The following is a 230686-nucleotide window of genomic DNA, read 5'->3' as shown; positions in this document are numbered from 1 at the left end:
GACAAGGCCTGCCAACAGAATTGCTATGAAAACGAGAGCTTCGACGAATCCGGTCCAGCCGCTTTCGCGGACGGACACAGACCATGCAAAGAGAAAGAGGGCTTCGATATCGAAGATCACGAACAACATCGCGACCAGATAGAATTTGGCTGAGAGCCGCAAGCGGGCGCCACCTGTAGGTAGCATGCCGGACTCGAACGGTTCGTTTTTGCTGCGGCCCCAGGCTTTTGACCCAAGGAGGCTGGAGACGCCCAGCATGAAGGCACAGAGGCCGACGACGCCTAGAAGGAAAATGGCAAAGCCCCAGTTGTGGGCCATGAGTCCTGTCGCTTCGGGCATGCTGGTAATCCTTAACAGAGAGCAAAGGTCTCTGAGCTTGAAAAGAAACAAAAGCAGTGACGATATGTCGCAGCAATCAATCCCGCTGATTTTATGGCTAAACACCCGGCAAGTAAAATTCCTATAGCGAAATTATTTATAGGAATAAGGACATAGCGCGCTTCAAAAGCCCCGCAGGCCTTGCGCCTTGGGCATTAGCCGGCATTTCGTCAATTATGTTTTGTAGGGAATGTAACGAACATAGTTGGCGCTAAATGATAATCAATATTGTTTGGCTTGGTTTTTAAACTGCTTATCCTTCGGATACTCCGGAAGTTGTCTTATATGGGCGTTACAGCAAGTAGCGGCGGAGAGCGTTTTAGCGGATTTTTCTGACGGTCGTAGCGCTCTGGATCAATGTTTTTCCAGGTCACCACCATCCCCTGTAGGAGCGAGTCTGCTCGCGATGGTGGTCAACGATGACGCTGGGGGCCTGAAACCCAGCGGTGTCCTCAGGTTCATCGCGAGCAGGCTCGCTCCTACAGAGGGGCGCTCATTGAATCGCAGGCAAAAAAAACGCCCCGAACCAGTCGGGGCGTCAGAGGTGCAGCGCTGCGGTTAGCTTTCTATTCGGCCCGCAGCGGCTGATGTCTCAGGCGAAGCAGATCAGTGGAACTGTTCTTCTTCAGTCGAACCGGTCAGTGCGGTTACCGAGGACGAGCCACCTTGGATCACGGTGGTCATGTCGTCGAAGTAGCCGGTGCCCACTTCCTGCTGGTGCGCCACGAAGGTGTAACCCTTGGAGGCGTCAGCGAATTCCTGCTCTTGCAGCTTCACGTAGGCAGTCATGTCGTTGCGGGCGTAGTCGTGCGCCAGGTTGAACATGCTGTGCCACATGTTGTGAATGCCGGCCAGGGTGATGAACTGGTGCTTGTAACCCATGGCGGATAGTTCGCGCTGGAACTTGGCGATGGTCGCGTCGTCCAGGTTTTTCTTCCAGTTGAAGGAAGGCGAGCAGTTGTACGACAGCAGTTGGTCCGGGTATTCCTTCTTGATCGCTTCAGCGAAGCGACGAGCCTCGTCCAGATCCGGCTTGGCGGTTTCGCACCAGATCAGGTCGGCGTACGGAGCGTAGGCCAGGCCACGAGCGATGGCTTGGTCCAGGCCGGCGCGCACTTTGTAGAAACCTTCCTGGGTACGTTCGCCAGTCACGAATGGCTGGTCGTACGGGTCGCAGTCGGACGTCAGCAGGTCAGCGGCGTTAGCGTCGGTACGGGCCAGGATGATGGTCGGAGTACCGGCAACGTCAGCAGCCAGGCGGGCAGCGGTCAGCTTCTGTACGGCTTCCTGGGTAGGAACCAGTACCTTGCCGCCCATGTGGCCGCATTTCTTCACGGAAGCCAGCTGGTCTTCGAAGTGAACGCCGGCGGCGCCTGCTTCGATCATGCTCTTCATCAGCTCGTAAGCGTTCAGTACGCCGCCGAAACCGGCTTCGGCGTCAGCCACGATTGGCGCGAAGTAGTCGATGTAACCGTCGTCGCCCGGGTTCTTGCCGGCTTTCCACTGGATCTGGTCGGCACGACGGAACGAGTTGTTGATGCGCTTGACCACGGTTGGAACCGAGTCCACCGGGTACAGCGACTGGTCTGGGTACATCGATTCGGCGGAGTTGTTGTCCGCAGCCACTTGCCAGCCAGACAGGTAGATCGCCTGGATGCCGGCCTTGACTTGTTGTACAGCCTGGCCGCCGGTCAGGGCGCCCATGCAGTTGACGAAATCTTTCTCAGGACGGAAGGCTGGCTTGGCACCCTGGGTCACCAGGTTCCACAGCTTCTCGGCGCCCATTTTTGCAAAAGTGTGCTCAGGTTGAACCGAGCCACGCAGGCGGACGACGTCAGCAGCGGAGTAAGTGCGTGTCACGCCTTTCCAGCGCGGGTTTTCAGCCCAGTCTTTTTCGAGGGCTGCAATTTGCTGTTCGCGTGTCAGTGCCATGGGAGATAAACCTCGTCGCGTCTTTATGAAAAGTTGTTCTGCGGTGGAAAATTCCTGCGCTCGCTGACCAGAAGCTTAAGCGGTCAAGTCGGATTCGGCGGGGAGGGCGACGGGATGAACGATCGGCTCGAGGGGAAGTGAGCAGGTAAAGGCGAACTGCGGGCGCATTCGGGCGTCGTGGGCCTTGGTGCGAACATCAGTGTGGTGCCGGGTTACCTATTACGCTTCCGTCCCTCGGGACAACTTCGTTCCAGTCGACAACCTCGTCAAACACACCTTGTGGGCGGTACAGACACGAAGCGGTTCGCGGGGTAGGTGCGAACATCGCCTCGAAGGCCCTTGCCAGGGCCTCTGATTAGCGGGAGCGAGGCCATCATGCCTTCGCTTTTTTGGCTCGTCAAACGTTTTGTAGTGCTTTTTTTCAGGCACTACATCTTTGGTCTAATACGACTCGTCAGTCAGTTTTTGGTGCTTTAGTCCAAGGTGTCGACTTTCACCCGCAAAGTCATGTCGTTGCGGCTCTGGGTCGAGTAGCTGCGGGTCAGGCCCTGTTTGTCGGCCTGGGTCTGGCCGTTGACCCCGGCCAGCAGGATCCACTCACCGAGGTGGCCGGTGACGGTTGTGTCGGTGCTTTGTACGTTCACTACATCGGGACGTTCCTGGCTCATGCGGTCACGGTTGGTACTGATCGACAGATGAACGATGTCGCCGGTGACGTTTGCGGTGACGTAGAAGCCCTGAGTGACGTTGCGGTATTCGGTCTGGCTGCGCAGGTCGCCGTAGGAATCGGTCTGCGAACTGGTCAGCGGCACGCTCTGGCCGACCTGGATCAGCGCCGGTGTGCCTTCGCTGGCCTGCACCTGCTGAATGCCGCCGTCACGAGTGTCGGTGGTGTAGTTGATGATGCGGGTCTGGCTTGGCTTGGCGCCGTTCACCGAATGACCCTGGTCACCCTGGAAGTTGTTGTCGCTGGTGTCGACGGTGATCAGCAAGCGCTTGGGTGCGGTGTCGAGTTGGGAAAGAAGGGCTTTAAGTTCGTCGATCTTGCGTTGATCGGCGTTGACGATCAATTGATTACCGTAGGCGCTGACCTGTCCGTCCTTGCCGACGAAATCCTGCGCTACCGGCAGCAGGTCGGCACTGGTGTGGTATTTGAGGGGGATGATTTCTGTGGCAGCCAGCACCGAAAAACTGCAGCCGAGCAGTAGGGTGGTGAGCAGGGTGCGTAGGGACATGTCCGTTATCTCCGCGTTCTAAAGGCTTGATATTGCCACTTTGTCGGCCCGGGGTTTGCAGGAGCGAGCTTGCTCGCGATGGGCGTGAACGATAATGCTGGAAGTCTGACACCCCGCGGCGTTCTCAAGACCATCGCGAGCAGGCTCGCTCCTACAGTTTGTCGGCCCGGGGTGGGGTAAGTTGAATCGTAGACAGCAAAACGCCCCGGTATCCGAAGATAGCGGGGCGTTTTGTGGTGTTCTTCAGGCCGCCATCGCGAGCAAGCTTGCTCCCACAGGGATCGATGGTGTTGCTGAAATCTTCAGCAACTCACAAATCCAATGTGGGAGCGAGCTTGCTCGCGATGGCGGCACCTGGGCCTTATGCCGAATGGCGAACCATGTCCACGTGCGGAATCCCGGCTTCCAGGAACTCCTCACTGACCATGTGAAAGCCCAGCCGCTCATAGAACGCCGTGGCTTGTACCTGGGCGCTGAGCATCTGCTGCTTCAGCCCGCGCTCTTCGGCTTCACCAATCACTGCGTGCATCAGCGCATCGCCGACTTTCAGGCCGCGCCAGTCCTTGAGTACCGATACCCGGCCGACGTGACCGTCAGGCAGCAGGCGGGCGGTGCCAATCGGGAAGTCGCCTTCGAGGGCGAGGAAATGCACGGCCGTTACATCATCGGCATCCCATTCCAGCTCGGGCGGAACGGATTGCTCGGCGACGAACACCGTCTCACGAATGCGCCGGATCTCGGCGTTGTCCTTCTGCCAGTCTGCGACACGTACGTGAATCTTATTCATCGGCAAACCCCAGGCTTCCTTGCTTGACCAGTTCGCACAGCAGCCCGCGACCGTCTTCGTCGCTCAGCCAGTCGCCAAGGTTGTCGGCGTGCAGCGCGTCGGCGGCGCAGATCATCTTCAACAATTCGCGCAGTTTGCCCGGCAGGTAACGGCTCTGGCCGCTGGCGAACAGCAGCAGGTCGTCATCGACTTCAGACCACGCCAGGCGTGCGCTCGGGTTGCGAATCAGGATCGCGCCTTGTTCCAGGGCGGACATGAAGTCCTCTTCTTCGACGTCTTCCGGGCCCACCACCAGTTCCGGGTAGCGTGGCTCGGTCATGAACTGGCCGAACCAGGTCAGCAGCAGGCGCTCGTCGCTCATGTGCTCGGCCAGCAGGCCTTTGAGGCGGTCGAGTGCGTCGCGCTGGATCTGGTGAGGGTCGGCGGCCGGCAAGGCGTCGGCGTCGGTGTAGCGTTCTTCGTCCGACAGGAACTGGCTGAGGAAGTCGGTGAAGTGGGTCAGCACTTCAGCGGCGCTCGGTGCGCGGAAGCCGACCGAGTAGGTCATGCATTCATCAACGGCAACGCCGCAATGGGCCAGGCGCGGTGGCAGGTAGAGCATGTCGCCCGGTTCCAGCACCCATTCATCGGTGGCTTCGAATTCGGAGAGGATGCGCAGGTCGGCGTGGGCCAGCATCGGGCTCTCGGTGTTGCACATCTGGCCGATCTTCCAGTTGCGCTTGCCGTGGCCTTGCAGCAGGAACACGTCGTAGTTGTCGAAGTGCGGACCAACGCTGCCACCCGGTGCGGCGTAGCTGATCATCACGTCGTCGATGCGCCAGCTCGGCAGAAAGCGGAAGTTTTCCAGCAGTTCGCTGACTTCCGGGACGAACTGATCCACGGCTTGAACCAGCAGGGTCCAGTCGGTTTCAGGCAGCTTGCTGAATTCATCTTCGGCGAACGGGCCGCGACGCAGTTCCCACGGGCGCTCGCCATTCTCGATGATCAGTCGCGATTCGACTTCTTCTTCCAGCGCCAGGCCGGCCAGTTCGTCGGCGTCGATCGGGCTTTCGAAATCAGGAATGGCCTGACGGATCAGCAGCGGCTTTTTCTGCCAGTAGTCGCGCAGGAATTCCCGTGCCGTGATGCCGCCCAGAAGTTGAAGAGGAATATCAGGATTCATGTGTAACCTATTGAAAAAATGCACTTTTCAGACGGGAATAAAAACGCCCGGCGCGGCCGGGCGTCTTATAAAGGGTCTAGCGGTCGATCAGATGCGTTTGGCTTGTTCTACAGCGTTGCCGATGTAGTTCGCCGGGGTGAGCAATTTCAGCTCGGCCTTGGCGGCGGCTGGCATGTCCAGGCCGTCGATGAAAGTCTGCAGCGCTTCCGGGCTGATGCCCTTGCCGCGGGTCAGTTCTTTCAGCTTTTCGTACGGGTTTTCGATGTTGTAGCGACGCATCACGGTCTGGATCGGCTCGGCCAATACTTCCCAGCAGGCGTCCAGGTCGGCGGCAATCTTCTGCTCGTTGAGTTCAAGCTTGCTGATGCCCTTGAGGCTGGCTTCGTACGCGATCACGCTGTGGGCGAAGCCAACACCGAGGTTGCGCAGTACGGTGGAGTCAGTCAGGTCGCGCTGCCAGCGGGAGATCGGCAGTTTGCTCGCCAGGTGCTGGAACAGTGCGTTGGCGATACCCAGGTTGCCTTCGGAGTTTTCGAAGTCGATCGGGTTGACCTTGTGCGGCATGGTCGACGAACCGATTTCGCCAGCGATGGTGCGCTGTTTGAAATAACCCAGGGAGATGTAGCCCCAGATGTCGCGGTCGAAGTCGATCAGGATGGTGTTGAAGCGGGCGATCGCGTCGAACAGCTCGGCAATGTAGTCGTGCGGTTCGATCTGCGTGGTGTACGGGTTGAAGCCCAGACCCAGCTCGTCTTCGATGAAGGCGCGGGCGTTGGCTTCCCAGTCGATCTCAGGGTAGGCCGACAGGTGGGCGTTGTAGTTGCCGACAGCGCCGTTGATCTTGCCCAGCAGCGGAACGGCAGCGACTTGAGCGATCTGGCGCTCCAGGCGGTAAACCACGTTCGCCAGCTCTTTGCCCAGGGTGGTCGGCGAGGCCGGCTGACCGTGGGTGCGCGACAGCATCGGCACGTCGGCGAAACGGATGGCCAGTTCGCGGATGGCGTTGGCAGTCTGGCGCATCAGCGGCAGCATCACGTCATCACGGCCTTCGCGCAGCATCAGGGCGTGGGACAGGTTGTTGATGTCCTCGCTGGTGCAGGCAAAGTGGATGAATTCACTGACCTTGGCCAGCTCCGGCAGCTTGGCCGCTTGCTCTTTGAGCAGGTACTCGATGGCCTTGACGTCGTGGTTGGTGGTGCGCTCGATCTCTTTGACGCGCTCGGCGTGCTCCAGAGAGAAGTTTTCCGCCAGGGTGTTGAGCACAGCGTTGGCTTCGGCGGAGAACGCCGGCACTTCACTGATGGCAGGGTGAGCGGCCAGGCGCTGGAGCCAGCGCACTTCAACCAGAACGCGGGCACGGATCAGGCCGTACTCGCTGAAAATTGGGCGCAGGGCCTGGGTTTTGCCGGCGTAGCGGCCGTCAACAGGGGAAACCGCAGTGAGCGAAGAAAGCTGCATGGGGTGTTCTCGGACAGTCGGGCAACGAAATGGGGCGCGTATCATACATGAAAAAATCCGCCGGTCCGTCGCCAACTGACCGGCGTATTACGCGTATTGCTGAGTTCGGTTCTGTCGATGCGGGTTATTCGTTACGCATCAAGGGGTAAAGCTCTTTGAGCAATTTGCGGCGGCTGATCACCAGTTGCCAGCGATGACCGCCCAATTGCCGCCACAGGCGTGCTGAGCGAATGCCGGCCAGCAGCAGGGCGCGAATTTTCGAGGCGTTGCTCGGTTGTTGCAGGTTGCGCATGTCGCCGTGCACCTGAATGCGCTGGCGCAGTGTGCTCAGGGTGTCCTGATACAGCGCGCCGCAGGCGGCGATCACGTTTTCGTGGGCCGGGCCGAAGTGTTCGACCTGGGACTGAATCTGCGGCAGGCGTTTGCCGATCACGTCGAGCATGTCCCCACGTTTGGCCAACTGACGCTCAAGGCCGAGCATGGCCAGGGCATAACGCAGTGGCTCGCGCTGCAGGGCACTTGGGTCGCGTTCGAGGGCGCCGATCAGCGCGCGGTAGCCTTCGCGCAGGTTGATGTCGTCGCCACCATAGACTTCCAGCGTGTCCTTGGGGTCGCGGATCAGCAGGCTGCCGAGCATGCAGCTCAGGCCGGCTTCGTTGGTCTGGCCGGTCTTGGCGATCCTGTCCACCAGCACCGCGGCGAGAAACACCCCGCCCAGTGCCGTCAGTTGCTCCTGAATCGGGTTCATAGGGCCTGGCCCTTGCTCGTCCACGGCTCGGCTACTTCAATCACGCCGCCGCCGAGGCAGATTTCACCGTCATAGAACACCACGGACTGGCCCGGAGTGACCGCGCGTTGCGGATCATCGAAGGTCGCGCGATAACCGGTGGCGGTTTTTTCCAGGGTGCAGGGCTGGTCGCTCTGGCGATAACGCACCTTGGCGGTCAGTTTGCGCGGCTCGGTCAAATCGACCGGGTTGACCCAATAGATGTCCGAGGCGAGCAGGGCGCGGGAGAACAGGTAAGGGTGATCATTGCCCTGGCCAACGATCAGTTCGTTGTGTTCCAGGTCTTTGATCAGCACATACCACGGCTCGTCGCCGGCGTCTTTCAGGCCGCCGATACCCAGCCCCTGACGCTGGCCGATGGTGTGGTACATCAAGCCGTGGTGACGACCGATGACTTCGCCTTCGGTGGTCTTGATCTCGCCTGGCTGGGCCGGCAGGTATTGCTTGAGGAAGTCGCTGAAGCGGCGTTCGCCGATAAAGCAGATCCCGGTGGAATCCTTTTTCTTCGCGGTCGCCAGCTCGTACTTCTCTGCAATGGCGCGCACTTGCGGTTTTTCCAGCTCGCCGACCGGGAACAGGGTCTTGGCGATCTGTTCGCCACCGACGGCGTGCAGGAAGTAGCTCTGGTCCTTGTTCGGGTCCAGGCCCTTGAGCAGTTCGGTGCGACCATCGATGTCGCGACGACGCACGTAGTGGCCGGTGGCGATCAGGTCGGCGCCAAGCATCATGGCGTAGTCGAGGAACGCCTTGAACTTGATTTCGCGGTTGCACAGGATGTCCGGGTTCGGCGTGCGTCCGGCCTTGTATTCGGCCAGGAAATGCTCGAACACGTTGTCCCAGTACTCGGCGGCGAAGTTGGCGGTGTGCAGCTTGATGCCAATCTTGTCGCACACGGCCTGGGCGTCCGCCAGGTCATCCATGGCGGTGCAGTATTCCGTTCCATCGTCTTCTTCCCAGTTCTTCATGAACAGGCCTTCCACCTCATAACCCTGCTCGATCAGCAGGAGGGCGGAAACGGAAGAGTCCACGCCGCCGGACATGCCGACAATGACGCGCTTCTTTTGTGTGTCAGAAGGGGCTGGATCACGCATAGGGATTCAATGAGTGTCTTGAAAAAGGACGCGATTCTAGCAGGCTCGGGCCCGCAAGGCTAAAGAGAAGGACGGATCAATTCGAGGCCGAAGTGTTGGCCTGCCAGATAGTCGTCGATGCAGCGGATGATCAGCTCGCTGCGCCAGTTGTCGCGCTGCTCGATTAATTCCTCGCGGGTCAACCACTTGGCGCCGACGATGCCGTCATCCAGTTGATAATCCGCGTGGTGTTTCAGTGGTTTGGCGATGAAGCAGACCCGCTGGTAGGTCACGCCATTGCTCGGGGCGGTGTAGAGGTAAATGCCCAGTACGCCGGTCGGTTCGACGTCCCAGCCGGTTTCCTCGAGGGTTTCGCGCACGGCGGCTTCGGTCAGGGTTTCGTTCGGGTCCAGATGGCCGGCGGGCTGATTGAGCACCACGCGTCCGTGCTTGAGTTCCTCGACCATCAGGAAGCGGCCGTTGTCTTCGACGATCGTGGCGACGGTGATGTGGGGTTTCCAGTCCATAAAACTTCCTCAGTTTTGAATGTTGAAACACTATCCCTATGGGGGCGAGCTTGCTCGCGATGGCGGCGAGTCAGTCACCAGAGGTGTTGGATGATATACCGCTATCGCGAGCAAGCTCGCTCCCACAGGGGTTGTGTGTTTATTCGGTATTGTGTGAGGTCCGGAAAACACAAACCCCGGCACAGGGCCGGGGTTTGTGATGTTCCCTTACAACCTTAAACCAGCGCAGCAACAGCCGCGTTGAAGGTTGCGCTTGGGCGCATGGCCTTGCTGATCAGCTCGGCGTCGGCGTGGTAGTAACCGCCGATGTCCACTGGCTTGCCCTGAACGGCGTTGAGTTCGGCAACGATGGTCGCCTCGTTCTCGGTCAGGGTCTTGGCCAGGGTCGCGAACTGCGCTTGCAGTGCAGCGTCTTCGGTCTGGGCAGCCAGGGCCTGAGCCCAGTACAGCGCCAGATAGAAGTGGCTGCCGCGGTTGTCGATATTGCCGACTTTGCGCGATGGCGACTTGTTGTTGTCCAGGAACTGGCCGGTAGCCTGGTCCAGGGTCTTGGCCAGAACCAGCGCCTTGGGGTTGTTGTAGGTCACGCCCAGGTGTTCCAGGGACGCGGCCAGGGCCAGGAATTCACCCAGCGAATCCCAGCGCAGGAAGTTTTCTTCCAGCAGTTGCTGAACGTGCTTCGGAGCCGAACCGCCGGCGCCGGTTTCGAACAGGCCACCGCCGTTCATCAGCGGCACGATCGACAGCATCTTGGCGCTGGTGCCCAGTTCCATGATCGGGAACAGGTCGGTCAGGTAGTCGCGCAGTACGTTGCCGGTTACCGAGATGGTGTCCTTGCCGGCGCGGGTGCGCTGCAGGGTGGACTTCATCGCGTCGACCGGTGCCATGATCTGGATGTCCAGGCCGGCAGTGTCGTGATCCTTCAGGTAAGCCTGAACTTTCTCGATCACTACGCCGTCGTGGGCGCGCATCGGGTCCAGCCAGAAGATCGCCGGGGTGCTGCTGGCGCGAGCACGGTTGACGGCCAGTTTGACCCAGTCCTGGATCGGCGCGTCTTTGGTCTGGCACATGCGGAAGATGTCGCCGGCTTCAACAGCCTGTTCCATCAGCAGGTTGCCCTTGCTGTCGGTGACGCGAACAACGCCGTCAGCCTTGATCTGGAAAGTCTTGTCGTGAGAGCCGTACTCTTCGGCTTTCTTCGCCATCAGGCCAACGTTCGGCACGCTGCCCATGGTGGTCGGATCGAACGCACCGTTGGCTTTGCAATCTTCGATCACGGCCTGGTAAATGGTGGCGTAGCAACGGTCCGGGATCACGGCTTTGGTGTCGTGCAACTGGCCGTCGGTGCCCCACATCTTGCCGGAGTCACGGATCATTGCCGGCATCGAGGCGTCGACGATCACGTCGCTCGGCACGTGCAGGTTGGTGATGCCTTTGTCGGAGTTGACCATCGCCAGGGAAGGGCGAACGGCGTAGACCGCCTGGATGTCAGCTTCGATCTGCGCTTGCTGCTCGGCAGGCAAAGCCTTGATGCGAGCGTACAGGTCGCCGATGCCGTTGTTCAGGTTGAAGCCGATCTGTGACAGCACGTCAGCGTGCTTGGCCAGTGCGTCTTTATAGAACTCGGCAACGATCTGGCCGAACATGATCGGGTCGGAGACCTTCATCATGGTGGCTTTCAAGTGAACCGACAGCAGCACGCCTTGTGCCTTGGCGTCTTCGATTTCAGCCGCGATGAAGCTGCGCAGGGCGTTTTTGCTCAGTACCGCGCAATCGAGGATCTCACCGGCTTGTACGCTGGTCTTTTCTTTCAGGACGGTAGCGGTGCCGTCTTGGGCGATCAGTTCGATCTTCACGGCGTCAGCGGCGTCGATCAGGGCGGCTTTTTCGCTGCCGTAGAAATCGCCGGTGCTCATGTGCGCGATGTGGGACTTGGAGTCCTTGGCCCACGCGCCCATTTTGTGCGGGTGCTTGCGTGCGTAGTTCTTGACCGACAACGGCGCGCGGCGGTCGGAGTTGCCTTCGCGCAGGACCGGGTTCACGGCGCTGCCCTTGATCTTGTCGTAACGCGCCTTGGCTTCCTTGTCGGCGTCGCAGGTCACGGTTTCCGGGTAGTCCGGCAGTGCGTAGCCCTGGGCTTGCAGCTCTTTGATCGCGGCTTGCAGTTGCGGAACCGAGGCGCTGATGTTCGGCAATTTGATGATGTTGGCTTCAGGCGTAACGGCCAGGGCGCCCAGTTCGGCGAGGTGGTCGGCTACGGCTTTGTCACCCAGTTGCTCGGGGAAGCTGGCCAGGATGCGCCCTGCAAGAGAGATATCGCGGGTTTCAACGGCGATATCAGCCGAGGCGGTGAACGCCTCTACGATAGGCAACAGTGAATAGGTGGCGAGGGCAGGAGCTTCGTCGGTGAAGGTATAGATGATCTTCGAGCGGGTGGGCATATTCGGATTAACTCTCTCTTCTTTGCTAAAGCGTGCGCAGAAACTCGAGGGCGCCGGGTAAGCGCGTTCGTTCAAAGTCATCCATGAGCCGAATATCGAGGTTTCGTTGCTGTGATGTTGGGTGCATCAGTAGGGCGTCAAGTAGCCGGACTGCGATAACAGGCCGGCTTGCCGGGCGGAAAGTCTCATCGTAGAGCACTTCAGCCGTCGTGACCCTGTGGTCAGCGGGCGGCATTATACATAGGTAGCTGGCAATCTGCCGATGGTTCATATGCAACGAATGTCGTCCATTGGTCTAAAGGTCGCAGGGGCGAGCAGGGCGTAAGGTCACTCGTCGTGCTTGGTTTTGGCGCTTTTCCCTTTGCTTTCAGGCTTGTAGCGCGCGAGTTGCAAGGCTTTGCGCCAGATCGATGGAACATAGGGTTTGCGCGCCGATTCAACTGGGTTACGCTCGAACCAAGCCAGATGTTCAATCCAATCAATGGAGTTCAGCATGGGTTACAAGAAGATTCAGGTTCCAGCCGTCGGCGACAAAATCACCGTCAATGCAGACCATTCTCTCAATGTTCCTAATAACCCGATCATCCCCTTCATCGAAGGTGACGGCATTGGTGTCGACATCAGCCCGGTCATGATCAAGGTTGTCGATGCTGCTGTTAAGAAGGCCTACGGTGGCGAACGCAAGATTTCCTGGATGGAGGTGTACGCCGGGGAGAAAGCGACTCAGGTTTACGATCAGGACACCTGGCTGCCTCAGGAAACCCTGGACGCGGTCAAGGATTACGTGGTTTCCATCAAGGGCCCGCTGACCACCCCGGTCGGTGGCGGCATCCGTTCCCTGAACGTAGCCCTGCGTCAGCAGCTCGACCTGTACGTCTGTCTGCGCCCGGTGCGCTGGTTCGAAGGCGTGCCTAGCCCGGTCAAGAAGCCAGGCGATGTCGACATGACCATCTTCCGCGAGAACTCCGAAGACATCTACGCGGGCATTGAGTGGAAGGCCGGTACGCCGGAAGCCACCAAGGTCATCAAGTTCCTGAAAGAAGAAATGGGCGTTACCAAGATCCGTTTTGACGAGAACTGCGGTATCGGCGTCAAGCCGGTGTCCCTGCAGGGCACCAAGCGTCTGGCGCGCAAGGCCCTGCAATATGTGGTCGACAACGATCGCGATTCGCTGACCATCGTGCACAAAGGCAACATCATGAAGTTCACCGAGGGTGCCTTCAAGGAATGGGCCTACGAAGTGGCGGCTGAAGAGTTCGGCGCAACCCTGCTCGACGGCGGTCCGTGGATGCAGTTCAAGAACCCGAAAACCGGCAAGAACGTCATCGTCAAGGATGCCATCGCCGACGCCATGCTCCAGCAGATCCTGCTGCGCCCGGCCGAGTACGATGTGATCGCGACCCTGAACCTGAACGGCGACTACCTCTCCGACGCCCTGGCGGCGGAAGTGGGCGGTATCGGTATTGCGCCGGGTGCCAACCTGTCCGACACCGTGGCCATGTTCGAAGCCACCCACGGTACGGCGCCGAAGTACGCCGGCAAGGACCAGGTCAACCCGGGGTCGTTGATCCTGTCGGCTGAAATGATGCTGCGCCACATGGGCTGGACCGAAGCGGCCGACCTGATCATCAAGGGCACCAACGGCGCGATTTCCGCCAAGACCGTGACCTATGACTTCGAGCGTCTGATGGAAGGCGCCAAACTGGTGTCGTCTTCCGGCTTCGGTGATGCGCTGATCTCGCACATGTAACAAAACGCAGGCACACAAAAACCGCCTGATTCAAGTAGATGAGTCAGGCGGTTTTTTTATGGCGCTATGACGGTGTGGACTTACACTGTAACGGTCTGTTGCGGGGCGGATGCCGTCGCTTTCGAAGCGCCCACCGGGCTGCCGATGTTGACCGCGTGCAGGCCTTTGGGGCCCTGGATGATGTCGAATACGACAGCTTGCCCGGCTTTCAGGGTTTTATAACCTTCCATCTGGATGGCGGAGTAGTGGGCAAACAGGTCTTCTGTCTTGCCGTCCTCATTGATGAAACCGTAACCCTTGGCATTGTTGAACCATTTGACCTTGCCGCTGACCTTGCCGCCTGACATACCCAACTCCCTCTGCAACACACTCCATCACTGGAGTATCATCCAGTACATCCGCAGTCGAATCTGTAAATAAGATTGACTCCGCGGACCTTTTTTACCCACTGTGGGCTCTATTGGTTGTAACACCGTTTTGCCGATAGTCAAGCTGACCCGGCAGTCGGAGTTGAAATCGCTGATAGCCGCCCCCACCACTGTATTTGAACAACTGACGAACCTTTCTTTCCATGCATGCAATCAGCCAGATTCGACTAACATTCAATCAGGATCGCCCGACTCTCCAGAAGGATCGCCCGGAGGAACACGACGACGATTCCGCAGGCATTGCTGTTCAGGAGGCCAAGCCTGCTTTACAGGCGCCGCCGATGTACAAGGTGGTTTTGTTCAATGATGACTACACACCGATGGATTTCGTCGTCGAAGTGCTCGAGGTGTTTTTTAACCTGAATCGCGAGCTGGCGACCAAGGTCATGCTGGCCGTCCACACAGAAGGACGGGCAGTATGTGGAGTGTTTACCCGCGACATCGCCGAGACCAAGGCCATGCAGGTCAACCAGTACGCCAGGGAAAGCCAGCATCCGCTACTCTGTGAAATCGAGAAGGACGGTTAATCGCCGGACACTTGGGTATGAGGTGAAGCTATGTTAAACCGCGAGCTCGAAGTCACCCTCAATCTTGCCTTCAAGGAAGCTCGTTCGAAGCGTCATGAGTTCATGACCGTCGAGCACCTCTTGCTGGCCCTATTGGACAATGAGGCTGCCGCCACCGTTCTGCGTGCGTGCGGCGCAAACCTCGACAAACTCAAGCATGACCTGCAGGAGTTCATCGACTCCACCACGCCATTGATCCCCGTGCATGACGAGGATCGCGAAACCCAGCCAACCCTGGGCTTCCAGCGTGTACTGCAACGTGCTGTGTTTCACGTACAGAGCTCGGGCAAACGCGAAGTGACTGGCGCCAACGTGCTGGTCGCGATCTTCAGTGAGCAAGAGAGTCAGGCGGTGTTCCTGCTGAAACAGCAGAGCGTTGCCCGTATAGATGTCGTCAACTACATCGCCCATGGCATTTCCAAAGTGCCAGGGCATGGCGATCACTCTGAAGGTGAGCAAGATATGCAGGACGACGAGGGCGGTGAGTCTTCTTCCTCAGGCAATCCCCTGGATGCTTATGCCAGCAACCTCAACGAGCTCGCGCGCCAGGGTCGCATCGATCCGCTGGTGGGGCGTGAGCTGGAAGTCGAGCGCGTTGCGCAGATCCTGGCGCGTCGGCGCAAAAACAATCCGCTGCTGGTGGGCGAGGCGGGCGTGGGTAAAACCGCGATTGCCGAAGGCTTGGCCAAGCGCATTGTCGACGACCAAGTACCGGATCTGCTGGCAAACAGTGTTGTTTATTCCCTCGATCTTGGCGCTCTGCTCGCGGGCACCAAGTATCGTGGCGATTTCGAGAAGCGCTTCAAGGCGTTGCTCAATGAACTGAAAAAACGTCCGCAGGCGATCCTGTTCATCGACGAGATCCACACCATCATTGGTGCGGGTGCCGCGTCCGGTGGCGTCATGGATGCCTCGAACCTGCTCAAGCCGCTGCTGTCCTCGGGTGATATCCGTTGCATCGGTTCAACCACCTTCCAGGAATTCCGCGGCATCTTCGAGAAGGACCGTGCCTTGGCCCGACGCTTCCAGAAGGTCGATGTGTCGGAGCCTTCGGTGGAAGACACCATTGGCATTCTGCGCGGCCTGAAGGGGCGTTTCGAAAGCCATCACAATATCGAATACAGTGATGAGGCCCTGCGCGCGGCTGCTGAACTGGCCTCGCGTTACATCAACGACCGTCATATGCCGGACAAGGCTATCGATGTCATCGACGAGGCGGGTGCCTATCAGCGCCTGCAACCGGTCGAGAAGCGTGTGAAGCGCATCGAAGTGCCGCAAGTCGAGGACATCGTCGCGAAAATCGCGCGGATTCCGCCAAAACACGTCACCAGTTCCGACAAGGAGCTGCTGCGTAACCTGGAGCGTGACCTGAAGTTGACCGTGTTCGGTCAGGATGCCGCGATCGATTCGCTGGCAACCGCGATCAAGCTGTCCCGTGCCGGCCTCAAGTCCCCTGACAAGCCTGTCGGTTCGTTCCTGTTCGCAGGGCCTACCGGTGTCGGTAAAACCGAAGCGGCGCGTCAGTTGGCCAAGGCCTTGGGTGTCGAGCTGATTCGTTTCGACATGTCCGAGTACATGGAGCGCCACACCGTATCGCGTCTGATCGGTGCGCCTCCTGGTTATGTCGGATTCGATCAGGGCGGTCTGCTCACCGAAGCCATTACCAAGCAGCCACACTGCGTGTTGTTGCTCGATGAAATCGAGAAGGCGCATCCGGAAGTCTTCAACCTGCTGTTGCAGGTCATGGACCACGGTACGTTGACCGATAACAACGGGCGCAAGGCGGATTTCCGTAACGTGATCGTCATCATGACGACCAACGCCGGTGCCGAGACTGCAGCCCGCGCTTCGATCGGTTTCACCTATCAGGATCACTCGTCCGATGCGATGGAAGTGATCAAGAAGAGCTTCACGCCGGAATTCCGCAACCGTCTGGACACCATCATCCAGTTTGGTCGCCTCAGTCATGAGGTTATCAAGAGCGTGGTGGACAAGTTCCTTACCGAGCTTCAGGCGCAACTGGAAGACAAGCGTGTGTTGCTGGAAGTCACCGATGCAGCCCGCAACTGGCTGGCCGAAGGTGGCTACGACGCGGCGATGGGTGCTCGCCCAATGGCTCGCCTGATCCAGGACAAGATCAAGCGTCCGCTGGCGGAGGAGATTCTCTTTGGCGAACTGGCCGAGCATGGCGGTGTGGTACACATCGACATCAAGGACGGAGAGCTGACCTTCGAGTTCGAGACCACGGCCGAGATGGCCTGACGTTAAACCGCAATAAAGCAAAAAGGCGCCGGTTGGCGCCTTTTTGTTGTCTGCGAAATACACATCAAAGCCTGTGGGAGCGAGCTTGCTCGCGATGGCGGCGGGACAGATTGCACATTTACTGAATGTGCCGCACTCATCGCGAGCAAGCTCGCTCCCACAGGGGGGGCATTAAATCGCAGACAAACAAAAACGCCCGGCATAAGCCGGGCGTTTTGTATTGACTTGCTTAGCGAGTGAGCCCTATCTCTGTAGGAGCGAGCTTGCTCGCGATGTTCGTCAATGATGATGCGGGGACTCTGACTTGACGCGGTACCGTCAGGTTTTTCGCGAGCAAGCTCGCTCCAACCTTATCGAGCGCGGTAAGTGATGCGCCCTTTGCTCAAGTCATAAGGAGTCAGCTCTACGCGCACTTTGTCGCCGGTAAGAATACGGATGTAGTTCTTGCGCATCTTGCCGGAGATGTGCGCGGTTACGACGTGCCCATTTTCCAACTCCACACGAAACATGGTGTTGGGCAGGGTGTCGACGACAGTGCCTTCCATTTCGAAGCTGTCTTCTTTCGACATGCAGTAAAGCCCTCGGTGTCCAATGAATGGCCCGGTGCAACTGCGCCAGGCAAAAGCGGCGTGCATTGTGCCCGAAAAATGGGGTTTAAGCCAAGGGGTTTAGGGGCGGCTCTAGTTTAGAACCACCCAGCGCTGATTAATCAGCAACTCAATAGGGCGATATTGAGTCTTGTAGTTCATTTTTTTGCAGTTTTTGATCCAGTAGCCGAGGTAGACCGCATCCAGCCCCAGCCGCCTGGCCTCGGCGATTTGCCACAGGATCGCATAGCGCCCAAGGCTGCGGCGCTCTTCGGAGGGTTCGTAGAAGGTGTAGACCGCCGAAAGACCGTTCGGCAGTAAATCGGTGACGGCGACGGCCAGCAGCCGGCCATTCAGGCGAAATTCATAAAATCTTGAAAACGGCAGGTCCCGCACCAGGAATGTCGAAAACTGGTCGCGACTCGGCGGGTACATGTCGCCATCGGCGTGACGCTGTTCGATATAGCGCTGGTAGAGGTCGAAGTATTCTTCGTTGAAGCCGGGCTTGGCTGGACGTACCTGCAAATCCACGTTGCGCTTGAAGATGCGTTTCTGTTGCCGGTTGGGCGTGAACTGTCCCACGGGAATGCGCGCCGGAACGCAGGCATTGCAATTCTGGCAATGCGGCCGATAGAGATGATCGCCACTGCGACGAAACCCCATCTCCGACAGGTCTGCATAGACATGCACATCCATGGGCTGGCTAGGGTCGAGGAACAGGGTTGTGGCCTGCTCCTCCGGCAGATAACTGCAAGAGTGCGGCTGAGTGGCATAGAACTTCAATCGCGCCAACTCGGTCATGATCAACCCTCGGGATAATGCTTTTGAATAAGTGTAAGCCACCTGCGCAAAAGTCGCTCAGCAAACCCAGCTAGCGCGATTGGGCTGGTCCAGATGCCTGGCCAGATAGTTGGCAAATTCATGGCGGGGTATCGCCCGGGCTCCGAGACTGTGCAGGTGATCGGTGGGCATCTGGCAATCGATCAGTACAAAACCCGAGTCTTTCAGATGCCGCACCAGTGTGGCAAAGCCGAATTTCGAGGCGTTGTCAGCGAGGCTGAACATGGACTCGCCGAAAAACAGCTGGCCCATCGCCAGGCCGTAGAGCCCGCCCACCAGTTCGTCCCCGTCCCACACTTCCACCGAGTGCGCGTGGCCACGCCTGTGCAGTTCGATGTAGGCGTCCTGCATGGCCTCGGTGATCCAGGTGCCGTCGGCGTAATCCCGGGGCGCGGCACAGGCGCGGATGACGGCGGCGAAGTCCTGGTCAAAGGTCACTTGATAGCGTTGCTGGCGTAGCAGTTTGTTCAGGCTGCGCGAGACGTGCAATTCGTCGGGAAACAGCACCGTACGCGGGTCCGGAGACCACCAGAGGATTGGCTGGCCCTCGGAAAACCAAGGGAAGCAGCCGTGGCGATAAGCCGAGATCAGCCGATCGGCGGACAGATCACCACCGGCGGCCAGCAGCCCGTTGGGGTCGCGCATGGCCTTTTCCAGTGGTGGGAAATGCAAGGTATTGCGTTGTAACCAAGTCAGCATGGCATCCGGGCTTGCAGAAGGGGAGGGCAGTGGCGGGTGTTGGCCCGCCATAAAGTTTGCCTTCAAACGGTTGGAATGTCGTCCAGGTATTTTTCAGCGTCCAGCGCCGCCATGCAACCGGCACCGGCAGATGTAACGGCCTGGCGATAAACGTGGTCGGCCACGTCACCGGCGGCAAACACACCTGCAATCGCCGTAGCGGTGGCATCGCCTTCGCTGCCACCCTTGACTAGCAGATACCCGTCGCGCATTTCCAGTTGGCCCGTGAACAGGTCGGTGTTGGGTTTGTGGCCGATGGCGATAAACACCCCGGCCAGCGGCAGCTCCCGGGTTTCACCTGTGTGACTGTCCCGCAGGCGGGCACCGGTCACGCCGCTGGCATCGCCGAGCACTTCGTCCAGGTTTTGGTTCCAGTGCAGGCGAACATTGCCGTTGGCGGCCTTTTCAAAGAGTTTGTCCTGGAGGATTTTCTCCGAGCGCAGTTTGTCGCGCCGATGGATCAGGTGCACTTCTTTGGCGATGTTCGACAGGTACAAGGCTTCCTCGACCGCCGTGTTGCCGCCGCCGACCACAGCAACCACTTGATTGCGATAGAAAAATCCATCACAGGTCGCGCACGCCGAAACTCCTTTGCCGGCGAACGCTTCTTCCGACGGCAGGCCCAGGTATTGCGCGGAGGCGCCGGTGGCAATGATCAAGGCGTCGCAGGTGTAGGTGCCGCCATCGCCGATCAGCTCGAACGGTCGTTGTTGCAACTTGGCGGTATGGATGTGGTCGTAAACGATCTCGGTGGCAAAGCGTTCGGCGTGTTTTTGCATGCGATCCATCAGCACCGGTCCGGTCAGGCCTTCAACGTCGCCTGGCCAGTTATCCACTTCGACGGTGGTGGTGAGCTGGCCGCCTGCCTGGATGCCGGTAATGACAACCGGCTTGAGGTTGGCGCGGGCGGCATAAACTGCCGCGCTGTAACCGGCAGGGCCGGAGCCCAGGATAATCAGGCGGGAATGCTTCGCTTCGCTCATAAAAAACACCTCATAAGCCTTTGTCACCAAAGAGAATGCATGCTCAAATTGAATGGCATGTCATGTGCTGTTGACTATGCTGCATCCAAGGGTCTCAAGCATGGCGTCGTGCGTACAAACCCGTACAATGCCCTGCGTGTTACATATATTCAGTGTGCGCCGTGTTTATAGAAACAGGGGTGCAGTGTTAAAAGTAGTCCCGGTTACACGTGTTAACTTTATTACCTGCCTGGATTGGGCAGTTTTTTCGCGGTTTTTATAGACATTCACCAGATGGACGCGCCATTGGCGCAGGAAAAGAAGCGTTTTGAAGAAATCCACCGCAGCACCCAAACCAGCCGTCGTGCCGCTCTGGCGCCAGCACTTGCACTACCGACTCAAGGAAGGTGCGCTGATCGCCATCGGTGCCTTGTGCCTGTTCCTGATGATGGCCTTGTTGACCTATGGCAAGGATGATCCGGGCTGGAGCCATAACAGCAAGATCGACGACGTGCAGAACTTCGGCGGGCCAGCGGGCTCCTACAGCGCCGATATCCTGTTCATGGTGCTGGGTTACTTCGCCTACATCTTCCCGTTGCTACTGGCCATCAAGGCGTACCAGATCTTCCGCCAGCGTCACGAGCCGTGGCAGTGGAGCGGGTGGCTGTTCTCCTGGCGCCTGATCGGCCTGGTGTTCCTGGTGCTGTCGGGCGCCGCTCTGGCCCATATCCATTTTCATGCCGCGACCGGTCTGCCGGCCGGTGCGGGCGGTGCGCTGGGGGAAAGCCTCGGCGAACTGGCCAGGAACGCCCTGAATATCCAGGGCAGTACGCTGTTGTTCATTGCGTTATTCCTGTTCGGCCTGACCGTGTTTACCGACCTGTCGTGGTTCAAGGTGATGGACATCACCGGCAAGATCACCCTCGACCTGTTCGAACTGTTCCAGGGCGCCGCCAATCGCTGGTGGGCGGCCCGTACCGAGCGCAAACAGCTGGTTGCCCAGTTGCGTGAAGTCGACGACCGTATGGATGAAGTGGTTGCGCCGACCGTCACCGACAAACGCGAGCAGGCCAAGGTCAAGGAACGCCTGATCGAACGTGAGCAAGCCCTGAGCAAGCACATGTCCGAGCGTGAGAAGCAGGTGCCGCCGGTGATTGCACCCGCGCCGCCAAAGCCCGCCGCACCGAGCAAACGCGTCGAGAAAGAGAAGCAGGCGCCGCTGTTCGTCGACAGCGCCGTGGAAGGCACCTTGCCGCCGATCTCGATTCTCGACCCGGCGGAAAAGAAACAGCTCAATTACTCGCCTGAATCCCTGGCTGCGGTTGGCCACTTGCTGGAAATCAAGCTCAAGGAATTCGGCGTTGAAGTCGCAGTGGATTCGATCCACCCGGGCCCGGTGATCACCCGTTACGAAATCCAGCCGGCGGCCGGGGTAAAAGTCAGCCGAATCTCCAACCTGGCCAAAGACCTGGCCCGTTCCCTGGCCGTGACCAGCGTGCGCGTGGTGGAAGTGATTCCGGGCAAGACCACGGTCGGTATCGAGATTCCCAACGAAGATCGGCAGATCGTGCGTTTCTCCGAGGTGTTGTCGACTCCGGAATACGACAACTTCAAATCCCCGGTCACCCTGGCCCTGGGCCATGACATCGGCGGCAAGCCGGTCATCACCGACCTTGCGAAAATGCCGCACTTACTGGTCGCCGGTACCACCGGTTCCGGTAAGTCGGTGGGTGTGAACGCGATGATCCTGTCGATCCTGTTCAAGTCTGGCCCGGAAGACGCCAAGCTGATCATGATCGACCCGAAAATGCTGGAACTGTCGATCTACGAAGGCATTCCGCACCTGCTGTGCCCGGTGGTCACCGACATGAAGGACGCCGCCAACGCCCTGCGCTGGAGCGTTGCCGAGATGGAACGCCGCTACAAGCTGATGGCCAAGATGGGCGTGCGAAACCTGTCGGGCTTCAACGCCAAGGTCAAGGAAGCCCAGGACGCCGGCGAGCCGTTGAGCGATCCGCTGTACAAGCGCGAAAGCATCCACGACGAAGCGCCACTGCTGCAGAAGCTGCCGACCATCGTGGTCGTAGTCGACGAATTCGCCGACATGATGATGATCGTCGGCAAGAAGGTTGAAGAACTGATCGCCCGTATCGCGCAAAAGGCTCGTGCGGCCGGTATCCACTTGATCCTTGCGACCCAGCGTCCGTCGGTGGATGTGATCACCGGTCTGATCAAGGCCAACATCCCGACCCGCATGGCGTTCCAGGTATCGAGCAAGATCGACTCGCGGACCATCATCGACCAGGGCGGCGCCGAACAACTGTTGGGCCACGGTGACATGCTCTACATGCCGCCGGGTACCAGCCTGCCGATTCGTGTTCACGGTGCTTTCGTGTCCGACGATGAGGTTCACCGTGTGGTGGAAGCCTGGAAGCTGCGGGGTGCGCCGGAATACAACGACGACATCCTCAATGGCGTCGAAGAGGCGGGCAGCGGCTTTGAAGGCAGCAGCGGTGGCGGCGACGGTGACGATCCCGAGGCCGACGCGCTGTACGACGAAGCGGTCCAGTTCGTGCTGGAAAGCCGTCGTGCCTCCATTTCCGCGGTTCAGCGCAAGCTGAAGATCGGCTACAACCGCGCTGCGCGCATGATCGAAGCCATGGAAATGGCCGGGGTCGTGACGTCCATGAACACCAACGGTTCGCGTGAAGTCCTGGCCCCGGGGCCGGTGCGCGACTGACCCGAGTATGAAAGGGGGGGCGCCTTTGCGCCTCCCGCACTCCCACGAATGTTATGAGGACTCCCATGCGTCTGATCCGCATGCTGTTGCTGCCGGTACTGGCCTTGACCACGCTCCAGGCTAACGCCGATGACAAGGACGTGGCGCGCCTGACCCAACTGCTGGAAAAATCCCAGACCCTGACCGCACGTTTCTCGCAACTGACCCTTGATGGCACAGGCACCCAATTGCAGGAAACCGCCGGCGAGATGTCCCTGCAGCGTCCGGGCCTGTTCTACTGGCACACCGATGCGCCGGCCGAACAGACCATGATCTCCGATGGCAAGAAAGTCACCTTGTGGGACCCGGACCTGGAACAGGCCACCATCAAGAACCTCGACCAGCGCCTGACCCAGACCCCGGCCTTGCTGTTGTCCGGTGACGTGTCGAAGATCAGCCAGAGCTTCGACATCAGTGCCAAGGAAGCCGGCGGCGTGATTGACTTCACCCTGAAGCCGAAAACCAAGGACACTCTGTTCGACAGCCTGCGCCTGTCGTTCCGCAATGGCCTGGTCAATGATATGCAACTGATCGACAGCGTCGGCCAGCGCACCAATATCCTGTTCACCGGGGTGAAGGCGAACGAGCCGATCCCTGCGTCCAAATTCAAGTTCGACATCCCCAAGGGTGCCGATGTAATCCAGGAATAAACGGCTGATGCAAAACCTGTGGGAGCGAGCTTTTGTGGCGAGGGGGCTTGCCCCCGTTGGGTCGCGAAGCGGCCCTAAAACCTGCTACTGCGGTATATCAGACATGCCGTGTGTAATGGTTTTGCGACTGCTCCGCAGCCGAACGGGGGCAAGCCCCCTCGCCACAGGATGTTTGACAGGCTTGAGTACCACGTAATAACCCGAGGTTTTAAACGTACGTCATGGATCTGTTTCGCAGCACCCCCATCGCCCAGCCCTTGGCCGCCCGCCTGCGTGCGGCCAATCTGGACGAGTACGTCGGTCAGGAACACGTGCTCGCTCGCGGCAAGCCCCTGCGCGAGGCGCTGGAGCAGGGTGCCCTGCATTCGATGATTTTCTGGGGGCCGCCGGGCGTGGGCAAAACCACCCTGGCGCGATTGCTCGCGGAAGTCTCGGACGCGCACTTCGAAACGGTCTCGGCGGTACTGGCCGGGGTCAAGGAGATCCGTCAGGCGGTGGAAATCGCCAAGCAGCAGGCCGCGCAGTACGGCCGCCGCACCATTCTGTTCGTCGACGAAGTGCATCGATTCAACAAGTCCCAGCAGGATGCGTTCCTGCCCTATGTTGAAGACGGTACGCTGATTTTCATCGGCGCAACCACGGAAAATCCCTCGTTCGAACTCAACAACGCCTTGTTGTCGCGGGCGCGGGTCTATGTGCTGAAAAGCCTCGACGAAGCGGCCCTGCGCAAACTGGTGTACCGCGCGCTGACCGAAGAGCGTGGCCTGGGTAAACGTAACCTGACCCTCAGCGACGAAGGCTTCCAGATGCTGCTGTCGGCTGCCGATGGCGATGGTCGGCGCCTGCTCAACCTGCTGGAAAACGCCTCGGACCTGGCGGAAGACAACGGCGAAATCGGCACCGACCTGCTGCAAAGCCTGCTCGGCGATACCCGCCGGCGGTTCGACAAGGGCGGCGAAGCGTTCTACGACCAGATTTCCGCCCTGCATAAATCGGTGCGCGGCTCCAACCCCGACGGCGCCTTGTACTGGTTTGCGCGGATGATCGACGGCGGTTGCGACCCCTTGTACCTGGCCCGGCGCGTGGTGCGCATGGCCAGCGAAGACATCGGCAATGCCGACCCCCGCGCCCTGAGCCTGTGCCTGGCGGCCTGGGAAGTGCAGGAGCGCCTCGGCAGCCCCGAAGGCGAGTTGGCGGTGGCCCAGGCCATCACCTATCTGGCCTGCGCGCCAAAGAGCAACGCGGTGTACATGGGCTTCAAGACGGCATTGCGCGCCGCCGCCGAGCACGGTTCGCTGGAAGTGCCGCTGCACCTGCGCAACGCGCCGACCAAGCTTATGAAACAATTGGGCTACGGCGATGAATACCGTTATGCCCACGATGAGCCGGACGCCTATGCCGCTGGCGAAGACTATTTCCCGGAAGAACTCGACCCGATCCCGTTCTATCAGCCCGTGCCCCGTGGCCTGGAGTTGAAGATCGGCGAAAAACTCAATCACCTGGCGAAACTCGACCGTTTAAGCCCAAGGCAGCGGAGAAAATAGTGCTTCCCTTGATCGTTGCGGTTTCCGTCGGCGGGATGGCCGGCACGTTGTTGCGCTTCGTCACGGGCAACTGGATCAACGCGAATTGGCCGCGGCACTTCTATACCGCGACGCTGGCCGTTAATATCGTGGGCTGTTTGCTGATCGGCGTTCTATACGGTCTGTTTTTGATACGCCCGGAGGTGCCCATCGAGGTGCGTGCCGGGTTGATCGTTGGCTTCCTCGGGGGGCTGACGACTTTTTCATCCTTTTCACTGGATACGGTGCGCCTGCTGGAAAGCGGGCAAGTGCCGCTAGCCTTGGGCTATGCGGCGCTCAGCGTATTCGGCGGGCTGCTTGCCACCTGGGCCGGCCTGTCCTTGACCAAACTTTGATAAACGAGAAACCGACATGCTCGATTCCAAACTGTTACGTAGCAACCTTCAGGACGTAGCGGACCGCCTGGCATCCCGTGGCTATACCCTGGATGTTGCGCGCATCGAAGCGCTGGAAGAACAGCGCAAGACCGTCCAGACCCGCACCGAAGCACTGCAGGCTGAACGTAATGCGCGCTCCAAATCCATCGGTCAGGCCAAGCAGCGCGGCGAAGACATCGCGCCGCTGATGGCGGACGTCGAGCGCATGGCGGGCGAATTGAGCGCGGGTAAAGTCGAACTGGACGCGATCCAGACCGATCTGGACTCGATCCTGCTGGGTATCCCCAACCTGCCGCACGAATCGGTGCCGGTCGGCGAAGACGAAGACGGCAACGTCGAAGTGCGCCGCTGGGGCACCCCGACTGCCTTCGATTTCCCGGTTCAGGACCACGTCGCCCTGGGCGAGAAGTTCGGCTGGCTGGACTTCGAAACCGCCGCCAAGCTGTCCGGCGCCCGTTTCGCCCTGCTGCGCGGCCCGATTGCCCGTCTGCACCGCGCCCTGGCGCAGTTCATGATCAACCTGCACGTCACCGAGCACGGCTACGAAGAGGCCTACACGCCTTATCTGGTCCAGGCCCCGGCGCTGCAAGGCACCGGCCAGCTGCCGAAGTTCGAGGAAGACCTGTTCAAGATCGCGCGCGAAGGCGAAGCCGACCTGTACCTGATCCCGACCGCCGAAGTGTCGCTGACCAACATCGTCGCCGGCGAAATCGTCGATTCGAAACTGCTGCCGATCAAGTTCGTCGCCCACACGCCGTGCTTCCGCAGCGAAGCCGGCGCATCGGGCCGCGACACCCGCGGCATGATCCGCCAGCACCAGTTCGACAAAGTTGAAATGGTGCAGATCGTCGAGCCATCGAAATCCATGGAAGCGCTGGAAGGCCTGACCGCCAACGCCGAGAAAGTCCTGCAATTGCTGGAACTGCCTTACCGCACTCTGGCGCTGTGCACCGGCGACATGGGCTTCAGCGCGGTCAAGACCTACGACCTGGAAGTGTGGATCCCGAGCCAGGACAAGTACCGCGAAATCTCGTCGTGCTCCAACTGCGGCGACTTCCAGGCCCGCCGCATGCAAGCGCGTTTCCGCAACCCGGAAACCGGCAAGCCGGAACTGGTACACACCCTGAACGGCTCCGGCCTGGCGGTGGGCCGTACCCTGGTCGCGGTGCTCGAGAACTATCAGCAGGCCGACGGTTCCATCCGTGTGCCTGAAGTCCTCAAGCCCTACATGGGTGGCCTTGAGGTCATCGGCTAAATGAACTATCTGCCGCTGTTTCACAACCTTCGCGGCAGTCGTGTGTTGGTCGTCGGCGGGGGGGAGATTGCCTTGCGCAAATCCCGCCTGCTGGCCGATGCCGGTGCGCTGCTGCGGGTGGTTGCACCTGAAATCGAAGCGCAATTGCGCGAGCTGGTTGCCGGCAGCGGTGGCGAGTGCCTGTTGCGTGGCTACGCCGAGGCGGATCTGGACGGTTGCGGGCTGATCATTGCCGCCACCGACGACGAAACGCTGAACGCACAAGTTTCCGCCGATGCCCATCGGCGTTGCGTGCCGGTCAATGTGGTGGACGCGCCGGCCCTGTGCAGCGTGATCTTCCCGGCCATCGTCGACCGTTCTCCCTTGATCATTGCAGTGTCCAGCGGCGGCGATGCGCCGGTGCTGGCGCGTTTGATTCGCGCCAAGATCGAAACCTGGATTCCTTCCACCTACGGTCAATTGGCCGGGCTGGCTGCGCGATTCCGTCATCAGGTCAAAGGCCTGTTTCCGGATGTGCAGCAGCGTCGGGCGTTCTGGGAGGATGTTTTCCAGGGCCCGGTTGCCGATCGGCAACTGGCTGGGCAGGGCGGTGAAGCCGAGCGGTTGCTCCAGGCGAAAATCGATGGTGAGGCGCCAGTGGCGACCGGTGAAGTCTATCTGGTGGGTGCAGGGCCAGGTGATCCCGACCTGCTGACGTTCAAGGCATTGCGTCTGATGCAGCAAGCCGACGTGGTACTGTACGACCGTTTGGTGGCACCGGCGATTCTCGAACTGTGCCGTCGCGACGCCGAGCGGGTTTACGTCGGCAAGCGCCGATCCGATCACGCGGTGCCGCAGGATCAGATCAACCAGCAATTGGTGGATCTGGCCAAGAAAGGCAAGCGTGTGGTGCGATTGAAGGGCGGCGATCCGTTCATCTTCGGTCGTGGTGGCGAGGAGATCGAAGAACTGGCGGCCCATGGCATCCCGTTCCAGGTCGTGCCGGGGATCACGGCAGCCAGCGGTTGCGCGGCCTATGCCGGGATTCCGCTGACCCACCGCGATTATGCGCAGTCGGTGCGTTTCATCACCGGCCACCTCAAGGACGGCTCCAGCGATTTGCCATGGGCCGATCTGGTCGCCCCGGCGCAAACCCTGGTGTTCTACATGGGGCTGGTGGGCTTGCCGATCATCTGCGAACAGTTGATCAAGCATGGTCGCGCCGCCGATACCCCGGCGGCACTGATCCAGCAGGGCACCACGGTCAACCAGCGGGTGTTTACCGGCACCCTGGCGGACCTGCCACGACTGGTGGCAGAGCATGAAGTGCATGCGCCGACCTTGGTGATCGTGGGTGAAGTGGTGCAACTGCGCGAGAAACTGGCGTGGTTCGAAGGGGCTCAGGGGCAGGTCTGAGACCGAGTTGCCTCATCGCGAGCAAGCTCGCTCCCACAGGGGATTTGTGAACGACACAAATCAATTGTGGGAGCGAGCTTGCTCGCGATGGGGCCTTCAAAACCTGCACAAATCTCAAGCTCTGCGCCAAACCCCTTTCCCACTCAACCGCTCCCGATCATGGGCCGCGGTGAAGTCCTGCGCTGGCCCTTTCGGCACCACACCCGTCGGGTTGATGGTGCGGTGGCTGGCGTAGTAGTGATTCTTGATGTGTTCAAAATCCACCGTCTCGGCAATCCCCGACCACTGATAAATCTCCCGCAGCCAGTTCGACAGGTTCGGATAATCCGCAATCCGCCGCAGATTGCACTTGAAGTGCCCGTAGTACACCGCATCGAAGCGAATCAGCGTGGTGAACAGGCGGATGTCCGCTTCGGTCAGGTACTCGCCCGCCAGATAGCGGTTGGCACCCAGTAGCAACTCCAGTCGGTCCAGCTCGGCAAACACCTCATCGAAGGCTTGTTCATAAGCCTGTTGCGAGGTAGCAAACCCGGCGCGGTACACGCCATTGTTCACCGCCGGGTAAATCCGCTCGTTCAACGCATCGATTTCTCCCCGCAGCGGCGCCGGGTAGAAGTCCAGGTCGTTACCGGTCAGATCGTCGAAGGCGCCATTGAACATGCGGATGATTTCCGATGATTCATTGTTGACGATGCGCTTTTGCTGTTTGTCCCACAGCACCGGCACGGTGACGCGACCGGTGTAGTCGGCGGTGTCGGTGGTGTAGCGCTGGTGCATGAATTCGAAATGGTCGAGCTTGTCGCCGGTCGACCCCAGGTGCTGGTCGAAGGTCCAGCCGTTTTCCAGCATCAACCAGCTGACCACCGAAACGTCGATCAGGTTTTCGAGGCCTTTGAGTTTGCGCAGGATCAGTGTGCGATGGGCCCACGGACAGGCCAGGGACACGTACAGGTGATAGCGTCCGGGATCGGCCGCGAAACCGCCGACGCCGGTCGGTCCCGGCTTGCCGTCAGCGGTCAGCCAGTTGCGACGCTGCGCCTGTTCGCGCTGGAACGCGCCGTCCTTGCTGCTCTCGTACCACTTGTCCTGCCAGCGGCCATCCACTAACAAACCCATGTTCAAGACTCCCGAAACCCATAATCGATGGAGTCGAGTCTATTCCGATGAGTTCGAACAAAAAGCGCAAAGATCGGACGCGAATGATCGATTAAATCGATTTGTCCCGCGCGGCCCAGTATTTTTCAGCGGTTTCGAAGGCCTGTTCGCGGGTCTGGCCAAGGCCACGCAGGGCCAAGGCCATGGTCGAGATCAGGGCCATTTGCGGGTAGCTGTCGACCACGTCGCCACGCCAGACCGCTTTCAAATGCTCAGGATCAAGCGAGGCAGGTTTGACGTGACGCTGCGCCGACAACTGCGGCCATTCCTCGTCCCAGCTCTCGCCCCCGGTGGTGCCGTACAGGTGACTGTCGGCGTCCGGGTTGATCTCGATCTCGCCGCCATCGCCCTTGATCACAATGGCGGTATCACCGAGCAATCCACTGGCGTCGCGATGCACGGCCTGATAACCCGGGTGGAAAATGCTCTGCAGGCCACAACGGGCGCCCAGTGGGTTGAGGATCCGCGCCAGCGAGTGGATCGGCGAGCGCAGGCCCAGGGTGTTGCGCAGATCGATCATGCGTTGCAGCTGTGGCGCCCAGTCCATCAATGGCATGAAGGCCAGGCCGCCGTTATCCAGCGCCGAACCCACCTGTTGCCAGTTACGGCACAACGGGATGTTCAATTCGCCCAGCAGTTGCTCGCTGTACAAGCGTCCGGCCGTGTGGGCGCCGCCGCCGTGCATGAAAATCCGCACGCCGTTTTGCGCCAGGCACTTGGCCGCCAGCAGATACCACGGCAAGTGCCGCTTCTTGCCGGCATAGGTCGGCCAATCCAGATCCACTGCCATTGCCGGAGGATTCAGGCGTTCGCGCAATGCCTCGGTGAAACCCGCCATCTCCTCGAAGCTTTCTTCCTTGTGCCGCAACAGCATCAGGAAGGCGCCGAGCTGGGTTTCCTCGACCTTTTCATCGAGCACCATGCCCATGGCTTCCCGGGCCTCGACCCGGGTCAGGTCACGGGCGCCGCGCTTGCCTTTGCCAAGGATCCGTACGAACTGGGCGAACGGATGCTCGGCGGGCGTTTCGAGTGTCAGTGCTGGGTAATCGGTCATAAGCAATTCGTCGGTTTGGGCAGGCCCGCCAGTTTCGCGGCGAGTTTGGCGGGAGTGCCTTTGAACAGTCGGTTCAGGTGCAGGCTGTTGCCTTTTTCCGGGCCGAGTTTCAGGGCGGTGTACTTGATCAACGGGCGGGTGGCCGGTGACAGCTGGAATTCGGCGTAGAAACTGCGCAGCAGTTCGAGGACTTCCCAGTGTTCGGGCGTCAACTCGATGTCTTCGGCTGCCGCCAGGGCACTGGCCACATCGGCGGACCAGTCACTCAGTTCGACCAGGAAACCGTCCTTGTCCAGTTCGATGGCGCGGGGGCCGACCGTCAATGCCTTCATAGCCAACTGTTGACCTTGTCGTAGTGAATCGACAGCTCGACGAAGGCCGGGTAATCGATGGCACTGGCCCAGTCTGGAACCGCAAGCGCACGGGCCTGGGCATCTTCGGCCAGCACGAACAGCTTCAGGCCACGTGCGCTGAGCGCAGTGAACGGCGCGGTGCCTGGTTGCAACGCATAGGCGGCATCACCGGACAACAGCAACCCGTCGTTGGCGCCGATCACGCGCAGGCAACTGGTCAGGCGTTCGTCGCCGAACGGGGAATGAGACAACACATGCAAAGTCGACATCAGAGGGTGATCACCTGGTCGTAACGGTCAATGAGGGCGGTGATTTCGTGGGCGGTCAATACCTGGGCTTCTTCCAGCGACAGGCCGCTGGGGGCCAGGCCACGCTGGGTGATGCTGTCGCCACAGGCAAACAGTTCCTCGACACCGAACATCGGCAGGGCTTGCAGGTTGGCGCTCAGGTCTTTCTGTTGCAGGGCCTTGGCGTTCTGACCGGCGGCCAGCTGGAACACGCCGTCATCGAGAAACAACAGGCCGATCGGCAGATCGAAAGCGCCCCCGGCCAGCACGATATCCAGCGCTTCCCGCGCGCCTGGGCCGGACCACGGCGACTGGCGGCTGATGATCAATATGGATTTGGCCATGTCATGCGCCTCCGAAACAGATCAGACGGTCGGCATCCTGCGCCGCGTCATGCAATTGGCCGAGGCCGGACAATTCCCACGGTGCGCCGACGGCTACAGCCTCACGCTGATAGCGCCTGGCTTCTTCCTCGTTCAACACGCCACGACGCAGCGCGGCGGCGATGCACACCACGCCATCGAGTTGATGGTCACCGACAAAGGCACGCCATTGCTTGGGCAAGTCCGGTTCATCCTGGGGCGTGACCACGCTGGCGGACGCGTTGTAGACGCCGTCCTGATAGAAAAACAGCCGGACAATCTCGTGCCCGCCGGCCAGCGCGGCCTGGGCGAACAGCAGGGCGCGGCGCGAGGAGGGCGCATGGGCGGCGGAAAATACGGTGATGGCGAACTTCATGACGGACTCGATCAGCGAAACTGCCGCCATGATAATGCTTTATCGGCGGGGCGGCTAAAGTGATGTTGTCCGGGTGGGCCTCATCGCGAGCAAGCTCGCTCCCACAGTGGACGTGTGGTGGTTGCTGATTTTGTGTCCGACGCAAATCCCTTGTGGGAGCGAGCTTGCTCGCGATGAGGCCCGCCCAGTCAACACCAGACTCAGCGCGGCATATACCCCAACTGCCAGCGCCGCGGGATCTTCAACGACAACACCCCGAGCCCGGCAGCCAGCAGGCCACTGGCAAACAACGCCTTGAGCCCCAGGTGATGTTCCAGCACGGCACCGAGTACCGCGCCTGCGAACATGCCGGTCCAGGGGATCAACTGCACCCGCCAGCCGCTACGGCGCTCGCCGAGCATCCAGCGGCCCAGCCCGCGGCCGAAACGCGACAGGGCACCGGTAACGTAGGTCAGGCCCACCGGCAGGCCATTTACTTCTTCCACCGCGGCGTTGAGCATGCCCATGGCGATGATCGCCGCCAGCAGGGCTGGCAGTTGCTCGTCATACGGCCAGGCCGCGGCGGCGCACAGCAGGGCGGCAATGCACAGTAACAAGGGCAGGGTCCGGCGTCTGCCCAGGCGGCTGACGATAATGCCCAGCGCGTTACCGACGATGAAGGTGGCGATGAGGATCACCAGGCGCAGGGTCAACCCAAGGTCACCAGTACTGATGGCGACCGCCATCCGGGTGGTATTGCCGCTCATGAACGAGACGAAGTCGCCGCTGGCCATGAAGCCGATGGCGTCGGTCATGCCGGCGAGTACCGAGAGCATGGCCACCAGGCTCAAGCCTATGCGCCCGCGCCATTTCTGTGTGTGCAAATGACCTGGGCTGGCGTGGGTCCTGGCGGTGTTGGGCAGCATCGGCGATGGCCTCCATGAACAGTGTTTACGGTTTTATCCCATTCAACTCGCAATATTCCAGCCAGTCCATGCCGGCCATTTCCGCCACTTCTCGGTGCACTTCAAGGCGCTGCGCTTCGTAGTCCCGGGGCGTGGCGGCAGTTAACTGCAACGTCAGTTCCCAGGCGAACAACTGCTGGCGTTCTGCTTCAGCTTCAAACGCTTCGTGCAGCCGTTCTTCGCGATACTGTGCCGCCGTTTCACCCTTGGCCTGGGCCAACAGCGGGTTGAGGTGGTCGAGTTCTTCGCGCAACTCGGGGCGCGCATCGAGAAACCGCTTCAGTGCTTGCTCATGCTGCAGTTCGGTTGCCGCCATGGTCGCTCCTTGGATGGGATTACGAAGGCTGCTTCTTACTGGCCTTGGCCGCTGCCGCCAGGCATTCGAGGGCAAACTGTTCGGTGTAGGTCATCTGGATCGGCGTGGTTTCGCCTTTGACGGTTCTTTCGCCGTCGAGGATGTAACGAATCCGCTTGTCGGTGACGCCGATTCGCTTGGCAATCCAGGAAGGCGTCTGACCGATCTGGCTGATCAGCTTGTCGGCATATTCAGTGCTCGGTTTGTAGAACTCGGCATTAGGTGTCATCAGGTTTCCAGTCATGGGTGCGATGCGGCGATATTGGCGCGACAGGGTGCGCGAATCGTTGCGCGCTGTCGCGGTATAGATGCAGTAAAGCAGAACGATACGGCCCGCCGGGGTGATAAAGTCCGCTTTTTCCTGATGAGTGAATGCAATGCGAATTCTGATGGTGGCGCTGGCCGTGACGTTGCTGGCCGGATGCGCCGGCTCGGCGATGAACGACGCCCGCACCAAGGCCCCGTACAAGACCCTGAACTCGGAAAAGCCGGGAAAAGACGTCGCCCAGTGCGTGCAGTTTTCCTGGCAGGACGAGGCCGTGTTCGGCGTCGATGCCGCTGCCTATCTGCAACCGGGGGAGAAGGGCGGCACGACGGTTTACACCCGTTCGGCGGAGTCTTTCGTCGACGTGACCACCGATGCCTCGGGCACGGTGTTGAGCTACTACGCACAGAAGGACGATTTCATGGCCAAGCGACGCTTGGCGGCGTTGGCGACTTGCCTATGATCTGACGCTGTACCCCCTGTAGGAGCGAGCTTGCTCGCGATGGTCGTCAACGAAAACGCCGGATGCCTGACACCCCGCGGCGTTCCGGTTTTTTTCGCGAGCAAGCTCGCTCCTACAGGGGGGGGTATGGATCAGTAGCTCAAGCGTTTCTGGAAGAAGAAGTGCTTGTGGCCCGGCGGGTAATCGGCAATGTGCCCGATCTCGCTGTAGCCGCATTTCTTATAGAACCCAGGTGCCTGGAATTCGAAGGTGTCGAGCCACAGCCCGACGCAGCGCCGTTCCCGCGCCAGGTCTTCGGCCATCTGCATCAGTTTCGAACCCAGGCCCTGTCCCCGGGCCTGTTCCGGCACCACCAGCAAGTCGATGTACAGCCACTGGTAAAACAATCGGCCATGCAGGCCGCCGAGGATCTCGTCGTTGTCGTCGCGCACCAGCAAGGCGATGTGCTCGGGCACGTTGCCTTCGGCTTTCGAGCTGTTGTACGCGCGCAATGGTTTGAGAATGGCCTGGCGTTGTTCATCCGTGGGAGTTTGCGACAGTTCGATACGCAGGTTCATGGCTATATCCTTATGGCAGTGAAACCGCAGCCTAGCGTGGTCGCCGCGAATGTTCCATCGGCACAAAGCAGGTGGAACCGTCGCCTGCGCGCAGATGTCACTCATTAGTACGCGTCATTCCAGAGTGCGACCGATGAGGACACGCCGTGAATATTTTCGAAGCCCTGCGCGAAAGCCATGAACGCCAACGTACTTACGCCAAAGCCCTGATCCACACCAGCGGCGACAGCCCCGAACGCGTCGAGGCCTACAAACAACTCAAGTCAGAACTGCAAGCTCACGCCACGGCCGAAGAGCGGCATTTCTACATCCCGTTGATGGAGCTCGACAACGGTGTCGACCTCAGCCGTCATGGCATCGCCGAACATCACGAAATTGACGAAATGATGGAGGAACTGGACGACACCGAGATGTCCAGCCCGGCCTGGCTGGTGACCGCAAAGAAACTCTCGGAGAAAGTGCATCACCACCTCGAGGAAGAAGAGCAGAAGTTCTTCCAGATGGCCGGCAAGCTGCTCAACGACAAACAGAAAGAGTCATTGGCCGGACAATACGAGAAGGAGTACAAGGCGCAGTTTGCCTGAGGGGGCAAAGGCTGTGCGTTTTCACTTAACATGTGGACCCTCAGACAAATCACAGGACGCGTTGTCATGTCGAACACAGCCGAGCGGGTCAACATCCTTGAGTCTCAGGTATTGTCCCACGACTGGTACCTGCTCAAGAAAATCACCTTCGATTACCAACGCAACAACGGCGAGTGGCAACGCCAGGTCCGGGAGGTCTACGACCGTGGCAATGGCGCGGCGATTCTCCTGTACAACCGCGAAAAGAAAACCGTGGTACTGACCCGGCAATTTCGCCTGCCGGTGTTCGTCAACGGTCACGATGGGCTGTTGATCGAAGTGGCGGCGGGGCTGCTGGAAGGCGCGGCACCTGAAGACCGCATCCGCGATGAAGCGGAGGAGGAAACGGGTTACCGCGTGCACCATGTGCAGAAGGTGTTCGAGGCGTACATGAGCCCCGGTTCGGTGACGGAAAAACTGCACTTCTTCATTGCCGAATACGACGCGAAGTCGAAAGTCAGCGACGGTGGCGGGCTGGAGGCGGAAACCGAGGAGCTGGAAGTGCTGGAGTGGGCGTTCGAGGACGCGCTCGAAGCGTTTTACCGCGGCGAGATCTGCGACGCCAAGACCATCATGCTGTTGCAGTATGCGGCGATGAAAAACCTCTTCGCCCCAACCTGACCCTGTGGCGGAAGGGCTTTTGTGGCGAGGGGGCTTGCCCCCGTTCGGCTGCGAAGCAGTCGTCATCGCGGAGCGTGCGAACGTCCAGAATAAAAGTACAAATGCTTTTGGGACCGCTGCGCAGTCCAACGGGGGCAAGCCCCCTCGCCACAAAGATGCAGTGCGTCCCTAAAACAAATCATCCATGCGACTGGCGCCTGACCACTCGCAGCCCTCCAGGGTCAGCAACAACGCCTTCGCCTCAAGCCCACCGGCAAACCCGGTGAGCTTGCCCGACGCGCCAACCACCCGATGACAGGGCGCCACGATCGAAATCGGGTTCTTGCCATTCGCCGCACCCACCGCCCTGACCGCTGCCGGGTTACCGATCTGTTCGGCGATCTGGCTGTAGCTGCGCGTCTCGCCGAACGGGATGGTCAGCAGCGCCGCCCAGACCTTCTTCTGAAATTCCGTGCCGGCAAAATCCAGTTCCAGTTCGAAGCGATCTCGGGTGCCGGAAAAATATTCGCGCAACTGCGCAGCCGTGCGCACCAGGATCGGGTTGTCCGGCGCTTCGCTCATCGGTCCGAGGCGCACCCGGCCGGGTTTGTCGTTTTCCCAGAGGATGGCCGCCAGTCGTGAACCGTTCGCGACCAGCTTCAACTGGCCGACCGGGGAGGCCACGGTGATGCAGGTATAGGTCATGTCAGGGGCTCGCGCGAAATTGCTGAACAGGCGTTAAGGATACTGTCTCGACGGGGAGGCGCAATACGTAATCCCGACCATACTTGGCTACGGCTTTTGAAGCGTTTTCCTACGAAATAACAAGAAGAGACCGACTCATGAAGTACGAACCTTTTGCCAAATCGCTGATAGCGACCTCATTGGCACTCAGTTGCCTGACCGCCCATGCCGCCTCCGTGGCCCCGGCTACCGGGGAAAACGGCATGGTGGTCACGGCCCAGCACCTGGCCAGCCATGTGGGCGTGGATGTGCTGAAGAATGGCGGCAACGCCGTCGATGCGGCGGTTGCGGTCGGGTATGCGCTGGCGGTGGTCTACCCCGCAGCCGGCAACCTCGGTGGCGGTGGTTTCATGACCATTCAACTGGCGGACGGGCGCAAGACCTTCCTCGATTTCCGTGAAAAAGCGCCGCTGGCCGCCACCGCCAACATGTACCTGGACAAGGAGGGCAACGTCGTTCCCGACTTGAGTACCCGTGGCCACCTGGCCGTGGGTGTGCCGGGCACCGTTTCGGGCATGGAACTGGCGCTGTCCAAGTACGGCACCAAGCCACGCAAGGAAATCATCGCCCCGGCCATCAAGCTCGCTGAAGACGGTTTCGTGCTGGAGCAGGGTGATGTCGATCTGCTGGACTACGCCACCGACATGTTCAAGAAGGACATCAAGGATTCCGGCTCGATCTTCCTCAGCAAAGGCGAGCCGATGCAAGTCGGCCAGAAACTGGTGCAAAAGGACCTGAGCAAGACCTTGCGGGAGATCTCCGAGAAAGGTGCCGACGGTTTCTATAAAGGTTGGGTGGCCGACGCCATCGTCACCTCCAGCCAGGCCAACAAGGGCATCATCACCCAGGCCGACCTCGACAAATACAAGACCCGCGAACTGGCGCCCATCGAGTGCGACTACCGTGGCTACCACGTGGTCTCGGCACCGCCGCCAAGCTCCGGTGGCGTGGTGATCTGCGAGATCATGAACATCCTCGAAGGCTATCCGATGAAGGATCTGGGCTATCACTCGGCCCAGGGCATGCACTACCAGATCGAAGCGATGCGCCACGCCTATGTGGACCGCAACAGCTACCTCGGCGACCCGGATTTCGTGAAGAACCCGATTGCCCACCTGCTGGATAAAAACTACGCGACCAAGCTGCGCGAAGCGATCAAACCACAAAAGGCCGCGGTATCCAGCGAACTCAAACCCGGTGTAGCGCCCCATGAAGGCAGCAACACCACGCATTACTCCATCGTCGACAAATGGGGCAACGCGGTGTCGGTGACCTACACCCTCAACGACTGGTTCGGTGCCGGCGTGATGGCGAGCAAGACCGGGGTCATCCTCAACGATGAAATGGACGACTTCACCTCGAAAATCGGCGTGCCGAACATGTACGGCCTGGTGCAGGGCGAGGCCAATGCCATCGCACCCGGCAAGGCGCCGCTGTCGTCCATGAGCCCGACCATCGTCACCAAGGACGGCAAAGTGGTGATGGTGGTCGGCACTCCGGGTGGCAGCCGCATCATCACCGCGACCTTGCTGACCATGCTCAACGTGATCGACTACGGCATGAACATCCAGGAAGCGGTGGATGCGCCGCGTTTCCACCAGCAGTGGCTGCCGGAGGAGACCAACCTGGAGGCCTTCACCACCAGCCCGGACACGGTGAAAATCCTCGAGAGCTGGGGCCACAAGTTCGCCGGTCCCCAGGATGCCAACCACCTGGCGGCGATCCTGGTCGGCGCGCCATCCCTGGGTGGCAAACCGGTAGGCAATAACCGTTTCTACGGGGCGAACGACCCACGGCGTAACACCGGGTTGTCGCTGGGTTATTGAGGGTTGTGTCCGGAAGGGGACGGGCTTATGTTCGTCTCCTGACCCCTCGACATATCAAGGAAGGAAATCATGACCACTGCGTTGTTAATCATCGACGTCCAACAGGCTTTGTGTTCCGGGGAGTACGAGTGCTTCGAGATTGGACGGGTCATCAACACCATCAATGACCTGTCTGCCCGGGCGCGCAAGGCCGGCGTTCCGGTGGTGCTGATCCAGCATGAAGAAGCGGGCAGTCCGCTGGCGCATGACGCTGCCGGCTGGCAACTGGCGGAAGGGCTGCAAACCTCGCCAAAGGACCACCGCGTGCGCAAGACCACCGGGGATTCGTTCTATCAGACCAACCTGCAACAGTTGGTGCCGGTACAGGACTTCGAACGCCTGGTCATCTGCGGCCTGCAGACCGACTATTGCGTCAACGCCACCGTGCGCCAGGCCCTGAAGCTGGGCTACGACGTGGTGTTGGCGGCAGACGCACATTCCACCGTCGACAACGGCAACCTGACCGCCGAAGACATCATTTCCGAGCACAACAAGGACCTGGCGCACCTGACCGGTTCCGTGGCGCGGATCGACGTGGTTCCGGCCAAGGATATCCACTTCTGAAACCACCGCATTTCCCCTGTGGGAGCGAGCTTGCTCGCGATGACGTCATTACAGCCAGCATTGATGTCGGCTGAACCACCGCTATCGCGAGCAAGCTCGCTCCCACAGTGATTTCGGTCGCTCCCGAATTTTGCGTATACCCACTAACCCCGTGGGAGCGAGCTTGCTCGCGATGGCGTCATTACAGCCAGCATCGGGTTGACTGACCCACCGCTCCCACAGGACCTACACCGCTCCGAAAATCTCGATCAGCTCGTTCAGGAACGCACTCACCAGATCCCGCTGCCGCGCCGAATGTCGCACCGCCGCATGAAAGCTCACCTCATAGCGCAGCAGATCCGGGTTCAGCGGGTGCAACTGCCCCAGCTGTTCATGCCGGGTCGCGTAGTGCTGCGGCAGAAACCCCAGGTGCTGGCCGGACAGAATCAGCAGGGCCGCGCCGTCCATGCTGTCGGTGAGCACGGTCAGGCGTTCGATGGAGGTGGGGGCCGGCATTTCCGGTAGCGGATGGCTCGGCCAGACCCAGTCAAACCCGCTGACATCTTCCCGGGTCAGCGCGCCAACCTGGTCGAACAGTGGATGCGAGGGCGCGCAGTAGGCAATCTGGGTTTCCGGGAACAGCGGGAAATAATCGATGCTGGGCAAGCGGTGCCAGAAGTAACCGATGGCCAGGTCGATATGGCCATTGATGATTTTTTCTTCCAGCAGCGACGACGACAGCTCGGTGAAGTGGAAGTACAGCCCCTCGTGCCGCGCCCGCAAACGGGCAATGGCCTGGCCGATTTTCCTGTTCGCCACCGGATCGATTTGCCCCAGCAGGCCGATGTTGATGCTGCCCGAGACTTTGCGGTTGATGTGCTGCACCTCGACCCGAAAACCTTCGGCCGCCGCCAGCAAACGCCGGGCTGCCTCAATGAATTGAGTACCTTTGGGCGTCACGGAAAACCCGCCGCGCCCACGCTCGCACAGGCGGAAACCGACCCGCGCTTCCAGCGTTGCCAGTTGCGCGCTGATCGTGGGTTGCGTGGTGTTGAGAGCGGTTTGTGCCGCCGAGATGCCGCCCGCTTCGACGACGGTCAGAAATACCCGGATCAGACGCAGATCCAGCTCCGTAACAGTTCCCAGCATGGGGGCTCCCGATTCTCGCTTACATAGATACCGATCTATGTGAACAGTGTGCCTGCGATATTTTACTGCCAGAACTCACGCCCTACATTGCCGTGAAACCAGCGTCATCGTCAGCTTTTTCTGGAGTTTCACCTGATCTGGACGTCGTAGCGAGCGCTGTACCCACAAAAACAACAAACAACAGCATAGGAACAATCGTATGTCAGGTTCCCCAGTGTCTGCGCACGCCACCGAGGCGAGCGGCGGGTTGGCCATCGAAGGCCACTCCATCGATTACATTCCGGAAAACGAACGTCACGCCAAACTCGGCAGCCAGGGCCCATTCTGGTTCCTCGGCAATTTCCACTTCTTCACCATCTCCATCGGCTTTGTCGGCCCGAGCCTCGGCTTGTCGGCGCTGTGGACCATGCTCGCCGGTGCCCTGGGCATCATGTTCGGCACCATTTTCATGGCGTTCCACGGCTCCCAGGGCCCGGAAATGGGCCTGCCGCAGATGATCCAGTCCCGTGCGCAGTTCGGTTATCGCGGGGTGATCCTGGCGTTGATGGCGACGATGTTTGTGTTCGTCGGTTTCAACGTGGTGAACATCTCGCTGATCATGAACGGCCTTGAACATGTGTTCGGCATCGACCCGACCATCGTCGCCGTAGCCGTGGTACTGATCGGCGCGCTGTTGTCGATCTACGGCCACGACCTGATGCACAAGGCCTTCAAGTGGGCCTTGCTGGCGACCTTGCCGCTGTACGCACTGGTGACCATCGCCCTGATGTTCGGCGCAGGTTCCGAAGGCGTCACCCCGGCAACCGACCTGGGCTTCAACTGGGTGGCCTTCGCCACGTTGTTCGCCATCGGTGCCAGCTACAACATTTCCTATGCACCCTACGTGTCCGACTATTCCCGTTACCTGCCGAAAAACACCAGCCGGACGAAACTGATTGCGGCGGTGTTCATCGGCGCCTCGTTGTCGGGCAGCTGGATGATCGGCCTCGGTGCCTGGCTGGCGCAGCAATTGAACGCGGCGGATGCGCTGGTGGCGTTGAATCAGGTCGGCTCGTCGATGATTCCGGGGCTGGGCAATCTGCTGGTGATCGTTTCGGTGGCGGGCTTCCTGCCGATCATCGCGCTCAACACCTACAGCGCCATGCTGACGCTGCTGACCGGCGTCGACTCGATCAAAAAAATCACCCCGACACCCCGCGCCCGTGTGCTCTCGATCAGTGTGATCAGCGTCATCCTGTTGACCTGCGTGCTGTCGATCAAAGGTGACGGCATCGCTCTGCTGAACACCTTCCTGGTGTTGCTGCTGTACTTCCTCGTGCCGTGGACCGCCGTCAACCTGGTGGACTACTTCTTCGTGCGCAAGGGCCGTTATGCGATCCCGCATTTCTTCACGCCAAAAGGCATCTACGGCGCCTGGCAATTTCGCGGCATCGTTTCGTACCTGATCGGCTTCGCCGCGATGGTGCCGTTCTTCTACATCTTCAACGCAGCGGCCAACAAGGAAGTGTTCGTTGGTCCGCTGGCGCGGATGCTTGAAGGCGTGGACATCGCCTGGCTGGTGGGGCTTGTGGTGTCGGGGCTGACCTACTACCTGCTCAGTCGCTCGATTGATCTGGCCGCCGAACGCCGGGTGATCGACGCGCTGAGCGAAAGCGACATCGTCGCCATGACCCATTCATCTGCGGAGACAGTGCGTTGAACAACGCTAAAAACACAGTGGTCGCCTGCTGCCAACTGGCACCGAAAATAGGCGACCTGGCCTACAACCGCACGCTCACCGAACGCGCGATTCGCCAGGCAGCCTTTCAGGGCGCGCAAGTCGTCGTGCTGCCCGAACTGGTGCAGAGCGGCTATCTGTTTGCCGACCGCTTTGAGGCGCTGGGCCTGGCGGAAACCGTTGATGGTCCGACTTTGCAACTTTGGCAGACCCTGGCCCGTGAGCTGAACCTGGTGATCGTCGGCGGCTTCTGCGAGCGCCTGCCCGCTGATGAACTGGCCAACAGCGCGGCGATGATCGACGCCAACGGCCTGCGCGCGGTGTACCGCAAGGCGCATCTGTGGGATGCCGAGAAGGACATCTTCACGGCCGGCGATGCGCCACCGCCGGTGGTCGAAACGCTGCATGGACGGCTCGGCATGCTGATTTGCTACGACCTGGAGTTCCCCGAGTGGGTGCGTCTTGCGGCGTTGGCCGGGGCCGAACTGTTGTGCGCGCCGGTCAACTGGCCCGACGGTCCGCGGCCGCAAACCGAGCGCCCGGCCGAAGTGCTGCGGGTGCAGGCCAATGCCTCGGTCAACCGCATGTTCATCGCCGCCTGTGATCGCTATGGCCATGAGCGTGGAGTCGGTTGGGTCCAGGGCTCGGTCATCGTCGATGCCGACGGCTACCCGTTGGCCGGGCCGGCGGAGCAGGGTGGCGAGCAGATGTTGCTGGCCACGCTGAACCTCGCCGAGGCGCGCAACAAGCGCATCAGTGCGCGCAATGACCTGCATCAGGACCGCAGACCACAGCTGTACGGGTTGCACAGCACTTAGTAACCGATGATGTCATTGCGTGCTGGACGCTCGTCACGGGCCTATGGCATCGTCGAAACCAAAGGCCATGCAGTGAACGGGAACGCAATGATGGGGGAGGGAAATAAAGTCGAGGGCGACGCAACGATGGTCACGCTCAAGGCGTTCAATCATTGCGTATTGCACCTGGGCCGGCTGGCGCGGGAGAGCGGGGCGTCGCGGTTCATCGCCGATGGCCTGCAGGCATTCGGTCAGCTGGTGCCCTTCGCATCTGCCTGGTGGGGCGAAATGTCTGCACCAGGTCCTGAGGTGCCCATGCAAAGCTGGATGCATGGCAGCATCAATCTTCCTGAATCCTTTGCCGCCGAATGGCATCCGGTGGCGGCCAACGATCAATTCTCCTACGCCACGCTCAATCGTCCCGGTGAGGTGGTATGCGACACGGGTTTCAACGACCCTTGCGAGGCGGTCAATGATTTCGCCCGGCGCTTCGACCTCTATCACTTGATGAGCATCACCTACGAATTGCCCGAAAGCGGCCTGATGTTTTTCGTCTGCCTCTACCGGGGGCAGGATGAACAGGCGTTCGAGGAGAACGAAGCCGAGCTGTTTTTGGCGTTCTGCGATCACCTGTTCCAGCTGTGGCGGTTTCAGGTGCAGGACATGATTCGCTTCGACAGCGAAAACGGCGCGAGTGATTTTGGCGTCGCGCGCATGGACGGCAGTCTGCTCTATGTGGGGGCCAGGTTGTGCGTCGCCATCCAGCGCGAACTGCCCGGATGGAGCGGTTCCACGCTGCCACCGGAGGTAATCGCGCAATTGTCCAAAGCCCCCTGCGTGATTCGTCTGGGCCGCTGCGCCCTGACCCTGAGCCCCAACGCCGAACACGTCATCCTGTCCCTCGAAGCACCGTCGGGCGGGGACGGCCTGGCACCTCGGGAGCGCACGGCGGCGATGCTGTTCGCCGCGGGCCACTCCTACAAGGAAATCGCCAGAATGCTCGCCCTGAGCCCCGCGACCGTGCGCACCTATTTGCGTAACTGCTACTTGCAGCTCGGTGTGAAAAGCAAGGTGGAACTGGGCTCCGTCCTGCGTTCACCGGGTGCGCTGACGGAGTCCGTGCGCCGGGACTGATCCCCGCCGTTTCAATTATTTGCCTTACCCCTCCTCATTTGCAGAGGTCCATTCGCGCGCCGCGCCCTATAGGGTAGGCCCTGTCTATACAAGGGCTTGCGCAGTCGCTTCGGGCCGCTTCAAAACAATAAGAACAGGGGTGAGGCATTTGAGACTTTCCAGGTTGTTCATCGCCGTTGCATCGACAACGGCGTTTTCCTGCGTGGCGTTGGGCGCGGCGCCCGCCGACACGGTCATGCGCAATGGCTACGTCTACACCGTCGATGGCCAGAATTCCGTGCAGCAGGCCATCGCCATTTCAGGTGGCAAGATCGTCTACGTCGGCAGCGATGCCGGGGTCGACGGCTACATCGGCAAGCAGACACAACTGATCGACCTGGCCGGACGCATGCTGATGCCGGGCTTCGTCGATGCACACATGCACCCCGGGGATGGCGGTCGAGCCATGACCTTGTGCGACCTGAAATACCAGACTATGACCCGCGCGCAGTTTCAGGCAAGCATTCAGGCCTGCCTCGATGCCGAAAAGGACAAGGGCCCGGACGTCTGGCTCGAAGTGGGCAGCTGGGACCGCATGGGCATGACCGGGCTCGACGGCGATGCCGACAAATCGACCCTGGACGCGCTCAAGACCCAGCGTCCGATCCAGGTGCGCTCCACCGATTTCCACACCGTGCTGACCAACTCCCGCGGCCTGGAACTGGCCGGGATCAACAAGAACACCGCCGACCCCGAGGACGGCAAATACCGACGCGACAGCGCCGGCAACCCGAACGGTATTTGTGAAGACGGCGCCGCCGAATCGTTGGCCGCCGTGGTGCCGCCGGCGACCGACGCGGAAAAACTCAATCAGATGCGAGCAGCCCTCGACGCCATGCGCCAGCAAGGCATCACCAGTTTCTTCGATGCGCTGGCGGGGCCGGAAAACGGCAAGGCCTTCACCCGCCTGCAACAGTCCGGCGAACTGACCGCCCGGGCCTTGCTGGCGATCAAGCTGGACCCGGCCGCCGCGGCCGCCGACCCGGTGAAAACCATCGCCGAGGCCAAGGCCCTGGCCAGCACCTACGACCAGGGCGACGTGAAGGTCGCGCCGGGCGTGAGCATGCGCCACGTCAAACTGTTCTTGGACGGCATCATCAATGCCCCGGCGGACACCGGCGCCATGTTGACCCCGTACCTGCACAACAGCGGCACCGACAAGGCGCCGCAGTGGACGCCGGGCAAGAACCTGGGCGAGCTGTACTTCCCGCCGCAGGTGCTCAATCCGCTGGTGCTGCAAGCGGTCAAGGCCGGTCTCGATCCGCACCTGCACGCCACCGGCGAGCGTGCGGTGCGCGATGCACTGGACAGCGTTGCCTACGTGCGTCAGCAACTGCCCGGTCAAGACTTCCGCCCGGCCATCGCTCACGCCGAGTCAGTCGACCCTGCCGATTACGCACGTTTCAAGGCTCTGGACGTCACGGCCACCATGTCGTTCCAGTGGGCGCAGCAGGCCCCGTCCACGGTCGACGGTACCAGCGATCACCTCGGTGCCGCGCGATTTGCGCGCATGGAACCCTCGGGCAGCATCGCCCATGCCGGCGGTCGCGTGGCCTTTGGCAGCGATTGGCCGGTCGATCCGCTGGATGAATTCCTTGCGCTGAAAGTCGGTGTCACCCGTTCCGGCGACCCGAGCAATCCGCACAGCTATGGCCCCAAATATGCCGGGCGACTCAACGCCGATCCGGCGCTGTCGCGAGCCGAGGTGCTGCGCAGCATCACCCTCAGTTCCGCCGAACAGCTGAAGCTGGACGCGGTGCTGGGCTCGGTCGAAGTCGGCAAGTTCGCTGACCTGATCGTGCTCGACAAGAACTTCATGCAGGTGCCCGAGGAGGAACTGGGCCGCAATGACGTGCTGCTGACGTTGGTTGGCGGCAAGGTCGTGTGGGCCAAGGCGCCGTTCCTGGGACTGGCGCCACAGGTTGTTTCCCAAGTTGTCACTTCTCGATCCGTCCAATAAAAACTAGAGAGCGTTCCGATGCGATTTATTCCAAACCTGTTGGCCGCCGCGCTGGCATTGTCCTCGGTACAAGCGATGGCCGCCGCTGACCTGGTGTTGTTCAACGGCAAGGTCTTTACCGCCGAACCCGGCCAGGCGCTGGTGCAGGCTGTTGCGGTGCAAGACGGCAAGATTCTGAAAGTGGGCAGCGATGCCGAAATCAATGCCCTGGCCGATACCAAGACCCAGCGCATCGACTTGGCGGGCAAAGTGTTGATGCCGGGCATGATCGACACCCACAGCCACCCGGTGGTGGGCGCTTTCGACAGCATGAAAGCCAACCTGCTGGACGAGGTCAAACCCTTGCCGGAACTGGAGCAATGGTTGATCGAGGAAGACAAGGCTGGACGCGCACGCGCCGGCGATGTGATCAGCGTGGCCGGGGTCAGTTCGGCTTACTGGGAGAAAAGCCGTGAACTGGGCAAGGTGTTCAACCAGGGACGCTGGGCGGATCAACCGATTGTCTTCAGTGGCATCGACGGGCACACCGGTTGGGCCAACAACGCGATGCTCAAACGCCTGGACATCGACACGGCGCTGGTCAAGAGCCTGCCGGAAAAGGAACGCGGTTACATCGGCCATGAAGCGGACTTCACTCCTAACGGCTACTTTGCCGAATCCCGCTGGGACGTGGTGCGCAACGGGATTCCGGCGCCCACCCCGGAGGCCATGCTCAAGGCCGCTCGCGAGGCGGTGAAGATCAACAATCAATTCGGCGTCACCGCCTGGATGGACGCGGCGGCGAACGGCGGCAGTGAGGATTCGCTGTTCGATTTCCATGCCACCGCCGAAAGTGTCGGCGTGCTGCCGCTGTACAAGGAACTGGCGCAGAACGGCGAACTCAGTGCCCACGTCGCCGCGTTGATGGTCACCAACCCGAAGAGCAAACCCGCCGACCTGGAGGTGATCGCCACGGTAATGAAACAGTTCGAGGGCGTGCCTAACCTGACGTTCCCCGGCGTCAAGGTGTTTGTCGACGGCATTCTCGAATTCCCGGGGCAAACAGCGGCGGTCGTCGTGCCGTACAAGAACAGCCACAAGGACGGTCAGCTGCTGACCGACCCGGCGCACTTTGGCGAACTGGTGGTGGCAGCGGAAAAACGCGGCTGGATCGTGCACATGCATGCCGTCGGCGACCGCGCGGTGCGTGAAGCGCTCAATGGCGTGGCGTATGCGCGCAAACTCAGCCCGACACCTGTGCCCCACAGCATCGCGCACCTGCAACTGGTCAACCCCAAGGAGTTTGCGCGCTTCAAGCAACTGGGCGTGATTGCCTCGATGCAACTGCTGTGGGCCACCGGCGAGTCCTACACCGTCGAACTGGTCAAACCTTACATCAGCGCCTTTGCCTACGGTTACCAGTATCCCGCGCGGTCCTTGCATAACGCCGGCGCGACGATTGCCGGTGGCAGCGACTGGCCGGTGTCGAGCGCCAATCCGTTCAATGCCATTGCCCAGGCCAGCACGCGCAAAGGTCCGTTGGGCGTACTCAATGCCAAGGAAAGCATCGACCGCCAGACCATGTTCTACGCCTACACCATCAACGCGGCGAAAACCCTGCGCCTGGATCAGCAGATCGGTTCGCTGGCTCCGGGCAAGCAGGCCGACCTGATCATCCTCGACCGCGACGTGTTCAAGGTCAGCGATGACGACCTGTTCGAAACCAAAGTCCTGAACACCTTCTTCGCCGGCAAACAGGTCTACGCCCCCGCGTCCTGACCTGCGTACACCCAGCACACGCAAAAAACCGCCAGCCCCTCGTAGCGCGAGGGGCCTGGCATCGCCATGCCTGAAATTCCCGTACGCCATAACAACAAGAGAATTGTATGAACGCACTTTCAGCATTGACCCTCGCGACACTGGCATTGATCCCCCTGACCAGCCAGGCCCTGACCCTCAACGATGATTTCAGCCTGGACATGACCCTGGGCGTCGTCAGCGATTACCGCACCCGGGGCATCTCGCAGACCTTGGGCGATCCGGCAGTGCAGGGCGGCGCAACGCTGTTGCACAGCAGCGGCCTGTACATCGGAGCCTGGACCTCCAACGTCGATTTCGGCGGCGGCTTCGATACCCGCCAGGAGCTTGAGTACTACGCCGGTTATTACTGGCAGGCGACGGATGCCATCAGCCTGGATCTGGGCTACATCAAGTACGACTACCCGAAAAATTCCGACTTCAACCTCAGCGAGGTCTACGCCGTCCTCGACCTGTACGGCGTGAAGCTGGGTGCCTATTACTCCAAGGACACGCCGAACTTCTTCGGCGAGGACCAGGACACCCTTTACACCTACCTGGGCTACAAAATCGAATTGCCGGCCGAAGTCGGCCTGGACCTGCGCTTTGGGCGCAACGATGTGAATGACCCCGCGTTCTGGTCCGCCAATGGCGATAGCCGTGAGTCTTACTACGAGTGGGAAGCCAAGCTGACCCGCGACTTCGTCGGCGTCACCTGGGGCCTGAGCTATATCGACACGGACTTGTCGAAAAGCGAGTGCGCCAGTTGGTACGGCTATGACGACCTGTGCTCGGCCACGGTCGTTGCCAGTGCCACCAAGACCTTCTAAGTTCAGCCCCGACAACAAAAACAGTTCCTCAAAGGAAACACCCTCATGAGTGCGCAACGCAGTCCCCTGATCGAGACCCGCTCGATCGATTTCATTCCCGAGGCTGAGCGACACGGCAGTCTCTATAGCCAGTTCACCCTGTGGCTCGGCGCCAACCTGCAGATCACCGCCATCGTCACCGGCGCCCTGGCCGTGGTGCTGGGCGGCGATGTGTTCTGGTCGCTGATCGGCCTGTTGATCGGGCAAGTGTTGGGCGGTGCCGTGGTGGCGCTGCACGCGGCGCAGGGGCCGAAGCTCGGGCTGCCGCAGATGATCTCCAGCCGAGTGCAGTTCGGGGTGTATGGCGCGGCGATCCCGATTGTCCTGGTGTGCCTGATGTACCTGGGGTTCAGCGCCACCGGCGCGGTGCTGTCGGGGCAGGCGATCGCGCAGTTGATCAGTGTCAGCGACAGCACCGGCATCCTGATTTTCGCCGCCTGCATCGCGTTCCTGACGATCTTCGGTTATCGGGTGATTCACCTGGTCGGGCGGGTGGCCAGCGTGCTGGGCATCATCGCGTTCGCCTACCTGTTCACCCGGTTGATGACCCTCAACGACATCGGCCTGCTGCTCGACAATCGTCATTTTGGCTGGAGCACCTTCCTGCTGGCGGTGTCGCTCTCGGCATCCTGGCAGATCGCCTTCGGCCCCTACGTGGCGGACTACTCACGTTACCTACCGAGCAAGACCTCATCGTGGAAAACCTTCGCCGCCGTGGGCCTCGGCACCGTGCTGGGGGCTCAGACTTCGATGGTGTTGGGGGTGTTCGCCGCCGCACTGGCCGGGGCGAATTTCCGTGGGCACGAAGTGGCGACCATTGTCGGCCTGGGCAGTAGCGGTGTGATCGCGTCCTTGCTGTACCTGAGCATTGTGTTCGGCAAGGTCACGGTGTCCACCCTCAACGCTTATGGCAGTTTCATGTGCATCGCCACCATCATCAGCGGCTTTCGTCGTCGCCTGGAAATCACCGCCCGCCAGCGCATGCTGTTTGTGCTGCTGATCGTCGCGGCGTCCACCGCGCTGGCATTGCTGGGGCAGTACTCGTTCCTCAACTCGTTCAAGTACTTCATCCTGTTTTTGCTGACGTTCTTCACCCCGTGGAGTGCGATCAACCTGGTGGATTACTACTTCATCAACAAGGAACGTTACGACATCCCGGCACTGTCCGACCCGGCAGGGCGCTACGGTCGCTGGAACGTGCTGGGGATCAGCGTGTACGTGATCGGCGTATTGATCCAGTTGCCCTTTGTCGACACCCATTTCTACTCCGGGCCGATGGTTGCGCAGCTGGGCGGCGTGGATATTTCCTGGATCGTCGGGCTGCTGGTGCCGGGTGTGATCTATTACGCGCTGGCCAAGCCGTCGATGAGTGGCGTGGTGGTTGAGCGGGGTTAATTCCCGCATTTGTGGCGAGAGGGCTTTTGTGGCGAGGGGGCTTGCCCCCGTTGGACTGCGTAGCAGTCCCTTTTTTGGGTGCACTTCGTGCCCCAACGGGGCGATGCGGCGTTCCGACAAGCCCCCTCGCCACAGGGTTCAGCGTTTACTCGCGTTCGGGAAGTTCCCAGCGCAGGCGCAACTGTTCGTACTGCGCTTCGGGCAGTTGCACCAGCATCGGGGATTTTCCCGGGTCCAGCCAGTTGAGCAACCGCGCGATATCCACCGGGGCCATGGCGGTGCAGCCGCGAGTCGGTGCGGTGGGTCCGCGCCAGATGTGGAAGAAAATGCATGATCCGGCAGCGGGAGTGGCCAGGGTGTTGTGCCGGATGAAAATGCCCTGGCGATACAAGTCATCGCTGCGGCGCATGCGTTCGGAACTGTTCCAGTCTCTTGCAATGACCGAGCTGTCGACCAGCTCGTTGTAGCGAGCCGACTGGCTGTCGTCCACGCATTCGATGGTCGCTGTCAGCGCCAGGTAGGGCAGGCGGGTATTGGCCGAAGGCTCGTAGCCAAACGCCGTGCCCAGGCTGAACATCCCGGCCGGCGCCTTGCCGTCGCCTTCCTTTTTGATCGGCCCTTCAGGTCGCCCGGGGTTGAGTTGGCCCTTGCCCCAGCCCATGCCATTCTTGCCGAGCACCACTGTAAAGGGCGCTTCGAATTTCTGGAAGGTCTGCCCGTGCCGTTCATAGCGCTGGGCAGTACCCTGGATGTCATCCCAGCCTTTACTGGTGACCACGATCAGTTGGTCACTGCCGTCGAGTCCCTGGGCCATGGCGGCCAGCGGAAAAAACACCACCAACAGGGTCTTGAGGAGAGTGTTCATGGTGCGAGCGGCGTGATGGGGAAGTTCATGACGTCCGGCTTCGGCGGATTCCCGCTGTACGTGAAGTGCCACCACTCGGCCGAATAACCCACAAAGCCTTCCTTGGCCATGGCACTGGTCAGCCGCTGGCGATTGGCCTTGGCCGTGGCGTTGATCAGCGCCGAGTCGGTGTGCGCCCGCTCATCGAAGCAATCGAAACCGGTGCCCATGTCGAGGGCTCCATCGCGCCAGCGCTGGCCATAAGGGGCGGTGCAATCCACGGGCGCGGCCGAAGGTGTCCAGGTGTCGGCGGGAAGGGCGTCGGGGCCGGTCAGGGTCAGGTCGACGGTGTTGCCTCGGGAGTGATTGGACACCCGGGCCACATAACCCAGGCGCCAGAAGTCCTGCTTGTCGACCCGTGGATAGAACTCGGTCTTGAGCGGGTCGCCGGGTTCGCTGGCGAAGCGTCCCATGTCCGCCACCGCGCGGGTCGGGCGATAGCAGTCGAATACCTTCAAGCCGTAGCCTTCGGCTTTCAGTGAGTTTTGCACTCGGGTTAACGCCTTCGCCGCATCCTGCGACAGCAGGCACTCCGCCGCCTGGTAGCCGTCGAGCGGGTGCCCGGTGAAGTTGTGCGCGCTGGCGTAGCGGATGTCCTGCGAGATGCCCGGGTCGACGCTGCGCACATACACCATGTGTCCGGGTTTCGACTCGTCGGCCATGCACGGCGTGGCAAGGCTCAGGCACAGCAACAACAGACAGGGTGAACGCGACATCGGGAACGGCTCCATGCATGACCAGTCATTCCATCATGGCTTGAAACCGTCCGTACCTCCATGAAGTTGTTGATCGGCGTGATAGGACGAACGCACCAGCGGCCCGGACGCCACGTTCTTGAAGCCCATGCGCGTGCCTTCTTCGGCGAACCAGGCAAAGGTGTCCGGGTGCACGAAGCGCTGCACCGGCAAGTGACTGCGGGACGGTTGCAGATACTGACCGAGGGTCAGCATGTCGATGTCGTGCTCGCGCATGCGCTGCATGACTTCGATGACTTCTTCGTCGGTCTCGCCCAGACCCAGCATCAGGCCGGACTTGGTCGGAATGTGCGGCATCATCTGCTTGAATTTCTGCAGCAGGTCCAGTGACCACTCGAAGTCCGAACCCGGCCGCGCGGCCTTGTACAGGCGCGGTACGGTTTCCAGGTTGTGGTTGAACACATCCGGTGGCTCATGGGCGGTGATCGCCAGGGCCACGTCCATGCGTCCACGATAATCCGGCACCAGGGTTTCCAGTTGAATGCCGGGCGACAGCTTGCGGATCTCGCGCAGGCAATCGACAAAGTGTTGGGCGCCGCCGTCGCGCAAATCGTCGCGGTCCACCGAGGTGATCACCACGTACTTCAGGCGCAGCTCGGCGATGGCCACGGCCAGGTTCATCGGCTCGTTGGCGTCCAGCGGCTTGGGCCGGCCATGGCCGACATCGCAGAACGGACAGCGACGGGTGCAGATGTCGCCCATGATCATGAAGGTCGCCGTGCCACCGGAGAAGCACTCGCCCAGGTTCGGGCAGGACGCCTCTTCGCAGACGCTGTGCAGCTTGTGTTTGCGCAACAGTTGCTTGATGCGGTCGACCTCGGGAGAGATCGGCATGCGCACGCGAATCCAGTCGGGTTTGCGCGGGAATTCATCCGTGGGAATGATTTTCACCGGAATCCGCGCAACCTTTTGCGCACCGCGCAGTTTGGTGCCGACCTCTACTTTGGCTGGACCTTTTTGCGCCGCTTCAGCAATGACAGTCATGGTTTTTCCTTGTGCAGACAGCTAATCAGGCAGGGCACGGAACCTGTGGGAGCGAGCTTGCTCGCGATGGCGGACTTTCATTCAACATCAATGCTGAATGTATTGGCCTCATCGCGAGCAAGCTCGCTCCCACAGGGTTTTTCCCACAGGGTTTTTGTGTGGTGTGATCAGTCGCGGTAGACCGGGAAGTCCGCACATAGGGCGGCAGCCTGCCGTGCGACATTGGCCTCAATATCGGCATCGCCAAGGTGATCGAGGATGTCGCAGATCCAGCCGGCCAGGGCAATGCTCTGCGCCTCCTTGAAGCCACGGCTGGTGATCGCCGGGGTACCGATGCGCAGGCCGGAGGTCACGAACGGCGATTGCGGATCGTTGGGCACGGCGTTCTTGTTCACGGTGATGCCGGCGCGACCGAGGGCGGCGTCGGCGTCCTTGCCGGTCAGGCCCTGGCGGATCAGGCTGACCAGGAACAGATGGTTGTCGGTGCCGCCGGACACCACGTCATAACCGCGCTCGATAAACACCTGCGCCATGGCCTGGGCGTTGCGGATCACCTGCGACTGATAGGTCTTGAATGCCGGCTCCAGCGCTTCCTTGAAGCACACGGCCTTGGCGGCGATCACGTGCATCAGCGGGCCACCCTGACCCCCTGGGAACACCGCGGCGTTGAGCTTCTTCTCCAGTTCCGGATTGGCCTTGGCCAGAATCAGACCGCCACGGGGGCCGCGCAGGGTCTTGTGGGTGGTGGTGGTGACCACGTCGGCGTAGGGCAGGGGATTGGGGTACAGACCGGTCGCCACCAGGCCGGCGACGTGGGCCATGTCGACGAAGAAGTACGCGCCGACCTTGTCCGCGATCTGACGGAAGCGCGGGAAGTCCAGGGTCTTCGAATAGGCCGAGAACCCGGCGATGATCATCTTCGGCTTGTGCTCGACCGCCAGGCGCTCGACTTCGTCGTAATCGATCAGGCCCGTGGTGGTGTCGATGCCGTATTGCACGGCGTTGTACAGCTTGCCGGAAAAGCTCACCTTGGCGCCGTGGGTCAGGTGACCGCCGTGGGCCAGGCTCATGCCGAGCACGGTGTCGCCGGCTTGCAGCAGGGCCAGATAAACCGCCGCGTTGGCCTGGCTGCCGGAGTGCGGCTGGACGTTGGCATAATCGGCGCCGAACAGCTGCCTGGCGCGGTCGATGGCCAATTGCTCTACCACATCGACGTGCTCGCAACCGCCGTAATAGCGCTTGCCCGGATAGCCTTCGGCGTACTTGTTGGTCAGGCCGCTGCCCTGGGCTTGCATCACCCGCTGGCTGGTGTAGTTCTCCGAGGCGATCAGTTCGATGTGGTGTTCCTGCCGCGCATCCTCGGCGTTCATCGCCGCCAGCAGTTCGTCGTCGTAGCCTTTGATCTGGTCGTGCTTGCTGAACATGGTGTGGTCCTTTTTCGGATTCGGGAAATGCGTAGGGGGCTTCAAGCGTCGGCGTGTTCTGCGGTCAGGCGTTCATAGGCGTCTTGATCCAGTAGATCGCTCAACGCCTGGACATCGACCGGTTTGAAGCGAAAGAACCAGCCTTCGCCCAATGGGTCTTCGTTGACCAGTTCCGGGGTGTTCTCCAGTGTCGCGTTGATCTCGACCACTTCACCGTCCAGCGGCATGCCGATACTGCTGGCGGCTTTCACCGATTCCAGCACCGACACTTCAGCGCCTGCATCGAAGGCGCCCAGCTCAGGCACCTGAACGAATACCACATCCCCCAGCGCCTGCTGGGCAAAGGCCGTGATGCCGACGGTGACCAGGCCATTGCTCTCAAGGCGCAGCCATTCGTGATCGACGGTAAAACGCAATTCGCTCATCTCAACTCCTTATTGTTTTAAGGCTCGTGGCGGGGCGACGAGCGGGGTTGGAGGAGTGATAGCAAGGGTGGTGCCAATGTTTTTTATTTGTTTTAAATCAATGGCTTGAGTTGTTTATGTAATGTTTGTGACATCTCGCTCGTATTGAATTCAATACAAGCAGGTATGGCCTTGGAGGCAAGCGCCGTGATTGCAGGCGTGGAAGGGATTGTCTTGATTTCGCTACGCTGTATCGATTTACAGACGAAGAATTCAGCAACACCACTGATCCCCTGTGGGAGCGAGCTTGCTCGCGATTGCGGTGTGACAGGCAAAATTGATATCGACTGGCACGGCCTCATCGCGAGCAAGCTCGCTCCCACAGGGGAATGTGTTGTCGGTGAGAATGTGTTCCGACAGATCACTCAGGGCTTGGCGGGAATGCCGTACTTGCGCAGGCGAATCGCGATGGCGCTATGGGACGTCTGCAACCGTGCAGCGAGCAATCGGCTGGAGGGGTAGCTGCGATAAAGCTGTTCCAGCAGGTTCTTTTCAAAGTCGCCCACAGCCTCTTCCAGGCTGCCGACTTCGCCGTCGTTTTGCCGTTCGACGGCGGTGCGGGCGATGTCGAGGTCGTCGATGTCCACCAGCGGATTTTCGCAAATCGCCGCTGCACGGAAGATCACGTTTTGCAGTTGCCGCACGTTGCCCGGCCAGCGGTTGCCGAGCAGGGCGCTGAAGGTGCTCGGTGCCAGACGACACGCCGGTCGCTGGATCTGCGCACAGGCCTGTTGCATGAAGTGATTGGCCATCAGCAGGATGTCGTGACCGCGCTCGCGCAGCGGCGGTACTTGCAGGTTGAGCACGTTGAGACGGTAGAACAGGTCTTCGCGAAAACGCCCCTCGGCGACCATTTTTTCCAGGTCGCGATGGGTCGCGCTGAGCACCCGCACATTGACCCGGACCTCCTTGTCGCCACCCACCCGACGGAAGCAGCCATCGCTCAGAAAACGCAGCAGTTTGGCTTGCAGGTAGGGTGACATTTCCCCGACTTCATCGAGGAACACCGTGCCCTGATCGGCGAGTTCCAGCAGGCCGAGCTTGCCGCCCCGTTGCGCGCCGGTGAAGGCGCCGGGGGCGTAGCCGAACAGCTCGCTTTCGGCCAGGCTCTCCGGCAGTGCCGCGCAGTTCAGGGCCAGAAACGGCGCATCGTGCCGTGGGCTGATGGCGTGGCAGGCGCGGGCCACCAGCTCCTTGCCGGTGCCGGTTTCGCCCTGGATCAACAGCGGCGCATCAAGGGCCGCCACCCGTTGCGCACGCGCCTTGAGCGCGCGGATCGGCGGTGATTCACCGAGCAGCGCATCGAAGCCTTCGGCATGGTCATGGTGCAGCGCCGACAGGCGTTCACCAATGCGATTGGGTTGATACAGGGTGAGCAGGGCGCCAGCGTCGGTGATCGGCATCGCATCGAGAAGAAACGTCTGGCCACCGAGACTGACCTCGTGCATGGGCAGGCGGAAATGGTGATCGATCAGGGTGCGTTGCAAGTCGGCATCGTCGAACAGCGCGGTCAGCGATTCACCGGCCGGTTCGCGCCCGCAGAGGGCGATCAGCGCCGGGTTGGCCAGCAGCACATGACCCCGGTCATCCACCGCCAGCACCGGGTCGGAACTGGCGGCCAGCAAGGCGTCCAGTTGCAGGCGCCGGCGTTGCCCCGGAAGGATGTCGACCATGGTCACCGCTTGCACGCCGCGTACGTCGAAAAGCGCCTCTCGCAACTCTTCGAGCACGTCGGCGCCGAGGGTCGGGGCGTCGATGTAGACGTTCGGCGGCACCATCTCGACGGCGTCCAGATTGAAACTGCGTCCACCGAGCAGGGCCAGCACTTCCTGGGTGATTCCGACGCGGTCGATGAAGGTGACGTGGATGCGCATGACGGGCCTGCAAGGTTGGCGAACCGAATCAGTATGCCCGGCAAAATTTCAATTTGGCGAGTGTCACATCACGGCTTGGCGGTTTTGCGGGCGCTGGCGGCCAGGTCCTCGAGGAACGCCTGGAGGATCGGCGGCGGTGCCACGCCGCGTCGGGTGATCACGTCGAACGGCGACTTCAGGCGCAGGCTCGCGGACGCCAGTTGATGCATCTCGCCGCTCTTCACCCACTGGCTGGCGAAGTGCTCGGGCAGGAAGCCCACATAGGCGCCGGAGATGATCAGGATGGCCGACGCCTCGATGTTGTCCACGGTGGCTGCCGCTTTGGTGATACCCAGGTGTTCCAGGTCGTATTGCTGCATGTAGCCACGCACGACGATGCGCCCCGCGCCAACCTCTTCGAGCAGCTCGGCGCCCTCGGCCTGGCTGCCGAACAACGGGTGTCGCCGGCCGCAATACAAGCCCAGGGCTTCCTGGTACAGCGGCGATTGCAACAGGCCCGGCACATGGATCGGGAAGTGCCCGATGGCCAGGTGCAGGCGGCCGTCGAGCACCCGTTCTTCGAGTTCTGCCGGGGTGCCGACGTACACGTTCAGGTGTACGTCATGCCCGCGGGAGACGAAGCGCTGGGTGGTGCGCGGAATCGGCGAGTCGGGGTCGGTAATCGTGGTGTCGATGATCCCCAGGTTGAGCTTGCCGCTGATGTGCTGCTTGAGCACGTCGGCGTCCATGCAGAAGTTTTCCACCGCCGACAGCAGGCGCTGGGTGGCTTCATGAATCGCCACCCCTTGTTCGGTCAGGCGAAAGCCGCTGCGCCCACGCTGGCAGAGTTTCACCCCAAGACGGGTTTCCAGGTGGGTCATCTGTTCGCTGATGGTCGACTGCCCGGCATTCAACGCCGCCTGCGCGGCCGAGAAGCCACCGCAGCGCACAATCGTGGCAAACACCCTGAGCAGTTTCAGGTCGACGTCGTGCAGCTGGATCATCTTGGACCTCCGGCATGTGGATGCATCGGGAATGCCGATATGAGTATCTGATGTTTAGCATTTTTTCCACGAAAACCTGCGCCCATAGTCTTTCCAACGGCGGTCGCCTTGCAGTCCGTCAAGCCGATAACAAGAAGTGGAGAGGCTAGAAATGTCGAACAACGGTTATGAATCCGGTCGCCTGAACCTGCCATTCGTGGGTCATTGCACCTTTGGCAAATCCCCGGTGTGCACCGATTGGGATGCACTGGATGCCGACGTCGCGGTGCTTGGCGTGCCCAACGACATGGGCACCCAGTGGCGCTCCGGCGCACGCTTCGGACCACGCGGGATTCGCGAAGCATCGACGCTGTTTTCCTTCGGCCACGCCGGCGCCTACGATCATGAAGATGACGTGATGTACCTCACCGCATCGGACGTGCGCATGGTTGACGTCGGTGATGCCGACATCGTCCACACCGATATGGCTACCAGCAACAAGAACACCGAGTACGCCGTGCGCAAGATCCTCGACGCTGGTGTCATGCCGGTTGTTCTCGGCGGCGACCATTCGGTGCACGCACCAGTGATCAAGGCCTTCGAGGGCCGTGGCCCGATCCACATCATTCACTTCGATGCGCACCTGGATTTCGTCGACGAGCGCCACGGTGTTCGCTATGGCCACGGCAACCCGCTGCGCCGCGCCTCGGAAATGAACCACATTGTCGGCATGACCCAAATGGGCATTCGCAACGTGTCGTCGTCCAACCGTGATGACTATGAAGCGGCCCACGAAGCCGGCTCGAAAATCCTCTCGGTGCGCGACGTGCGTCGTCTCGGCGTCGAAGGCGTGCTGGCGCTGATCCCGCAGAACATCAACTACTACATCACCATCGACATCGACGGTTTCGACCCGTCCATCGCCCCCGGCACTGGCACCCCGAGCCACGGTGGCTTCCTCTACTACGAAGTGCTGGAAATCATCCAGGCCCTGGCCAAGCGCAGCAAGGGCAACATCGTCGGCATGGACCTGGTGGAAGTGGCTCCGGTGTACGACCCGACCGGCATGACTTCGATTCTCGCCGCGCAACTGCTGCTCAACAGCATCGGTTTCATCTTCCACGAGCGAGGCAAGGTGCGGGCGGCCGCCGAAAGCGAAACCGCATCAGCCTGATCATCGAAACCAGTGACCCGGCAGGCCCTGACTGCCGGGCAGAGAGAACAAAAATGGACACGATCGTCAAAAGTTACCTGCAAAAATTCGGCGTCAGCGAAGCCACCCAGACCTTCCTTGGCAAGGTCCAGAAAATGTTCATCGGCGGCGCCTGGGTCGAGGCCAGCGACGGCCAGACTTCCGATGTGGTCGAACCCTCGACCGAAGGCCTGATCACCCGCATTCCCATGGGTACCACCGATGATCTGGACCGCGCCGTGCAAGCCGCCCGCGCCCAGTTCGACGGCGGCGCCTGGCGTCAGGCCAAACCGGCGGAACGCGAGCGCATGATGCAGCGCTTGGCCGACCTGATCGAACAGAACGCTGCCGAGCTGGCGCAAATCGAATCGATCGACATGGGCAAATCGGTTGCCTTCGCCAAGGACGTTGACATCCAGGGCACCGTCGATACCCTGCGTTACTTCGCCGGCTGGGCCACCAAGTTGCACGGGCGTACCGTCGAACCTTCGCTGCCGGGTAATTACCTGGCCTATACCCGCAAGGAAGCGGTGGGTGTGGTCGGCGCCATCGTGCCGTGGAATTTCCCGCTGCAAACCATGGCCTGGAAACTCGGCGCGGCGCTGGCCACCGGTTGCACCGTGGTGGTCAAGCCCGCAGAACTGACTTCGTTGTCGGCCCTGCGCTTCGCTGAACTGGTGCAGGAAGCGGGCATCCCTGACGGCGTGATCAACATCGTCACCGGGCGCGGCAGCGTGGTCGGCGCGGCCATGGCCACCCATCCCGGCATCGACAAACTGACCTTCACCGGATCGACCCCGGTCGGCCAGACTGTCGGCCGCGCAGCGCTGGATGACATGAAGCGGCTAACCCTCGAACTCGGTGGTAAATCACCGGTCATCGTCTGTGCCGACGCCGACATCCCGGCCGCCGCCCAAGCGGTCGCCAACGGCGTGTTTTTCAACTCCGGGCAGGTATGCGACGCCGGTACACGAGCCTATATTCATAGCAGTGTCTACGACGAATTCCTGCGTGAGCTGATCACCTACACGCGCACCCTGAAAATGGCCCCGGGCCTGGATCCGGATTGCTTCATCGGCCCGCTGGTCTCGGCGCTGCAAAAGCAGCGCGTGACCGAGTACATCGAAACCGGCAAGGCCGAAGGCGCCGAACTGGTCTACGGCGGTCAACCGGTCGATGGCCCTGGCTTCTTCGTCGAGCCGACCATTTTCGCTAATTGCCGCAACGACATGCGCATTGTCCAGGAAGAAATCTTCGGCCCGGTGCTGGTCACCGCACCGTTCGACGACGAGGAAGAAGCGCTGGCCCTGGCCAACGACTCGCCTTACGGGCTGGCTGCCGCACTGTATTCCAACGACCTCGGGAAAGTGCACAGCCTGATCCCGCGCCTCAAGGCCGGTTCGGTCTACGTCAACGCCCACGGCACCCTCGATCCGTCGATGCCGTTCGGTGGCTACAAGCAGTCCGGATTCGGCAAGGACCTGGGCGCCGAGCAGCTCGACTACCTGCTCGAAACCAAGGCGGTGTGGATCACGCTGCCTTGAGTCAGGGCTGACTCAATTCCTGTGGGAGCGAGCTTGCTCGCGATGACGGTTGCACATTCAACATCTGTGTTGCCTGACCCTCCGCTATCGCGAGCAAGCTCGCTCCCACAGGTTTTCGGTTCCAGCAACAACGCCAGGTAGGCACGGGCAACACTGAACCTGTGGCGAGGGAGCTTGCTCCCGCTGGACTGCGCAGCAGTCCCATTTTCAGGGCCACAGGGGAGTCGTTCACCCGAAAGAACGCGGTTATCTCGTCATGATCTTCCAACAATAAGAGTCCGTCATGAACACTAACGCCAAGTCCGCCACGAGCGTGTCCGCCCTCGACGAAAAATCCGTCGTCGAGGGGCATTCGATCGACTTCATCCCCGAGAACGAGCGCACCGACAAACTGTCGAGCCAGGGCCCGTTCTGGTTTCTCGGCAATTTCACCTTCTTCACCATGACCATCGGCTTCGTTGGCCCAAGCGTCGGCCTGACCGCGCTCTGGACCACGCTCGCCGGCACGCTGGGCATCATGTTCGGCACGCTGTTCATGGCGTTTCACGGCTCGCAAGGCCCGCACCTTGGCCTGCCGCAGATGATCCAGTCCCGCGCGCAGTTCGGTTATCGCGGGGTGATCCTGGTGCTGCTGGCGACGCTGTTCGTGTTCGCCGGCTTCAACATCGTCAACCTGGTGCTGATGATGCAGGGGCTGCACACACTATTCGGGTTCAACCCCGCGGTGATCGCGGTGGCGGTGACCATACCGGCGGCGGTGCTGGCGATTCTCGGCCATGACTGGATGCACCGCAGCTTCAAATGGGCGTTGTTCCTGTCTCTGCCGCTGTATGGCCTTGTCACTGTGGCGGTGTTGATGGGTTGGGTGCCGGACGCGGTAATGCCGGCGCTGGCGGCGGGCGAAGTGGCCCGGGAGCCGCTGGGTTTCAACTGGACCGGTTTCATCGCGCAGTTTGCGGCGGCCGCCAGCTACAACATCGCCTATGCGCCTTATGTGTCGGACTACTCGCGCTACCTGCCGAAGAATACTTCCAGCGGCAAGCTGATCGCCGTGGTGTTCCTTGGGGCGTCGCTGTCCGGTGCGTGGATGATTTCCGTGGGTGGCTGGCTGGCCGATCACCTGCACTCCACTGACGTGCTGGTGGCCCTCGGGCAAGTCGGCAACACCGTGTCGCCGCTGGTGGGCACGGCGGTGGTGGTCGTCACCATCCTGGCGTTCCTGCCGGTGATCGCGATGAACATCTACAGCGCCAAGCTGACCACGCTGACCTGCGTCGACTCGATCAAGCACATCGAGCCAACCCGCAAGGCACGCATCCTGGCCATCGGCTTCGTGATCCTGCTGCAACTGGGCGTGGCCCTGAGCATCCAGAGTTCCGGCAAAGGCCTGTCGGTACTGGGGATCTACCTGGTGGTGATGCTGTACTTCCTGGTGCCCTGGACCTCGGTCAACCTCACCGACTACTTCTTCGTGCGCAAGGGCCGCTACGCCATCCCGCACTTCTTCATGCCCCACGGCAACATTTACGGCAGCTGGGGGCTGCGCGGTATCGCCGCCTATGCCATCGGTTTTATCTCGATGATCCCGTTCTTCTACATCTTCGACGGCGTTGAACAGCGCGAGGTGTATGTCGGTCCGCTCGCCAAGGCGCTGGGCAGCATCGACATCGCCTGGCTGGTCGGGCTGATCGTATCGGGCCTGGCGTACTACTGGTTGAGCCGCTCGATCGACCTCAAGCGCGAAGAAGCGGTGATCCAGCAGATTGAGAAAAACTCCCCGCAATACACCACCGGCGACACGCTGACCCACAAACAGCAGCCTATGCCGGTATTCACTGAATCAACGGTCGGGAGATAGTCATGACCACGCAAAAAATGGCTACGCAAAAATACGACTACATCATCATTGGCGCAGGCTCGGCAGGTTGTGTGTTGGCCAACCGCCTGAGCGAAGACCCGGCCACCTCGGTGCTGGTCCTGGAATTCGGCGGCAGTGACAAGAGCGTAGTGATCCAGATGCCGAGCGCATTCTCGATCCCGATGAACACCAAGAAGTACAACTGGCGTTACGAAACCGAGCCGGAGACCCACCTCAACGGCCGGCGCATTCACTGCCCGCGGGGCAAGGTGCTGGGCGGCTCTTCGTCGATCAATGGCCTTGTGTACATCCGTGGCCATGCACTGGACTTTGACGAGTGGGAATCCCTGGGTGCCGAAGGCTGGGGCTATCGCAACTGCCTGCCGTACTTCAAGCGCGCCGAGAGCTACGAGTCGGGTGGTGATAGCTATCGCGGGCAAACCGGGCCGCTGCACACCACCAACGGCAACCATATGAAAAACCCGCTGTACGGTGCCTGGGTCGAAGCCGGTGCCGAAGCGGGCTACATCAAGACCGAAGACTGCAACGGCTACATGCAGGAAGGTTTCGGCGCCATGCACATGACTGTGAAGAACGGCGTGCGCTGCTCCACGGCCAACGCTTATCTGCGCCCGGCCATGGGCCGTCCGAACCTGACGGTGATCACCCATGCGATGACGCGCCAGGTCATCCTCGAAGGCAAGCGTGCGGTGGGGGTCATGTATGACCACGGCGGCCAGACCCACCAGGTGTATTGCAACCGCGAAGTGCTGATCTCGTCCGGGCCGATCGGTTCGCCGCACCTGCTGCAACGCTCGGGCATCGGCCCGGCGGACGTCCTGCGCAAGGCCGGGATCGGCGTACGCCATGACCTGCCGGGGGTAGGGGAGAACCTGCAGGATCACGCCGAGGTGTACATCCAGTTCGGTTGCAAGGAGCCGGTGACCCTCAACAGCAAGATGGACCCGCTGAGCAAGCTGATGATCGGTCTGCGCTGGCTGCTGTTCAAGGACGGCCTGGGCGCCACCAACCACTTCGAGGCCGGTGGTTTCATTCGCTCCGAGAAGGGCCTGCGCTGGCCGGACATCCAGTTTCACTTCCTGCCGGCAGCGATGCGCTACGACGGCAACAAACCGATCAAGGGCCACGGCTTCATGGTGCTGACCGGGCCGAACAAACCGAAAAGCCGTGGTTATGTGCGCGTGCGCTCGGCCGATCCGTACGAGCATCCGGAAATCCGCTTCAACTATCTGGAGCGGGAAGAGGACCGTGAAGGTTTCCGCCGCTGCATTCGCCTGACCCGCGAGATCATCGGCCAGAAAGCCATGGACCGCTTCCGCGACGGCGAAATCGCCCCGGGCGCGCAAGTGACCAGCGATGAAGACCTCGACGCCTTCGTGCGTGACAACCTTGAAAGCACCTACCATCCGTGCGGTTCGTGCCGCATGGGCGAGGACGAAATGGCGGTGGTCGATTCCGAATTGCGCGTGCGTGGCATCGCCGGTCTGCGGGTGATCGATTCGTCGGTGTTCCCGACCGAGCCGAACGGCAACCTCAATGCGCCGACCATCATGCTCGCCGAGCGGGCATCCGACCTGGTGCGTGGCGTGCAGATGTTGCCATCGGCGGATGTGCCGGTGGGGCTGGTCGAGGGCTGGGAAAGCAGCCAGCGTACTTCGCTGCCGGGGCGTAATGTGCGGGTCTGACCACAATCTGCAATCCAATGTGGAAATCCAATGTGGGAGCGAGCTTGCTCGCGATGGCGGTGGATCAGTCGACATTTACGCTGACTGACACTCCGCTATCGCGAGCAAGCTCGCTCCCACAATGGATGAAAATAGTGCGTCGCTGTTGCCTCGCCATTGCTAGTCTGTAATTCCTTGAGACCGCAATGGAGCACCCTCATGGCTATTCAGGCCCTGCGCGCCGACGCATCGCACATCGACCAGATCGCCCCTTTGTTTGACGCCTACCGGATGTTCTACCAGCAGCCGTCGAATCTTTCGCAATCGCGCGCCTTTATCGCCGAGCGCCTCGCCCGGGATGAATCGGTGATTTTTCTTGCCCGGGACAGCGATGGTGAAAACCTCGGCTTCGTCCAGCTGTTCCCGACCTTTTCCTCGATCGACGCCCATCGCACCTGGCTGCTCGGTGACCTGTTCACCACACCCGCCGCCCGGGGCAAAGGCGTCGGCACCTTGCTGATGAACACCGCCCGGGATTTTGCGAAGCTGGCCGGTGGCAAAGGCATGACCCTGGAAACCGCCACCGACAACGTCACCGCCCAGCGCCTGTATGAATCCCTGGGCTGGGTGCGCGACCCCGGTTATTACACCTATTGCCTGGATCTGCAAAAAGGCTGACTCAGCGCGCCTGCTCGCCAAACACCGGCCGCATGAATGAACGCTCGTAGCTGAGGATGAATTTCTTTTCCTCGGCGTACTTGAACGCCGCGATGCACTCTGGATCGTTCATCGACTGCTGCCGGTAATGTTCGTACGCCGCCAGGCTGGGGAAGGTGAACAGCGCCAGGGCGATGTTGTTGGCACCCTCCGATGGCAAAAAGTAACCGTGGTGCTGGCCGCCGAACTTTTCCACCAGGGGAATCCACAACTTGCCGTAGTGCTCGAACGCTTCGAGCTGGTAGGGATCGAGCACGTATTTCAGGTAGCAAGTGACCATTTTTTCGTTCCTTGATCAGGTTTTGAGGGCAGTCGCCACTGTAATGAACAGTGGGCATGCGGCACAGCCACTTGTTCGACATTGACCGGTAAATTTACGCCAAAGGCAGCTGCTGGCGCCGCAGCACTATTGGTTCAGTCAATAGTCACCATCAAGAATCGCAAGTTCTGTTTTTTGCGCAAAGGCGGAAAATTGCCTGCGTTGAACACGCTGCTCAAGGAACCTGCGCGATGAAAATCTTGACCCGACTGGCTGTGATTGCCCTGTTGCTGGGCAGTGTTGCATCCACCGCATCGGCCTTTGCCGAAGACGCACGCGCCTGCCATCTGCCGCCGATCACCGGCGGTCACAGCAGGCTGCAATACGGTCAGACGGTCGGGGTGCTCTACAGCGACAACACTGTGGAAAACCTGCAATACCTTGAGCAATACCACTCGGTGGCCGTCAACGGTGCGAAGAACGCACTGGATACGCGGATTCGCCAGGCGTTCGTCAACAGTTCCGATCCGGACCTGGCCATCGACTGGCTGATGGGTTCGTTGCACCACACTTTTCTGTCGGTGACGGTCTACGAAAATCTCGATGCCCTGGTGCAGGCCCACCCCGATGTGGTGGTGATGCTCGATACCCACAACCAGTTGCTGACCCAGCGTAACGACCGGGTCGAGGCGCGTTTCGCCGCGCGGTTCTACGACGCCAACCTGCAGTACATCGGCAAGGCCGAAGGCGCGGTGGAAAAACAACTGCCATCGGTATGGGTGCATGACAAGACCGCGCCCGAGATCGCCGCGCAAATCGAACAGCAACGCGACCTGCAACTGACCGCGCTGAAACAGTTCGATGCGTCGTTGAAGGCGCTGGTAACCGCCGGATTGACCGCAACAACAAACTAAAAAGCCCGACGTCCATTGAGCGGCGGGCAACCCGATCCACCGTGGATTTCTATTCAGGACCTGATTCATGCGCACTGTTTTTGCCCCGACCCTGGCCTTCGCTTCGCTACTGCTGGCCGGTTGTGCCACGCCGAACGATCCGACCATGACCTTGCAGACCAGCAAGTCACCGGAGGAGTACACCCATTGCGTGGTGCCGAAGTTGCAGCACGATGCGCTCAACCCAACGGTGTCGCAGACCCAGCGCAGCTACCGGATCGTCGTATCAAGCAAAGTGTCTGCGGACAACGTGCTTGAAACCTATAAAGCCTCGAACGGCGGCAAGGTGTTCCTGTACGAGCGCAAGCTGCTGGCGTCGACCTTCGTGCCGTCGACGTTCGAGCGTGCGGCGCAGGAGTGTTTGTAAGGGCAATTTCAGGCAAAAAAAAGCTGCCGGGACTGGCAGCGGAAAGTTAAAGCACGCATTGGATGGACTGAGTATGGCGCTCGGTCCATGACGATTCGATGACAGCTTCATGGCCATCCATCAGGATGCCGAAAATCCTGCCACTGTTGTGGTGTGGGTCAGAACTCCAGGCCTGTCATCCGGGTGTCATCAAAGCAATGGCAAGATCCTCGCAATCCGTCTTGAGTGACCGGCGGCCGTCAGTCCGCCGGCAGATGAATGTGCAAGGAACCCCATATGAAAGACGCCCCGCTGTTTGCCGCCATCGACCTGGGTTCCAATGCGTTTCGCCTGATGATTGGCCAGTCGGTGAGACGGAACCAGCAGATGGTCATCCAGGAAGTGAAAACCCTGCGTGAACCGGTGCGTCTGGCCGAGGGCTTGCAGGGCGGGGCGCTCGATGAATTGGCGCTGGACCGTGGCTGGCAGGCGCTGGCGCGATTCGGCAAGAAACTGCGCGGCTTCGAGGCCGGGCGCGTGCGGGCGGTGGCCACCAGCGCGGTACGCGAAGCGGACAATGCGCCGCTGTTCCTGGCCAGTGCCGAGCGGCACCTGGGCTTTCGCATCGACGTCATTTCCGGTCACGAAGAGGCGCAACTGGTCTACGCCGGCGTCGCCCACACCTTGCCGGCGCAAACCACGCGGCTGGTGCTGGATATCGGCGGTGGCTCCACGGAAATGATCATCGGCCGTGGCGACCGGTTGCTGGTCACCGAGAGCATTGCCATCGGCAGCGGCACCTTCGGTGCGCATTACTTCCACGGCGGGCGGATCGTGGCCGAAGCGCTGCTGGAGGCCGAACGCGCAGCCACCGTGCAATTCGAACGCATTGCCCGTCGCTATCGAGCCATGGGTTGGCAGCAGGCGATCGGTTCTTCAGGGACGGCGCGGATGTTGGCCAAGGTGCTCAAGGCCAATGGCTTGAATGATGACGGCCAAGGCGGCATCACCTACGGCGGCCTGTTGCGCCTGTCGTTGCGCCTGCTGGAAGTCAAACATGTGAAACACCTCAAGTTGGCCGGTTTGCCCATCCACCGCCTGAGCATTCTGCCCGGTGGTCTGGTGGTGATGCTGGCGGCGTTCAAGGTGTTCGGGATCACGCATATGATTGCGTCGGAACCGGGTCTGCGGTTCGGCGTTCTGCATGGATTGATGAGCAAACACTAAAAACCTGCCAGCCGAGGTAAACCCATGACCGACCCCCGTCGCGTGCTGTTCGTCTGCGCCCGAAACGATGTCCGCTCACCCATGGCGGAAGCCCTGCTTCGCCACACCGATCCTGCCGATTTCCAGGCCTTCAGCGCCGGGCTTGAGGCCAGCGAGATCGACCCGCGCACATTCGAATCCCTAGATCACATCGGTGTCGATGCCAGCGGCTTGCGCAGCAAGTCCCTTGAAGATTTCGAAGGTCAGGAATTCGACTACGTCATCACCCTGTGCGACAAGTCTTGCGAAGAGGCCTCACGCATGCCGTTTACCGGTGAAGTGATGGTCTGGAGCTTCGAAGACCCGACCACCAGCGAAAGACACGACCCGTTCCGCCATACCCTCCAGGAAATCGGTGACCGCATCAAAATGTTCGTCACCGTGAAAACCCGCCCCGTGCCCCAGGCGCCGTCAGGCAGCGATTCCTGACAAGCCTCGAACACCGTCTACCCTCATCGGTCACAACCATCATGATGAGCGCAGGCCCCCTGTGGGAGCGGGCTTGCTCGCGAAGAGGCCTTCACATTCAACATCGTAGGTGGCTGGACTACTGCTTTCGCGAGCAAGCCCGCTCCCACAGGGATTGCGTCCATTTGACCACTTGGGATATCCCCGGCCCGCATGTTCCAATAGCTATCCGGCAACACCCGACTGGAAACGGAACATGAAGAAACTCGCAGCACTGACCCTCGCCTCGGCGCTCACCGCGGGCCTGTTCAGCACACCCACCCTTGCTGCAGGCGATGTCCAGGCCGGGGAGAAAGTGTACAAGCGCCTCTGCAGCGGCTGCCATCAGATCGGTGAATCGGCTCGCGCCTTCTTTGGCCCGCAACTCAATGGCGTGATCGGTCGCCATTCCGCCGTCACCACGGACTACGTGTATTCCGACGCGATGAAATCCGCCAACCTGGTCTGGGACCGCGAAACCCTGATCGCCTACCTCGAAGCGCCGAAGAAAGTCGTCCCCGGCACCCGCATGATTTTCTGGGGCCTCAGTGACCCGGAAAAAATCGAAGACCTGCTGGCCTACCTGCAAACCTTCCCGGCGCAATGATCACGCCGTGGTCTGCTGCTCGGCCGCCAGGTTGTCGACCAGCCACTGGGTAAAGGCCCGCGCCATCGGGATGTTCTCGCTGTCACGGTGGGTCAGCAGCGCCCAGTTCGGGCCGCGGATGGTTTGCTCCACCATCGGCTGCAACAGCCCGGTGGCCCGCGCCTGCCGACTCAGCAACTGGCTCACCAGCGCAATGCCCAGTCCGGTACAGGCCGCGTCCAGCAGCAAACCCGGATCGGAAAAATTCAGCCCCTGATCCATCTGCCCCACATCTATGCCCGATTCCACCGCCCAGTGGCTCCAGTCCATTTCCCGCTCGCCATGCAGGGTGGTGCGCTGTTCCACGGGCACGGCCAACAGGCTCGGGTGACACGCGGGGTAGAGGCGATCGGCGTGCAGCACCTTGAAACTGCATTCGGCCTGGGAACTGATGTCGTCGCGCACCGCCAGGTCGATGGTCTGGCTGGCCATGTCCGGCACTTCATCGGTGCTGAAAATCCACAGATCGACCTGCGGATGCTGGCGCCGGAAATCCCCCAGGCGCGGCAATAACCAGTGCCGGGCAAACGCCGGGGTGGTGTTGAGTACCAGTTGATTGGGCTTCTGGTATTGCCCCAAGCGGCGAATGCCCACCGCCAGTTGCTGCAACAACGCCTGGGTGGTGCTCAGCAGATCGTGCCCGGCATCGGTCAGGCTGACGCTGCGCCCGCTGCGATGGAACAACGGTTGCTCCAGGTACGCCTCAAGGCTGCGGATCTGCTGGCTGATCGCCGATTGGGTGAGGTGCAACTCGTCGGCAGCCTTGTGAAAACTGCCCAGCCGGGCGGCGGCTTCGAAGCCGCGCAGGGTGCTCAGGGGCGGCCAGTGTTTGAGCATATCGATAAGCTCCTCTAATCAGTTGTCTGCAAAATCCATCGTTTGTTTGCCTGTTTTTCCAGCCGTAGCATGCATGCCAAGACCGCCAAGGCCGTTTTCATTGAACACAATGACTTAACTCAGAGGTGCTTGTCATGCAGCAGAACGTAATTCAAAACAGCGGTTGGACGATGCCGGCCGAGTGGGTCACTCACGCCGCCACCTGGATGGTCTGGCCGCACAACAAGACCCTGTGGGAGTCAGGCTGGCGGGTGACACTGCCACAGGTTCAAGAAGATTTCGCCCGGGTGGCCAACGCCATCGCCCGCTTCGAACCGGTGAAACTGGTGGTCGATCCTTCAGCTATCGCCAGTGCCAAAGCCTTGTGCGGACCGAACATCGAGTTGATCGAACTGGCGGTCAACGACAGCTGGTGCCGCGACTCCGGCCCGAGCTTCGTCTGCCACCCGCAGCAAGGCCTGGCCGGTGTGAGCTGGCGCTTCAATGCGTGGGGTGGCAAGTCGGCTCACGATCTGGACGAAAGCCTGGCCCGCCGTGCGCTCAATCATTTGGGACTGGAGTGCTTCGGCACGGCGTTGAGCAACGAGGGCGGCGCGATTCATGTGGACGGCGAGGGCACGCTGATCACCACCGAATCGGTGTTGCTCAACCCCAATCGCAACCCGGGCGTGAGCAAGGCCGAGATCGAAGAGATCTTCACCCGCCTGCTGGGTGTGAAGAAAACCATCTGGCTGCCGGGCGATCCGGACTATGTGACCGGCGACATGACCGACGGCCACGTCGATGGCGTGTGCGCCTTTGCCCGTCCCGGCGTGTTGCTGGTGGACGCCACCCACGACAAGCAATCGGTGTACGCCGAAGTGGCCCGGGAGAACCGCCGCGCCCTTGAACTGGCCACCGACGCCCAAGGCCGCCAGTTCGAACTGATCGAACTGTTCGAAGCCACCGATGCGGTGGACACCGAGGCCGAAGTGTTCTGCGCCTCCTACACCAATTTCTATATCGCCAACGGCGCGATCATCATGCCGGCCTACGGCATCGATGCCGACAAGGTCGCTGCCGAAGTGCTGGCGCAGGCGTTCCCCGGTCGTGAAGTGGTGCCGGTGCGGATCAACCATCTGGCCCATGGCGGTGGTGGTGTGCATTGCATCACCCAGCAACAGCCGGCCTGGCCGGTGCGGGGTTGATGCCATGACACTGCTGACCATCGCCACCACCCAGATGCCCTGCACCTGGGACCTGAAACACAACCTCGACCAGGCCGAGCAACTGGTCCGCGAAGCTGCGGCCAAGGGCGCGCAGGTCATCCTGTTGCAGGAGCTGTTCGCCACGCCGTATTTCTGCATCGAGCAACACCACAAACACCTGGCACTGGCCGAGGAGTATCGCGAAAGCCACGTGCTCCAGCGCTTCGCCGCATTGGCGAAAGAGTTGGGCGTGGTGCTGCCGCTGAGCTGGTATGAGAAGGCCGGCAACGCCTACTTCAACTCACTGAGCGTGGCCGACGCCGACGGGCGCCTGTTGGGTGTGTACCGCAAGACCCACATCCCCAACGCCATCGGCTATCAGGAGAAAGAATACTTCAGCCCCGGCGACAGCGGTTTCCGGGTCTGGGACACCGCGTTCGGGCGCATCGGCCTGGGCATCTGCTGGGATCAGTGGTTCCCCGAAACCGCTCGCTGCCTGGCGTTGATGGGGGCCGAAGTGCTGCTGTTCCCGACGGCCATCGGCTCCGAACCGGGTTGTGCCACTCTCGATTCCCGGGATCACTGGCAGATGACCATGCGCGGCCACGCCGCCGCGAACCTGCTGCCGGTGGTGGCGGCCAACCGGGTCGGCCGGGAGGCGGCGACCACCGACCCGACTCTGCAAATGAGCTTCTATGGCTCGTCGTTCATCTGCAACCACAAGGGCAAGTTGCTCGCCGAAGCCGACCGTGACAGCACCGGCGTGCTGGTCCACAGCCTGGACCTGGCGGCCATGCGCGAGGACCGCCTGACCTGGGGTATCTACCGCGATCGCCGTCCGGAAATGTACGGCGCCTTGTTGACCCAGGACGGTCGTCAGATCCACTCACGCTGGGCAACCCAAGGGGTGTGACATGAACACGATCAACAAGCTGTGCCTGGCCATGGGGCTGACGCTGAGCTGTGCGGTGCCTGCGTTGCACGCCGAGGAGAAAACCCTGCGGCTGTACAACTGGGCCGACTATTTCGCCGAGGACACCTTGAGCAAGTTCACCGCCGAAACCGGGATCAAAGTGATCTACGACGTGATGGACGGCAGTGAAACCCTGGAAGCGAAAATGCTCGCTGGCGGCAGCGGCTACGACCTGATCTTCCCCGGTGACACCGTGGCCGAACGCCTGATGCGCGCCGGCAGTTTGCAGCCCTTGGATCAGTCAAAACTTACTGCTCTGAACGACGTCGAGCCGGGGTTGCAGAAATTGCGCTCGCACTATGAGCAGTCGCGCCAGGCCACGGTCCCGTACACCTGGGGCACCATCGGCCTGACCTACAACGCCGGGCAGATCGCCCAGCGTGCGCCGGATGCGCCGGTCGACAGCCTGGACATGCTGTTCAAACCGGAACTGGCGGCGAAATTCGCCGACTGCGGCATCTCGATGATCGACTCGCCGGACGAAGTGCTGGCGGTGGTGCTCAATTACTTGGGCCGCGACCCGAGGAGCGCCAAGCCGGCGGACCTGGCGGCGGCCAGTGACTTGCTGATGAAACTGCGGCCGTACATTCGCAAGTTCCAGTCGCAACCGGTGACCGACCTGGTCAACGGCAACCTGTGCATGTCCCTCGGCTACAGCGGCGACATGACCCAGGCGCAACGCACGTCTGACGGCGCTGGCAAGAAAACCGCCTTCCACTACCGCATCCCCCGCGAAGGCACCACGGTGTGGATGGACACCATGGCCATTCCCGTCGACGCCCGGCATCCGGAGTACGCCTACGCGTTCATCAACTTCGTGATGCGCCCGCAAAACATGGCAGCCATCAGCAACTTCACCGGCTACCCGACCTCCAACGCCAAGGCACGCCCGGATGTCGATGCCGCGATGCGCAACAACCCGGACATCTACCTCGATGATGCCACCTACGCGCGGCTGATTCCCGGCAAGGACATTCCCCAGGCCGACATGCGGGCACGCATGCGCACCTGGACCAAGTTCAAGACCGCTACAGTCAAATGATCACCGGCCGGCCCGAGGGCCGGCCAAACCTCGATTTCAGGAAATCACATGCCGACACGTCGAACATTCATCAAGCGGGTATCGGTCGCAGCCGCAATGGGCACGGTGGCGTCCATGGGATTGGGTTTTGCCGGCCTGCCGGTGCGAGCGGCCGACAAAGGCAATTGGTACATGCCCGATGAAGGGGACAAACACCAGCGGGCCTTCATCGCCTTCGGGGCACAGGCCGCGATCTGGGAGGACTTCACGCCCCACGTGCAAGACGCCCTTGGCCGGATCGCCCGCAGCATTGCCGAACACGAGCCGGTCACCGTGTTCTGTCGCCAGAGCGAACGGCGCCTGGCCGAAGTCAAATGCGGTAGCCACAACACCACCTTCGTGATCACCGAACTGGATGACATCTGGATGCGCGACATCGGCGCCAATTTTGTCGTCGACGGAAGCGGCGGCCTTGCTGCCGTGGACTTCAACTTCAACGGCTGGGGCAACAAACAGCAGCATGCGGACGATGCGCAACTGGCCGCCCTGGTCGCCGAAAACGCCAAGGCGGATTACCAGCGAAGCGAACTGGTGGGCGAGGGCGGTGGCATCGAAGTGGATGGCCACGGCACAGGGATCATGACCGAAAGCAGCTGGATCAACCGCAACCGCAATCCCGACTGGAGCAAGGCCGAGGTCGAGGCAGAACTGAAAGAGCGCCTGGGGCTGCGCAAAATCATCTGGCTACCGGGCATCAAGGGCAAGGACATCACCGACGCCCACGTCGATTTCTATGCGCGCTTCGTCAAGCCCGGCGTGGTCATCGCCAACCTCGACAACGACCCCGAGTCCTACGACTACAAGGTCACTCGCGCCCATCTGCAGATCCTGGAAAACGCCACGGATGCCGATGGCCGCAAGTTGCAGGTGCATACCGTGTCGCCGCCGCTCAACCCGCGCAACAGCCGGTTCAGCAACGACAACCCGGACTTCGCCGCGGGCTACATCAACTACTTCGTGATCAACGGCGCGATCATCGCACCGCAATTCGGCGATGAAGAAGCCGATGCCAAGGCCTTCGACCTGCTGTCCGAACTCTACCCGGACCGCGAGGTGGTGCAGCTCGACATCGACGCGATCTCTGCCGGTGGTGGAGGGATTCACTGCGTGACCAGTCACCAGCCGATGGTGTGATGACTTCCGGTTTTACACAAAACCTGTAGGAGCGAGCCTGCTCGCGATGAACTCAAGAGCGCCGCGTTTAGCCAGCAAGCACGCGTTTTCGTTGACGACCATCGCGAGCAGGCTCGCTCCTACAGGGGGGGGCGGGATCAGGACATCAGGCCTTGCTGGCCTTCAGGTAAGCCCCCAACCGCCGCCCCATTTCCTCACCCAGCGCCTGCAAGCCACTGAGCGGCCGCACCATCACTTCAAACTCGACAATCTTGCCCTGTTCGTTGAAGCGGATCATGTCGATGCCCTTCAGTTCTTTCTCGCCGACCCTGGCGCTGAATTCGAGAATCACGTTCAAGCCATCCGCCGTCGCCAGCTCACGGTGATAGGCAAAATCCTCGAACACGTCCATGACCGTATTGAGGATCATCGACACCACCGGCGCTCCCGGATACGGCGTGTGCGCCATCGGCGAACGGAACACTGCCTGCGGATCGAGCATTTCGGGCAAACCGCTCAAGTCGCGGTTGTCGAGCACCGCGTGCCACTGCTTCAGGGACGCTGCGACATTGGGGTTCAGTTTCAGCTCAGACATCTTCAACTCCTGTTTTTATTGTTGTGGTGCGAAAGCGTTGGTCGATCACCCTGGCGGCATCGTCAGCCCATTGCCGATAAAGCATCGGCCCCGGATGAAAACCATCGCTGGCCATCAAGCCCGGTTCGGGCGCCAGCGGGGTGGTCAGCATCGTACATTGATCCAGGCGTGCGGCCAGATCCGCAAGATGTGCATTGAACCGCCGCGCCCTGAAACCCAGAAACCAGCGCAGCGGCTGGGGCAGCGCGGGGAACAAATGCATCGGCGGAAGCGGCGACACCACGATCTGCCTCACCGCGTATTTATCGCACAGCAGCGCCATCAAGCGCCGTTGCCGAGCGAGCCACTGATCCAGGGTGAGAGAGCTGGTGACATCGTTGACGCCAATCGACAACAGCGCCACATCGAACGGCTCGGGGGCGTGCTGTTCGAGCAGCTCCAGCAACCCTTGTGAATCCAGCCCCGAGTGCGCCCAGAGTTTCCACGACAACTGGTAATCATCGGCCAGGCGCGCGACCAGCCGACCACTGAGGGCTTCACCTTGAGTCGCCGCACCTACCCCCGCTGCGGCGCTGTCGCCGACAATCAACAAGCGCAGCACGTCACCGCTGCCGACCTCGCCCTGGCGGTCACCTTCGGCCTCCGGCAACTTGGGCGTCACCCGCCGCGTATACAGGCCCTGGGCCAGCAACAACGGGCCGAGCAGGATTTTGGCGAGGGTTTCAATGTGGCTCATTTGACGTTATCGCCCTGCAATACACAGCTCCCCGGTCGCACGAATCATCGCCTGGCCATGCAAATAATCCTTGATCAGCGCGGAACGTTCGGTGGCCAGCCATTGCGGGCAGTTCGGGTCGTTGCGGTAGGGCAGGAACGCGGCGTACTGCGTGAGCAGCAGGTTCTGCAGGTTGTCGAGCTTGGGCCGGATGTCGTTGCCCAGGTCTGGCCGTGGCGTGTCCGGTGCCTTGTGCGCCGCTTGCCATTGTGCGAGCCGGCCGTATTGCACCAGTTTGCTGGCTTCAATCTGGGCGGCGATCAGGACGGCGACATCGTCGGGGTCAAGCTGGCGTTCGGCCGCCTGCTTCCTGGCGTTGGCGATGACTTGCGCTTCCCGGGTGTTGTCCTGGACCGGTTTGCCGCTGTCCCACTTGGTCAGCGCCACCAGTTCGCTGATGTTCAACCGCTCATTCATCGTCGCCAGCAAGGGCTGCAAGGCATCGGGCGCCGGGGGTGTCGTGCCGGCTTGGGCGCTGCCAGCGAGCAAGCCGAGCAGGGCGCAGGTCAGCCAGTGCGGCAGGCGCAGGGAACGGGGCATGGGCAGAACCTCCTTGGACGCGAAAATCACTCCGGCTTGTGTATCACAAGTGCGGCCAGGGAACGACAGGTTGCGAAAGATTCAGGCCAGCAGCCGTTCAATCTGCGCCAGCTCCCAGGTGCTGAGCAAACTCACCGGGTCGGTGCCGAAGCGCTGCCCGTTGTCGAACACATATTCTCGGCCATCGGGGCTTTGGCCGTGCAGGCAGTGGCGCAGGTGACCGGCGTCGACGTCGAGCGTCAGGCGCCAGCCGTCGATGTCGACCTGTACATGGTCAGGCTCGCAGGCGTCGTCGACTCGCTTGAAGGTGCAGATGCCTTGAGCGGCATCGCGCAACGGCTGGTAAACCTCGCGGGCGGTGAGGGCGGGCACAGGTGTCTCCGGGGCGGAATCGGGGAGGCACAGGATAGATCATCAGCCTGCAAAAAAGCCCGGAAACGCCAAATAACCTTGTGGGAGCGAGCTTGCTCGCGATTAGGCCGGACATCCAACATCAATGGCGCCTGACACACCGCCATCGCGAGCAAGCTCGCTCCCACAGGGGAATGCAGCCACCCGCAAAGCTCGGAAACGCCAAACAACCTTGTGGGAGCGAGCTTGCTCGCGATTAGGCCGGCACATCCAACATCAATGGCGCCTGACACGCCGCCATCGCGAGCAAGCTCGCTCCCACAGGTTAATCAGCACGCGCCTATTTCCTGTCCAACGCCGCCTCCGCCGCGGCAATTTCAGCCTGGCGCTTGACGATCATGTCGCCCACCGGTGGCCCCTGGAAGCGCCGGGCTTCAAAACCGAACCAGACGATGGCCGTCAGGATCAGGAAACCGATGGTGATGTACAGCGCCCAATCGTTCGGTGGCTGGATGCCGATGACGAAAATGATGATCATCGCCAGGATCGAGAGGATGGCGAACACCGAGTACCAGAAACGCCCCATGTTCCACGGCCCCATGGTCGGCCACTTCGACGTCCCAAAGGTAAACAGGCCGAGCGCGATGGGAATGGCGAAGGAGAAGAACAGGAAGATCACCGTGCAGGACACCACGATGGTATAGACCGGCGTTGTCCCGATCGAGATCACCGACGATCCCCAGACGAACAACACCGCTAGGGTGGCACCGGTCCAGATCGCTGCCACCGGGCTGCGATGGGTCGATGAGACCGAGGACAGCGCTTTTGAGCAGGGCAGGCCACCGTCCCGGGAGAACGCGAAGATCATCCGTGAAACCGAGGTGACGGTGGCCAGTCCGCAGAGTACCTGCGAGATGAAAATCGCCACGAAAAGCACCAGTTTCAAGGTCGGGTTGACCTGGGTGTTCATGGCCCAGAAAAACACGTTCCAGCCTTGCTTGGCCGCCTCGTCCATGTTCGGCAGCATCAGCACGAACGCGCTGAGCATCAGCCAGCCGAACAGCAACGACCAGACCACCGACATGACCATGCCGCGCGGCACCGACATGGCCGCGTTGCGGGTTTCCTCGGAGGTATGCGCAGAGGCGTCATAGCCGGTGATGGTGTAGATCGGCAACAACAGGCCGAGCATGAACACCCAGCCGTTGGAGACCTGCGGCCAGACGCTGCCACCCGCTTCGCCGGAATAGTTGCCGAAGGTCCACAGCCGTGCGAATTCATAGCTGGGTGCCGATATCAGGCAGACGATGGTCAGGGCCAGCGCCGTGGCGAAGATCAGGTAACCTGAGAAGTCAGTGAGTTTGGCGGTCAGGCCGATACCCAAGTGGTTGCACAAGGCCTGCAGGCCGGTGAGGATTGCCAGGAAAATCACCCTGACCGTGGTCGTGTCCTCCATGCCCAGTGCCGGCCCGAAGGCACCGAAAAAGAAGTAATAGGTACCGACGTTGATCGCGCCCAGCACCGTGACCAGCCCCAGCAGGTTGAACCACGCGGTCAGCCAGCCGGTGAAGCGGTTACCGAGGATCGAGCCCCAGTGGTACAGGCCGCCAGCGGTGGGGTAGGCCGAGGAAATCTGCGCCATGGCCATGGCGAATACCCCGGAGATCAGGCAACCGATTGGCCAGCCGATCCCGATGGATGCCCCGCCCGCGCCCGAGGTGCCCTGGGCCAGGGAGTTGATGCCACCCGAGAGGATGCAGATGATCGAAAAGGAAATGGCGAAGTTGGAGAAAACCCCCATTCGTCGTGAGAGTTGCTGGGCATAGCCCATGCTGTGCAGCACCTTGACGTCATCGTCGTGCGTTTCGGTGCCCGGCTGGCTTGCTGGGTTCATGATGTGTGCCCCTTTTCAGGTTTTGGACAGGCCGAACTGAGCCGCCGTAGGCTCGACCTTGGTTTTCTGTAGGAGCGAGCTTGCTCGCGATGAACGTCAACGATGACGCGGGGAGCCTGACACCCCGCGTCATCCTCAAGTCCATTGCGAGCAGGCACGCTCCTACAGACGGCCGTGAAGTGCCGCGTCGAAAATCTTTGCCACGCCGTCCCGGGTCAATGGCAGCGGGTTGCCGCCAGCGGAAGGGTCGACAATCGCCATGTCGGCGATCAGGTCGGCCTGCCGGTCATCAACGCCCAGTTCAACCAGGGTATGGGGCACGCCGATGTCCTTGCGCAGCTTGAGGACGAAGGCCAGGAAACTGTCGAACCCCGGGGAGGGCAGGCGCAGGTACGCCGCCAGGCGGGTGATGCGCTCCTCGATGGCCGAGCGATTGAAGTGCAGGACATAGGGCATGAAGGTGGCATTGGTCATGCCGTGATGGGTGTCATACAACGCACCCACCGGATGGGAGAGCGCATGCATCCCGCCCAGGCCTTTCTGGAATGCCGTGGCGCCCATGGCCGCCGCCGCGAGCATTTGTGCGCGGGCCTCAAGGTCCGACGGCGTGTGTACCGCCTTCACCAGTGAGTTGGCCACCAGGCGCATGCCCTCCACGGCAATGCCATCGGCCAGGGGGTGAAAGCCGGGGGCGCAGTACGCTTCCAGGCAATGGGACAGCGCGTCCATGCCGGTGCCTGCGGTGATTTTGGCGGGCATGCCGACGGTGAGGGCCGGATCGCTGATCACCACGCGGGGCATCATTTTCGGGTGGAAGATGATGCGTTTGGTGTGGGTGCGCTCGTCGATGATCACCGCCGCACGGCCGACTTCGGAACCGGTTCCCGCCGTGGTCGGCACGGCAATGACCGGGGCGATGCGGCTGTCGTCGGCGCGGGTCCAGTAGTCGCCGATGTCTTCGAAGTCCCAGACCGGACGGGTCTGGCCGCTCATGAAGGCAATGAGCTTGCCCATGTCCAGGCCACTGCCGCCGCCGAACGCGATCACGCCATCGTGCTGGCCGGCACGCCAGGCATCGAGCCCGCCAGCCAGGTTGGCTTCCACCGGATTGGGCTTGAGGTCACAAAACAGCGCCACGCCAAGACCGGCGGCGCGCAATGCGTCCAGTGCCGCCGTGGTGATCGGTGCGCGCGCCAGGCCGCTGTCGGTCACGAGTAAAGGTCGCTGGATACCCTGGCTGCGACAGACCTCGGCCAGTTCGGCGATGCGCCCGACACCGAAACGAACGCTTGTGGGGTAGCTCCAGTTTCCTGTCAGGTTCATGGTCTACACCTCGTGACGCAGATGAAAGGATTTGGCCCGGGTCAGGTGCTCGTAGCCCAATGGCGACAGGGTGACGCCGCGACCGCTGTTCTTCACGCCGGTCCAGGCCAATGCCGGGTCCAGGTAATCGCAGCGGTTCATGAACACCGTGCCGGTGGCGATCTCGTTGCCCAGGCGTTCGGCTGCTGCGAGGTCCCGGGTCCAGATGGAAGCGCTGAGCCCGAACTCACTGTCATTCATCAAGGTGATGGCTTCTTCATCGCTGGCCACCGGCATGATGCCGACCACCGGGCCAAAGCTTTCGTCGCGCATGACCGACATTTCATGGTTAACGTCCACCAGCACTTGCGGTGCCAGGTAGGCGCTGCCCGGCACGTCGGCGGGAAAGGACTTCGGATCGATCAGCGCTTTGGCGCCCTGGGCCAGCGCATCGGCAATCTGGCCGCGAACGAAGAATGCGGCGCCCGGTGTCACCAGCGGACCGAGGGTGGTGGCTTCATCCAGTGGGTTGCCCAGCACGTACTGGCGGGTCAGTTCGGCGAAGCGCTCGACAAACACCGGGTAGATTTTCTGGTCGACGTAGATGCGTTCCACGGCGCAGCAACTCTGCCCGGAATTGAAGAAACTGCCGTCCACCAGATTTTCCACCGCCTGTTCAAGGTTGGCGTCTGCCCGGACATAGGCCGGGTCTTTGCCGCCGAGCTCCAGGCCCATACCGAGAAATTGTCCGCTGGCGACGCTTTCCATGACTTTTCCAGCCTCCACGGAACCGGTGAAGTTCACTTGCTGCACGCGCCCGCAAGCAATGATCGCCCCGGTCGACACATGGTCGAGCAGCAGATTCTGGAACAACCCCTCGGGCAGTTTTGCGCGACGCATGGCCTCGGCGAAACGCTCGCCCACCAGCAGCGTTTGCGAAGCATGCTTGAGGATCACGCTGTTGCCGGCCATCAGCGCCGGGATAATCGTGTTCACCGCCGTCAGATAGGGGTAATTCCACGGAGCGACCACCAGCACCGTGCCCAGCGGCTCGCGTTTGATATAGCGACGAAATCCCGCGACAGGCTCGGGCTCTACCCGGTCAAGGACTTGCGGTGCGATAGCGATCATGTGCCGGGCGCGTTCGGCGAAACCGCGCAGTTCGCCGGCGCCATAACGCACCGGGCGGCCCATTTGCCAGGCAAGCTCCGGCACGATGTCGGCCTGCATCGACAGCATTGCGTCCACCGCGGCAGTGCAAAACGCCGCGCGTTCGCTCAGTGAGCGGCGTTGCCATGCCGCCTGTGCGCTGGCAGCGGCCGTCAGCGCCTGCTCGATCTGCGCCGCATCGGCCACCTCGCGTTCGGCGTACACCCGGCCATCGACCGGGGAGATCAATTGAACCTTCGCAGTCATGATGTTCTCAATAGCGCTCGAAGCCGCGCTGCAGTTCCCAGTCGGTGATACGCCGGTCGTACTCTTTCTGCTCCCACTCGGCGGTGTGCACGTAATGGTCGACCACCTCATCGCCGAACGCCTTGCGCAACATGCCGGAGGTCTTGAGTGCGGCGCTCGCTTCGCGCAGTGTCTTGGACACTTCCGGCAAATGCTCATCCAGGTAGGCGTCGCCTTCGAACGGCGGCGCCAGATCGAGCTTCTCGTCGATACCGGCCAGGCCCGCCGCGATCAGCGCGGCGAAGGCCAGATAGGGGTTGAGATCGGCACCGCCGATGCGGCATTCGATGCGGATGGCCTTGCTGCCTTCGGCACACAGGCGAAAGCCGGCGGTGCGATTGTCGCGGCTCCAGACCGCCCGCGTCGGCGCAAAAGTGCCAGCCTGGAAGCGCTTGTAGGAATTGATGTAGGGCGCGAGAAAACAGGTGATGTCGTTGGCGTACTTGAGCTGGCCGGCGACCCAGGAACGCATCAGTTTCGACATGCCGAATTCGGCTTTCGCGTCGAAGAACAGCGGCTTCTTGGCGTTCTTGTCCCACAGCGAATTATGGATGTGACTGCTGGAGCCGGCAGCGTCGTAGCGCCACTTGGCCATGAAGGTGATCGCCTTGCCCTGCAATTGCGCGATCTCTTTGCAGGCGTGCTTGATGATGACGTGGTGGTCGGCCATGGTCAGGGCGTCGGCGTAGCGGATGTTGATCTCTTCCTGGCCCGGGCCCCATTCACCCTTGGAGTTTTCCACGGGAATGCCCGAGGCCTGCAAGTGCTTGCGAATCGCCCGCAGCACCGGCTCTTCGCGGGTGGTCTGGAGGATGTTGTAGTCTTCGATGTAATGGCCGGCGGTTTTCGGTTTGTGATAGTTGCGCTTGTGGATCGCCTCGTAACTCTCATCGAACAGATAGAACTCGAGCTCCGAGGCAAACATGCCGGTGTAACCACGCTCGCGAAGGCGCTCGACCTGTTTTTTCAGAATCGCCCTTGGGCTGTGGGGCAGGTCCTGGCGATGGTGATGATCGAGCACGTCGCACAGCACCAGCGCCGTGCACTCAAGCCAGGGCACGCGCCGCAGGGTGGACATGTCGGGCTTGAGCACGAAATCGCCGTAACCCTTGCTCCAACTGGCCGCGGCGTAACCCGGCACCGGCTCCATGTCGATGTCATCGGCCAGCAGGTAGTTGCAGCAGTGGGTTTCTTCGTGGCCGCTGTCGATGAAAAACTCGACCTGGAACCGCTTGCCGACCAGGCGTCCCTGCATGTCGACCATGCAGACCAGTACGGTATCGATTTCGCCGGCAGCCGCGGCGCGCTTGAGTGCATCAAAGCTGAGGAGGGGCTCTGTCATCACGGCAATCCTGCGTGAAAGGTTTGGGCCAGTCTGGGATAGCTGTTGCAGACGCTCTCCAGAAAAACCCAAAACCTGCAGAACCGAGCATCATGAGCAACGAGTTGCTCAAAGCTTAGCCTACCGTTGCAATTGTAGGAGCGAGCTTGCTCGCGATGGATTTGAAGACACCGCGACTAATCAGAAAACCCGCGTCATCGTTGACGACCATCGCGAGCAAGCTCGCTCCTACAGGGTGGTCGTCTTCACTCCGGTAGCCCGGCCAGCCGCAGTCCATCGACGAAACGGGCGAAATCCTCAGGCCGTTGAATGGGCAGCCAGTCCTTGAGGGTGCACAGACGCAAAGAAGGATCCAGCTTTTGCAGACGCTGCATCGCCAGATTCGCTTTTTCCATTCGACCGCCGAGCGCATCACTGGCCGCCACCAGCGCCGCCGCGACCAGCAGACTGGGCAGGTTACCCAGGGCCTTTTCCGCCCACTGCGCAGCGGCATCGAAGTGCCCGGCGAAGAAATGCGCGAGCGCCATCCCCACCTGCATCCTGAACATTTCCGGATCCAGCGGACTCAAGCGAACGGCATGGTTCAAATGCTCGATGGCGGCGTCTGTTTCACCGTGCAGTGCCCGCAGGATACCGCCCAGAAACCAGGCGGGGGCGAGGTTGGGATTGAGCAGGCACGCCCTGTCGAGCAGCGCAATGCCGCCGTCGACTTCGCCGGCGAGATGAGCAAGCGCATGTCCGCCCCGGGTCAACGCGACGGCATCGTCGCGGCCGAGGGTCACCGCCAGACGCGCCAGGCGTATGCCCTCGGCGATTTCTGCGGGTCGATCGCTCATCCAGCCATTGAGCTTGCGCCAGAAGTGGCACCAGGCGGCCATGCCATAGGCCGAAGCGAATTCCGCATCGAGTTCGATGGCCTGGTAGAACATCGGCAGCGCCTGCTCGATGGCTTCGCGGCTGCCGCTGTGCAGTTTTGCCATGGCCCGCAGGTAGTAGTCGTAGGCGTCCAGGCTTTCCGTCGGCTTGCGCTTGGCGCGTTCGATTTCTGCCCGCTCCAGTTGCGGCGCGATGGCACCGACGACGCTTTCGGTGATTTGGTCCTGCAGCTCGAAGAGGTCGTCGAGCAGGCCTTCGAAGCGCTCCGCCCAGATATGCGTCCCGCTTGTCGCGTCGATCAGTTGCCCGGTAATGCGCAGCCGGTTCCCGCACTTGCGCACGCTGCCTTCGAGCACATAGCGCACGCCCAGTTCCTGGCCGACGCCCTGGGCGTCCACGACCTGGCCCTTGTAGGTGAAGCTCGAATTGCGCGCAATGACGAACAGCCAGCGGATACGCGACAGGGCCGCGATGATGTCCTCCACGACGCCATCGGCGAAATACTCCTGCTCCGGATCACCGCTCAGGTTCTGGAAGGGCAGGACGGTGATCGAGGGTTTGTCCGGCAGGACGAGCGTAGGGGAGGGGATTTGTTTCGGGGCAGCGCTTGCGCGTTCGTCGATGTCAGACTGTGGTGTTTGCCCGCTCAAGTCGTCGTTGATCCGACCAACGAAGCGGTAGCCCTTGCGGGGGACGGTGCGCACCAGGCGCTGCTCCTCACCGGTATCACCAACGGCCTTGCGCACCGCATTGATGTGGCTGGTGATCGTCGATTCCGAAACGATCCGGTCGCCCCACACCGCCTTGAGCAACTCGTCCTTGCTGACGACGCGGTCGGGATTGTTGACGAACAGCAGCAACAGATCGAAAACCTGCGGTCCGACGGCCACGATTTGCCCGCGCAGGGTCAGCTCCCGGCGCTCCTGATCGAGTACGTAGTCTTCAAACGTGAATGGCAAATTGAGCATCCCCTGGCGAAGCGCCCTCAACTCCGTGTCCCAGGCGGCTGTCGGTTGGTAACTGAGGCAGATGATACGGCAGCTCGACACCCGCTGCACCGTCTGCGGCAAGGGCGGCTGGACGAACGTCAATGGCTTTGGACATAAAACCAAGCACTCGCCAAGGCAAACCCAAGCCCGGCGCAAGGACTTGCCTGGTGCGCGCAGGCACTCTTTCTACACCGACGCAATGGTTGCAGTCGACAAGTGGAGAAAAGTCATGAAGATCGTCGTCATCGGAGGCTCCGGCCTCATCGGATCGAAACTTGTGAACACCCTGCGCGAGCGCGGCCATGATGCGCTCGCCGCCAGCCCCAGCACGGGCGTGAACAGCATCACCCGCGAAGGCCTGGCCGAAGCGATGGATGGTGCTGATGTGGTGGTCGACGTGGCGAACGCACCGTCGTGGGAGGACCAGGCAGTTCTCGATTTCTTTGAAACGTCGAGCCGTAACCTGCTGGCCGCCGAAGCCGCTGCCGGGGTTCGTCATCACGTAGCCCTGTCGATTGTCGGCAGCGAACGGCTTCCCGATACCGGCTATTTCCGGGCCAAGGTCGCGCAGGAAGCCCTTATCAAGGCATCCGGCGTTCCTTACACCATTCTACGTGCCACGCAGTTCTCCGAGTTTGCCGGCGGCATTGTCCAGTCGTTCGCCGTTGGCGAGGAAATTCATGCTTCGCCGGCGCTGATCCAGCCGATAGCGTCCGACGACGTGGTAGCGGCGCTGGCCGATGTCGTGCTGGCAGCACCGGTCAATGGCACCGTTGAAGTCGGTGGCCCGGAAACCATGCCGATCGACGAACTGGCCAGGCGTTATCTGCGGGCGACCCAGGACAACCGCAAGGTCGTGCCGGATGTACATGCCCGTTACTTCGGCGCCGTGCTCGACGATCAATCGCTGGTCACCGGCAAGAACGCACGCCTGGGGGCGATCCGCTTCGACGACTGGCTGGCCCGGTCGATGGCGCAGTAACGGATCGCACCCGCACATTTCCCTACGAATCCAGGAGAAATCCCATGGTTACCCGATTGCTAATGGCCGCTGTCTTCGCGGCGCTCTCGATCAGCGCCGCAACAGCCGCCGAGCCGCCCCCCGGCAAGGTGACGGTGGTGTTCGACCGTCCCATTCCCAACATCCCTGGCAAGAGCATGAGGGGCGTGGTCGTCGAGTATGGGCCGGGTGCCGCATCGCCGGCCCACACCCATCCGAAAACGGCCTTCATCTATGCAACGGTCCTGGAGGGTTCGTTTCGCATCCAGGTCAAAGGCGAGCCGGAAAAGATCTACAACGTCGGCGAAAACTTCGTAGAGGAACCGGGCTCCGTGCACCTGGTCAGCGCCAACGCCAGTGACACCCAACCTGCACGCCTGTTGGCGGTGTTCGTCCTCGACACCGAGGAAAAGGTACTCGTGACACCGATCAAACAGTGAGCCGATCACGCGCTCATGAAGGCTCGACCGCCGGGCGGCAGACCCTGTCGCCCAGTGGCTGAGTCAGTTCTTGGCACTGAACAGGAAATGAAAAAATGAACTCGCTCCTGGACAAGGCCGCCATTGCCACCAGCGCAAGTAGCGGCACGCCTGTGGTCGTGGTGCGGCGAAGCAAGCGCAAGACCATCGGCCTGTTGCTGTGCGTCGCGGCCTTGATGGTCGTGGCGGTTTGGGGAGCCATGGCGTTTTCAAGTGGCGTGACCTCGACCGACAACGCGTATGTCCGCGGGGACGTCACCTCGCTGGCCGCCAAGGTCGCGGGCTATGTCACGGCGGTGGAGGTTCGGGACAACCAGGCCGTGCGTGCCGGTGATGTGCTGTTTCGAATCGATGACCGCGACTACCGCGCCAAACTTGCGCAAGCCGAGGCCAATGTCAGCGCCGCCCAGGCGCGCCTGACCCATGTCGACGCACAGATCCAGCTCCAGCATGCGCTGATCAGGCAGGCCGAAGCGCAAAGGCGCTCAGCCTCCGCCGACATGAGCCTGGCGGCCAAGACCCACGACCGCAGCCGCAAACTGATCGTCAGCAATGCGGTGAGCCAGGCCCTGGTCGATGAAACCGGCACCGCGCAATCCAGAGCCGCGGCCTCGGTTTCGGCCGCTTCGGCAACGGTCGAGGCGCAACAGCAGCGCATCACGGTGTTTGTAGCCGAGCGCGAGGCTGCCGTGGCCGCTGTGAGCCAGGCAGAGGCCGCACGTGATCTCGCCCGGATCGATCTCGAGCACACCGTGGTACACGCACCTGTGGATGGCGTGGTCGGTAACCGTCAGGTTCGCCTCGGTCGTTTCGTCACACCGGGCGTATCCCTGCTCGATATCGTGCCGGTCAACGATGTGTGGATCGTGGCGAACTTCAAGGAAACTCAACTGGAACATATTCGCCCCGGTCAGCCGGTGCGCGTCACGGTCGATGGCTACCCCGATGCGGCACTCGATGGCGTGGTCGACAGCTTTGCACCAGGCAGTGGCTCGGCGTTCAGCCTGCTGCCGCCCGACAACGCCACCGGGAACTTTGTGCGTGTCGTGCAGCGCGTCCCGGTGAAGATCCGCCTGGCTGAAAACCCCCTGCCGGGGCGCATCGTGCCGGGCCTGTCCGCGCGGGTGGAAGTTGCACAAGGGGCAGGCTCATGAGCCGCGTTGCCTGCGCCACGCCGAGCAGCGCCAGGACAATGAACGGCGTCCTGCTCATGGTGGGCATCGTGCTGGCGACGTTGACGGAAGCGATCGCCAGCACCGTGCTGGCCCTCGGTCGCGGCGACATCATCGGCGACACCTATGCCACGCCTGACGAGTTCGCCTGGCTGGATGTCGGCTACATCGCGTTCAAGCTGATCGGGTTCATGCTCGCCCCTTGGCTGATGCAGCGATTTTCTGCGCGCAACGTGATCATCGGCGCCACCCTGGTCATGGGCCTGGCGTGCTGCGTGGCTGCCGTTACCGCCTGGCTGGAACTGCTGATCGCATTACGCATCCTGCAAGGCTTCGCGGGAGGTGCTTTGCTGGTGGCGGGCCAGGCGATCATCTTTCGCGGCTATCGGCGCGCGCTTCAGCCGATCCTGCAAGCCCTGTTCGCCATGGCGGCGGTGGTCGCGTCGGCGACCCTCGCGCCAGCCCTGCAAGGGTGGTTGATCGACAGCCAGTCCTGGACCTGGATTTTCTTCAGCGTGGTGCCGCTGGCCCTGGCGGCGACCGGCCTCTTGCTCATCGCCGACCACCCCATGCCCGCCAGGGTCCGGCAACATTCGTTCGACTGGCTCGGGTTCTCGCTGCTCTCTGCGGCCCTGTTCTGTTTCACCTACGTGCTCAGCCAGGGCAGCCGCTGGGACTGGTTCGAGGAACCGCGCATCCTGGCACTGACGGTGATCGGTGCCGCCGCGCTGCTGGCCTTTCTCGGTCAACAGGTGTTGGCCAACGGCCAGGGGTTGCTCGATTTCAGCCTGTTCAAAACAAGCGATTTCACCTTTGCCTTTATCGTCAGTTTCGTCGCCGGTGCCGCCCTGTTCGGCAGCGCCTACCTGATCCCGGCGTTCGCCCTGTCGGTACTCGCGTTCACGCCGACCGATGCCGGCCTGCTCCTGTTGCCCAGTGGCGGTTTTTTTGTCGGTTCGCTGCTCATCGCCGCCTATCTGTTCAGCGTGCGTCGCGTGCCGCCGGTGGCGACCGTGCCGTTGGGTATCCTGCTGATCATGGGGGCGATGTGGATGCTGTCCGGCTCCAACAGCGAAAGCGGCACCGACGACATGATGGCGGCCATCCTGTTGCGCGGCCTGGGCCTTGGTTTCCTGTTTCTGTCGATCACGCTGATTGCTTTCAGCCACCTCAACAGCCGCAACCTGGCCAGCGGCATCGGCCTGTTCAACACAGGGCGCCAGTTGGGAGGCTTGATGGGCGTCGCCGGGCTGCAGACCTTGATTGACCATCAGGTTGTCAGCAATGGCGTGGTCCTCGGCGCCAACGTCACCCCAGGGGGACACGCGGTCATCGAACGGCTGATGACCACAACCGCGATGCTGGCAGGGAAGGGCATGGATCAGGTGGCCGCTGGCCGGGCAACCACGAGCCTGCTGGGCAAGGCGGTATCAGGTCAGGCCACGGTGATTGCTTTCGATACGGCGTTCTTCGCCGTGGCCCTGCTGTTCGTCTTTGCCGCGCCCGTGCTAGTCGGCATCAAGATTGGCCTCTCGCGATCCGCGAAAGTGCATGACCTACAAACGAATTGATAACCCGCACGAAAAAGCCCGGCTGTTGAAGCCTGATGCTGTTCAGTTAAAAGAACGATCCCCTGTAGGAGCGAGTTTGCTCGCGATGGTCGTTAACGATGCCGCGTGTTTACTGACTAAACGCAGCGCTCTTGAGTCCATCGCGAGCAAGCTCGCTCCTACAGTGAGTGGATCATTCTCGCTTGATTGAGCAGCATCAGGCTGTTGAGGCCGGGCTTTTCGTTGAGTCTTGCGGTAAAGCACTGCATTCAGACAGCGCGGCTTTCGATCAGACGGTCGGAACCACCTTCGGCAACACGTTTTTCCAGCAGGCGATCCGAACCACCTTCGGCCACACGATTCTCGATCAAACGATCCGAACCACCCTCGGCCACACGGCTTTCAATCAGACGATCCGAGCCGCCTTCAGCGACCACAGGTTGAGCAGGGTTTGCGGCGAAAGCGTTAACTGCGAAAACCGAGAAAGCGATGCTGAGGAGGGTTTGGCGTTTCATGATGGTGTGCTCCGGGGTGCTTATGGGTTGGTATGGAGCAGATGTTACGCCGGGGATTTTTTAAGAGAACTTCATTGAAATGATGGTGACTATCGATGCGCTCAATGGATCGCAGATCCCTGTGGGAGCGAGCTTGCTCGCGATGGCAATTTCACGTTCAACATATGTGTCGATTGACACACAGCAATCGCGAGCAAGCTCGCTCCCACAGGTATTCATGTGCCTGACAACGGGGCTCAAGCCTCACTGATCTGACTGACACTGGTGATCTGCCCATTCCAGACCATCTCGTAATGCGCCGTCTGCACAATCGACGAAACCGGCCTCGGCGTCATCAACGCCCAGCAATGACTGCCCGGCATCCGCACCGAGTGATAACGCAAACCGGGGCAACCGGCATCGCGCACCGCCTGCCCCAACACACGGGAGTGGCTGTAGTCGTCCGGCGCATACACCGGATCGCTCATCGGCAGGGCCGTGGCGTCCTTCATCCCGCCATCGCCAAATGCACAGGCCAATCCACGAAACACAAAGCGCTCATAGTTCAGGCTCGGAACCCTCGACCAATACAGCGCCTGGTGATGTCGCACCTCGGCCAGCGCCGCGTCCATCGACTCCGCCAAGTACAACACCCCAAAACGGCCATCGCTGAAACGCGAGCCCGCCGGGTTGACGTGGGTAAACGGCGCAATGGCGTAGGAGCAACCCGGAATGCCGAACGGGATCTCGCGGCGCGCAATCAACTCCAGCTGACCCACCTCATTCTTCAACCGCGGATTGGTCAGCGCCTGAATCTCGAACAACACCTCGAACTCAGCCGCATCCGCCACATCATCAAACAACGCAATGGGCGGAAACTTCGAATTGACCAGGCGATAAGCCTGCAACGACTGACCGGCAAACACCGCCAGCTCACTCGCCATCACCATTGCGCACCCCGCAGCATGTCGATGCGGCGGAAGGTTTCGTACAGCGAAATCATGTCGCCCTGGGCCATGATCTCCAGCGGCGAACGCCCGTTGAAAAACTCGTTGTCATTGGCCATCGAGGCAAAGCCGTACACGTTATCCGGGTTGTCGAACACCAGCCGCAACGTCGCGTGAATGTTCAACACAAAACTGATGCGCTGCATCTGGTCCGCATCCAGCGCCACCGCCCAGTCCGGGTCTCGCTGCCGGGCGCGGGTGTAGGTGCTTCGGGAAATACGCAGGATGCGACAGGCCTGATCACTGGTGGCCTTCCACTTTTCCAGAATGCTCACGGCGGCACGCAGGCCGGTGACGCATTGGTTTTTGCTGAAGGATTGGGGTTGCAGGGGGACGGCCATGATCAATACCTATCTTGACTCCATAGACTCAAAGATAGGTTTGTTGAGTCTGTAGAGCAAATCGGTTCGACCAACGGAAAACTTCTCCCGTCGAGCATCATTGATGAAACGTCCGCCCCAACGCATCCAGCCGGATCGCAATGGGCGGCAAGCGCCGACTGCTCAGCGCCAGTGTCTCCACATCATCCGCCGTGTTTTGCGCAATGCTCTGCACCGACTGCAAACGCCCGACAATCTCGAAACTCGCCGTGGACTGTTCGCGGGTCGTCGTGACGATCCGCCCATTGAGCTCATCGATCTGCGAGATGTCGCTGCCGACGGCCTGCAACATCGCCGCGGCCACCTGACTGTCCTCGACGCAGCGCACTACACCTTCGCGGCTGTCCTGCATGGCCTCGACGGCTTTGCGGCTGCCTTGCTGCAAGGCCTCGATGATGGTGCGGATTTCCTTGGTGGACACCGCCGTACGCTGCGCCAGGCTGCGCACCTCATCGGCCACCACCGCAAAGCCCCGGCCTTGCTCGCCGGCGCGCGCCGCTTCAATCGCGGCGTTGAGCGCCAGCAAGTTGGTCTGCTCGGCAATGCTGCTGATCACCTCCAGCACCGTACCGATCTGCTGCGCCTGCCAGGCCAGTACCTGCACGGTCTGGTTGGTGCCTTCCAGGCGTGAGGCCAGTTGAGTGATTTCCTGCCGCGCACGGTTCACGCTTTCCTGGCCGCGAGTGACTTGCGCGCTGGCCTGGCCGGCATGGACAACGGCATGCTCGACATGCACCACGATGTGCTCCATCGCATCGCCCATGCGCTGCATCGACCCGGTCATCTGCGCGATTTCCGTCAACTGATGCTTGGCGCCTTTCTCCAGCGTGTTACTGGCCTTGGCCAACTCCTGACCCAACTGACCCAAACCCTGAGAGTCACGCACCACGCCGTCCACCAAGGCGGTGATCTGCATCAAAAACTGATCGAAGCGCTGTGCCAGCGACACATGCACTCGCGCCTTGTCACCCTGGCCGGCACCCGCGGTGAACTGGGATGTGGTAGCGAGCATCTTGTCCAGCATGTCCTGGCTCTCCACCGCATCGGCCTGGCTGTGCACCGCCAGATAGAGCAGCGCGACCGTCTCCATCACCACATAAAAAGCGTGAACGAACACCATCGTCCAGCCACCGTGATGGGCCATCACAAACACCGGAAAACCCTGATGCTGCAGCGCATGAAACACCACGTGATGCAGCGCAATCGTCACCGCCGCCACCAGAATCGGCAGCCAGTCCCGATAAAACGTCAACACCGCCAACAACGCAAAAATCCCGAAGTGCGACTCAATGACCCCCTCGGCCTGATTGATATGCAACGCCGCCATCACCATCAAACCCAGGCCCAGCAGACAACGCATCAACCGCGTTCCGCCGATGGCGCGATACAACAACGTCAACAACACACTGGTGCCGCCGCCCACCAGCAGCGCCTGCTTCAACGTGTCGTGCCAGAACGCCAGGCCGATAGCGAACGCGAACATCAGCCAGATCAGGCCCAGCATGATGCGGTCGGCTTTGCGGTAGTGGTCGAGGAAACGAGGGGGGAAGGGCATGTACGCTTACTCCATGTAAATGAGCCAGAAAAAGCAGGGTTTATGGCAACACGGGACATCGCGAAGGCTTGGGTACGTTAAGGGGCAGACGTTTTCAGAGTCAGGGATGCGAATCTGTTGGCGGCATGGTCGAGCTGTATTTGAGATGCCGTGGAGAGCGTAGCCTTTGGCCATCATTCTAGGCAGCTACGACGTCGCTCGTGGAAAACAATGTCCGATATAGAGGCAAGTAATGCTGAAGTGACGGGGGAGTGCGACAGACTCCGTTGCAAAGCCTGTCGTACACCCGAGGCAATTACGACTTCTTCGGTGGATAGTTACCACGCAAGCCACCGGACTTGTTGCCGGTTTTGCTCGGCAGGTTCGGCACCAGCGGACGGGATCTGGGCTGGGGGTTGGAGCGGCTTTGGGGTTGCGGTTGTTTGCTCATGTTCGCCTCCTGATTTTTCAGGGATTCGCGAAGTGGTTTACTGATGAAGTTTAGCTAATTGACTGTCGGTCGCTTCGTTTAGCACTTCCGCATATTTATGGCCGTAGAAATGCGTAGCCCGCCCCCGACCGCGACCCGCGCTACTCTGCTGCCGTTCGGCATCGGTGCCGCCCTGGCACTGATAATCTTTGCCGCCGCCGCCATAGTCGTCCGACTGCTCTAGTCTCTTGTCTTCAGCCCTGATGGCTGGGGCGTCTTGTTGATTCATGCGAATTGAATCGAGCAGACGAAAAAAAGCCCGCGATGGGGAGAGCGGGCTGGAAATCACAAAGGAGCTGGATCCACCGTATGCCAATGGATGTGAAAATACTGTGATGGATGGCTGATTACTTGCTCGCGCAGAAATCGGGATTTCGTCTGGCGAATGTCATTTTGGAAGTTGCTCGCAGGCAAATCGTCAAGCGCTGCAAGGCTCGGCGCTGTTCCTGACCAATCTGGTGCGAGCTTGGGTTTGCGCTGCCTTAGAAGCGATACTTCGCCGAAGCTGTGATGCTGCGCGGCGCACCATATGTGAGGGCACCATAGGCATCGAAGATGTCGAAGTACTTCTCGTCGGTGACATTGTCGGCATTCACCTGTGCCGAGAGGTTTTCGGTGATCTCGTAGCGAGCCATCAGGTTGACCAGGGCATAGGCATCCTGCTGGATCTTCTCGGAGTTGCCTGCCGGGTTGATGGCGTAGGTGTAGATCGAGTCCTGCCAGTTAACCCCGCCGCCAATGGTCAGCTTGTTGAAAGCACCGGGCAGACGGTAGGTGGTAAAGGTACGCAGCAGCTTGGTCGGGTACAGGGTGTTTACGTCGTCGCCCTTGGCATCTTCGGCGGTGAACTGGGTGTAGCCCACTGTTGCATTCCAATCGGTCGCGAGCTCGCCGGACACTTCCAGCTCGAAGCCCTTGCTGGTTGCGCCTTCACTGGCCTCGTAGGCGTAACCGCCGACGGGGTTCGAAGGATCGATCAGCACGCCGGTGCTTTGACCCAGATTATCCTGCTTGATCTGGAAAATCGCAGCGGAGGCGTTCAAACGGCCACCGAAGTACTCACCCTTCAAACCGATTTCACTGCTCTGGCCAACGATGGGCTCCAATTGCTGGCCACTGCTGTCGCGTACCGACTGCGGCAGGAAGATTTCGGTGTAGCTGGCATAGGCCGAGAGGTTATCGGTGAGGTCGTAGACGACGCCTGCATAAGGGGTAAGTTCGTGATCGACATCGATCTTGCTCACCTCCGAGTAGATGTCATCGCTGGTCTTCTCGTACCAGCTCTCACGTGCACCAAGAATCACTTTCAAATCGTCGGTCACATTCAAGCGAGTGGCGGCGTAAAGCCCTTTCTGCCGGGTTTCGCTGTAGCCGTAGTCTGTCCGCGGGCCCCAGATCGGTTCCGGGAAATCGCCGTTATAGGCATCGAAGTTGGCAACACCGTCAAAGCCGGTTTGCGCATTGAGTGCATCGGCATCGAATTTCTGCTTGCTGTCTACATAACCGAAGGCCGCTTCATGCTCACGGCCCAACAGCGAGAACGGGCCATTGAAGCGGATGCCGTAGTCGTCCTGGGTGGTCTTGGTCTTGTAGGTCGCCGGGAACGAAGACATACCGGCACTACCGTTCTGGCCTGGATTGCCAGAGAGGTACAGCAGGGAAGAGTCGCCGGTTCGCTCGCCACGGTTGTAGCTGAGGTTGACTTGCCAGTCGTTGGCGAAGGTGTGATCGAGATTGACGAAGTAGGTATCGTAGGTGGTGTCCCACTTGCTCCATTTGGCGGAGGTTGTCTTCGAGCGGCTCCAGTTTGTGCGGCTACCGTCTGCGTACCAGACCGGCAGGCCGCCCCACATCGGCGAGTCGGCGTTGTTTTCCTGGTGGCTCAAGCCGAACCACAGCGTGGTGTCGGGTGTCAGGTCGATATCCATCGTGCCGTAGAGCGTCTGGCGCTTGTTGGAGTTCATGTCGATCCAGGTATCGCCTTCGTTGGTTTCCCCGACCAGCCGCGCGCGAATGGTGCCTTCCTCATTCAACGCCGTGGACACATCGGCCTCGACGCCATAGGTGTCCCATGTGCCGGCGCTCAGTTCTACTGACCCCTTCAAGTCAGTGCTGTAGGCGCGCTTGCGTACCATGTTGATGGATGCGGAAGGGTCGCCCGCGCCGGTCATCAAGCCGTTGGCGCCACGGACCACTTCAACGCGGTCGTACATGGCCAGGCTGCTGAAAACCTCCCCCGAACTCCAAGGCTGCTCAAAGATGGTAGGTACACCGTCGATCATCAGCGAGTTGAGCTCAAAGCCGCGGGCGTTGAACTGTGCCCGGCTGGTCTCGTAGCGGTTGACCGACACACCCGTGGCATTGTTGACCACATCGAGGATCGTACGCAGATCCTGGTCCTGAATGCGCTGTTGGGTGACGACACTGACCGACTGCGGGGTTTCGCGCAGTGACATGCTCAACGGTGTCGCCGTGCGCGCAGCGTCAGTGGTGTAAGAGTGGGTGTCTTCGGTGACGCCGGTTCGCGCTTGAGTGGCGGTCTCCGTGATAGCGATAGGCGCCAGGGTCAAAGAACTTTCAGTCTCACTCTGATCAGCCTGTTCCGCCGCCTGTAGAGGTGGAGCAGCGACAGTGATACCGACTGCAAGCATGTGCACTGCGAGGGCCAGAGGCCGGAGTGCCAGGGGCGAGCGCGGGGTAACGGTGTTTTGTGCACACGGGAGGGCTAGGGCGGACATGCGGACTCACATAGGATCTGGTGTTATTGAGAATAACTATCATACGCAAGTGTTACTAAGTGTGGAATGGGTTTCATACGCATTTGAGAGTGTTTATCAAATGTGATAGCTTCCGGCACATCCCCTCACAAGATCGTTTTCCGCTGATGGCCTCCTGTAAATCCCCGACACTGACCCAGCTGGTAGAGATCCACTACGAGGAACTCAAGGCCTATATCCAGCGCAGAGCGGGCTCATCGTTCATTGCGTCGGATATCGTTCAAGAGACGTGGCTACGCGCTGCCAGGCACTCGACGAAGCAGCCGGACAAGCCACTGGCCTACCTCTATCGCACGGCAAGCAATCTGTTGCTGGACAAGCAACGACAGGATACGACCCATGGTCGTTACTTCGGCGAAAGTGAGTTGGCTGAGGAGATCGAGTGCCCTTTGTCATCCCCGGACAAGGCCGCCGGTATTCGTCAGGAGCTGGAAATACTGTCCAATGCGTTAGACGATCTGCCGGAGAAATACCGCGTAGTGTTTCTGCTCTCCCGTTGCGAAGGATTCACCATGCGCGAGATCGCTGTGCAGCTGGATATCAAGGAGGGCACCATCGAAAAGCAGATCGCCAAAGGCATGCGGCACTGTCGTACGCGACTGGAACGGTCAGTTCATAGCGCCAGCGGATAAATTCAACACAATCAGTCGAGGGTCTTGCTCAGCGATCAGGTCGCTGGCTATGAGGATCTCGGGAAGAACCAGGAAACGGGTAACCGAGACGGTCACGCGCCGCGACCTGCCGATTTGAGAGAGTGCCTGTTCAGTCACTCTCTGGAAGGCACCTTCACCTCTATCCAGTTGATGCCCCACGAAGTCACACCGGTTGCATCACCTTTCGATGCACCCACTGAGCCTCGCTTTGCAGTTCCAGAACTTGCCAGTGGAAGCGTTCCAGCGAGGCATTGTGGCCGACGCTGATCAGGATCGTCTCCGGCAGCGTTTGTTTGAGTAACTGATAGCAGCGCGCCTCGTTCGCCGCATCCAGCGCCGAACTGCTCTCGTCGAGGAACAGCACCGCGGGGCGGGCCAGCAGGGCGCGGACGAAGGCACAGCGTTGCTGTTCGCCAACGCTCAGGATTTGCGACCAGTCCAGTTCGTCATCCAGTTGCTCGCTCAAGTGTTGCAGGCCGACGTGCTGCATGTGCAGGCGTAACGCGGCGTCTGCATCACGATCCGGTTGATTGGGGTACCAGAGTGCTTCGCGCAGGCTGCCTAGCGGCAGGTAAGGTTTCTGCGAGAGTGTCAGGGCACGCTCACGGTCGTAACTGGCGCAGCCGCGAGCGTGAGGCCAGAGTCCTGTGACCGTGCGTATCAACGTCGACTTGCCGTAGCCGGACGGTGCGCTGATCAGCAGGCTGTCACCGGGCTCAAGTGAAAGGTTGAAGCTGTTGAGCAAGCGCCGACCGTTCGGCAACCAGATGTCCAGATCCTTGATTTGAAGGCCCTTGGGCTGCTGCCCCACAACGACATTCGACTTGACTTCGACCTTGTCCAGGCGCTCCTGGAAACCAATCAACCGGTCGATCACCGATTTCCATGCCGACAGCTCCGGGAACACCTCTACAAGATAGGCAATGGCCGAGTGCACTTCGCCGAAGGCAGCGCTGATCTGGGTCAGGCGGCCAAGAGGAAACGCGCCGGCGAAGAACTGCGGCGCCATGATGAACATCGGTATGACCGTGGCACTGCGCAGGTAGAAGGTCGAATAGCCCATGATCAGCTTCTGCTTTTTCACCAGCGTCCAAAAGTTTTCCAGCGCCGCCTCCAGGCGTTGGTTGAAGCGGGCGTTTTCTGTTGCTTCACCCCGGTACTGGGCCACCGAGTCGGCGTTTTCCCGCAGGCGCATCAGCGAGAAGCGAAAGTCGGCTTCGCGCCGCTGTTGCATGAAATTGAGCCGCGGCAATGCGCGCCCCAACCAGAACGCCAGCCCCGTGCCCAGAAGGGCGTAGACGAGGGCGATCCACACCAGCAACCCCGGAATGACTACGGACTCACCGGCGAACGGCACGCTTACCAGGCCGGATGCCTGCCAGAGGATGTGCAGGAAGGAAAACAGTGACACCACCGAGGTTAGCAATCCCAGGCTCAGCTTGAGCGATTTGACGATAAGGAGCTGACCGAGCCACTGTTCGCCGCGCTGCTGGCGTTTGTGGCGCTCAATGAAGTACCGCGCGAAAGCCTGTACGCGGGAGCGGCACTGATCATCGTCGGCCTGTGTTTCTCCAATGAACTAATCCGCTTTGGCAGCAAAGCATCCGTCCCTTCGACCGAGTGAGCTATTTTCGGATCCTGATTACTTTGCCGGGGCGAAGCTTGAGGCAGCATTGAGATTGCCCCGGATCTTGCACTGTGAATCCTGAGTTCAGCTTCGGAATCTAAGCGTGGTTGAGGGCGCCTCGCCAAAACGTTTTTTATATTCTTGGGCAAACCGTCCCAAGTGGACAAAGCCCCACTTGAACGCGATGTCGGTTACCGAAGCGTCATGACTCTGTGTGCTTAACTCAAGGTGCACCTGTTCCAGTCGCAGGTTGCGCAGATAGGCCATGGGCGTGGTGTCGCAAAAATCGCGGAAGCCGGCAAATAGTGTGCGTACGCTCACCCCGGCGTGCTCGGCCAACTGCTCGATGCTCAGCGGTTCATTCGCATGAGTCCGCATATATTCCTCGGTCCTTTTGACGAAATAGGGCAAAAGCGCTTTTGGTTTACTGGCGCTCTCCAGTTGTTCCCGCAGATTGTTGGGTTGGCCATAGATCAATGCATTGATCAGGACTGACTCGAACTGCTTGAGCACCAGGGAGTGGTGAAGCGGGTGCTGGTTAGATGTAATCGCGTCGGCCAACATGGCGATCAGCTGGAGAAAGTAGCTCCCACTTGGGGTCGTCAGGTCGAGTTCTGGCTGGAACTCCAGTGATCTGTCCATCACATGCCCAAGGTGCTGGGCACAATGGTATTCAACTTCACTGCGTTCGATGCGAAGGGCCAATTGGGGGGCGTTGGCATCCCAGCACATCGATAACGGCAGGTTGGGTGAAATCAAAGAGGCCTTATAAGGGGTGGAGATAAAGTCATGGTCGCCGCAGATGATGTGCGCTTTGCCACTGATGGGGATCTGGATCAAGAAAAAATCTTCCAGACGACCGGGATCAATGTTGACTCGGGCTCCGTACTCCAGCCGGTTCAAGGACAGGCGCCCACGATTGACGTGGTGCATCCGTGCGCTGATGCGGTCGGTTTCCCGGATGCAGCGCAGCTCATGATTTTTGAACACGCTGCTGACGCCTTCACGAATGGCATCCAGGTCATTGAGAAGGAATAGCTGATTTTCAGGGGTGAACAGGGAAGCTCTGTTAAAGAGACTGCCGCAATTCTCTGGAATGAGATTCAGGCTCATGGTCACCTCACTTGCATGCACGGTTTCGAGGCATGGCACACAAAGCGTTACCGAGGGTCTGCAGGATAAGGATAGTCGCTGCGCTAATCGGATAGCCCGTGGGCATGTCTGTTTCTTTTAGCGCCCTTGATCGGGCTTTCTACCGACTCTGGCAAAAGTTATGCCAGGCGGCTTTCAGGTTGGCTGGCCGCTGCGAGACCTTACTCATTCGCCCCTGGAATCCCCCCGTAAATATTAGGCGTCCAATGTTTTTTCCTTGGCGGTGTCGGGCTTTTGAGGGGCGAAAAGCGAGGTATCTGAATCAGTCGCGAAGTACTGTTGCTGGATCGACTTTCGGTGCAGGTCGAATTGACCCTGGGGATGGGAATCAGAAAACTTCCTGCAGGCCATGGACAGGTTTAGCGCCCAGCGGATAGTCCCTCTCGATGCAGATGTTCAACATCATTCCAACGCTTCTGAATTAACTGAGGTGGGAGTGCCGACCAGAGCGCTCATCCACTCCCGGTAAGGCGGAACATGATGAACATCTCCTATAGAACCGCTCCGGTAGACGAACTCCGTACCAGTCAGTGCTATGAGTGGGACTGGGAAACTGACGCAGAGGTCCCACCTGGAAGCCACCTCATCACCTCACGAAATGGCTACTACCATCACGGGATCTACTTGGGTGGGCATCAAGTCGTTCACTATTCCGGGCTTTGTGCAGGCTTGCACGCAGGGCCTGTAGAAGTGCTGACACTGCATCGGTTTGCGTCAGGGAAACCGATCTGGGTCAAGAGCACCCGGCAGCTTGGATTTGAACGAGACGAAGTCGTCCGAAGAGCCCTCTCACGGGTAGGAGAAAATCAATACCGACTTCTGACCAACAACTGCGAGCATTTCTGCAATTGGTGTCTTTACGGCGAAAGCCGTAGTGATCAGGTCCGCAACTTTTCAGTTCATCCTCTCGCAGCACTGCGACTTCTTCTGAAGACCCTGCCCGGACTTCTTCAGCAAACCACCATCGCCTGATCCTTCACCTTTGCCTTCCATCGATTGCGCTGAGCAGGTTTTCGTACGTCGACATCTGTGACGAAATCTTCAAGGCACTGTTCTTCATCAACCTGTTGGTTGATGAAGTCAGTAGGTAGCGTCAGCGCTTTCAGCGCCACTCCCAAAGCTTTGTTTCATTGTGCGCATCAGATCCGGTACGCATGGGCAACTTCCTGCATGCCACGGACAGGCATCGCATTCAGCGGATAGTCCGCATCGCCGAAGGTGCCCAATATCATCTCCAACGTTCCTGAACCATTGGAGATTCGAAATGAAAGGCCAGTATGTCAGCGTGCAGGTTCCTTCCGGGGGGCACTTCCAGGCTTACCTTGCGACCTCTGTCGATGGTCGCGGGCCGGGCGTCGTGCTCTGTCAGGAAATCTTCGGCGTTAACCAGGCCATGCGCGAAGTCGCCGACCTGTTGGCCGAAGAAGGTTACACGGTGCTGGTTCCGGACCTTTACTGGCGCCAGGAGCCTGGTGTCCAGTTAGGCTACACCGAGGAAGACTTTGGTCGTGCCTATGAACTCTACCAGGGTTTCGACGAGGCGCTTGGCATTGATGACATTCGTGCCAGCCTGAATGCCCTGGAAGCCTTGCCCCAATGTCAACCGGGCGACTTGGGTGTCGTGGGTTATTGCCTGGGTGGCAAGCTGGCTTATCTGGCGGCCTGTCGGTTACCTGAAGTGGCCTGTGCCGTCGGTTACTACGGCGTGGGCATTGAAAACGCCTTGTCGGAAATCGAAGGGTTACAGGGTCGTCTGGTGCTCCATATGGCCGAACAGGATCAGTTCTGTCCCGCCGAGGCTCGGTCCGCGATCCAGGAGACTTTGCAGAATAAGCCGGGTGTCGAACTCTACGTTTACCCGGGAGTGGATCACGCCTTTGCTCGCCCCAACGGTCATCACTATCACAAGCCATCGGCGCTGTTGGCTCACGAACGGACCATTGCCGCATTGCGTCGGGTTCTAGGGCCGGACTACAACCTCTCCGATCTCTGGGACGAGCACGTGCGTCACGAGTTCGACACCCGCGACGTACCCGCCACCATGGCTACCATGGTCGCTGAACCTTACGTCAACCACATCCCGACCATGACCGGTGGCGTGGGTGCCAAAGAGTTGAGCCGCTTCTACCAGCATCACTTCGTCCATGGCAATCCCAAGGACATGGCGCTGACACCGCTATCGCGCACGGTGGGTGCATCGCAGATCGTTGATGAATTCATCATGAGTTTTACCCATGACACCGAGATCGACTGGATGCTCCCAGGGGTGGCGCCGACCGGGCGTCATGTCGAGATTCCAATGCTGGGTGTCGTCAAGTTTCGTGGTCCCAAGCTTTATCACGAACATATCTACTGGGATCAGGCCAGCGTGCTGGTTCAGATCGGCCTGCTTGACCCGACGGGTCTGCCGGTGGCGGGTGTGGTGACTGCGCAAAAACTGCTCGATGAATCGCTGCCTTCCAATACGTTGATGCCGAGTTGGGCCTCCAGCGCCAACAAGCCGGTTTAAGGAGATAACCATGTCTCATCTACAGAATAAGATCGCCGTGATCAGTGGCGGCGCGACCCTGATCGGCTCCGCCGTGGCTCGGGCGTTTATTGACGCTGGGGCTAGCGTTGCGCTGTTCGATATCGATCGTGAAGCGGGTCTCAAGGCGGCGGCCGAGCTTGGCGAGAGAGCGGTTTTTTTTCACCTCGATGTGACGGATGACGAACTCATTGCGCATGCGGTCGAAGAGGTGCGTGCGCGTTTCGGCGGGATCGACTTCCTGATCAACCTGGCCTGCACTTACAGCGACCAAGGCTTTGCCTCCACGCGCCAGGATTGGTTGCACGCACTTGATGTGAACCTGGTTTCTGCAGTGGCGTTGACTCAGGCGGTACATCAGGACCTCAAGGCGCGATGTGGTGCGATCGTGAATTTCGCTTCCATCTCGGCCAAGTGTGCCCAGACCGGGCGCTGGCTTTATCCGGTATCAAAAGCCGCCATGGTGCAGTTGACTCGCAGCATGGCCATGGACCTGGCAGCCGACGGCATCCGCGTCAATTCGGTATCGCCTGGCTGGACCTGGTCGCGGGTGATCGCCGAAGCCAGTGGCGACAATCGTAAAAAGGCTGATGCAGTCGCCGCTTCTTATCACTTGTTGGGGCGCCTGGGAGAACCCTCCGAGGTGGCCAATGTGGTGGCGTTTCTTTGTTCACCCGCCGCCAGCTTCGTGACGGGCGCGGATTACGCCGTCGACGGGGGCTACTCGGTCATGGGGCCGGAGCAGAACCTGCCAGCGATACCGCGGCTTGCCGAGTAACGCATAACACTGACAAGAAACCCTGTTCGGCGACTGTCGAATGCTGCACCTGTAACCGTCGATAACCAGGAGAATAACAATGCGTCGAATCGCCATCGTCGGAGCCGGTCAAGCCGGCCTGCAACTCGCTCTAGGTTTGCTCGCCAAGGGCTACCACGTGACCCTGACCACTAATCGCAATGGCGAGGACATTCGCAACGGTAAAGTGATGTCCAGTCAGTGCATGTTCAATGCCGCTCTGCAAAGTGAGCGCGATCTGGGGCTGAACTTCTGGGAAGACCAATGCCCGGCTGTTGAAGGTATCGGTCTGACTGTGCCTGACCCTGAGAACCCGAATGAGCCACTGTTCAGCTGGAGTGCTCGGCTGGATCGCTACGCTCAATCAGTCGATCAACGTCTGAAAATGCCGGTGTGGCTGGACGAAGTCGTGAAGCGTGGCGGCGAGGTCGTTATCCAGGACGTAGGTGTGGCTGAATTGGAGCAGTTGTCGGCAAGTCATGACCTGGTACTGCTGGCTGCGGGTAAAGGTGAGATCGTCAACCTGTTCGAAAAAGATACCGAGCGGACGCAATTTCAGCAGCCGCAACGGGCGCTGTCATTGACCTACGTGAAGGGCATGACACCGATGTCGCCGTTTTCCAGGGTCAGCTTCAACTTGATCCCGGGCGTGGGCGAATACTTTGTGTTCCCTTGCCTGACGACCACCGGTCCTTGCGAAATCATGGTTTTCGAAGGGATTCCGGGCGGGCCGATGGATTGCTGGCAGGGGATCACATCTGCCGAGCAACATCTTGAGAAAAGCCTGGAACTGGTCAATCGCTACGTTCCCTGGGAGGCCGAACGTTGCCGGTCCGTGGAACTGACTGATGACAAGGGTTTCCTGTCCGGACGATTTACGCCGATGGTGCGCAAACCGGTTCTGACGCTGCCGTCGGGGCGCAAGGTGTTCGGCATGGCCGACGCACTGGTGGTCAATGATCCTATTACTGGCCAGGGGTCGAACAATGCCGCCAAGTGCAGCAAGGTTTATCTGGACGCGATTGTCACCCGTGGCGCGCAAAACTTCGGCCCGGAGTGGATGCACGATACCTTCGAGCAGTATTGGAGTTATGCCCGGCACGTAGTGAAGTGGACCAATACGATGCTCACGCCACCGCCTCAGCATCTGCTCGAACTGCTCGGGGCCGCCAGCCAGTCAAAACCTCTGGCATCGGCCATCGCCAATGGCTTCGATGATCCACGCAACTTTGCCCCTTGGTGGTTCGACGCCCAGTCGTGCCAAGCCTTCATTCAGGAAAAGACCCATCAGGCCGCTTGAGTCGCCATCGAGCCAGGAGTTCAACATGAATGCCTTTACCGCAGAATCCATCCAGCATGATCTGGTCAACGCTCAGGACTGCGATCCGCGCGAATTACGCAATCTGCTTGGGCAGTTTGCCACTGGGGTGACCGTCATCACCACGCGTACGATCGATGGACGCAATGTTGGCATGACCGCCAACTCCTTTTCGTCGGTTTCACTCGATCCGCCACTGGTGCTTTGGAGTATTGCCCGCAGTGCGCCGAGTCTGCCGGACTACCTGTCGTGCGAGCATTTTGCGATCAACGTCCTCGGCGCAGATCAGCACGATATTTCCGGACGTTTTGCACGACCTGCGCCAGACAAGTTTTCGGGTGTGGCCTTCAAGGCCGGAGAGTCCGGGGTGCCTCTGCTCGATGGCGTGATTGCCACGCTGGTCTGCCGCAATGTCACTCAGTATGAGGGCGGTGACCATTTGATATTCCTTGGACAAATCGAACACTACCGCCACGGCGCAGGGGAACCGCTGGTGTTTCACGGCGGGCAGTATCGAGTGGCTGCGCAACATCCCGGGGTGAATCGATAAGTCAGGGCTTGAACCTCGCAAAACACTAATACCAGCTGAACATCCTACAGGCGTTGAGACTTGTTGATGCGCTGGCCTGTGCGGCAAGGGTTCAACGTTATGTGGTAACGGACAGCCTTTGCACGCCCATTGCTACGTTCAACTTCTCCGCCTTTAGCCTTGCTGTGGAGAGCGTCATGAAAATAAAAAGAAAACTGCTATCGGTATGTGTGCTGGGCACTGGCCTCTTGGGAATTGAAGCCGCGCAGGCGTATGACCTGCCAGTCGTCAATCTGGGTTTAACATCTTTTCTCGATGGCGCGCCGCCAGCGGGTGCGGGGTGGTACTTTCAGGAATACTTCCAGAATTACAGTGCCAATCGTTTTAGGGATCAAAATGGCAAGTCGCTGGGCTTGCCCAGGCAGGAGCTGGATTATCAGGTCGCTGTTACACAGGTCAGCTATTTTTCCGACCTTCGCTTGGGCAACGCGACGCTGGGCATGAACGCCGTGCTTCCTTTTGTAACGAGCATGGATGTTGATGACGGACTCAATAACGCGGCGCTGAAGGCTCAAAGTGGTATGGGCGATCTGCTTTTGGGCCCGATGATTCAGTTTGATCCAATCATGGGACCTGATGGACCGCGTTTCGCGCACCGCATTGAGTTGCAGGTGAACGTGCCGACTGGCAAATACGACAGTAAGCATGACATCAATCCGGGCGCCAACGCTTGGTCGTTTGATCCCTATTGGGCCGCCACTTATTGGTTTACTCCAAAATGGACGGCATCCGTTCGTGCTCATTATCTTTACAACGGCAAGAACGATGATCCGGGCCCAGGGTTTGGTGGCGCTGACGATATTCAAGCCGGCCAGGCTTTACACGCAAACTTTGCTACCGAGTATGCGGTGACGCCACAGCTGCGTCTGGGTATCAATGGCTATTGGCTGAAGCAAATCACCGATACCAAAGTTGACGGTCATGAGGTTTCCGGCCGTCGCGAAAAGGTATGGGCTGTCGGGCCTGGGGCGATGTACAGCTTTTCCAAAGAGGATCATGTGTTTGTGAATGCGTACTTCGAACAGGACGTCGAGAATCGTCCTGAAGGTAGTCGTGTGCAAGTGCGGTATGTCCATCACTTTTAAGACCGCCACAGTCATTGTGCTCCATAGCTTCGATTACGTTGGTCTTCTGCCTGCCCCTGGGGGGCGGGCTTTTTTTGGGGTCCCTCTACCGGGACCCTTTTTTATTGCGCAATGGTTTGGAGGTCACTTCATTTTCGACTCGGACGCGGTCTCGTGCAGGAGCAGGCTCCTACAGTTTCCCGGGATTGGATGAAGAACCTTTTTTTTCCTTTTCGGGACCTTCAGCCATGTCGGCATCTCCTGCTGCTTCTGACCATGTTGATTGCCCTGGTTGCAGAAGAGCGTCGCCTGCAAATCACATTGTCACGAATAGGGACGACTGGGGCGTCGTAGAACAGCAGGTGGTTGAGCTTGCCCGGTTGATCCAGGGCGAAACCCTGCGCCTCGAACGTCGACGCGATGAAACCGACTTGTCGGTGACCGCCCTCAGCGAATTGGGCACCACCCTTCAGGAAGTTGCCAGCAACGTTCAGGCCGCCCATCCAGACAAACCAATCTACTGGCTGTGAACGCGGCTATTGAAGCAGCTCGCGCCGGCGAAGCGGGCAGGGGGGCAGTGTCGTTGCCGACGAGGTACGGCAACTGGCAACTCGGACTCAGGAAGGATTGGCGAGGATCTGCTCGTTCAGGCCAAAGCGCTACGGCATTTGGCAGATCGTTTTGATCGCCGAGAGTTCGACGGTGGGGTATTGATCAGCAGCGTCGGTGGATGATGAAAAAAGCACAGGAATATCTGGTCTGCACCAGATATTCCTCATGCAATCTCAATGCTTGGAATTGCTCTCGATGAATTTTTCGTAATACATCTGGAACCGCTCAATCTTCTGATCGCTGAACCAGGTTTTAACCGCTTCGACCATCGGCGGGGGACCGCACAGGTAAATGTCGAATGGATTGGCTTCGAACGACTGGCGGTCGAAGTGATCAGGAATCCAGCCGGTTTTACCTTTCCAGTGTTCTGATGGTTTCGACACCACCAAGTGATAATCAAAGTTCGCGATTTTATCGCGATAATCAGCCAGGCGTTGAGTTTCGCAGAGGTCATTATCCTGCGTGACGCCATAGAACAGTTGGATCGGGTGTCCGCAACCACCTTGTTCGGCAATGGTATCCAGCATTCCGAGGAAGGCCGACAGACCGGTTCCTCCTGCCACCAGGACGAGAGGCTTACTGACCTGGCGTAGATAAAAACTACCCAAAGGCGCCTCGAACTCGAGCACTTCTCCGGGGCGGCAATGCTCACGGATGAAGTTGCTCATCACTCCATCAGGCAACAGCCTGATGAGAAACTGAAGCTGGTTATCGGGGTTGGGTCGGTTGGCGAATGAGTAGGAGCGCCACTCATCGGTGCCAGGTACATGCAGTCGAGCGTATTGCCCCGGAAGAAAATCCAATTGCCGGGGGTGGGAGCAAGCGTCCAGATGAAGGATCGCCGTGGTGGCCGAAACCTGCTCCACACCGGTAATCACCGCTTGCAACAACTGGGTGGCCCCAGCGTTGCACAAGCTCGAATCGAAATCGAAATAGAACGACGCATCCGATTGCACGCGGGTCTGGCAAGAGAGCATCTTGCGTTGCGCCAGATCCTGTTCGGACAAAGCCTCGTCATCGACATAATCTTGAGTGTATCGGCCTGATTCGCAGCGCCCCTGACAGGTGCCGCAGACACCTTCGCGACAGTCCAGCGGGATGTTCACGCCATTGCGCAGCGCGGCGTCGAGCAGCAACTCGTTTGGCTTGACCTCGAAGAACGAGGTCTTGCCATCGGCGAAGCTGAAAGCGACTTTATGATTCATGACAGCGTGCTCCACAGCTCACAGGTGATAGAAATCAAGCACCGAGTTGATGGTGTCGTTGAGCAATACGATGTGCTTGCGAGTGATCTTCCAGCTGTCCGCGACGGGTCTGAGGTGGTAGGTCACATGGCCGTAGAACTGCTCGGACAACCCTTGTCGCGTGAAGAGCGTGACCCAGGCTGCCTTGACTTCAAGCAGTCCGTTATTGAGTTCGTTGATGCGCACATTGCTGATTTGATGCAAGGTGCGCGGCATCGGCGTTGAAGCAGCCGACTTACCCGTGCGCAAACGAAACACGCGATCTTCCAGGCCGGAGCGGTTCGAGTAGTAAATCAGCGACATGCTGCGCTTGGGGTCGGTTGTGTACACATGCTCCGACTCCCATTGCGGCAGGTGGAACTCACTCTGCTCATCAAACAGGGTGATATAGGCGTCCCAGTCCTGTTGATCACACAGCTCGGCTTTACGGTAGAGAAATTGTTCGATGGAATACTGTAGTGCGCTCATTTCACACCTCCTTCAACTTCAGGGCTTTTTGTTCCAGACCTTGCAAAAGGAAGCGCTGCCAGGATCCGTGCTGATTGATGTAGAGCCCTTCATGGGTGAACTCGGTGCCGGTCAGTACCGGGTTGATACCCAGAACCTCGCTGTTGGGGGTGGGACCTTCGACCCACTTTTCACTGCCGCGAGACACTTCGTTCCAGCGCTCGAGGCGCGCCTGGAATCCGCGCTGGGCTTCGCGAAACTCAACCAGGTCGTCCGGGGTTCCCATGCCGGAAACGTTGAAGAAGTCCTCGAACTGGCGAATCCGGTTTTCCCGGTCGGCGTCGGATTCACCCTTGACGCCGATGCACTGGCTGGTGATCTCTGTCTTGTTCCAGGCCACCGGGCGCACGATACGCAGCTGTGAGCTGATTTGATCCATGAAGAACAGGCTTGGATAGATGTTGAGGTTGCGCAGGCGGTGCATCATCCACTCGGCTTGCTGCTGGCCATACTCCTCGATCAGACGCGGCATGACGGTGGCATAACCGGCGCGCACCGTTGGATTAGGCATGTCGCTGAACAAGAGGCTGTGGCCATTTTTGAACGAGAACCAGCCGTCGTCGGTTTCTGCATCGCCGGCGCCCAGTTTGCTGTAGTCCAGGGTGTCGGAGACGCCGCCATTGGCGGCATTGACTTGCTGGCGATGTTGTACCGTGGAGACGTAGTTGTAGTGCACGGTGCTGACGTGATAACCGTCCAGACCGTTTTCGTGCTGCAGCTTCCAGTTACCGTCGTAGCTGTAGGTCGACTTGCCGGGCAATATTTCCAACTCGCCCGTAGGGGATTGCGCGACCATCATGTCGAAGAACACTTTGGCATCGCCCAGGTAGTCTTCCAGCGAATCGCTGCCATTGACGTCCAGGCTAATGAACACGAAGCCTTTGTAGCTTTCGATCCGGGCCTTCTTCAGGCCGCGGGTTGCCTTGTCGAAGCCTTCCGGATATTCGCCCGGGGCCTTGACCTTGACCAGGCGGCCATCACTTTTGTAGCACCAGGCATGGAACGGACAGGTGAAGGTCGACTGATTGCCTTTGCTGACGCGAGTCAGGGTCGCGCCCCGGTGCTGGCAAGCATTGATCAGCGCGTGGAGCTGATTGTTGCCATCGCGGGTGATGATCATGGGCTGACGACCAGCACGCATCGTCAGAAAGTCATTGGGGTTGGCGATTTCACTCTCGTGGCAGGCGTAGATCCAGTTCTTCTCGAAGATCAGTTCCATCTCCAGGTCGAACAGTTCCGGCTCGGTGAACATGTCACGGGCGACGCGGTAAATACCTTCGGCCGGCCGGAAATCCAGACAGCCTTGAATGTATTCCTGCCACTGAGTAATGCTTTTAGCGCTGTTCATCAGGTACACCCTTTTGTAGTTTTAGGCTCACCCCGATTGAAAGCCTTTCCGGGCGGTGCATCTATCCGGATTCGAGGCGATATCTATCCGTTTCTGAGGAGGGCGGGGCGTGCTTTTTCCGAGGGCCATACGGCGAGGTGTTTTTGTGCGTTTTCTTGATCATTACTGCATTATGCGGATAGCAGTCCCGAGGCCTGGGAAGTACGTTTGTAGCCAATCCGTAACCATTGTGGTGCTGCGATGAATCTGCAAACTCATGCGGGGACCGATGTTGAATTTCAAGACATCCATGCAGTGCGTCATGACCTGCAGAGTGCGCAGGCCTGGATGTCGAACATTTGCGGCCCCCACGAGCTCAAGGCCTCGTGCCCCCAACGCATGCATTTTCAACATGCCGGAAATGTCTTGAAGTCGATGTCCACGGTGATCGGGTATATCGAATATGGTACCGATGTCACTATCGATATTGATGCGTCGGTGCTCAATAGCTATAGCATCAGTCTACCCATCAGTGGCGAACAGGAACTGCGAAAATCAAATGGCTTACTGATGTCCGATAGCGATAACGGATTGATCGTATCGCCTTATGATCAGCAAGAGCTTTCTATTACCGGTAATTGTCGAAAAATTCAGGTCGCAATAAAATGTGCAGCGATGCGCCAGGTGTTGGAAGAACTGTTACAGCGTCCTGCCCAGCAACCAATTGTCTTCGAAACGAGAGTAGGTGCAAGTGAGGGCGCGCCCGCAGCCTGGTGGCGGCTGGTCAAATACCTGCTAACGGAGATGGAGCAGGCGCGTAACTTTTTTGGTCATATTTCCATGGCTCGCGATATTGAAAAAGCGCTAATCAAGGGTTTTATATTATCGCAGCCTAATAATTACTCGGACGAGTTGGTTGGTCTTTCGCAAAGTCGGTGTCCTGAGTATTTATTTAAAGCCAAACAATTTATACATGAGCATGCCTGCGATGAAGTCGACTTGGACGAATTAGGTCGCGCGGTCGGAGTGTCCCGCTTCAAACTATATGAAGACTTCAAGAAATACTTTGGCCTTACGCCAACTCTGTATTTGAAGCGTTTTCGGCTTGAGGCCGTAAGGCAAGCGTTGCTGGAGGGGGGCTCCAACGAAAATATTACTGCAGTGGCAATGCGCTGGGGGTTTAATCACTTGGGGCGTTTCTCATCCGATTACAAAAAAATGTTTTTAGAAGTGCCATCGAAGACGGTTGAGCGAAGTCGAAAGCTTTAATTTCAAGCAAGCACCTTGTGCGCGGTTTTACCATTGAAGCGTGTTGATCCACGATTTCAACGGATTCTTATACTTGATTTTTTTATTTTAACGAATTTATTGTTTGTCTTTTTTATGCCGATTCAAACGCCCGGCAGCGGATGCTTGCGTTAAACAAAAACAAGAGAGAGCCATTATGAAGACGGTTGCGCAGCTGCTTTGTATAAAACCCGAATATAACCAGAATGTTCACACCATTGCACCGGAACAGATGGTTCTGGAGGCAGTCAGGACCATGGCTGAACGGAACGTAGGTGCGCTACCCGTCGTAGAGGACGGAGTCGTAGTTGGTGTTATCAGTGAGCGAGATTACGCGCGGAAGATGGTACTGAAAGGGCGCTCCTCGGCGGGTACACCCGTTAGGGATATTATGAGCTCGCCAGTGATAACAGTGGACTCTCGTCAGAGCATTGAGGACTGCATGGGTATTATGACCGATAATCATCTTCGTCATCTGCCAGTTGTAGAAAACGAAAAGCTGCTTGGGTTGCTATCGATAGGCGACCTGGTGAAGTCAGCTATTGCAGAACAAGCTGATCTGATATTGCAACTTGAACGGTATATTCGCGGCCATTAGTTCTTGTTCAGGGACTGGTACGGTCTGTCCCAGTCCGGGGCATAAGATTCTGGGACGGCTCATCGCTTCGGTCTCGTCAGACAAAAAAACGAGCAGACGTAAGATCCGTGTTGATGAAACTTCAGACCTTTCACCTCACGTCGCTGGAAATATAAACACAGACCTGAGATGTTCACGGCCCCTTGGATTCAGCCACCCACGCTATCCTTAATCATCGCTCCGGCCGTCGAGATGGACCTTCCCGAATGCAAACCCAAGCCCAACGCCCTCTCTGGAAAACCTACCTGCTGTTCCTCGCCCCCATGGTCCTGTCGAACTTCCTGCAATCCATGTCCGGCACGGTCAACAGCATCTACATCGGCCAGATGCTCGGCACCCAGGCCCTGGCGGCGGTGTCGGGGATGTTCCCCATCGTGTTTTTCTTCATCGCCCTGGTGATCGGCCTCGGCGCGGGCGCGGGGGTGTTGATCGGGCAGGCGTGGGGGGCGCGGGAGACGCATCTGGTGAAGGCGATTGCCGGGGCGACGTTGTTGTTGGGGGTGTTGATCGGGTTGGTGGCGGCGGTGGTGGGGAGTGTGTTTGCGCGGTCGGCGCTGGTGGGGTTGGGGACGCCGGCGGATGTGCTGGACGATGCGGTGGCGTATGCCCATGTGATGTTGTGGATCATGCCGTCGCTGTTGGTGTTCGTGTTGTTCACGCAGTTGCTGCGCGGGGTGAGCGATACGTTGTCGCCGTTGTTGGCGCTGGTGGTGTCGACCTGTGTGGGACTGGCGCTGACGCCGGCGTTGATTCGCGGGTGGCTGGGTTTTGCGCCGATGGGGATTCAGAGTGCGGCGATTGCCGGGTTGGTGGGTAACCTGGTGGCGATGGGGTTGCTGGCATGGCGCTTGATCGGCAAGGGCCATCCGCTGGCGCCGGATCGCGAGTTCTTTGCGGCGATGAAGCTGGACGTGGCGATCCTCGGCAAGGTGCTGCGCATCGGTTTGCCCACCGGGTTGCAGATGGTGGTGTTGTCACTGTCGGAGTTGGTGATTCTGGCGCTGGTGAACCAGCACGGGTCCCAGGCTACGGCGGCGTATGGCGCGGTGACGCAGATCGTCAATTACGTGCAGTTCCCGGCGCTGTCGATTGCGATCACCGCGTCGATCCTTGGGGCCCAGGCGATCGGGGCGGGGCGCATCGAGCGCATCGGGCCGATCCTGAAGACCGGGCTGATGATCAACGTGTGTTTGACCGGTGGTCTGGTGGTGCTCGGGTACTTGTTGTCGAGCTGGTTGCTGGCGTCGTTCCTCACTGAGGAGGCGACACTTGGCATGGCCGAGCACTTGTTGCACATCATGCTCTGGAGCCTGCTGGTGTTTGGTTTCCAGGCGATTATCGGCGGCATCATGCGCGCCAGCGGTACGGTGATGGTGCCGGTGGCGATTTCCATTGTGTGCGTGGTGGGCGTGCAGTTGCCGGCGGCGTATCTGCTGGATGCGAAGTTTGGATTGCAAGGAGTGTGGATGGCGTTTCCTGTGGCGTATCTGGGGATGCTGGTGTTGCAGACGCTGTATTACAAACTGGTGTGGCAGCATCAGAAGATTGAGCGGTTGGTGTAGGCGGAACGCTGCGGGAGGGGCATGCTGCTCACAGACCCATTGTGGCGAGGGGGCTTGCCCCCGTTTGAGTGCGAAGCGCTCACAAAAATCTGGATGTATTGTTAGATTTTGGGGGCCGCTGCGCAGCCCAACGGGGGCAAGCCCCCTCGCCACAGGTCCCTTGCCACAAAGCCCCTCGCCACAAAAGGACGGTGTGACTGAAAAAGACAGGCGCCATCGCCTGGGGAGGTTTTCAAATGAGCCCCTTGTCCCATTCCATCCTGCAAGACCGACCAGCAGCCGGGCGGCGTTTGATTGAGCCGTTGCTGCCTTACGCCAATCGCCCCGACGTCATCGTTCTGGCCTTGCCCCGTGGCGGCGTGCCGGTGGCTTATGAGGTGGCCACGGCGCTGAAGGTTCGCCTGGATCTGATGCTGGTGCGCAAGCTCGGCGTGCCTTCCCACCCGGAGTACGCCATGGGCGCGATTGCCAGCGGTGGTATCCAGATTCGTAATGAAGAGGCGCTGCGGGTGCACCCGATTGATCGCGCCGCTTTCGACGCCGTGGTCGAACGGGAAAGCCGCGAGTTGCTACGCCGCGAACAGGTCTACCGTGGCGCGCGGCCGGCGGTGCAGCTCAAGGATCAGGTGGTGATCCTGATCGATGACGGCCTGGCCACCGGGGCTTCGATGAGGGCGGCGATCCAGGCGCTGCGGGCGCAGGCGCCATCACGCATCGTGGTGGCGGTGCCGGTGGCGCCGATCGAAACGGTGGAGGCGCTGCGCAGCGAGGTGGATGAGTTGATCTGTCCGCTGATGCCCGAGTGGTTCACGTCGATTGGTCATTGGTATATGAATTTTTCCCAAACCTCGGATGCCGAGGTGATCGACCTGTTGCGGCGGGCGTGGCAACGCGGGGAGTGCGGGTAGCGCTGGCGGCCAGCGGCAGGTGGTCGCAAATCAACGGGTGAGGTGGAATAAACCCCGGTTGTTTGCTTTAGTCCATCTGATACGACCCGACTTGTGCGGCACGCCAACTCAGGACGGGAGCCCTCCCGGAGAGCGTCATGAACCTTCGATCCACGCGTTGCGTCGCTCTGGCCGGCACGTTGGTGTTCGGCCTGGTGCCGTTTGCTGGAGCCGTGGAATACAAGGATGTGAACGCCAGGGCCAGTACCTTGAGCTTCACCTATGAGCAGATGGGGTCGAGAGCCTACGGCACCTTTGGCAAGTTCAAGGCCAAACTGGACTTCGACACCGATAACCCCGGCGCCGCCCATGCCGCGCTGACCATCGACCTGAACAGCATCGACGCCGGCAGCAGCGACGCCAACACCGAGCTGCAAAAACCGGCGTGGTTCGACACGGCGACTTATCCGGTGGCGACCTTCGAGTCGACGTCCATCAAGGCCCTGGGCAATAACCGCTACACCATCACCGGCAAACTTTCCCTGCGGGGGCTTACTCGAGAAGTGAGTGTACCGGTGCTGCTCAAATCCGAGAGCGCCATCGGCATCTTCGAGGGCCAACTGGTGCTCAAGCGTGACGACTTCAAGATCGGCGAGGGCGAGTGGGCGGACAGTGTGGTGTCCAACGAGATCAATATCCGCTTCCGGATGGTGGCGCCGCAGCGGTGACTGGGACCCCATCGATAGTTCGTCGGCCAATCATGTGACCATGCTGCCAGGGGGATGGAATGTGGTTTGTCTGATAGACCGAGGTGCCGCCATCGCGGGCAAGCCCGCTCCCACAAGGGTCTTCAGCGAGCCTGTAAATTATGCTCGACGCAGCCCCCCCCTGTGGGAGCGGGCTTGCCCGCGATGGCGGTGTAACAGTCAATACAAAGGCTGAGATCCATCAGGCACTTTGCGGATAGAGCGGACAGTCAACAAAACCCACCTAGGTCCCACCGCACGCTGCACAAAAGAAAAACGCCCGATCCACATTGCATGGGCCGGGCGTCGATCAATCCGCTCTAGTTCGCCTTTATCGGCACCGTCACGGTTTTGCCGAAGGCCGATTTGATGGTCGCCGTCGGGCTAGGCGAGGGGCCGCTGCCGGCGGTTGTCACCGCTATGTTCCAGCGCGCGCCTGTCGGTGTCTGCGTCAGGACGGCGGCGCCAAGGTTCACCGTACCGGTTGTGGTCGTGGCCGTTGCCGTGATGGTATTGCCCGTGCCACGGGAGGTGGTGCCGGACAGGACCCAATACCAGCGGCTGTTGCTGCGGGCGGTGACGGTCGCGCTGGTGACGATCAGGTTCTCGTTGATCGCTGCCGAGACCGCCACGGACACCATCGCCGGTTCCGACTCCGCGTTCCTGGCATCGCTGGCGCTATAGGAAAAGGTCGCGGTGAACGGCGCGGGGACCGTGGCCGGTGGTGTATAGGTCACACGCAGGCCATCGGTGCTGACCACGCCCTTGCCGGAGTCCGGTTGCTCCAGACCCACCACTTTAAGTGGCACGTTACCGTCAGGGTCGCTGTCGTTGGCCAGGACGTTGATGATCACCGGTTGGCCGGTGTTACTGATGGCGCTGTCGGGGTTGGCGATCGGTTTTTGGTTATCGCCGTCCTCTTCACGTCTATCGCCAGTGCGGAAGGTCGGCAGCGCGGCGGAATTGACGTAGGTGACGCCGTCCCAGCCGGGCAGGGGCGTTGGCATCAACTGGAACTGGCCGGGGTGCTCGACATCCCAGCGCAGCAGCATGGAGGTGTCCTCGTGCTGGGTGTTGTGGCAATGCTCCAGGTAGGTCCCGGCAAACTCACGGAAGCGGATCGCAATGTCCACGTCCTGTGAGCTGTCGATGCCTTCGCCGATGTTATAGACGTCTTTGCGTGCCCATTTTTCCCATTCCGGCGGCGCCTTGCCGTCGCGCTTGAGGACGATGCCTTCTTCGAAGTGCACGTGCACCGGGTGGCTCCAGCCGTTGCCGCCGTTCCTGATTTTCCACACTTCCAGGGTACCGTCGCCGGAGAAGCCGGCAGGGGTCGGGCCGGTGGCCAGTTGCGGAGCGGCGCTGATGATTCGAGGGTCCATCTGGAAGCCGAAACCACCGTCGGTCTTGATCGTCCAGGGTTCTTCGTCGGTACCGTCGGAGCGGCCGAAGGTGAACTCGCGATGCCGCGCGGCGTTGAGCTTGGCCTGCACCGCCGGGTCGTCACGGTTAAGGGTCAGCGCGATCATGCTTTTACCCACCGGCTTGCCCGGTTTGGCGGGTTCGAAGTCGGCGGGGTTCATGCTCACGTCCTGGCCGGCATAAGGCTGGACCACCATCTGCATGAACTTGCCCACCACCGGATCGCCGGCGTCCCACTCCAGCCCTTTGCTGCCCAGCTTGAGCACCGCCTTGTACCTGCCGGACAGGACATCGGCCAGACTCAGCGGTAATGCCTCCGGCCCCTTGCCGTCGTGGTGCTCCATCAGGTTGACGAAGTACAGCTTGTCGCCGGTCCTGATCCCGTGTTTCGAGAAATTGATGATGATGTCGAAACGCTCGGCGATGCCCATGCTGGGCAGGATGGCGTTGTGGTCCTGCACATCGCCGTCGGCGTCCAGGTCCATGCTGCCGTCGAATGGCACGGCGTGTTCCATTATGTTGCCGTCGTTGGCGATCAAGTGGAACGGCACGCGGGTGTAGGACAGGCCGGAGCCTGTCGGGCCGGGGAACTCGCCACCGGTGCCGATGATTTCACGCACCAGCGCGATCCTGAAGAAGCGCGACACCGAGCCGTTGAGGATGCGGAAACGATAGCTGCGCGCCCGCACGTTCAGGCGCGGCTGGTACTGCCAGTTGACGAGGATCTGGTCGCCGAGAAAACCATCGGTGTTGAACGGGTTGAACCACAGCTGGCCATTGGTATCCCAGGCCTTGTCGGCCACCGTCAGGTTCACATCGTAGTCGCGGTTGCCCCAGGGCAATGCCGAACCGCTGGGCAGGCGCAGGTTGACGCCGTCTACAAACGCTTCGTTACCGCGATCCAGGGCGCTGTAGTAGTTCATCATCGTCGCGTTGCCCTTGTAGACGTTCTGCGCGGTGAAATCGAGCATGTGGTCATGGAACCAGTGGGTGCTCATGGTTTCGCGCCAGTCGCCACGGATCTTGATGCTGCCGTTGTCGCAGGTCTTGAAGCCCGGCGTGGCATCGTTGACGAACAGGGTTTCACCCGGCGCGCAGGGGAACGCCGCGCGCGGATCCTGAGCGCTGGTGTTGATGGAGTCGTAACCGGCCAACTGGATCGGCCAGCGATAGTCGTAGTACTGCCCCGGAAAGAAAAACGCATTGGCAAAGCCGTCGCTTTCGGCCGGGGAGTGGCCGTTGTGTTCGTGGGTGCTGAGGGTGTGCAGGCCGAACCCCATGTTGGCCGACGGATCGATCGGCAGGGCGTTGTAGTGGCGCATCAGCACGGGTTGGCCGTACCGCACCATCAGCAGTTTTGGCGGAAAGGTGCCGTCGAAGGTCCAGAGCGCCTTGTGGTTCTGAATCGGCATGTTGGGGTGAAAGCGGGTGTCGATGCCTTTGGTGGTGCCCGTTATGATCGGGTTGTCCGAGGTCTGGTTGTAGAGCCCGCCCGGCCCGAACTCACCGACGGCGTAGTTGTGCAACTGGCGGCGGTCGCGCATGCCGCCGTTGAGCTTGGCGCCGGCTTGAGCGGTCTTGAAGGCGACCTGTGGGTAGAACTCGTTCCAGCGCTGGTGCGACCAGCCTTTTCCTGGCGGACGACCTTCGGCCGGCGAGCCCACCGGATGGCGGTTGAGGAAGGCTTCGATCTGCGCTTTCCACGGGTTGCGGTCCAGCACGTTGGAAAACTGCGACGGAAACGGGTACAGCCCCGGCTGGCGCATGAAGGCTTCCAGCGCGGCGGCCGAAGGGCCGCTGCGGGCGATGTTGTTCGGGTCCTGCGTGGGCGCCGGGCCGACGATCGGAACCGGGAAGGTCAGGGGCGGTGCCGGCAGTGTCGGGTCGAGTTTTTCCGTGCCGAATTCTTCGAACAGCAGCAGTTGCTGAGTGTACGGCTGGGCCCCGAACAACGGGCTGGGCTTGCCGTTGGTGGGGATTTTGAAGGAAGTTTGCAAGTTTGGCGGCAGCACGTTGTCGACCGTTGGCGTGGTGCGGGTGCCGAACACACCGTTGGGCAGGGCGTAGGCGCCCGTGTTGGCGGGTGGCATGGCCTCTATGGCATCCAGCGCAGCCTTGGGGTCGGCCGGCGGATTGGTAAACGCCGAGGGGTCCGTCGGTGGTGGCGGGCCGAAATCATCCAGCGGCGCGGCTTCTGCCGTGGCCAAGGTAAGGAACATCGCACAATGCAGGCTTGATTTGCGCAGCAAGCCGAAAGAGTCGCAAGATGGAGTAGTGCGTTTCATTTTTCACCCCACGCGTGATGCCCCGTCGTCTCCAAATCCGGGGCGACAGCTGTTACGGGTACCAGGGGGTGTGCAACTAATGAGCCATTACTGTAGGGCGAAGAAAAAATTCAATCTAATTAACAATCTGTTTCTAAAGTGTTTTAAGCCAGAGAAGTGGGAGTGGGGAATATTCCTCAAGTTTGGTGGTAAACGCCTGTTTGGGTGGGTGTAATGCCCCATTTATGGCGATAGTCGCGGAGAAGGACCGCACCTGCTTCAACCACAGCAAAACTGAACAAGAGCTTGGCCTGAGATTCCGGGCGCTAGAGCTGACAATCACCGACACGGTGGCGTGGTACCGCGATCACGATTGGTTCGAGAGTCAAACCTTAAGTTCCCGGAACCGCACTTCTTCCAGATCGAGCAATACAACCAGTCCGAAATTACCAACCAACCCGTCCCGGATGCCAGCATGCAGCTCGCCGCAACCGCCACGGTGATTGTCTCAAGCAGCGCGCCTCGTGCGCTGACCTCCGTCCAGGCTCTTGGCCTGAAGCCCGCCCTTGTCGACGCGCTTTTCTGTGAAGCGCAACTGCCTTATGGTCACTGGAAACTGCCACGGCTATCGCCGTTTACATGAGCATTTATCCTTCGAGTCTTATGGTTATGCGGCTACTCACGCAGAGTCGAATCCGCCGGCACTGCGAGGATGCGCGCCAGCACGGCAGCTCGACGACTTCATTCCCTTGCCAGCGAAGGACCGGTTCTGCTGCTCGGTCATGGCTTTATGAATCGAATGATCGCCAAACAACTGGTGGCAGATGGATGGGTTCGCCAAAAACGTAACGGCAGCCAGTATTGGAGTGCGACGGTGTATCAATATGGCGGTGTGTAAAAGGTGCCTGGACAGATACCTATTGCTGCGGGTGGCGACAGGCAGAAACTGGCCAGAAGCAGACGCTTAACATGCTCCATTGAGCTTTGGCACTCACTTGGGAAACAACAGTGTAAACGCCACCCGGAATCCCCAACCCTCGGCACCATCTTTCGGACTGTCTGCCCAATAGCGTGGTCCTGCTTGCAGGGTCATGGGTTGATGCCCCACTTTGAACAACTGGGTGACGAACAGGTTGATTGGCACTGACCATTCGCGGGTCTGCCAGTCATAGGTGGATTCGGTGTTGATGCCGAAGGTGGTGTAGGTGTGAGTGGTGTAGCTGAAGAAAGGTTGCAGGAAAGTCGCGTTGACCTTGTCCTTGTCATCGGGCGGGCTGTTTTCCAGCGACCAGATGTGATTGGCCAGAATGCCGCGGGTCCAACCATTGCTCTGTTTGAGGGCCACCACTGTGGGCCCCAACCCCCATTGCTCACTGCTCAAAAGCTCATCGCTGCCGGTCGGAACCAGAATGGCCGGTCCTGCCCCCCAAATCCAGCCACTGGAAGTCGGCTGCTTGGGTGAAAAAAAGAAGCTCTGGGTCACATCTCCCATACCGGATTTGTCCGCCTGCCCGCCAGGTACCAGACCATGCTGATCAATGATCGGCAGGATGGTTCGGGAGATCAGGTTCCACTCGTCATTAATACTGAATGGCAGCACTGGCTGGATGTTGGTGACACTTTGGTAGCCCTCACCGCTCGGGCCGAGTTTTTGGTTCCAGTTGTACTGAATAGGTACGCTGTAGAGTGCGGCGACGGGATTCAGCGTTTGCTTGGCCAGCTCGGCCTGACTATCGGCAGCGAGGCTAATTTCGGGCCATGCCACCGCAAAGGTAATGAAAGGAACAAGTCGAACGCCATTGTTCACTACCAACTCCTTTCTCGAAATTGAGAGCTTGGGTTGTTGTGTCGCGGTTACAAGGCTGAGGATGACCCTGCCGCCAATGAGCTTAGATCAGGTATCTGAACTATGTTCGACGGGGAAAAATACTGTCTCCGGCCAGTCGGATTAACTCGTATCAACTAATGTTCCCTTGAGCCATCGATCAGTCGTCCCCCTCTACAACGGGGCGAAACATTCTCCATTGAAAGGAGTGTCCCTAAACTTTATTAGACCGAAACAGAAGAAGGTTTCTTCAGAAAACTTCTATTGATACAGCCAGAGCACTCACCACGTACATCTGAAAAACCGCACTAAACTCTATCCTGCGCCTTAACTTGTGCATGGTCATGTAGCAAGGGGGAAATGATTCTGTACTCAATACCTAGGCTAATTACTCGGTGGTCAACGCACCAAGTGTCAATGTAGTTGTGCACTCATCACCAGGTTGCCAACACAATGAAACAACGAGGATTGCTGGTATGGACAAGCTATCGGATCGTTTCAAGCTGTCTGTCGTGTTTGCTGCACTATTGTCATTGAACGGGCTTGCTCACGCCGCTCAAACGGAAAAAACCAATATCCTGTTTATCGTCTCCGACGACACCGGCTATGGCGACTTGGGTCCCTACGGCGGTGGGGTTGGTCGCGGCATGCCTACGCCCAGTATTGATGAGCTGGCGGCAGAAGGTGTTACTTTTTACTCTTTTTATGCGCAACCAAGCTGCACGCCTGGTCGGGCGGCCATGCAAACCGGGCGCATCCCCAATCGTAGCGGCATGACCACCGTGGCCTTCCAGGGCCAGGGCGGTGGCTTGCCCGCCGCCGAATGGACGCTGGCATCGGTGCTGAAAACCGGTGGCTACGACACTTATTTCACTGGCAAATGGCATTTGGGTGAAGCCGACTATGCCCTTCCCAATGCTCAAGGTTATGACGTGATGAAATACGTCGGCCTGTATCACCTCAATGCCTACACCTACGCAGACCCGACTTGGTTCCCCGACATGGATCCGGAAACCCGTGCGATGTTTGAAAAGGTCACCAAAGGCGCGTTGTCCGGCAAGGCAGGTGAAAAGCCGGTCGAAGAGTTCAAGGTCAATGGTCAGTACGTGGACACACCTGTGGTGGACGGCAAACCTGGCGTGGTCGGCATACCGTTCTTTGACAACTATGTCGAAAAAGCTGCGTTGGAGTTTCTAGACACCGCGGCCAAATCGGACAAGCCGTTTTTCATCAACGTCAACTTCATGAAAGTGCACCAGCCGAACATGCCAGCACCGGAGTTCATTCATAAGTCCATGTCCAAGTCCAAGTACGCCGACTCTGTCGTCGAACTCGATACTCACATCGGCCGCATCATGGACAAGCTCAAGGCACTCGGCCTGGATAAAAACACGCTGGTGGTTTACACCACTGACAACGGGGCCTGGCAGGATGTTTATCCGGATGCCGGCTACACCCCATTTCGCGGGACCAAGGGTACAGTGCGTGAGGGGGGTAATCGGGTACCAGCCATTGCCGTCTGGCCAGACAAGATCAAGCCGGACACGAAAAACCACGAGATTCTCGGTGGCCTGGATTTGATGGCGACGTTCGCCTCTGTGGCTGGCGTGAAGTTGCCCGAGAAAGATCGCGAGGGTCAGCCAATCCTCTTCGACAGCTATGATATGACGCCAGTACTCACTGGCAACGGCCCTTCACCGCGCAAGGAGTGGTTCTATTTCACTGAGAACGAATTGTCCCCGGGTGCGGCCCGTGTCGGAAACTATAAGGCCGTATTCAACCTGCGCGGCGATGATGGCGCGGCAACCGGTGGTCTGGCCGTGGACACTAATCTAGGATGGAAAGGCGCAATAAAATACGTGGCCACCGTGCCGCAAGTCTTTGATTTGTGGCAAGACCCGCAAGAGCGCTATGACCTCTTCATGAACAACTTTACTGAGCGTACCTGGACTATGGTGCCGATCTCGGCGGCGATCATGAAGCTAATGAAAACCTACGTCGATTACCCGCCACGTAAATTGCAAAGCATGGGTTATGACGGGCCGATCGAGCTGTCGCAGTACCAGAAATTCCAAACCGTGCGTGATGCCCTGAAAAAAGAAGGCATCAACTTGTCGATGCCAAACGGCAACTGATCAAATCAGCTGAAAAATGGCGACCTCATCAGAGGTCGCCATTTGACGTTAGTGAGTAGTCGTGAGTTCCTAACGGAAATCGACGCAAAATCAGTGGTCTTCGAAATCGACGATGATGCGCTAATCCACTTGCTTACCCGGCAATCGGGCAGGTAAGGCTTGCCGGCTTATCTGCAAGGTTGAACGGTCATCCTGATGGCTGAACTTCAACCACTTTTGAAAGGCAGCTATGGGTTGTGGATTCAACCGGTCGCAGATCACTTTTATAGCGCATGACGCTTGTGTCAGCCCAAAATCGGGGCACTGGTCATTATTGTTTTCAAAAACCGACATGTGAGTGTCGGTGACAAATAAGTCGTCGTTTATAGGCATCTCTCGCGTATGTGCTACGAATGTGCACAAGCTTGATAAGCACAGGCTCAAAATCAAGCGTTTTCCTTATGGCTCCCGCCCTGCAAACCCTCAGCGTAGAGACATTGGGTGATGTCGTTTTTGGATCCGTTCAAACATAGGTAATTGGGTATGACCTTTGCAGGTTGAATAGGAACAAACCCACCCACTTTTGGATGGGGGTATAAAAAGAGCCTTTGCCTGAGGCCAATCACCCGCTTTGTGTGAGGAGATACCGCGATGACGACGTTCAACTCCGGGGCTCAACCCCAGAACCGTGCGCCTCAATCCATCGGCTTTCTGTTGCTGGACAATTTCACGCTGATTTCTCTGGCGTCCGCTGTAGAACCGCTGCGCATGGCCAACCAGTTGTCCGGTCGCGAGCTGTATCGCTGGACCACCCTCACCGTCGATGGCGGCCAGGTCTGGGCCAGTGACGGCCTGCAAATCACCCCTGACGCTTCCATGCACAAAGCCCCGCCGATGGACATGATCATCGTTTGCGGTGGCATCGGCATTCAGCGCACCGTTACCCGTGAACACGTATCCTGGCTGCAAGGCCAGGCCCGCAAGGCCTGCCGACTCGGTGCGGTCTGCACCGGCAGCTGGGCCCTGGCTTGCGCCGGACTGCTCGATGGTTTCGATTGCAGTGTGCACTGGGAGTGCCTGGCGGCGATGCAGGAGGCTTTCCCGCGGATAGTAATGAGTACCCGCTTGTTCACCCTCGACCGTAACCGTTTCACCAGCTCTGGCGGCACCGCGCCGCTGGACATGATGCTGCACCTGATCAGCCGCGATCACGGGCGTGAACTGTCCGCCGCGATCTCGGAAATGTTTGTCTACGAGCGCATCCGCAACGAACAGGATCACCAGCGCGTGCCGCTCAAGCACATGCTCGGTACCAATCAACCGAAGCTGCAGGAAATCGTCGCGTTGATGGAAGCCAACCTCGAAGAACCGATCGACCTGGACGAACTGGCGGTGTATGTCGACGTGTCCCGTCGCCAGCTGGAGCGGCTGTTCCAGAAGTACCTGCACTGCTCGCCGTCGCGTTACTACCTGAAACTGCGCCTGGTCCGCGCGCGCCAGTTGCTCAAGCAAACGCCGATGTCGATCATCGAAGTGGCGTCGATCTGTGGCTTTGTGTCCACGCCGCACTTCTCCAAGTGCTACCGCGAGTACTTCGGCATTCCGCCGCGTGACGAGCGCGTCGGCTCCAATACCACGCAGCAGGTGGCGATGATACCGCTGCCGCAAGCATTGGTGCTGTCGCCGCTGGCCGGTTCGATGTCAGCGTTGAGCCAGGCACGTAACGAGTCAACCTTTGCCAGCGTTCGTCTATAAATCTTCACCCCTGTCCTGCGAAAGCATAACGTTCGCAGGATAGGGGAGGGCGCGTCATTTCAGTGTTGCGCAGAGGGTTACTCGACGGCTTTGACCATGTCTTCGATGACCTTTTTAGCGTCGCCGAACACCATCATGGTCTTGTCCAGGTAGAACAGTTCGTTGTCCAGGCCGGCGTAGCCGCTGGCCATCGAGCGCTTGTTGACGATGATGGTCTTGGCCTTGAACGCTTCGAGGATCGGCATGCCGGCAATCGGCGATTTCGGATCGTTCTTCGCGGCCGGGTTGACCACGTCGTTGGCGCCCAACACCAGTACCACGTCGGCCTGGCCGAACTCGGAGTTGATGTCGTCCATCTCGAACACCTGGTCGTAAGGCACTTCGGCCTCGGCCAGCAACACGTTCATGTGGCCGGGCATACGACCGGCAACCGGGTGGATCGCATACTTCACGGTCACGCCGCGATGGGTCAGCTTCTCGGTCAGCTCTTTCAGCGCGTGCTGCGCACGTGCCACCGCCAGACCGTAGCCCGGCACGATGATCACGGTGTCGGCGTTGGTCAGCAGGAAGGTCGCGTCGTCGGCCGAACCGGACTTCACCGGACGGGCTTCCTTCGAACCCGCCGGGCCGGCCGCGTCCGCCGTATTGCCGAAGCCCCCGAGCAGCACATTAAAGAAGGAGCGGTTCATCGCCTTGCACATGATGTACGAGAGGATTGCACCGGACGAACCTACCAGCGAGCCGGCGATGATCAGCATCGAGTTGTTCAGCGAGAAGCCGATGCCCGCCGCTGCCCAGCCGGAGTAGCTGTTGAGCATCGACACGACCACGGGCATGTCCGCGCCGCCGATCGGGATGATGATCAGCACGCCGAGCACGAAGGCCAACGCCAGCATCACGCCGAAAGCGGTGTAGTCGCCGGTGAGCATGAACGTCACGCCCAGGCCCAGTGTGGCCAGGCCCAGCAGCAGGTTCAGCTTGTGCTGGCCACTGAACTGTACCGGTGCGCCCTGGAACAGGCGGAACTTGTACTTGCCGGACAGCTTGCCGAAGGCGATCACCGAGCCGGAGAAGGTGATTGCACCGATGGCGGCACCGAGGAACAGTTCCAGGCGGTTACCGGCCGGGATCGCGTCACCGAGTTGCTTGACGATGCCCAGCGACTGCGGCTCGACCACGGCAGCCACGGCGATGAACACCGCGGCCAGGCCGATCATGCTGTGCATGAAGGCGACCAGCTCCGGCATCTTGGTCATTTCAACGCGTTTGGCCATGATCGAACCGGCAGTGCCGCCGATCAGCAGGCCGACGATCACGTAGACGATACCGTCTTGAGCCAGTTCGGCACCGAGCTTGTAGATCAGGCCGACCGTGGTGAGGATCGCCAGGCCCATGCCGAGCATGCCGAACAGGTTGCCACGGCGCGACGTGGTGGGGTGCGAGAGGCCCTTGAGCGCCTGGATGAAGCAGACCGAGGCGATCAAATACAGGGAAGTAACCAGGTTCATGCTCATGCTTGCTGCACCTCAGCCTTGACTGCTTCAGCTTTGGCGGCCGGAGCTTTTGCCGGCGCTTTCTTCTTGAACATTTCCAGCATGCGGCGGGTGACCAAAAAGCCACCGAATACGTTGACCGCGGCCAGGGCCACGGCCAGGGTGCCCATGGTCTTGCCCAGTGGCGTCACGGTCAAAGCCGCTGCCAGCATGGCACCGACGATCACGATCGCCGAGATCGCGTTGGTCACCGCCATCAACGGGGTGTGCAGCGCAGGCGTGACGTTCCAGACCACGTGGTAACCGACATAGATCGCCAGCACGAAGATGATCAGGTTGTAGATACCGTCAGAGATCAGCATGTCTTCCATTGTTTTTATCCTCAGCCGTTCTTGCGCACGATCTGGCCGTCGCGGCACATCAGGCACGCGGCGACGATATCGTCTTCAAGGTTGATCACCAGTTGTCCTTCTTTATCGAACAACAGTTTCATGAAGTCCAGCAGGTTGCGGGCGTACAGCGCCGAAGCGTCAGCCGCCACGGCGCTGGCCAGGTTGGTCGGGCCCACGATGGTCACGCCATTTTCGACGACCACCTGGTCGGCCACGGTCAGCGGGCAGTTGCCGCCCTGGGCTGCCGCGAGATCGATGACCACCGAACCCGGTTTCATCTGGGCCACGGTTTGCGCGCTGAGCAGCGTCGGCGCCTTGCGGCCGGGAATCAGCGCGGTGGTGATAACGATGTCCGCCTGCTTGGCGCGTTCGTGCACAGCGGCGGCCTGGCGGTGCATCCAGCTGGCCGGCATCGGGCGGGCGTAACCGCCGACACCGACGGCGCATTCGCGCTCTTCATCGGTCTCGTAGGGCACGTCGACGAACTTGGCGCCGAGGGATTCGATCTGCTCTTTTACCGCCGGACGCACGTCAGACGCTTCGATCACCGCCCCCAGGCGCTTGGCGGTAGCGATGGCCTGCAAACCGGCCACACCGGCACCCAGAATCAGCACGCGCGCCGCTTTCACGGTGCCCGCAGCGGTCATCAGCATCGGCATGAAACGCGGGTAGTAGTGCGCGGCCAGCAACACAGCCTTGTAGCCGGCGATGTTGGCTTGCGACGACAGTACGTCCAGGCTTTGGGCGCGGGAGGTGCGCGGCGCGGCTTCCAGGGCAAAGGCGGTAATGCCGCATTCGGCCATTTTGGCGATGGTTTCATTGCTGAACGGATTGAGCATGCCCACCACTACGGTGCCGCTTTTGATCAGGGCGAGCTCGCTGTCGCTGGGCGCGACCACCTTCAGAATCAGCTCGGCAGCAAACGCATCGTTGGCGCTGCCAATGCTTGCGCCTGCCGCTTCATAGGCACTGTCGACAACGCTGGCATTAATGCCGGCGCCGCTTTGTACAGTGACCTTATGGCCCTGGCCGATCAGCTTCTTGATGGTTTCCGGGGTTGCAGCAACCCGTGTTTCACCGGTCTGGGTTTCGAGAGGAACACCAATGTGCACGTCAAATCTCCTGCGTGATCTTATTGAGTAAACCCATGCACTACGGATGAATGGGGTGGCAGGGACGTCCTGTCAGCACGATTGCGCCAAGTCGAAACGATCAATCATTCGAACACTGGCAAAAGTCGATTCGTTTCGTGCCTGGTCGAGCGCTGTCAGTGGTTTAGTTGATGACTGCTGCGTAGTCGCAAGCGTTGCCGGTTTGCGACTCATGTCAGAGCCGGAACGCTCGTCGCTTGGTGGAACACCAAAGTACTCGCGATAGCACTTGGAAAAGTGTGGTGTGGACACGAAACCGCATACATACGCCAGCTCAATGATCGACAATGATGTTTGCTTAAGCAGTTGTCGCGCTCGAATAAGACGTAACCTTAAGTAGTAGCGTGACGGCGTACAGTGAAGGTATTTCTGAAATAGCCGTTCTAGCTGTCGACGTGACAGATCCACGTATTCTGCAAGGTTATCCAGGTCGATCGGTTCCTCGAGATTGGCCTCCATCAACGCGACGATCTCCTGCAGCTTAGGCTGGTGAGTTCCCAGCACATGCCTGAGCGGAACCCGCTGATGGTCCTGTTCGTTGCGTATGCGCTCGTAAACAAACATCTCAGAGATGGCTGCGGATAGTTCACGACCATGATCGCGACCAATCAGGTGCAGCATCATGTCCAGCGGCGCGGTGCCGCCCGAACTGGTGAAACGGTTTCGGTCGAGGGTGAAGAGACTCGCGCTGATGCTGACTCGCGGGAAAGCTTCCTGCATGGCAGCCAAGAATTCCCAATGCACGCTGCACTCGTAGCCGTCGAGCAGCCCGGCTTTGGCGAGCGCCCAGCTGCCGGTGCACACACCTCCCAACCGTCTGGATTGACGCGCCAAGGCTTGCAGCCAGGTAATGTGCTCGCGGGTAATCACGTTCTGGATTCCAACACCACCGCACACGATTACAGTGTCCGCCACTAATGGATTGTTCCACGAAGCATCCGGAGTGATCGGCACGCCGTCACTGGCCCAGACAGGCTCTCCATCGGGGCTGAACGTATGCCAGCGATATAGCTCTCGTCCCGACAACTGATTGGCCATGCGCAGTGGCTCTACTGCGGACGCCAGGGAAATAAGTGTGAATTTATCCAGCAGCAGAAAACCAACGGATTGAGTCGTACCGTCGGACACGGTGGAGTTCGATGACATCGTGGTCATGTCCTCACAGAGAGCGATTACGGCCTGAGACGCAGGAGCTGGTAATACTCCCCAGCCTTGGCGTAGGGAGCAGGTTTGGCGCAAATACCTCCTTGGTTTATCCCACTGACGTCACCCTCGCAGCCTGCGCAGGGTGACGCGACGTCACAAGGCCGATAAAGGAAATCGCCAGCGCCAGGCCAATGGTTGTGCTGACTTCGGTACGGTGCTCCGGGGTGATCATCATGACTGCCAGCGCTGCGCAAATGAACGCAATCACCAGCCACGTCAGCCATGGAAACAGCCACATGCGAAAGGTCAGCTCAATGTTTTGCCGACGCAACATCCGGCGCATGCGCAGTTGCGACACCGCAATGGCCAGGTACACCAGCAAGGCAATCGCGCCGGAGCTGGCCAGCAGGAAGTTAAACAGCCCGGCGGGCATGAAGTAGCTCCACACGGTGATCGCCGCGCCCAGCACGGTGCTGGCGATGACTGCTGCACGCGGCACGCCCTCGGAGGAGGTCGCCTTCAGCGACTTCGGCGCATCGCCACGACGACCCAACGAGTACAGCATGCGCGAAGCAATGTAGATCGAGGAGTTCATGCAACTGGCCACGGCGATCAGCACCACCACGTCCACCATGAACTTGGCGTGGGGAATGTTCATGATCTCCAGTGCCCGCTGGTAGGAGCCTACCTGGGCGAGCAGCGGATCGTTCCAGGGCACCACGGAGATGACCACGAAAATCGACAACAGGTAGAACACGCCGATGCGCCAAATCACCGAACGCGTGGCCTTGGCAATGTTCTGCGAGGGATTGTCGGATTCGGCGGCGGCGATGGTGACCGCTTCAGTACCAATGAAGCTGAACATGATGGTGATGAAAGCGCCGACTACCGCCGACAGGCCGTTGGGGGCAAATCCGCCATGCTCGGCCATCAGGCCGCTCAAGCCGCTGACTTCCCGATCGGGAACCCAGCCCATCAGCACGGCAAAACCCACGCCGATGAAACCGATGATCGCCACCACCTTGGCCATGGCGAACCAGAATTCGAATTCGCCGTACTTGGAGACACTGAACAGATTGGTGATCACCAACGCAATGATCGACACCAGGGCGAACAGCCAGGCATCGATCTGGGGAAACCACTGGTTCAACACATGGCCGGCGGCCAGTGCTTCGATAGGGATCACCAGTACCCAGAACCACCAGTACAGCCAACCGATGGTGAAGCCTGCCCAACGACCTATTGCCTGGTCGGCATAGGTGGAGAACGAGCCTGTGTCCGGGTTGGCCACCGCCATTTCACCGAGCATACGCATGACCAGAACCACAAGCAGGCCTGAGAATAGGTAGGCCAGCAGGACGGCCGGGCCAGCAGCTGCAATGGCATGTCCTGAACCAACGAATAAACCGGCGCCGATAATCCCGGCGATTGACAGCATTGTTACGTGACGAGGCTTGAAGCCCTGTGCCAATTGGCCATTCGAATCCTTGGAGCTCGGGCTAATCATCGGGTTTTTTTTCTCTGCTGATCGACATTTAAGCGAAGTGATGGGGGCAACGGATCATCATCGTTTCCTGCTGCCGCTTCCTGAAAGTGGCACCCTTCAAACGCTGCCGTACTTATCAAACCCATCGTCGCGATGTGGTTATTTCCATGAAAAGAGGCGCCACCTTACCCGGCTTGTTCGATAATTCAGTTACCTGTCCACGCCGCCTCCTTGCCTGATATCGACACGTGCCAATTTAGCGTTCACAGCGAATACCAATCGGTCACGAATTGGCCAGGTGGAATCATTTTGTTTTTTTGAGGATTCTGCTAAAGCAGCAACGGATGGGGGTTGCCTGGAAGGTTTAAGCGGCCGAGAAGGTTTCGGGCCGAGGGCCGCGAGATCTCTGCGGGAAGAGCGGATTGGACGATTACTGCCCGTCGCGACCGGCTGAATCCATAGCCGTTTACTGTCGGTCAAGAAGGTCAGCTGGCGACCTTTTCCCTGTAGCGGCGCTTTCAGCTTGGTCGAGGGGTTACCAAAAGGTTTTGTAACGGCTCTGAAAAGCAGCACCGATTCCCAAACCCCAGAAACGACAAAGCCCTGAATAATCAGGGCTCTATCGGTACAAATATGGCGGAGGCGATGGGATTCGAACTCATGGACCTGTTACAGTCGACGGTTTTCAAGACCGCTATAGAAAGCCGCAAAACGCGCGGCTTGTGATGATTTTTCGTCCCAATACTTTTGTTTTGCAGCATCGCTACAGACCGCATTCTACAAGGGGCGCGTTTCGAGTTATGGAACGCATTTTTTGCCTATTTTGAGGGTTTCGCGATGGCGCCGACGCGACGATAAACCCGCTCGGTGATGTCGCCTTTTGTGTGACCCAGCAGCAGGCTTGCGTCACCGACATCGCTAATTTCCGATGCGGCTTTCGGCCGAATATCACGGAACTGGAACTCTCCGATCCGGTTGGCCAGCAGCTCGTCACCGTGTTCGAGAGCCTCCTGTTTTGCCTTTTCACGCGCTGCATCCCATCGCTTCCTGAGCATCGTAGCCGTCATTCGTTTGCCGCTCCGGCTGATGATCAGATAGCTCGAAACGTGCACAGTGTTTCGCTCTATGATCGCCGCAATCAGCTTGCCCAGGCTGTTCGCTTCCCCGGCAGTCGTCATCTGAATACGCAGCTTCTTGTGCGTCTTGTTCTGCTGAACACTCAAATACCCGCCTTCAACATCGTCCTTCCGCATGACCAGCACGTCTGCCGGCCGCTGGCCGGTCAGATAGGCTAGGTCCATCGCTTCTTTCAGCTCTTGAGCTGCCTTCTTGTAAACCGCATCCCAAACCACATCGTTCGCGTAATAGTCCCTCGGCGTTTCCTTGTTTTTGCGCACGCCCTGGCAGGGGTTCTCCTTTGTCGTCAGCCCCCATTCCCGGGCAATATTGAAAATGTGGGAGAGGGTGGCGATCTCCCGATTCGCTCGCACCTTTGCCGATCGCGCATCACGGTAACCAGCAATCGTTGCTGGCGTGATCGAGTCGATCGGCGCGCTGTCGAACATTGGACGCAGTTGTTTGATCTCTGCCAGGTTGTCTTTCTGCGTGCGCGGTGCCTTCTTGGGTACCACCTCACGGATATACCGGTCGAAGATGCCTTTCATGGTGCGCAGGTCGAGCGGCTTTTCTTTGGCTTCGAGTTCGGCCCATTTCAGCCTGGCCTTATCGAGGTCCTTGCCCAACGGGATGTCGTTGCCGAGCAGGTCGCGATAGTAGTAAGCCGTCCAGGTGCTACCGTTCTTGCGCTGCCGGGAACGTTTGTACATCCGAGGAGGAAGGTTCTGGTGCTCGGTCTTGCGGGGTCGCATATCAATTCACTCGCGAATAGTCTGGCGTCCATGCCGGTGCGGCTGGCGGCGGGTTCGGGTCGGCAATGGTGGGGCTGATCATGCCCAGCTTCATGCGAGCGTACATCCGGCCCACCAGCGGTCGCTTACCGCGGCTTTCGACGAATACCCACTGACGTTCAATCAGCCATCGGCGTTGGTAAGCTCTGGCCTTGTAGCCTGTAAGCTCGGCGAGCTCTTCATCCGAGAGAATTTCTTTTTCCATAGTGATGCTCCAACCGCGCTTGGTTGCAGAGGTGTTAATGAGTGGGGGACTCGAGAATGTCATCTGATTTGCTCGGACTCGCTGCGTTATCCGTTCTGTGTGAGCTATGCTGGCCATTTGCCTGGCAAAATATCTGCTGAGCTCTCCATGACGCGGAAAAAAAAGGACGTTTTAGGTGGCGAATTTTGTATTGGAAACAAAGTATGTGTTTGTTGATACCAATATCTACGAAGGAAAGAATTTTCAGTTTTTGACGTATGAGCTGGAACGTTTGTCGTTGTTGGCTTCCTCCGGCGAGATTGTTTTATTAATGAGCCCAATTATCGATTTTGAAATCAGGGATCATATAAAGGCTGGAGCTGTAAACGCCGCGAAGAGCATTAAAGATTTTACGAAGGAGGCGATGGTTCTTAGAAATGCGACAGGTCTTCCAGTTTCAGGTGCCTTCAAGCGCACTTCTTCAACAGAAATAGCAACGGCACTTCTTGAGAATTATGGTCGCTTCATAGAATTGGCAAGGCCAGAGACTGTGCCTTTCGATGATGTTAATCCGGTTGATGTATTTGAGCGATATTACTCTAAATGCGCTCCTTTTAGTGAGGGGAAGAAACATGAATTTCCAGACGGGTTTGTCTGTTTTTCTCTGCTGCAATTCGCTCGAGAAAAAGGTGAAAAAATATATGTGGTAAGCAATGATGGCGATATGCGTGATTTTTGTTCTGAGTTTTCGTCTTTGATTTATCTGAGTACTCTTGACTCAATTATCGGTGCTTTTGCTCATGTGGGGCCTTATGATCCCGCGCGGTTTGCCGATCAGATGTTTGCCTCTTTAGAAAGCGAGGTTCTAGAATCGGCGAAGCGTTACTTAAGTGTTTTGGAGTTTGATACAGCTTTCATCGCAACAGATGTCGTTGAAGAGAACTTTTCTTTTGAAAAACTGAATGTTCTGGATAGAGAGTTGTGTGGTGCTAAGGTCGGCGAGGCAGAGTTTAATGTGGTTGTGGGGCTCGAAATATGGTCGCATCAGATTGTCGATATGTTTGGCGATTTTGAGGGTGATTGCAAAGTTGACCAATACGTAGGTGTTGAGCGGGTACGACAGATCGCTAGATTCAACGCGGTTGTGGATATGACGGTTGTTCTTGCCTCAACCGGCTATGATTTACAATCGACAAGGGTCTGTTATGTGGATCCGGAACTTAGGACTGATCTAAGCTTGCGAGACCCTTTTGCTGTTGAGCTACTTCTGGATGAGAGATTGCAATGAATCTTACAGTGTGTAGTGATCTATTTGATTTGCAAGGCGGGGAAGTTGTTTCGAAAAGAAATTTGTTCGATCTAATTCAATTTTCAAAGGTTGAATCTTCCTCATTCTGGCAGGGGCGTTCGTTTTTAATTGGCAATACTCCGCAGCAGGGTATTAATTGGATAGGTGAATTTCCATCGCTCAAAGGTGTCATTATCAAGGTGCGTCCTGGTAGCTATGAAAGTGACGGCTGGACGAGTATCGATAAAACCGAATTTAATTATTCATTCAAGGCGAGAATGAATGTGGTTTCCTATGAAGAAAAAGCCAATCAAGCGCTTATCAATCAAGTTCGGTACATGTATCCAATTTTCCTATTTTCGGATGAGGGGAAAAGCTGGGTATTTGAGGGGCGTTTCGCGGTTTCTGAAATTAGAGATACTCATGTAGTTGTTAAGCGCTCAGGGCGGTTTCAAGATGAAGCTGTAGTTGGTCAGATTGAGCGGTATTATGAGGAAGGTGGTAAGAAATATGTAACGCATCTTATGGCTGAACGAAGCTCAGGCGTAGTGGGTGCGATAAAAACTAACGCGGACTGGGTGTGCGAAATATGCAAAATTAACTTTGAAAAGGTCTATAATTTTCCATATATTGAAGCTCACCATAAAACGGCTATTTCGACATACGATGCTCTCCATCAGGTAGCTACTTCAGATCTGGCATTACTCTGTCCAAACTGTCATGCTGCTGTTCACTTGTATATGAAAAAAACAGATCTGGAATATGCTGAAATTAAGCGTGTACTGAATGAGAGAATGAGATCTTAATCAGCTTTATAAAAGTCGCTGAATTCGGCGGCCTATCCATTTTACGACTGGCACCGCTTTACTATTACCAATGGCTTTGTAGCGTGGCCCGTCAGGGCAATGTTCAGGAGTACGTCCTCGCCAGGGAATTAGTGTGTAGTTAAGAGGTAAGCCTTGGCAACGTTCCCACTCGCCTACACTGGTTCGGCGAATTCCTTCGGATTCCAATACATATGCCTCTCGGTCATCGAGAGCGCCTCCCCCTTGTGCCGTGAGAGTAGGATGAAGTGCTGACTTCGCTTCCCGTCCCGGCGGGCTATCCCGGCGAGTGCCTTCTCGCTCAAAAAGAACCTCGGTGGGATCGAACCCGTCTCGAGCACTTGCGACAACGAACACACGGCGGCGTCGTTGGGCCAGGCCGAAATATTGGGCGTCCAGGACCCGCCATGCGATTGTTCTTTTGGGTCCATACACACAACCAGCGTCCGGCCATTTCTTCCCTGAAGGCTGCAGTTCGCAGTCTTCCCCAGCAAGCGCGCCAAGAAAGCATCCGAAGGCGTTCCCTTTGTCGCTGAGGACGCCGGGGACGTTTTCCCAGACGATGACACAGGGAGGCTTTCGTTGGCTGGCGCGAACATAGTCAGTTGCATCTGCAAGCTCCACATATTTGATGGTGAGGGCACCACGTGGGTCGGCCAGGCCTTTGCGCATGCCGGCGACACTGAAGGCCTGGCATGGGGTTCCTCCGACAAGAATGTCTGGCGCTGCGATCTTGCCGGCCAGTACCTGGGCACCGAGTTTGGTCATGTCGCCGAGGTTCGGCGTGTTCGGATAATGGTGAGCCAGCACTGCGCTGGGGAACGCTTCGATTTCGGCGAACCAGGTGGCGCGCATTCCGAGCGGATGCCAGGCCATGGTCGCGGCCTCGATGCCCGAGCAAACTGAGCCGTATGAAATGGGCATAGGGGATCCTCGCCGGCTGGCGTGATTCGTTGAAGTGGGGTATTTGTGTTCGGCCCGATATGGGGCTGCGGAAGGAAGAAAAATGAACGTAAGAATTCAGAAGCTATTAATTATTGCATTTCTATTTGTTGCTATATTAATAATTATGGTCGCGCTGTTTTACGTAAAGGCGTTCACAACTCAACTCTCTGGAAGCCAAGAAGTTTGGGGGCAGTTTGGGGATTATTTTGGCGGTGTATTAAATCCTCTTTTGTCTTTTTTTGCGTTTTCTGCATTACTGTATACTGTTTTTCTACAGGTTAAATCTGCAGCTGAAAACGACAAAAAACATGATGAGCAAGTTTTTGATGCGAGATTGTTTCAGCTGTTTTCCGCAAATGTGGAAGTGGGGAAGTCATTGTATCTTGAAGATACCGTTAATTATAAGTTGACTATTTTTGAAGGCGTGAGGGCTGTCAATTACACATGGCATATGTTTTACAATGAGGTGAGAGGGGGTATGCCAGTTGATAGACTGCCCACTGATCTGTATGCATATGTTCATGTCAGATATTCGGCAGCAAAAAATAAGTACGGCATCTATATATTTACGTATTTTTCCTCAATAGCTTTTATTTTGGATTACATACGTCTATACAGTAAATCAAATGACCAGAGTATCTTTGCTTTGAATGCGTTGCGCTCACAGTTGAGTGTTGGTGCACGAGCAATGTTATTTTATTACCTGTTGTGCTCTGAGGAGTATTGCAAACACATTCCATTATTGCTCGCGAATGGCTTTTGGGACGATGCAGTGGAGGATCCTTTACATCATAAACGAACAGATGTTTTCAAAGCAGCGGCGGCACATCATCAATCTTAGATATGGGATAAGCGGATCAATCCATGACTGGATGCGGCAATGGGCAGTGGTTATTCAGTGCCGGTCTTCGCAAACCGCTCAAGCTGCCGCGACTGCTTTTCGGTTATGACGATTTCCGGTCGCGACATGCTTGCGAATCGAGCGGACACTTCGGCGGGCGCGGCGGCGAGGTTAATTAGGAGGGTCGATACCGTCTCCTGCCATTCCTCGAAGTCGTGACGCTCGCCAAGCACCTGAAATGCATCATCAAGCGTCTTCGACACAATCAGCGACCGCTTCTCGGCGCCGATCCGCTCCAGCAGGGCTTTCTCCTTGGCGCGCTTGTCCCGCTGAATATCCGCGTTGCTCTTGGCCACGGCCTGTCTCTTCAATTCCGTGGGCCGGTAGATCCAGCCATGCCTGTCGTCGGCGCTGGCGTACCTGGTTGCTGATGCTTCTCATGCTGCCCTCTGCTGATTCCAGACGCCCACGGCGTCGAACACCTGGGCGGCTTGCTCTTCAGTCAGCGATATTTCGGCGGGAATGGCGATCCAGCCCGAAGCAACCCGATGATTCGGATTGCTCTCGGCGACCAGGTACTTGTAGGTTTCCTCGATCACCTCTTCGAGGTGCGCAGCCAAATAGTTGCCTTGAGGCGCGACTTCTATCGATTTCGTGTAGCGGTGGCCGCGCTGATCACGACACTGGACGCTGACATAGATCGTCCAGCGGTGGGCAATGTCGCAGACTGCTTCGGCCATGCGCTGTCCTGGCGGGATGCTCTTGCAGGTCTTCCTGTTGATCATCCCTTGACGCCCGCTGGGGTCGATGTGGACTACCGCGACGTGATTGGCGTTAAGCAGTGCTCGGCTCGTTCGCTCTATCCGCGTGCGCATGTTGTTTGGCTTCCGCATTTTCATAGAGTAACTGCAACTTGGCGATTCGCTTTTGCTTCAAACTGCATGGCGAGTTCGTGAGCGGCCTTGTAGGCACCACTGAAGGCGCAAGTCTTGCCTGTGGTGAGGTCTTTAATCTGGTACATGCCGAAGCTTCCGCCGGAGATTTGGTAGCGCACCGGTTTGGCTGGGGCTGGTCGTCCAATACGGGCGAAGTCCCCGACTCGGACGGCACTTGTTTGATGCAGCGGCACACCTAGGTCATCGCTACGCTCTTGAAATGATGGATGCATGGTTGATCCCTCGGAGTAGGTTAGGTGTATTCATCAGCCGTCCGGCCACCTGCTGGTGACCATTGGGCAGGGAAGGGTGCTGATTGATAAAAGGCAGGCGTAAAAAAGCCCGATCGGAACCGGGCCATTGTTTGTGTCACGCAGACCTGCCTACGTGGCAGGTGTTGCCATTGCGAGTTTCGACGGACCCGCCTGAATGCGCTGCGTGATTTCTTCTCGATGCACCTGGACATCCTTTGGTGCGCTAGTTCCGATACGTACCTGTTTGCCGCTAACGCCCAGCACTGTGATCGTGATGTTGTTGCCTATGTTGATGCTTTCGCCTTCTTTGCGAGTCAAAATCAGCATTGTCCATTTCCTTGCGTGAGTGGGTTTCCCAATGCCGCCTTACAAGAAGCGGCATCAGTGAAACATCACTGCATTACGCGGATTTCATTACGAGGGAACCACGCACCGTCAATCAGAACCATGCAGCCAACAAAGGCGGCGTAGCGGGTCTCTCGGTCAGTCTGGAAACCGTAGTAGGAGCAAGTGGACCGAGAGGCCAGACTGCTCAGCAACATGCCACCCACGATCAGTGCCACTAGGGTTAGCAGAACCTTTGTCGCGTACTTCACGCCTCGATACCGTAGTCAGCCAGGCGCAGGCCGAAGTGCATGCCAATCTCCTTCAGCACCACCAACTCTGCTGGCTCGATCTGACCATCAGCCTGGGCAACGGCAAGAATGTTGACGAAAGCTTCCTCCGCGTCGGCTGGAACGTTTTTGATGTCGGCCAGTTCCCTCTTGATCGCCAATCGGCCAACCTGAAAGTTGGCGTTCAGCTTGCCTGTGAATCGATTAATGGTCTCTGTGATCTCGCTGCCGAAGTGCGTCAAATTTGGGTTGGAGCGAATCAACTCGTCCAACTTGGAAACCTCGCTGGCTTCGATCTCACCATCAGCCGCCGCAATCAATAGGCCGCCACCAACGATGGCCTGCATCAAGTCGCGGTTAACGACTTTCTTCACTTCGGCCTGGGCGTTGCCGACTTGTTTTCCGAACAGCTTTTTCATTCCGAACATGGTGTTTCCTCATACAGGGGAGGGGATTTCCCACATGGCCCTGTTGCCAAGGCCCTGTAGTGAAGTCTGTTTGGGCTGTCAGCAGGACTCAGATACGGCGCACTTAGGTGGGAGTCGCCCACGCCTGGTGCGTTAGTCTTTTTGTAGCTGACAGCATTGAATCGATTGGGTTGTTAAAGAGCGGCGGGTGGCCCCGTATTGCCGCTGCGATTCACTGCGACGGTCAAGTATTGCCGCCGGGGATATTTAAAGTCAATGCCGCCGGAGATATATTTTCGCTCTATGAAAAAAGCCCGTGCTGGACGGGCTTGCTTTGGGCTAGATATTTGCGGGGAGGTCCCAAGAGATGCGCGCGGCGCAGTCATCTTCTCGATGCACTAGTACGTGCTCGGTTTCTGCAATCTCTTCAATGAGCCGTTTCCAGTCCTCAAGGCATTCATCTGCTTCCTTGCAAATGACTGCCGTTTTTCGTTTTTGGGCAGCGGGGGCGCTGATGATTTTTTGGATGCGGAATCCAAGAAGCTCAAACGAATTTGGCGGTGTAGGTTTGTTTTTTGGTTTTGCCATAGCACTGCTCCTTTTATGTATGGATACACAGTGAATGGCTTGAACCCTAAGCGCTAAAGATTAACGATTAAAAACAATTATTTAACAGAGAAAAGCCCGCAATTTGCGGGCTTCAGGAGGGAGGTGTCCAAGGGAATTAGAGACAAGTCGAAGGGCTCAAATTTAGATTCTGCCCAGCACCTTGCTAGGGGCAAGAATTGCCCCTACGTAATGGATTTTCTCGATATCAATCCGAGCTACTGTCAGCCGCTCGCCGTAAGCCGAGTTGATCGACATGAGGCTGACCTCTTCTTCGGTCTCGAAGAGAAGTTCTTTAACCATGCTTTGTCCATCAACGGTGGTGACCATCACATACTCACCCGGTACTAGGCGGTGATTGGGTTCGCAGACAGCGACCCACCCGCTACGGATCGCTGGTGCCATTGAGTCACCCTTGAGCCGAAGTGCGTAGGCGTCCTCATCTCTGGAGTAGGTCTCCACCCAGCCAGCTGCCTGGTCAAGGCTTGTCCAATATCCCTCACTGCCAAGCTGTGCGGTGCCTTCGATATTGATTCTGCGAGGTGAGGAATAGATGGGGGGGCCAGCCTCGACATTAGATTCGAAGCTGGACTGAGCCATTTTCGCAATCTCATCAGCCAGTCGAGGGCTGAATGACTCCACGGGCTTGGAAATCAATCCGGCAATTGCGCTAGCGACTTTGGCATTCAGTGCGTTGTAGCCGTTCAGGTACGAACTGACGGAGCCCTGATTTATGCCTAAGGCATCTGCGATCTTTCCCTGAGTCAGGGCTTCACGCCGCGACTTGCCTGTGTTGAAGGCATCCACAGCCGCTTTGAGTGCCAAGCACTCTTCTTTTTCCCAGTCTTCGAGTTCGCGTTTTTTCATTCCACGATTATTCCTAGCGGCGATATTTAATCAAATGCCGCCGGGCTTGATTAATTAAATTCCGCCGGAGATACTTGCTGAGTGTTTAATAAAGGAGATCGGCGAGATGAGCCGAAAAAGTCTGGATGAGTTTGCTCGTGCACGCGGGCAAACCAACGCAGCAAATCTGCTTGGGATGTCACAAGGGTCGCTCAACAAAGCTCTGCAGGCGGGCCGTGACATTTTTGTTACTGAGCACGCAGATGGCTCTTTCACAGCTGAAGAGCTCAGACCATTCCCGGTCCAAAGCGCAAAAAGGTCGCGTCGCCGGATGCTGCCCATTTCATGAGCAAACTTTGAGCGCAACGGCGCCGAGAGAAAACTAGACGATGAAATTGCCAGTACTAGACACCCGCCGCAAAGCAGTCATTGCCGCTGCCAATGCATTTCCCGGCGGACTTGCATACGCCTCTGACTTCCTGGGCGAGGTGAATCTTAAGCGATTCAAGAACCGGATTTACGAGTCGGCAGGGGTCAAGCCCCTCAGCGACGATGAGATCTGCACGCTTGAGACTGAAGCGAAAACTACCTTCCTACCGGATTACATCTGCGCAATGTATGGCGGTGTGTTTGTTCGCCTGCCTGAGGTTGCCGATCTGGACAACGTCGACATCCACCGACGCTCTTTGCTTACCTCTGTGAAACGCGGCCGGGTTGACCAGCTTCTCGCTATGGCCCTGGATGACGGCGAAATTACTGCAGCGGAAGCGGCAGATATTTTGGCCGGGCATGCCAAGTACTTGGCTGCACGACACGAGGAGGTGATCGCACAGATTGAATTGTACAAGTCGAATGGCCCCGCCCGAATCCCAAATGGGAAGGGTTGATATGCAGTTCACCATCACGATCAACCAAGTGAAAGCGCTTGAGTGGGGATTGAACTCCCAGCAGGCGCAATTGTTTTCCTTCGTCTACGAATGCCCCAGTTGGGCCAAAGTAATCAAGACCGATAACGGGATTTTCTTTGTCTTGACCAAGGCAAAGATCATTGAGGAATTGCCTCTGCTCACCGATAAACCCGATACGGCGTATCGGCTTCTCAAAGGGCTCGAAAAAGCAGGTTTGGTGGAGTTATCCAGCACCGCGAACGTTTCGTTGTTTCGCTTGACCGAGAAAGCCAAAGAATGGAATCGCAAGTTGGATGGGTCGGAAAAATATCCGACCTCTGAGGCGTTTGAAGGTCGGAAAAAAATCCGATCTACCTCGGAAAAATCTCCGAGCAAGGTCGGAAAAATATCCGAACAGGGTCGGAAAAAAATCCGAGGAGGGTCGGAAAAATCTCCGACAAATCAGGGTACCAGTAATCAGGGTACCAATCAGGTAACCAGTAATCAGGAAAATCAGGGCGCTCACGCGCCAGGTAAATCGGCAAAATTCGACCCGCTGACCGCCAAGCCGGAAAACGTAAGCGTCGAGGTTTGGGGCGATTGGTGCCAGCACCGCAAGGAAATCCACAAGCCCCTCACCGCCAAGAGCTGCGAACAACAGGCCAAGGCGTTGGCGAACCATCCAGCCCCCGATTCCGTTCTGGCCCTTTCGATCAGCAACGGATGGACGGGGATCTTCCCCGACAAAGCAGTCATCCCCGCATCACTCCCGACCAGTCGCCATACCGGTTTTGACACTCGTGATTACAAGGCCGGCACCAAGGAGAACGCCAATGGCACCTTCCGTCTCTAACTTCGGCGCTCACATGGACCGCAAATTCGGCGTCATCGGCCGTCAGCCAGCCAGCTGCTTGGATCATGGTGGTTACTCGGCGGTCATCCTTAAGGGCGGTAGCCTGTCTGGCTGTCCCGTCTGCGCGAGCAACAAACGCGACATGCTAGAACTTGAGCGCAAGCGCTCTCAGTTTCGGATAGTTCAGCACTCAAGCGCTCGGATTCCGAAGCGTTTCGCGGAAAAGACATTCGCCGATTTCGTTGTGTCGAATCCGGCCCAGCAGATTGCCCTGGATGCGTGCACCGACTACGTCGACAACTTTTCGAAGCATCGCCGGGAAGGTCGCTGCATGTTGCTGTTGGGGAAGGTCGGTACCGGCAAGACCCACCTGGCCATTGCCTCGGCCAGTCACCTGATCAACGAATGCATGGTCAAGGCAATTTACCGCACGGTGGGCACGCTTATCGGCGAGATTCGGGCGACGTTCAATGATCGATCAGGCGAGTCCGAGGCGCACATCTTGCGTGAGGTGATCGGCGCGGACCTGCTGGTGCTTGATGAAGTCGGCGCGACCAAGCAGAGCGAGTTCGAACTGGCCACTCTGTTCAGCATCATCAATGGTCGTTACGAACAATGCCGTCCGACGATCATCGTCAGCAACCTGTCGCCCACCGAACTGAATGACGCCATCGGTGCGCGCTGTGTCGACCGCATCCGCGAAAACGGCTGCATTGGCGTGGCATTCGAGTGGGAATCTCAACGCGGTACCCGACTATGAAGGCCTTGATCAAAACCCTAACGGTGAAACTGTCGGATGCCGAGATCCAGCGTAATGCCAAGAAGTTGCATGTCCGCGATCTACGGGATGCCAGTCACCCGGCATTGCACTTTCGCTTTGCGAAGAGTCGCTCCCGCGGCTCCTGGTACCTTCTCAGCAAGCGCACCTGGCACCGTATCGGTGGCTTCCCTGATCTGAGCACCAAACAAGTGGTCGCTGCATTGCCGGCGGTGCGTATGCGGGTGGCCGCCAATGAAGGTTCGACGCTGTCCAAGTGGGTTGCCAGCGGCGAACTGTTGGATTGGTACGCAGAGCGCATGGCCCGTGATCGTAATCTTTCCACCAAGCGCAAGAGCACTGCTGCCTCGGCCATCAAGTGTCATTTGATACCGCGCCTGGGTGATCTGCCGATTAGCGATATCAACAAAGCCACTCTCGACAGCGAGCTGGTCTGGCCGTTGCAGGAAAGCTACTCCACTGGCTATGTGCAGCTGGTGTTCAAGCTTCTGGTCCAGGCGCTGCAGCAAGCGTTCAAACTTGGTTTTATCACTGCTAACCCTATGGCAGGCATCAAATTCAGCGACTTCAGCAAGACTAAGGTCGGAGTCAAGTCATGCCGGCTGCGTGGCGTTCAGCTGCCGCAGCTACTGGAGCAATTGTCCATAGTCGTGTCGACTGCGCCGGCCGACGCCATGTTGGCGCTGATGATGCTGTGCCACGGTACCCGCATAGGCGAAACCCGGCAGACACGCTGGTCGCACATCAGTTTGGCTGAGCGCGAGTGGTTCATCCCGGCCCAACACACCAAAACTGGCGTCGAGCATCACCTACCGCTAACTGACCAGGTTCGCGAGATGTTGATCCGCTATCGCGAGGCTCAGCAAGCCATGGGTTATGTCGGCCAGTTTCTATTCCCTGCGCGGCATGGCAAGGCTCTCAGTGAAGGGCAGGCCAGTGCTGTCTTCACCCGGTTGGGGGAGGGCGAATGGACCAGTCACGATCTGCGCAAATTGGCGCGCACTGGTTGGGCAGATATCGGCATTGACTACCTGATTGGCGAGCTACTGATCAACCACGCCATGGGCCATAACGTGAAGGTGTACATCCAGTCGGACGTGATGAGCCGTAAGCGCGATGCCTTGGAGCAGTGGCACGCCCATCTAGATCAGAAGGGCTTGGCCCTGATTCACGGGTTGACCGGTGTTAGATCCGGAGATTCCAGTAAACCTCTAGAGACCTTACAGGATAAGGCCTGTGATGCCCTTCAAGAAACAACCATAGGAGAGGATTCAAAACATGCAGAAAGGGCAGGGGCTTGGCTTTAAGAGGCAGCGGATCGAGCTAGAGCCTTGCCCGACCTGTAAGGGCAAAGCAGTAGTGAAAGGGCTGTTTTATGAGTTGATTTGTACTGCTTGCAATGGCTCAGGTTGGGTTATTCGGGGCAGCAGGTTGGTGCTTTCTTTGGACGAGTTGGTGACTCAATTGAGCTTCAAATTGCAGCAGGCTCAGCGCGAAATTGAAGTACTTCAGCGAGGCCCGTCTGCATCTGGTCCGGCCGCGTACTACCAACAGAACAACCGTCGCGGTGCCGGCGGTACGAATTTCACAGGGGATTGAGAACATGATGATTCGAAAGCCGGCGGGCCGAGCTTTGGGTGATACCGAATACCTGCTGGAGCAGTGGGGCTGGTGGCGGATGGATGGGGCTGGCGTCCCCATCTACATCTCACCGACTTTGGCGCTAATGCGTCAGGCAATGCCGCAAGTGTCGGCGAGCAAAAGCTATTGCATTACTGATGAGTGGGCCGGAGCTATTGATAGCGCAGTTGCACGGCTCTCACACCGTGACCGACAAATGGGCGATATTATTTGGCTTTACTACGGTGCGAAATGGCCCATGGTTCGGGTTGGAAAGCACTACGGCATAAGTGAAGGGAAGGTGCGGGAATTGGCGAGAGCAGGCATTGCTTGGATCGATTGTGCTATCGATGCAATGCGGCAAGCTGCTTAATCTATTAGCCGATTGCTGCCTTTCGCGAAAGGCAGCACAATCAATAGCTGCCAGTCATTAGTGTCTACAGAATGAGGGGCGATTCACATTCCCCATATTTGTGAAAAAGCACCTGCTGACTAGGAAGTCGGGCATTCAGCATGGCTAGCTCCTTGAGCTACGCTTTAAGGGCTGTGCTCACGGACGTTGAGAGCGGTCCAACGCAGAGCAGGGGAGGCAATATGTCTTGGTCGGTGAAGGTGGCGCGGGAAGCGAAGAGGAGACTGGTGCTTGAAAAGTGGGTAGAGCATGTTGCTCAAGCTAAAGCTGCTGGCGAGAAACCTAATAAGCGTAAGTTTGTTATGGACTCAAAAGGCGAACCATACGAAACCAACATTACCAGCCTCAATAGTTGGATTGATAGGTACGCTATCCATTATCCTGGCACCTCCAGGACTGGTGCAGCAAATACCAAAGAAGTCAGTACATCTTACGTCAACTCTGTAGCTGCCCTTGAAGACGACTTCAAAACGTTTCTTACTGAGCGACGGCAGTCTGAAAATCTATACCGCTTGGACTTCTGCAGAGGACAGCAGAAATTGTTACGTGCTCTGCTGGCAGAAATTGATAGGCAGATTCTTGAGTTGGAGACCAAGCTAGCCTCGAAGCCCAAAGAGCACCGTAAATGATATTTACACCCGCAGGCACACCCCGTGCGACGCGATAACCCTGGCCAAGTTCTACACTTGGTAGAGCGTCTAACCACAACCGTTAAAAAACGATTTTAGTCACACTCCATACATCGTTCTACCTCAGTGCATTGCTGCCTTCGCTGGTCTCGAGGGCAATGAAGAGGTGCAACGCGTGGTTATGCTCGCTTTGCGTTTTGTAACGCTGCGGTGTTTGTGAAGCTGATCCTCCCCACAACCGATTTGCCGTCACTCTGTCCACAGTCCGCTACTGGCCGATTCTGTTGAAAAAGTCGGTGCTTCCAGACTGCCCCTTACTGACCGCTGAAAACGCCATTTTTGCGCGTCGCTATGCGAAATCTGAGCCCCGAATCCCTCCGCTCAAAGTAAAGATTTCAATCTCAAGCGCGTACTTTTCTACTGTGGAAACGATGGCCGACTTTTTCAATAGAATCGGCCGGTTGCCGCCTGTCGCGCAGGCCTGACGTGCGTTGTTTTCTGTCCATCATGGTTAAGGCATGATGGGCAAATTCCATGCATCTGATGGTTAGATCGAATGTAATCGTGTGGTCAAGTTGGGTGCAATTTCGCATACGCTGCGAAAAAACCTTTTCCGCGCGGAATAGACCTGTTTTTATAGCAGCGTGTATTGCTGTGAACGCAGCGAAACGCCTTTCAAGAACCCGACCATTGAGTCGGGGTTTTTGTACCCTTTTATAAGCCCTGCCATCGAGCGGGGCTTTTTCGTTTTCGGCCCTATGCCTGGCTCTTTGCTCCGAGCGGATGACAGTGACATAGAGGTCGGATCTATTCGAGGTATACAAATGAACACAGAGCAACAGGCGCTTGCCGATGTGCCCCTTTGGCTATTGGTATTGTTGAGCATGGCCGGTTTGTCTGGGGAAATGTTGAGAGCCTCAGGTACTGACCTTGGTCTTCGGCAGATCCTCCAGCGTGTAGCGCTGCGTTTTCTTGCGTCTGGCCTCTTGGGTATGGCTACGCTGTTGCTCGCGATGGCGCTGTGGAGCAGCTTCTATCTTGCCGCCGGTCTAGGCATCGTAATCGCGGTCATCGGTGCTGATGTAACCGGCGGTTTGTACACCCAGTTTCTGGCCAGGAAAGCTGGTATCAGATCGCATAATTCATAGCCTGGTAAAGCAGCATGCATGATCCGCTCAACGGGCCGCCAGACAGCTGTTTCTCGGCTATCGCGGAAAACTAAATGGTCAAAATCAAGATCACGCCAGACATGCTGCCCGTGTCCGAGGCGCTGCTGGAGCTGGAAAAAAAGCACATTCCGCATGTGCTTGCCCTGACTGCGACCCGATTGGCCCAGCGGGTCAAGAAGGGTGAGCTGGCCGTCATGGCGCAGCGCTTGGACCGGCCAACCCGAACCACCATGAACAGCTTGTTCGTCAAAATGGCCACCAAAAGCAAGCCAGCCGAAGTGTATTTCAAGGACTCTTGGACGTCTGGCATTCCCGCTGATACCTACCTTCAGCAGACTGTCAGGGGCGGGCCACGACCGCATAAGCGCTTTGAAAAGGCTCTGATCGCGCGTGGCTTTATGAAGTCCAGCCAGTTCGCGATCCCTAATCCCAATGTGCTCGACAAGCATGGCAACGTTTCCCGAGGAACGATGATCCGGATCTTGTCGGGCCTTGGCGCTGCCGAAACGTCGCGTGGCTATCAGGCCAATGCTTCGAACAGCAAGCGCAGTCAACGCAAGGGCAACGCCAAGAGCTATTTCTCCGGCATTGTCAGTGGAACAGCCGGTGTGTGGGAACGCAAAGACACAGCGTTCGGCGATGCCATTAGGCCGGTGTTTGTCTTCAGCCGAAGCGCGCCGATGTACCGCACGATCTTTCCGTTCTTCAAGATCGCTAACAACATCGTCAAGGCCAACTACAGCGCCGAGTTCCGTGGGGCATTTGCCGATGCAATGGCCACTGCCAAGACCTGACAACGAGCAAGAAAGGCCGGCTTCTGGCTGGTAATGCTCGACTTGTTTACCCAGGTGCAAATTTAACGGGTCCTCCCGAACGGGTGGGGGGCAGGGGGTAATTCGGGCCCCGCTGCTTCGCTATATATGACCCATTTTTGAATCGAGGTTGTTGTTTAGTCCATGGCCAATCCGACCATCTCCCGCGAGCCTCATTGGCTGAACAAGTCGCGTATGGCTACGAGCCTCGGCATCACGACTCAGGCCTTTGATAAATGGGGCGTGCAGCCTGTTGCGAAGATCGGCCGCGACGTCTTCTACGACGTCCGGTCGGTGCTGGATAACCGGCTCAAGCATCAGGTGACAAAAGACCAACCTGTCGACGACAACGGTGATCCGATCGATCCGCTCATTGAATACAAACAGGCGCAGCAAAAATTGCGACTGACAACTGAGCAGGCGGACGCTCAGGAAATGCGCAACAAGGTGAAGGCCAAGAAGCTGGTACCGGTTGATTTTTGCTTGTTCGCATTGTCTCGCCTGAGCGCAAAGCTCGGGTCAACCCTCGACACCGTGCACTTGAAGGTTAAGCGCAAGTGCCCCGACATCGAGGTGCGTCACCTTGAGGCGATCCAGCGCGAAGTCGCCGTGACGCGTAATGATGCGATCGGCTTGGCTGATCTTTTGCCGGAGTTGCTTGATGAGTTTGTCGACACCTTGGATGAGGGCGCTGGTTGAGGGTGTCCGCAAGGGACTCGCCGGGCTCTACAAAGAGCCGCCGCGAACAGCGGTTGAATGGGCCGATGAGCATTTCTATTTGTCGTCCGAGTCGTCCTATCAGGAAGGCGATTGGACGACGGCACCGTTTCAGGTCGCGATTCTCAATGCGATGGGCAACGACCTGATCCGTGAAGTCAACGTGCTGAAATCGGCACGGGTTGGCTACACCAAAATGCTGGTGGCCAACATGGGCTACAAGGTCCAGCACAAGAAGCGCAACGTTATCGTCTGGTGCCCAACCGATGGCGATGCTGATGGCATGATGAAGCGGCACATCGAAACGATGATTCGTGACAGCCCCGTGGTACGCGCCTTGGCGCCTTGGTATGGGGTGAAACATCGCGACAACACGCTGGATGAAAAGCGCTTCGATAACGCCAAAATGCTGTGGTGCCTAGGTGGCACGGCGGCGAAAAACTACCGGGAGAAAAGCCCGGATGAAGTGATTTATGACGAGCTGTCGAAGTTCAACGCGGACATCGAGGGCGAGGGGGCCCCGACCATTCTTGGCGACAAGCGCCTGGAAGGTGCCACGTTCAAAAAGTCCATACGCGGATCGACCCCGACGACAGTGGTGGTCGCTGACGACAATGAGGAAACCTCGGGGGAGGGTTGCCAGATCACGCGGGCGGCCAACGATTCCCCGCACTTTCTGCGTTTCAACATCAAGTGCCCGTGCTGCGGGACCGAGCAATACCTGAAGTGGGGTGACCCGGCTACGCCGTTCGGTATCAAGTGGGCCGTGGATGAGCTGGGGCAGGTGATCAAGGCCTGGTACCTGTGCGAGTCCGGCCATGGCTGCACCTTCGAATACCACGAAATGGTCGCGGCATCCGTCAGTGGGCGCTACATCTGCGAGCGGACCGGTATCTGGACGCGTGACGGCATGGACTGGTTCACCGATGTGGACACTTCAATGCCGTCGCCGCGTTCGGTGACTTTTCATATCTGGACGGTGTACTCGGAGTTTGTGACCTGGGCCGAAGTCGTCACGGAATGGCTCAAGATCAAGAAGGATCGGGGCAAGCTCAAAACCTTCGTCAACACCACCTTGGGCGAAGCATGGGAAGAGGACCAAGGTGAGCAGCTGGAATGGCAGCAGTTGCACGCGCGCCGGGAGATATACCCGCAAGTGCCTGCTAAAGCGGTTGCCCTGTTTGGCGGTATTGATACCCAAGATGACCGCTATGAAGGCCGCGTCTGGGCGTTTGGTGCAGGTGAGGAAGCGTGGCTGGTCCATAAGTTCGTGCTGCAAGGTGACCCGGGAAGCATCGAGCTAAGGGCCAAGGTCGGCGTCGAGATCCACAAGACCTTCACCCGGGCGGATGGCACGGTGATGGGCGTCGAGCGTTGGTGTTGGGACCAAGGTGGTCACTACTGCGATGAAGTGCGTGAGGAATGCATCAAGCACGGCACCCAATGGGTGATCCCTGTGTTCGGTGCCTCGACCTACGGTAAGCCGATCGCGACCTGGCCGCGTAAGAAAACCAAGGTCAAAGGCGGACGTGTCTACCTCGTCGAAGTGGGAACCGACAATGCCAAAGAGCTGATTTACGGCCGTCTCAAGATGCAGCCAGACAGCTCGGGCGCGCCTGTGCCTGGCTGTATCCACCTGCCTGCCAACGAGATGATTTGCGGCGAAGACGAAATGCGGCAATTGACCGCCGAGCGCCGTAAGTGGGTGATCGTCAAACACCAGCGCGTCCAGCGCTGGGATGCCGGCGGGCGACGAAACGAAGCGCTCGACTGCCTGGTGTACGCCTTGGCGGCGTTACGCATAACGCAGCAGCGCTTTGGTATGAACCTCGACCTGCTCGCGCAGCAGTTGCCGTCAGGCACCTGGGCGGTGCCGATGAGTCACGAGCAGAAAAATAAACCGGCTACCGTTGCCGCTCTGACACCGGCCACGGTGTCGGTGCCTGAGGTAGAGCCTGAACATTCACCCGACCAGCCCGCCGAGTCGGGCGGCTGGCTTAATACAGGACAAGGCGCATGGCTATAACCGCTCAAGACATGGTGGACCGCTACCTGGAGGCCGAACTGGCCATCCTGCAGGGCAAGGAAATCCTTTTTAACGGTCGCAAGCTGATCATGGATGACCTGGAAGAAATCCGCGCCGGCCGACTGGAATGGGAGCGCCGGGTGCGAGCGCAACAGGCTGCGGCGGCGGGGCAGCCGCCGTACGCCCTGGCGACATTCCGATGAACTTGCTGGATCGGGTGCTGGCCCCGGTGTTTCCGGGGCTGGTGGCTGACCGTCTGCGTGCTCGTAGCACGATCATGGCCTTTGAAGCGGCGCAGGCGACCCGCACGCACCAAGCCAAAAAACAATCGGCCAGTGCGGACCGCTCGCTGCAGCGTTCGGCGCGCTCTTTGCGGGAGCAGTGCCGCAAGTTGGACGAAGACCACGACATTGTTACTGGCTTGTTCGATCGTCTGGAAGAGCGCGTGGTGGGGGGCATGGGTATCGCGGTCGAGCCGTTTCCTTTGAGTTTGGCTGGGGAAGTGCATCTGGGGTTTGCGGCGCAGATCAAGGCCCGCTGGGCTGAGTGGTCATTGCGACCGGAAACGTCCGGCGAGCTGTCCCGCCCTCAGATGGAGCGACAGGTGTGCCGCACCTGGCTGCGCGATGGCGAAGCCTTGGCGCAGAAGCTCAAGGGGCGGGTGCCAAGCTATGAACACTTGAACATGGTGCCTTTCGCCTTGGAGTTGCTGGAGCCGGATTACCTGCCGTGGGAATACAACGATGAAGCCAAGGGCATTGTGCAGGGGATCGAGCGCAATCAGTGGCGCCGGGTCCGTGCCTTTCACCTGGTCAAGTATCACCCCGGGCATGCCGCCAGTTACCAACTGACCCAGGCCACCAAACGTGTGCCAGCCGAGCAGATGATTCACATCGCGCACCGCAAGCGCATCGGTCAGAACCGCGGGCAACCGCTGCTGCATGCCGTGCTGATTCGTTTGGCGGACATCAAGGATTACGAGGAAAGCGAACGGGTTGCTGCACGTATCAGTGCGGCACTGGCCATGTACATCAAAAAAGGTACGCCGGAGGACTACGCCGTCACGTCTTCCGTGAATGGCAAGTCCATCGACGCCCGCAGCATTCCGATCGGCCCCGGTATGGTCTTCGACGGTCTTCTGCCCGGTGAAGACGTCGGCATGATCGAAAGCAACCGGCCCAACCCCTTTCTGGAAGGATTTCGCAACGGTCAGCTCAAGGCTGTGGCCGCCGGCACCCGGGGCACCTACTCCAGTGTGGCGCGCAGTTATGACGGCACCTATTCCGCGCAACGGCAGGAGCTGGTCGAGGGGCAGGCAGGTTATGACCTGCTGCAGCACGAATTTATCGATTACTGGAGTCGCCCGGTCTATCGCGAATGGCTGCACATGGCGATTGCCAGCGGGGTGATCCAAGTGCCGGTCGACGTCGATCCGGACACCGTGTTCGGCGCGATTTATCAAGGGCCGGTGATGCCTTGGATCAACCCGATCCATGAGGCCAATGCCTGGAAAATTCTGGTCGAGGCAGGCTTTGCCGATGAGTCGGAAGTGGCACGGGCGCGGCAGCGCAATCCGCAGGAACTCAAGCGTTCCCGGGCTTCGGAAATCAAAACCAACCGGGAACAGGGACTGGTCTTCAGTTCGGACTTCTATCACGAGACCTATGGAAAAACGCAAAGCAATGAACAGCAAAACAAAACGAAGCCTGCCGATGATGAGGCCGAGGGCCTCGATAACCCCAACGAATAAGCCCGGTGAAAGCTGGTACTCGCTCCGTGCGGCGCAGCAGCGCGGGTTGGTCGAAGTGATGCTGTATGACGAGATTGGCGCCTGGGGGATTACCGCCAAACAGTTCGCCCGTGATCTGGCCGCCATCGGCGACGTGTCTCAGATCAACCTCCACATCCACTCGCCGGGTGGCGACGTGTTTGAAGGGACCACCATGTACAACCTGCTGCGCGGCCATTCGGCGCGGGTGGTGGTGTACATCGACGGTCTCGCTGCTTCGATGGCTAGCGTGATTGCCATGGCCGGGGATGAAATCAACATGCCGGCCAACGCCATGATGATGATTCACAAGCCATGGGGTGGTCAGGTAGGTGATGCCGACGCCATGCGCGAGTACGCCGACTTACTCGACAAGGTCGAGAGCACGCTGATTCAGGCGTATACGCGCAAGTCGGGCAAGGCGATCGAGGACATTCAGGCGCTGCTCAAGGCGGAAACCTGGATGGATGGCAACGAAGCGGTGGCGGCCGGTTTCGCTGACAAGGTGCTCGAACCGTTCAAGGCGGCCGCTCAACTCACTTCAAAACGCATGCAGGAGTTCACCAACATGCCTACCTCGGCACAAAATCTGTTCAATCCGCGCGCTTCCGCTCCAACCCCAGCACCGTCCCCAGCTCCAGCCCCGACACCTGCGCCGCTTGTCGATCCGGCGCCGGTCGCGCTGACCTTGGATCAGATGCGCGCCCAGGTCATGGCGGCAGACGGGGCGCGCCGCACGGCAATCAATGCCGCGTTCTGTGGCTCGCTGGTCACCAGTCACACCGAGCTGCTCAACACCTGTCTCAATGACCTGAGCTGCACGGCCGAGATGGCGCGGGAAAAACTGCTGGTTGCGCTGGGCTCGACCACCACCCCAACGGGTGGACCTCACCACCATGGCCACATTAGCAACGGCAACTTGGTTGGCGATTCGGTGCGCGCCTCGCTGGCCGGTCGTTTGGGTCAGGCGGAAAACCAGAAAGACAACGCCTATAACCACATGAGCCTGCGCGAGCTGGCCCGCGCCTCGCTGCATGATCGCGGCATTCTGGTTGCCACCCTTGATCCGATGGCCATGGTCGGCTTGGCATTCACCCATGACTCCAGCGACTTCGGCAACATCCTGGTGGACAGCGCCGCCAAGTCGGTCCTGCTCGGCTGGGACGAGGCGCCGGAGACCTACCACCTGTGGACCAAAAAGGGCCGCTTGAGTGACTTCAAGGTGGCGTCCCGGGTCGGCATGGGTGCGTTTCCGAGCCTGCGTGAAGTTCGCCCAGGGGCTGAATACAAGTACATCACCACCAATGACCGTGGCGAAAAAATCCGCCTGGCAACCTACGGTGAGATGTTCAGCATCACCCGGCAGGCGATTATCAACGATGACCTCGACCAGTTGAGCACGGTGCCTTACAACATGGGTCTGGCCGCGCGCGGCACCATCGGTGATCTGGTCTATGACACGTTGATCCATTCACCGGTGATGAGCGACGGCAAAGCGCTGTTCGATGCCGAGCGCAACAACCTGTTCTCCGGTACCGGCGCCAATATGTCGATTGAGGCGCTGAGCAAGGCCAAGACCGCCATGGCCTTGCAGAAAACCGAGGTCGAGGGTGGCAAGGCCCGCACCCTGAACATTCGCCCGGCGTTTGTACTGGTGCCGGTGGCGCTGGAAGACAAGACCAACCAACTGATCCGCTCGGCGTCGGTGCCTGGCGTCGATACCAATGCTGGCATCGACAACCCGATCCGCAATTTCGCCACGGTGATCGCCGAGCCACGCCTGGACGATGATTCGCCTGTCACCTGGTATGAGGCCGCCCGCCAAGGTGCTGACACCATTGAAGTTGCTTACTTGGACGGCGTTGAACAGCCCTACATGGAGCAGCAGCAGGGCTTCACCATTGATGGTGTGACGAGCAAGGTGCGGATCGATGCCGGGGTCGCGGCGCTGGATTATCGCGGTCTGAACAAGTCAGTCGGTGTCGTGCCACTTGCGAAAGCCAGCCGTTAACGGTTGAAGAATCCCCTAAACACCCCGCCGCGAGCGGGGTTTGTTGTTTCTGTGCAGGAGAAATGCGCATGTCCAAGAATTATTCGGGTCCCGGCAGCACGCTGACTTTTGTGGCGCCAGACGGTGGCGCGACGGCGGGGGTGCCGTTGGTGCTGGTTGATACGGTGGTCATCCCGATCGCCAGTGGCGTAGCGGGTGATGTCCTGGTCGGCCATCTCGACGGCGTCTGGCGCCTGCCTGCCGATGCAGCGCTGCTGCAGGGGCAAAAGGTGGCTCTGCAAGCCGGCGTGCTGGTTGATCCGCTCACGGCCACTGGTGACACGGTGCCCTTCGGCAAGCTGATGAGTGCTCCGGTCGGCGGTATTGCCGAAGCGTTGTTGATTCAGTGACCACGCTGGGCCGCTTTCGTGACGTCACAGCCCGGATGGATGCAGTGCTGGTCGATCGCCTCGGCGATCGCGCCATCAAGCCGGACGGCCTACCGTTGTCCGGTGCGTTCTTCTCGCCCTTTGTCGGTGCGGATGTCGGCGGTAAATCGAAAAGCGTGCGCCTGGGCAATGCCATCGTGACGGATAACGTTCTGGCGCCCACCTTCACCGCTCGCGTGGTGGAGGCGGTGGGCATCGAGAAAGACTCCTTTCTTACCATCGATCTACCGGCGGAGCAGGGCGGTGGTCACTACAAGGTCAGCAAGCGCGAGCCGGACGGCGCCGGCATGGTCACTTTCATACTGAGTTTGAACAATGGATGAGCTGACGACCTTACACAATGCGATCGAGGCGACATTCCGCGCCGGCTTGCCGTCGGTGGTGAGCGTCGAGGCGTTTCCCGAGCTGAATGCTGAAGTCGGTCTGCCGGCGGTGTTGTTCGCCCTGACGGAAATCGGCGAAGCACCCGACAATGGCAGCGGCAAAACTTCCCTGAGCGGCCGCTTTCAGGTGTGCATCATGGTCGATTCCACCATCAGCAAAGCGGCCTTGCAGGCCGCCATTCTGGCCGCCGAGATCAGCAAGATTTTGCGTGGGCAGTATTGGGGGCTGGACTTTGTCGAAGAGGTGCAGGACGTACGTGCATTCCCGGACGACTCGATGCCGGAGCTGGCGCAATTTGTGGTGTGGATCATTGAGTGGAAGCAGATATTCCAGATCGGTGAAACCGAATGGTTATGGCCAGTCGAGCCGCCGGGTTCTCTGTATCTGAACGTCGATGGCTGCACCGGTACCGGCAATGAAGATCACTACTTTCAGCCGGAGGATCTGGCATGGGTTACGCCAGCGCCGAACACGACCGGATGATCGCTGCCATGCTGATGCCCTGCGTGGTGGTCGGCGTCGATCTGACTGCGGGGCGGGTGCGGGTCAAGGCCGGAACTTGGGTCAGTGCCTGGGTGCGCTGGCACAGCTTGGCCGCTGGTAAGGCCCGTCATTGGCGCGTACCGAGCATGAATGAGCAGGGCTCGCTATTCAGCCCCAGCGGTGATCCAGCCATGGGCACTTTTATCCCGGGGCTGTATGGCAACGCCGGGCTCCCGCCGGACAATCGCGATCATGTCGAGGCCTGGTACTTCGACGATGGCGGCTCGCTGGTTTACGACTGGCAAGCCGGCAGCTACAGCATTGCGCTGCCTGAGGGCAGCCGCGCGACCATCTCGGTCGGTGGCTCGGAGTTTGAAGTGACGCCGGATCAAGTACGGGTGACGGCCAGCCAAATCACCCTGGCGGGTGAGGTGGCTATCGACGGATCGCTGAGCGTGTCCGGCGACATCAGCGGTGCCGGCACGATCATGGATGCCGGGGGTAACAGCAGCAACCACTCGCATTGAGTACACATTCACCTTCAGCCCGCCGTGCGCGGGCTTTTTCATGTCTGGAGAAAAAGCATGACGAGTAAAACCAAGGCCGTTCCCGCCGCCACGGATGCAAGCGCGTCGGTCACGCTGAGCATCTTTCGCGACACGCTGTACACCTCGCGGGTGCTGATCCTGCTGGACGCCGGGCGCACCTTGAAAGTCGAAAAGGGTCAGGTCGCGGTGGCCTCGGATGACACGGTCGCGCTCGACTATTTGCATGGTCGCAAGGATTTTGTCGCGGTCGAGGGCTGATCCCATGATCGGGATGATCGGACTGGACCGCCGCACCGGCCAACTCATTTCCGGCCTCGATCACCTGCGCCAGTCCATCGAGGACATCTTGTCCACGCCCTTGGGCAGCCGGCGTATGCGCCCGGAGTACGGCAGCAAGCTGCGGCGCTTTGTCGACCTGCCGGTCAATGACGGCTGGAAAAGTGCCGTGCAGGCGGAGGTGGCCAGCACCCTGGGTCGCTGGGAGCCGCGGCTGAAACTCGGCCGTGTACGCGCCGTGGCCATCCTCGACGGGCGTATCACCTTTGAGCTGACCGGGCAGTACCTGGGCAGCGACGTGACTTTGGAGGTGTCCGCATGACCATGGAACTGGCGGCCCTGCCGCCGCCGCAAGTGCTGGAAGACCTCGACTTTGAAGTGGTCTACCAGGAGAAGCTGGAAGCTTTCCGCCTGAGCATGGGCGACAACTGGAGTGCGGAGCTCGAAAGCGATCCGGTGCTCAAGCTGATCGAGCAGGCCGCGTATGGTGCCTTGCAGAACCGGGCGCGGGTCAACGACGCGGGCAAGGCTTTGCTGTTGGCCCATGCCGAGCGGGCCGACCTCGATCATCTGGCCGCCAACGTCAACCTGCAGCGCCTGGTGATTCAGGCGGGAGATCCGAGCACGGTGCCGCCGACGCCGCAGGTGCTTGAGGAAGACGATGCCCTGCGCGAGCGAGTGCAGCTGTCGTATGAGGGGCTGACCACGGCGGGACCGCGAAACAGCTACATCCTGCATGCGCGCAACGCCTCGGGCCTGGTGGCCGATGCCACGGCGGAAAGTCCGTCACCGGCCGTGGTGGTGGTCACCGTGCTCAGCCTGGAAGGCAGCGGCGCCGCCTCGCCGGAGCTGCTGGAAGAGGTCCGCCTGCACCTCAATGACGAAGACGTGCGGCCGGTGGCCGACCGCCTCACGGTGCAGAGCGCTGTGGTCATCGACTACCAGATTGAAGCGGTGCTGTACCCGCAGGCACCGGGGCCGGAAAACGAAGCCTACCTGGCCGAAAGCCAGAAACGCCTGAGCGAGTGGATCAACCCACGCCGCCGCCTTGGTCTGGAAGTGGCGCGCTCGGGGATCGATGCGCAATTGCACGTTCCCGGCATCGCCCGGGTTGAGCTGTTGGGTTGGACCGATATCAAACCGAGCAAGGCCGAGGCAGCGTATTGCACGGGCTATAGCGTGACGCTGGGGGTCTGACATGAACAGCCAGTTACCGCTCAACAGCACCCCGTTGGAACTGGCCGTGGAGGCGGCCAACTACGAAAACACGTTGATTCCTCTGCGCAGTTTGTACAACGCCGACACCTGCCCTGAACACCTGTTGCCGTACCTGGCCTCGGCCTGGTCGGTGGACCGCTGGAACAATAACTGGACCGAGGAGGCTAAGCGCACGGCGATCCGTTCGACGTACGACGTGCATGCACGCAAGGGCACCATCGGTGCGCTGCGGCGGGTGGTCGAGCCCTTGGGCTACCTGATCGACGTGGTCGAGTGGTTCGACACTGTGCCGGAAGGCGTGCCCGGCACCTTCGCCCTAGAGGTCGGCCTGAATGACGCCGGCATCACCGAGGAGTTGTACGAGGAACTGGCGTGGTTGATCGACGACGCCCGTCCGGTCAGTCGGCACATGACCAATCTGGCGCTCAGTCTGCAAACCGAGGGGGTGCTGGGCATCGCCGTGTGCGTGCAAGAGGGCGAAGAGATCGACGTGTACCCGCCGGCCCCGAAAGACATCGATGTGACCGGCTCTTTTGGCCCGGCGCTCTGCGTCGATGAAACCGATACTTTGGACGTTTATCCCCATGATTGATAAGACCAGTCAGTTTTTTGCCATTCTCACGGCGGTCGGTGAAGCCAAGCACGCCAATGCCATCGCCATGGGCCTGGACTGGATGTTCACCGAGATGGTCCTGGGCGATGCCAACGGCACCGACCCGATTCCCGATCGCCTGCAGACCCAGCTGATCAACGAATGGCGACGGGCGCCGATTAACCAGATCCGGGTCGATCCGGCCAATCCCAACACGGTGATCACCGAACAAATAATCCCACCCGAAGTGGGCGGTGAGTGGATTCGCGAGATCGGCCTGTATGACGTCGACGGTGATCTGGTGGCGGTGGCCAACTGCGCGCCGAGCTATAAGCCGTTGCTGGACCAGGGCAGTGGCAAAACCCAAGTCGTGCGGATGAACTTCATCGTCAGCAGCTCGGCGAACATCGTGCTGAAGATCGATCCGGCCGTCGTGCTGGCCACGCGTGAATACGTGGACCTCAAGATTCAGGAGGAGCTGGCAAAACTCGATCACAAACAATCAGCGAGGGTGGCGGCCATGGTCCCCATCACCCTGAACAACGTGCAGCCCATCGATGGTATTAACGTAGCTGTTGGTGACCGGGTGCTGGTGACTGCGCAGACGCAGGCCCAAGAAAATGGTGTCTATGTGGTCAGCACCGAAGGCTGGACGCGGGCGGTCGATGCCGACACCAGCCTGGAAGTGACCCCGGGGTTGTTTATCCACGTCGAGCAGGGCACGACCAACGGCGACAGCCTCTGGCAGTTGGTCACCGACGCACCGATCACCCTCGGCACCACCGGTTTGCAGTTTGAAATGATCGCAGGCGGCAGTGGGGTCGGTGTGGGCACCTTTCGCAGTGTCACCGTCGATGCCCTCGGGCGTGTGGTGGCCGGTACCAACCCGACCACCCTGGACGGCTACGGCATCACCGATGCCCTGGCAGTGACCGAAAACCTGGGCGATGTTGCGGATGTGGTCGAGGCTCGGAATAACCTCGGGCTGGGCACCGCTGCGACCGCTGCTGTGCAGGTCCATCTGCACGATGAAACGCCTGATGCGCTGATGAAGGTCGGAGCGTTCGGCTGGGGCGGGCCCGCCTATGCGGTCAGTGATGTTGACATCGGTGGCTTGAACGCGGAGACAGCCCTCTATTTCATCAGCAATGGAATAGGAGGGCCAGGTGGCGGGATTTATGAGGGTTGGGTTCGCGTCTCGGCGATTACACCAGGTCAATACGCCTTCCAGGAGATTTATGGGAATGCCGACCACACCCTACACCGCCGGGCCTTGACTGCCGGTGTTTGGGGCGAATGGGAAAGCATCTGGGACTCAACCAATCTGGTTAAACAAACCTCTCCCCAAGATGACACGCCAGGCCGTGTATTGCTCACGGGTGCTTATGGTATCGGTCACGGGGGGATTGTCCTTCCCGACGGCACTGATCTAAACACAATCACCACTGTGGGCATTTACCGGGTGAACACCAGCCTGAACATGCCTGCCGGCGGTCAATTCTCCCCCATGCTGGTTGCAGTCAGTCAAGACACCCTCTGGCAACAAATCACCAGCTATAACTCCGGTACAACCTATACCCGAGGCGCAGTTCAGACCCCAGAGGGATATGAATTCAGTGAGTGGGTAACGGGTTGGAACACTAGCAATTTTGACCCTGCTGCGTATCAGGCGGCACTGGGCTTCACTCCCGTGCAGCAAGGCGGTGGTGCGGGTCAGGAGTCGAATAAGGTCTACATTGGTTATCGACCCGCCTCGAGCGACGTGGGTTTACAGGTTGATGCAACCGACTTCGGGAAGATCTGGACCGAAAGCAATTTTGATCCTGCTTCCATATTTGCCGTCCCTATCGGCGTGCCGTTTCCATGGCCAACCGCTACGCCACCCGAGAAATGCGTGTTGATGGGGGGGCAGCCGTTCAATGTCGAGTGGTACCCGATATTGGCAGCCGTATATCCCACCGGCTTCTTGCCAGACCTACGCGGGGAATCGATTCGTGGTCTGGACGGCGGGCGCGGAATTGACCCGGACTCCGGGCGCCCGCTGTTGAGCCTTCAACTCGACACGGTGCAAAACATGACCGGCGAATTCAGGCTGCAAGATGACGATTCGCAGTTGCTTGTAAATAGCGCGACCGGGGCATTTACGCCCACTAGTTATATTACGGGCAATATCCCTGCTGCACCAAGCATGAGTACAACGGGTTACATGGGTATTACTTTCAATCCATCGGCAGTTGTCCGTGTGAGTACTGAAACCCGTATGCGTAACGTGGCGTACAACTACATCTGCAGGATGTACTGATGACTACTTTAGTGAATGGTTTTTTTGATGAGAGTGGGTGGATCGAGGTTTACACGTTCAGCGAAACCACTGGTGAATACCTCGGCCAACACGAAATCTATGTGAGCCGTGGCTGCGGTCTCCCGGCTGGCGCCACGTTAGAGGAACCACCGCAAGCCGGGGATGGTGAGGTGGTCGTTTGGAGGGACGAGGCATGGGTGGTGGTGCCCGACTACCGTGGGGTGGCTTACCGCACCACCGATGGTACCGAGGTGACGCATTCGATGCCTGGTGAACTGCCGGCCGAGCTGACGACCTTGCCCCGACCAAGTGCGGCTTACATCTGGGATGGTCTCGTTTGGGCGCTCGATGCCGCACGCGACCTGGCGCTACAGAGCCGGCGAGAACGATCGTGGATCGAAAATGAACTGCACTGGGCTGGCAGAGAGATCGACAAGCATCTGGATGCTGACCCGGCCGCGCTCAATACGGAGCTCGCCTGGCGCACCTACCGCAATGAACTGCGGGCCTGGCCAACTTCGCCAGACTTTCCAGGCAGTGATAAACGACCGTTAAAGCCGGACGGACTGACCCGCACCGCGTCCTGACGCCCCGCATTGCCGGGGCGTTTTCTTTTCCGTTATTGCACTTCACCGCACATCCCCACGGCCTCGCTGATGCGGGGCTTTTTCGTTTCTGGAGCATCACTCTATGAGTTTCTTTCACGGCGTCACCGTGACCCTGGTAGATACCGGGGCACGCCACATCGCCACCCCGTCCGCGTCGATCATCGGCCTGTGCAACACCTTCACCGTGGGGCCGCCGGCCACTGCCGCCGCCAACGAACTGCTGCTGATCACCCGCGAAAGCGAAGCGGTTGCCGCCTGGGGCCCGGATGCTGCAATCACCCAGGACTGCAAGGCCATTTTCAAGCGGTCCAAGGCAGTGATTGTCGCCGTCGGCGTGCCGCTGCTGGAGGATCCGGCTGAGCAGCTGTCAGCGATCATCGGCGGGGTTTGGGCCGACGGTAGCCGGACCGGCATGCAGGCGTTGCTCAACGGCAAAAGCAAGTTCAACGCGCAGCCACGGTTGTTGGTGACGCCGGGGTACTCGGCGACGCTGGCGGTGGCCACCGAGCTGGTGGCGCTGGGCGACAAGATGCGGGCGATGGCCATCCTCGACGGGCCGAACACCACCGACGAAGCGGCGATCGCCTATGCCGAAAATTTCGGCAGCAAACACGCCTACATGGTCGACCCGGGCGTGCAGTTCTGGGACACCGGAACCAGCGCTACCGTCAACGCACCAGCCTCGGCCTGGACCGCTGGCCTGTTTGCCTGGACCGATGCCACCTACGGCTTCTGGGCCTCGCCGTCGAACAAGGAGTTTGTCGGCATCACCGGCACCACGCGGCCGATCGAGTTTCTCGACGGCGATGCCTCCTGCCGGGCCAACGTGCTGAACAACGCGAACATCACCACGATCATCCGCGACGACGGGTACCGGCTGTGGGGCAACCGCACGCTGTCCAGCGACCCGAAATGGAAGTTCGTCACCCGCGTGCGCACGCTGGATATCGTCATGGACGCCATCCTCTACGCGCACAAGTGGGCCGTCGACCGCTCGATCACCGCGACCTACGTCAAGGACGTGACCGAAGGCCTGCAGGCGTTCATGCGCGACCTGAAGAATCAGGGCGCGATCATCAACTTCGAAGTGTATGCCGACGAAGAGCTGAACACCTCCAGCGAACTCAGCGACGGCAAGGTGTACTGGAACATCCGGTTCACCGATGTGCCGCCGGCCGAAAACCCGAACTTCCGCGTGGAGGTGACCGATCAGTGGATCACTGAAGTGCTGGACACCGCTGCCTAAGGAGGCCGTTTTATGATTCCGGAAGTGCTCTACAACACCAACCTGTTCGTGGACGGCATCAGCCTGCAAGGCGATGTGCCGAGCCTGACCCTGCCCAAGTTGACCCTGAAGACTGACGAATACCGCGCGGGCGGCATGGACGCGGCGGTCGAACTCGATATGGGTATGGAGAAGCTGGAAGCCAACTTCCTCACCAATGGTGTGCGCCGCGAGGTGCTGAAGTTCTTCGGCCAGTCCGACCTGACCGGGTTCAACGCCTCGTTCCGCGGTGCCTTTAAGGGCCAGAAAGGTGTGGTCAAGTCGGTGGTCGCCACCCTGCGTGGCAGCCTCAAGGAAGTCGATCCGGGGGACTGGAAACCGGGTGAAAAAGGCGAGTTCAAGTACGCCGTCGCCGTGACCTATTACAAGCTGGAGATCGATGGCAGCGTGATGTTTGAAATCGATCCCCTCAACTCGATCCGCGTCATCGATGGCGTCGACCAACTGGCCGCCGTGCGGTCTGCCCTGGGCATGTAAGGAGCACCACTATGAGCAACGCAAAAGACAATGTTCTGCCCAAGTGGCTGCAACTGGGCGATGGCATCGCCACCGTTATCTTATCCAAACCGAGCGAAGCCAATGGCGTCAAGGTCGACAAGCTGACCCTGCGCGAGCCAACGGTGCGTGAGATGCGCGCCGCGACCCTGCAGGGCGGAAGCAACGAAGAAGAGCAGGAAATGGTCTTGTTCTGCAGCCTCGCGAGCATCGGCCGCGCGGATTTGGAGGGGCTGCTGATGCGTGATTACCGTCGTCTGCAGACCGCCTATTTTCGTGTGGGAGCAGACGACGGGGTTTAACCCCAAGTTGCAAAAAGCTCTGGCTAAGCGCTTGGCCGTCGAGCTGAATTTTTCGGCGGCCGAGATCCAGGGCCTGTCGTTTTCCGAGATGGTCTGGTGGCTCACGGATTGAGCCCACCCCGTCGCACGTAGGTGATAGGCATGGCGAACAAACTCTCGCTCGGGCTGGTGATTGGTGGCGCCGTCGATTCTTCGCTCGGCGCCGCCTTCAAGAACGTCAGCGGCGAAATGAAAAAGCTCGAGGCGCAAACCACGCGCGCCAAGGGCTTGCAGAAAGTCATCGGCGAAACCATACGCCTGCGCGATGAATGGAAAAAGGCTCACGACAGCGGGGCGGCCAACGCCGATGCCCTGCTACGCAAACTGGAGACCAACACCAGCAGCCTGCGCAGGCAGGGGGTCGAAGTCGGCCGCCTGCGTCAGGAATATCTGGCGCTGGGCAAGGTGGTGCGCAGTGCCGAGTTCAAGGCCAAAGGGATGGGCCAGGTCGAGGAGGGGCGGGAAAGTTTACGCAGCGGGTTTGGCACGGCAGTGGCCGGCACCACCCTAGCGGCCGTGCCGACCAAGGTCAGCGCGGATTTTCAGGCGATCATTCGTGACATCGCGATCAAGTCCGGTACCGCCAATACTCAACAGGAAGTAAATACCGCCCGCGACATTGTGCAGACTTCGAAAGACACCGGCATGGCCAACACCCAGGTGGCCGAGCTGGTGAACCAGCTGGTTGGTGGCGGCATGGCATTGACCGAGGCGCTGCAGTACGCCCCGGTGGCTGCCAAGTTTGCGGTCGGGCAGGGCGCGTCGGGCACCGACACGGCGAAGATGATTCTGGCGATGCAGAACAACGCCAAGCTCACTGATCCCAAGAGCATGGAACAAGCCTTGGCGTCGGTCGCGCTATTGGGCCAGCAAGGCAGCTTCGAAGCGGCCGACATGGCCAAGTGGTTTCCGGAACTGCTGGCACAGATGGCCAGCAGCGGCATCACCGGTCAAGACGCAGTGACCCAGTTGGGCGCCATGCTGCAGGTGCAGGTCAAGAGCGCCGGCAGTGCCGATGAGGCGGCGAACAACCTGAAAAACTGGATTGCGAAAATCGGCTCGGGGGAAACGGTCAAAGGTTATGCCGATGCCGGGATCGACTATCAGGGCTCGATGAACGCCGCCATTGGCAAGGGCCTGTCGACCTTTGAAGCCAGTTTTGAACTGGCGCGCCGGTATGTGGAAAAGACCGACCCGAAGAAAGCCAAACAGCTGGATCAAGGCCTGACCCAGATCAACCAGGAGACGGACCCGGCTAAGGCGCAAGCGATGGCCGATGCCCTGGCCGCGACCCTGCGCACCGGCGACGTGTTTGCCGACATGCAGGTCAAGACCGCGCTGATGGCCTACACCCAGAACAAAAAGCTGTATGCGGACCTGAAAAGGGACGCCGCGGACCCCAACGGCCAGCGCAAGGACATTCTCGACAAGAACCTGAGCGAGCGGCGCGAAGCCTCGTCACAACGCTGGGCCGAAACCGGTCAGGCGTTCAACGATTCGTTGCGCGCCATCGGGGATGCCCTGCGTCCGGCGACGGATGCACTGGCCACCGGCATTGGCGCGGCGGCGCGTGGCTTGACCGCCTTGTCTGAGGAGACGCCCAAGGCGGTGCTCGGCCTGGCGGCACTCACTGCCGGTGCGTTGGTATTGGGCAAAGCCTGGGCCGCGCTGAAAATCGGTCGGGGGCTGGCCAACATCGCCCGTGGTTCGGCCGGCGACCGATCCAACATCGTCCAGCGGGTGTTCGTGACCAACGCGAAGGACGGTGATGACGACGGGCTGGATCGCGATCCAGGTCGAAAGGGAAAAGGTTCTGCCAATCGACTTTCCCGTGGCGTGAAAGCGGGCGGGGCGCTAGCGGTGGCTGCTGCCGGCTACCAGGCAGTGGACACTTACCTGAACGCCACCACCCGCGATGAAAAGGCGGAAGGTTACGGCGGGGCGGCAGGCAGCTTGGCCGGTGGCCTGGCGGGTGCCGCGGCCGGCGCGGCCATCGGTTCGATCATCCCCCTGATCGGAACCGCGATTGGCGGAGTGATCGGTGGCATGGTCGGCGCGTGGGGCGGCGGTGACGTGGGCGCGACCATGGGCAAGGCCTTGTTTGGCGGGCCGGACACGCCGGCCAAAGCACCGATCGGTATCTTGCCCATGGCCGCCGGCCAAGGTGTGGGCGCGGTCGTGCGCTCGATGGAAAACGCTCCCGCTGTGCCGGTCACGGCGGCGGCATTGATGTCGAGCACGGCAGCGAAAACACCCGAATGGCCGAAGGTCGATCAGCAATTCACCTTCGCCCCAGCCCCGGTTTTTCAGGTGCATGGCGATGTGAAAGATCCGGCGCAGTTCGTTCAGGAGATGATGCCGTACCTGCGGCGCCAGTTTGACGACTTCGCCCGGGAGGCACGTGACCGCCAGTTGTTTGATGCGCCCCATGTGGGCTGAGGAAATGTTATGGCGGATGAAAAAAACTACCTGGAGCACCTGCAGGGTGGCCTGAAGTACATGGTCGACGCCGGCGAAGCCGGCCGCACGGACATCGAGTCAATGACCGGACCCATGAATGGCGCGCTCAATGAAATCAGCGGGGCGGCCGATGCGCTGGAAGGCTTGCCCTTTCTCAGCGAGGACCTGAGCGACAAGACCCGCCGTCTGCAAAGTGCAATCAACTCGGCGCAGGCCAAGATCGGCAAGGTGGCCAGCTACTACAACCAGACCCAGCGCGCACTGGCCCAGTTTGATGAGCATTTTTCCGCGTTGACTGAGCAGATTGGCCGCTTTGGCGCGGCGTTCAACAAGGTCGCCGGCAAGGCCAATGCCGCGCTGGGCAACATCTTCCCCACGGAATGGTTTGCCGGCGACATGTCGCCGATTCCCGACGCGGTGAAGCCATTCCCGCACCTACTCATCCTCTACCCGCTGAAAGCCAATGAGCGACCGTACTACTTCAACCTGGACACGGCAGCCTTCGATGAACTGCGCCGGCAGACGGCGTTTCGCTGGGCCGCGCAGGAACGCTTGACCCGACGCCCGGCACAGCAGGCGGTGGGCCTGGGTGAGGAAAAAATAACCATCAAAGGCGCGATCTACCCGAGCTTCAAAGGTGGACTGAAGCAGCTGGATAGGCTGCGCAGCATCGGTGCCAAGTTGCTACCGCTGAACCTCACCACCGGTTACGGCGAAGTGCTGGGCAACTGGTGCCTGACCAATATCGACGAGGAACAAAGCGCTTTGCTGCCCGGGGCGATCCCGCGCAAGCAGGGCTTTTCATTGGAGTTTGTCCGTTATGGCGATGACCTGCAGAACGGCTGATGGGGATCTGCTCGATACCCTGTGCCACCACTATTACGGCCACCTGAACCGCAGTGTCGAGGCGGTGTTGGCCGCCAATCAGGGCCTGGCCGATGAGCCGCAACCGTTCCGGGCCGGCGTGCTGATCACGCTGCCGGACCTGGTGGTCGAGACCGACAGCGTCATATCGTTGTGGGATTGATCCCAGCCCGCCAACTGCGGGCTTTTTCTTGTCCGGAGTGCCGACATGCAACCGCTTTTCCGCATCGTCGCTGACGGTGCCGACATCACCACCTTGATCAATGATCGGCTGGTGTCGCTGCAGCTATCCGACCGGCCCGGGATGGCCTCAGATTCGTTTGAGCTGCGCATTGATGATCGCGACGGGGCGGTGTCGCTGCCCGTGCGTGGCGCGAGTATCGAGGTCTACCTGGGTTATGCCGGCGCCGACCTGACGCGCATGGGTCGCTACACCGTGGACGAGGTGGCGGTTTCCGGCCCGCCGGACACGCTGGTGATCAGCGGCAAGGCCAGCGACATGCGCGGCAGCGGCAAGACCACGCGCAGCGGCAGTTGGGAGAACGTCAGCCTGGCGCAGATCGTCGGTGACGTGGCCGCGCGCAATGGCTGGCAGCCGTCGTGCCCGGTCGACATCCGGGTGCCGCGCATGGACCAGCTCAATGAATCCGACTTCAATTTCATCACTCGCGTGGCCAAAAAACACGACTGCACCGCCAAGGTGGCCGACGGCAAGCTGCTGGTCCTGCCGCGACAGGGTGGGCAGAGCGCCAGTGGCAAGGCCTTGGCGGTCATTGCCCTGCAGCGTAGTGACGTGACCCGCTGGCAGTTTCGCTTGAGCGACCGCAGCACCCACCAGGGCGTCACCACTCAGTACCAGGACCCTGCCAGCGGGGAATTGTTGGTCTCGCACCTGGACAACCCCAACGTGCCGGAAGGCTTGCCGCCGGTGCATACCGACCGCCATCTCTACCCGGACAGAACAGCCGCTGATGAGGCGGCGAAGGCGCGCCTGGCAGCGTTCAATCGTTCCACCGCCTCGGTCCGCCTGGACCTGCCGGGCCGGACCGACCTGTTTGCCGAAAGCATGATCGAGGCGCTGGGCTTCAAGCGTGGGCTCGATGGTGAGTACCTGGTGGAGTCGGTTGATCACACCTTCACCCCGTCCGGGTGGACGGTGTCGGTAGAGTGCAATGGCGGCAAGGAGGGCAAGGCCAAGGCCTCCGGCAAGCCGCAGAAAGTCGTGCTTGAAGTGCCGGGTTGATCACCCGGGCGCATGAGTCGGCCCGAGTTAAAAGTTTCAAACTCAAAGTAATAGGAGCGGCCAGTCTGGATGCGTCAACATCCAGCTTGGCCACCGTCCCCGCAGATTGTCCCTGCAAGTCCCGCCAAGGCTCCTGCTCTGTGCACAAAGCAGAGCGAGCCTAACACCTGTTTATTTATACAGTAAAGGTCTTGCTATTTATGTCTACCCCTATCATTCCTTGGATGGGCGGCAAACGCCGTCTGGCCGATCGCCTTATTCCCCTGTTTCCACCGCACGAATGCTACGTTGAAGTCTTTGCCGGCGGCGCCGCGCTGTACTTCATGCGGCCACAGGCGGCGCCCGTCGAAGTGCTCAACGACATCAACGGCGACCTGGTGACGCTGTACCGCGTGGTGCAGAACCACCTCGAAGAATTTGTGCGCCAATTCAAATGGGCGCTGAGCTCCCGGCAAGTGTTTGAATGGCAGAAAATGACCCGCGTCGAAACCCTCACCGACATCCAGCGCGCCGCCCGATTCTTCTACCTGCAGCACCATGCCTTCGCCGGCAAGGTGTCCGGGCAGACGTTCGGCACCGCCACTACCACCCCGGCCATCAATCTGCTGCGAATCGAGGAAAACCTCTCAGCTGCGTGGCAACGTCTGTCTGGCACATATGTCGAGAACTTGCCTTGGCTAGAATGTGCGGAGCGCTATGACCGTGCCCATACCTTCCACTACATGGATCCGCCTTACTGGCAGACCGCAGGGTACGGGGTGGATTTTCCGTTTGAGAATTATGAGCGGATGGCTGACTTCATGCGTCGCTGCAAGGGCAAAGTAATGGTCAGCATCAACGACCACCCGGACATTCGCCGGGTGTTCGAAGGCTTTTACTTTGAGAGGCTGGACATCCGCTATACCACGACCAATCAGCGGCAAGGCAAGGCCGAAGTTAGCGGTGAACTGGTAATCATGAACTGGGAGCCAATAGCGCTGGGAGGCTTATTCTAAATTACATAGAGTGCGGTAGGGCGAAAGGTGTTTTCTAACGATTCTGATAGTGACGCGATCATTCAGCTCCCCCCGCTTTTGAATAGGGTGAGAGCTGAATTGTTGGTTATTTATAAGCTACGCCTTTACGGCGACGTTTTTGCTCTGTTTTGCTAGGTATTCTGCGGCTTTTTGTACTAAGTCGGCAGTAAATTTTCCTCGCTTTAACGCGTCATCACTTGGTATGCCTGTGAGTTGAATGATTTCCTGGCATTGCTCAAATTGTTTTGTATATGATTTGTCTTCGGCGCTTAGTGCGCGAATAATTTTTTGCGCATATGCATCGGCTTTGCCAGAAGAAGGTGGCGGCACATCAGTTTTTCCATGTACAACCCATTTAAATACTTGGATGATGTGCCATCGAAGTTTGATGAAGTTTTGTGCGCCGATTTTTCGTCCGTTTACGAGTGTGTTGTACTTGTATAGGGTTAGAGCTGAAGCAAGGTAAAGTGCTTCATGGTCAGTTTCGCAGAAGAGATCTTCACCACTTCCGCTAGCTGAGAAGATGGTTTTTACATATCGTGCGGAATTATGTGGTTGATTAAGGAACATTGCTGCGTAGCAGCGAGCAAGTTCTCTTACGTCAAAAATTCGAGTGAACTGAAAACTTGAATCCTTATACTCGTTTTGCCTTCTTTCAAAGTAAATTTTGTTTTCTTGATTGGCTGCGGTGTTGTGTGCGTCGAAATATTTTTGAACTAGCTTTGCTTTGCTTTTTAATCCATGAAAGGACTCGGTAGCAACTTCGGATTGACTATTGGTCGCTGCAATGATGTCGCCCGACACGTCGTTGTCCGCGGATTCTATAAATTTTATCACCACGTTGACGGACTGATCCAGTAAATGACGATTCAAGTGTAAAGTGTTACTGGTTTGGCAGCCGTTAATGATTTGATAATTTGTTAGGGATATTTCTTTTGAGTTGGGGGTGAGGGTTAGCTCAGGAGTTACGATCGTAATTCCATTGTTGAGTACTGAAAACAAGTCTTTCTTTGTTGTGTTTTTAAGTGTGGACTCGATATTTAAATTTACCTCGTTCTCAGCGCCAAGGAATGCACGTACGTTTTCTTCAAAGACACTGTGGTTAAGATTACCCTCTTTGTCTCGAAGCAACGAGTCGACAAACTGACCTGCATTGGCTACCCCGACGTAGGATTGAGGGATGCTAGGTATGGCCGGCATGCCAAAATAGTCAATGAGTTTTAATTTTGCTTCATTTTTTTCTGAAACGTCCGCATAGTATTTAAGAAGTTCTTTCCGTCCTGCGGCAGTAACTTTTACTGAGTTGAACAGGTCGGTGCCTTGGATCTTTCTATGTAATATATCAAACGATGCAAGAATTTCTTTTTCAGCTTTATATGTGCCGCTGGTGCAATAATATATCGAGGCGTTTGGTCTGCGATTTTTTATTTTTTTAAGGTTCTCTAAGATGATTTTAAAAATTAGAAGGGATTCTTGATTGTGCTTGCCTTGTGGTAGCTTTGGGTTAAGGCTTAAAAAATCTTCTATGCCAATACTGAAGTTATTAATTTCTTCTTTTTTGAATTGCTCCCCACTTTTTGCCTGCGTAAAAATTATTTCTGCGCTTAGGTTGGTTTTGTGGGTGTTGAAAGTGGCAATGGCATCGTCTTCGGTGGTGATTAGGTCGCCATCGATGATGATTGCAACTCCATCAAGCGAGGCGTCATCCTCTTCTGTAGTTATGTCTTTTGGGTTGAAGCGGCCGAGGAAGTGTTTTGATACTACGCTAAAATTACAAAAATATTCGAATAGCTTGGAATCATTTACTCCATTGTATTCAAATTCGTCTACTAGTTCCTGGATGTTGCCTTTGATGATTATATGCATAACTTCCTCTGTTTTGAGTCCTTGCTGGCAGCTGGGCAGTATGCCACTAGCTAAAACAGACTGGGAAGGGGTCTTGTTGAATGTGCCATTTTTTTGGAAAAGCTGACGCAAAGCATATACGTGCACAGCTCAGCTCAATGCCAGCTTTCTTGATCGAATGCTGCTCAAGGCGTTCGAGCGACCATCCTTTTGTGGGGTTCGAAAAGGTAATTCAGCGACTGCATTCGACCCAATATGACGGTGGCGACGAGCAGAAATCGGCCACTCGCCAGTGACTCAAATCGACCACTTTTCAGATCTTTTGAGCACAGCCCGACTCCGGTCAGCTCTGAAGCTCTCTTTCAGCTTGGCACTGCTCAGGATGCCAGTTCTCCCAAGCGGACAGCTCATTTTTAAAGGTCGTTGGGCAAACTAGTCTGGGCCGAATCAAGTGTATGTCACTTGGTTCTTGAGCGAATACGTAACGATCCGCATGCTCGATGATGATTTTTCGTATCAGCCTGGCTGTATTAATATCAGGCGCAGTACCTCGCGGCCAAACCTTGTTACCAACGCAGGTGTAGAGCAGGTGTTTCGGGCTCAGAGGTAGGAGTATGTCGCCGTTCTTGACTCCCCAACCGCCACCAAAATCATAGTTCTTTGCATCCTGGAAGTTAAGACGTATCAGCGGATTGTCAGATGTGGGCCAAGTCACGCCAGCGGGAGCATGCAAGATAGTCCACTTGTGGGCAGGTAAGCGGCTGAGCGTTTTTGTTAGTAAGTGCCTCATCTGCCAAATCCACAGTCGCCTTCCAACAATGGTTTCTGCTTTAACTTGGCCGCCTCCATTCGGTAGAACCTCAACGGATATCTTGAAGAGCGAGAGGGCGTCGCTTTCCTCCGAAGAACATGGTAGTTGCTCGTTTCGCCTAACGGCCCCTTCCATTTCATGAACAGACCGCTGCATAGTCTCATCCATCAACGTCTGCAATGTCTCGTTCTGGCGACGCATGAATTCCCTAAGGCGAACCGGGGTGCGGACATCTAAGGCAACCGCGAAACGTACCAGCCTTCTCCAATGCTCGGGAGACATACGATCTTCTCGAACAACTCGACGTATTGCTTCTTCAGCAGGACTCTCAAATTTACTGTCGAGCCAGCGCTCGAACTCATCCGTTTCCTCTTGCCCCGCCAGGTAAGTGTAAAGGTGCTGATGGTAAGCAATTCCTTTCAGGGATTGCTTCTTCCACAGGGGAACGTTTTCGCTAGGAACCAATAATCGGTAAGTAGAAATTTGACCTTCATGCGCCCACTGTTTCAGGTAGAGCTTGGGGACGTAGTGGTTGTCTTTACGCAACTGCTGCATTACCAGATTTCCCCGTCAAGTAGGTGAAGGTTCACGCAATCATACATGCTAAATGTAGGCGAATTGGTGTGTGCCATGAGCTTATGAATATCCGACATCCTGTCAGCAACGGCGGTTCGGAATTGAGTATAGCTATCGGCCAGGAATTGATACACACAACCGGCAGCTATTGGCTGTGGATTCAACCGGTCGACGCAACAGATTGGCTAAATCGTTCAGCGGACGGTGAACATGGTGATGGCGATTGGCTTGCGTCACCGATGCCGCTTTCGGTTCTAGAAGGCAGCAGGGCTTGCCACCATCCATGTCGCGATTCTTCCCGAGCAATGGTATAACCCCCAAGTTCACCGAAAAAACCGCCGTAGCGAAGCGAAGGTGGGTGTTTCCGGTGCAACGCCTTGTTAGGGCGCGATAGGTGACGGCGCAATTGTTGGGATGCCAGCATTATTTAGTGCACTTTTAACTTGCTCCGAGTCTTTTGCAACTTGCTCTTGAATATACTGTGCGGAATAGCGAGCCTGAACACTGACATAAGCAGTTGCTTTGCCTGGACTGCTAAGACCAGCCGCAAAATCAAAAGTATTGCCCGATTGGCTATATTTTTTTAAGTCTCCGTTTGCGGTTTTATCAACGGAAATTATTGAGTATTCAGACGGAACTACAAGCTGCTCTCCACATGTCTTGAGTTTGTGGGTGCCGTTTGTGCAAGTTTTTTCTTCTCTGAATTTGCAAACTATATTTCCATACTCTGAAGTTCTTTGAGCTTGGAAATAACCTAACTTTTGCTGAGTGCGCTCATTAAGGCGCGCCGTTCTCTCCTCGAAAGTTCCAACGACAGATGGGTCTGTAGACTCCATGAAGTATTTTTTGGCAATTGTTAAGTCGGCAACTAACTCTTTCTTGTGGCTTTCGAGTGATGAGATGACTTGCGTGCAATCTGCCGCCCAAGAAGCCGATGAAAAAAACAGAGCGACTAACCAAAGGTATCTCATTGTTAACTCCCTACTGATATGGATGATGGGAACAGCACCATTTTTAAGTTCTAACGTTTGGTTAAGGGGCGGGCTTTATCCCGTCCCAGTGAGCGAGCGAACGGTTTTAACCACTAGTTAGGCTGTTACGCAAAAAGTTTTGGGTAACGGATTGGGTACAGATGTGTTCGCGAACAGACTCCTGGCGACCCCTGATATCGTTCAAGGCGAACTGCCTGCCAATAACTGTGATACCTAAGCCCTCGGCGGTGTGCTCGCCGGCATTTTTGGAAGCAATGATTACTGCTAGCGTAGCTTGAAATTCTTGGAAGAATTTCTCACGGCAGCGCAGAGAGAAATCCTTCAATCGGAAGGAAGGAGTTTTATCGGATAGGAGCCGCCTAAAGACCTCTGCGATAGAGGTCTTACCAAAGTTGTTACGGCCGACGATCAGGGTCGTATGCTCCTCAATCCAAAAACTTACATCACGGAGCAGTCTGAAATTCTTAAACTCAATGGAGTTGATCAGCATGATTTCCCTATCTCAAAAGCCTTTTTCAATTACTGTAGGCGAAGTATCGCTTTGGTCAATCTGTTGCATCGACCGGTTGAATCCACAACCGACTGCTGCCTGTCGCGTAGGGCCGAAAACAACTCAGTCACTCCGGCGCCATCATCACCGCGAGCGTCATCTTGATGAATTCTTCATTTTTATCGATGGCTTCCAGGGCACCGCGTACGTTGTCGGCTACATCCGCTGATCCACGCTGCTCGACCCAGTTCGAAAGCTCCATGATGGCGGCTTCTAGGGCAAGTTGGTTTTCGTTGATCTTGAAGAGTAGGGAAGGGAGCAGATCTGAATTTGGCATCGCGAAACCTCCGTGGAGATTTCAGCGTAGCAGCTGGTGCTGATCGGGGTGGGTAGGGGAAGGGGCAAAAAGTTGCCAGGGTGAGAGTCTGGTTGTGCGCAAAACCTCCGCTGGAAGCCGCGGATTACCGTTTGCGAAATCACAATAAAGCGGATTCTTTGCCACCCTAAATTGCGCTGGTATTCCTTTTGAAACAGTACTTTAGGTGATTACTGTCCCCAATATGGGGTGCTAGTGCGCTTAGGTCTCTGCAGATAATCGGCGGGCTACCCGAGTGACCAACAGAACTGAGCCAGAAGTAGCCTTCCATCAATGCGACCGACCCGCTCATATTTTTCAGGGCTAAATGACAACTCATAGACAGCGATCGCAGCTGATGGCACTTTGGCTCCGTCTGAATTGGAGTGGATCATGGAAAAGGCTGCATTGTTAATAATCGCGTTACTTGCAATAGGTGGTTGTGCCTCGCAGCCTGAGCAGGCGCTTGTTAGGGATCCCCAGGTGGCAATTATTCCCTCAGGTCCGACAAATCAGTATCCACCAGGTACGGTCATCGTAATCGCTACACCGGGTTTCCCTTGGGCAGCAAAAGATGTCGCGAGCGTCCTGAGTGCAAATGCGATTGCGCCTGACCTTTCTCTTTTCGCTGCCAGAAACCTCGCGTTGTACAACAAAAATGTGATTGGTCTCGTTGAGGTCAATGTTGATGTGGACAATTTTTTTGAGTCCGTTTCAGCGGTGTGCCGGGATGCGGAGACGAAGAAAGTTTGGCAGGAGACGCGAGTTCTGAATTTTGCAGGGGGGAGAGACAGGTTGGCGCGAGACATGGTTGGGGGGTTAGTCACCAAGGTAACCGGAAAACCATGTCCCTGATTTCAGTCAGCGAATACGCTGGGGGAGGGGGTAAAAACGTGGTGAGTTCTGGAACACGTCCATAATAGTTATGGAACACCTCGCAAGCCGAGGTTCACAGCTCAAACCCCAGAAACGACAAAGCCCTGAAAAATCAGGGCTTTGTCGGTACAAATATGGCGGAGGCGATGGGATTCGAACTCATGGACCTGTTACAGTCGACGGTTTTCAAGACCGTTGCCTTAAACCACTCGGCCACACCTCCGTTTGCGTTGCGGGCGCCATAATACCTGAATGAAACACACTGTCAAACTCTCTGCATAGCTTGTTACAGAGCGTCTGTTATGATCTTTGCGACTGAACGTTTCAAACCAACAGGAGTGTCGCCATGCGCGAACAGGATTACGCAGTTAATAACAGCGTGCAGGCTGAGCAGCTAGAGGTTAGCCGCGTCCTGCGCAACACATACGGCTTGCTCGCCCTGACCCTGGCTTTCAGCGGTGTGACAGCCTACGTTGCCCAGCAGATGCATGTTGGCTACCCGAACATTTTCGTGGTGCTGATCGGCTTCTACGGTCTTTTCTTCCTCACCAACAAACTCCGTGATTCGGCCTGGGGCCTGGTGTCGGCATTTGCCCTGACCGGTTTCATGGGTTTCCTGCTTGGCCCGATCCTCAACCGTTACCTGGGTATGCAGGGCGGCGCTGAAGTGGTCAGCTCGGCTTTCGCGATGACGGCGCTGGTGTTCGGCGGTCTGTCGGCGTATGTGCTGATTACCCGCAAGGACATGAGCTTCCTCGGCGGTTTCATCACGGCAGGCTTCTTTGTACTGCTGGGTGCGACGCTGGCGAGCCTGTTCTTCCAGATCAGCGGCCTGCAACTGGCGATCAGCGCAGGTTTCGTGCTGTTCTCCTCGGTCTGCATTCTGTTCCAGACCAGCGCCATCATTCATGGCGGCGAGCGTAACTACATCATGGCTACCATCAGCCTGTATGTATCGATCTACAACCTGTTCGTCAGCCTGTTGCAGCTGTTCGGCATCATGAGCCGCGATGACTGATCCTCGGCCTTGAACTAAAAAACCCGCTCAGGCGGGTTTTTTATTACCACAAATCCAGGCTTACTCTGTAATGACGATGCTGCCGTCGGCTTGCTGGCGGTAGATGGTGTAGGGCAACAGCAGTGTGTCCATCGCCCCGGACACGACCACGTCGAGCAGCACGATAGCGGGGGCGGGACCATGTACCTGCGCATCCCGGCCGTCTTCGAGGGGTGCGTTCAGGTAGCAGAAGTCGTAGGTCACGCCGCTGTAGATTCGCGGTACCGCGCCGCAGTAACTCTTTTGCTCCTTGAGACTTTTCGAGGCCACTTCGTCACTGCGCACAACCGTCTGAATCGTGCCGCAACCCGCAAGCATCGTAGCCACCAGTAGTATTGCCTGAGTTTTCATGCCGTCAATCCTTCGCCGGAAACCATCAATCTACTTCAGTCTGAAGCAAATATCACTCACGCCATGGGCGGCAACCGGCGCTTGACCGGGGTTTTCTTGACGATCGCCGTATTGGTTTCAGCGTGGGTGTTGAGTCGGTCGAGCAGGGTGTCCAGTTGTTCCATCGAACGCACATGCAGGCGCGCGATGAAACAGTCGTCGCCGGTGACTTTGTCGCACTCGGTGAATTCGGGAATGGCCATGATTTGCCGCTCCACTTCCTGCAATTGCCCCGGCAACGGGCGAATACGCACGATGGCCTGGAGTTGATAGCCGAAGCATTTCGGGTCGATTTCAACGGTGTAGCCCTTGAGCACGCCTCGCTCTTCCAGGCGGCGCAGACGCTCGGCAACACTGGGGGAAGACAGGCCGCTGATTTGCGCCAGGGCCTTGAGCGAGCGTCGCGAGTCCTCCATCAGCGCCGTGATCAGCAGCTGGTCGATGTCATCGGTCATGGCGAAACCCTCTGTTAGGCATTTTTCCAAAAAGGCCTTGATAAAAAAGGCAGATACAGAGTTTAGCCTGCTTTTTGCTCTGGAGTAGCCCCTGGGTGCATTGGCATACTTTGGCCACAAACACAGGAGTCTGATGATGGACAAAACCCTACGCCGCGGTTCGTTCGAAATGACGGCCGCCATGCTGATCTCCGGCACCATCGGCTGGTTCGTGCTGGTGTCCGGGCAACCGGTGCTGGATGTGGTGTTCTGGCGCTGCCTGTTCGGAGCTGGCACCTTGTTGCTCATTTGCGCGGCTTTCGGCTTTCTGCGCCCCGGCATTCTGACCCGCACCACGTTCCTGCTCGCAGTGCTCAGCGGTGTGGCGATCGTCGGCAACTGGGTGCTGTTGTTCGCGTCCTATTCCCGGGCGTCAATTGCCATCGGCACCGCCGTCTATAACGTCCAGCCGTTCATGCTGGTCGGGCTGGCGGCGTTGTTCCTCAACGAAAAGATCACCGCGCAGAAACTGACCTGGCTGGGCGTTTCGTTTCTCGGGATGTTGGCGATTGTCAGTGCCCATGGCAGCCAGGGCGAAAGCGGCAGCGATTACCTGATGGGCATTGCCTTGGCGTTGGGCGCGGCGCTTCTCTACGCAATTGCCGCGTTGATCATCAAGCGCCTGACTGGAACCCCACCGCATTTGATCGCGCTGATCCAGGTCAGCACGGGCGTGCTGTTGCTCGCGCCCTTCGCGAATCTTTCCGTATTGCCCCAGGCGCCAAGCGCGTGGGCCAGCCTGGTGACGCTGGGTATGGTGCACACCGGCGTGATGTATGTGTTGTTGTACGGCGCGATTCAAAAACTGCCGACGGCGTTGACGGGCGCGCTGTCCTTCATCTACCCGATCGCGGCGATTTTCGTCGACTGGCTTGCTTTCGGCCATCGCCTGGAGCCACTGCAATGGATTGGAGTCGCGGCGATTCTGTTGGCCGCTGCCGGCATGCAACAAGGCTGGTCGCTGAAGTTTCGGCGCACGGTGACGCCTTGAGTACCAATCAGGGGCGTCAGATGTTCCAGCGCGGCGCGCTCTTGGCCAAGCGCTGGCGCATCTCCCCGACGTTGGCGGCCAGTTGCTGGGTCAGCAAACGATACCCGTCCAGCGCGTTGTAGACCGGCGCATCAAGGCTGACAAGCGGCACATCCACGGGGCGATTGAGCCGCTGGGCGGCGCCTGATTTCAACGCCCGGGCCATGCCGATCAATTGCACGCGAATCTGTCGATGCTCGACTTTCAATGCCGTTTGCATCAGCGACATCGCCTCGAGATCATTGGCATCCGGTCGGGTATTGCCGAGGATTTCCAGGGTGCTGACGCACATGCGCAGGTTGCGTTGAAGGGCATCGAGTTCGGTCATGGAAATCTTCACTTCCTTGGACACCGAGGGCATCAGTGAGCGAAGTTGCACCATCGCCGCGTTCAGGCGAGTCATGAGCTTGAGGTGTTCGTCGGCGGTGATGGCCTGGCCGTCAACGATGCGCCCGTAGACTTTCGCGCAATCACGCAGCGCATCGGCCAGGTTGTAGCGCCAGGAATAAACCGCGTACAGCGGCAGGGCAAAGGAAAACGCCAGGGCCAGGGCAATGCCGATCAGGATATCCACCCCGCGCCACAAGCCATCGGTGACCGGGTTGTCGCCGTGCCCCGCGACGATGAACACGGTAATCGCCGACAGCAGCGCCGTGTAACCACCCTTGCCGATGGCGTGATACGAGAAAAACCCGCAGACCACCGACATCGCGAAATAGGTCAGCCAGGGCATCCCCAGCCAGGCCTGTTGTGCCACCAACACCAGGCCGACACCGGCGCCGATCAAGGTACCAATGGCGCGCTCGGCGGCTTTCTTGCCGATGTTGCCGTGGTGCTGCAAGCCGCCTATCACCACCAGCATGGTCACCGACGCCCACTCACCGTGGGGCAGATTGATGCCGGTGGTCAGCAGGATCGTCGCCAGCAACCCGAGCGACACCCGCACCGCATGGATCACCCGGGCATGGCGATAGCGCCGGTACGGGTCCAGCAACGGACGCAGCAATCGGCGCAACAGCGGTGGCAATCGTTGGGCTCTGGATGTACTCAGGCTGGCTCTCCTCAGAAGATGTAGTCGGTGGTCAGGAAGCTCGAACTGCGGCCGCTGATGATCTCGCTGATCAGGTCTTTGTTGGTCTCTTGGAACTTGGTGGCCACCAGGGTGCGGATCGAAAACACCCGCAGTGCGTCATGGACCGACAAGGTGCCTTCGGCCGAGTTCTTGCGACCATTGAAGGGATAGGTGTCCGGGCCGCGCTGGCACTGGGCATTGAGGTTGATGCGCCCGACCTGATTGGCGAAGGTGTCCACCAACCGGCCAACCGCCACCGGGTTGGTGCCGAAGATGCTCAATTGCTGGCCAAAGTCCGACTCCAGCACGTAGTCGATCACGGTATCCAGATGACGGTAGGGCACGATGGGGATGACGGGACCGAACTGTTCTTCCTGATAAACCCGCATCTGCGGCGTGACCGGGTACAGCACCGCCGGGTAGAAGAATGACGCACGAGCCTCGCCACCGTTGGGGTTGACTACCTTGGCGCCTTTGCTTTCGGCATCCGCCACCAGTGCATGCAGATAGTCGACCTTGCCCGATTCCGGCAGCGGTGTCAGGGCTACGCCACTTTCCCAGGGCATGCCGGGCTTGAGGCTGGCGAGCCTGGCATTGAATTTGTCGATGAAGGACTCGACCACGTCTTCGTGGACAAACAGGATCTTCAGGGCGGTGCAGCGCTGGCCATTGAATGACAGCGAACCGGTCACCGCTTCACTGACCGCGTTGTCCAGATCCACTTCCGGCAGGACGATGCCCGGGTTTTTCGCATCCAGGCCCAGCGCCGCGCGCAAGCGGTGGGGTTTCGGATGGAGTTTTTTCAGGTCACTGGCGGCCTTGTTGGTGCCAATGAAGGCAAAGATGTCGATCTTGCCGCTGGCCATCAGCGCACTGACCGTCTCGCGGCCGCTGCCGTAGATGACGTTGATCACCCCGGTCGGAAAGCTGTCGCGGAAGGCTTCCAGCAGCGGGCGAATCAGCAGCACGCCGAGCTTGGCCGGCTTGAACACCACGGTGTTGCCCATGATCAGCGCCGGGATCAGCGTGGTGAAGGTTTCGTTCAACGGATAGTTGTAAGGCCCCATGCACAGGGCCACGCCCATCGGTACGCGACGGATCTGGCCGAGGGTGTCCTGTTCCAGTTCGAAACGGCTGGAGCGGCGATCGAGTTCTTTCAGGGCGTTGACGGTGTCGACGATGTAGTCGCAGGTGCGGTCGAACTCCTTTTCCGAGTCCTTGAGGTTCTTGCCGATTTCCCACATCAGCAACTTGACCACGGCGTCGCGCTGCTCGCGCATGCGCCCGAGGAAGGTTTCGACGTGCTGGATGCGTTCGGCCACGCGCATGGTCGGCCACAGGCCTTGGCCACGGTCGTAGGCACGGACTGCGGCGTCGAGGGCAGTCAAGGCGGTGTCGGCATCCAGCAGCGGCGTGCTGCCGAGGATCACCTGTTCATCGCCATTCGGGCCTGCCAGGTACACCGGGCTGCGGACCAGGGCCAGCGGCCCGTTCCAGGTTCTGAGTTGGCCATCGACCAGGTACTCGCGCTGCTCGGTCTGGCCTTCAAGGCGGTACTTTTCCGGGATCTCGGCGGGGCTAGGGAACAGGTTCTGGAGATTATTGGCTGTGGTCATGTCGCTACCCCTCTGGATTGGCTGATGTACTGGTGAATCGTTTTAGCAGACCTCAGCAACGCTTGTCATGACTCATCTCAGGGTTTTGCCGAACAGCATGATGTCCGGGGACTTGTCGGTGCCTTGCGTCATGGCCTCAGAAGCGCCCCTTGTTGGCCCCCAATGCCCTCAACCTGCCTGCGCGGGGTGCCTTAATGTTGACTCTCCTTGATCACAACAAAAAAGTGCACCCGGCTGGCCGGGCAGCCATTGAGAGGACAGCCATGCGGGCAAGCCGATTAACTGAAAAGCCTAGCCTTTGTTTGGCCTTGGTGGGCTGTGTCTTTGCGGCGTTGCTTGCAGGGTGCGGCAAAGAGCCGAACAACCCGCCGACCCGCAGCGAAGCAGGTGCCGCGAGACCCGCCGACGCGGAACTCGCGCAGGTCTACGACAACAGCTGCAAGCTTTGCCATGCCAATCCGGCGGCCGGGGCGCCGCTGACCGGCGATATCAAGGCCTGGCAACCACGGGTATTACAGGGCGCCGACACGCTGCTCGATCACGCGATCAACGGTTACAACGGCATGCCGCCGATGGGGATGTGCATGCAGTGTTCGCAAGAACAGTTCCTGGCGCTGATTGCCTTTATGTCCGGCCAGCAAATCCAATAACAAGAACGGCAGGGTGCGATTCATGACGATGGACCTGACACGGCGTCAGTTGTTGCAACGTGCGAGCGTCATTGGCGCCTTTACCGCGCTCGGCTCAACGCCGGCACTGGCCGAGCTGCTGCGCGCGCCACGCCTGATTCCCTGGCGCAACTGGTCGGGAGGCCAGAGTTGCCTGCCGGCGGCGCGGTTGGCGCCCAAGAACCTGGATGAGTTGACGCAAGTGGTGCGACAGGCCCCCGGCAAGATTCGTCCGGTGGGCTCGGCGCATTCCTTCAGTGCGCTGGTGCCCACCGACGGCACTTTGCTGTCGCTGAGCTATTTCACGGGTTTGCTCGATCACGATGCGAAAACGCTGCAGGCCGAGTTCGCCGCCGGCACGCCGATGTCACGCATGGGCACGCCGCTCAAGGACATCGGCCAGGCCCTGCAAAACATGGCCGACATTGATTACCAGACCCTTGCCGGCGCGATCTCGACCTCGACCCACGGTACCGGCAAAGACTTTCAATCGTATTCGGCGCATGTCTGCGGCTTGCAGTTGGTGGTCGCCAACGGCGACGTGCTGGACTGCGATGCCAGCCGCCATCCTGAGGTGTTCAGTGCCGCGAGGGTGTCCTTGGGCGCGTTGGGCGTGGCCACCAGGGTACGCCTGCAAAACCGCCCGGCGTATCGATTGCGGGAGCGCCAATGGATCGCTAAAACCGAAGAGTTACTGGAAGACCTGGACAAGAACACCCGGGAAAACCAGCACTGGGAAATGCTCGTGGTGACTCATTCCGACTACGCCTTGTCGATCGCCCTGAACGAAACCGGCGACCCTGCTACACCACCGGTCCCGGCGGATGAGGAGGGCGGCAACGAGTTTGTCACGCTGATCGAGAAGATCGACAAATACGCCAGCGACTTCCCGGACCTGCGTCGCACGATGCTCAATAACTTGCGCCACCTGGCCAGTTTCGATGACCGGGTGGGTGACTCGTTCGACATCTATGCCAACGTGCGCACGGTACGTTTCAATGAAATGGAATACTCCGTGCCGGCCGAATACGGCCCAGCCTGTTTGCGCGAGATCCTCAAACTGATCCAGGACAAGGACCTGCGCACCTGGTTTCCGATCGAGTACCGCTACGTCAAGGCCGACGACATTCCCCTGAGCATGTTCGAAGGTCGCGACAGCTGTTCGATCTCGGTCCACCAGCATTACCAGATGGATCATCACAACTTCTTCGCCGCCATCGAGCCGATTTTCTGGAAGTACAACGGCCGGCCGCACTGGGGCAAGTTGCACACGCTGAATGCGAAAAACCTGCAGTCGCTGTACCCGCGCTGGCAGGAATTCATCCAGGTGCGGCAGGCGCTCGACCCCAGCGGCAAATTTCTCAACGCGCACTTGTCATCCATTCTGGGGGTGAGCTGATGGCCGTCAATCGCCGCAATTTCTTGCTCGGCACCGTCGGTGTCGGCGCCTTGTTGGTGGGTGTCGGGGCGTGGCTGCGGCCGGGTGACCGAGGCGCGCCGTACAGCGATTACTTCCTTGCGCTGAACCGCGAACTCAAGGACCACGGGCCGATGCGACCGGTGATGCTGATCGACCTTGATCGGCTGGATCACAACATCGATGTGGTGATGCAATCGGTCAAGCGCGCCGGCAAGCACCTTCGCCTGGTGGAAAAATCACTGCCGGCACCGGGGCTTCTGGCCTACATCGCCCGACGCGCCGGTACGCAACGGCTGATGTCGTTTCACCAACCGTTTCTCAATCATGACGCGGTGCAGTTTGCCGAGGCCGACATTCTGCTGGGCAAGCCGCTACCGGTGCGTTCGGCCGAGTTGTTCTATCAGTCCCACAAGGGTTCTTTCGACCCTTCGAAGCAATTGCAATGGTTGCTCGATACGCCGCAACGCTTGCAGCAATACCTCGCCTTGGCTCAAGGGCTGGGCACGCGAATACGGGTGAACATCGAACTGGATGTCGGGCTGCATCGCGGTGGCGTCAGCGACCTTGGCGTACTCGGGCAGATGCTGGCGGTGATCAGCCAGCACCCGCAGCACCTGGAATTCGCCGGGTACATGGGCTACGACCCGTTCGTGGGCATGGGCGTGCCGGGGATTCTGGGCTCGCCCGAGGAACTGTTCGCCAAGGTGATGGTGATCTACAACCGCTGCGTCGATTTCACCCGTCAGCATTACCCCGGTCTGTGGCGCGAAGGGCTGACCCTCAATACGGCCGGCAGCCCGAGCTATCGCATGCATGAACACGAACAACTCAGCAGCGAAGTGTCGGTGGGTACGGGGCTGCTCAAGCCCACTCATTATGATTTGCCGTCACTGGCGGAGCATGTGCCGGCCGCTTTTATCGCCACGCCGGTGCTGAAAAGCACCGGGGCTGTAAACATCCCGGCGCTGGATGGCAAGTCCAGGCTGTTTTCCTGGTGGGACACCAATCAGCGCGAGACGTATTTCATCTATGGCGGTAACTGGATGGCGGAGTTCGAATCGCCAGCGGGGTTGCAGAGCAATGGCGTGTATGGCCGCAGCTCGAACCAGGAAATGGTCAATGGATCGGCGGCGGTGGGGCTGACGGTTGAGGACCAGGTGTTCTTGCGGCCTGCCCAGACGGAGTCGGTGTTGTTGCAGTTCGGGGATTTGCTGGCGGTTCGGGGTGGGCGGATTGTTGATACCTGGCCTGTGTATTCCTGAAGTTTTTCAGTGTTTGTTCCGCCGTCATCGCGAGCAAGCTCGCTCCCACAATTTGGAATGCATTTCCCAGTTGGAATGCATCCCCCCTGTGGGAGCGAGCTTGCTCGCGATGGCGTCAGTTCAGTCAAAACGCATACGGAATGCTGACCTTGGCCCAAAGCATTTCCCCTTCAGGCCGGTTTTCCACGTCGAACTCCTTGGCCCAGCGAATCTCCGCACTGGCGTATTTGAGAAAGGTCCAGTGCAGCGCCGGACCAATGGCAAATACCTGGCCGCGTACCCCGTCGTTCACGTCCTGGCCATTGAACTGCACGGTGTGGCCGAACTGTTTGTCGTCGGTGGTTTGCTTGAGGTAGTAGCCGTTCAACCCGAGCATCAGGTCGTCGGTGATCTTGAAACTGGCGGAATAATCGAAGTGGAAAATCTGCCCCGACTTGTAGTCGGTGTCCTTGTTTTTCTCGTTGAAACTGTAGGTGGTCTTCATCGACACCTCGGTTCTGTCCGTCGGCAGCCAGGTGAAGGAGAACAACGGTTTGTAGGTGTAGAAGTTGTTGCTGGTGTTGGCCAGGCGGTCAACGCTGTACTCGCCGGTCGGCACGGTGATTTCGATGGCGGCGCCGAGGGTCAGGTTCGGGCCCATGTCCCAGAGAATGATCGGCGCAAACGTTGTGTCACCCATGCCTTCACGGGTGTCCTGCGGCAGTCCGAACACCGAGACTTCCTGCTTGAGCCAGGGCTGCGCGATGTAGCCGGCCAGCCGGCCGCCAAACACGCGCACCGGGCTGAGGTAATCCAGGCGCGGAATGACCGCCGTGGACTCGATCTCGACGTTCGGCACCTTGCCGCCGAGCGAGCTGATATTGAGCTTCGTGGCTTTGTAGTGGTTGTAGTAGAGGTTGAACGCAACCATGTTGTCCGGAAGGCTGTCGGGCGAAAGCGGCAACACGAAAAAGCCGTCGGTGCCGGTGCCGATGTTGTCCACGCCAGTCTCGGTGGCCAGTGCCGGTTGCAGGGCGCAGACGCCGGCCAGGCCAATGACCGTCAGGGGGAGTGTCGTGCGGGTCGGGATCATGGGTGTACTCATTATTATTGTTGTCGGGCTGTCCGGCATCCATACGAGGGCCGCAACATAGAAATAAGCTGTCTGTGCCCTGCAAGGCAGGGTATTGGCGGCCATTTAGGGGGACTTCTGCGGACAGTCTTTGAGCCCTGTGCTAACTTCCTTCGACATAACCGGTTACAAAAATAAGAATGCAGCTCGACCCGGAATGTATAGCCCCATGCAAATGAAAGTGATCGATCCCACCTTTGAACTGGCGCTGGTGTCGCCGTTTCTCCTGCAGACCCTGGCCGAAGTCGCCGAGCAAAAAGGCATCCACCCCGAGAGCCTGTGCCGAGGGTTGGGCTTTACCTTTGAAGACCTGCAGGACCCGGCGCAGCGTATTTCCCATCGCCAGGCCGTGGCCATGATTCAACGCGCGCTCAAGGCCTTGCCCAATCAGGGGCTGGGCCTGTGGGTCGGCGCGCAGAATGTGCTCGGCACGCTGGGGTTGTTGGGGCATGTGTTGTCGCTGTGCAAGACCCTGCGCGATGCCTTCGAACTGGGCATTCGCCATCAACACACCTCAGGCGGCATTGTCGTGTCGAGTGTGGAGGAGGCGGGGGATCGGGTGTTTGTCGACGTTGAATGCCGCTTGCCGTTCGCCGACGTGCAGTTGTTCGCGGTCGAGGAGTTTTTCGCCAGCCTGCTGGTGTACGGCCGGGCGCTGGTCGGGGCGGATTTCAAGCCGACGGCCGTGGAGTTCGTGCATGCCGCGCCGGACTATCTCGGCGAATATTCGCGCCTGCTGGGGCCGGACGTGCGTTTCGGTTGCCTGCAGAACCGCATGGTGATCGATGCGTATTGGCTGGACGTTCAGTTGCCCAATCACCATTCCCTGGCCCTGCGCCAGGCCGTGAAATTGCTCGAACTGGAAGCCGCGCAGGTGCACCAGAAAATGGATCTGATCCAGGCGGTGGAACGGGCGATTGCCCGGGACCTGACCGAGGGCAGCCACATCGAGAAAATCGCCGGCGACCTGAACATGAGCAGCCGCACCTTGCGCCGCCGTCTCACCGAACATGCGCTGACGTTCGAAACGCTGCTGGAACAAGTGCGCCAGGCCCGCACCATGAGCCTGCTGGCCAACCCGGACATGTCCATCGAACGCATCACCGAGGAAGTCGGCTACAGCGACGTGCGCAGCTTTCGCCGGGCTTTCAGGCGCTGGACCGGCAAGAGCCCGAGTGCGTTTCGCAACGAAAGCCCCGGCGTGGTTTGATCTTTTGTGGCGAGCGGGCTTCTGTGGCGAGGGGGCTTGCCCCCGTTGGGTTGCGAAGCAGCCCCAAAACCTGGCGACTCGGTATGACTGAAAATATAGGGGAGCGCTACGCGCTCCAACGGGGCGGTGCGGCGATCCGACAAGCCCCCTCGCCACAGACGCCACTCGCCACAGAAGCCCCCTTTGCCACAGGTTCCTGGCCTCTGACGGCACACAAACCCTCGTACTCCGGTTAAACTCCATGCTCTTTTTCAAGGAGTTCATATGAGTCATTACCAGCCGGGCATTCTCGCCACCCCCGTTCCGCCTCAAGCTCGCCATATGTTCTTCGCCCTCGAATCCGTTGCGGCACTGCCGGCCGCGCTCGACAACTTGATGCAACTGGTGGACGGGAAATCGGCTGTCGTCGGCTTCGGCGAATCCCTGGTCAAGGCGCTGGATGGGCAGATCGAAGGCCTGCGCACTTTCCCGGCACTGACTGGCGTCGGTGTCGACAATCCGTCGACCCAACACGCGCTCTGGTGCTGGCTGCACGGTGAAGACCGTGGCGAATTGCTCAACCGCAGCAACGCCATCTCGGCGGCACTGGCCCCGGCGTTGCGCCTGGTGCAGATGAACGAAACCTTCCGCCACATGACCGGCCATGACCTGACCGGCTACGAAGATGGCACCGAGAACCCCCACGACGCAGCCGCCGTGACCGCCGCCTTGGTGGGTGAGGGCGCGGACGGCACGGTGGGTGGCAGCTTCGCCGCGATCCAGCAGTGGCAGCATGACTTGAAAGGTTTCCATGGGCTGTCGGCGGATGAAAAAGACAACATCATGGGTCGCCGCTTGAGCGATAACGAAGAGATCGACGACGCGCCGGTTTCCGCCCACGTCAAACGCACCGCCCAGGAAAGCTTTGCGCCTGAAGCCTTCGTGGTGCGCCGCTCGATGCCGTGGATCGAAGGTGACCGTGCCGGCCTGATGTTCCTGGCCTTCGGTTTTTCCCTCGACGCCTTCGAAGCCCAACTGCGCCGCATGAGTGGCCTGGAAGACGGCATCACCGACGGTCTGTACCGCATCAGCCGTCCGCTCACCGGTGGCTACTACTGGTGCCCGCCGCTCAAGGACGGTCGACTGGACCTGCGCGCATTGCGCGTCGGCTGAGCCGCAAGGAGTGCCTATGAACCTGGTGCGCTGGGGCATGATCGGTTGTGGCAGTGTCGCTGAACGCAAAAGCGGGCCGGCCTTCTACAAGGCGCCCGGATCGGCGTTGGTCGCGGTGATGGGCAGGCGCCTGGAAGCCGTCACCGACTACGCCACGCGCCACGGCATCGCTCGGGTCTACACCGATGCGCAGGCGCTGATCAACGATCCCGAGGTCGACGCGGTGTACATCGCCACGCCGCCCGACAGCCATCACGCCTATGCTTTGCAGGTGGCCGCGGCCGGCAAGCATTGCTGCGTGGAAAAACCGATGGCGCTGAATGCCGGACAAAGCCGTGAAATGCAGCAGGTGTTTGCCGATGCCGGGTTGCACCTGTTCGTGTCCTATTACCGACGTTCGCTGCCACGCTTCCGGCAAGTGCGGCAATGGCTGGAAGAGGGGCGGATCGGCGAGGTCCGGCACCTGAGCTGGACCCTCACCAAAGCCCCGTCGGCAGCGGACCGGAGCGGCACCGATAACTGGCGCACCGACCCGGCAATTGCCGGTGGAGGTTACTTCGCCGATCTGGCCAGCCATGGCCTGGACCTGTTTCAGTACCTGTTCGGCGATATCGTCGAAGTCGCCGGGCTCACCGCGCGGCAGGCCGGTTTGTACGCGGCCGAAGATGCCGTCAGCGCCACTTGGCGGTTTGCCAGCGGGGCACTGGGGATGGGCTGCTGGAACTTCGTTGCAGACCGTCGCGAAGACCGGGTCGAAGTGATTGGCAGCAAAGGCCGGATCACCTTTTCAGTGTTCGATGAACACCCGGTCGAACTGCACGCCGACGAGCTGCACGCTGGCGAGCACCTCAGCCTGACCATCGAGCATCACGCACACATTCAGTGGCACCACGTATTGGGCATGAATGCGCATATTCGTGGCGAGACACAGCACCCCGCCGTGGCCGAGCAGGCGCTGAAGACCGATTGGGTGATGGACCAGATTCTCAAGCGCCACTGATTCTTCAGATCACACACAATCCCCTGTGGGAGCGAGCTTGCTCGCGATAGCGGTTGCACATTCAACATTGAAGTCGACTGACCCGCCGCCATCGCGAGCAAGCTCGCTCCCACAGGGACAGTGGTGGATCTAACCTTATTCTCAAACAGTATTTCTCAATCCTCACTCTGCCTCTCTAAGATCACGTCATAACTCGTTATAACAAGTGATCTGCCATGACCGATAACGTTCTATCCCTGAGCAGCGTCCCGTTGCACACCCAGCTGCGAGATGTGCTGCGCGCCCGCATCCTCGACGGCGAATACCCGCAAGACAGCCAGATGCCTTCAGAAAGCGAGCTTGGCGCGTTGTTCAAGGTCAGCCGCATCACCGTGCGCCAGGCCTTGGGCGATCTGCAAAAGGAAGGGCTGATCTTCAAGATCCACGGCAAGGGCACTTTCGTCGCCAAGCCGAAAACTTTCCAGAACGTCAGCACCCTGCAAGGCCTGGCTGAGTCCATGACCGATCGCGGCTATGAGGTGATCAACCGCCTGCGCAGCTTCAAATTCATTGCCGCCGACAAGCTCGTGGCCGAGCGTTTGCAGGTCGCCGAAGGGGAGGTCGTGGCGCAGATCAAACGTGTGCGCCTGATCAATCGCGAGCCGGTTTCCCTGGAAATCACTTACCTGCCCAAGGCCATTGGCGAGCGCCTGGAAAAAGCCGATCTGGTCACCCGCGATATTTTCCTGATCCTGGAAAACGACTGCGGCCTGGCCTTGGGGCACGCCGACCTGGCCATCGATGCGGTACTGGCCGACAGCGACCTGACCCACGCGCTGAACGTTGAACCTGGCTCGCCGATCATGCACATCGAACGCCTGACCCACGATGTCGACGGTCGGCCGCTGGACTTCGAACACCTTTACTACCGTGGCGATGCCTTCCAGTACCGCCTGCGGATCGACCGGCAAAAAGGGGAGCAGGCATGACCCGAAGCACTTTGGAGCAGGAATACGACATCGTCGTGATCGGCGGCGGCACCGCCGGCCCCATGGCGGCGATCAAGGCCAAGGAACGCAACCGCGACCTGCGGGTGTTGTTGATCGACAAGGCCAACGTCAAGCGCAGCGGCGCGATCAGCATGGGCATGGACGGCCTGAACAACGCGATCATTCCCGGCCACTCGACGCCGGAGCAGTACACCAAGGAAATCACCATCGCCAACGACGGCATCGTCAATCAGGCCGCGGTGTACGCCTATGCCACCCACAGTTTCGAAACGATCGAACAACTGGACCGCTGGGGCGTGAAGTTCGAGAAGGACGAAACCGGTGACTACGCGGTGAAAAAGGTCCACCACATGGGCGCTTATGTGTTGCCGATGCCGGAAGGGCACGACATCAAGAAAGTCCTCTATCGGCAGTTGAAGCGCGCACGGGTGAGTATCACCAATCGCCTGGTCTGCACCCGATTGCTGACGGATGAAGAGGGCGCGGTCAACGGCGTGATGGGCTTCGACTGCCGCACGGCGGACTTCCACGTAATCAAGGCCAAGGCCGTGATCCTCGCTTGCGGTGCCGCCGGACGCCTGGGGTTGCCGTCTTCGGGCTACCTGATGGGCACCTACGAAAACCCGACCAATGCCGGCGACGGCTACTCGATGGCCTACCACGCCGGGGCCGAACTGGCGAACCTGGAATGCTTCCAGATCAACCCGCTGATCAAGGATTACAACGGCCCGGCCTGCGCCTACGTCACCGGCCCCTTGGGCGGCTACACCGCCAACAACAAGGGCGAACGCTTCATCGAGTGCGACTACTGGAGCGGGCAGATGATGTGGGAGTTCCATCAGGAACTGGAAAGCGGCAATGGCCCGGTGTTCCTCAAGCTCGATCATCTGGCCGAGGAAACCATCCAGAACATCGAAGAGATCCTGCACAGCAACGAGCGTCCGAGTCGCGGCCAGTTCCACGCCAATCGCGGCACCGACTACCGCACGCAGATGGTCGAGATGCACATCTCGGAAATCGGTTTTTGCAGCGGGCATTCGGCGTCGGGGGTGTGGGTCAACGAGAAGGCCGAGACCTCGGTCAAGGGCTTGTACTCGGCGGGAGACATGGCTGCGGTGCCGCACAACTACATGCTCGGTGCGTTTACCTATGGGTGGTTCGCTGGCCACAACGCAGCGGATTTTGTCGCCGGGCGCGAGTTTTCAGCGCTGGATGCCCGGCAGATCGAAACCGAAAAACAACGGGTCTACGCACCGCTGGAGCGTGAGCACGGCCTGCCGCCAGCCCAGGTCGAATACAAGCTGCGGCGCTTCGTCAACGACTACCTGCAACCGCCGAAAGTGACCAGGAAGATGCAGATCGGCCTGCAGCGCTTCAGCGACATCCAGCGCGATCTCGACCAGATCAAGGCGCACAACGCCCACGAGCTGATGCGCGCCATGGAAGTCAGCATGATCCGCGACTGCGCCGAAATGGCCGCCCGCGCTTCATTGTTCCGCGCCGAAAGCCGCTGGGGGCTTTACCACCATCGCGTCGATCACCCGCAACGCAACGACCGCGACTGGTTCTGCCATTGCCACCTGAAGAAAGACGAGAACGGTTTGATGAGCAGTTTCAAGAAAGCCGTCGAGCCTTACATCATCCCGCTCGATGCCGACGAGATGCAGGCCTACGACCGTCTGCGGGTCGGCGCGGATGCCGCCTGAGCATCACCCAAGAGAGACTGTGAAATGGCCTATCAAGCCCAGGAAATTTTCTTCCGTTCCAACGCCCCCGTCACCGTCGACGAGGACAAATGCATCGCCTACAAAGGCTGCACCGTGTGCGTCGACGTCTGCCCGATGGACCTGCTGGCGATCAACCCGGCCACACAAAAGGCCTACATGGCGTTCGACGAATGCTGGTACTGCATGCCCTGTGAAAAGGACTGCCCGACGGGTGCGGTGAAAGTCGAAATCCCGTACCTGCTGCGCTGAAACACTGTCCCTGTGGGAGCGAGGCCAGTCGCAAGTCCTGCATACACCAGAAAAACCTGTGGGAGCGAGCTTGCTCGCGATGAGGCCCGCTCGAACAACCCAAAACGCCATCCGGCACCACCGGACGCCTGATTCAAGACACCCCTCGTTTCCCACCGCGCCCTGATCGTGGCGGAGACGAACATCCTATAAATGATTCGAGGGGAAACACTCATGATGTTGCGTGCAGCTTTGGCCGGTCTGGTACTGGCTTCATTCACCCTGTCGGCCTCGGCCGAAACCATCCGCATTGCCATCGGTACCCAGGACACCACCATCAACTGCGCCGCCGGCGGATTGTTGATTCGCGAACTTGGGCTGCTGGACAAATACCTGCCCCACGATGGCCCCTACAAGGACGCCCAATACGAGGTGCAGTGGAAAAACTTCACCAGCGGCGCCCCCCTGACCAACGAAATGGTGGCCGGCAAACTCGACTTCGGCGCCATGGCCGACTTCCCCGGCGCGTTCAACGGCGTGGCGTTCGAAACGGCGGGCAAGCACAGCCTGTTTATCAGCGTGCTGTCGGGCAGCATCAAGGGCAGTGGCAACGGCATCGTGGTGCCAAGCGCATCGGGTGTGCAGTCCCTGGCAGAGCTGAAGGGCAAGACCATTTCCGTGCCGTTCGCTTCCACCGCCCATGGCATGCTGCTGCGCGCCGTCGCGGCCCAGGGCTGGGATCCGCTCAAGGACGTGAACATCATCGCCCAGCCGCCGGAAGTCGCCGGCTCCGCGTTGCAGGCCGGCAAGATCGATGCTCACGCTGACTTCGTGCCCTTCGCCGAACTGTTCCCCAGCCGTGGTTTCGCCCGCAAGATTTATGACGGCGCCCAGGCCAACGCGCCGACCTTCCACGGTGCGCTGGTCGATCAGGCCTATGCGAAGAAGTACCCGGAAATCGTCGTCGCTTACCTGCGGGCGAGTATCGAAGCCAACCAGCTGCTGGCGTCTGAGCCGGAGAAATACAGCGAGTTGATCGCCAAGGTCACCGGGGTCGATGCCGAGGTCAATTATCTGTTCCATGGCCCACTCGGTGTGCAGACCCGCGACCTGAGCTGGAAGCCGGAATACCGTCAGGCCGTGGGCACCGCCATCGATACCCTCAAGTTGTTGAAGAAGGCCGATCGCGGTCTGGATCTCAACACCTTCATTGACGACCAATACATCCGCGCCGCCTTCAAGGCCTCGAACCTGGACTACAGCGCGCAACTGGCCAGTTACGGGCAGGCGCCGCTCAAGGCCGTCGATGCCGCCAGCGGCCAAACCATCACCGACTTCAGCCACGTGGCGGAAATCTGGGTGCGCGGCGAGCCGAAAGTCCGCCAGTACGCCTCGGCGCAAGCGGCGTTTGCCGCGCTGGCCAGCCTCAAGCAGGAAGGCCGGAGCATCCGCGCGGTGTACGCCCAGGCCAGCGACAGCGGGATCAAGCTGCTGGCGGATCAGGCGTGGTTTGCCACCGACGGGAAAGGGCAACTGAGCGCGTTCCTGCTCAAAGGCCAGGCCCAACAGTTCGCCACGGTGCAGGGCGGGAAAGTGTACGACTTCACCGATGCTACCGCACAGGCCGTGGCTGTTCGCTAACCGGCAAAACACCACAATCCCCTGTGGGAGCGAGCTTGCTCGCGATAGCGGCTTCACATTCAACATTGAAGTCGCCTGACCCGCCGCCATCGCGAGCAAGCTCGCTCCCACAGGATTCTCGGGTGAGAGGAATAATTGTGTACCGATCATATTCACGCTGGATCCCCAGAACCGCGTCCTTGCTGCTCTGCCTACTGTTCTGGCAACTCGCCGCCAGCCACCACTGGAACCTCGGCCTGGTGACCTACGCCAATGTCCCGACACCCTTGGCGGTCATTGAAGCCGCCCTCGGCCTCGGCGACTCGGGCAAGCTCGCCCAGCACCTGGGCAGCAGCCTCGGCCGGGTGTTTGCCGGTTACCTCGCGGCGCTGATCATTGGTGTGGCCCTGGGCCTGGCCATCGGTCGCTCGAAATGGGCCGAAGATCTCTTGCTGCCGCCCCTGGAAGTGCTGCGCCCGATCCCGGCAGTGGCGTGGATTCCCTTGGCGATCCTGATGTTTCCCTCGTCGGAACTGTCGATGGTGTTCATCACCTTCACCGGCGCATTGTTCCCGATCCTGCTCAACACCGTGCACGGCGTCGAAGGCGTCGATCCACGGCTGATCGCCTCGGCGAAAAGCCTCGGGGCAGGGCGCCGGGCAATCCTGCTGGAGGTCGTTCTTCCGGGTGCTGCGCCCAGCATCATCACCGGTCTGGCCATCGGCATGGGCACCTCGTGGTTTTGCCTGGTGACGGCGGAAATGATCTCCGGCCAGTTCGGCATCGGCTATTACACCTGGGAGTCCTACACCATCCAGAACTACGCCGACATCGTCGTCGGCATGTTGCTGATCGGCGTGCTCGGGATGGGCAGCAGCCTGTTGATCAAGCGTCTGGGCGGGCTGTTCACGCCTTGGCATCGACCACGAGGAAAAGCCTGATGAGCGTTTTTCAACACCTGGAAGGGCGTATCGACATTCGCGGGCTGTCAATCAGCCTGGGCGAGGGGGACGCGGCTTTCGAAGCGGTACAGGGCCTCGACTGCCAGATCGAGCCAGGGCAGTTCGTGTGCATTCTCGGGCCGTCCGGTTGCGGCAAGTCCACCTTGCTCGGCGCCCTGGCCGGCCACCTGCAACCGCGCACCGGCACGCTGAATGTCGATGGCGCAGCGGTGTCGGGCCCATCGCCCCAGCGCGGCATGGTGTTCCAGCAGCACACACTGTTTCCTTGGCGCACGGTGCGTGACAACGTCGCCTTCGGCCTGAAAATGCGCGGCGTCGGCAAGGCCGAACGGCACAAGGCGGCGGATGAAATCCTCGCCCTGGTGGGCCTCGAAGGTTTTGCCGGGCGCTGGCCCGACCAGCTCTCCGGTGGCATGCAGCAACGGGTGGAAATCGCCCGGGTGCTGGTCAACCGTCCGCGCCTGTTGTTGATGGACGAACCCTTTGGCGCCCTCGATGCCCTGACCCGGTTGAACATGCAGGAACTGCTGCTGGATATCTGGACGCGCATCCGCACCACCGTGGTGTTTGTCACCCATGACATCGACGAAGCGCTGTTCCTCGCTGATCGCCTGTTGGTCATGAGCTCGCGCCCCGGGCGAATCATCGAAGACCTGCGCCTGGACTTCCCCAGGCCGCGCAGCACGGAACTGATGACCCGTCCTGAATTCTCGCACCTCAAGCGCCATTGCCTCGAACTCCTGCGCCACGAAGACGGTCGGCAACTGCCGCGCCTGAACCCGCTCGGACTTCCCCCTGAAAACAAACTGCCGCGATTTGCCCTATGACCTCACTATTCGATGTAACCGATAACGACGACATTCTTGCCCTGCAACCGCGCCTGACCGATGACGACCCCGGCATACGCCGGATCGCGCTGATCGAACTGGCCGATCTCGAGGAGCCGGATGGCCTGCAGTGGTTGATCAATCGACTGGCCGAAGACCCGATTGCCGACGTTCGCGCCGAAGCCGCGCGGTTGCTGGAAGCCTGGGAGGATGAGCCCGTGGTCGAGGCGTTGTGCCAGGCGCTGACGGATCCATCCCCGGCGGTGCAGGCGGCCGCAGCGCAGAGCCTTAGCCTGCTCAAGAGTGAAGCGGCGGGCCCGGTCATTCTGCCGTGGACCGGGCACGCCGACAGCGGTGTACGCATTGCCACATTCAGGGCGTTGCGCGAGTTGCGTTGCCCCGATGCCGCCACGGCGGCTGCCGCTGCATTGGACGATGAAAGCGCCAGTGTGCGCCGCGAGGCGGTGGGCGTGCTCGGCTGGCTCAAGCAACTCGATGCCTTGCCGGCCCTGGCGCGGTTGGCCAGCGCTGACCCGGACACTGAAGTTCGGCGTGCCGCCACCGGGGCGTTGGGCCTGGCGTCTGACGCGCAGGTGCTGCCGGCCCTGCGCCAGGCCTTGCGCGACGCTGCCTGGCAAGTCCGCGAAGAAGCCGCCACCACCCTGGGCAAGGTCGGCCACCTCGACGCCGGCCCGGCCCTGATCGACGCCTTGGGCGACGATTACTGGCAAGTGCGTCTGCGCGCCACCCGCAGTCTCGGTCGCTTGCGTTATGGACCGGCGCTCGATGCGTTGATCGACACCCTCGGCCACCGCATCAGCAACCTGCGCAAGGAAGCCGCCTTGGCCCTGGGCGAATTGAGCGACCCACGGGCCATAGCGGCATTGCAGGCCGTGCAGGACGACGGCGACCCGGAAGTGCGCAAGGCCGTGCGCATTGCCTTGAGTCAACTGCAATGAATCCGCTGGCGGTGGGTAATTCTCGAAGCAAACAGCAGTTGCGACTGAACTGGCCGGATGGTCGCGAACAGGTGTTGGACCATGCCGAATTGCGTCGCCAGTGCCCGTGTTCGCAGTGTCGGGCGTTTCGCATGCGGGGAATGGTGCCGATGGTTGATGGGCGGGTTCGGGTTATCGAATTGCACTCGCAGGGGTATGGACTGCAACTGGTGTTCAGCGATGGGCATGAGCGGGGGATTTATCCGTGGGCGTATCTGGCACGACTCACCTCTTGAGTCACTGAAATCCAATGTGGGAGCGAGCTTGCTCGCGATGAGGCCCGGTCAGTCGACACACATGTTGAATGAAAGACCATCGCGAGCAAGCTCGCTCCCACAGGTCACTGGTCCTGTCACCAGATGATTGACGGTTCTTGCCAGGCAAAAGCCAAAAGAGTACAAATGTACTCCATGACGACTCTGACTCCCCGCCGTACCGCCATCCTGACCTTTATCCGCGATCGCATCGCCGAGCACGGTCAGCCTCCGAGCCTCGCTGAAATCAGCGAGGCGTTCGGTTTTGCCTCCCGCAGCGTGGCGCGCAAGCATGTGCTGGCGCTGACCGAAGCCGGGTTTATCGAGGTCAACCCGCATCAGGCCCGGGGCATTCGCCTGCTCGGGCCGCCGCCGCGTCCCGAGTTGCTGGACATTCCGGTGCTCGGCCGGGTGGCGGCCGGTGCGCCGATCGGGGCCGATGCGGAGGTCCATAGCCGCTTGCTGCTCGATCCGTCGATCTTCTCGCGGGTGCCGGACTACATGTTGCGGGTCCGGGGTGACTCGATGATCGAGGACGGCATTCTCGATGGCGATCTGGTGGGCGTGCACCGCAACCCCGAGGCGCTCAACGGCCAGATCGTCGTGGCACGACTCGACGGCGAAGTCACCATCAAGCGCTTCGAGCGGGTCGGCGATGTGGTTCGCCTGCTGCCACGCAACCCGGCCTACCAGCCGATCATTGTCGAGGCCGACCGGGACCTGGCCATCGAAGGCGTGTTCTGTGGCCTGGTGAGGCAAGGCTGATGGGTGCCGTCGTTGCGCTGGATACGCTGTTCAATGGCGGCCAGGTCTGGAAGGGCCGGCCTGCGCCACCGGCCGCCAGCCCGCAACCCACCGGGCATGCCGCGCTGGACGCCGCATTGCCCAGCGGAGGCTGGCCGGAGGCGGCGCTGACGGAAATCCTCTTGGCCGGGCAGGGCGTGGGCGAGTTGCAACTGGTGTGGCCGACGCTGGCACGGCTGTCGGCGGCGGGCGAGCGCATCGTGCTGGTGGCGCCGCCTTATGTGCCGTATCCCCAGGCGTGGCAGGGTGCCGGGGTCGATCTGCGTCAGTTATCGATCATCCAGGCCAGCGAGCGCGATGCGCTGTGGGCCGCGGAACAATGCCTGCGTTCGGGAAGTTGCGGCGCGGTGCTGTGCTGGCCGCACAAGGCCGATGACCGTGCCTTGCGCCGCTTGCAGGTGGCGGCGGAAACCGGCCAGACCCTGGCCTTCGCCTATCGCCCCCTCAGTGAAGCGATCAACCCTTCGCCGGCGGCCCTGCGCATTGCCATCGATGCCCGACCGGCACAACTGCGCGTGCTCAAGTGCCGCGGCGGCCTGGCCCGTTCGGCGCCGATTGCCTTCGCCGTGGGGCATTGAGGTTGCCATGCGCTGGGTCTGCATTGTTTTCCCGCAATTGGCGCTGGACGCGGTACTGCGTCAGCGCGCCGATCCCGAGGAACCCCTGGCGTTGCTGACCGGCCCGGCCCAGCGCCGGGTGCTGAAGGCCGTCAACGGCGCAGCGCGGGCGCTGGGCTTGCGTCCCGGCCAGTCCATGAGCGCGGCACAGGCCTTGAGCAAAGGCTTTGTCACGGCCGAATACGACGCCGCTGAAATCGAACACTGGCAGCAGTTTCTCGCCGCCTGGGCCTATCGCTTCAGTTCCCAGGTCAGCGTGCATTACCCCCGGGCCGTGGTGTTCGAGATCGAATCCAGCCTCGGTTTGTTCGGCGCCTGGCCGCAATTCGAAGCGCTTTTGCGCCGTGAGCTCGACGGACTGGGATTTCGGCACCGCATCGTGGCCGCGCCCAACCCGGTGGCGGCGCGGGTGCTGGCCAACGCCTATGACGGTCTGGTGGTGCCGGACGATCAAGCCTTGCAGCATCACCTGGGGCAAATGCCTGTCGACCGGATCGGTCTCGAAACCTCGGTCGCCACGGCCTTGTCGCGCATGGGCTTGCGCACCTTGAGCCAGGTGCAGGCACTGCCCCGGCATAGCCTGGCCCGGCGTTTCGAGGCTCAGGTGCTCAAGCATCTGGATGCCCTGTCGGGTTTGCGGCGGCTGGCGCTGGCGTTTTACCTGCCGCCGGACCGCTTCGATGTGCGGATCGAGCTCAATTTCGATGTGCAGTCCCATCAAGCCTTGCTGTTTCCGTTGCGCCGGTTGACCGGCGACCTGTCGGCGTTCCTCTGTGGTCGCGACAGCGGCGTACAGCGTTTCGACCTGCATCTGGAACACGCCGGGTTGCCGGATACGCTCATCAAGGTCGGCCTGCTCAGCGCCGAGCGCGATCCGGCGATGCTCTTCGAACTGGCCCGGGGGCGATTGGAGCAAGTCCAGGTCGAGGCGCCGGTGCGCGGCTTTCGCTTGCGCGCCGAGGATTTGCCGACCTTCGTACCCCAGTATCAGGAACTGTTTGACGATCGCCCGCAGCAGTCCTTGCCCTGGGAGCAACTGCGCGAACGCCTGCGTGCACGGCTGGGGGATGACGCGGTGCATGGTCTGCGCTTCCAGGCCGATCACCGCCCCGAGTGTGCATGGCAGGCCAGTGCCGACAGCCAGCCCTGCGCGGTGCCGGCCGCGGTGAAACGGCCGGGCTGGCTGCTGACTGAACCGCTGGCCGTGCATCAGGGCTCGGCGCGCATCCTCATGGGGCCGGAACGCATCGAGTCCGGTTGGTGGGACGGTGACGACGTACGCCGTGACTATTACCTGATCGAAACCCGTGCAGGCCAACAGGGCTGGGCCTACCGGGCGGTCGGTGAGGACGGCCCGCTGTGGTTGCAGGGCTGGTTCGCATGAGCATCGACTATGCCGAACTGCACTGCCTGTCGAACTTCAGCTTCCAGCGCGGTGCCTCCAGTGCCCTCGAGCTGTTCCAGCGCGCGAAAAAACAGGGTTATCAAGCCCTGGCGATCACCGACGAATGTACCCTGGCGGGCATCGTTCGCGCCTGGCAAGCGGCGAAGTCCGTGGAGTTGCCGCTGATCATCGGCAGTGAAATACGCATCGAGAACGGTCCGAAACTGGTGCTGCTGGTGGAGAGCCTCGAGGGTTATCAGGCGCTGTGCCGATTGATCACCTGCGCCCGGCGCCGCACGCAGAAAGGTCAGTATCAAGTGCTGCGCGAAGACTTCAGCGAACCGTTGCCGGGCCTGTTGGCGTTGTGGGTGCCGGACGCTGTCGATGCCTTTGAACAGGGGCGCTGGCTCAAACAGGTCTTCGCCGAGCGCGTGTGGCTGGCGGTGCAGTTGCACCGCGGTCAGGACGATGCCCGGCGCCTGAACGATCTGCTGAGCCTGGCCAGGGAGTTGCGTATTGCGGCCGTGGCCAGTGGCGATGTGCACATGCACGCTCGCGGCCGGCGCGCCTTGCAGGACACCATGACCGCGATCCGTCATCACCTGCCGGTGGCCGATGCCGGGTTGCGCCTGCATCCCAACGGCGAACGCCATCTGCGCAGCCTGGACGTGCTGGGGGAACTTTATCCGCCCGGCTTGCTGGCAGAAACGCTGAACATCGCCCGGCGCTGCACCTTTGATCTTGGCCAGTTGCGTTATCAATATCCTCGCGAACTGGTGCCAGAAGGGCACAGCGCAGAGTCCTGGCTGCGGGCGTTGACCGAGCGCGGCATGCGCGAGCGATGGCCCGACGGTGCAAGCGGAAAGGTTCGCGGGCTGATCGACAAGGAGCTCGGGCTGATCGCCGAGCTGGGTTATGAAAGCTATTTCCTGACCGTTCAGGACATCGTCGCCTTCGCCCGGCGCGAGAAAATTCTCTGCCAGGGCCGAGGCTCTGCGGCCAACTCGGCGGTGTGTTTCGCCCTGGGCATCACCGAGATCGACCCCGAGCGAATGAACATGCTGTTTGAGCGCTTTCTCTCCAGGGAGCGCAACGAGCCACCGGATATCGATGTGGACTTCGAGCACGAACGCCGCGAAGAAGTCTTGCAGTACGTGTTCCAGCGCTATGGTCGGACCCGCGCGGCACTGACAGCCGTGGTCAGCACTTACCATGCGGCCGGTGCGGTGCGCGATGTGGCCAAGGCGTTGGGTTTGCCGCCAGACCAGATCAATGCCCTGGCCGATTGCTGTGGTCACTGGAGTGATGAAACGCCGCCCGTGGAGCGCCTGCGTGAAGGCGGTTTCGACCCTGAAAGCCCGGTGTTGCGTCGGGTGTTGAGTTTGACACAGCAACTGATCGGCTTCCCCCGGCACCTGTCCCAGCACCCCGGCGGCTTCGTCATTTCCGAGCAGCCGCTGGATCACCTCGTGCCGGTGGAAAACGCCGCGATGGCCGAGCGCACCATCATCCAGTGGGACAAGGACGATCTCGATGCGGTCGGGCTGCTCAAGGTGGATATCCTGGCCCTGGGCATGCTCAGCGCGATTCGTCGCTGTTTCGACTTGCTGCGCCGTCATCGCAACCGGGACTTGAGCCTGGCAACGGTGCCCTCCGAGGACTCACAGACCTACGACATGATCGGTCGTGCCGACACCATCGGCGTGTTCCAGATCGAGTCCCGGGCGCAAATGTCGATGCTGCCCAGGCTTAAGCCCCGCAAGTTCTATGACCTGGTGATCGAGGTGGCCATCGTTCGCCCCGGACCTATCCAGGGCGGCATGGTGCATCCGTACCTGCGTCGTCGAAACAAGGAAGAGCTTGAAACCTACCCCTCCGAAGAGTTGCGGGAGGTGTTGAAACGCACCCTTGGCGTTCCTCTGTTTCAGGAACAGGTGATGCAGATCGCCATCGTCGCCGCCGACTACAGCCCCGGCGAGGCCGACCAGCTACGCCGCTCCATGGCTGCCTGGAAACGCCACGGCGGGCTCGAACCGCACAAGGATCGACTGGCCGCCGGCATGAAGAAAAAAGGCTACACGCCGGAGTTTGCCGCGCAGATCTTCGAGCAGATCAAGGGCTTTGGCAGCTACGGTTTTCCCGAGTCTCACGCGGCCAGTTTTGCCTTGCTGACTTACGCCAGTTGCTGGTTGAAATGCCACGAGCCGGCGGCCTTCGCTTGTGCGCTGATCAACAGTTGGCCGATGGGGTTCTACAGCCCGGACCAGATTCTGCAGGACGTCCGGCGCCATCATTTGCAGGTTCGCCCGGTGGACGTGCGCACCAGCGACTGGGATTGCAGTCTGGAACCGATCAGCGGTGCGCAACCGGCGATTCGCTTGGGGCTACGCATGATCAAGGGCTTTCGCGAGGACGATGCCCGACGCATCGAGGCGGCACGCTCCAAAGGGGCGTTTGCCGACATTGCCGACCTCGGCGAACGGGCGCGACTCGATGCCCGCGCCCAGGAGCAACTGGCCGATGCCGGCGCGTTGCGTGGCCTGGCCGGCGACCGGCATCGGGCACGTTGGGAAGTGGCCGGGGTACAAAAGCAGCTGGGTTTGTTTGCCGGCCTGCCGAGCCGGGAGGAGGACGCGGTGTCGTTGCCAAAGCCCACTGTGGGCGAGGACCTGCAAGCCGATTACGCCAGTGTCGGCACCACCCTCGGGCCGCATCCGTTGGCCCTGTTACGCGGTGAGTTGAAGGCGCGGCGCTGCCGCAGTTCGAAGGAGTTGCTGGACGTCGAGCACGGTCGGCCAGTCAGCGTTGCCGGGCTGGTCACCGGCCGACAACGCCCGGCCACCGCCAGCGGCGTGACGTTCGTCACCCTTGAGGACGAGTTCGGCAACGTCAACGTGGTGGTGTGGCGCGACCTGGCCGAGCGTCAGCGCCAGGTGCTGGTCGGCTCGCAGTTGCTCAAGGTCGATGGGCGCTGGGAGAAAGAGGGTGAGGTCCGGCATCTGATAGCCGGACGCTTGAGTGATTTGAGCCCGCTACTGGACGGTATCAGTGTGCGCAGTCGCGATTTCCGCTGACGACGCGTTCCCCTGTAGGAGCGAGCTTGCTCGCGATGAACCTGAGAGCGCCGCGGGGTGTCAGGTTACCAGCGGTATCGTTGACGACCATCGCGAGCAAGCTCGCTCCTACAGGTTTTGTGCAATCTCTGGTTATTTGGTGGCAGGCCAAAACCGTTCCCCACCCCCCGGCGCATCCGTCCAGGCCTGCAACGAGCGTGTCGGTAAGTCGAAGTAATCCCGCGTGCGCGCATAGCCATGCCCGCCCATGCGTCCGATCGCATCCAGCCCCAACTGGTCGATGTACAGGGTTTTCGGATCGATCAGTTCGTCACGCACATGGGCCATCAGCACTTCACCAAAGATGATCTCCCGGGATTGGCCGATGGACAGGGCCATCATCCGGCGGCACTCCAGCGCCACCGGAGCTTCGCCGATGCGCGGGCATTTGACCGTGGTGCCGGGGATGGCGGTGAGGCCGGCGGCGGTCAGTTCGTCGAAGCCGGGGGCGAAGGGCACGGCGCAGACGTTCATGGCTTCCACCAGGGCATCGCTGACGATGTTTACGGTGAATTCCTGATTGAGCTGGATATTGCGAGTGGTGTCCTTGGGGCTTTGGTCGCCGTAGTTTTCCACGCCCAGGGCGAGGATCGGTGGATCGGCGGAAAGCGCATTGAAGAAGCTGAACGGTGCCGCGTTGATCCGGCCTTCGCCGTCGACGGTGGTGACCAGGGCTATCGGCCGTGGCACGACGCTGCCGATCAGGATCTTGTATTTGTCCCGTGGGCTCAATGTGCTGAAGTCGAAGCTTTGCATGGGCAGAAATCTCTAGAGAAGTGGATCAATCGCGCTCAGTGGCGCCTGTGCGCTGTAGTCGTCGGCGAACGGGATGGCGGGCTGGAACAGGCTTTTCCAGTCCGGTTGGCCAAAGGCCCGGTCGCTGTGGCTGCGCATCAATTTTTCGAATTGGCGTTGGGCCTGGCGTTGCAGGGCGGGGTAGTCGAGGCCCTCGACCTGGCCGTCCCGCATCACGCAGCGGCCGTCGATGTAGCTGGCGATACAGTCGTCACCGCGACCGGCCAGAACAAGATTTTTCAGTGGATCGAATAGCGGCCCCAGGTGCATCCCGCGCAGGTTGAACACGGTGATGTCGGCCTTGGCCCCGGGCGCCAGGCGTCCGAGATCGTCGCGGCCCAGTGCCTTGGCACCGCCGAGGGTCGCGGCGTTGTACAGGTCCAGCGTGCTGGTCAGATCGTTACCGCCTTCCATAAGGCGAGCGATGTTCAAGCCCTGGCGCATGTTGTCCAGCAAGTCCGCGGGCCAGGTGTCGGTGCCCAGGGCGAAGTTGATGCCTTTGGCCCGATAGCGACCAAACGAATTCAGCGCCTCGCCGTCCCGGGCAAACACCACCGGGCAATGCACCAGGCTTGCGCCACCATCCACCACCCGTTGCAGGTCGTCATCGCCTCGGGTGTAGATGCCGTGGGGCAGCAGGCTGCGCGGGGCCAAAAGCCCAAGTTGCTGCAACCAGCCCAGTGGCGAGGTGCCGTGCAGTTGCTCGACCATCGCCACTTCACCGAGGCCCTGGCAGCAGTGCAAACGCATCGGTGCGTTGAGTTCCCGGCTCAGCGCGGCGGTGCGTTGCAGCAACGCCGGGGTGCAGGTCTGGATGCGATCGGGCAGCAGTGCACCGCGAATCAGGCCGTTGTGCGCGCCGTCGAAATCCCGGAAAAACCGCTCGGCGGCGTCGAGCCCGGCCATGCCCCGGGCTTTGTCCCAGTGGTGCGCCAGGGTTCCATCGGCCTGCCAGTAACTCATGCCGCTCATGTAGCAGGGACCGAGGTAAGCGCGTAACCCCAGTTCGGCGGCCACACCTGCCACCGCCGCAAATTCGTCGTAGGTCTCGGCCCACTCGCGGTAATACATCGAGGTGATCGGCATGGCCGTGGTGATGCCGTTGCGGATCAGTTGGGTGAAGGCGTAGCGGTATTTGAAGACTTCTTCTTCGGGGCTGTAGCTTTCCCGCGATCCACGCGCCAGATACTGCGCCGACCACATCCGGCCCATGTCGCGCTCGTCGCCGTTGTCCAGGGTCAGCACCGTGGAATCGAGATCGCCCAAGGCATCCAGATCGATGAAGCCGGGACCGATCAGCGCATTGCCGTAATCAACCCACTGATCCACCGGCCCCGCATAACCACGACCGACAAACTCGATGCGTGCGCCTTCGAACACCACTTCGCCATCGCGCCACAACACATGCCGCGTGCCGTCGAAGCCGACTACGCAACTGGCCCGCAAACCGATGCGCTTCACAAACGGCTTTCCAGCAAGCGACCACCCGCGGCAATCAACTGGCCCGCGCGATAGACCTGGCGCAGCGGCCGCGAAACCACCGCCTCACCCAGTGTTTGTACCGGCATCAACAGGAAGTCCGCCGGCTGGCCAATCTCCAGGCAATTGGCTTGGCAACCCAGCGCCTGGGCGCCGTTGACGGTCGCCGCCTCGAACGCTGCCGCCAGTTCTTCGTCCTTGTTCAAGTCGAAGCGGAACGCGAGAAACATCGCCCGCTCCAGCATGTCGCCGTTGCCCATGGGCGACCAGGCATCACGAATACCGTCCGAGCCCAGGCACACATTCACGCCGGTTTCGCGCAGGGCCAGGAACGGCGGCACCGCGCAATCGGCCGGGGCCGAGCTCATCAGCGAAATGCCCAATGTGGCCAGACGTTCGGCCACCGGTTTGACCTGGCTCCACGGCAACATCCCCAGGCAGTACGCGTGGCTGATCATCACCCGGCCTTGGCGGCCGAAGCGCTCGGTGTAGTCGGCAATCAGGGCGATCTGCCACAGCCCCAGCTCACCTTTGTCATGCAGGTGAATGTCGACGCCCCGGTCGAATTCGCTGGCCAGTTTGAAGACGAAATCCAGTTGTGCGACAGGGTCGTTATCGATACCACACGGGTCCAGCCCGCCGACGTTCTCCACGCCCAGGGCCATGGCTTCGCGCATCAGTTCGGCGGTGCCGGGGCGGCTGATCAAACCCGTCTGCGGGAACACCACCAGTTGCAGGTCGATCAGGTCGCGGTAGTTTTGACGCAGTTGCTGCATGGCCTCGACATGCCGCAGGCCGAATTCCGGGTCGATGTCGACGTGGCAACGCATGGTCAGCGAGCCGCGGGCGATGCAGTTTTCCAGCAGGGCGCCGGCGCGTTGCGCAATCGGTGTGGTGACTTCACGCAGGATGCGCCGTTCGTTGGCGATGTAGTCCTTGAGGGTCGGGCCGGCACTGTTGGGGCGCCAGGGCTGGCCCCAGAGGGTTTTGTCCAGGTGTACGTGGCTTTCCACCAGGGCGGGGGTGAGCAACTGGTTCTGGCCGTCGATGTCGGTGGTCGACAGGGCTTCGTTCGAAGCGGGGCGGCGTTGGCTGAAGCGGCCGTTTTCGATCAGCAGGTCTTCGGCGGTGGCGCCGTAGGGGCGCACGTTGCGCAGCCAGCGGGGTTGATTCATTGCAAACCTCAAATTCAATGGTGTCTTGGCGGGCCTCATCGCGAGCAAGCTCGCTCCCACAGTAGATCTTTGACGTTCACAAAATCCCTGTGGGAGCGAGCTTGCTCGCGATGGGCGCGACTCGGTCGAAAGGCAATCAGCCCTTGAGCTTGGCCCAAATGCGGTCCTGCAGCTCCCGCGCCTTGTTGCTGCATTCCTTTTCCGGGCGCAGGCGCGCGGCGAATTCGTCGGGCATGTTGATGGCGTCCATCACCCGCCATTTGGCGTCGATCAGCTTGTCGCTCTGGATGCCGTTGGCGTAGGCGATGGCGTTGGACACGGCGGCGGCGTTCTCCGGTTTCATCATCCAGTCGATGAAGATCTTCGCGTTGCCGGGGTGCGGTGCGCTTTTCGGTACGGCGAAGTTGTCCTGGAACATCGCCAGGCCTTCCTTCGGATACACGTATTTGATCGTGCTCTTCTGCAGGGTGGCCCGCGCTGTAGAACCGTTCCAGTTCTGCATCATGATCACTTCACCGCTGGCCATGCGGTCGACGGTGTTGTCCGAGCTGTACATCTTCAGGAAGGGTTTCTGTTTTTGCAGCAGTTCGAGGATGCGCTTGGCGTCCTGCGGGTTTTCGCTGCACTCGTCGACATTCAGGTAGTGACTGGCGGCGTTGATCACGCTGCTGGAGGTGTCGAGGGCGGCGAGCTGACCTTGCAGTTCCTTTCGCGGCTCGAAGAACTCTTTCCACGAGTCGTCGAGCTTGCCGCCGGGCACCCGGGCGCTGTCATAGGAGAACCCGGTGGTGCCCCACAGGTACGGTGCCGAGAACTTGCGGCCCGGGTCGAAGCTCGGGTCGCGGAACGCCGGTTTGACGTACTGGAAGTTGGGCAGGGCCGAGGCGTCGATTTCCAGCAGCAGGTCCTGGTTGATCAGGGTGCGCATGATCGATTGCGACGGCACGATCACGTCGTACGCCGCGCCGCCGGCCTGCAACTTGGCCAACAGGGTTTCGTTGCTGTCGTAGCCGTCCATGGTGACCTTGATCCCGGTCTCCTTTTCGAACTTGGCCAATAGTTCCACCGGGTAGTAGTCGGTCCAGTTGTAGAAGAACAGTTCCTTGGGCTCGGCGGCCTGGGCGCTGAACGCCGTGAACGCGGTGAAGCAACTCAAGGCCAGACCGGCAACGGCGAAACGCATGCTTTTCACTTTCTTGCTCATATAGAAGTCTCCAGGCTTATTGTTGTTTGCCGCGCTGTCCCAGCCAGAAGGCCAGCACTACCAGCACGATGGAAATCACCAGCATCAGGGTCGAGATCGCGTTGATCTCCGGTGTTACGCCGGCCTTGATCGCCGAGAAGATGTACACCGGCAGGGTTGTGGAGCCGGGACCCGCGACGAAGAAGGTCATGATGAAATCGTCGAGGCTGACCACGAACGCCAGCACCGAACCGGACAGCACCGCCGGCCACAGCAGCGGCAAGGTCACCCGGCGAAACACCTGCCAGGGGTTGGCGTACAGGTCGTTCGCCGCTTCCAGCAGGCTCTTGTCCAGGTCATTGAGCCGCGCGCGGATCGGCAGGTAGGCGAAGGGAATGCAGAAGCCGATGTGCGCGACGATCACCGTCAGCAGACCGAGCTTGATCCCCAGTGCCATGAACAGCAGCAGGGTGGCCACGGCGGTGACGATCTCCGGCAGGATCAGTGGCAGGTTGATCCCGCCCTCGACCATTTTCTGTCCGTAGAACGGCCGGTAGGTCGCCAGTGCCGCGAGCAGGGCAATCGCCGTGGCGCAGACCGTAGCGATGCTGGCGACGATGATCGAGTTGAGCGCCGCGGTCTGGATCGACGGGTTGGCCAGGATTCGCCCGTACCAGTCGAACGAGAACTCGGTCCACACCGTCGCCGAGCGGTTGGCGTTGAAGCTGTAGGCGATCAATACAAAGATCGGCAGGTACAGGTAGGCCAGCATCAACAGGCTGACTTCACGGGTCAGGGGCAGTTTCTTCAGGTGCAGGGCGATCATGCTTGTGCTCCCGGGCGTTGGGTCTTGGCGGCATTGCGGCTATAGAGGGCGTAGAGCACCAGGGACAGCAACATGATCCCCAGCAACAGGAACGACAGCGAACTGCCCAGCGGCCAGTTGCGCGCGGTACCGAACTGCTGCTGGATCAGGTTGCCGATCATCAGCGTCTTGCCGCCGCCAAGGATCGCCGGGGTAATGAAGGCGCCCAGGCTTGGCACGAACACCAGCAAGGCACCTGCGATCACCCCCGGCATCGACAGTGGCAGGATGATCCGCCGCAACGCGTGCCAGCGATTGGCACCCAGGTCATAGGCGGCTTCCACCAGACGCCAGTCGAGTTTTTCCAGGGTCGAGTAGATTGGCAGGATCATGAACGGCAGGAAGCTGTAGACCAGGCCGACGCTGACCGCGAAGTCGTTGTAGAGCAGGGTGATGCCACCGGCTTGGGGGAACAGCGCGTTGAGGCTTTGGGCGACCCAGCCGTGCTCGCGCAGGATGATCAGCCAGGCGTAGTTGCGGATCAGCAGGTTGGTCCAGAACGGGATGGTGATCAGCAACACCATCAGGTTGCGTCGACGGGGTGTCAGGCTCGACATCCACAACGCCACGGGGAAGCCGAACAGGAAACACAGGACCGTGGTGCCACCGGCCTGGAACACCGAACGCAGCAATGCCTGGGCGTAGACCCAGTTCAGCTCCAGTTCGCCGTCGAAACCTTCCTGGAAAAACAGTTGCACGTAGCTTTGCAATTGCCAGTCGGCCTGCCAGTCGACGCCGCCATAGACGTTGCGCGGCAGCAGGCTGATGTAGCCCATGATGCCCAGCGGAATGGCGATCAGGGCCAGCAGGGTCAGGACCACCGGGCTGAGCAACAGTGCGCGGTTGAGGGCTGGGGAAGTGCTGCTGACGCTCATCTCAGGCCTCCATCAACAGGCAGGCGTGGGGCGGCAGGTTGACCGCGACGCGATCACCCACCACCCGACCGTGGTTCAGGCCTTCGTTGTTCTCGCGCAGCATGACCTTGATGTCGTTGTTCAGGCGGCATTGATAGAGCGTGGCCGTGCCGACATACAGCACGGCCTCGATCACACCGCGCAGATGATGCGGTTGGGTCGGCTCGACCAGTTGCGAACGCTCGGGGCGGAACGCCAGTTGCACCTTGCTGCCGTCAAAGCCCTGGGCCGGGCAGGGGATTTCCACGGGCATGCCGTTGGGCACGAAGAGCTTTTCGTTCTGTTGGCCACGTTTGATATGGCCGGGAAGGAAGTTTATGTCGCCGATGAATTGCGCGACGAACTGGTGTTGCGGCCGTTCGTAGATTTCATTGGGCGAGCCGATTTGCAGGATCTTGCCGGCGGACATCACGGCGATGCGATCGGACAGGGTGAGCGCTTCCTCCTGATCGTGGGTGACGAAAATGAAGGTGATCCCGGCTTCTTTCTGCACGCGCTTGAGTTCGACCTGCATTTCCTTGCGCAGTTTGAGGTCCAGGGCCGACAGCGGTTCGTCGAGCAACAGCACTTTGGGCTTTGGCGCCAGGGCTCGGGCCAGAGCCACCCGTTGCTGTTGGCCACCGGACAGCTCGGCCGGTTTACGCTTGGCCAGGTGCTGCATTTGCACCAGCGCGAGCATCTCATCGACCCGCTGCGGAATCAGTTTGCGATCAAGGCCCTGCATCTCGAGGCCGAAGGCGATATTCTGCGCAACACTCATGTGCGGAAACAGCGCGTAACTCTGGAACACCGTGTTGACCCGACGCTTGAACGGCGGCAAATCGTTGACCGGCTCGCCCGCGAGGCGGATCTCACCGTCGCTGACATGCTCGAAGCCGGCGATGGTGCGCAGCAGGGTGGTTTTGCCGCAGCCGGAGGGGCCGAGCAGGGTGAAGAATTCGTTGTCGGCAATGTCCACCGAGACGTTATCGAGGGCTGGTGCCAGCCCCGGATCGTCGGAATATCGCTTTGAGACGTTTCGCACTTCGATTGCTGTTGGATGACCCATTATGGTGCATTCCTCTAATTATTGTATGCAAAATCTGGATGCAATTTAGAAATACCCGGATTAATCTGTCCGTGCAAGCCCCTTTTTCAATGGCTGTTCATTCGCCAGGGTCGTTTGCACAGGGCGCAAGGAGTTGATGAATGACGGAAAAGAAACTGGAAACTACGGTCGACCGCGTCTACCAAGGGGTTTACGAGGCGATCAGCAAGCGTTCGTTGCGTCCGGGCATGAAGCTCGGCGAAGCCTCTTTGGCCGAGCTGTTCAATGTCAGCCGCACGTCTGTCCGGGCCGCGCTCAAGCAATTGGAGGCCGACGGACTGGTCACCACCGAGCCCAATAAAGGTGCGTCGGTGTCGCTGCCCAGTGACGAAGAGATCCGTTCGCTGTTCGAAACCCGTCGCCTGGTCGAGATCGGCATCGTCAGCGAACTGTGCCGTCGGCGTGATACGGCGGTGACCCAGGACCTGCGCGATCACTTGCTGCTGGAAGATGAAGCGCATCAGAGCGGTGATCATGAACGGCTGATTCACCTGCTTGGCGAGTTCCACATCAAACTGGCCCGCAGCCTGAACAACCCGGTACTGCTGGACTGGTTCCAGAAGCTGATTTCCCGGGCGTCGCTGTATGCCGCCGCTCTGGATGACGACAGCCACGAAGCCTGTCGCGACGACGAACACCTGCGGCTGATCGAATACATCGAAGCAGGCAACCAGAGTGCGGCCATCGAACTGACCTGCATGCATTTGAATGGCATCGAGAAGGCCATTCTGGATGTCGCGGCCACCCTGAAAAGCAGTTACAACCCGCTAAAGCACTTGATCGAGGTGTAGTGCACGGACTCTCGGTTACCGAGGACCAAATTGTGGGAGCGGGCTTGCTCGCGAAAGCGGTGTATCAGCAGACGAATATGTTGAATGACACACCGCCTTCGCGAGCAAGCCCGCTCCCACAAGGGATCTCCAGTGGCCCGCGAGAATCAGCTATACCTCTATGAAACGAATAGCGTGCAGGATGCTCGAAACAAACGGGTGCAACTTACCGGGATAGAGCCAGCCGATGCAGTTTCTAGAGGAAAGCCACGGGTGCTCCGGGTGGAACGGCGAAATGGCCGGGCGCATTCGTGCGTTCGACTGGAGCCGGACCGAACTTGGCCCGCTCGATTCATGGTCCAGGAGCCTGAGCAGCGCGGTGCAGTTGATGCTCGCGTCCCCACTGCCGATGGTGATGCTCTGGGGCCAGTCCGGGTACATGATCTATAACGACGCTTATTCCAAGTTTGCCGGTGGGCGTCATCCGTATCTGCTCGGCTCTGCCGTGGAACTGGGTTGGCCGGAAGTTGCCGAATTCAATCGCCACGTGGTCGACACCTGCCTGGCGGGCGGCACCTTGTCCTATCGCAACAAAGAACTGGTGCTGCTGCGTGACGGGGTTCCGGAAGATGTCTGGATGGACCTCTACTACAGCCCGGTGGCCGACGATGACGGGCGCCCGGCCGGGGTCATGGCCATGGTGGTGGAAACCACCGATCGGGTGATCTCCGAACACCGGCGACAGGCGGCTGAAGACGCCTACCGCGCCGACAACGAACGGGTACGCCTGGCGCTGAACGCCGGCGCCTTGCTCGGTTCCTTTGTCTGGGACATCAAGGCCAACGTGCTGTCGGGTGACGAGCGCTTCGCTCGCGCGTTCTCTTATCCACCCGGGCAAGACCTGCAAAACCTGTCTCAGGAAATCGCTGAAAGCCGGATCCATCCGGATGACCGCAGTTGGGTTCAGGAACGAGTCAGACTGTCGGTGGAGACGGGCGAGCCCTACAACGTCGAATACCGGATCCGGCGCCCGGATGGCAGCTACCTCTGGGTACTCGCCAGTGGTTGTTGCGAGTTCAATGAGCAGGGCGAGGCGTTTCGTTTCCCCGGCGTGCTGATCGACATCCACGAACGCAAGACCGCCGAAGAGTCCCTGCTCAAGTTCACCCGCAACCTGGAACAGCGGGTGGCCGATGAGGTCGAGGCGCGGCTGGCGGCGGAAGAACAACTGCGCCAGTCACAGAAGCTCGAAGCCATCGGCGGTCTCACCGGTGGTGTGGCCCATGACTTCAACAACCTGTTGCAAGTGATCGCCGGCAACCTGCACTTGCTCGCGCGTCATGAGCCGGGTAACGCCAATGTGCAGCGCCGGGTCTCGGCGTCGATTGCCGCTGTCGAGCGCGGTGCCAAGCTGTCTTCGCAATTGCTGGCATTCGCCCGCCGCCAACCGTTGTCACCCGCGGTCTTCACCTTGCGGCAGATTTTCGATGGCCTGGCGGAGCTGTTGCTGCGTGCCCTGGGTGAAACCCTTCAGGTTCACATGACGGCACCCGAAGATTCCTGGAATGTGTTTGTCGATCGCAACCAACTGGAAAACGCCATTCTCAATCTGGCGATCAATGCCCGTGACGCCCTTCAAGGCGAGGGCAGGATTGACCTGTGCGCGGAAAACATCGTCCTCGATCGCAAATTTTGCGCCGCAAAGGGCATTGCCCCCGGGGACTATGTACGGGTGTCCGTGACGGATACCGGCGTCGGCATGCCGCCGCAGGTGCTGGCCCAGGCGTTCGAGCCGTTCTTCACCACCAAGGCCGACGGGCAGGGCACCGGCTTGGGCTTGAGTATGGTGTTTGGCTTCGTCAAGCAGAGTGGCGGTCATATCGAAATCGCCAGCGACGTGGGGCGGGGGACCCGGGTGCAGCTGTACTTCCCCCGCACCTTGCGCGCGGCACCCAGCGAAACGCCGGGCCCTGATGTGCCGCAACGGGGCGGGCACGAACGCATCCTGGTGGTCGAGGACAATGAGGCTGTGAGGGTATCGGCGGTGGAGTTGTTGCGCGAGGAGGGCTATCAGGTCCTCACGGCCACCAACGGTGACGTCGCCATGCAAATGTTGCTGGAAGGGCTGGCGGTGGACCTGATTTTCACCGATGTGGTCATGCCCGGCCTGATCAAGAGTTCGGACCTGGCGGCCTGGGCGAAAGTGCAGGAGCCACCGGTGGCTGTGTTGTTCACCTCGGGGCATACCCGCGACATCATCTCGCGCAATCACCAGCTCAGCCCCGACACCCACCTGCTGAGCAAACCCTACAACCCCGAGGCACTGACGCAGATGGTGCGCACGGTGCTTAACGGCTGACAAAAACAGGTGATTCTCCACGCAGGTTTTCAAAGGTGACCGAGTGATCGTCAACCCGTGGAGGCGCCGGTGCAGGCAAGGTTTTATCGCATTGGCGACCGGACGACGAACGGACACCGCTGGTCTGACAGGTGGTCGACAGAACGGGCTAACCGAGGCCATTCTGATAGTTGGTGAACGCAATTGATCGCGTTTCGCTGCCGATCAACAAACGGAGGTGTTCCATGCCGGTGCCCCATGACCTTTATCAGGATCTGAAACGCTCAAAGGAAGAAGTCCAGCAGAAACGCACCAAGGATCCGTTACTGGATTCACTGCTTAACAAGTATTCCCAGGCGGATGCCGAAGTGGTGAAAGCAGAGGAGGCCAAGTCCAACGATGACACCGTAAGGAAGCTCAAGGAGGCACGTCTGCTGGTCAAGGACAAGATCGTCAAGCAACTTGGCTCGTCGTCCTGACCCAGCGAGCTGCCACCGACGACCGGTGGCGGGAAAGTTGGAACGGCATCACAACCGGCACCTCGAATGTTCAGAGACCGCTGTTATGGCTCTCAACGAGGTGCCTCATGACCCAGCCCAAATACCCCAGCGAACAACAGGGTGGCTACGACCCGATCCCCACTCATCCCGAACCCCTGAGCCCCGAACACACCACAGTCAATCCCGAGGAAGAGCCGGGCATCGATGAGTGGCCGGATGATGAGGGTGTCGACATCGATCCAGAATGAACACCGCCCTCTGTAGGAGCGAGCTTGCTCGCGATGGTCGTTAACGATGCCGTATGTTTACTGACTAAACGCAGTGCATTTGAGTCCATCGCGAGCAGGCTCGCTCCTACAGGGGGGCTTCGGTGAGTTCAGGAAGGGGACTGTTCATTGCAATGCCTTACTTAGCGGCAATCGCACCATGTTCCGGGCTTTCAGCGAACCGAAATACAACCAGTCCCCATACTCGCGCACGGTAGTGATGGGGGAGTAATTGTCGCTGCTGCCGTCCTGCAGGTTGGCGATCACTTTGCCATCAAGGTCCAGGCCCAGGGCAAATCCGTGTTTTTCCACGGGCTTGGGCAAGACGGTCATGGCCCGCACGATCATCTTGCGCACGAACGGATGCGCCGCCGTGGCGTCGAGCAAGGAGTTTCGGGGGGCATACAGCGCCACCCAGAACCGGTCGTGGCCATTGAACGACAGGTTGTCCGGCAGCCCTGGCAGGTTGTCGATAAACAGGTCGTGGGTGCCGGCCTTCGGACCGCTGAGCCAATAACGAGTGATGCGGTAGGCGCCGGTTTCATTGACCAGTACATAGGCATCGTCCGGCCCCAGGGTCACGCCGTTGGCAAACTCCAGCTTATCCAGCACAACCGAGGTTTTGCCGGTCTGGAAGTCGTAGCGCAGCAGTCGACCGTCGCCGCCGTGTTCGATCACGGCCTCACCGTCGTGGCCATAGCCGAAGCGGCTCGAAGCATCGCTGAAATAAGCGTAGTGACCGGGTTTGTCGATGGCCACGTCGTCGGTAAAACCGAAGGGAACGCCGTCGGCCTCTGTGGTCAAGGCCACCAGGCGTCCCTGGGCGTCGAGGGACAACAAGCCTTTGACGGCATCGGCGATCACCAGCAGGCCATTGGGATGCCGGGCCAGGCCCAGTGGCCGGCCACCGGTATCGGTCAGGATACTGGTGGTCTTGCCGTCCAGGCTCGTACGGATCAGGCGCCCGTCGTGCAGGCCGGTGATGAGCGTGTCGTTTTCCAGTAACAAGGCTTCCGGCCCGTCGATATTGGCGGCGCCGACGCGTTCCACCTCCTTGAGCCGCTGATTGTCGGCGTAGATTCCGCTGGTGAGGGACGGCGCGGCTTGTGGTGTCCAGGCCACCGGCCGCACCTTGGTGGGCATCAGCAGCAGGAAGGCGCCGATGACGACGATGACCAGCAACAGACATTTGAAGGTTCTGCTCACACGCCGACTCCTGTCGCGGCCAGATACTTCTGTGCCATGTCGCGCAATGCCAGCATCGACGCCGCCGATTCCCGGTCGATGCGCCGCTTGAGCAACAAGCGGTTGGCAATGCGCATTGCCAGGCCGCTGAATTGATATTCCAGGGTACGGACGAAACGTGTGTCTTCGCCTGTGGCATCGCATTCATAGGTCACCACCAGCGACAGGCCGTGGTCACCCCGGGCCTCGGCGCTCCAGCGCCGCCCGGGCAGGTACTCCGCCACCTCCCAGCGCAAGTGCCCGTCGCGCCCGCCGGCATGGATGTCTTCCTCGAAACGTGCGCCGGCATGCAGCGGGCCTTTTGGCCCGTCGATGCGCAGCGACGACGGATGCCATTGCGGCCAAAGGGTCACGGTGCTGGCGTAGGCAAGTACCTGGATCGGGTTTCCGGCAATGACAACCTGATGCTGCATGCGGGTCATGGGGGGGCTCGTCGGGTTGAGCGGTTCAGGTTCAGGCTCCCAATAGAGGGTGCCGAACAGGTAGTCCATCAGCGGGAAAACGATGTTGAAATTACGCGCCTGCATCAGTTCACGGCGGTGGTGCAGTTCGTGCAGGCGGCGCATCTGGCGGATCCACGGCAGCCGTGTGAGCGGGTTGCGCGACGGCAGATGCTCGCAGGCATGAAACACTTCATAAGTCAGGTAGCCGAGGACAAGAAGGCCGCCGACCAATCCGGCGACGTTGGTATTGATGTGCTTGAGCAGCCACCAGAGGGGCAGGGCGACGGCGAGGGTGTGCAGCACGATCAGCCACGCCGGAAACAGAATCACCCGCCAGTCGCGGGCGCTGTCGTAGGTCATGTGGCCGGGGGTGAAGAAGCTGTGGTGGTCGCCTGCGTGACGGGCGTAAAACAGCCGGGCGAAGCTCTTTTTATGATGCCCCAGGTGGCGATGCACCATGTACACACCGAGGTTGAACAGCAGCAGCGTGACGGGCACCGCCAGCCATTCCGCTGGCCGCACCTGATGTACGTTGCTCCAGAAGACGCTGATTGCCAGTGCCCCGAACACCAGGACAAACGCGCCATGCAGCCAGGGGTTGTAGAGCGGATGAATGTCGGCGCGGTAACGGCCGCGGAATCCTTCGGTGGTCTGCCTCACTGCAATCACCTGTCGTTTTTGTTATCTCTTTCAGATTAGCCGATCCCGGTGATTTGACGGACCGAACCTTAAGGACACAACGGCCATGATCCGGTGCAAACCGGTCTCAGGTCAGCGGATCCCATCGCTGCGACCAGTCTTCGTCGGAGTCGATGACTTTGCGCAGCAGGTCGAAGGCGCGTTGCAGCGTCGGCGAGTCACGATCGCGCGAGTAGACCAGATAGGTCGGATAGTTGAATTCCGGCGCCTTGGGCACCCGTTCCAGGGCGCCGCTTTGCAGATAACTCTGCACGACGCGGGTGCGGAAGTAGCCACTGCCGCCGTTTTCGAGAAGATACTGCAAGCCCAGCGGGCCCAGATTGAAACTCAGCGCAGCCTTGGCCTTCTCCGGCAGCGCGGCGTCGTGCTGGCGTCGGAAATCAGCGCCCCAATCGATGTACACATAAGGATCGGGCTTGTCGGCCAGGCGCACGAGAATCAGTTTTTCTTCGAGAATCTGCTCGACCTGCAGGCGCGGCCAGTATTCGGGCTGATACACCAGCGCGGCATCCAGAACGCCTAACTCCAGTTGGCGCAGCAGGTTTTCGCCGTCGCGGATTTCCATGCGCAGGGCATGGCTGGGGATGTTCTTGCGAATTTCACCGGCCCAGCCGAGCATCAACGGGTTGCACAGACTCACCTCGCCACCGATGTGCAGCACATCGCGATAACCTTCGGGCAACGGCAAATCACGCCGCGCGGCTTCCCAGGTTTGCACCAGCTGATTGGCGTACACCACGAACGCTTCGCCATTGGGCGTCAGGCGGGCGCCGGCACGATTGCGCACGAACAGGGTGCTGCCCAGTTGGCTCTCGAGTTTTTGCACCCGTGCGGTGATCGCGGTCTGGGTGACATGGAGCTTCTCGGCAGCCGCGGCCAGGCTGCCATGGCGAACGATTTCGAGGAAGGTGCGGGCGAGGTCGATGTCCATGGGGTGGCCGGTGGTGTAAGTGCCCGCATTGTAAGAGCACCACCTGACCTGTGGCGAGGGGGCTTGCCCCCGTTGGGGCGCGAAGCGGCCCTTGACGTCCTTCCGACAAGTCGAAATCTCTGGTTGTGCAACTGCTTCGCAGTCGAACGGGGGGCGAGCCCCCTCGCCACAGGACCAGCAAAAACGACGAATCCCGCCACTAAGGGCGGGATTCGTTTGCAGCAGGCACGCTCCCGAAGTTCGGGAACCAGGTGCTTACGACGGGAACAGCTCGGACAGTTTCATCGCCAGCATCATGTCGCCTTCAGCGCGCAGTTTGCCGCCCATGAACGCTTGCATGCCGTCAGTCGAACCGTCGACGATGCCTTGCAGGGTTTCGCCGTCCATCACCAGGGTCACCTGGGCGTCCGGGTTCTCGCCTTCCTGCAGTTCGCAGGTGCTGTCCTTGACGATCAGCGAGAAGTTTTTGGTGTCGTCGATGCGGAAACCGAAGACCAGGTCCAGACCGGCGGCAGCGGCTGGGTTGAACTTGGCTTTCATTGCTTGTACGGCATCAGCTACGGAGGTCATGGTTCGATCCTTTCTTGGGTAATAAGAGCTGGGTGATTACAGCCAGGGTCACAATAATCCGGACTCAGCGAAACGTGATGAGTTCCGGGGCCTTCAACAGTTGCAGGTGCGCATGACTGTTGAAGGAAGCCAGGGACACCTCGCGACCACGAAACTTAAGCTGGTTGAGCGAGGTGTTGACGATTTGCCAGTTCAATTCAAAGGCCTGCCGGGCAGGCATTTGCGTAATCAGGTGGAGCAGGGCGGTGATGGTGCCGCCGGACGTGAACACGGCGATTTTCTGGGTGTTGTCGGCCTGGTCGAGAATGCGATGCAGACCGGCCCTCACCCGTTCGACAAACCCCAGCCAGCTCTCCAGGCCCGGTGTGTCGTAGGTGCCGGCCAACCAGCGCTCGATGATCAGGGCGAAGATACGCTGGAACTCACCACGGTTTTGCGCGGCGTTGCGCAGGATGTCCAGGGCCTCGGGTTCGTCCGGCAGCATGGCCGGCAACAGCGCGCGGATCACTGCATCGGCGTCGAACTCATTGAAGGCAGAGTCGGTTTCCAGCACCGGCACCGGCAGGCCTGCCGCGGCGAATTGTTCCAGCGCGCTGTTGGCCGTGTGCTGCTGGCGGCGCAGATCCCCCGCCAGGCAGCGGTCGAAGCTGATCCCGAGTTCGGCCAGGTGCCGACCCAGGATTTCAGCCTGACGAATACCGGTCGGCGACAGCACGTCGTAGTCGTCTGCACCGAAGGAGGCCTGGCCATGTCGAATCAAATAGATACTGCCCACGTCCGCGTCTTCCCGGTACGTTGAAGGTTTGGCGAGGTTATGAGGATGGCGGTGTGCTGTCAATGAAAAAACATACGCTTGTTTGAAATGCCTGTTACAGGCCTGTTACCAGAGCTTTCACGGCTGGCAGCAAGGTCGACGCATGGGTATGCTGGAGGTGTCCCGCGCGCGTTCAAGCCGCGCATCGTTTGAGGAGTCCCTGTGGAGTTTTTTTCCGAGTACGCCATTTTTCTGGCCAAGACCGTGACCCTGGTGATCGCCATTCTGGTGGTCCTGGCCAGTTTTGCGGCCTTGCGCAGCAAGGGGCGGCGCAAGTCGTCGGGCCAGTTGCAGGTCAGCAAACTCAATGATTTCTACAAAGGGCTGCGCGAACGCCTGGAGCAGACGTTGCTCGACAAGGATCAGCTCAAGGCCTTGCGCAAGACCCAGGCTAAAACCGACAAGAAACAGAAGAAAAAACCCGAGGCCAAGCCCCGGGTGTTCGTGCTCGATTTCAATGGCGATATCAAGGCTTCGGCCACCGAAAGCCTGCGCCACGAAATCACTGCCTTGCTGACCCTGGCCACACCGAAGGACGAAGTGGTGCTGCGCCTGGAAAGCGGCGGTGGCATGGTTCACAGCTACGGCCTGGCCTCCTCGCAACTGGCGCGTATCCGTGAGGCCGGCGTGCCCTTGACCGTGTGCATCGACAAGGTCGCGGCCAGCGGTGGCTACATGATGGCGTGCATCGGCCAGAAGATCATCAGCGCACCCTTCGCGATCCTCGGCTCGATTGGCGTGGTGGCGCAGTTACCCAACATCAACCGCTTGCTGAAAAAGCACAACATCGACTTCGAAGTGCTGACCGCCGGTGAGTACAAACGCACACTGACCGTGTTTGGCGAAAACACAGAGAAGGGCCGGGAGAAGTTCCAGCAAGACCTGGACATCACCCATCAACTGTTCAAGAACTTCGTGTCGCGCTATCGCCCGCAACTGGCGATCGATGAAGTGGCCACCGGCGAAATCTGGCTCGGCGTGGCGGCGCTGGAAAAACACCTGGTCGACGAACTCAAGACCAGCGACGAGTACCTCGCCGAACGCGCCAGGCAGTCCGAGCTTTATCACCTGCACTATGCCGAGCGCAAAAGCCTGCAAGAGCGCATTGGCATGGCCGCCAGCGGCTCGGTCGATCGTGTGCTGCTGAGCTGGTGGAGCCGTTTGACCCAACAACGCTTCTGGTAACGGGGCAGGAGATATTGCAAAACATCCAGCCGGGGCATTAGCCCCGGTTTTTTTGCCTGCGAATACTTGCCTGATGTCCTCCACGGCCCGGCGAAATCTCTGTAGGCAGCAGGCGACCGTTCCTGCTTTCGGTAATGCGGCGGTTGGTTATGTTGGTGTTCCGGAATAATTGCCATGGAACGCATATGAATGACCATCAGACACCGCTTCATCCCGATCTTGCGCCGCTGCGCGAAACACTGAAATCCGTGGTGGGCGCGGCTTTGCCGCAGTCTCCCGAGCAGTTCGGTGCCCAGTTGATCAAGGCAAAATGGGGGCAAGACATCGACCCGCAAAAGGCCCTGTTGGTCACCCTGGATTACCGCTATCGCGGGCACCCACCGCAGGACGGTATCGAGCAAGGCCAGGTGGCAAACACGCAAACCCTGGTGCAGGCGTTGCTGGCGAACTACCAGACCGTCGGTGACGGGCGTTTTGCCGAAAGCGCATTTGGCTTGTACACACCGCCCGATGTCGGTCCGTCCGTTCGCATCGTGGAGCATGTCGATGAATTCGCCGATCACGGCAATGGCAATCACCACACCTACGAAGGCATTTATCGCCAGACCACGCCCCAGGTGTATGGACCGGCAACGCAAATTGCCCTCAGGCCAGCAGCATTCAAACAGTGGGTGTGGGAGCTGGATTTGCAAACCCGCTATCAGGCTTACCTTGATCGCACCTGGCCCTCCGATAAGCGTATCGTCCAGGCGGCGCCTTACGACCTGAGAACCTCGGCCAAGGCCGCCTTTATCATGAGCGCCTGCCTGCAACATCAGGAGGGCAGTTTGAGTCAGGAAGGCCTGGTCTTGGCCATGCAGGCCGCCGGGTTGCCAGCGCAGCAGACCTGGAATGCGTTGACCATCGGCCAGGTGCAGGCGCCCACCCGCATCAGCGCGCCGATCGAGGTCGGGCGGCTGACGATCTATCGCTATACATCGGACGATATCTGGTGTTATCGCCACCGTCACAGCGGCCGGGTCTTGCTGAACATTCCCGGCAACTCCTCACCCTTGCATGAATTCGCCGACTTCCGGCACCTGCGCCAATGGATCGTGGACCAGGGCAGGGTTGCCGCCACACGGCAAGCGCTGGTCGCGCATTTTGCCGAGGACGATCGTGAAGACGGTACCTTCCATGCGGGGGTGTCGACGGCGTTAGAGGGCATGGCGGTTTACCCGAAGGAACACTGGCTGAAAAAGAACGCAGGGTTGTTCAACAACGACGGTTTCTGGGACCCGCAGGACTACATCGACCTTGAGCGTGCGCCGACTGACACCGACCCGTTCGCGCAATTGGTGCTGACCATGAAGCAGGCCTCCATGGCCAGCGTCAAAACCATCCGCGACGATGCCCAGGTCAATCGCGACAACCTGAGCGCGGTGGTTGAACCGCTCGTGCAGTGGATCAACCGGCTGGGGCCATTGGCACTGTTCATTCCGGGAGGTGAGGGCGTCCTCGTACTGGCCGGCCTGATCGACGCCGGTTATGGCCTCGATCAGGCCGTCAACGGTAAAACACCGGAGCAGCGCTCCGAGGGCGTGACGCGCACGGTGTTCGGCTTGCTCAATGCACTCCCGCTGGCTGGGGCGGTGGCGGCACTCAAGGGCGAAGAAAAAATCGCCGGAACGTTGCACGAACCGCGGGAATCCGGGAGCGAGCCGCATCCCGAAACGCCGGCCGAGCCCGCACCCGGATCGGCTCCGGCGCCCGTGTCGACACGTGTGGAGCTGATGCGTGGCGTTTGCACACCCCTTGCTGCCTTCAGTGATGAGGTATTGGCGCAGATCGCCCGGGTCAGTACGGTCGACGACGATATGCTGCGCCTGATGCATGCTGGCCGTCCGCCGACGCCGTTGCTTGCCGACACCATCACACGCTTCAAGCTCGATCAGGAACTTGAAATCGTCGCCGACCCGCAAGCACGGGCTGGATTGTTCAACGCCCGATATCAGGCGCTCCAGCACTCGGACAAAGAGTGGGTTCGCCTGTTTCAGCGTGAGTACCAAGGTTTGCCGAAAAGCGCCGTGGAGCAGATCCTCGACCGTTCGGGAGTTGACATCAATCGGCCCGTCGATGCTGACGAGGCGCTGCTACTGTTCAAGCGCCTGGACAGCAAGTCGCGGGAGTATCAACAACATGCACGACTCAACCGGGCTTATGAAGGTCTGTACTTGCGTTCGATCGTCCATCCGGAAACCGATGTCCTGGCGTTGCATTCCCTGCCACGCCTGCCCGGTTGGCCGAAAGACTTACGCATCGAAGTGCACGACGGGTCAATCAGTGGCCGGGTCCTGGACCGTTGCGGCCCGCCCGATTCGGCGGATTGCCGGCGCTTGATCAAGACCGGTGATCGCTATCGGTATTCCACGATGGCGGCTACCGACGGCGAGGGTTCGGATCTGTTTACCGCACTGGTCGATCTATTGTCAGGGGAGGAGCGCGCGGCGATGTCGCTGCGCTCCCCAGACGCGGCCAGCCAGTTGCGCCTGCGTATTGGCACACATGCCTTGCCCCGCTCCGAGCTGATACTTGGCTTGAATCGAATGGATTCGCGGTTGTCCTTCGAAGCCACGGGGTTGCGCGGTGGCGGCTTTCCGAATACGCCACAGGCCGCTGCGCTGACCCATGAAATCATGCGACTGCAGGTCAAGAATCTGTATCCGGATTTCACCGATGCCCAGGCGGATGAGCTGCTCCTGATGGCGGGTAACGGCGCTCAAGCGCTGGTGGATCGCCTGATTCTCGAGATGCAGCAGTTGCATGCCGATCTGCGCCAGTGGATCGACCAGGCCGTGCTGGATGTCGATGACATGGACGTGGATTTTCTTGCGGTGGACGATGATGACGCCGCAGGCATGAGCCCTGAGCAGGTGGCGGCACACAATGTCGAACTGCTGCAAACCGTGATTGGCTATGAGCGTGAAACGCGAATTGAATTGGGCGACGAACTGATGGGCATCTGGCAAAAATGCCCGCCCCAGATCAATAGAGTCATGTCCGGCGAGACGTTCTCTGGTTACAGGCTGGATCTGGGCTTCGAGGACTACCATAGGTTGCCAACGATGAACGTGCGCTTCAATGAGGTCGTCGAGCTATCGATGCGGGGCTTGCACCTGGTTGAGCGCGAGAGCCTGAGCGTCTTTCTCGAAAGTTTTCCGAACCTGCGTTCCCTGAACCTGGAACGTGTCGACCTGCGGCGGCTCAACGCAGACGGCGTGCTGGAAGGTGTGTTGCCTCCACCGATTCGGCAAATGACCCACCTCACTACGCTCAACCTGAGTTCCACCTTTTTGCAGCTTCAGGAGCGCACGGCTTCGCAGTTTCGTGAGCTGGTGAGCTTGCAAATGCTGGATCTGAGTGACAACCCGTTGACTGTACCGCCCGTGGTATTGGGGATGAATGAGCTGCGTGTGTTGAACCTGAGAAACACCGGAATCAGCCATTGTCCGATAGGCATCGCCGATCAGCCGTACTTCACCTCGCTCGACTTGCGAGGCAACCGGATCGGTCGGGTTCCCTACTCGATACTGAGTCAGGCGGTGTCCCGGGACCGGGTGAAACTGTGGGGCAATCCGCTGACGGATGAAGACACGTTGTTGCGCCTGGTGAGTCATCGTGAGCGCACCGGTATCAATTTGTGGTTGAGTGAGCCGGGTGCCGATTACGGCAGTGCGACGCCCTGGCTGGAGGAGGGTGATGAAAGCGTGCGCGAGGCGCGGCAACAGATCTGGCAACGATTGGCTGTCAAACCATCGGGCAGTGCGTTGCTCCGGGTCATGGATGGATTGAGTCTGACGGCGGATTTCCGGGTCGGTTATTGGTCGCTGCAGGCGCGTGTGTGGCGCTTGCTCCACGAAGCGGATGCGTCAGAAGAGTTGTGGGGCTGGTTGCTGCACTGTGTCGAAACGCGGACGGCCGATGCGGACAATCCGTTCAGGCTGTTCGTGGTGCTGGAAGATCGAGTCCGGCTGTACTGCGACTGGGTCGCCATGGGGCGTCCGATTCCGCTGGTGGATAATCCGGTGTTTTAGCGCGAAGGGTAAAACCCCTTGAACCCCGGGTCGGGGTTCAAGGGGTGACGGTCAGCGACGACGGAACAGCGGCAGCGGTTCGTCGGCAGCGGCCTGGTAGGTCACCGAGAAGTCCTTGAGGCCTTCAAGGGCTTCGTGCGGGTCTTTGTCGGCGCGAATGGCGAACGCGTCGAAACCACAGCGATGCATGTAGAACAACTGGTCACGCAGCACGTCGCCAATGGCCCGCAATTCGCCCTTGAAACCGTAACGGTCACGCAGCAGGCGGGCGTTGGAGTAGTTGCGGCCATCGGTGAATGCCGGGAAGTTCAGGGCGATGACCTGGAATTGCGCCACGTCTTCACCGATTTCCTCGGCTTCTTCATCGGCGTCCAGCCAGATGCCCAGGCCGCCATCGCGGGCCAGGAGCATGCGGCTATGTTCGCGCCACAGCTGCAACGGCACGATGAGGTCGTCGCAGTTGCTGATCTCGTCGATGTTGAAGTCCTTGGGCAGCAGGTGCCAGGTTTCGTCGACGACCTCGTTGTTCTTAATGATTCGCTGCATAGACACGCTCCTTGAAGAGGTCGATACCAATACGCTGATAGGTGTCGATGAAGCGTTCGTCTTCGGTACGTTGTTCGATGTACACGTCGATCAGCTTTTCGATCACGTCAGGCATGGCTTCCTGGGCAAAGGACGGGCCGAGGATCTTGCCCAGGCTGGCGTCACGGCTGGCGCTGCCGCCGAGGGAAACCTGATAGAACTCTTCGCCTTTCTTGTCCACCCCCAGGATGCCGATGTGGCCGACGTGGTGGTGACCACAGGCGTTCATGCAACCGGAGATGTTCAGGTCCAGTTCGCCGATGTCGAACAGGTAGTCCAGGTCGTCGAAGCGGCGCTGGATCGATTCGGCGATCGGGATCGACTTGGCGTTGGCCAGGGAGCAGAAATCACCGCCCGGGCAGCAGATGATGTCGGTCAGCAGGCCGATGTTCGGCGTGGCGAAACCTTGCTCGCGCAACTCGCCCCACAGGGCGAACAGCTTGTCCTGCTCGACGTCGGCCAGGATGATGTTCTGCTCGTGGGAGGTGCGCAGTTGACCGAAGCTGTAGCGGTCGGCCAGGTCGGCCACGGCGTCGAGCTGTTTGTCGGTGATGTCGCCCGGTGCAACGCCGGTTGGTTTCAGGGACAAGGTCACGGCCACGTAGCCCGGCTTCTTGTGGGCCAGGGTGTTGCGCACGCGCCAGCGGGCGAAGCCCGGGTGCTGCTGGTCGAGCTCGGCCAGGGCGGCGGTCTGGTTGTCCAGCGCCTTGTAGTCCGGATCGACGAAGTGAGTCGCGACGCGCTGCACTTCGGCTTCGGTCAGCGTGGTCTGGCCACCGCGCAGGTGCTCCATTTCCGCATCGACTTTCTGCGCAAAGACTTCAGGCGTCAGCGCTTTGACCAGGATCTTGATCCGCGCCTTGTATTTGTTGTCGCGACGGCCATAGCGGTTGTAGACCCGCAGGATGGCGTCGAGGTAGCTCAACAGGTCTTGCCACGGCAGGAATTCATTGATGAATGCACCCACCACCGGCGTACGACCCAGGCCACCGCCGACAAGCACGCGAAAGCCCAGTTCGCCGGCTGCGTTGTGCACCGGCTCAAGGCCGATGTCGTGGACTTCGATGGCCGCACGGTCGGAAGTCGAACCGTTGACGGCAATCTTGAATTTGCGCGGCAGGTAGGCGAATTCCGGGTGGAACGTGGTCCACTGGCGGACGATCTCGCACCATGGGCGCGGGTCGATCAGTTCGTCGGCGGCGACACCGGCAAACTGGTCGGTGGTGACGTTGCGCAGGCAGTTGCCGCTGGTCTGGATCGCGTGCATCTGCACGGTGGCCAGTTCAGCGAGAATGTCCGGAATGTCTTCCACGGCCGGCCAGTTGAACTGCACGTTCTGCCGGGTACTGATGTGGGCATAGCCCTTGTCGTAGTCGCGGGCAATCCTGGCCATCATTCGCATCTGGCGCGAAGTCAGTTGGCCGTAAGGCACGGCGACTCGCAGCATAGGCGCGAAACGCTGGATATAAAGGCCATTTTGCAGGCGCAGGGGGCGGAATTCTTCTTCGCTCAGCTCGCCTGCCAGATAGCGTCGGGTCTGATCACGGAACTGCTTGACGCGGTCCTCGATGATCCGCTGATCGTATTCGTCGTATACGTACATATAAGTCCTGTTCTCAGGCTTGGGCCGGTCGGAAACAGCGGCGTTTTTTGGCTTGCTGGCGTCCGATAATACCTCGGCAATTCTGCGCGCACGGCCGCGCACTCCCTACGGAGCCGGGGCACGATACCAGTTTGCAGTTATGCGTAAAAGTGATGTTTGAGCATATGTAAAGAACCAAATCGACTAATGAGGGGCGCTGTTACAAAGACCCTGTTTGTGATGCGGGCAATCGTCGTCTTTACTCTGCTCGAGTCTTTATGCAATCACCGATAAAACCGACAAGAGGCGATGCAATGAGCAACCCAACCAAAGCACGGAAAAGCGATAGCACCGTTGATGCATGGGCCATTTTGTTCCTGATCATTCTGGTCGTGGGGACCGCGGTATTCTGGGTCAGTCATCAGTAAGCGACCCCGTCCGGGCCCGGTTCCGACGATTGTCTGACAAAAACCGGAAAAGTCGCCGTTTTACGGACGTTCGCTGGCTATAATGCGCGGCGAATTTCCGGGGGCTCGGACGACACATGTTGAAGTTTCTAAGTGGTGTATTACTGGCGCTGGGCATGGTCGCGGGACCGTGCGCTCAAGCGGCGTCAGTGCTGTTCCTTAACCCGGGAACCACCAAGGAAGCTTTTTGGGTCAGTTACTCGCAGTTCATGCAGGCCGCCGCCAGGGATCTGGGCTTGGACCTGCGGATCCAGTATTCCGACCGGGTGCCTGAAAACATCATCAAGCAGGCGCGCGAAGCCCTCCAGGGACACAATCGTCCCGACTACCTTGTGTTCGTCAACGAACAATCCGTTGCCCCCGAAGTGCTGCGCCTGGCGCAAGGCAGCGGGGTGAAGTTGTTTCTGGTCAACAATGCCTTGACTGTGGATCAGGTAAAACTGCTCGGCGCCCGCCCCGACAAATATCCCGACTGGATCGGCAGCCTGGTGCCCAACGATGAGGAGGGCGGCTACCTGATGCTCAAGGAGTTGATTCGGTTGCATCCCCCGGTGGCCCCGGGCCAGATGATTGACCTGCTGGCTTTTTCCGGTTTGAAGGTCACGCCGTCGGCGCAGTTGCGTGAGAAGGGCATGCGTCGGGCGCTGGCCGAACACCCGCAAGTGCGTTTGCGTCAGTTGGTGTACGGCGGCTGGACACGTCAGCGCGCGTACGAGCAAGCCAAACTGTTGTTCAAGCGTTATCCGCAGACTTCACTGGTGTGGGCGGCCAACGACGAAATGGCGTTTGGCGTCATGCAGGCGTATGTCGAATCGGGCGGTGTTCCGGGCAAGGATGCATTGTTCGGCGCCATCAACAATTCACCCGCAGCATTGCAAGCGCTGCTCGACAACCGCCTGAGCGTGTTGCTGGGCGGGCATTTCACCTTGGGTGGCTGGGCACTGGTTGAGCTGCATGACTATGACCAAGGGGTCGACATCAGCCAGTACGGCGGTCGGGACCGACAACTTCCGCTGTTGCAACTGATTAACCGGGCGCAAGCCAAACAACTGCTGGCGTTGGGCAGCGCACGGAATTTCGGGGTGGATTTCCACAAGCTGTCGGCGAAGGGGCGACCAGCGTCCTACCGCTATCCGTTCAGCCTGCAAATCCTGATGCACTGAGCCGTTTCAGATCCCTGCCAACAGCAACACCAGTTTGACGATGCCAAACAGCGTCAGGGCAAATACCGTGGTGAACAAAATCCCCAGGATCACGAAATGACTGGGCTTGCCGTGGGTAAAATCCCGCGCCCGGTTCTTGTTGCTCTGCACTCCGAACGCTGCCGCCATGACACTGTGCAACATCTGCCAGAAGGTTGGCGGCTTGTTGTCGACTGGATCGTCCATAAATCCCTCGCCTGTCAGTAAGTCCTCAGAGCATAGACAATCCGCCGGCCAGTGGTGCGGCCGGCCTGCGAATCGACGCATTTTGAAATCAGTCTGGGCCGATGCGATAACTATCTACCGCAGATACGGTTCACTGAAATGATGTTCTGTCGTTCCATTTTTCAGGAGCGACACAATGTCTACCCATCCCCCCTCTGTGCCCCGTCAACCTCTGGTTGCGGGCCAAACCAGCATTCACCGCGAACTACTTGAACAGCTGACGCCTGATTGGTTGGTCGATGCCACGCCGCAGCGGCGGGCGGCCATAAAAGCCAGCGGCTCGCTCGCGCCGAACTGGTACACGCGAGCCTCCCGCGAGCAACAGCAGGCACTGAAAGACCGTTTCAACGACAGCCTGGTTTGCCAGACCCTGCTCGACAAAACCATGTCGTCGCTGCCAGATGCCGAAAGCTTTGCCGAGCCGATACTGCAAAAGGCGCTGAAGGATCAGTTCGGGGTCGAGGCCGATGTCAACAAAACCCTGGTGTGCCTGAGGCGAGCGCTGGAAGTCAGCGATCTTGAAATCGAGATCAGCACATTCGAGGTGATGAAGCTTTCGTTGTTGCAGGCGGCACTGCATAACTTCGAAGCGTCCGAATGCGAGGCGGGCGCCTTTCATCGCGGGTCGGGCTTTGTAGTCGAGACTTCCACGCCTGGTACGTTCGAGGTCACTGCCCTCAACATGTCGGTCACGCAATTCCTCTCACTCTGCCGCAAGCTGGATATCGGCGCGCAGTATCAAACCCGTGTCGAGGCGTTTTTCCAGGCAACGGCTGCGCAGAAGAAATCGACAGTGTCCGAGCAATTCATTGCCAGTCAGAAAGCGGCAATGAGAGCAGCCGCTGAATTGGCGCTGCTGAAAAAAGACATCGAACCCGACGATTACGCAATGATCCTTTCGGTGGTTAATGGCGAGGTCCATCCCCGTGTAGGCAGCAGGCCAGTCTGGTTTCGTGACCTGAACCTGATGAAGCGCAGGATGACGGGCTGCGTCGTGTTCAGCATCAGTGAACAATATCGTTATACCAACGACTACATCGTCTACATTCCCCACGATCCCGAGCACCCGCTCAAACGCTATACCTCTGAGCAGCTGCGTGAAGAACTCAAGCGTCAGTTCACCGCCCAGGACGCATTGCCCGCCAGTGGCAGTGGGCCGACCGCCCACCAGCGCTTTTTCAGCCAGTTCGTCGCCTACGCCGACCGCCCTTATTACTTCAGCCAGTTCACCCGCAAGGCCGCCGACTCTCCGACTGATCCTTTGCATTCATTCTGGTTGAAGGTCCTCCAGTACGTGCCCCCGTTGTCGTCCGTCGCCCGCATCAAAGAGCTGCCGCCAGAACCTGCGGGCAAACGTGAGCCGGTCGAAGATCCTTATCTCAATCCATTCGGGATGATTCGCGAAGGCGTGGCGGGCATCTGGTCCGCCAACAGTGATCTGTGGACTTATCTCTACGAGCAAAACCGCAAGAAAGTCATCGCCGACGCACGCAGCCATGCGGTGCCCACGGCGGACGTCGATGCGCGAGTGCGGGCGCAAAAGCTCAATCATCTGCTGGAATTAGGCATGCTGGGCCTGAACATGGTGTCGATGTTCGTGCCGATACTGGGGGAGATCATGCTGACGGTCATGGCGGGTCAGCTGCTGTACGAGTCGTTTGAGGGGGCGATCGAGTGGAGTGAAGGAGATCGAACGGCGGCCAAGGCGCACCTGGTCGATGTGGCCGAGAATCTGGCGCTGGCCGCGGTGATGGCCGGTGCGGGCAAAGGCTTGGCCAAGCTGACGGCGGTGAAACCCGAACCGCTGGTCGAGCGCTTGCAATCCATCAAACGCGACGACGGCAAAACCCGCTTATGGAAACCTGACCTGAGCGGTTACGAACGCAACCTCATCCTGCCTCGCCATTCAGTCCCTGATGCGTCTGGGCTGCACCGGATAAATGGCAAAACCTTCATTCGGCAGGGTGGCAAGGTCTACGAAACAACCTTTGACCCTTCGCTGAAGAAATGGCGCATTCGGCATCCGACGGATACCAGCGCCTGGCAACCCATACTCGAACACAACGGGCATGGCGCCTGGCGCCATGTGCTGGAGCGTCCCCGGACCTGGGATCGGCTGACACTGCTGCGGCGCATCGGCCATATCACCGAGGCTTTTTCCGATGAGCAACTGCTCGACATCGCCGAGGCCTGTGGTGTCGAGGACAATGCCTTGCGCAAGATGCACATGGATCATCTTGCGCCGCCGCCGGAGCTGTCCCACGCCTTGCGGCTGTTCGAAGCCGACCCCAGCATTGGCGGACCACTGCTCGAAAAATTGCAACGCGCCAGCCCGGGGCTGAGTAATGCCGCCGCTCGCAGGGTTCTGCTCGATGCCAATGCCGAAGAGCTCACCCGCCTGAAAACAACGAGTCGAGTTCCCCTGAAAATGCTGGAGGAGGCCCGTTGGTATGCACAACAGGGGCGTCAGGCCCGGGCTTTCACTGGCCTGCGCATGGAACCTGCGCTGTCGGCTGACAGCCGCTGGCTCGCACTGCATGCCCTGGAAAAAATGCCGGGGTGGTCCGGCGAGGTGCGGCTGGAGATTCGCGACGGCCACATCGAGGGACCGCTCATCGACGGCATTGGCAGCGAGGCCGCGACGGACCGCAAGTACGTGGTTAAAAACGGCCCGTCCTATCAGGCATTTGATGAGCGTGGCGAGACGCTCAATGGCGTGCCCGCCACCGGCGATAACTTTTACGCCTCGATCATGCACGCATTGCCCGATGAATCCCGTCGCGCATTGGGCGTTCCACACGTGGGCCAAAGCGTCGATCTGAAGCAGGCTGTCATCGACTCGGCCTTCGAGCATCGGGCGCAATTGTCGCAAATGCTGGAACAGCGCAGCGGTAACGGCAAGGCGTTCAAGCCGCCCGTACGCGTAACGGAGCGTCGGGTGGGCTACTACGCCAGCGGGCGCGGGCAAGGTTTGAATCCTTCTCTGGTGTCGCGGGTTCAGGACGTCTATCCAGCGCTGACGGATCAGCAGGCCAATGGGTTTATCCTGGCGCAGCTGCGCACGGGTAAAACCGATGCACAGATTTATAGCCTCCTGCAGGAGCGTATGCGCGAGTGGGAGACCCTCGAGGCGACGCTCGATCAATGGGTCGGCGAGCCGATAGCGGGTTCTGTCCTGGAGTCGATGCTCGGAGGCAAGGCCTCGGTCGCGCAGAGCCTCAAGCAATCCTGGCGTAATTCGCCGCTGGCCGGGGAGCATCCGCGCTACAGATTGCTTGAGTTGGTCTGTGACGACCCGATCCCTGCGCTGTCGGCGGACTTCTCCCATGTGGGTGATCTGTATGTCCGGGGTCGAAGCATCACCGACGCCAATGTCGATGCGTTGTTGGCGAATTTTCCCAAGCTCAAAAGACTGCGGATCAATGCCACGGGCAACGATTTCAGCACCGTGCCCCAAGTGCTGAGCAGCATGCCGGACCTCAGGGGGCTGAGCCTGTATTCAGCCGCGCCCTTCGCCGCAGACATGCCGTCGAGACTGGGTGCGTTGACGGCGCTCGAGGAGCTCAGCGTGTATTCAACCTGGGGCGTTCCCGTGCCGTTGGACGTAAGCCGGCTGCGCAATCTGCGTCTGCTCGACGTGATCGCGCCGTCAATGGATCAGTGGCCAACCGGGGTTCTGGAACTGCCCCGACTTGAACGTCTTAACCTCACCGGTACAGCCATCAGTACATTCCCCGAAGGCATTTTCGAAGGGCATGAAAAACTCTGGTCCGGGTTGTCGCTGGATTGGTCGAACATGCCGCGCCCAAACTTCAAGCAGGCCTATGAGTATCTCCGGCGTCAGCCCCGGCACCTTGTTGATCTGGAAGAAATGGTCAGGGATTACTGCAAGGGCGAGTTGAAACGTCTTGCTGAAGGCATCAATGACCCGTCCGCAGGATTATTCAATCAATTTGTCGAACAGTGGCAAGACGCAGGGGCGAGATTCGACGCCGTCGAAGCATTGAGTGAGCAGCATCATCAGCTCAACCGGCATCTTGAGGACTGGTCCCAACGCGCGCTGCGAATGCCTGCAGCGGCCAACGAAATCATCGGACGTACATGGACGGCAGATGCCCTGAGAATCTGCTGGCGCAATGGCGCATTCAAACGCTACGGCTCGACGGCCGATGCCTCGGTACTGGATCTGCCGAGCCTGGCGTTGAGCGAGTTTCCAGAATTGCCGGACGGTGCCTTCCCTGAAGTACGAACCTTGTATCTGAAGGGTAATAGTGCCCCCGTCGAGCAGACTCGCAAGTTCGTCCGCGGTTTTCCCGGGCTTGAAAGACTCGACGTGAGTGGCAGCGGTTTGACTGAAGTGCCCTTTGCGCCCGGTGATCTTGAAAAACTGACTGATCTGGATCTTTCCAATAACCGGATTGTTGGCGACGCCGGGGTTCAGCAGGCTTTTGATGGATTGCAGGCACTGCAATACCTGGACTTGAGCAACAACCCGTTGAATACCTTGGATGTCAGTGCAATGACCCGCCTCAAGTCCTTGAATCTACGTGGCACAGCGCTGCAAGAATGGCCGACCGGGGCACAGGAGCTGCCAGAGCTGTATTGGCTGGACTTGCGGGATAGCAAGGTCAACGCGCTGCCGGAGCCGCTTGCGGATGAGACGCTGCTCAAGGCCAACCTCACGGGCACACCTTTAACCCCTCAAGCCGTCGCCATGCGCAACGCAGCCCGGCATCGAATGGAAATGGCCAAAGGTCTTCCGGCCGGCGCGCTGGAACGGTTCGACCTGGAGCAGGTGCCACAGGATTTCCCGCCGTTCGAAAGCGCCAGTTCGATCGCACGTCAATTGTTGCCGCTGTCGGAAGTCCCGGCGGGAGAAGGGGTTGCGGTTTTGACAAAGCGCCTGCAACGGCTGAAACCGACACTCGCCGATGATGACGCCTTGCAAATGATCGAACAGATGCAGGGCAGCGAAGCTGCGAGCGTGAAAATTGGCGAATGGGAGAAAACCTATGAAACGCTCACGCGCCAATTGAATGGCTGGCTGTTTACCCGGGGATCTCGCGGAAACGGCTGGATGACATCTTCCAGCATTCGCAGGCAGGCTGCCTTGCGGATCGTCGAATGCTGGCAAAAAGGTCTGAGCAGCACGGGAGCGGTGGCTGATGCGGTGCTGGATCTGAACGGTCTGCAACTGGGTGACCTGCCTGAGGTGCCGGCATCGTTCGAGCATGTCGGCACGTTGAAACTGACGAGCGTAAAACTTACCCGGCAAGGTTCCGACGGGTTCCTCAAGGCCTTTACCCGCCTGAAAACCCTGGACCTCAATGGCAATGGGCTGGATGGCGTTCCAGAGCCGGTCTGTGACATGGACAGGCTCGAGCGTCTGGAGTTGTCCTCGAACCGGATGGACGATGCCGAGCTGCTGTATACCGCATTGAGTAATCTGGAGCGTCTGCGCTGGCTGGACTTGAGCTACAACGAACTGGATACCTTTGATATCGGCGTTTTCGAGCAATTGGAGACGCTGGATCTGCGCAACAATAATTTGACCGAATGGCCGGACGGGGTGTTCGACAGCCAGCACCTGGGCACGCTCAATCTCAGTGGCAACGACATCACGTCGATCCCCGAGCAGGCCCTGAGTGGCGACCATGACGTTTTGACGGCCGGTACGGATTTGAGCGACAACTTCAACCTGTCGCTTGAGAGCCTTGAACGCCTCAGGGATTACCGTGAAGCGGGTTTCCACGACAGGGTGCTGGGGATCTCGCGGGCCGATCTTGACGAGTTGATCGATGACGCCAACGGCGATGGCGACGATAGCAGTGAAGGCATCGATACGGATGAGGAACTGCCTGAGACTGAGCCGGATACCGAGCAAAAAACACCGTGGTTAACCCATCTTCCTCCCGAGGAAGTGGCCAGTAAAACCGGGATGTGGAATCAACTCGCGGCGGAACCGGACAATGCGGCGTTCTTTCACCTGCTTTCGCGACTGCAGGATACGCAGGAGTTCAGGGTGGCTAACGCCGATCTGACGCGGCGGGTCTGGACGGTCATTGAAGCCGCCGCCAGCAATACCGAACTACGGGAGATCCTGTTTGCCAGTTCCAGCACCCACGGCACGTGTGTCGACGGTCGAATCCTCACGTTCAGCGGGCTGGAAAGCAGAGTCTTCACCCACAACGCCTTGCTTGATATTCCTGTCGGGCGCCCGAGTGTGAAGGGGCATGCACTGCTGAATTTATCCCGGCAGCTGTTTCGACTGGACAAGGTCGACGATCTTGCGAGGAAAATCGCCGCGCAAACCGGGCAGGATGAGGCCGAAATACGCTTAGGCTATCGAATCGGGCTGACACAAGGATGGGCGGACGGCCTGGAGCTGCCAGGGCAACCGAAACACATGACCTATGCCTCGGGAGTGACCGCTCAACAACTGGCGGACGCGCGAATCGAGATCGTCAACGCAGAGCAGTCCCATGGTTTCTTTGAAGACTTGATCCAGCGCGACTATTGGGAAAGTTATCTCAAGGAAAAACATCCTGACGTGTTCAAGGCGCTGGATGAGATGGATGTTCAGGAGGAAGTTGAAAGCGCTGACGATGCGGCATTACTGACTCAGCTTTTCGAGCAGAGGGCGGCGCGCAACGCGAAGATGATCGAATTGTCCCGACAGGAGGTCGCGGAGCTGACGGCTGCCTCAAGCAGGTAAATCACCTGTGGGAGTGAGCTTGCTCGCGATGGGGGCTTGATGTTCAACATCAATGTTGACTGATACGCCGCTATCGCGAGCAAGCTCGCTCCCACAAGTTTTTTTTCAGTTGATCACTCAGTTGTCGTAACCGAGATTCGGCGCCAGCCAGCGCTCGGTAACGCTCAGTTCCTGGCCTTTGCGCGACGTGTAGCTCTGCACCTGGTCCTTATCGATCTTGCCCACGGCGAAGTACTGCGCCTGCGGGTGAGCAAAGTACCAGCCACTGACCGCTGCCGCCGGGAACATCGCGTAGTGCTCGGTGAGGAATACACCACTGCGGCCTGCGCGCATTTCCTGGGCTTCTGGATCGAGCAGGGCGAACA

At 59.5% G+C, this 230686-nt stretch carries 219 protein-coding genes, 1 tRNA gene and 7 pseudogenes (2 of these 227 only partly in view); 123 read left to right on the top strand and 104 right to left on the bottom strand.

Features of this window, described 5'->3' with window-relative positions; genetic code table 11:
- The 11 genes from J4D25_RS15510 to J4D25_RS15460 form a co-directional block, all read right to left on the bottom strand.
- Positions 1–339: the 5' portion of an NADH-quinone oxidoreductase subunit A gene (locus J4D25_RS15510; RefSeq protein ID WP_003223812.1), read on the bottom strand. 75 nt of this gene lie to the left of the window's left edge; the window shows 339 of its 414 coding nt (coding positions 1–339); the start codon lies at positions 337–339; its stop codon lies beyond the left edge, outside the window.
- A gap of 645 nt (positions 340–984) precedes the next feature.
- Positions 985–2310, bottom strand: a complete 1326-nt coding sequence (gene aceA / locus J4D25_RS15505; RefSeq protein ID WP_034146910.1) for an isocitrate lyase — start codon at positions 2308–2310, stop codon at positions 985–987.
- A 473-nt stretch (positions 2311–2783) separates the two neighbouring features.
- Positions 2784–3545 carry a secretin N-terminal domain-containing protein gene (locus tag J4D25_RS15500; RefSeq protein WP_057714160.1) on the bottom strand — a complete coding sequence of 254 codons (762 nt, stop codon included), beginning with the start codon at positions 3543–3545 and terminating at the stop codon, positions 2784–2786.
- Positions 3546–3906: 361 nt separating this feature from the next.
- On the bottom strand, positions 3907–4332 hold the full coding sequence (locus J4D25_RS15495; protein ID WP_057714161.1) for a GNAT family N-acetyltransferase: 426 nt from the start codon (positions 4330–4332) through the stop codon (positions 3907–3909).
- Positions 4325–5494 (bottom strand): cupin domain-containing protein, encoded by a 1170-nt coding sequence (locus tag J4D25_RS15490; protein WP_057714162.1) that lies wholly within the window; start codon positions 5492–5494, stop codon positions 4325–4327. Before J4D25_RS15490 ends, J4D25_RS15495 begins: the two co-directional genes overlap by 8 nt.
- An 87-nt stretch (positions 5495–5581) precedes the next feature.
- Positions 5582–6952: an adenylosuccinate lyase gene (gene purB, locus J4D25_RS15485; RefSeq protein ID WP_007972090.1), complete on the bottom strand. Its 1371-nt coding sequence runs from the start codon at positions 6950–6952 to the stop codon at positions 5582–5584.
- 124 nt (positions 6953–7076) lie between these two features.
- Complete coding sequence (gene hflD / locus J4D25_RS15480) at positions 7077–7700, bottom strand: high frequency lysogenization protein HflD (protein ID WP_057714163.1); 624 nt, start codon at positions 7698–7700, stop codon at positions 7077–7079.
- Positions 7697–8830 (bottom strand): tRNA 2-thiouridine(34) synthase MnmA, encoded by a 1134-nt coding sequence (mnmA, locus tag J4D25_RS15475; RefSeq protein WP_057714164.1) that lies wholly within the window; start codon positions 8828–8830, stop codon positions 7697–7699. The genes hflD and mnmA overlap by 4 nt, the downstream gene beginning before the upstream one ends.
- A 59-nt stretch (positions 8831–8889) precedes the next feature.
- Entirely contained in the window at positions 8890–9336 is a 447-nt protein-coding gene (locus J4D25_RS15470) for an NUDIX hydrolase (RefSeq protein WP_057714165.1), read from the bottom strand.
- A 215-nt stretch (positions 9337–9551) separates the two neighbouring features.
- Positions 9552–11777 (bottom strand): NADP-dependent isocitrate dehydrogenase, encoded by a 2226-nt coding sequence (locus tag J4D25_RS15465; protein WP_057714166.1) that lies wholly within the window; start codon positions 11775–11777, stop codon positions 9552–9554.
- A gap of 327 nt (positions 11778–12104) precedes the next feature.
- On the bottom strand, positions 12105–12272 hold the full coding sequence (locus J4D25_RS15460) for a hypothetical protein (protein WP_167362871.1): 168 nt from the start codon (positions 12270–12272) through the stop codon (positions 12105–12107).
- On the opposite strand from J4D25_RS15460, the gene icd reads away from it, so the two are divergent.
- The gene (gene icd, locus J4D25_RS15455; protein WP_007972065.1) at positions 12271–13527 is read left to right on the top strand and encodes an NADP-dependent isocitrate dehydrogenase; all 1257 of its coding nucleotides are present in this window, start codon (positions 12271–12273) and stop codon (positions 13525–13527) included. The genes J4D25_RS15460 and icd overlap by 2 nt on opposite strands.
- An 80-nt stretch (positions 13528–13607) precedes the next feature.
- Here icd and cspD read toward each other — a convergent pair whose 3' ends face one another.
- The gene (cspD, locus tag J4D25_RS15450) at positions 13608–13874 is read right to left on the bottom strand and encodes a cold shock domain-containing protein CspD (RefSeq protein WP_057714167.1); all 267 of its coding nucleotides are present in this window, start codon (positions 13872–13874) and stop codon (positions 13608–13610) included.
- A 224-nt stretch (positions 13875–14098) separates the two neighbouring features.
- Here cspD and clpS point away from each other — a divergent pair, with 224 nt between their 5' ends.
- Positions 14099–14482, top strand: coding sequence for an ATP-dependent Clp protease adapter ClpS (gene clpS / locus J4D25_RS15445; RefSeq protein WP_020799529.1), 384 nt, complete (start codon positions 14099–14101; stop codon positions 14480–14482).
- A 30-nt stretch (positions 14483–14512) separates the two neighbouring features.
- Positions 14513–16783, top strand: a complete 2271-nt coding sequence (gene clpA / locus J4D25_RS15440; protein ID WP_057714168.1) for an ATP-dependent Clp protease ATP-binding subunit ClpA — start codon at positions 14513–14515, stop codon at positions 16781–16783.
- A 350-nt stretch (positions 16784–17133) separates the two neighbouring features.
- On the opposite strand, the gene infA is transcribed toward clpA, so the two are convergent.
- The 4 genes from infA to trxB form a co-directional block, all read right to left on the bottom strand.
- A complete protein-coding gene (gene infA, locus J4D25_RS15435; RefSeq protein WP_002553999.1) occupies positions 17134–17352 on the bottom strand; it encodes a translation initiation factor IF-1 in 219 nt (72 codons plus the stop codon).
- A 111-nt stretch (positions 17353–17463) separates the two neighbouring features.
- Entirely contained in the window at positions 17464–18171 is a 708-nt protein-coding gene (locus tag J4D25_RS15430) for an arginyltransferase (protein ID WP_057714169.1), read from the bottom strand.
- Positions 18172–18228: 57 nt separating this feature from the next.
- Complete coding sequence (aat, locus tag J4D25_RS15425) at positions 18229–18909, bottom strand: leucyl/phenylalanyl-tRNA--protein transferase (protein WP_057714170.1); 681 nt, start codon at positions 18907–18909, stop codon at positions 18229–18231.
- 62 nt (positions 18910–18971) lie between these two features.
- Positions 18972–19931, bottom strand: coding sequence for a thioredoxin-disulfide reductase (gene trxB / locus J4D25_RS15420; RefSeq protein ID WP_057714171.1), 960 nt, complete (start codon positions 19929–19931; stop codon positions 18972–18974).
- Between the two features lie 307 nt (positions 19932–20238).
- Here trxB and J4D25_RS15415 point away from each other — a divergent pair, with 307 nt between their 5' ends.
- The 6 genes from J4D25_RS15415 (at position 20239) to cysG (ending at position 27949) form a co-directional block, all read left to right on the top strand.
- Positions 20239–22650 (top strand): DNA translocase FtsK, encoded by a 2412-nt coding sequence (locus J4D25_RS15415; RefSeq protein WP_057714172.1) that lies wholly within the window; start codon positions 20239–20241, stop codon positions 22648–22650.
- Positions 22651–22715: 65 nt separating this feature from the next.
- Positions 22716–23339 carry an outer membrane lipoprotein chaperone LolA gene (gene lolA, locus J4D25_RS15410; RefSeq protein WP_008049385.1) on the top strand — a complete coding sequence of 208 codons (624 nt, stop codon included), beginning with the start codon at positions 22716–22718 and terminating at the stop codon, positions 23337–23339.
- A gap of 221 nt (positions 23340–23560) precedes the next feature.
- Complete coding sequence (locus J4D25_RS15405) at positions 23561–24883, top strand: replication-associated recombination protein A (protein WP_057714173.1); 1323 nt, start codon at positions 23561–23563, stop codon at positions 24881–24883.
- Positions 24883–25257, top strand: coding sequence for a fluoride efflux transporter CrcB (gene crcB, locus J4D25_RS15400; RefSeq protein ID WP_057714174.1), 375 nt, complete (start codon positions 24883–24885; stop codon positions 25255–25257). Before J4D25_RS15405 ends, crcB begins: the two co-directional genes overlap by 1 nt.
- Positions 25258–25273: 16 nt before the next feature.
- The gene (gene serS / locus J4D25_RS15395; protein ID WP_057714175.1) at positions 25274–26554 is read left to right on the top strand and encodes a serine--tRNA ligase; all 1281 of its coding nucleotides are present in this window, start codon (positions 25274–25276) and stop codon (positions 26552–26554) included.
- Positions 26555–27949: a siroheme synthase CysG gene (gene cysG, locus J4D25_RS15390; protein WP_057714176.1), complete on the top strand. Its 1395-nt coding sequence runs from the start codon at positions 26555–26557 to the stop codon at positions 27947–27949.
- A 114-nt stretch (positions 27950–28063) separates the two neighbouring features.
- On the opposite strand, the gene J4D25_RS15385 is transcribed toward cysG, so the two are convergent.
- The 9 genes from J4D25_RS15385 to J4D25_RS15345 form a co-directional block, all read right to left on the bottom strand.
- A complete protein-coding gene (locus tag J4D25_RS15385; RefSeq protein WP_057714177.1) occupies positions 28064–29065 on the bottom strand; it encodes a glutathione S-transferase family protein in 1002 nt (333 codons plus the stop codon).
- 91 nt (positions 29066–29156) lie between these two features.
- Positions 29157–30158 carry a glycosyl transferase family protein gene (locus tag J4D25_RS15380; RefSeq protein ID WP_057714178.1) on the bottom strand — a complete coding sequence of 334 codons (1002 nt, stop codon included), beginning with the start codon at positions 30156–30158 and terminating at the stop codon, positions 29157–29159.
- Positions 30155–30490 carry a TusE/DsrC/DsvC family sulfur relay protein gene (locus J4D25_RS15375; protein WP_057714179.1) on the bottom strand — a complete coding sequence of 112 codons (336 nt, stop codon included), beginning with the start codon at positions 30488–30490 and terminating at the stop codon, positions 30155–30157. Before J4D25_RS15375 ends, J4D25_RS15380 begins: the two co-directional genes overlap by 4 nt.
- Positions 30487–30780 (bottom strand): sulfurtransferase complex subunit TusB, encoded by a 294-nt coding sequence (gene tusB, locus J4D25_RS15370; RefSeq protein ID WP_057714180.1) that lies wholly within the window; start codon positions 30778–30780, stop codon positions 30487–30489. The genes J4D25_RS15375 and tusB overlap by 4 nt, the downstream gene beginning before the upstream one ends.
- Positions 30780–31142 carry a sulfurtransferase complex subunit TusC gene (gene tusC / locus J4D25_RS15365; RefSeq protein WP_057714181.1) on the bottom strand — a complete coding sequence of 121 codons (363 nt, stop codon included), beginning with the start codon at positions 31140–31142 and terminating at the stop codon, positions 30780–30782. Before tusC ends, tusB begins: the two co-directional genes overlap by 1 nt.
- Before the next feature lies 1 nt (position 31143).
- The gene (gene tusD, locus J4D25_RS15360) at positions 31144–31536 is read right to left on the bottom strand and encodes a sulfurtransferase complex subunit TusD (protein ID WP_057716586.1); all 393 of its coding nucleotides are present in this window, start codon (positions 31534–31536) and stop codon (positions 31144–31146) included.
- Positions 31537–31736: 200 nt separating this feature from the next.
- Positions 31737–32441, bottom strand: coding sequence for a YoaK family protein (locus tag J4D25_RS15355; protein WP_057714182.1), 705 nt, complete (start codon positions 32439–32441; stop codon positions 31737–31739).
- A gap of 25 nt (positions 32442–32466) precedes the next feature.
- Positions 32467–32796, bottom strand: a complete 330-nt coding sequence (locus J4D25_RS15350) for a DUF6388 family protein (RefSeq protein ID WP_057714183.1) — start codon at positions 32794–32796, stop codon at positions 32467–32469.
- 19 nt (positions 32797–32815) lie between these two features.
- Positions 32816–33064: a hypothetical protein gene (locus J4D25_RS15345; RefSeq protein ID WP_057714184.1), complete on the bottom strand. Its 249-nt coding sequence runs from the start codon at positions 33062–33064 to the stop codon at positions 32816–32818.
- A 148-nt stretch (positions 33065–33212) separates the two neighbouring features.
- On the opposite strand from J4D25_RS15345, the gene J4D25_RS15340 reads away from it, so the two are divergent.
- A complete protein-coding gene (locus J4D25_RS15340) occupies positions 33213–33563 on the top strand; it encodes a hypothetical protein (protein WP_057714185.1) in 351 nt (116 codons plus the stop codon).
- Between the two features lie 131 nt (positions 33564–33694).
- Here J4D25_RS15340 and J4D25_RS15335 read toward each other — a convergent pair whose 3' ends face one another.
- On the bottom strand, positions 33695–34120 hold the full coding sequence (locus J4D25_RS15335; RefSeq protein WP_057714186.1) for a GNAT family N-acetyltransferase: 426 nt from the start codon (positions 34118–34120) through the stop codon (positions 33695–33697).
- A gap of 146 nt (positions 34121–34266) precedes the next feature.
- Here J4D25_RS15335 and J4D25_RS15330 point away from each other — a divergent pair, with 146 nt between their 5' ends.
- Together J4D25_RS15330 and J4D25_RS15325 are read left to right on the top strand one after the other, a co-directional pair.
- A complete protein-coding gene (locus J4D25_RS15330; RefSeq protein ID WP_057714187.1) occupies positions 34267–34704 on the top strand; it encodes a hemerythrin domain-containing protein in 438 nt (145 codons plus the stop codon).
- A 66-nt stretch (positions 34705–34770) separates the two neighbouring features.
- Positions 34771–35364: an NUDIX domain-containing protein gene (locus J4D25_RS15325; RefSeq protein ID WP_057714188.1), complete on the top strand. Its 594-nt coding sequence runs from the start codon at positions 34771–34773 to the stop codon at positions 35362–35364.
- Positions 35365–35532: 168 nt separating this feature from the next.
- Here J4D25_RS15325 and J4D25_RS15320 read toward each other — a convergent pair whose 3' ends face one another.
- Complete coding sequence (locus J4D25_RS15320) at positions 35533–36048, bottom strand: methylated-DNA--[protein]-cysteine S-methyltransferase (RefSeq protein WP_057714189.1); 516 nt, start codon at positions 36046–36048, stop codon at positions 35533–35535.
- A 137-nt stretch (positions 36049–36185) separates the two neighbouring features.
- Here J4D25_RS15320 and ggt point away from each other — a divergent pair, with 137 nt between their 5' ends.
- Together ggt and J4D25_RS15310 are read left to right on the top strand one after the other, a co-directional pair.
- Entirely contained in the window at positions 36186–37913 is a 1728-nt protein-coding gene (gene ggt, locus J4D25_RS15315) for a gamma-glutamyltransferase (RefSeq protein ID WP_057714190.1), read from the top strand.
- Between the two features lie 69 nt (positions 37914–37982).
- Positions 37983–38516 (top strand): cysteine hydrolase family protein, encoded by a 534-nt coding sequence (locus J4D25_RS15310; protein WP_057714191.1) that lies wholly within the window; start codon positions 37983–37985, stop codon positions 38514–38516.
- 225 nt (positions 38517–38741) lie between these two features.
- On the opposite strand, the gene J4D25_RS15305 is transcribed toward J4D25_RS15310, so the two are convergent.
- Positions 38742–39644, bottom strand: coding sequence for a LysR family transcriptional regulator (locus J4D25_RS15305; protein ID WP_057714192.1), 903 nt, complete (start codon positions 39642–39644; stop codon positions 38742–38744).
- 199 nt (positions 39645–39843) lie between these two features.
- Between J4D25_RS15305 and J4D25_RS15300 the strand changes: the two genes are divergently transcribed.
- The 7 genes from J4D25_RS15300 (at position 39844) to J4D25_RS15270 (ending at position 49331) form a co-directional block, all read left to right on the top strand.
- Positions 39844–41343: a cytosine permease gene (locus J4D25_RS15300; protein ID WP_057714193.1), complete on the top strand. Its 1500-nt coding sequence runs from the start codon at positions 39844–39846 to the stop codon at positions 41341–41343.
- On the top strand, positions 41340–42179 hold the full coding sequence (locus tag J4D25_RS15295) for a nitrilase-related carbon-nitrogen hydrolase (RefSeq protein WP_057714194.1): 840 nt from the start codon (positions 41340–41342) through the stop codon (positions 42177–42179). The genes J4D25_RS15300 and J4D25_RS15295 overlap by 4 nt, the downstream gene beginning before the upstream one ends.
- Positions 42180–42269: 90 nt before the next feature.
- Positions 42270–43292 (top strand): helix-turn-helix transcriptional regulator, encoded by a 1023-nt coding sequence (locus J4D25_RS15290; RefSeq protein WP_057714195.1) that lies wholly within the window; start codon positions 42270–42272, stop codon positions 43290–43292.
- Between the two features lie 148 nt (positions 43293–43440).
- Complete coding sequence (locus J4D25_RS15285) at positions 43441–45291, top strand: amidohydrolase (protein ID WP_079246735.1); 1851 nt, start codon at positions 43441–43443, stop codon at positions 45289–45291.
- Positions 45292–45309: 18 nt separating this feature from the next.
- Positions 45310–47049, top strand: a complete 1740-nt coding sequence (locus J4D25_RS15280) for an amidohydrolase (RefSeq protein ID WP_057714196.1) — start codon at positions 45310–45312, stop codon at positions 47047–47049.
- A gap of 107 nt (positions 47050–47156) precedes the next feature.
- Positions 47157–47897, top strand: coding sequence for a TorF family putative porin (locus J4D25_RS15275; protein WP_057714197.1), 741 nt, complete (start codon positions 47157–47159; stop codon positions 47895–47897).
- A gap of 45 nt (positions 47898–47942) precedes the next feature.
- Positions 47943–49331 carry a cytosine permease gene (locus J4D25_RS15270; RefSeq protein WP_057714198.1) on the top strand — a complete coding sequence of 463 codons (1389 nt, stop codon included), beginning with the start codon at positions 47943–47945 and terminating at the stop codon, positions 49329–49331.
- Between the two features lie 145 nt (positions 49332–49476).
- On the opposite strand, the gene J4D25_RS15265 is transcribed toward J4D25_RS15270, so the two are convergent.
- The 7 genes from J4D25_RS15265 to J4D25_RS15235 all read right to left on the bottom strand — a co-directional run bounded on the left by J4D25_RS15265 (position 49477) and on the right by J4D25_RS15235 (position 56719).
- Entirely contained in the window at positions 49477–50196 is a 720-nt protein-coding gene (locus J4D25_RS15265; RefSeq protein ID WP_057714199.1) for a L,D-transpeptidase, read from the bottom strand.
- Positions 50193–50951, bottom strand: a complete 759-nt coding sequence (locus J4D25_RS15260; RefSeq protein ID WP_057714200.1) for a M15 family metallopeptidase — start codon at positions 50949–50951, stop codon at positions 50193–50195. Before J4D25_RS15260 ends, J4D25_RS15265 begins: the two co-directional genes overlap by 4 nt.
- A gap of 33 nt (positions 50952–50984) precedes the next feature.
- Complete coding sequence (gene lipA, locus J4D25_RS15255; protein ID WP_057714201.1) at positions 50985–51974, bottom strand: lipoyl synthase; 990 nt, start codon at positions 51972–51974, stop codon at positions 50985–50987.
- 167 nt (positions 51975–52141) lie between these two features.
- Complete coding sequence (gene glyA / locus J4D25_RS15250) at positions 52142–53398, bottom strand: serine hydroxymethyltransferase (protein ID WP_057714202.1); 1257 nt, start codon at positions 53396–53398, stop codon at positions 52142–52144.
- A gap of 41 nt (positions 53399–53439) precedes the next feature.
- Positions 53440–53823, bottom strand: coding sequence for a glycine cleavage system protein GcvH (gene gcvH, locus J4D25_RS15245; protein WP_057714203.1), 384 nt, complete (start codon positions 53821–53823; stop codon positions 53440–53442).
- 404 nt (positions 53824–54227) lie between these two features.
- A complete protein-coding gene (locus J4D25_RS15240; protein ID WP_057714204.1) occupies positions 54228–55736 on the bottom strand; it encodes a sigma-54-dependent transcriptional regulator in 1509 nt (502 codons plus the stop codon).
- A gap of 68 nt (positions 55737–55804) precedes the next feature.
- Positions 55805–56719: a LysR family transcriptional regulator gene (locus J4D25_RS15235; RefSeq protein WP_057714205.1), complete on the bottom strand. Its 915-nt coding sequence runs from the start codon at positions 56717–56719 to the stop codon at positions 55805–55807.
- Positions 56720–56870: 151 nt separating this feature from the next.
- On the opposite strand from J4D25_RS15235, the gene speB reads away from it, so the two are divergent.
- The 5 genes from speB (at position 56871) to J4D25_RS15210 (ending at position 63655) form a co-directional block, all read left to right on the top strand.
- Positions 56871–57872: an agmatinase gene (gene speB / locus J4D25_RS15230; protein ID WP_057714206.1), complete on the top strand. Its 1002-nt coding sequence runs from the start codon at positions 56871–56873 to the stop codon at positions 57870–57872.
- Positions 57873–57925: 53 nt separating this feature from the next.
- A complete protein-coding gene (locus J4D25_RS15225; protein ID WP_057714207.1) occupies positions 57926–59434 on the top strand; it encodes an aldehyde dehydrogenase in 1509 nt (502 codons plus the stop codon).
- Between the two features lie 283 nt (positions 59435–59717).
- Positions 59718–61292 (top strand): cytosine permease, encoded by a 1575-nt coding sequence (locus J4D25_RS15220; RefSeq protein ID WP_057714208.1) that lies wholly within the window; start codon positions 59718–59720, stop codon positions 61290–61292.
- Between the two features lie 17 nt (positions 61293–61309).
- On the top strand, positions 61310–62998 hold the full coding sequence (gene betA / locus J4D25_RS15215; RefSeq protein ID WP_057716588.1) for a choline dehydrogenase: 1689 nt from the start codon (positions 61310–61312) through the stop codon (positions 62996–62998).
- 198 nt (positions 62999–63196) lie between these two features.
- On the top strand, positions 63197–63655 hold the full coding sequence (locus J4D25_RS15210; RefSeq protein ID WP_057714209.1) for a GNAT family N-acetyltransferase: 459 nt from the start codon (positions 63197–63199) through the stop codon (positions 63653–63655).
- 1 nt (position 63656) lies between these two features.
- On the opposite strand, the gene J4D25_RS15205 is transcribed toward J4D25_RS15210, so the two are convergent.
- The gene (locus tag J4D25_RS15205) at positions 63657–63974 is read right to left on the bottom strand and encodes an NIPSNAP family protein (protein ID WP_057714210.1); all 318 of its coding nucleotides are present in this window, start codon (positions 63972–63974) and stop codon (positions 63657–63659) included.
- A gap of 230 nt (positions 63975–64204) precedes the next feature.
- Between J4D25_RS15205 and J4D25_RS15200 the strand changes: the two genes are divergently transcribed.
- From J4D25_RS15200 to J4D25_RS15180, 5 genes are all read left to right on the top strand, one after another.
- Entirely contained in the window at positions 64205–64867 is a 663-nt protein-coding gene (locus J4D25_RS15200) for a hypothetical protein (RefSeq protein ID WP_057714211.1), read from the top strand.
- A 67-nt stretch (positions 64868–64934) separates the two neighbouring features.
- Positions 64935–65273: a hypothetical protein gene (locus tag J4D25_RS15195; protein ID WP_057714212.1), complete on the top strand. Its 339-nt coding sequence runs from the start codon at positions 64935–64937 to the stop codon at positions 65271–65273.
- 276 nt (positions 65274–65549) lie between these two features.
- Entirely contained in the window at positions 65550–66479 is a 930-nt protein-coding gene (locus J4D25_RS15190; RefSeq protein WP_057714213.1) for a phosphatase, read from the top strand.
- 24 nt (positions 66480–66503) lie between these two features.
- The gene (locus J4D25_RS15185; protein ID WP_057714214.1) at positions 66504–66947 is read left to right on the top strand and encodes an arsenate reductase ArsC; all 444 of its coding nucleotides are present in this window, start codon (positions 66504–66506) and stop codon (positions 66945–66947) included.
- A gap of 235 nt (positions 66948–67182) precedes the next feature.
- Positions 67183–67572 (top strand): cytochrome c family protein, encoded by a 390-nt coding sequence (locus J4D25_RS15180; RefSeq protein WP_057714215.1) that lies wholly within the window; start codon positions 67183–67185, stop codon positions 67570–67572.
- On the opposite strand, the gene J4D25_RS15175 is transcribed toward J4D25_RS15180, so the two are convergent.
- Positions 67573–68448: a LysR substrate-binding domain-containing protein gene (locus tag J4D25_RS15175; RefSeq protein ID WP_057714216.1), complete on the bottom strand. Its 876-nt coding sequence runs from the start codon at positions 68446–68448 to the stop codon at positions 67573–67575. It lies immediately after the preceding gene.
- A gap of 134 nt (positions 68449–68582) precedes the next feature.
- Between J4D25_RS15175 and J4D25_RS15170 the strand changes: the two genes are divergently transcribed.
- Genes J4D25_RS15170 through J4D25_RS15155 form a run of 4 tightly spaced genes read left to right on the top strand, consistent with a single transcriptional unit; the run spans position 68583 to position 72823 of the window.
- Positions 68583–69635: an agmatine/peptidylarginine deiminase gene (locus tag J4D25_RS15170; protein ID WP_057714217.1), complete on the top strand. Its 1053-nt coding sequence runs from the start codon at positions 68583–68585 to the stop codon at positions 69633–69635.
- 4 nt (positions 69636–69639) lie between these two features.
- Entirely contained in the window at positions 69640–70548 is a 909-nt protein-coding gene (aguB, locus tag J4D25_RS15165) for an N-carbamoylputrescine amidase (RefSeq protein WP_057714218.1), read from the top strand.
- A 1-nt stretch (position 70549) separates the two neighbouring features.
- Positions 70550–71650 carry an extracellular solute-binding protein gene (locus tag J4D25_RS15160; RefSeq protein WP_057714219.1) on the top strand — a complete coding sequence of 367 codons (1101 nt, stop codon included), beginning with the start codon at positions 70550–70552 and terminating at the stop codon, positions 71648–71650.
- A gap of 48 nt (positions 71651–71698) precedes the next feature.
- Positions 71699–72823: an agmatine/peptidylarginine deiminase gene (locus J4D25_RS15155; protein WP_057714220.1), complete on the top strand. Its 1125-nt coding sequence runs from the start codon at positions 71699–71701 to the stop codon at positions 72821–72823.
- 145 nt (positions 72824–72968) lie between these two features.
- Here the strand turns inward: J4D25_RS15155 and J4D25_RS15150 are convergent, their stop codons facing one another.
- The 9 genes from J4D25_RS15150 to J4D25_RS15110 all read right to left on the bottom strand — a co-directional run bounded on the left by J4D25_RS15150 (position 72969) and on the right by J4D25_RS15110 (position 82891).
- Positions 72969–73397: a nuclear transport factor 2 family protein gene (locus J4D25_RS15150; protein WP_057714221.1), complete on the bottom strand. Its 429-nt coding sequence runs from the start codon at positions 73395–73397 to the stop codon at positions 72969–72971.
- Positions 73390–74133: an SGNH/GDSL hydrolase family protein gene (locus tag J4D25_RS15145; protein ID WP_057714222.1), complete on the bottom strand. Its 744-nt coding sequence runs from the start codon at positions 74131–74133 to the stop codon at positions 73390–73392. The genes J4D25_RS15150 and J4D25_RS15145 overlap by 8 nt, the downstream gene beginning before the upstream one ends.
- Before the next feature lie 6 nt (positions 74134–74139).
- Positions 74140–74712 carry a chorismate mutase gene (locus J4D25_RS15140; protein WP_057714223.1) on the bottom strand — a complete coding sequence of 191 codons (573 nt, stop codon included), beginning with the start codon at positions 74710–74712 and terminating at the stop codon, positions 74140–74142.
- An 81-nt stretch (positions 74713–74793) separates the two neighbouring features.
- Positions 74794–75084, bottom strand: a complete 291-nt coding sequence (locus J4D25_RS15135; RefSeq protein ID WP_057714224.1) for a hypothetical protein — start codon at positions 75082–75084, stop codon at positions 74794–74796.
- 319 nt (positions 75085–75403) lie between these two features.
- Positions 75404–76957: an amino acid permease gene (locus J4D25_RS15130; RefSeq protein ID WP_057714225.1), complete on the bottom strand. Its 1554-nt coding sequence runs from the start codon at positions 76955–76957 to the stop codon at positions 75404–75406.
- Between the two features lie 162 nt (positions 76958–77119).
- Positions 77120–78280 carry an iron-containing alcohol dehydrogenase gene (locus tag J4D25_RS15125; protein ID WP_057714226.1) on the bottom strand — a complete coding sequence of 387 codons (1161 nt, stop codon included), beginning with the start codon at positions 78278–78280 and terminating at the stop codon, positions 77120–77122.
- 3 nt (positions 78281–78283) lie between these two features.
- Positions 78284–79675 (bottom strand): aldehyde dehydrogenase family protein, encoded by a 1392-nt coding sequence (locus J4D25_RS15120; protein ID WP_057714227.1) that lies wholly within the window; start codon positions 79673–79675, stop codon positions 78284–78286.
- A 7-nt stretch (positions 79676–79682) separates the two neighbouring features.
- Positions 79683–81056 (bottom strand): glutamine synthetase family protein, encoded by a 1374-nt coding sequence (locus J4D25_RS15115; protein ID WP_057714228.1) that lies wholly within the window; start codon positions 81054–81056, stop codon positions 79683–79685.
- A gap of 245 nt (positions 81057–81301) precedes the next feature.
- A complete protein-coding gene (locus J4D25_RS15110) occupies positions 81302–82891 on the bottom strand; it encodes a winged helix-turn-helix domain-containing tetratricopeptide repeat protein (RefSeq protein WP_057716589.1) in 1590 nt (529 codons plus the stop codon).
- 259 nt (positions 82892–83150) lie between these two features.
- Between J4D25_RS15110 and J4D25_RS15105 the strand changes: the two genes are divergently transcribed.
- The 4 genes from J4D25_RS15105 to J4D25_RS15090 all read left to right on the top strand — a co-directional run bounded on the left by J4D25_RS15105 (position 83151) and on the right by J4D25_RS15090 (position 87143).
- Positions 83151–83903 carry an SDR family oxidoreductase gene (locus J4D25_RS15105; protein ID WP_057714229.1) on the top strand — a complete coding sequence of 251 codons (753 nt, stop codon included), beginning with the start codon at positions 83151–83153 and terminating at the stop codon, positions 83901–83903.
- 44 nt (positions 83904–83947) lie between these two features.
- Positions 83948–84361, top strand: a complete 414-nt coding sequence (locus J4D25_RS15100) for a cupin domain-containing protein (protein WP_057714230.1) — start codon at positions 83948–83950, stop codon at positions 84359–84361.
- A gap of 95 nt (positions 84362–84456) precedes the next feature.
- Positions 84457–85554 carry an HlyD family secretion protein gene (locus J4D25_RS15095; protein ID WP_057714231.1) on the top strand — a complete coding sequence of 366 codons (1098 nt, stop codon included), beginning with the start codon at positions 84457–84459 and terminating at the stop codon, positions 85552–85554.
- Positions 85551–87143 carry a DHA2 family efflux MFS transporter permease subunit gene (locus tag J4D25_RS15090; RefSeq protein ID WP_057714232.1) on the top strand — a complete coding sequence of 531 codons (1593 nt, stop codon included), beginning with the start codon at positions 85551–85553 and terminating at the stop codon, positions 87141–87143. Before J4D25_RS15095 ends, J4D25_RS15090 begins: the two co-directional genes overlap by 4 nt.
- A gap of 257 nt (positions 87144–87400) precedes the next feature.
- On the opposite strand, the pseudogene J4D25_RS15085 reads toward J4D25_RS15090, so the two are convergent.
- The 7 genes and pseudogenes from J4D25_RS15085 to J4D25_RS15060 form a co-directional block, all read right to left on the bottom strand.
- A pseudogene (locus tag J4D25_RS15085) lies at positions 87401–87637 on the bottom strand (hypothetical protein); the annotation flags it as partial.
- A gap of 236 nt (positions 87638–87873) precedes the next feature.
- The gene (locus J4D25_RS15080) at positions 87874–88566 is read right to left on the bottom strand and encodes an RES family NAD+ phosphorylase (protein WP_057714234.1); all 693 of its coding nucleotides are present in this window, start codon (positions 88564–88566) and stop codon (positions 87874–87876) included.
- Entirely contained in the window at positions 88560–88964 is a 405-nt protein-coding gene (locus J4D25_RS15075; protein ID WP_057714235.1) for an antitoxin Xre-like helix-turn-helix domain-containing protein, read from the bottom strand. Before J4D25_RS15075 ends, J4D25_RS15080 begins: the two co-directional genes overlap by 7 nt.
- 97 nt (positions 88965–89061) lie before the next feature.
- Positions 89062–90558 (bottom strand): methyl-accepting chemotaxis protein, encoded by a 1497-nt coding sequence (locus J4D25_RS27175; protein WP_057714236.1) that lies wholly within the window; start codon positions 90556–90558, stop codon positions 89062–89064.
- A 295-nt stretch (positions 90559–90853) separates the two neighbouring features.
- Positions 90854–90988, bottom strand: coding sequence for a hypothetical protein (locus J4D25_RS27035; protein WP_256355847.1), 135 nt, complete (start codon positions 90986–90988; stop codon positions 90854–90856).
- A gap of 37 nt (positions 90989–91025) precedes the next feature.
- Positions 91026–91256, bottom strand: coding sequence for a hypothetical protein (locus J4D25_RS15065; RefSeq protein ID WP_057714237.1), 231 nt, complete (start codon positions 91254–91256; stop codon positions 91026–91028).
- A 253-nt stretch (positions 91257–91509) separates the two neighbouring features.
- On the bottom strand, positions 91510–93597 hold the full coding sequence (locus J4D25_RS15060; protein WP_241781129.1) for a TonB-dependent siderophore receptor: 2088 nt from the start codon (positions 93595–93597) through the stop codon (positions 91510–91512).
- Positions 93598–93854: 257 nt separating this feature from the next.
- Here J4D25_RS15060 and J4D25_RS15055 point away from each other — a divergent pair, with 257 nt between their 5' ends.
- The gene (locus J4D25_RS15055; RefSeq protein WP_207253307.1) at positions 93855–94436 is read left to right on the top strand and encodes an RNA polymerase sigma factor; all 582 of its coding nucleotides are present in this window, start codon (positions 93855–93857) and stop codon (positions 94434–94436) included.
- 184 nt (positions 94437–94620) lie between these two features.
- On the opposite strand, the pseudogene J4D25_RS15050 reads toward J4D25_RS15055, so the two are convergent.
- Positions 94621–95919: pseudogene (locus J4D25_RS15050) on the bottom strand (ABC transporter ATP-binding protein/permease); the annotation flags it as partial.
- On the opposite strand from J4D25_RS15050, the pseudogene J4D25_RS15045 reads away from it, so the two are divergent.
- Positions 95917–96081: pseudogene (locus tag J4D25_RS15045) on the top strand (EamA/RhaT family transporter); the annotation flags it as partial. The pseudogenes J4D25_RS15050 and J4D25_RS15045 overlap by 3 nt on opposite strands.
- 87 nt (positions 96082–96168) lie before the next feature.
- On the opposite strand, the gene J4D25_RS15040 reads toward J4D25_RS15045, so the two are convergent.
- Positions 96169–97197: an AraC family transcriptional regulator gene (locus tag J4D25_RS15040; protein ID WP_057714240.1), complete on the bottom strand. Its 1029-nt coding sequence runs from the start codon at positions 97195–97197 to the stop codon at positions 96169–96171.
- 516 nt (positions 97198–97713) lie between these two features.
- On the opposite strand from J4D25_RS15040, the gene J4D25_RS27335 reads away from it, so the two are divergent.
- Positions 97714–98208 carry a lecithin retinol acyltransferase family protein gene (locus J4D25_RS27335; protein WP_079246736.1) on the top strand — a complete coding sequence of 165 codons (495 nt, stop codon included), beginning with the start codon at positions 97714–97716 and terminating at the stop codon, positions 98206–98208.
- On the opposite strand, the gene J4D25_RS15030 is transcribed toward J4D25_RS27335, so the two are convergent.
- Complete coding sequence (locus J4D25_RS15030; protein WP_167362845.1) at positions 98187–98348, bottom strand: hypothetical protein; 162 nt, start codon at positions 98346–98348, stop codon at positions 98187–98189. The genes J4D25_RS27335 and J4D25_RS15030 overlap by 22 nt on opposite strands.
- 152 nt (positions 98349–98500) lie before the next feature.
- Between J4D25_RS15030 and J4D25_RS15025 the strand changes: the two genes are divergently transcribed.
- From J4D25_RS15025 to J4D25_RS27030, 7 genes and pseudogenes are all read left to right on the top strand, one after another.
- Positions 98501–99745: a dienelactone hydrolase family protein gene (locus tag J4D25_RS15025; protein WP_057714241.1), complete on the top strand. Its 1245-nt coding sequence runs from the start codon at positions 98501–98503 to the stop codon at positions 99743–99745.
- A 10-nt stretch (positions 99746–99755) separates the two neighbouring features.
- Positions 99756–100541: an SDR family oxidoreductase gene (locus J4D25_RS15020; RefSeq protein ID WP_057714242.1), complete on the top strand. Its 786-nt coding sequence runs from the start codon at positions 99756–99758 to the stop codon at positions 100539–100541.
- Between the two features lie 79 nt (positions 100542–100620).
- Positions 100621–101859: a styrene monooxygenase/indole monooxygenase family protein gene (locus tag J4D25_RS15015; RefSeq protein WP_057714243.1), complete on the top strand. Its 1239-nt coding sequence runs from the start codon at positions 100621–100623 to the stop codon at positions 101857–101859.
- A gap of 25 nt (positions 101860–101884) precedes the next feature.
- Entirely contained in the window at positions 101885–102427 is a 543-nt protein-coding gene (locus tag J4D25_RS15010; protein ID WP_057714244.1) for a flavin reductase family protein, read from the top strand.
- Between the two features lie 176 nt (positions 102428–102603).
- Complete coding sequence (locus J4D25_RS15005; protein ID WP_057714245.1) at positions 102604–103551, top strand: transporter; 948 nt, start codon at positions 102604–102606, stop codon at positions 103549–103551.
- 341 nt (positions 103552–103892) lie between these two features.
- Complete coding sequence (locus J4D25_RS15000) at positions 103893–104060, top strand: hypothetical protein (protein WP_157858923.1); 168 nt, start codon at positions 103893–103895, stop codon at positions 104058–104060.
- Positions 104036–104169, top strand: a pseudogene (locus J4D25_RS27030) (methyl-accepting chemotaxis protein); the annotation flags it as partial. The gene J4D25_RS15000 and the pseudogene J4D25_RS27030, both read left to right, overlap by 25 nt.
- A gap of 146 nt (positions 104170–104315) precedes the next feature.
- Here the strand turns inward: J4D25_RS27030 and antC are convergent.
- Genes antC through antA form a run of 3 tightly spaced genes read right to left on the bottom strand, consistent with a single transcriptional unit; the run spans position 104316 to position 107241 of the window.
- A complete protein-coding gene (antC, locus tag J4D25_RS14990) occupies positions 104316–105347 on the bottom strand; it encodes an anthranilate 1,2-dioxygenase electron transfer component AntC (RefSeq protein WP_057714246.1) in 1032 nt (343 codons plus the stop codon).
- Between the two features lie 18 nt (positions 105348–105365).
- Positions 105366–105854 (bottom strand): anthranilate 1,2-dioxygenase small subunit, encoded by a 489-nt coding sequence (gene antB / locus J4D25_RS14985; RefSeq protein WP_057714247.1) that lies wholly within the window; start codon positions 105852–105854, stop codon positions 105366–105368.
- A 1-nt stretch (position 105855) separates the two neighbouring features.
- Entirely contained in the window at positions 105856–107241 is a 1386-nt protein-coding gene (antA, locus tag J4D25_RS14980; RefSeq protein WP_057714248.1) for an anthranilate 1,2-dioxygenase large subunit, read from the bottom strand.
- 240 nt (positions 107242–107481) lie between these two features.
- Here antA and J4D25_RS14975 point away from each other — a divergent pair, with 240 nt between their 5' ends.
- From J4D25_RS14975 to J4D25_RS14955, 5 genes are all read left to right on the top strand, one after another.
- The gene (locus J4D25_RS14975; protein ID WP_057714249.1) at positions 107482–108489 is read left to right on the top strand and encodes an AraC family transcriptional regulator; all 1008 of its coding nucleotides are present in this window, start codon (positions 107482–107484) and stop codon (positions 108487–108489) included.
- Positions 108490–108664: 175 nt separating this feature from the next.
- Positions 108665–109105, top strand: a complete 441-nt coding sequence (locus J4D25_RS14970; protein ID WP_057714250.1) for a CBS domain-containing protein — start codon at positions 108665–108667, stop codon at positions 109103–109105.
- Positions 109106–109350: 245 nt separating this feature from the next.
- On the top strand, positions 109351–110706 hold the full coding sequence (locus tag J4D25_RS14965; protein WP_057714251.1) for an MATE family efflux transporter: 1356 nt from the start codon (positions 109351–109353) through the stop codon (positions 110704–110706).
- 236 nt (positions 110707–110942) lie between these two features.
- A complete protein-coding gene (locus J4D25_RS14960) occupies positions 110943–111614 on the top strand; it encodes a phosphoribosyltransferase (RefSeq protein ID WP_057714252.1) in 672 nt (223 codons plus the stop codon).
- 137 nt (positions 111615–111751) lie between these two features.
- Complete coding sequence (locus J4D25_RS14955; protein ID WP_057714253.1) at positions 111752–112321, top strand: YceI family protein; 570 nt, start codon at positions 111752–111754, stop codon at positions 112319–112321.
- A 338-nt stretch (positions 112322–112659) separates the two neighbouring features.
- Here the strand turns inward: J4D25_RS14955 and J4D25_RS14950 are convergent, their stop codons facing one another.
- The gene (locus tag J4D25_RS14950; protein WP_057714254.1) at positions 112660–116046 is read right to left on the bottom strand and encodes an Ig-like domain-containing protein; all 3387 of its coding nucleotides are present in this window, start codon (positions 116044–116046) and stop codon (positions 112660–112662) included.
- Between the two features lie 233 nt (positions 116047–116279).
- Here J4D25_RS14950 and J4D25_RS27330 point away from each other — a divergent pair.
- Positions 116280–116528 (top strand): annotated as a pseudogene (locus tag J4D25_RS27330) (hypothetical protein); the annotation flags it as partial.
- Positions 116447–116923: pseudogene (locus J4D25_RS14945) on the top strand (histidine phosphatase family protein); the annotation flags it as partial. The pseudogenes J4D25_RS27330 and J4D25_RS14945, both read left to right, overlap by 82 nt.
- Before the next feature lie 93 nt (positions 116924–117016).
- Here J4D25_RS14945 and J4D25_RS14940 read toward each other — a convergent pair.
- Positions 117017–117802 (bottom strand): hypothetical protein, encoded by a 786-nt coding sequence (locus J4D25_RS14940; protein ID WP_057716590.1) that lies wholly within the window; start codon positions 117800–117802, stop codon positions 117017–117019.
- A 524-nt stretch (positions 117803–118326) separates the two neighbouring features.
- On the opposite strand from J4D25_RS14940, the gene J4D25_RS14935 reads away from it, so the two are divergent.
- Entirely contained in the window at positions 118327–119985 is a 1659-nt protein-coding gene (locus J4D25_RS14935) for an arylsulfatase (protein WP_057714255.1), read from the top strand.
- Positions 119986–120615: 630 nt separating this feature from the next.
- Positions 120616–121719: a GlxA family transcriptional regulator gene (locus tag J4D25_RS14930; RefSeq protein WP_057714256.1), complete on the top strand. Its 1104-nt coding sequence runs from the start codon at positions 120616–120618 to the stop codon at positions 121717–121719.
- Between the two features lie 77 nt (positions 121720–121796).
- Here J4D25_RS14930 and J4D25_RS14925 read toward each other — a convergent pair whose 3' ends face one another.
- The 7 genes from J4D25_RS14925 to J4D25_RS14895 form a co-directional block, all read right to left on the bottom strand.
- The gene (locus tag J4D25_RS14925) at positions 121797–123233 is read right to left on the bottom strand and encodes an NAD(P)(+) transhydrogenase (Re/Si-specific) subunit beta (RefSeq protein ID WP_057712570.1); all 1437 of its coding nucleotides are present in this window, start codon (positions 123231–123233) and stop codon (positions 121797–121799) included.
- Entirely contained in the window at positions 123230–123583 is a 354-nt protein-coding gene (locus J4D25_RS14920) for an NAD(P) transhydrogenase subunit alpha (RefSeq protein ID WP_057712569.1), read from the bottom strand. Before J4D25_RS14920 ends, J4D25_RS14925 begins: the two co-directional genes overlap by 4 nt.
- 11 nt (positions 123584–123594) lie before the next feature.
- Positions 123595–124716, bottom strand: a complete 1122-nt coding sequence (locus J4D25_RS14915) for a Re/Si-specific NAD(P)(+) transhydrogenase subunit alpha (protein ID WP_057714258.1) — start codon at positions 124714–124716, stop codon at positions 123595–123597.
- 72 nt (positions 124717–124788) lie between these two features.
- Entirely contained in the window at positions 124789–125901 is a 1113-nt protein-coding gene (locus J4D25_RS14910) for a GlxA family transcriptional regulator (protein ID WP_373423041.1), read from the bottom strand.
- Between the two features lie 106 nt (positions 125902–126007).
- The gene (gene gabP, locus J4D25_RS14905) at positions 126008–127408 is read right to left on the bottom strand and encodes a GABA permease (protein WP_057714260.1); all 1401 of its coding nucleotides are present in this window, start codon (positions 127406–127408) and stop codon (positions 126008–126010) included.
- Between the two features lie 797 nt (positions 127409–128205).
- A complete protein-coding gene (locus J4D25_RS14900; protein WP_057714261.1) occupies positions 128206–129255 on the bottom strand; it encodes a tyrosine-type recombinase/integrase in 1050 nt (349 codons plus the stop codon).
- A gap of 1 nt (position 129256) precedes the next feature.
- On the bottom strand, positions 129257–129499 hold the full coding sequence (locus J4D25_RS14895; protein ID WP_057714262.1) for a DUF4224 domain-containing protein: 243 nt from the start codon (positions 129497–129499) through the stop codon (positions 129257–129259).
- A gap of 175 nt (positions 129500–129674) precedes the next feature.
- Between J4D25_RS14895 and J4D25_RS14890 the strand changes: the two genes are divergently transcribed.
- Together J4D25_RS14890 and J4D25_RS14885 are read left to right on the top strand one after the other, a co-directional pair.
- The gene (locus J4D25_RS14890; RefSeq protein ID WP_057714263.1) at positions 129675–130766 is read left to right on the top strand and encodes a PIN domain-containing protein; all 1092 of its coding nucleotides are present in this window, start codon (positions 129675–129677) and stop codon (positions 130764–130766) included.
- Entirely contained in the window at positions 130763–131572 is an 810-nt protein-coding gene (locus J4D25_RS14885; RefSeq protein ID WP_057714264.1) for an HNH endonuclease, read from the top strand. The genes J4D25_RS14890 and J4D25_RS14885 overlap by 4 nt, the downstream gene beginning before the upstream one ends.
- A gap of 6 nt (positions 131573–131578) precedes the next feature.
- Here the strand turns inward: J4D25_RS14885 and J4D25_RS14880 are convergent, their stop codons facing one another.
- Positions 131579–132514, bottom strand: coding sequence for a DNA cytosine methyltransferase (locus J4D25_RS14880; RefSeq protein ID WP_079246738.1), 936 nt, complete (start codon positions 132512–132514; stop codon positions 131579–131581).
- A gap of 82 nt (positions 132515–132596) precedes the next feature.
- Here J4D25_RS14880 and J4D25_RS14875 point away from each other — a divergent pair, with 82 nt between their 5' ends.
- Positions 132597–133376 (top strand): hypothetical protein, encoded by a 780-nt coding sequence (locus J4D25_RS14875; protein ID WP_057714267.1) that lies wholly within the window; start codon positions 132597–132599, stop codon positions 133374–133376.
- Positions 133377–133426: 50 nt separating this feature from the next.
- On the opposite strand, the gene J4D25_RS14870 is transcribed toward J4D25_RS14875, so the two are convergent.
- The 7 genes from J4D25_RS14870 to J4D25_RS14840 form a co-directional block, all read right to left on the bottom strand.
- Positions 133427–133732: a hypothetical protein gene (locus J4D25_RS14870; RefSeq protein ID WP_057714268.1), complete on the bottom strand. Its 306-nt coding sequence runs from the start codon at positions 133730–133732 to the stop codon at positions 133427–133429.
- A gap of 81 nt (positions 133733–133813) precedes the next feature.
- A complete protein-coding gene (locus J4D25_RS14865; protein ID WP_057714269.1) occupies positions 133814–134275 on the bottom strand; it encodes a hypothetical protein in 462 nt (153 codons plus the stop codon).
- Entirely contained in the window at positions 134272–134544 is a 273-nt protein-coding gene (locus J4D25_RS14860) for a hypothetical protein (protein WP_131726859.1), read from the bottom strand. The genes J4D25_RS14865 and J4D25_RS14860 overlap by 4 nt, the downstream gene beginning before the upstream one ends.
- 150 nt (positions 134545–134694) lie before the next feature.
- The gene (gene csrA, locus J4D25_RS14855; RefSeq protein WP_057714270.1) at positions 134695–134892 is read right to left on the bottom strand and encodes a carbon storage regulator CsrA; all 198 of its coding nucleotides are present in this window, start codon (positions 134890–134892) and stop codon (positions 134695–134697) included.
- 265 nt (positions 134893–135157) lie between these two features.
- Positions 135158–135607 carry a tellurite resistance TerB family protein gene (locus tag J4D25_RS14850; RefSeq protein ID WP_057714272.1) on the bottom strand — a complete coding sequence of 150 codons (450 nt, stop codon included), beginning with the start codon at positions 135605–135607 and terminating at the stop codon, positions 135158–135160.
- Between the two features lie 318 nt (positions 135608–135925).
- Positions 135926–136174 (bottom strand): DUF1654 domain-containing protein, encoded by a 249-nt coding sequence (locus J4D25_RS14845; RefSeq protein ID WP_057714273.1) that lies wholly within the window; start codon positions 136172–136174, stop codon positions 135926–135928.
- A gap of 162 nt (positions 136175–136336) precedes the next feature.
- Positions 136337–137059 carry a S24 family peptidase gene (locus J4D25_RS14840; RefSeq protein WP_057714274.1) on the bottom strand — a complete coding sequence of 241 codons (723 nt, stop codon included), beginning with the start codon at positions 137057–137059 and terminating at the stop codon, positions 136337–136339.
- 106 nt (positions 137060–137165) lie between these two features.
- Between J4D25_RS14840 and J4D25_RS14835 the strand changes: the two genes are divergently transcribed.
- The 33 genes from J4D25_RS14835 (at position 137166) to J4D25_RS14670 (ending at position 165242) form a co-directional block, all read left to right on the top strand.
- Positions 137166–137387, top strand: a complete 222-nt coding sequence (locus J4D25_RS14835; RefSeq protein ID WP_079246739.1) for a Cro/CI family transcriptional regulator — start codon at positions 137166–137168, stop codon at positions 137385–137387.
- A gap of 40 nt (positions 137388–137427) precedes the next feature.
- Positions 137428–137925, top strand: coding sequence for a YmfL family putative regulatory protein (locus tag J4D25_RS14830; protein WP_057714275.1), 498 nt, complete (start codon positions 137428–137430; stop codon positions 137923–137925).
- Position 137926: 1 nt separating this feature from the next.
- Complete coding sequence (locus J4D25_RS27020) at positions 137927–138778, top strand: hypothetical protein (protein ID WP_241781131.1); 852 nt, start codon at positions 137927–137929, stop codon at positions 138776–138778.
- Positions 138759–139538: an ATP-binding protein gene (locus J4D25_RS14815; protein WP_057714276.1), complete on the top strand. Its 780-nt coding sequence runs from the start codon at positions 138759–138761 to the stop codon at positions 139536–139538. Before J4D25_RS27020 ends, J4D25_RS14815 begins: the two co-directional genes overlap by 20 nt.
- Complete coding sequence (locus J4D25_RS14810; RefSeq protein ID WP_057714277.1) at positions 139535–140863, top strand: site-specific integrase; 1329 nt, start codon at positions 139535–139537, stop codon at positions 140861–140863. Before J4D25_RS14815 ends, J4D25_RS14810 begins: the two co-directional genes overlap by 4 nt.
- Positions 140835–141155: a hypothetical protein gene (locus J4D25_RS14805; protein ID WP_057714278.1), complete on the top strand. Its 321-nt coding sequence runs from the start codon at positions 140835–140837 to the stop codon at positions 141153–141155. Before J4D25_RS14810 ends, J4D25_RS14805 begins: the two co-directional genes overlap by 29 nt.
- Before the next feature lie 4 nt (positions 141156–141159).
- Positions 141160–141549, top strand: a complete 390-nt coding sequence (locus J4D25_RS14800; RefSeq protein ID WP_198530237.1) for an antiterminator Q family protein — start codon at positions 141160–141162, stop codon at positions 141547–141549.
- A 221-nt stretch (positions 141550–141770) separates the two neighbouring features.
- Positions 141771–142217: a hypothetical protein gene (locus J4D25_RS14795; RefSeq protein ID WP_131726860.1), complete on the top strand. Its 447-nt coding sequence runs from the start codon at positions 141771–141773 to the stop codon at positions 142215–142217.
- Positions 142218–143041: 824 nt separating this feature from the next.
- Complete coding sequence (locus tag J4D25_RS14790) at positions 143042–143365, top strand: phage holin family protein (RefSeq protein WP_057716591.1); 324 nt, start codon at positions 143042–143044, stop codon at positions 143363–143365.
- A gap of 74 nt (positions 143366–143439) precedes the next feature.
- Positions 143440–144180, top strand: a complete 741-nt coding sequence (locus tag J4D25_RS14785) for a hypothetical protein (RefSeq protein ID WP_057714281.1) — start codon at positions 143440–143442, stop codon at positions 144178–144180.
- Between the two features lie 162 nt (positions 144181–144342).
- Complete coding sequence (locus J4D25_RS14780; protein ID WP_057714282.1) at positions 144343–144897, top strand: terminase small subunit; 555 nt, start codon at positions 144343–144345, stop codon at positions 144895–144897.
- A complete protein-coding gene (locus tag J4D25_RS14775; RefSeq protein WP_057714283.1) occupies positions 144860–146941 on the top strand; it encodes a phage terminase large subunit family protein in 2082 nt (693 codons plus the stop codon). The genes J4D25_RS14780 and J4D25_RS14775 overlap by 38 nt, the downstream gene beginning before the upstream one ends.
- Positions 146932–147144 (top strand): hypothetical protein, encoded by a 213-nt coding sequence (locus tag J4D25_RS14770; RefSeq protein ID WP_057714284.1) that lies wholly within the window; start codon positions 146932–146934, stop codon positions 147142–147144. Before J4D25_RS14775 ends, J4D25_RS14770 begins: the two co-directional genes overlap by 10 nt.
- The gene (locus tag J4D25_RS14765; protein ID WP_057714285.1) at positions 147141–148691 is read left to right on the top strand and encodes a phage portal protein; all 1551 of its coding nucleotides are present in this window, start codon (positions 147141–147143) and stop codon (positions 148689–148691) included. Before J4D25_RS14770 ends, J4D25_RS14765 begins: the two co-directional genes overlap by 4 nt.
- A complete protein-coding gene (locus tag J4D25_RS14760; protein WP_057714286.1) occupies positions 148654–150720 on the top strand; it encodes a ClpP-like prohead protease/major capsid protein fusion protein in 2067 nt (688 codons plus the stop codon). The genes J4D25_RS14765 and J4D25_RS14760 overlap by 38 nt, the downstream gene beginning before the upstream one ends.
- 68 nt (positions 150721–150788) lie before the next feature.
- Positions 150789–151109: a capsid cement protein gene (locus J4D25_RS14755; RefSeq protein ID WP_057714287.1), complete on the top strand. Its 321-nt coding sequence runs from the start codon at positions 150789–150791 to the stop codon at positions 151107–151109.
- The gene (locus J4D25_RS14750; RefSeq protein ID WP_057714288.1) at positions 151106–151471 is read left to right on the top strand and encodes a hypothetical protein; all 366 of its coding nucleotides are present in this window, start codon (positions 151106–151108) and stop codon (positions 151469–151471) included. The genes J4D25_RS14755 and J4D25_RS14750 overlap by 4 nt, the downstream gene beginning before the upstream one ends.
- The gene (locus J4D25_RS14745; protein ID WP_057714289.1) at positions 151464–152015 is read left to right on the top strand and encodes a hypothetical protein; all 552 of its coding nucleotides are present in this window, start codon (positions 151464–151466) and stop codon (positions 152013–152015) included. Before J4D25_RS14750 ends, J4D25_RS14745 begins: the two co-directional genes overlap by 8 nt.
- The gene (locus tag J4D25_RS14740) at positions 151982–152542 is read left to right on the top strand and encodes a phage baseplate assembly protein V (protein WP_057714290.1); all 561 of its coding nucleotides are present in this window, start codon (positions 151982–151984) and stop codon (positions 152540–152542) included. Before J4D25_RS14745 ends, J4D25_RS14740 begins: the two co-directional genes overlap by 34 nt.
- A gap of 57 nt (positions 152543–152599) precedes the next feature.
- Positions 152600–152821, top strand: coding sequence for a hypothetical protein (locus J4D25_RS14735; protein ID WP_057714291.1), 222 nt, complete (start codon positions 152600–152602; stop codon positions 152819–152821).
- A 13-nt stretch (positions 152822–152834) separates the two neighbouring features.
- Positions 152835–153161, top strand: coding sequence for a GPW/gp25 family protein (locus J4D25_RS14730; RefSeq protein WP_043302559.1), 327 nt, complete (start codon positions 152835–152837; stop codon positions 153159–153161).
- Complete coding sequence (locus J4D25_RS14725) at positions 153158–154036, top strand: baseplate J/gp47 family protein (protein WP_057714292.1); 879 nt, start codon at positions 153158–153160, stop codon at positions 154034–154036. Before J4D25_RS14730 ends, J4D25_RS14725 begins: the two co-directional genes overlap by 4 nt.
- A gap of 1 nt (position 154037) precedes the next feature.
- The gene (locus tag J4D25_RS14720) at positions 154038–154649 is read left to right on the top strand and encodes a phage tail protein I (protein ID WP_057714293.1); all 612 of its coding nucleotides are present in this window, start codon (positions 154038–154040) and stop codon (positions 154647–154649) included.
- Positions 154642–156951 (top strand): phage tail protein, encoded by a 2310-nt coding sequence (locus J4D25_RS27170; protein WP_057714294.1) that lies wholly within the window; start codon positions 154642–154644, stop codon positions 156949–156951. Before J4D25_RS14720 ends, J4D25_RS27170 begins: the two co-directional genes overlap by 8 nt.
- Entirely contained in the window at positions 156951–157538 is a 588-nt protein-coding gene (locus J4D25_RS14710; protein ID WP_057714295.1) for a hypothetical protein, read from the top strand. Before J4D25_RS27170 ends, J4D25_RS14710 begins: the two co-directional genes overlap by 1 nt.
- Before the next feature lie 103 nt (positions 157539–157641).
- Positions 157642–158805: a phage tail sheath family protein gene (locus J4D25_RS14705; RefSeq protein ID WP_057714296.1), complete on the top strand. Its 1164-nt coding sequence runs from the start codon at positions 157642–157644 to the stop codon at positions 158803–158805.
- Between the two features lie 12 nt (positions 158806–158817).
- Positions 158818–159321: a phage major tail tube protein gene (locus tag J4D25_RS14700; RefSeq protein ID WP_057714297.1), complete on the top strand. Its 504-nt coding sequence runs from the start codon at positions 158818–158820 to the stop codon at positions 159319–159321.
- 11 nt (positions 159322–159332) lie between these two features.
- Positions 159333–159641 carry a phage tail assembly protein gene (locus J4D25_RS14695; RefSeq protein WP_057714298.1) on the top strand — a complete coding sequence of 103 codons (309 nt, stop codon included), beginning with the start codon at positions 159333–159335 and terminating at the stop codon, positions 159639–159641.
- Between the two features lie 141 nt (positions 159642–159782).
- Positions 159783–162119, top strand: a complete 2337-nt coding sequence (locus J4D25_RS14690; RefSeq protein WP_057714299.1) for a phage tail tape measure protein — start codon at positions 159783–159785, stop codon at positions 162117–162119.
- 9 nt (positions 162120–162128) lie between these two features.
- Positions 162129–162986, top strand: coding sequence for a phage tail protein (locus tag J4D25_RS14685; RefSeq protein ID WP_057714300.1), 858 nt, complete (start codon positions 162129–162131; stop codon positions 162984–162986).
- A complete protein-coding gene (locus tag J4D25_RS14680) occupies positions 162961–163167 on the top strand; it encodes a tail protein X (RefSeq protein WP_057716592.1) in 207 nt (68 codons plus the stop codon). Before J4D25_RS14685 ends, J4D25_RS14680 begins: the two co-directional genes overlap by 26 nt.
- 45 nt (positions 163168–163212) lie before the next feature.
- The gene (locus J4D25_RS14675) at positions 163213–164247 is read left to right on the top strand and encodes a phage late control D family protein (RefSeq protein WP_057714301.1); all 1035 of its coding nucleotides are present in this window, start codon (positions 163213–163215) and stop codon (positions 164245–164247) included.
- A gap of 200 nt (positions 164248–164447) precedes the next feature.
- Positions 164448–165242, top strand: a complete 795-nt coding sequence (locus J4D25_RS14670; RefSeq protein ID WP_057714302.1) for a DNA adenine methylase — start codon at positions 164448–164450, stop codon at positions 165240–165242.
- 117 nt (positions 165243–165359) lie between these two features.
- Here the strand turns inward: J4D25_RS14670 and J4D25_RS14665 are convergent, their stop codons facing one another.
- The 5 genes from J4D25_RS14665 to J4D25_RS14645 form a co-directional block, all read right to left on the bottom strand.
- Positions 165360–167255: an AIPR family protein gene (locus tag J4D25_RS14665; RefSeq protein ID WP_241781133.1), complete on the bottom strand. Its 1896-nt coding sequence runs from the start codon at positions 167253–167255 to the stop codon at positions 165360–165362.
- Between the two features lie 196 nt (positions 167256–167451).
- A complete protein-coding gene (locus tag J4D25_RS14660) occupies positions 167452–168474 on the bottom strand; it encodes a DUF4238 domain-containing protein (RefSeq protein ID WP_057714304.1) in 1023 nt (340 codons plus the stop codon).
- Positions 168475–168875: 401 nt separating this feature from the next.
- Positions 168876–169466 carry a hypothetical protein gene (locus J4D25_RS14655; RefSeq protein WP_131726861.1) on the bottom strand — a complete coding sequence of 197 codons (591 nt, stop codon included), beginning with the start codon at positions 169464–169466 and terminating at the stop codon, positions 168876–168878.
- 106 nt (positions 169467–169572) lie between these two features.
- Complete coding sequence (locus tag J4D25_RS14650; protein ID WP_057714305.1) at positions 169573–169977, bottom strand: AAA family ATPase; 405 nt, start codon at positions 169975–169977, stop codon at positions 169573–169575.
- A 127-nt stretch (positions 169978–170104) separates the two neighbouring features.
- Entirely contained in the window at positions 170105–170314 is a 210-nt protein-coding gene (locus J4D25_RS14645) for a hypothetical protein (RefSeq protein WP_057714306.1), read from the bottom strand.
- 411 nt (positions 170315–170725) lie between these two features.
- Here J4D25_RS14645 and J4D25_RS14640 point away from each other — a divergent pair, with 411 nt between their 5' ends.
- Positions 170726–171187: a hypothetical protein gene (locus J4D25_RS14640; protein ID WP_057714307.1), complete on the top strand. Its 462-nt coding sequence runs from the start codon at positions 170726–170728 to the stop codon at positions 171185–171187.
- Positions 171188–171343: 156 nt separating this feature from the next.
- Here J4D25_RS14640 and J4D25_RS14635 read toward each other — a convergent pair.
- Positions 171344–171431 (bottom strand) — tRNA-Ser (locus tag J4D25_RS14635).
- 123 nt (positions 171432–171554) lie between these two features.
- Here J4D25_RS14635 and J4D25_RS14630 point away from each other — a divergent pair.
- Entirely contained in the window at positions 171555–172226 is a 672-nt protein-coding gene (locus J4D25_RS14630; RefSeq protein ID WP_057714309.1) for a Bax inhibitor-1/YccA family protein, read from the top strand.
- Positions 172227–172286: 60 nt separating this feature from the next.
- On the opposite strand, the gene J4D25_RS14625 is transcribed toward J4D25_RS14630, so the two are convergent.
- On the bottom strand, positions 172287–172616 hold the full coding sequence (locus J4D25_RS14625; protein WP_057714311.1) for a YceK/YidQ family lipoprotein: 330 nt from the start codon (positions 172614–172616) through the stop codon (positions 172287–172289).
- Between the two features lie 56 nt (positions 172617–172672).
- On the bottom strand, positions 172673–173110 hold the full coding sequence (locus J4D25_RS14620) for an Lrp/AsnC family transcriptional regulator (RefSeq protein WP_046038550.1): 438 nt from the start codon (positions 173108–173110) through the stop codon (positions 172673–172675).
- A 136-nt stretch (positions 173111–173246) separates the two neighbouring features.
- Here J4D25_RS14620 and J4D25_RS14615 point away from each other — a divergent pair, with 136 nt between their 5' ends.
- The gene (locus J4D25_RS14615; RefSeq protein WP_057714313.1) at positions 173247–174140 is read left to right on the top strand and encodes a DMT family transporter; all 894 of its coding nucleotides are present in this window, start codon (positions 173247–173249) and stop codon (positions 174138–174140) included.
- A 16-nt stretch (positions 174141–174156) separates the two neighbouring features.
- Here the strand turns inward: J4D25_RS14615 and J4D25_RS14610 are convergent, their stop codons facing one another.
- Both J4D25_RS14610 and J4D25_RS14605 read right to left on the bottom strand, forming a co-directional pair.
- The gene (locus J4D25_RS14610; protein ID WP_057716593.1) at positions 174157–175197 is read right to left on the bottom strand and encodes an FUSC family protein; all 1041 of its coding nucleotides are present in this window, start codon (positions 175195–175197) and stop codon (positions 174157–174159) included.
- 44 nt (positions 175198–175241) lie between these two features.
- On the bottom strand, positions 175242–176867 hold the full coding sequence (locus J4D25_RS14605; RefSeq protein ID WP_057714315.1) for an NADP-dependent glyceraldehyde-3-phosphate dehydrogenase: 1626 nt from the start codon (positions 176865–176867) through the stop codon (positions 175242–175244).
- A 263-nt stretch (positions 176868–177130) separates the two neighbouring features.
- Between J4D25_RS14605 and J4D25_RS14600 the strand changes: the two genes are divergently transcribed.
- The 3 genes from J4D25_RS14600 to J4D25_RS14590 all read left to right on the top strand — a co-directional run bounded on the left by J4D25_RS14600 (position 177131) and on the right by J4D25_RS14590 (position 180217).
- Positions 177131–177517, top strand: coding sequence for a cytochrome c5 family protein (locus tag J4D25_RS14600; RefSeq protein ID WP_057714317.1), 387 nt, complete (start codon positions 177131–177133; stop codon positions 177515–177517).
- A 22-nt stretch (positions 177518–177539) separates the two neighbouring features.
- Positions 177540–178934, top strand: a complete 1395-nt coding sequence (locus J4D25_RS14595; protein WP_057714319.1) for a D-arabinono-1,4-lactone oxidase — start codon at positions 177540–177542, stop codon at positions 178932–178934.
- A gap of 74 nt (positions 178935–179008) precedes the next feature.
- Positions 179009–180217: a DSD1 family PLP-dependent enzyme gene (locus J4D25_RS14590; protein WP_198530260.1), complete on the top strand. Its 1209-nt coding sequence runs from the start codon at positions 179009–179011 to the stop codon at positions 180215–180217.
- Positions 180218–180341: 124 nt separating this feature from the next.
- Here the strand turns inward: J4D25_RS14590 and J4D25_RS14585 are convergent, their stop codons facing one another.
- On the bottom strand, positions 180342–181289 hold the full coding sequence (locus tag J4D25_RS14585) for a transporter (RefSeq protein WP_057714322.1): 948 nt from the start codon (positions 181287–181289) through the stop codon (positions 180342–180344).
- Positions 181290–181497: 208 nt separating this feature from the next.
- On the opposite strand from J4D25_RS14585, the gene J4D25_RS14580 reads away from it, so the two are divergent.
- The 15 genes from J4D25_RS14580 to J4D25_RS14510 all read left to right on the top strand — a co-directional run bounded on the left by J4D25_RS14580 (position 181498) and on the right by J4D25_RS14510 (position 198174).
- The gene (locus J4D25_RS14580) at positions 181498–182538 is read left to right on the top strand and encodes an AraC family transcriptional regulator (protein WP_057714324.1); all 1041 of its coding nucleotides are present in this window, start codon (positions 181498–181500) and stop codon (positions 182536–182538) included.
- Between the two features lie 264 nt (positions 182539–182802).
- A complete protein-coding gene (locus J4D25_RS14575) occupies positions 182803–183690 on the top strand; it encodes a Dyp-type peroxidase (RefSeq protein WP_057714326.1) in 888 nt (295 codons plus the stop codon).
- 16 nt (positions 183691–183706) lie between these two features.
- Positions 183707–184690, top strand: a complete 984-nt coding sequence (locus tag J4D25_RS14570) for a Gfo/Idh/MocA family protein (protein WP_057714327.1) — start codon at positions 183707–183709, stop codon at positions 184688–184690.
- A 215-nt stretch (positions 184691–184905) separates the two neighbouring features.
- Complete coding sequence (locus tag J4D25_RS14565) at positions 184906–185658, top strand: GntR family transcriptional regulator (RefSeq protein ID WP_057714329.1); 753 nt, start codon at positions 184906–184908, stop codon at positions 185656–185658.
- On the top strand, positions 185655–187385 hold the full coding sequence (locus J4D25_RS14560; RefSeq protein WP_057714331.1) for a fumarate reductase/succinate dehydrogenase flavoprotein subunit: 1731 nt from the start codon (positions 185655–185657) through the stop codon (positions 187383–187385). Before J4D25_RS14565 ends, J4D25_RS14560 begins: the two co-directional genes overlap by 4 nt.
- Before the next feature lie 24 nt (positions 187386–187409).
- A complete protein-coding gene (locus tag J4D25_RS14555; protein WP_057714333.1) occupies positions 187410–187655 on the top strand; it encodes a ferredoxin family protein in 246 nt (81 codons plus the stop codon).
- A 213-nt stretch (positions 187656–187868) separates the two neighbouring features.
- Entirely contained in the window at positions 187869–189275 is a 1407-nt protein-coding gene (locus tag J4D25_RS14550; protein WP_198530238.1) for an ABC transporter substrate-binding protein, read from the top strand.
- 137 nt (positions 189276–189412) lie between these two features.
- Positions 189413–190195, top strand: coding sequence for an ABC transporter permease (locus J4D25_RS14545; protein WP_057714335.1), 783 nt, complete (start codon positions 189413–189415; stop codon positions 190193–190195).
- Positions 190195–191043, top strand: a complete 849-nt coding sequence (locus J4D25_RS14540) for an ABC transporter ATP-binding protein (protein WP_057714336.1) — start codon at positions 190195–190197, stop codon at positions 191041–191043. Before J4D25_RS14545 ends, J4D25_RS14540 begins: the two co-directional genes overlap by 1 nt.
- Positions 191040–192002: a HEAT repeat domain-containing protein gene (locus J4D25_RS14535; RefSeq protein ID WP_057714338.1), complete on the top strand. Its 963-nt coding sequence runs from the start codon at positions 191040–191042 to the stop codon at positions 192000–192002. Before J4D25_RS14540 ends, J4D25_RS14535 begins: the two co-directional genes overlap by 4 nt.
- Entirely contained in the window at positions 191999–192277 is a 279-nt protein-coding gene (locus J4D25_RS14530) for a DUF971 domain-containing protein (RefSeq protein WP_057714340.1), read from the top strand. The genes J4D25_RS14535 and J4D25_RS14530 overlap by 4 nt, the downstream gene beginning before the upstream one ends.
- A 165-nt stretch (positions 192278–192442) precedes the next feature.
- Positions 192443–193060, top strand: a complete 618-nt coding sequence (lexA, locus tag J4D25_RS14525) for a transcriptional repressor LexA (protein ID WP_057714341.1) — start codon at positions 192443–192445, stop codon at positions 193058–193060.
- Entirely contained in the window at positions 193060–193677 is a 618-nt protein-coding gene (gene imuA, locus J4D25_RS14520; protein WP_057714343.1) for a translesion DNA synthesis-associated protein ImuA, read from the top strand. The genes lexA and imuA overlap by 1 nt, the downstream gene beginning before the upstream one ends.
- A 7-nt stretch (positions 193678–193684) precedes the next feature.
- Positions 193685–195100, top strand: a complete 1416-nt coding sequence (locus J4D25_RS14515) for a DNA polymerase Y family protein (RefSeq protein WP_057714345.1) — start codon at positions 193685–193687, stop codon at positions 195098–195100.
- Positions 195076–198174, top strand: a complete 3099-nt coding sequence (locus J4D25_RS14510) for an error-prone DNA polymerase (RefSeq protein ID WP_198530239.1) — start codon at positions 195076–195078, stop codon at positions 198172–198174. Before J4D25_RS14515 ends, J4D25_RS14510 begins: the two co-directional genes overlap by 25 nt.
- A 13-nt stretch (positions 198175–198187) precedes the next feature.
- On the opposite strand, the pseudogene J4D25_RS27005 reads toward J4D25_RS14510, so the two are convergent.
- From J4D25_RS27005 to J4D25_RS14475, 8 genes and pseudogenes are all read right to left on the bottom strand, one after another.
- Positions 198188–198265, bottom strand: a pseudogene (locus J4D25_RS27005) (outer membrane lipoprotein carrier protein LolA); the annotation flags it as partial.
- A gap of 41 nt (positions 198266–198306) precedes the next feature.
- Complete coding sequence (locus tag J4D25_RS14505; protein ID WP_057714349.1) at positions 198307–198969, bottom strand: flavin reductase family protein; 663 nt, start codon at positions 198967–198969, stop codon at positions 198307–198309.
- 12 nt (positions 198970–198981) lie between these two features.
- Complete coding sequence (locus J4D25_RS14500; RefSeq protein WP_057714351.1) at positions 198982–200469, bottom strand: amidohydrolase family protein; 1488 nt, start codon at positions 200467–200469, stop codon at positions 198982–198984.
- Positions 200466–201662 carry an amidohydrolase family protein gene (locus J4D25_RS14495; RefSeq protein ID WP_057714353.1) on the bottom strand — a complete coding sequence of 399 codons (1197 nt, stop codon included), beginning with the start codon at positions 201660–201662 and terminating at the stop codon, positions 200466–200468. The genes J4D25_RS14500 and J4D25_RS14495 overlap by 4 nt, the downstream gene beginning before the upstream one ends.
- Positions 201663–201798: 136 nt before the next feature.
- Complete coding sequence (locus tag J4D25_RS14490; protein WP_057714355.1) at positions 201799–202866, bottom strand: extracellular solute-binding protein; 1068 nt, start codon at positions 202864–202866, stop codon at positions 201799–201801.
- Between the two features lie 16 nt (positions 202867–202882).
- Positions 202883–203671: an ABC transporter permease gene (locus J4D25_RS14485; RefSeq protein WP_057714357.1), complete on the bottom strand. Its 789-nt coding sequence runs from the start codon at positions 203669–203671 to the stop codon at positions 202883–202885.
- Positions 203668–204585: an ABC transporter permease gene (locus J4D25_RS14480; protein WP_015094870.1), complete on the bottom strand. Its 918-nt coding sequence runs from the start codon at positions 204583–204585 to the stop codon at positions 203668–203670. The genes J4D25_RS14485 and J4D25_RS14480 overlap by 4 nt, the downstream gene beginning before the upstream one ends.
- 1 nt (position 204586) lies before the next feature.
- Positions 204587–205672: an ABC transporter ATP-binding protein gene (locus J4D25_RS14475; protein ID WP_057714359.1), complete on the bottom strand. Its 1086-nt coding sequence runs from the start codon at positions 205670–205672 to the stop codon at positions 204587–204589.
- A 140-nt stretch (positions 205673–205812) separates the two neighbouring features.
- On the opposite strand from J4D25_RS14475, the gene J4D25_RS14470 reads away from it, so the two are divergent.
- The 4 genes from J4D25_RS14470 to J4D25_RS14455 all read left to right on the top strand — a co-directional run bounded on the left by J4D25_RS14470 (position 205813) and on the right by J4D25_RS14455 (position 209567).
- Positions 205813–206502, top strand: a complete 690-nt coding sequence (locus tag J4D25_RS14470) for a GntR family transcriptional regulator (RefSeq protein WP_007973313.1) — start codon at positions 205813–205815, stop codon at positions 206500–206502.
- Between the two features lie 226 nt (positions 206503–206728).
- Positions 206729–208840 carry a PAS domain-containing sensor histidine kinase gene (locus tag J4D25_RS14465; RefSeq protein ID WP_079246740.1) on the top strand — a complete coding sequence of 704 codons (2112 nt, stop codon included), beginning with the start codon at positions 206729–206731 and terminating at the stop codon, positions 208838–208840.
- A 224-nt stretch (positions 208841–209064) separates the two neighbouring features.
- Positions 209065–209298 (top strand): DUF465 domain-containing protein, encoded by a 234-nt coding sequence (locus J4D25_RS14460; protein WP_057714363.1) that lies wholly within the window; start codon positions 209065–209067, stop codon positions 209296–209298.
- A 107-nt stretch (positions 209299–209405) separates the two neighbouring features.
- Positions 209406–209567: a hypothetical protein gene (locus J4D25_RS14455; RefSeq protein WP_173677945.1), complete on the top strand. Its 162-nt coding sequence runs from the start codon at positions 209406–209408 to the stop codon at positions 209565–209567.
- Between the two features lie 144 nt (positions 209568–209711).
- On the opposite strand, the gene J4D25_RS14450 is transcribed toward J4D25_RS14455, so the two are convergent.
- From J4D25_RS14450 to J4D25_RS14430, 5 genes are all read right to left on the bottom strand, one after another.
- Complete coding sequence (locus tag J4D25_RS14450; RefSeq protein WP_057714365.1) at positions 209712–210791, bottom strand: SMP-30/gluconolactonase/LRE family protein; 1080 nt, start codon at positions 210789–210791, stop codon at positions 209712–209714.
- Positions 210788–211933, bottom strand: a complete 1146-nt coding sequence (locus J4D25_RS14445; RefSeq protein ID WP_057714367.1) for an SRPBCC family protein — start codon at positions 211931–211933, stop codon at positions 210788–210790. Before J4D25_RS14445 ends, J4D25_RS14450 begins: the two co-directional genes overlap by 4 nt.
- Positions 211934–212039: 106 nt before the next feature.
- Positions 212040–212903 carry a LysR family transcriptional regulator gene (locus tag J4D25_RS14440; protein WP_057714369.1) on the bottom strand — a complete coding sequence of 288 codons (864 nt, stop codon included), beginning with the start codon at positions 212901–212903 and terminating at the stop codon, positions 212040–212042.
- Between the two features lie 255 nt (positions 212904–213158).
- Positions 213159–213473, bottom strand: a complete 315-nt coding sequence (locus J4D25_RS14435) for an SCP2 sterol-binding domain-containing protein (RefSeq protein WP_007946492.1) — start codon at positions 213471–213473, stop codon at positions 213159–213161.
- A gap of 64 nt (positions 213474–213537) precedes the next feature.
- Positions 213538–214248: a histidine phosphatase family protein gene (locus tag J4D25_RS14430; RefSeq protein WP_057714371.1), complete on the bottom strand. Its 711-nt coding sequence runs from the start codon at positions 214246–214248 to the stop codon at positions 213538–213540.
- A gap of 201 nt (positions 214249–214449) precedes the next feature.
- Here J4D25_RS14430 and sohB point away from each other — a divergent pair, with 201 nt between their 5' ends.
- On the top strand, positions 214450–215472 hold the full coding sequence (gene sohB, locus J4D25_RS14425) for a protease SohB (protein ID WP_057714373.1): 1023 nt from the start codon (positions 214450–214452) through the stop codon (positions 215470–215472).
- A 185-nt stretch (positions 215473–215657) separates the two neighbouring features.
- Positions 215658–219545, top strand: coding sequence for a dermonecrotic toxin domain-containing protein (locus tag J4D25_RS14420; RefSeq protein WP_057714375.1), 3888 nt, complete (start codon positions 215658–215660; stop codon positions 219543–219545).
- 51 nt (positions 219546–219596) lie between these two features.
- On the opposite strand, the gene J4D25_RS14415 is transcribed toward J4D25_RS14420, so the two are convergent.
- Complete coding sequence (locus tag J4D25_RS14415) at positions 219597–220091, bottom strand: DUF934 domain-containing protein (RefSeq protein ID WP_057714377.1); 495 nt, start codon at positions 220089–220091, stop codon at positions 219597–219599.
- Positions 220075–221733, bottom strand: coding sequence for a nitrite/sulfite reductase (locus J4D25_RS14410; RefSeq protein WP_057714379.1), 1659 nt, complete (start codon positions 221731–221733; stop codon positions 220075–220077). Before J4D25_RS14410 ends, J4D25_RS14415 begins: the two co-directional genes overlap by 17 nt.
- Before the next feature lie 523 nt (positions 221734–222256).
- On the opposite strand from J4D25_RS14410, the gene J4D25_RS14405 reads away from it, so the two are divergent.
- Positions 222257–223342: an ABC transporter substrate-binding protein gene (locus tag J4D25_RS14405; protein ID WP_057714381.1), complete on the top strand. Its 1086-nt coding sequence runs from the start codon at positions 222257–222259 to the stop codon at positions 223340–223342.
- A 6-nt stretch (positions 223343–223348) separates the two neighbouring features.
- Here the strand turns inward: J4D25_RS14405 and J4D25_RS14400 are convergent, their stop codons facing one another.
- A complete protein-coding gene (locus J4D25_RS14400; protein WP_057714552.1) occupies positions 223349–223567 on the bottom strand; it encodes a DUF2970 domain-containing protein in 219 nt (72 codons plus the stop codon).
- Between the two features lie 175 nt (positions 223568–223742).
- Between J4D25_RS14400 and J4D25_RS14395 the strand changes: the two genes are divergently transcribed.
- A complete protein-coding gene (locus J4D25_RS14395) occupies positions 223743–230321 on the top strand; it encodes an NEL-type E3 ubiquitin ligase domain-containing protein (protein ID WP_057714554.1) in 6579 nt (2192 codons plus the stop codon).
- A gap of 117 nt (positions 230322–230438) precedes the next feature.
- Here the strand turns inward: J4D25_RS14395 and metH are convergent, their stop codons facing one another.
- Positions 230439–230686 carry the end of a methionine synthase gene (metH, locus tag J4D25_RS14390; protein WP_057714556.1) on the bottom strand. 3463 nt of this gene lie beyond the right edge of the window, so the window shows 248 of its 3711 coding nt (coding positions 3464–3711); its start codon lies beyond the right edge, outside the window — the gene reads right to left on this strand; it ends in the stop codon at positions 230439–230441.

It is taken from the genome of Pseudomonas sp. GW456-L13, assembly GCF_017350115.1.
Lineage (GTDB): Bacteria > Pseudomonadota > Gammaproteobacteria > Pseudomonadales > Pseudomonadaceae > Aquipseudomonas > Aquipseudomonas jessenii.
Note: the sequence above shows the minus strand (reverse complement) of the source record. Positions and strands in the feature narration are given on the sequence as shown.

Coding starts and splice junctions, on each gene's coding strand:
- J4D25_RS14400 (WP_057714552.1), bottom strand. CDS start 223,567: ATGGACGATCCAGTCGACAACAAGCCGCCAACCTTCTGGCAGATGTTG.
- J4D25_RS14690 (WP_057714299.1), top strand. CDS start 159,783: ATGGCGAACAAACTCTCGCTCGGGCTGGTGATTGGTGGCGCCGTCGAT.
- clpA (WP_057714168.1), top strand. CDS start 14,513: ATGTTAAACCGCGAGCTCGAAGTCACCCTCAATCTTGCCTTCAAGGAA.
- J4D25_RS14660 (WP_057714304.1), bottom strand. CDS start 168,474: ATGCAGCAGTTGCGTAAAGACAACCACTACGTCCCCAAGCTCTACCTG.
- antA (WP_057714248.1), bottom strand. CDS start 107,241: ATGAACAGCGCTAAAAGCATTACTCAGTGGCAGGAATACATTCAAGGC.
- J4D25_RS14495 (WP_057714353.1), bottom strand. CDS start 201,662: ATGAATCAACCCCGCTGGCTGCGCAACGTGCGCCCCTACGGCGCCACC.
- J4D25_RS14720 (WP_057714293.1), top strand. CDS start 154,038: ATGAACAGCCAGTTACCGCTCAACAGCACCCCGTTGGAACTGGCCGTG.
- icd (WP_007972065.1), top strand. CDS start 12,271: ATGGGTTACAAGAAGATTCAGGTTCCAGCCGTCGGCGACAAAATCACC.
- J4D25_RS15210 (WP_057714209.1), top strand. CDS start 63,197: ATGGCTATTCAGGCCCTGCGCGCCGACGCATCGCACATCGACCAGATC.
- J4D25_RS15235 (WP_057714205.1), bottom strand. CDS start 56,719: ATGATCCAGCTGCACGACGTCGACCTGAAACTGCTCAGGGTGTTTGCC.
- J4D25_RS14735 (WP_057714291.1), top strand. CDS start 152,600: ATGACGAGTAAAACCAAGGCCGTTCCCGCCGCCACGGATGCAAGCGCG.
- J4D25_RS15075 (WP_057714235.1), bottom strand. CDS start 88,964: ATGGCCGTCCCCCTGCAACCCCAATCCTTCAGCAAAAACCAATGCGTC.
- ggt (WP_057714190.1), top strand. CDS start 36,186: ATGAAGTACGAACCTTTTGCCAAATCGCTGATAGCGACCTCATTGGCA.
- J4D25_RS15340 (WP_057714185.1), top strand. CDS start 33,213: ATGCGAATTCTGATGGTGGCGCTGGCCGTGACGTTGCTGGCCGGATGC.
- J4D25_RS15065 (WP_057714237.1), bottom strand. CDS start 91,256: ATGAATCAACAAGACGCCCCAGCCATCAGGGCTGAAGACAAGAGACTA.
- J4D25_RS15310 (WP_057714191.1), top strand. CDS start 37,983: ATGACCACTGCGTTGTTAATCATCGACGTCCAACAGGCTTTGTGTTCC.
- J4D25_RS14740 (WP_057714290.1), top strand. CDS start 151,982: ATGGGTTACGCCAGCGCCGAACACGACCGGATGATCGCTGCCATGCTG.
- J4D25_RS14815 (WP_057714276.1), top strand. CDS start 138,759: ATGGCACCTTCCGTCTCTAACTTCGGCGCTCACATGGACCGCAAATTC.
- J4D25_RS15300 (WP_057714193.1), top strand. CDS start 39,844: ATGTCAGGTTCCCCAGTGTCTGCGCACGCCACCGAGGCGAGCGGCGGG.
- J4D25_RS14745 (WP_057714289.1), top strand. CDS start 151,464: ATGGATGAGCTGACGACCTTACACAATGCGATCGAGGCGACATTCCGC.
- J4D25_RS15305 (WP_057714192.1), bottom strand. CDS start 39,644: ATGCTGGGAACTGTTACGGAGCTGGATCTGCGTCTGATCCGGGTATTT.
- J4D25_RS14705 (WP_057714296.1), top strand. CDS start 157,642: ATGAGTTTCTTTCACGGCGTCACCGTGACCCTGGTAGATACCGGGGCA.
- J4D25_RS14480 (WP_015094870.1), bottom strand. CDS start 204,585: ATGAGCGTCAGCAGCACTTCCCCAGCCCTCAACCGCGCACTGTTGCTC.
- J4D25_RS15280 (WP_057714196.1), top strand. CDS start 45,310: ATGCGATTTATTCCAAACCTGTTGGCCGCCGCGCTGGCATTGTCCTCG.
- J4D25_RS27035 (WP_256355847.1), bottom strand. CDS start 90,988: ATGAGCAAACAACCGCAACCCCAAAGCCGCTCCAACCCCCAGCCCAGA.
- J4D25_RS27020 (WP_241781131.1), top strand. CDS start 137,927: ATGCAGTTCACCATCACGATCAACCAAGTGAAAGCGCTTGAGTGGGGA.
- J4D25_RS15345 (WP_057714184.1), bottom strand. CDS start 33,064: ATGACACCTAATGCCGAGTTCTACAAACCGAGCACTGAATATGCCGAC.
- J4D25_RS14440 (WP_057714369.1), bottom strand. CDS start 212,903: ATGGACATCGACCTCGCCCGCACCTTCCTCGAAATCGTTCGCCATGGC.
- J4D25_RS14975 (WP_057714249.1), top strand. CDS start 107,482: ATGAATCTGCAAACTCATGCGGGGACCGATGTTGAATTTCAAGACATC.
- J4D25_RS14670 (WP_057714302.1), top strand. CDS start 164,448: ATGTCTACCCCTATCATTCCTTGGATGGGCGGCAAACGCCGTCTGGCC.
- J4D25_RS14910 (WP_373423041.1), bottom strand. CDS start 125,901: ATGTCATCGAACTCCACCGTGTCCGACGGTACGACTCAATCCGTTGGT.
- J4D25_RS14805 (WP_057714278.1), top strand. CDS start 140,835: ATGCAGAAAGGGCAGGGGCTTGGCTTTAAGAGGCAGCGGATCGAGCTA.
- J4D25_RS14565 (WP_057714329.1), top strand. CDS start 184,906: ATGACCGATAACGTTCTATCCCTGAGCAGCGTCCCGTTGCACACCCAG.
- J4D25_RS14575 (WP_057714326.1), top strand. CDS start 182,803: ATGAGTCATTACCAGCCGGGCATTCTCGCCACCCCCGTTCCGCCTCAA.
- J4D25_RS14965 (WP_057714251.1), top strand. CDS start 109,351: ATGCAAACCCAAGCCCAACGCCCTCTCTGGAAAACCTACCTGCTGTTC.
- J4D25_RS14435 (WP_007946492.1), bottom strand. CDS start 213,473: ATGACCTCCGTAGCTGATGCCGTACAAGCAATGAAAGCCAAGTTCAAC.
- J4D25_RS15225 (WP_057714207.1), top strand. CDS start 57,926: ATGGACACGATCGTCAAAAGTTACCTGCAAAAATTCGGCGTCAGCGAA.
- J4D25_RS15260 (WP_057714200.1), bottom strand. CDS start 50,951: ATGTCGCGTTCACCCTGTCTGTTGTTGCTGTGCCTGAGCCTTGCCACG.
- aceA (WP_034146910.1), bottom strand. CDS start 2,310: ATGGCACTGACACGCGAACAGCAAATTGCAGCCCTCGAAAAAGACTGG.
- J4D25_RS14765 (WP_057714285.1), top strand. CDS start 147,141: ATGAACTTGCTGGATCGGGTGCTGGCCCCGGTGTTTCCGGGGCTGGTG.
- J4D25_RS27335 (WP_079246736.1), top strand. CDS start 97,714: ATGATGAACATCTCCTATAGAACCGCTCCGGTAGACGAACTCCGTACC.
- J4D25_RS14845 (WP_057714273.1), bottom strand. CDS start 136,174: ATGGCAAAACCAAAAAACAAACCTACACCGCCAAATTCGTTTGAGCTT.
- J4D25_RS14625 (WP_057714311.1), bottom strand. CDS start 172,616: ATGAAAACTCAGGCAATACTACTGGTGGCTACGATGCTTGCGGGTTGC.
- J4D25_RS15320 (WP_057714189.1), bottom strand. CDS start 36,048: ATGACCTATACCTGCATCACCGTGGCCTCCCCGGTCGGCCAGTTGAAG.
- J4D25_RS14405 (WP_057714381.1), top strand. CDS start 222,257: ATGTTGAAGTTTCTAAGTGGTGTATTACTGGCGCTGGGCATGGTCGCG.
- J4D25_RS27175 (WP_057714236.1), bottom strand. CDS start 90,558: ATGCCCTTCCCCCCTCGTTTCCTCGACCACTACCGCAAAGCCGACCGC.
- J4D25_RS14460 (WP_057714363.1), top strand. CDS start 209,065: ATGCCGGTGCCCCATGACCTTTATCAGGATCTGAAACGCTCAAAGGAA.
- J4D25_RS14960 (WP_057714252.1), top strand. CDS start 110,943: ATGAGCCCCTTGTCCCATTCCATCCTGCAAGACCGACCAGCAGCCGGG.
- tusD (WP_057716586.1), bottom strand. CDS start 31,536: ATGAAGTTCGCCATCACCGTATTTTCCGCCGCCCATGCGCCCTCCTCG.
- J4D25_RS15220 (WP_057714208.1), top strand. CDS start 59,718: ATGAACACTAACGCCAAGTCCGCCACGAGCGTGTCCGCCCTCGACGAA.
- J4D25_RS15430 (WP_057714169.1), bottom strand. CDS start 18,171: ATGACCGAGTTGGCGCGATTGAAGTTCTATGCCACTCAGCCGCACTCT.
- hflD (WP_057714163.1), bottom strand. CDS start 7,700: ATGAACCCGATTCAGGAGCAACTGACGGCACTGGGCGGGGTGTTTCTC.
- J4D25_RS14600 (WP_057714317.1), top strand. CDS start 177,131: ATGCGGGCAAGCCGATTAACTGAAAAGCCTAGCCTTTGTTTGGCCTTG.
- clpS (WP_020799529.1), top strand. CDS start 14,099: ATGCATGCAATCAGCCAGATTCGACTAACATTCAATCAGGATCGCCCG.
- J4D25_RS14455 (WP_173677945.1), top strand. CDS start 209,406: ATGACCCAGCCCAAATACCCCAGCGAACAACAGGGTGGCTACGACCCG.
- J4D25_RS15015 (WP_057714243.1), top strand. CDS start 100,621: ATGCGTCGAATCGCCATCGTCGGAGCCGGTCAAGCCGGCCTGCAACTC.
- aat (WP_057714170.1), bottom strand. CDS start 18,909: ATGCTGACTTGGTTACAACGCAATACCTTGCATTTCCCACCACTGGAA.
- J4D25_RS14595 (WP_057714319.1), top strand. CDS start 177,540: ATGACGATGGACCTGACACGGCGTCAGTTGTTGCAACGTGCGAGCGTC.
- J4D25_RS15495 (WP_057714161.1), bottom strand. CDS start 4,332: ATGAATAAGATTCACGTACGTGTCGCAGACTGGCAGAAGGACAACGCC.
- J4D25_RS14395 (WP_057714554.1), top strand. CDS start 223,743: ATGTCTACCCATCCCCCCTCTGTGCCCCGTCAACCTCTGGTTGCGGGC.
- gcvH (WP_057714203.1), bottom strand. CDS start 53,823: ATGAGCGAATTGCGTTTTACCGTCGATCACGAATGGCTGCGCCTTGAG.
- J4D25_RS14700 (WP_057714297.1), top strand. CDS start 158,818: ATGATTCCGGAAGTGCTCTACAACACCAACCTGTTCGTGGACGGCATC.
- J4D25_RS14490 (WP_057714355.1), bottom strand. CDS start 202,866: ATGAGCAAGAAAGTGAAAAGCATGCGTTTCGCCGTTGCCGGTCTGGCC.
- J4D25_RS14515 (WP_057714345.1), top strand. CDS start 193,685: ATGCGCTGGGTCTGCATTGTTTTCCCGCAATTGGCGCTGGACGCGGTA.
- J4D25_RS14760 (WP_057714286.1), top strand. CDS start 148,654: ATGATGAGGCCGAGGGCCTCGATAACCCCAACGAATAAGCCCGGTGAA.
- J4D25_RS14620 (WP_046038550.1), bottom strand. CDS start 173,110: ATGACCGATGACATCGACCAGCTGCTGATCACGGCGCTGATGGAGGAC.
- J4D25_RS14485 (WP_057714357.1), bottom strand. CDS start 203,671: ATGATCGCCCTGCACCTGAAGAAACTGCCCCTGACCCGTGAAGTCAGC.
- J4D25_RS15185 (WP_057714214.1), top strand. CDS start 66,504: ATGACCGACCCCCGTCGCGTGCTGTTCGTCTGCGCCCGAAACGATGTC.
- J4D25_RS14415 (WP_057714377.1), bottom strand. CDS start 220,091: ATGCAGCGAATCATTAAGAACAACGAGGTCGTCGACGAAACCTGGCAC.
- J4D25_RS15355 (WP_057714182.1), bottom strand. CDS start 32,441: ATGCTGCCCAACACCGCCAGGACCCACGCCAGCCCAGGTCATTTGCAC.
- J4D25_RS15205 (WP_057714210.1), bottom strand. CDS start 63,974: ATGGTCACTTGCTACCTGAAATACGTGCTCGATCCCTACCAGCTCGAA.
- J4D25_RS15195 (WP_057714212.1), top strand. CDS start 64,935: ATGCGCACTGTTTTTGCCCCGACCCTGGCCTTCGCTTCGCTACTGCTG.
- J4D25_RS14770 (WP_057714284.1), top strand. CDS start 146,932: ATGGCTATAACCGCTCAAGACATGGTGGACCGCTACCTGGAGGCCGAA.
- J4D25_RS15200 (WP_057714211.1), top strand. CDS start 64,205: ATGAAAATCTTGACCCGACTGGCTGTGATTGCCCTGTTGCTGGGCAGT.
- infA (WP_002553999.1), bottom strand. CDS start 17,352: ATGTCGAAAGAAGACAGCTTCGAAATGGAAGGCACTGTCGTCGACACC.
- J4D25_RS14850 (WP_057714272.1), bottom strand. CDS start 135,607: ATGTTCGGAATGAAAAAGCTGTTCGGAAAACAAGTCGGCAACGCCCAG.
- J4D25_RS15405 (WP_057714173.1), top strand. CDS start 23,561: ATGGATCTGTTTCGCAGCACCCCCATCGCCCAGCCCTTGGCCGCCCGC.
- J4D25_RS15080 (WP_057714234.1), bottom strand. CDS start 88,566: ATGGTGATGGCGAGTGAGCTGGCGGTGTTTGCCGGTCAGTCGTTGCAG.
- imuA (WP_057714343.1), top strand. CDS start 193,060: ATGGGTGCCGTCGTTGCGCTGGATACGCTGTTCAATGGCGGCCAGGTC.
- J4D25_RS14895 (WP_057714262.1), bottom strand. CDS start 129,499: ATGGAAAAAGAAATTCTCTCGGATGAAGAGCTCGCCGAGCTTACAGGC.
- tusB (WP_057714180.1), bottom strand. CDS start 30,780: ATGTCGACTTTGCATGTGTTGTCTCATTCCCCGTTCGGCGACGAACGC.
- J4D25_RS15105 (WP_057714229.1), top strand. CDS start 83,151: ATGAAGATCGTCGTCATCGGAGGCTCCGGCCTCATCGGATCGAAACTT.
- J4D25_RS14800 (WP_198530237.1), top strand. CDS start 141,160: ATGATGATTCGAAAGCCGGCGGGCCGAGCTTTGGGTGATACCGAATAC.
- J4D25_RS14775 (WP_057714283.1), top strand. CDS start 144,860: ATGAGTTTGTCGACACCTTGGATGAGGGCGCTGGTTGAGGGTGTCCGC.
- cspD (WP_057714167.1), bottom strand. CDS start 13,874: ATGTCAGGCGGCAAGGTCAGCGGCAAGGTCAAATGGTTCAACAATGCC.
- J4D25_RS14540 (WP_057714336.1), top strand. CDS start 190,195: ATGAGCGTTTTTCAACACCTGGAAGGGCGTATCGACATTCGCGGGCTG.
- J4D25_RS14920 (WP_057712569.1), bottom strand. CDS start 123,583: ATGGAAGACATGCTGATCTCTGACGGTATCTACAACCTGATCATCTTC.
- J4D25_RS14535 (WP_057714338.1), top strand. CDS start 191,040: ATGACCTCACTATTCGATGTAACCGATAACGACGACATTCTTGCCCTG.
- J4D25_RS14790 (WP_057716591.1), top strand. CDS start 143,042: ATGAACACAGAGCAACAGGCGCTTGCCGATGTGCCCCTTTGGCTATTG.
- J4D25_RS27170 (WP_057714294.1), top strand. CDS start 154,642: ATGATTGATAAGACCAGTCAGTTTTTTGCCATTCTCACGGCGGTCGGT.
- mnmA (WP_057714164.1), bottom strand. CDS start 8,830: ATGCGTGATCCAGCCCCTTCTGACACACAAAAGAAGCGCGTCATTGTC.
- J4D25_RS14505 (WP_057714349.1), bottom strand. CDS start 198,969: ATGCAAAGCTTCGACTTCAGCACATTGAGCCCACGGGACAAATACAAG.
- J4D25_RS15175 (WP_057714216.1), bottom strand. CDS start 68,448: ATGCTCAAACACTGGCCGCCCCTGAGCACCCTGCGCGGCTTCGAAGCC.
- J4D25_RS15190 (WP_057714213.1), top strand. CDS start 65,550: ATGAAAGACGCCCCGCTGTTTGCCGCCATCGACCTGGGTTCCAATGCG.
- aguB (WP_057714218.1), top strand. CDS start 69,640: ATGACACTGCTGACCATCGCCACCACCCAGATGCCCTGCACCTGGGAC.
- J4D25_RS14475 (WP_057714359.1), bottom strand. CDS start 205,672: ATGGGTCATCCAACAGCAATCGAAGTGCGAAACGTCTCAAAGCGATAT.
- J4D25_RS15180 (WP_057714215.1), top strand. CDS start 67,183: ATGAAGAAACTCGCAGCACTGACCCTCGCCTCGGCGCTCACCGCGGGC.
- J4D25_RS14880 (WP_079246738.1), bottom strand. CDS start 132,514: ATGCCCATTTCATACGGCTCAGTTTGCTCGGGCATCGAGGCCGCGACC.
- J4D25_RS15335 (WP_057714186.1), bottom strand. CDS start 34,120: ATGAACCTGCGTATCGAACTGTCGCAAACTCCCACGGATGAACAACGC.
- J4D25_RS14730 (WP_043302559.1), top strand. CDS start 152,835: ATGATCGGACTGGACCGCCGCACCGGCCAACTCATTTCCGGCCTCGAT.
- J4D25_RS14615 (WP_057714313.1), top strand. CDS start 173,247: ATGGACAAAACCCTACGCCGCGGTTCGTTCGAAATGACGGCCGCCATG.
- J4D25_RS14560 (WP_057714331.1), top strand. CDS start 185,655: ATGACCCGAAGCACTTTGGAGCAGGAATACGACATCGTCGTGATCGGC.
- J4D25_RS14630 (WP_057714309.1), top strand. CDS start 171,555: ATGCGCGAACAGGATTACGCAGTTAATAACAGCGTGCAGGCTGAGCAG.
- J4D25_RS14810 (WP_057714277.1), top strand. CDS start 139,535: ATGAAGGCCTTGATCAAAACCCTAACGGTGAAACTGTCGGATGCCGAG.
- J4D25_RS14550 (WP_198530238.1), top strand. CDS start 187,869: ATGATGTTGCGTGCAGCTTTGGCCGGTCTGGTACTGGCTTCATTCACC.
- J4D25_RS14835 (WP_079246739.1), top strand. CDS start 137,166: ATGAGCCGAAAAAGTCTGGATGAGTTTGCTCGTGCACGCGGGCAAACC.
- J4D25_RS15025 (WP_057714241.1), top strand. CDS start 98,501: ATGAAAGGCCAGTATGTCAGCGTGCAGGTTCCTTCCGGGGGGCACTTC.
- J4D25_RS14710 (WP_057714295.1), top strand. CDS start 156,951: ATGACTACTTTAGTGAATGGTTTTTTTGATGAGAGTGGGTGGATCGAG.
- J4D25_RS14950 (WP_057714254.1), bottom strand. CDS start 116,046: ATGAAACGCACTACTCCATCTTGCGACTCTTTCGGCTTGCTGCGCAAA.
- J4D25_RS14955 (WP_057714253.1), top strand. CDS start 111,752: ATGAACCTTCGATCCACGCGTTGCGTCGCTCTGGCCGGCACGTTGGTG.
- J4D25_RS15470 (WP_057714165.1), bottom strand. CDS start 9,336: ATGGACTGGAAACCCCACATCACCGTCGCCACGATCGTCGAAGACAAC.
- J4D25_RS14465 (WP_079246740.1), top strand. CDS start 206,729: ATGCAGTTTCTAGAGGAAAGCCACGGGTGCTCCGGGTGGAACGGCGAA.
- J4D25_RS15145 (WP_057714222.1), bottom strand. CDS start 74,133: ATGAGCCACATTGAAACCCTCGCCAAAATCCTGCTCGGCCCGTTGTTG.
- J4D25_RS14605 (WP_057714315.1), bottom strand. CDS start 176,867: ATGACCACAGCCAATAATCTCCAGAACCTGTTCCCTAGCCCCGCCGAG.
- J4D25_RS14875 (WP_057714267.1), top strand. CDS start 132,597: ATGAACGTAAGAATTCAGAAGCTATTAATTATTGCATTTCTATTTGTT.
- J4D25_RS15170 (WP_057714217.1), top strand. CDS start 68,583: ATGCAGCAGAACGTAATTCAAAACAGCGGTTGGACGATGCCGGCCGAG.
- J4D25_RS14675 (WP_057714301.1), top strand. CDS start 163,213: ATGCAACCGCTTTTCCGCATCGTCGCTGACGGTGCCGACATCACCACC.
- J4D25_RS15115 (WP_057714228.1), bottom strand. CDS start 81,056: ATGACAGAGCCCCTCCTCAGCTTTGATGCACTCAAGCGCGCCGCGGCT.
- betA (WP_057716588.1), top strand. CDS start 61,310: ATGGCTACGCAAAAATACGACTACATCATCATTGGCGCAGGCTCGGCA.
- J4D25_RS15465 (WP_057714166.1), bottom strand. CDS start 11,777: ATGCCCACCCGCTCGAAGATCATCTATACCTTCACCGACGAAGCTCCT.
- J4D25_RS15125 (WP_057714226.1), bottom strand. CDS start 78,280: ATGAACCTGACAGGAAACTGGAGCTACCCCACAAGCGTTCGTTTCGGT.
- J4D25_RS14420 (WP_057714375.1), top strand. CDS start 215,658: ATGAATGACCATCAGACACCGCTTCATCCCGATCTTGCGCCGCTGCGC.
- J4D25_RS15240 (WP_057714204.1), bottom strand. CDS start 55,736: ATGCGCATCCACGTCACCTTCATCGACCGCGTCGGAATCACCCAGGAA.
- J4D25_RS15385 (WP_057714177.1), bottom strand. CDS start 29,065: ATGGGTTTGTTAGTGGATGGCCGCTGGCAGGACAAGTGGTACGAGAGC.
- J4D25_RS14680 (WP_057716592.1), top strand. CDS start 162,961: ATGGCGATGACCTGCAGAACGGCTGATGGGGATCTGCTCGATACCCTG.
- J4D25_RS14865 (WP_057714269.1), bottom strand. CDS start 134,275: ATGAAAATGCGGAAGCCAAACAACATGCGCACGCGGATAGAGCGAACG.
- J4D25_RS14695 (WP_057714298.1), top strand. CDS start 159,333: ATGAGCAACGCAAAAGACAATGTTCTGCCCAAGTGGCTGCAACTGGGC.
- lexA (WP_057714341.1), top strand. CDS start 192,443: ATGTACTCCATGACGACTCTGACTCCCCGCCGTACCGCCATCCTGACC.
- csrA (WP_057714270.1), bottom strand. CDS start 134,892: ATGCTGATTTTGACTCGCAAAGAAGGCGAAAGCATCAACATAGGCAAC.
- J4D25_RS15140 (WP_057714223.1), bottom strand. CDS start 74,712: ATGCCCCGTTCCCTGCGCCTGCCGCACTGGCTGACCTGCGCCCTGCTC.
- J4D25_RS14885 (WP_057714264.1), top strand. CDS start 130,763: ATGAATCTTACAGTGTGTAGTGATCTATTTGATTTGCAAGGCGGGGAA.
- J4D25_RS15130 (WP_057714225.1), bottom strand. CDS start 76,957: ATGAACCCAGCAAGCCAGCCGGGCACCGAAACGCACGACGATGACGTC.
- J4D25_RS14640 (WP_057714307.1), top strand. CDS start 170,726: ATGGAAAAGGCTGCATTGTTAATAATCGCGTTACTTGCAATAGGTGGT.
- J4D25_RS14555 (WP_057714333.1), top strand. CDS start 187,410: ATGGCCTATCAAGCCCAGGAAATTTTCTTCCGTTCCAACGCCCCCGTC.
- J4D25_RS15150 (WP_057714221.1), bottom strand. CDS start 73,397: ATGTCTGAGCTGAAACTGAACCCCAATGTCGCAGCGTCCCTGAAGCAG.
- J4D25_RS15040 (WP_057714240.1), bottom strand. CDS start 97,197: ATGAGCCTGAATCTCATTCCAGAGAATTGCGGCAGTCTCTTTAACAGA.
- speB (WP_057714206.1), top strand. CDS start 56,871: ATGTCGAACAACGGTTATGAATCCGGTCGCCTGAACCTGCCATTCGTG.
- J4D25_RS14840 (WP_057714274.1), bottom strand. CDS start 137,059: ATGAAAAAACGCGAACTCGAAGACTGGGAAAAAGAAGAGTGCTTGGCA.
- lipA (WP_057714201.1), bottom strand. CDS start 51,974: ATGACTGTCATTGCTGAAGCGGCGCAAAAAGGTCCAGCCAAAGTAGAG.
- lolA (WP_008049385.1), top strand. CDS start 22,716: ATGCGTCTGATCCGCATGCTGTTGCTGCCGGTACTGGCCTTGACCACG.
- J4D25_RS15020 (WP_057714242.1), top strand. CDS start 99,756: ATGTCTCATCTACAGAATAAGATCGCCGTGATCAGTGGCGGCGCGACC.
- J4D25_RS15270 (WP_057714198.1), top strand. CDS start 47,943: ATGAGTGCGCAACGCAGTCCCCTGATCGAGACCCGCTCGATCGATTTC.
- J4D25_RS14925 (WP_057712570.1), bottom strand. CDS start 123,233: ATGAGCATGAACCTGGTTACTTCCCTGTATTTGATCGCCTCGGTCTGC.
- J4D25_RS15265 (WP_057714199.1), bottom strand. CDS start 50,196: ATGAACACTCTCCTCAAGACCCTGTTGGTGGTGTTTTTTCCGCTGGCC.
- tusC (WP_057714181.1), bottom strand. CDS start 31,142: ATGGCCAAATCCATATTGATCATCAGCCGCCAGTCGCCGTGGTCCGGC.
- J4D25_RS14725 (WP_057714292.1), top strand. CDS start 153,158: ATGACCATGGAACTGGCGGCCCTGCCGCCGCCGCAAGTGCTGGAAGAC.
- cysG (WP_057714176.1), top strand. CDS start 26,555: ATGAACTATCTGCCGCTGTTTCACAACCTTCGCGGCAGTCGTGTGTTG.
- J4D25_RS14685 (WP_057714300.1), top strand. CDS start 162,129: ATGGCGGATGAAAAAAACTACCTGGAGCACCTGCAGGGTGGCCTGAAG.
- J4D25_RS14570 (WP_057714327.1), top strand. CDS start 183,707: ATGAACCTGGTGCGCTGGGGCATGATCGGTTGTGGCAGTGTCGCTGAA.
- J4D25_RS14755 (WP_057714287.1), top strand. CDS start 150,789: ATGTCCAAGAATTATTCGGGTCCCGGCAGCACGCTGACTTTTGTGGCG.
- J4D25_RS14830 (WP_057714275.1), top strand. CDS start 137,428: ATGAAATTGCCAGTACTAGACACCCGCCGCAAAGCAGTCATTGCCGCT.
- J4D25_RS15100 (WP_057714230.1), top strand. CDS start 83,948: ATGGTTACCCGATTGCTAATGGCCGCTGTCTTCGCGGCGCTCTCGATC.
- J4D25_RS14470 (WP_007973313.1), top strand. CDS start 205,813: ATGACGGAAAAGAAACTGGAAACTACGGTCGACCGCGTCTACCAAGGG.
- J4D25_RS15490 (WP_057714162.1), bottom strand. CDS start 5,494: ATGAATCCTGATATTCCTCTTCAACTTCTGGGCGGCATCACGGCACGG.
- J4D25_RS14930 (WP_057714256.1), top strand. CDS start 120,616: ATGACGACGTTCAACTCCGGGGCTCAACCCCAGAACCGTGCGCCTCAA.
- J4D25_RS15325 (WP_057714188.1), top strand. CDS start 34,771: ATGTCGAACACAGCCGAGCGGGTCAACATCCTTGAGTCTCAGGTATTG.
- J4D25_RS15155 (WP_057714220.1), top strand. CDS start 71,699: ATGCCGACACGTCGAACATTCATCAAGCGGGTATCGGTCGCAGCCGCA.
- J4D25_RS14655 (WP_131726861.1), bottom strand. CDS start 169,466: ATGAGATACCTTTGGTTAGTCGCTCTGTTTTTTTCATCGGCTTCTTGG.
- J4D25_RS15380 (WP_057714178.1), bottom strand. CDS start 30,158: ATGACCGATTACCCAGCACTGACACTCGAAACGCCCGCCGAGCATCCG.
- J4D25_RS14970 (WP_057714250.1), top strand. CDS start 108,665: ATGAAGACGGTTGCGCAGCTGCTTTGTATAAAACCCGAATATAACCAG.
- J4D25_RS14780 (WP_057714282.1), top strand. CDS start 144,343: ATGGCCAATCCGACCATCTCCCGCGAGCCTCATTGGCTGAACAAGTCG.
- J4D25_RS15460 (WP_167362871.1), bottom strand. CDS start 12,272: ATGCTGAACTCCATTGATTGGATTGAACATCTGGCTTGGTTCGAGCGT.
- glyA (WP_057714202.1), bottom strand. CDS start 53,398: ATGTTCAGCAAGCACGACCAGATCAAAGGCTACGACGACGAACTGCTG.
- J4D25_RS15160 (WP_057714219.1), top strand. CDS start 70,550: ATGAACACGATCAACAAGCTGTGCCTGGCCATGGGGCTGACGCTGAGC.
- J4D25_RS15120 (WP_057714227.1), bottom strand. CDS start 79,675: ATGACTGCGAAGGTTCAATTGATCTCCCCGGTCGATGGCCGGGTGTAC.
- antB (WP_057714247.1), bottom strand. CDS start 105,854: ATGAGCGCACTACAGTATTCCATCGAACAATTTCTCTACCGTAAAGCC.
- J4D25_RS15290 (WP_057714195.1), top strand. CDS start 42,270: ATGGGGGAGGGAAATAAAGTCGAGGGCGACGCAACGATGGTCACGCTC.
- J4D25_RS14935 (WP_057714255.1), top strand. CDS start 118,327: ATGGACAAGCTATCGGATCGTTTCAAGCTGTCTGTCGTGTTTGCTGCA.
- J4D25_RS14860 (WP_131726859.1), bottom strand. CDS start 134,544: ATGCATCCATCATTTCAAGAGCGTAGCGATGACCTAGGTGTGCCGCTG.
- J4D25_RS14900 (WP_057714261.1), bottom strand. CDS start 129,255: ATGCGACCCCGCAAGACCGAGCACCAGAACCTTCCTCCTCGGATGTAC.
- serS (WP_057714175.1), top strand. CDS start 25,274: ATGCTCGATTCCAAACTGTTACGTAGCAACCTTCAGGACGTAGCGGAC.
- J4D25_RS14585 (WP_057714322.1), bottom strand. CDS start 181,289: ATGATCCCGACCCGCACGACACTCCCCCTGACGGTCATTGGCCTGGCC.
- J4D25_RS14650 (WP_057714305.1), bottom strand. CDS start 169,977: ATGCTGATCAACTCCATTGAGTTTAAGAATTTCAGACTGCTCCGTGAT.
- J4D25_RS14410 (WP_057714379.1), bottom strand. CDS start 221,733: ATGTACGTATACGACGAATACGATCAGCGGATCATCGAGGACCGCGTC.
- J4D25_RS15275 (WP_057714197.1), top strand. CDS start 47,157: ATGAACGCACTTTCAGCATTGACCCTCGCGACACTGGCATTGATCCCC.
- J4D25_RS15350 (WP_057714183.1), bottom strand. CDS start 32,796: ATGGCGGCAACCGAACTGCAGCATGAGCAAGCACTGAAGCGGTTTCTC.
- J4D25_RS15500 (WP_057714160.1), bottom strand. CDS start 3,545: ATGTCCCTACGCACCCTGCTCACCACCCTACTGCTCGGCTGCAGTTTT.
- J4D25_RS15375 (WP_057714179.1), bottom strand. CDS start 30,490: ATGAAGGCATTGACGGTCGGCCCCCGCGCCATCGAACTGGACAAGGAC.
- J4D25_RS15010 (WP_057714244.1), top strand. CDS start 101,885: ATGAATGCCTTTACCGCAGAATCCATCCAGCATGATCTGGTCAACGCT.
- gabP (WP_057714260.1), bottom strand. CDS start 127,408: ATGATTAGCCCGAGCTCCAAGGATTCGAATGGCCAATTGGCACAGGGC.
- J4D25_RS14580 (WP_057714324.1), top strand. CDS start 181,498: ATGCAAATGAAAGTGATCGATCCCACCTTTGAACTGGCGCTGGTGTCG.
- J4D25_RS15095 (WP_057714231.1), top strand. CDS start 84,457: ATGAACTCGCTCCTGGACAAGGCCGCCATTGCCACCAGCGCAAGTAGC.
- J4D25_RS14785 (WP_057714281.1), top strand. CDS start 143,440: ATGGTCAAAATCAAGATCACGCCAGACATGCTGCCCGTGTCCGAGGCG.
- purB (WP_007972090.1), bottom strand. CDS start 6,952: ATGCAGCTTTCTTCGCTCACTGCGGTTTCCCCTGTTGACGGCCGCTAC.
- J4D25_RS15090 (WP_057714232.1), top strand. CDS start 85,551: ATGAGCCGCGTTGCCTGCGCCACGCCGAGCAGCGCCAGGACAATGAAC.
- J4D25_RS14795 (WP_131726860.1), top strand. CDS start 141,771: ATGTCTTGGTCGGTGAAGGTGGCGCGGGAAGCGAAGAGGAGACTGGTG.
- antC (WP_057714246.1), bottom strand. CDS start 105,347: ATGAATCATAAAGTCGCTTTCAGCTTCGCCGATGGCAAGACCTCGTTC.
- trxB (WP_057714171.1), bottom strand. CDS start 19,931: ATGAGCGAAGCGAAGCATTCCCGCCTGATTATCCTGGGCTCCGGCCCT.
- J4D25_RS14530 (WP_057714340.1), top strand. CDS start 191,999: ATGAATCCGCTGGCGGTGGGTAATTCTCGAAGCAAACAGCAGTTGCGA.
- J4D25_RS15005 (WP_057714245.1), top strand. CDS start 102,604: ATGAAAATAAAAAGAAAACTGCTATCGGTATGTGTGCTGGGCACTGGC.
- J4D25_RS14645 (WP_057714306.1), bottom strand. CDS start 170,314: ATGCCAAATTCAGATCTGCTCCCTTCCCTACTCTTCAAGATCAACGAA.